Source organism: Methylocystis sp. JR02, assembly GCF_030063565.1.
Taxonomy (GTDB): Bacteria; Pseudomonadota; Alphaproteobacteria; order Rhizobiales; family Beijerinckiaceae; genus Methylocystis; species Methylocystis iwaonis.
This window is the reverse complement of the sequence record NZ_JASIRC010000002.1, coordinates 1-230,686: the sequence shown is the minus strand read 5'-3', so window position 1 is coordinate 230,686 and position 230,686 is coordinate 1. Positions and strand designations below refer to the sequence as shown.

Sequence of the window (230,686 nt, the reverse complement as noted above, 5' to 3'; positions counted from 1 at the left end):
ACGCGAGCGTCGCCTGTTCGAGTTCATGCTGTTCGAGTTCGGCAATTGGATTTTCGGCGCCGCCCCATGCCGGTCCGGCAGACAGGATTTGAGGCAGCGCCAGAGCGACCAAAAGGCGGGTGAAGGTTGAAGAGAAGGCGGGCATTATCCACTCATGTCAGATATTGCTTTCCTGTCGAAGCTATCGTCGGTCCGGGTCGAAGTTGAGCGTAAAAGCGAACCGGTACGTCGTGTATGTTGATCGCATGTGGCGCTGGGAATATCCACGGATAGGACGGCTTGCGCGAGGACTGGCGATGTCTCGAAGACGATGGCGACAAATCGCCACGGTCGGCTTTGTAGCCTGTTCATATTGCTTTTGGCCGTCCGCGCCAGGCTTTGCCGGACCCGGCGGCCGCGATGAAGCAGCTTTGGACTATTTGACCGAATACAGCGCGCAAATCGCGCCGGCGGACAAAGTGAGCAGCAAGGGCGAGGCCTTGTCCGACGCGGTCGCTATTCTCCTGCAAGACCGTTTCAACGCAGGCGCCACGTTGACGATGAACAAGGAAACGAGCACGGCTATCGTCGACGGCAATCCGTCGCGGATGGTGGACGTCTACCGCGACAAGAGCAACGGACGGTCGCGGATTCCTGTCGGAATCTTGGACGGGGCCCCGCGCGAGGGAATTGAAGCTGCGGAGACGCCACGCCCGTTGCATGAGATTCCGCTGCAATATCGCGGAAAATGGGCCTATTCGGCGCATGATTGCACCGCAGGAGAATCGACCGCCATCCTCGCAATCGATTCCGGAGGTCTGCATCAGGCGGAAGGGGAAATGATCGCTCTCGGGGTCCTCCCTAAGGGGAGCTCGCGCCGTACGATTTTTATCAACGCTCGAAATTCGGGCGGCGGAGGAGAAGGGGATTCTACGGAGGAGTTTACGCTTTCATCCGATGGCGCCGTTCTCGAATGGCGGACGATGCGGCCCGATGCATCGCCGGTCTCGCGATTGTTCCGTTGTCGATAAAGCGGCGTATGAAGCAGCGCCACAATTGAAAAAGACTGTCGGGAGACACGGGATGATATCGCGACGAAAGCTTTTTCTATGTCCCTTTGTCGTCGGCGTCATGCGCCTCGCGGCGGGGGACGTTATGGCGGCCGGGCGCGATACCGCACGCATGCCGCATTTCACGGCACGACTGGTCGATGTCCATGAGGTCCCCAGCGAGGGAGTCGAATGGCTCGAGATCGAGTTCGCTTCCGGCGCGATCTCGCAGGTGGAGACGGTGCTGATCCGCATCGACCCCTGGACCTGCGAGCGATCGGCGTATCTGTCCGACGCCAAAACTCGCAGGTTCGTGGCGAAGCGCTGCGTTCCGGGAGGCGGCGCCACGAGCGCTTCGAAGGGTTGGGACGTCAAGCTCGACGCCGACGGGCGGCAGACCTACCGTATTCCCATCGCTCTTTCTCCCGGGGCAACGCCCGATCCACCCTTCGATATCGAGGTCCCCATAAGTTACGCCTCGAGCGGCGAGGAAGATGCGCCTCCGAAGGAAACGGCCGCAGTGCTGGCGTTTCGCTGGACTGGCCGTCGATAAGAACACCGTCATCAGGCGGATGCCGCTATCTGATCCAGCCGGCCGCTTCCGCCAAGAGACGCGCTTTGGCGCAGTGCCGGGCTCTTTCCTGCTCGAAGAAGCGCGGCATGATCCGCTGATATCCTCTGATCTGCGCGACAAAGCCCATGGCATGTCCGGCGCTTTCGCGGCGACGAAGGCTCTGATCGCGTTCTGGTCGACCTTGAAGCCACATATGTCCTGAGACGCGATGGCGACCGTGCTCCCGTGCAGAAGGTCGTCCTGACTATATTTCAGCGCAGTTCCGCCTTCGTCGGCGGAGGCGGCGATCGGCGTGAAGGAAGGCCGCGACAAGCGCGGCGACAAGGCATGAAGCTGCGTGGCGGATGGGGGGCTCTCACTCGCAAAGTTTCAATGTGACGCGCTCTCGACCGGCTTCCTCCATCACGAGCGTTTTCTTCTCGTCCGCGAGGCTGAGCTGATAGAAATGGCTTTCGCCTTGTCGAAGCGGGCGCAGTTCGACGAGCATCTCGGCGGCGTTCCGCTCCCTCTCGGACGAAATGACGATTTTGCGTTTCTCCGCCAAAGCGGCTTCTACGTCTCGCGGCGTCATCGTCTCTGGCGTTCGGACATAAGCGCCGGCGACGACGAACGGGCCGGATTTGGTGGAGATGCGATCGGCGGCGATCCAGACGAATCCGTTGGGAGTCCGGTCCGGGAGCGCGGCCGGGCGCGGCGCCTCGCCGCAGATTTCCGGACGCAGGGCCCAGGCGCCGAGGAAGCCCGGCAAGATGCGGGAAACATCCAGAGGCGCATAGGCTTTGCGCGCCCCCCAGGCGCCGGCGACCACGATGCCGCTTTCGTCCACAGCCACGCTGGACGACGCGGCGTAAGCGGGCGAGGTCGCCAAGAGGATGCCGACGAGAAATCGTTTCAACCTATTCGACATCGGGAGACCTTCCGCGTTCACGGAGTGGCGCAGGGAAGCTTGCGCATCAGGTGGAGCGAACCGGCCCGAAGGGCGCGCGTTTCGAAGACAACCGTCGGCGTCTCGACGCGGATCTGCGAAGCGTCCGTGAAGCTCTTGACCTCTTCGCGCGTCAGACGCCCGGTTTCCAACGCCCCCGATGCTGTCACCAGAATGGGCACGCGCTTGAACTCCTTGTCCATTTCGTCGATGAGGATGACCGTCCCCGGCGCGCCGAAGTAATACGCCTTGTTCTTCATATAGGCGGTTTCCTCCTCGCCCGAAGCGTCGGAGCCTAACGGCGCGAGTTCTACGAGGAATCTCCAAACGCTTTTTGCGGGGTCGATGCGGTCGCAGCCGAGCGCAAAATTCGGCATCAGGTCGGGCGGACCGGACTTATGTTCCGCATCGAGAAAATACAAGCGGACACCGCCGCCCCATGCGTGTTCGTCGATAACCCATTCGGATCGAGCGCTCGAGTCGATGACCTCGAGTTTTTCCCGAGGGGCGGCCGCTACCGAGAGCGACACGAGAATCTGCAAGCCAGCGATAGCGGCGACGCACACTCGGGCGACGCGGCGCGCGGCGCGCTTTGCTTTTGGCATCTTATGATACTGGCCTTTGAGAGCGAGGGAGCGGATGAGATCGATATGCGAGCTCAGTGCGTTGCGCAGGGAAGCTTCGCATTCCTGTCGATCGTCGCCTTCAGCGCCGAGGTTCCGGATTCGAAATAGATCCTCGGCGTCTCGGCGCGGATTGCCGATGCGTTCAGGATGGCTCGGACATCATCTTGCGTCAGAGCAGCGGTTTCGAGCGCGCCGTTCCTCGGCGTAAGCGGAGTGTGCTTTATTTCCTTGTCCGCCTCGTCCAGGAGAACGAGCATCCCCGGCGCGCCGAAGTAATATTTCATGCCTTTCTCGTGGGCGATCTCGTCCCTGCTCGTGATGCCCGATCCGGGCGGTGTGGCTCCCACGCGGAAGCGCCAGTAGCTCTTGGTCGGATCCTGGTCGGCACAACCAAAGGCAAATTCAGGCGCTCCTCCGGCGAGAAAATTCAGGGAAGGCGCGCCCGCTTCCTGGCTTTGTTTCAGATCGAACACAAAGCGAGCGCCGCCGCCCCAGTCAAAGGCCTCGATCCAATTCGCCCGAGGATCGCGTTCGACGGCTCTGAGCGGCGCCGGAGAGGCGGCCATTGCGGGAAGCGACGCGAGCATTTGAAGAGCGACGACGACTGCAAGGCGAAAGCTGGCGCCGATTGGCGTGGAAGGCGTCTTTCTGGACATTTCGCAACCTAGACGAAAGGGTGAGCGGTTAGCTTTCGCTCGAGGACCAAAAGAGAACGGCGGGGTGACAGGTGGACTCATCGCTGTGTCGGCCGCCGAGTGGCGGCCTCGATCGGGAGCAATGCGAGACTCCGAGCCCTGCGATCGTGACGACACGGCGACGCCGCGCGCTTTGCTTCTGACATTTTACGATCCTGACTTTCGAGAGAGAGGGGGATGCCGATCGACACGCGAGCTCGCCGCGCGGCGCAGGGAAGCTTCGCATTGCCGTCGATCGTCGCTTTCAGCGCCGAGGTTCCGGATTCGAAAAAAATCCGCGGCGTCTTGGCGCGGATCACGGGCGCGTTCAGGATGGCTTGGACATCGTCTTGCGTCAGAGCGGCGGTTTCGAGCGCGTCGTTGCTCGGCGCAAGCGGAATGCGCCTTATCTCTTTGTCCGCCTCACCCAGGAGAATAAGCGTCCCCGGCGCGCCGAAGTAATATTTTATGCCCTTCTCATACGCGATCTCGTCTCTGCTCGTGATGCCAGATCCGGGCGGCGTGACTCCCACTCGAAAGCGCCAGTAGCTCTTTGCCGGATCCCGGTCGGCGCAACCGAACGTAAATTCAGGACCGCCTCCCGCGAGAAACTTCAGGGAAGGCGGCCGGACATTGGTTTCGAATTCGGTTCCAGCGAGAAAATCTCGGTGCGCCGCGTCCGCCGCCAGGCTCTGCTTCAGATCAAAAACGAAGCGAGCGCCGCCGCCCCAGCTACGGTCCTCGATCCAATAATTGGACGGAGAGTCGCGATCCACTGCTCTGAATGGCCCCGTAGAGGCAGCTAAAGCGGGAAGCGATGCGAGCGCGACGACGGCGACGAGGAGGGAACCGGCGCCGACGGGCATGGAAGGCGTCTTCCTTGACATTTTGTAACCTCGACGAATGAGTGGGCGGGATAATGTTCGCCCGACGCGAAAAAGAACGGCTGCGGCGGAGAGATTCACCACTGTGTCAGCCGGGTTCGATCGAAAGACAGCCGCTTGCATCGCCGCCAGGAGTGAACGACGCGGACCAGCAGCCACAAGAGGAACAATCCCGCGCCAATGGGCAGGGCGAAGATCGTCAGCCAGCCGCCGACCGCCATATTGTAGAGGGTTTGTCCCACGTCCGAACCGAGGACGAGGCAGGGGTGCGGATTGCCTTCGTCGAGCGCACAACCGTTCACGTTCGCGATAAAGCTCGCGGCGAAGAGGGAGATCAATGGGAGCGAGGTGACGATAATGATCGCGACGAGCGCCAGCCCATGGCGCCAAGCCTGCCTGTGCGAATGTACGCCGGGATCGTCTGTCATGGCGGTGATCTTTTCTACATGCGCTTCAGTCATCGATGGCATAGATGCTTGCGTCGTAAACGAGTCCAATCTCCGCTCCATCCGGCGCCTGGACCCGTAGGGCGGTCCATTCCTCGCCCGCCTCCGGCCCGTTATCGATTTGCGAGGCGTTGCCAAGCTGCAGCGGACGGTATTGTCCCGCGACCGCGGGTTCGCAACTTTGTCCGGCGAGCGAGCGCAAAAGCGTGGCGCGCAATGCTTTCGGCGTCTTTTCGTGCAGATGGGCCATCTCGACAATAGAGACGACGAAGGTCGCGGCTTCGTAGCTCGGGCAGCGATAGCCGCGATGATAGTCTCCATGCGTCTTGCCGCTCAGGCGGATCGTCCCCTGGAAGGTTCCGTGACTCGGATCACCGATCCACTCTTGGAGCGATTTTTCTGAATCCCGCGCGGACGCGACGCCAAAAGCGAAAAGCAGGACGAGCAAGGCGCAAATATTTCTCATAATTTTTTGGAATCCCAGCCTCTCGGATAAGGCATGGAGCCATCCGATCCTCGCGGAATCAACCCCGCCGAAGCACCGGTACAATGCGCGCGTTGCCGCTGACAGAGACGCGGCAAATAATGCGCTGTGGCGCCTCGGGGCAACGAACGCCCTCGTCAATCAGAAAGGGGCAGGACATGCGCATCAGCGGCGAGAGTGTCATTCAGCAAGGCGACGACTGCCTTGCGCGAGGGGACGTTCAACTGTCTCAACAGTTGCGAGACATGATTACGCACCGTGAAATGCGACAGCTTCAAGCGCCGGCCGATCTCCTTGTTCGACAGGTCATCCATCAAGAGCCGCAGTATGTCGCGTTGTCGTTCCGTCAGCGAGGAAAGCCTGTGCAGGAGGGAAAAGTCGCGCGCGCCGGCTGCTTCGCGCTGCGCATACAACACGCTGCCCTCCGGCAGCATGTGACGCACTCGAGCGAGAATATCGTCCGCGTCATTTGTCCGCACCGCGAACAACACGACGCTCGCGGTCGCACTGTGCTCGATCATAGAGCGGACTCCTGAACGCCCGCTACCCGAAGGTTTGGCGCGATGTCCGAAATGTCGTATGTGTCCATGCTGAGACTTCCGCGTGGTCCCTTGCCCAACTCCGTAGCATCGCTCGAGCGAGGGTTCATTCGACTTCCGGCGACGAGCGCGAGCGCGGTGACGAGCGGCGGCGAGAATCTGCGAATGGCGACTGTGGGGGGACGAACGGCATGCCGAAGACGGCTTTGCGGGTGTCCTAGAACGGCCGACACGAGTCGATGAATGGGAAGGCCCTGTAGGTCGAAGAGGGAATGAAGGGTGATGAAACGATCGTCTAACGCATGCGCAATCCGTCAGGCCACCTTTCGCTTCGGCTTGATCTATTGGGTGGGCGTATTCATTTTCTCCAGCATATTATGGGGTATCGTCGGCACGGACCCGATCGAATCCGCCATTGGCAAGATTTTGCACTATGCCTTGTGCTCGGTCATCACCGCCGGCATTTCGGCGCTATTATTCCACTTGCACGAGAGGCTGGTCGAGACGCGCTCCTCGGAGAATGCGCTCCCGTTGCTCGTCGCCGCTTCCTTCATTCTCTCTCTGGCGGCGGCGCCGGCCTGGGCCGCGCTTGGCTATGCGGTCTACACTCTCTGCGTCTGGCCGCAGCCCGCTGTCTTCGATTGGAAGGATTTCGGCTATGACACTGCATATGGCGCGGCGTTGTTTTTCGGATGGTCCTGTCTGTTCATTACTCTCGTTTTCGGTTTCGAGCTCCATGACCGTGAACTTAGGCTCGCCGCCGTTCGTGAGGAGGCCCTGACCGCACAGATGCGCGCGCTGCGGTATCAAGTAAATCCGCATTTTCTCTTCAACACGCTGAACTCGATCGCCGGCCTGATCGAGGAAGGATCGGCCACCCGCGCCGAGCGCATGGTCCTGTCGCTCTCGACATTCCTGCGCACGACCCTGTCGCTCGATCCCATGCATGACGTGTCCCTGGCGGATGAGCTGGCTCTTCAGGAGGAATATCTCCAGATCGAGCGCGAGCGCTTTTCCGACCGAATGGCGTTCAGCATCGACATGCCCGAGGACGTGCGCAGCGCCCTTGTGCCGAGCCTGATCCTGCAGCCGCTGATCGAGAACGCCATCAAGCACGGCGTCGGCGCCACTGTCGGCAAGGTCGAGATCGCGCTGCGCGCGCGCCGTGAGGCAAACCGGCTTCGGATCACGGTCGAGAACGACATGCCCATCGAGGATGACGGCAAGAAGCCTGCCGGCATGGGAGTCGGATTGCGCAACGTCGCGGAACGCCTGCACGCCCGCTTTCAGGGCGACAGCTCGTTTTCATCCGGCCCGGTCGCGCCCGGCCGCTACCGGGCATTCATCGAGCTCCCGTGGCGGCTCGCATGAGCGAGCTCACGATTCTCGTTGTCGACGATGAGCCGCTCGCGCGCCGCAGGCTCTTGCGTCTGCTCGCGAAGATGGAATGGGTCGGGCGGATCGACGAAGCCGCCGACGCCAGGGAGGCTTGTCGCGCGGCGGAACAATCCCGGCCCGACATTCTTCTGCTCGACATTCAAATGCCGGGTGGCAGCGGCTTCGACGTTCTCGAAAGCCTCGGACCGGAACCGCCGGTGGTCGTTTTCGTCACCGCATTCGACCATCACGCCCTGCGCGCCTTCGAGGCCAACGCCGTCGATTACGTCACCAAGCCGATCGAGCCAGGGCGCTTCACTCGCGCCCTGGAGCGCGCGCGGATCGCCGCGGGCGCGCGCCATCAGGCGGACCGAGTCGCCGAATTGCAGGAAACGATCGCTTCCCTGAAGCGCGCTTTGACCGAACAGCCGAAAAAGCCGACCGAGTTCTGGGTGAAGGCGCGAGGCGAATATTTGCGCGTCACGCTGGCCAATGTGATCCGCTTTCAGGCGGAACGCGATTATGTGCGTATCCATGTCGTTGGCGCGGACTATCTCTTTCAGGAGAGCCTGTCCTCGCTCGAACGCCGTCTCGACGGCGAAGAGTTCCTGCGTATCCATCGCGGAGCGATTGTGCGCCGCAGCGCCATCACGCGTATCAAGCAGGCGCCTTTCGCGGCGCTGATCGCGGTTCTGAGCGATGGTTCGGAAGTGCGCGTGGGGCGGACCTATGCGCCGTCGATCCGCGCAAAGCTGATACGCACGTAGCCAAAGGCTCCCTGTGCGCAATCTCGTTCAGCGTTCGAGGGAAACACCGTTTTGCACCATCCAGTCGAGGACCTCCAGCCGCGCTTGCCGAGCTTCGGCGTTGAGCAGACGCTCCGGCGTCATAAGGAGGTAGGTCTGGAAAGTCTTGCCCTGCCGGTTGCGCGCCCCGGCTGGGGCTCCTTGTTGCAACAATCTCAGAACGCGCGCCGCGTCGTTGATTTGCGCCGCGAGATGCAGAATGGTATTGCCCATGTTGTCGGCATGGTTTAAACGCGCTCCGGCTGCGAGTAACATTTCGAACTGCCGCTCCCGTTCCCCCATCAAGGCCGCCATCAAAGGCGTCCTGCCGGTCTGACCATTGCGAGCGTCGACGTCGACATGGCGCGCGAGGAGGAGACGCAGATATTCCACATCATTCGCCATGGCCGCGAAGTGGATCGCCGTATCGCCGTCGATGCCGGGCTGCGCAGGATCGGCGCCGACATTCAGCAGCACTTGGAAGGCGAAGTGGCTTTTGTTGAGCATAGCCCATTGCAACAGCGTGACGTTCTTGTCGCCTCTCGCCTTCACATTGGCGCCAGCCGCCACGAGCTCGGCGGCGCGCTTGCTGTCCCGCTGCATGGCGGCGTCGAGCAGTGCTTCGACCTTAGGGTCGGAAAAAATCTCTGCAGCGTCGGGTGCGGCGACGCTCGCCCTCGGATAAGAGAATGAAAATGCGATCAGAGCGCCGACAAGGAAGCTCCGCCGCGACAGAGTCGTCTGCGTCATGGCGCGGACTTCCTCCAGGACTCGAAGGTGCTCAACGTGTAGCCCGTTTCTCCACTGATGTGGAGCGTCGCGCCTTTGCATTCCCGGAGCCGGGTCTCGAAGCTGTGGCTCGTTTCGATCTGTCCTAGATCGGTCCGAACGCGCCCGTGGTGATACCAGACGGTCGCCTGATAACGGACGTTGTCGGTCCCCTTCCGCTCTATGCCCGATGTTTCCAACGACGTCTCTTGGCTGGAGCCGTCGGCGTCGACGGTCTTTTCGACGATGCGTCTCTTGTCCTCGGCATATTGGCGCTCGAGCTCTTCGACGCATGCGCGATGCGACGCGAGCGCTTGCGAAGATGGCGGTACCGGCAGCCTGCCGCTCGCATGGGCCGGCCACGACGCAAGAAAGATCTCGAGACCCAAAGCAGTCGCCAGCGCTCCAGAACTCGTCAATGCCATAGACGCTGCTCCAACGACATGCGATCGGCTTCGACCTTCAACGCGTCTCGCCATAATAGGGGGACTCTCCGCCTCGCGAATCATTCGTGTGCTCTTTTAGATTTGCGCAGACGCAAACGGCGTCGACGCAATTATTGGAAAGCTCCTTGTGAACAAAGGAGCAGTCCGGCCTCGAATGAACCGTTTCCCTCTTGGTGGCGTTCTCATAGGCGTAAACGGCAGCCTTAGTGTCCAGGACTTCCATGAGCCTCAATCCGCTGTTTTGGCAGATCAGCCGCTCGATCGGCTTTTTCTGCCTTTGACAGTCGAGGCAGGACGGCACGTCGCCGTAAAACTCCGACAACTCGCCGATCGCGCGCTTAACCTTGTCGACGTCCACGTTCGGGCAATCGACCGCAAGGGCGCGCCCCGCGACGCCCGTGAAAGAAAAGATCAACAGGGACAGCAACAAAGCTGTTCGCATATCATCCTCCTTTGCATTTCTACCGCGCGCCCCAAAAGGTCATTGAGGCGGGTCGACGCGGTTGACGCAGGATCTCTTCGTCATGTCGCTCCCGGGCGTGAACAGAGAGAAGGAAAAGAACGTCTCTCCTGGGCTGTTTTTGCTGCCATCCTCGTTGCGCCCAGCGCGGACAAAGACCGGCGTCGGCGCGGCTGGAAGATCAATCCGGAAAAAGGCGGTGTGCTCGTCATCAGGCAGATCGCCATAGCCGTCCATCTTGCAATTGTCGGCTAGCAGGGTCACGGTCCCGACGCTCAACTGCCCTCGGAGAATTTCTTGATAATTGCCGCTCGGATAGAACTTCTGAAGCTCTATCGCGCGAACGCCCTTGGCGCTGTGGAAAATGACGTCGATCGAAGCGTCGCCTTCGTTGCCCTTTTTATGCGTAGCGTTCGCGCCGATTCCAACCGGAAGATCGACCTCGCCAAATCCATTCAGGCGCAGTCGTCCGCGCAAATGGTATGTCACGCTAAGATCTTTTTCGGAATCTTCGAGATAGGCGAAACCTTGCCATTCGATGTTCGAAAGCGCGGCGATGTCCTTGTCCCGCTTGCCCTGTGCGAAGGCGATGAGCAGCGTCTCGAGCGGGTTGCTCGCGTCGCGTGCGTCTACCGAAGCGCCAAGCGCCATTGCGAGAACGAAGGAAAGCGCAAAACGATATGTGCGGCAGGTGAGAGCCATGGCGTCCATCGGTTGTAAGAAATTGACTCCGAGAAGTGGGGATGATTCCAGCGAGGTTATTTTTCGGACGGAAAAAGCATGAAGCGCTTGCCTTTCAGTCGGTCGGCTTTGTCCGGCCCGAGACCGCGTAAGCTGTACGGTTCTACTTCGAAGGAGGACAAGGCATAGCGGTCGGTATTGTGCAGGAAACGCCACGATCCTTTCTCCCCGGAGTCTTCACTGGCGCCCCAACGCTCGTCGCTCGTTATTTCGAGACTATTCGAATTGATTTTCCCATTCGGAAGTCTGGTCACGACCTCGTATCCGATTGCGCTGGGCTTCTCCGCCAACTCGGATCCGATGTCGTCGGCCCAGCGAAGTTCATATACAGGCTTTGCGAAGTGCATCAGCCGGTAGCCGGAGAAAGTCCGCCACAGAAGAAACACGCGGGTCCGAGCGGCGGAATACTCGCAATGGAGATCATAAATGATCGTGGCGATATTCTCGCTCCGCGACGCCACGATTATCCGGTCATCCTTGATAAGGTGTGCGTTATCGGTATCGTCGCATCCAGCGTCGGTATGTGAAATTAGAAATTTACGCGCGTCTCGCAGCGTCGGAGCATCCGGCGGCAATTCTGCGCTGCAGGCGGAGGTTTGCGCGAAGAGGGCCAAGGCGCAAAGACGCACGGCGAACCGGGTGAAGATTTTGTGCGTCATTCAGGTTTTGACCATCTCGCCTGCGCTTTTTCGAAATCACTGCAACGAGGCAGGCGAGAACGCGCATGTTCATTCTTGCTCTCGGCAAGGGGCGGTCGCTTGAGAGCGCTCCGCTCGTGATTCATTTGCCACGCTTGTTGACGCAGTTGCTCAACCACTTTCGCGCCGTCGAGCCGCTGTGCCACTTGCCGTGGATGACTTCCTGTCCGTTCAGTTCCACCGCATAATCCTGCATTTCTTCAATCGACCCGAGCAGCGCCTGTGTGGAGGGGACGGCGAATATGATCATTCCGATCTTCGCGGACCAAGGCAAACTCGCATGAAAAGCGCGAACCCTCTGGATTTCCCCGGACTGGGTAAGACTGACCGTCTCGGTGCGTATGTCCGCGGTCGGTGGGATCGCCCCGCCGAAATAGGCGAGGAGCGTGCCTTTGGCTTCGCCAACCCAATCCATGATCAAGACGCCGCCATTCAACTGGAGGAATGATGCGGTGCATATCTGGCGTGAATCTTTCGGCTGCGAGTGTGAGAATTTCCACACGCCCTGCTTCAATTCGCGCAAAACAGGGTCGTTCTTCAAGAGACGCTCTTCGTTTTCCTGCGCGACTTGTTTTTCCCATTGGAGAAGGGCGCGGAATTCAGCGGCATTGAAGGGAGGAGGGCCGGAATCGCCGCCACTGCTCGGCCCGGCGCCGTCACCGCCGCCATCATCGGCGTCGTACATGTGGAGGCAACCCGTCCAACCGGCATTTTCTTGTCCGGGGACCATAGCGCCGCCCGGGATGAATCCTGGCGGGCAGGCGCCTTCGGCGGACGCGCGGTCGCCGCCATGGAACGCAAACGCGACGAGGGAAAATAGGACGCCATGCAAAAATCGGAATTGTCTTGTCATTTTCGTGCCTGGTCCCTACGCCTCGCGCCATGAGGCGCCTTCCGAAGGCTCTTCGTTGTTCGGCAAAACTCCCGACCGCATCCGCCTGTCGCGGACCGGACTGCCGCGCCAAGCTAAGGGAGATGACCAAGCTGGCCAAGGCTTACGATGTACCGGTGCTTGCGAGCGCGTCATTGTGGTATTCTCATGGGCGTGTCCGAACCGACGCCATGACCCAGCGCCACCGCACGGGTTCGTTAGGCGTTCGCCGAGGGTCATGGGCGCCTTCCTTTCAGCGCTCCTGGCGGCGCAAGGTCGATAGGATCTCGCGTATCGCGCCGACGATCGCCTCCGGCTTCTCGAGCGGAATGGCGTGACCACTGTCGACCCACACCTGGCGGGCGCCGGGATTGAGGCGGAGAATGTCAATTCGCTTTGTATTGCCGTCACGAGCGAGTTCGGCCCGTGGTTGTGGATTTGGGGAGCAAAGATTGCCGCGCTGGCTTCCACTATGAGCTACAGGCCGACGACCGTCGCCCGGTCAGGGCAATTTGCCAGTAGTCCCCTATCAGCGTCAGGGTTTTCTTCTATTTATGAGGAGCAAGCGACATGCTGGCCATTCGGAAAATTCGCTTGGTTGTCGGGCTGGCGATCTGCTGCGGCGAGTTCGTCTTGAATTCCATGGCTTGGACGCAGTCCTGCAACCGTTCAATTCCCGACTTATCTTTCGGTTCATTCGACGTTACCGCAAACACCCCTTCGAACGGTTCAACAACAATCTCGGTAAGATGCACGGCACTGTATCTGTGGCGTTGCGCGTATGCGTCAACGTAGGCCCAGGTTCGCCAGCGGCTTTGAACGCTTCCACCAGATATATGACGTCTGGCTCCAACAGTCTGACCTACGGATTGTTTTCAGACGCTGGCGCAACCACTACGGTTGGCTCGAACTTCTGGCCCGCCGGTGGCGGGAACCCAATCATCATCGCCTTCCCCTTATTTATCGGCACCGTTACCAGAACAGCGACCTTGTATGGACAGATGTACTCCGGCCAGTAGACCGCCCCAGCAGGAACATATTCGACGAGCTTCGGCACAACGGGCGCCATGATTCAATATGATCTGTTTTCGTTCGTGAGCTGCAATTTGCTGACGGCGACAGACCGCGCCACCTTTAACGCTTCGGCCAGCGTTTCAACGAACTGCTCAGTGTCTGCAAGCAATCTCAACTTCGGCACGCTGGGCGTGTTGAACGCTGCAATCAACGCCAACACGACCGTTTCACCGGGCTGCGCCAATGGTACGCCCTATACGATCGCCCTGAACGGTGGACTTTCGTCCGCGACCCAGCGCGCCGCGTCGATGCTTTCGTCCGACTCAGAGCACGCGAGCGCATCCGCCTCCCCTCTCGACGTCGCCCTTACACTGGCTCAGATGCGAAGACGGAATGAGAAACCCGCCTGCCAATTCTTCTTGATCTGCGGACCGTTGAGATTTTGATAGACTGGCAGTCCGGCTTCGAAAGCGATCGATGCCGCGTCGTATCCCACCAGTTTGCCATTCAACACGCCGCCACCAAACAGCTCCACGCGCTGACCGCCATAGAAGGCCGGGTTGGTCGGCACGGCGCGGCCCGTAATTTCGGGGTCGAAACCCGAAATCTGGGATTGGGTGGCGCCATTTACGCGGAACGTGGTCATGACGCTCGGGATCAGCGTGTAACCCACCCAGCCGTTGAATTCATGCAGATCGCCAAAGCGCCAATTTTGGGAATTTCTGGCAAGCGGCAAGCGTGCGCGATAGGACAGGCCCCAGGACCATTTGTCGATATTGCCTGCGTAAACGACGCCCGGCATAATATCGAACGTGCCGCTGCCCGGCTGCATGCCGTAGAAGGCGCGAATGTTCGGCACGGTTCCGTCGGCCTGCAAGAGATCGAAGCGCGCGGTGTTGAAGCTGAAGGGATAGGCGAAACCGAGATTGACCTGCACGCGATGCACCGGGTCCTGGTAGACTTTGTAGATCGCGCTGGTTGTGAAATCTGAAAATCCAAACGTATCGGGGTAACTTCTGCCGAGCGGCGTGATCCCGGAAGGGCCCTTGAAGGTCAGGGCTTCGAGCCGCTTCTCGGCTATCGACGCGGTGATGACGACGGCGAGATCGTCTGTGAGACCATAGGAGATCACGCCCGTCTGCGCTGCCAGCGCAATGTTCTGAGGGACGAGGCGCAGCTTTTTCGTCGGATCGACCCACCAGGGGGTGTTGGCGACGATATATTGTGAGCTGACGCTCTGCGTGCCGATCAGTTGGCCGGAGAGATTCGCCCAAATCGGCGCGATCGCCAGGACCAACCTGCCTTTCGCCGGCATATCGGCGCCGAACACGCCCATCGGCGCCGGAGGTCGCGGCGCTGAAGTGGCGGGTGCTGCGGTCGCACTTTTCTGCTCGATGCTTTTGCGCGGTTCTGCCGCCAAGGCGTTTGTTGCGCAAAGTGATGCTGCGGAGAGGGCGAGCAGTAGGCTCCGCAGTCGCCAAACGGCTTTTGCGGGCGCTTCTACACGAACAGTCATTCCAACCTCGTATCCATGTTTTCCGAAAGACGACGCTCGGCAGCCCGCTCACGCTGGCCAAGCGTTGAAGGGCCGAACACGGATCACTCTGCATTTACTCTATAAGTTTTATCAAGATTACCGCAGCGACAGCGGCCTAGCTTCGATCCTGCCGAAATATCAGTAGTCTGTGGTCCTAGGCGAATCGTTATTAGACGGTTTCGTATAGAAATAATTCCAAGCTTAAGTCTCTTGCGTCGCGATCGTTGCACGAATGCAACGCTCGTCGGCAGCGTGTTTGCGCAAGCGCTCACCCTCCGGTAGCAAAGCGGCGGCGATCTTCTTCGCCTCCATTGCCGGCGCTGAGGTCTTCTTGATCGCGGCCTTCACAATCGCGCCGTCCATCAGAAGATCGAACTGCTGCGTGAGCAACTCGACGTCCTCGACGCCCGCCGCTGCGACGAGCGCGCGCAACTGCTCCAACACGTGGCTCTTGTGATTGCGTATGATTTCAGCGAGCTTCTCGTCCGTATTACGGCTCTCCATCGCCGCGTTCATGAGCGCGCAACCAAGATAATCGTCGCGCCGAAACCACTCTTCCATAATGTCGAAGAAAGCGAGCAGCTTCTCGCGCGGAGCGCCCCGCGTCTCCGCAAGTCTCGTAAAGAACCAAGCGCGCCAGACGCTTGCTTCATGGGCGAGCGCCGCGTGGATCAACGCGTCCTTCGAGCCGTAGCGATTGTACAGCGTCATGCGCGCAACGCCCGAGGCGTCGATGATCTCGTCGACGCTTGTCGCGGCGATTCCCTTTCGGCAGCAGAGCCCAATTGCAGCCTCGAGCAGCCGCTTGTTCGCCTTCGCTTTCGCGACTGGCGCGGACTTCCCGCCTGATCGAGCGCGGACATCGCGCTTTGCCGCTGTGGGCGACACCCGGCTCGTGAGTTTGCGCGAAGATCGTCTGTTTTCCATTTTTTCTAGACCATCCGTTCTAACTTGGCGCAAGTCGTGTGCCTCATGCCATTTAATTTCAGCCTATTGCATCACATTTCGATGCAACAAACAATAGAATTGATATTCTTTATAAATTTTGTAGTCTATCTGCGAAAGGAGCCGCTCGTGATCCCTCTTCCGCTCATCGACGTCAGACGCGTCACCCACCGCTATGGCTACCATCGCGCGCCGGTCCTTGCCGACCTCAGCCTGCGGGTGGCGCAAGGCGAACGGCTTGCCGTCATTGGCCGCAGCGGCTGCGGAAAGTCCACACTGCTGCAGATCATGGCGGGCCTCGCGCATCCAACGAGCGGAGAGATTCGGCTCGCCGAGCGGCGCTACGCCACGCGGCCCATCCGCCGCACGCTGATGTTCCAGCGCCCTCTCCTCTTTCCCTGGCTCGACGTCGCGGGCAACGTCGCTCTTGCGCTACGCTTCGATGGAAGAGCCCGCGAGGCGCCGGGCCGCGTCGAGGCGTTGCTCACGCAGGTGGGCCTTGCAGAACACGCGAACACGAATGTGCGCGAACTCTCCGGCGGACAGCAGCAGCGCGTGGCGCTCGCGCGCTCGCTCGCGATCGACCCCGATGTTCTTCTGCTCGATGAGCCTTTTTCCGCTCTCGATCCGTTGACGCGCAGCGATCTGCGCCGCCAGTTGCGCGAGACGCAAGTCGCATTCGGCTTCGCCATGACTCTCGTCACGCACGACGTCGACGACGTTCTCGATCTGGCCACGCGCGTCGTGGCGATGTCGGCGGATCCCGGGCGCATCGTCGCCGAATTCAACATCCCACCCGACATGGACGCCGAAGCGCGCGCCACCCTCCGTGCGCAGCTTATCAACGCGTTGGAACCCGCCCCCTTTCCCTTAGCGCTCAGCGCCTGACGAGAGACGAAAAACGATATGTGCCAATCCTGCGATCAGTATGATCTCAACTACGCTGCCGGAGCTGGCGTGTCGCGCCGTCATGTGCTCGATCGCCTCGCCATGGGCGGTCTTGCGGCGCTACTGGCGGGCCTGCCAAAAACAACGCGTGCGGCCGAAAGCGACGACGACACGCTGCGCATCGGCTATCTGCCGATCACGGACGCGACGCCGCTGCTTGTCGCCCACGCCAAGGGCTATTTCGAAGAGGAAGGACTCAAGGTCGCCAAGCCGGAGCTCATTCGCGGCTGGGCGCCTCTTATCGAAGGTTTCACCGCGGGACGCTTCAACCTCGTGCATCTTCTCAAGCCGACCGCGCTCTGGCTGCGCTACGGCAGCCATGTGCCCGTGAAGGTTGTGGCCTGGGCGCACACAAACGGCTCAGCGCTTGTCGTGCAGGGCGACGGCGGGGTGCAGAGCTTTGCAGATCTCGCCGGTAAGCAGCTCGCTGTGCCGTTCTGGTATTCAATGCACAATATCGTGCTGCAATATGCCCTACGCAAAAGCGGCCTCACGCCTGTCATAAAGCCCCAGAGCGCGGTGCTCGGCCCCAAGGAAGTCAATCTTCAAATCTTGCAGCCGCCGGACATGCCGCCAGCGCTCGCCGCCAAGAAGATCGACGGCTATATTGTCGCCGAGCCTTTCGACGCGTTGGGCGAGCTCAACGCTGGTGGGCGTGTGCTGCGCTTTACCGGCGACATTTGGAAAAATCACCCTTGTTGCGTCGTCGCCATGTTGCAGCCGCTGATAGAGAAGCGGCCGGAATGGGCGCAGAAGACCGTTAACGCCATCGTGCGAGCGGAAATCTACGCCTCGCAGAACAAGGAAGAGGTGGCCCAGCTCCTCTCGCGCGACGGCGCCGGCTATCTGCCGCCGCCGGCGAAAGTCGTAAGGCGCGCCGTGACCGCCTATGCGCAAGAGCCTGCCTACAAGGAGGTTATCCGCCACCCCGATTGGGGCAACGGCCGGATCGATTTCCAGCCCTGGCCATATCCTTCGGCGACGCGCCTGATCGTCCAGCAGCTAAAGGAAGCAAAAATTGAAGGCGAACGAGCCTTCCTGGATAAGCTCGACCCCGATTTCGTCGCCAAGGACCTCGTCGATTACGCCCTCGTCAAAAAGGCGCTGGAGCGGTACCCGGATTGGAAGCGCGACCGGAGTGTCTCGAGCGGCGACCCCTTCAGCCGGCAGGAGGTTCTCGCGCTATGAGCGCCGTAGCCGTGAGCTTCCTCGAAAGGCCGCGCGACTTGCGGCGCCGGCGCGCCATCGGCGCGCGTTTAGCGCGAGTGCTCGTCGAACTGAGCGGACTCGCGCTTCTTTTGGGCCTGTGGGCGCTCGGAGGTTGGCTGATCGCGCGCAATCCATCGACCGCAGCTTTCGCCGGCTTCGCGCCGGCGCCCGCCCTGAGCCGTCTTTACGACATGCTGCGCGACGGCTCCGCGATGGCCGCCGCGGTTCCGAGCCTTGGACGCATTGCGTTCGGCCTCCTGATCGCCTTTGCGGCAGGATCGCCGGTCGGCGTGCTCGTGGGCAGCAGCGCGCTCTTTCGCAGGGCGACGCATCTCCCTTTCCAGCTTTTGCGCATGGTAAGCCCGCTCGCCTGGATGCCGATCGCCATTCTCGCCTTTTCGACTTGGAACGCGGCAATCGTATTCCTCATCTTCGCGGCCTCAGTCTGGCCGATCATTTTCTCGACCGCCCATGGCCTGCGCAAGCTCGACCCCGATTGGTTCCGCCTCGCGCATAATCTTGGCGCGGGCAGATGGCAAATCCTACGCGCCGTCATCGTTCCGGCGGTGGCGCAGGATGTGCTCACCGGTCTACGACTCGCGCTCGGCGTCGCCTGGATCGTGCTTGTTCCCGCCGAATATCTTGGCGTGACGAGTGGGCTTGGCTACGCGATCAACGATGCGCGCGACACCCTTGAATACGATCGCCTCGCGGCGACGGTCGTCCTGATCGGCCTCATTGGCTTCTTGCTTGACGCGCTCCTGCTTGCCGCCATCGCCCGCGTCTCCTGGACCAACCACGACTGACACGAACAAAAGGATCGCTTTCTACATGAGCAACGACGCCCCCGTTCTCACTTCCTGCCTGGCGCCGATCAGCAAGGATGGGCTCGACGCCCTCATCGCGGCCGGCAAGGCCAATCCCGCGGCCATCAAGACGGTCAAATGCCGCACTGTCGCCGAAGGCCGTTTCCGCCATCTGAATTTCATTCGAGATCTCCCGCCGCACATCGTCGACGAACCGCCCGTCCTTCTGGGCGACGACACTGCCCCCAACCCCTCGGAAGCGTTGCTCGCCGCGCTCGGCTCTTGTCTCGCCGTGGGCATTCACGCCAACGCCGTCGCCAATGGCGTCGTGGTGCGCTCCCTTGCGCTCGATCTTGAAGCCGATATCAACATCACTTCGGTGTGGGGAACGGGCGACACTACGCCCAAGCCCGTCGGCTTCGACGTAATCCGCGTAGCAGTTTCCTTTGACGCAGACGCTCCAAGGGAAACGCTCGACGCCCTGATAGCTCACTCACAGAAATGGTCGCCGGTCGCAAACACCATCTCCAAGCCTGTAGCCCTCTCGGTCACGCGAACGGAAAAGGCCGAGTCATGAGTCTCGCTGAACTATCGACGTCTCCTATAGGCGTGTCAAACCAAAGCAGCATGCTCGGGCGCGTGAAGGCAATCGTCCAATCCGACTTGCGCCCCCTTGCCGCGCGGATTGACGAGGACGGCCTTTATCCAGCGCATGTCCTCAAGAATCTCGGATTGGCCGGCGCTTTCGCCCAGCATCATGAAGGTTTCGGCGAAGACCATGCGATTAATCTCAAAGCCGCTATCCGTGCGATGAGCTCAGTCGCGGAGGCCTGTCTCTCGACCGCCTTCTGCGTCTGGTGTCAGGATGCTTTTGGTTGGTATCTGCAAAACTCAGAGAACCTCGGCTTGCGCGCACGCTTGCAGGCAGACGCTGCGTCGGGCGCCGCTCTCGGCGGGACTGGCCTCTCAAACCCGATGAAGGCGCTTTCGGGCGTCGAGCCGCTAAGGCTCAAGGGGCGTCGAGTCGATGGCGGCTATCGCGTGGACGGCGTTTTGCCTTGGGTGTCAAATCTGGAAGACGGCCATTATTTTGGCTTCTGTTTCGAAGCGGGCGCCACGGTTGTTACGGCGATCGCCCATCTTGGTTTCGGTGGCGTCGAAAGCCGTAAGGGGGCGCAATTCATTGCCCTAGAAGGGACCGCAACGCGGGCCGTTGGTTTCAAGAACGCTTTAATTCCCGATGAAATGGTATTGTCTGACTCATTGATCCGGTTCGCCAAGCGGATCAAGCCAGGCTTTCTCCTGCTGCAAACGGGCATGGCCATTGGGCTCGTCCGCAACTGCGCCGATTTGATGCGCGCCCTGCCCTCGCGTGTACGGGCGGTGAACGCCTATTTGCCGATTGGCCCGGGATCGCTGGACGAGCTCGTCGATGCGATGGAGCACGAGATCATGAGGCTCGCTGAAACGCCTTCGGAGCAGGCCCCCGAATATCTACGGCGAGTTCTCGAGGCGCGGCTCGAAGGCTCCCGTCTTGCTCTCGATGCAACTCAGGCGCTGATGCTGCATGCCGGCTCCAGCGCCTATCTACGCGGCTCGATCTACAGTCGGCGACTTCGAGAGTCCTACTTCATCGCGATCGTGACGCCGGCCACAAAACATCTGCTGAAGGATATCTCTGAAAGAAACTCTTCTTTGCAACACACGCTCATGCAGCCTTGACTTGTCCTTGACATGGGCAGCGGCGCCGTGTAGGTCCCCGTTCCTTCGGTGATAGCGCCGTAGTCGGCGCTATAGGCCTTCTTGTCGTCAGGATTCGTCGTCTCGACGTCGGTCCGCTTCGTTGCGCCAACGTCAATGGGCGGCAGGGCCTGGATCTGCGCGAGAATGATCGACGCCGCCTTTTCGTCCGGCCCCTCGAAGCGATAGGACAGACCGGTTCCCTCGAGCAGCCTATCGAGCCCTTCACGCATCGAGAAAGCTCCAGAAAGCCCCGTCGTGCGTAGCATCCGCGTAACACGCGCATCTAGTCTAATTGGCGATTTGGCGCGAGCGACAAGAAGACGTCTTCTCCGCGCTCAACCTGTTCGTTCCAGCCCGTCCCTCTCGCCACTCCGCCATTGCCATCCATCTGCATCGCCTCAGGACGATCGCGGAGTGAAGATCCGTGGCGTTACCCGGCTGAATCGAGACCGATAGGCTTCGCTACGCCTTGAACGAGTTAAAGTGACATCGCCCTCGAGCCTCATGCCGAAGCGATTAGCATCTCTTATCTGCCGACGTAGCGCACTCTGAAGATGACGCCGTTCCCGTCTTCGCTGACGAGGAGTGATCCGTCGGGCGCGACCGTTGCATCGACGGGTCGCCCCCATACTCTTGTGTCATCCACGACAAATCCCGTCAGGAAATCCTGGTATTCGCCTGTCGGTTCGCCATCTTTGAACTTCAAACGAACGACCTTGTAGCCAGTGCGTTTGGCGCGATTCCAGGAACCATGGAGCGTCACGAACGCGTCGCCCTTATAGTCGGCCGGGAATTGCGCGCCATCGTAAAAGGCGAGGCCGAGCGGCGCGGAATGAGGCTGCAGGAGAATGTCCGGTATCGTGACCTTGTCTGCGAGATCCGGCCTTGCGCCGAGATGCCGCGGATCGGGATTGCCGCCGATATAATACCACGGCCATCCATAAAAGGCGCCCGGCTTCACGCGCGTCGCATAATCGGGCGGCAAGTCGTCACCGAGCATGTCGCGCTCATTGACGACGCACCAGAGATCCTCGGACTTCGGCCGCAAGCGTAAGCCGGAACAGTTGCGGATGCCCGTCGCATAGATTCGCTTGTTTGCGCCATCGGGATCGAAAGCGAGCACGGCGGCGCGATCGAGTTCGGACCCCGAGCTTGCGCCGACGCCATTCTTGGCCTCGAGTTCGGCGACTTCCGCGGCGGAAGGACGAACATGGCCATCCGCGACATTGCTCTTGGACCCAACCGCGACGAAGAGCGTCTTTCCATCGGGCGAGAAGGCAATGTCGCGGGTCCAGTGGCCGCTTTCCGCCGGCAGCGGACCGGCGACGATTTCGGCGGGGCCGGCCGCTTTGAGGTCCCCTTGCTTGTAGGGGAAGCGCACGACCTTCGAGACCGTTCCAACATAGACATATTGTGGGTTGGGGCCGGGCGGATAGAAGGCGACACCGTAGGGCCGCTCGAGCTCGGCGGCGAAAATCTCGCTTTGCGCGGGCTTGATATCTCCGTCCTTCATTCGAAACACGCGCACGCGTCCGGCGTTGCTCTCCGTCACGAACAAATCGCCGTTGGGCGCAAATTTCAGAACGCGCGGTCCGTTCAGCCCAGAAGCGAAAACTTCAGCCTCGAAACTCGCGAGCGTTTTGAGCGCAGCGCCCTCGGGCCGAGGAACGACCTGGGAGCGCTCCGCTTTGGGCTCGCTCGCGAGCGGGCGCGGTAAATCTTGCGGGCCAATCCGCCGCCATGCGCCAGGCGCGTCCGCGCGCCAGTCCCTGAAGGCGGCGGCGCCGATAAGTCGCTGATCCGTTTCCGAGCGGAGAGCCGTTACCGATAGCGCGGCGCCGCCGACCGCAGCGACGCCGATGATCGCGAGCCATCTCCTACGCATTCCTATTCGCCTCACCCAATCTATTTATCTATTCATCGACTATGATATTAATCCGCCGAACTGAGGCATTCAAGACGGGCTTACCACCCATAGCCCGTATTTTCTCGCATATTCCGGTTTCGTCACGGATTACGGCCCAGCGGCCTCAGATTTATTTCTGTATTTTTATAGTGTGTTATAGTCCTATAATCATTGATGGCGGGCTTCCAGCATGAGCGCGGAACTCGCGGCGACCGAAAAAGGACAGGAAATTTTGGGTTCTGTCGTAAATTTTGCGTAAGCCTCGAGAGGCAGGGCAGCGGGCCTCTCGCGGCTTACGCCGCGAGAGCATAGAACTGCTTTGCTGGGCGCAATTTGCCCGTCGTTTGCAACTGCCCTTTTCGGATCATGTGCATGAACTCGACGCCGGCGAGCGTTGCTGCGGCCGAGCGAAAGGATTTGAACCCCAGCGCCGGCCGCACCACCCGCTTGATCGCTCGGCGGTCCTGTTCGACGATGTTGTTCAGAAATTTCCTTCGCCTGATCTCGATGTCCGCCTCGTTCTCTGCATTGTAGCTCTCGATCGCAGCGGTGTTGGCGCCGCTCTTGTCGATCGTGATCATCTTCGGCGCGCCGTTCTGCCGATCGCTCGGCGCAGGAACCGCAACGCCGCTTTGCGATCCCGCTTTGCCGTCAGCAGGAAGTCCACCGTCGCCTTGTGATCGCCTTGAGCCTCCTGATAGTGGCTTGCGCAACGACGCGCGGCGGACGAAACCCGCTACCGGTCTTAGGGCTTTCAGCCAAGAACGGACGGCTTTTCCAAGTGTCTGCTCGACACCGACCTTGATCGCGCCGCCGACCGGCGGGCCGCCTCCTATTCCGCCCCGCCCAGGGGCCCGGCGTCTACGGCAGGCCATGGCGCTATTGGTGACGATCGGGGCGGCGCCGACGACTACGTGCGTCGGGACGGACGAATTTTACTTGGTCGACACCGTTGCTAATCTCTACCAATTAGGTATGATTATGACGGCCCGCGGAGGGGCGGGCGCGTCAAAAGGATTGTTACATGGCTAAAATCAACAAGCTTCTCGTCGGCGAGTCCCTCGTGGGCGAAGGGAACGAAGTTGCTCACATCGATCTGCTGATTGGACCGCGCGGCTCCGCGGCGGAGCTCGCCTTCGCCAATGCGCTCGTCAACAACAAGGATGGCTTCACGACACTGCTCGCCGTGATCGCACCCAATCTCCTCGCGAAGCCAAACACCATTCTTTTTAACAAGGTCACCATCAAGGGCGCAAAGCAGGCGGTGCAGCTCTTTGGTCCGGCGCAGCATGGCGTCGCCAAGGCCGTCGCCGACTCTGTCGCCGAAGGCGTCATTCCTCTCGAAGAGGCGGACGACCTTTTCATCTCGGTGGGCGTGTTCATCCATTGGGAAGCAAACGACGACAAGAAGATCCAGGACTACAACTACCAGGCCACGAAAGAGGCCATCGCGCGCGCGGTCGCCGGCGAGCCGAAGGCTTCCGAAGTCGTCGCGAAGCGCAACGAAGCGAAGCATCCGTTCGCGGCCAACTGATCCAGCGAACGCAAACCGCTGGGGAGACGGCCTTGCCGTCCTCCCGGGGAAAGCTGCGGGTGCGACCGCGTTTCCCGCACCCGCAGCCAACTCGCCCAAGTAGAGGTCTTGATGTCGCTTCTAACCAAGTTTCTCAGCATTTTCGCGCCCAAAGCGACTCAGCAAAGCGCCGGGCTCTCGAAGCTCGGCGTCGGCGAGGCCCTCGTTGGCGACGGCAATGAGGTCGCGCATATCGATCTCCTGATCGGCCCGCGCGGCAGCGCCGCCGAAAAGGCCTTCGCCAATGCGCTCGTCAACAATAAGCACGGCTTCACCACCTTGCTCGCGGTCATTGCGCCGAACCTTCTCGTCAAGCCCTACACAATCCTGTTCAACAAGGTGACCATCGAGAATGCCCGTCAGGCGATCCAGCTGTTCGGACCAGCGCAGCACGGCGTCGCCAAGGCTGTCGCGGACTCGGTCGCCGAGGGAATCATCCCGGTCGAGCAGGCGGAAGACCTCTTCATCTCTGTCGGAGTCTTCATTCACTGGGACGCCGCCGACGACAGGAAAATCCAGGACTTCAACTATCGCGCCACGAAGGAGGCCATCGCGCGGGCGCTCGCCGGCGATCCGTCGGCGAAATCTGTCCTGTCGGCCCGCGTCACCGCCAAGCATCCCTTCGCGCCGGGCTGAGTCGGCGACATCCAGCGGAAAGGCGGCAGGTCTTGCTCGTCACATTGCTCAACCACTCTGCGCTCGTGATCCTTGTGCTGCTCAGCGTGGCCGAGGCCGCCGCCGGGCGGCTCGATCTGTCGAAAGCCGACAGAGACGAAACGACGCTCGATCTCGCTTCGATCGCCTTTCCGCTGGCGAGCCGGCCGGCGGTTTTCGCGCTGGTCCTAGGCGGCGCCGCGGCGCTGGTCCCGGAATGGCGGGATAGGTTCAGCCACTGGAGCTGGGTGGCCTGGATCCCCGTTTATCTGATCGGGGAAGACATGGTTCAATATTTGGTGGCATCGGCTGGGCCACACCAATACACCTCGCTTTGGCGCCGCGCCATCATTCGGCACCTAACCAATTGGCACAAAAAGATGATAGCCCGACACCCGTTGAGATCGAGACGACAAACCGCTTGCACCACCCCATCACATGATGGATGTCACTTCTCAAATGAAACTTCGGGAGACGGCTGTCGACGCCGATTGGTTGCAACTTCACCCACCATGTTTTCCCGCCTGTTGAAACATGAGCCGACCAAGGCTTGCCCAAATTCATCTGCTTTAAAGTGAGCTCTGATGGAATATTTATCCTCTTGTCTCTTTATCACCGCCGTTCTGGTTTTACTCGCGACAGGAATACAGGCGTTCGAGGTTCGCTTTCGCACGGCAACTTCAATAGGACTCGCCATTGCCGCATGCGCCGTTTTCACGCTCGGCCTCCTCGCCCACTTCGCTCCTGACCATGGCTGCAAGCTGTGGAGGGAACTCGGAAACCCAGTGAAAATGGCGGACCGATGTATCGCGTCCGAAAGAGCTGTATCTGACCAGACCGATGCATCCAACCGCATGGTCAGCCGAGCAAATCTCAAAATTGCAACCCCAGAGGGCGACTCGTTTCTTTTAAGACGGTTCGGCTTCGCCACTGCCGTATATGAGATCGCCGCACATACAGTTTATCTGCCGAACGGCCAGCGCTTGGAGGCGCATTCAGGGCTCGGCGCGCGACTTGATGACCCTCGCTTTGTTCACGAACCTATGCGCGGCGCAACGCCGCCCAGCACCTACGAAATTACGCTGAGGGAACAGCCCTTTCATGGCATCCGGGCCCTACGTCTCGTTCCTGTTGGCGACGCAAATACTTTCGGTCGCACCGGCCTGCTCGCCCATACTTATATGCTGGGGCCCAAAGGCGACTCGAACGGTTGCGTGGTTTTCAAGGATTACGCTGCCTTTTTGCGTGCCTTTGAATCAGGCGAAATTAAGCGTCTTCTTGTCGTCGCACATCTGGACTGAATGGCGCTGCTGGGGTCCCGGGGGAGTTCAGGACGACTGAGATGGGAGGTGATTTTGTGGTTCCTCTATGCGGTCCTGTCGCAAATTTTTGTCTGAGGCCGGCCTGGGTTACGCTGTTTGCGGGCAGGCGAGACAGTGCGATGATGGAGTTCAAAGGGAGCCATTTCGAACGTGACGTGATCGTCTGGCGCGTGCGCTAGTATGTCGCCTACCCGATCAGCTACCGGCAGCTCGAGGAGATGATGGAAGAGCGCGGGGTTCGAGGAAGGGCAACCGCAAACGACGGACAAATTGCGCCCGGCGAAGCAGTTCTACGCTTCGCGGCGTAAGCCTCGAGAGGCCCGCTATCGCGCGTCTCGCACTCACGCAAAATTTGCGACAGAATCGTCTCAATTGCAGGGGTCTCCGGATTGTGCGACTGAACTAGCGGGCGATGTAATCTTCGACGACGCGCTCCAGAACAGCGAGAGGGAGCGAGCCCGACAGCAACCCCGCGTCGTGAAATTTTCGAAGATCAAATCTGGAGCCGAGCGCAAGGCGAGCGCGGTCGCGCAACCGGAGCCAAGTGAGCTTTCCGACCATGTAGCCGCAGGCCTGTCCCGGCCATACGCAGTAGCGCTCCACTTCCGTCGTGGCGACGCTTTGCTTCTCTCCGAGAGTGTCGGCGAAATAGGCGATGGCCCTCTCTCGGCTCCAGTCCTTGGCGTGCAAACCCGAGTCGACCACGAGCCGAACAGCGCGGAACAGCGCGGCTTGCAATTGGCCTATGTGACCAAGCGGATCGTTTTCATACAATCCGATTTCGACCGCGAGTTGTTCGGTGTAAAGCGCCCAGCCCTCCGCATAGGCGTTGAAGCCCGACATCTTGCGAATCAAGGGCAGGTTTTGCGCTTCATTCGCCAAAGTAATTTGGAGATGATGGCCCGGAATGGCCTCATGATAGGTCAGCGTCGGCAGGCGCCAGCGGGCCCATTCCGCAGTGTCGCGCAGGTTGATGTAATAGGCTCCGGGCCGTGCACCGTCGAGCGAGCCGGCGTAATAATACCCGCCGGGCGCGCCCGCTTCGATTTCCTTGGGAACGCGCCGGATTTCAACGATGGCCTTGGGAAGGGCGCCGAAATAGGACGGCAGCTTAGCTTGCACCTCGGCGACCTTCGCATTGAGGTCCGCAATCAGGGCCTCCTTTGCGTCGTCAGTATTCTCATAAAGAAATTTTGGGTCGGCGCTCAGCTCCGCCAATCTTTGGCCGACATTGCCGCTGCTGTATCCCTGCGACTCGAGCAGCTCGCCGAGCTCGGAAGAAATCTTCGCGACGAGCTCGAGACCCGTTGCGTGGATTTCATCGGGGTGAGCGTCGAGGTAGTGCTTTCCTTCAACGAGACGCGGTAATAGTCGGCGCCGTTTGGAAGCGCCGCAAAGAAATTTTGGGTCGGCGCTCAGCTCCGCCAATCTTTGGCCGACATTGCCGCTGCTGTATCCCTGCGACTCGAGCAGCTCGCCGAGCTCGGAAGAAATCTTCGCGACGAGCTCGAGACCCGTTGCGTGGATTTCATCGGGGGTGAGCGTCGAGGTAGTGCTTTCCTTCAACGAGACGCGGTAATAGTCGGCGCCGTTTGGAAGCGCCGCTACGCCGGCCGCATGCGTCGCGCGGCCGCGCAAGCTTTGTAGATATTCAGCCTGACTGGCCAGCGCCGGAAGGATTTTTCCTGTGTACGCCGCTTCTGCGCGGCCAACCCAATCGCCCGCAATGCCCTTCACTTTCGTCCGGCGGGCGAGGGATTGAACGACCGTGGCCTTGTCGACCGGAATATTCAAGAACGCGCGCATTTGCACGAGGGTCTTGTCGATGACAAAATCGGGCGGCGTTACGCCGGCGCCGACATCGTGCTTCGCAAGCTCCAGCTCCTCCCTCATCTGTCGCGCGAAAGCGTCGAGGCGGGCGAGATAGGCCTCAGCGTCGTCGGAGGTCTCTATCGTGTGCTTCGTGTCGAGAAAGTCCGGCACAAATCGATATGCGCCGGTCAATTGGCTTAAAACATAAGGTGCTCCCGATCCGCCGGCGCCGAAATTGAAAATCCGGTCCGCCTCATTGCGGATTTCGGTAGTGAACAACACCGTATCGAAGTTGATGCGGTCGGTGTCGCCGAGCGCGGCGCGGTCGATGCTCCGAAGCCCCTCAAGGCGGCGCGCAGTGTCTTCTTTGTCTTGAGCAAGGACGTTCGGCGAGCGTTCGCTAAGGAGGCTTTTCAGGCCCGCGAGTTCGCCCTTATCGAGGCCCAGGCTTGTCGCGTGTTCTGGGTAGCGGCGCAGGCGTTCTTGAACAAATTTGTCGAAAAGGGCCCCGAGCTTGGCGCCCTCCGTCGCCAATGGTGCCTCAGCGGCGTCTGCGGCGGCAAGAAGCGGCGTAAGAGCGGAAATGGCAACGCCTTGCAATAGGTTGCGACGAGAGAGCATGCCAAAAGCCTCTAATGGCGAGTGAAAATTATCTATGACTCCTGTCGAGATAATATACAAAAGGACGCCGCGCGCAAATTTGTAGGAACGCAATGGCGACCCTTTGCCTCTCCAGCACACAAGAAGAGACTCCTACACGCCGAGGGGGCAACGCGCGGGATCGGCGACGAGGACGCGCCCGCGGCAAAAATCTCTATCGAAAGCTTGAAACCGAAGTTCTAGTCCGAGCGCGTCAAGGTTGTCGCGAGGCTCGTGCAAGTCGGGCTTTACGCCGCCCGCGGCTTCCTGACCGTATCTGACTGGATAGCCAAACTGGCCCATCAATGGCGCGCTCTCGGGCCCATTTCCGGGTTCTGTCGCAAATTTTTGTCTGAGGGCGGCCTGGGTTACGCTGTTGTCGGGGCAGGCGGGACAGCGCGATGATGGAGTCCAAAGGGAGCCATTTCGAATGTGACGTGATCGTCTGGGGCGCGCGCTGGTATGTCGCCTACCCGATCAGCTACCGGCAGCTCGAGGAGATGATGGAAGAGCGCGGGGTTCGAGGAAGGGCAACTGCAAACGACGGACAAATTGCGTCCGGCGAAGCAGTTCTACGCTTTCGCGGCGTAAGCCTCGAGAGGCCCGCTGTCGCGCGTCTCGCACTCACGCAAAATTTGCGACAGAATCCGAGAACTTGCTTATTCATTGCGAACTATCGAATTCGTGCGCGAGAAGTCCCATGATCACATCATCGCGCCATTCGTCGCCGACGCGCGCCGCTTCGCGTTCCCGTCCTTCCTCTACAAAGCCGCATGCGCGGTAACAGGCGATAGCTCGCCCGTTGTAGGAAACGACGCGCACGCTGATGCGATGCAAGGCGAGCGCGTCAAAGGCGTAGCGAAGGAGGATAAGTATTGCCCGTCTGCCGAGACCGCGCCCAAGCTTGTGTGGGTCATAGAGCCCGATCGCCAATTGCGCGCGACGATCGTGCTTGTTCATGTTGTCGAGCCTGATTTCGCCGAGCCAGCTCCCTTCGTGTTCGATCGCCCAGGCGAGGGGATGCTTTGCCAAATCATCGACCCAGCGGCGGACGCCGGCCTCTGTCAGCGCCGGGATGTCAGTCGGGTCCACTCCAAACATCCGCATGATTGCGGGGTCGTTTCCGAGCTCGAAACGCTCCCGCGCATCACCTGCGCGAAATTCTCGCAACAGCATATCCGGGCCACGAAGCGTCGGAATGCTTTGCAGGCTCATCCTGGCCTCCGAGTTGGGCTCAGCTTACTTTGAAGGATCGCGTCGAAATCCTGCACCTTTCCGCCCGACCTCGCGGCGAAGGATTCCGCGTCGGCTTTCGAGAAAAACGCATCGAGCCGCCCTGATGACGCGGCGACATACCAGGCGCGGTTGGCAAAAATCTTGATGCCGTTGCTGCGGTCCTGTGCATAGGTGGCGCGGATTTTCTTGCCTTGCGCTTCGAACTGGGTCAGAGCGGCGAATGCCGAGTCCAGCGATACATAGCGGTGGACTTTGGGCTCGCCCTCCAACCAGAGCTCTGCGGAAAGGCTCGCTTCGGTCATCGGCTCACTCGTCGACGAGGCGTAGTGCGCAAGCTCAGTGTCGTAGTCGAGTCCAGACGCCTTGAAAGCGGCGCGGAGAAATCTATCGTCGATGAATGTTTCGAGATCGAGGCCGGTGTCGGCGCGCTTCAGCAGCTTGAGCGTTTCGATCGAGGTCGCAAGATCCTGCCGATACTCCTTCTTCCACGTCAGGTCGCGTGTCTGAAGTCCGAGTGGGCCATGAAAGAGATAGACGACAGGGGCGTCGATGCCGGTGGCCTTGGCGATCAACTCGCTGTATTTTTCCGGCTCGCCGGCCAACAGCCTGTTCGCGTCGATGACGGCGCGGAGATAGGCGACGATAAGCTCTGGATATTTCTCGGCGTAATCAGAGTCCACGAGAGCGCCGTGGAAAGTCGGAACGCCCGCCTGGGCGCCATCGAAGATCTTGCGGGCAAAGCCGCGCGCAGGAAAAAGTTCCGCGAAAGGCACGAAGTCGGCGTGCGCGTCGATCTGCCCGCTTTGCAGCGCCGAGCCTGCGACCTCGGGGGCCTGCGCGATGATCTTCACGTCGCGCCCGGGATCCCAGCCGAGATCAGCGACAGCGCGCAGCAGCATGCCATGCGCTGTCGAAGCAAAGGGCACAGAGATCGTCTTGCCCTTCAACTCCGCGAGCGATTGCGCCGGCGAAGCGATCGGCACGACGACGCCATTGCCGCTTCCGCGGATGCTGCCGGACAGCACCGTGATGAACCGGCTGCTTTTGCCCGCCTTCTTGAAGGCGACGCCGTTCAGCGCGCCGGGGAAGTCGGCCATGACGCCGATATCGAGCTTGCCCGCGACCATTTCATTCGTGATCGGCGCGCCGCTCGAGAAATTCTTCCACTGAATGTCGTATGTCGCGTCCTTATACTTGCCGTCATGTGGCAGATGGCGTCGGAGAAGATCGAGTTCGCGAATCAGTAGTCCGCCCGCGGCGCAATTGATCGTCGTATCCTGCGTTCCGATTGCGATGCGAATTGTTTCCGCAGCCGCGCCCGTCGGCGTCGCAAGGGTCCATGAAAGAATGCCGCAGATTCGAAGCAGTCGCATTTCAATTTCACCCGAGCTTTCGAGGCGACGCGATCACTGGCTTTCTCCCCGCCATGGTGTGAGCGCGCAGCCGATCCGTCTGACGATGGCGCTGCTCAGGAAACCGAGAACGCCGATGATCGCCATGCCCGCGACGATATCTGGGTAATTCTGGAGGGTGTAGGATTCCCAGGTGAAATAGCCGACGCCGAACTGGCCCGAAATCATCTCTGCGGTCACGAGGCAGAACCAACTCGTTCCCATGCCGATCGCGAGGCCGGTGAATATGCTCGGCAAAGCGCCTGGCAGCACCACTTCGACGACGACAGTGACGCTGCCGGCGCCTAGCGAGCGCGCGGATGCGATGAGCCGGGCGTCGATGTCCCTCACGCCATGAATCGTGTTGAGCAAGATTGGGAACAGCGCGCCCATGAAGGTGATGAAAACCATCGACGCTTCGGACGACGGGAACATCAGGATCGCAAGAGGTATCCAGGCGACCGCCGGAATCGGCCGCAGGAGTTCGAGAGGCGTCAGCAGCGCGTCCTCGAAAAAGGGCCTGCGCGCAACGAGGCCGCCGAGAGCGATTCCAAATAAGGAGGCGAGAGCGTAGCCTGCGAGAACGCGCGCGAGGCTGGCCTCGACATGCGACAGCAGCTTTCCCGAATGCGAAAGCTCGAGGAGCGAGTCGAACACCTGAGTCGGAGCGGGCGTGAAGGCGAAGGTGAGGAAGGAGAAGTGCGCCTTCGACAGGGAGGCATATTGCCAGGCCGCGAGAAGCGCCACGAGAGAAAAAATTCTCACGCTCCAGCGCCACGCCGCGGTGATATTCGTTTTCGAACCAGCGGGACGAAGCTCATCGGCTCGGATTCCCCTGCGTATGACTTGCACGACGGTCACGCAGCGGACTCCGACAGGTCGAAGATCCGACGACCCTCGCGACGGATCAGCTCGAGGCACTGCAACTTCGCCGCATTGAAAGGGCCGCTCGCGGAGATGTCCGGGGGGCGGGGACGCGGCAAGTCGATGGGCAAATCGAGTATGACGCGCCCCGGCGCGGCGCTGAAGACAATCACTCTGTCCGCCAGATAGATCGCTTCGTCCACATCATGGGTGACAAAGAATATAGTGGCGCCGACGTCTCGCCAGAGATCAAGCAGCAACTCCTGCATGAGCGCGCGCGCCTGCGCGTCGAGCGCGCCGAACGGCTCGTCCATCAACAAGACCGAGGGCTGGTTGATCAATGCGCGCGCGATCGCGACGCGTTGCTGCATGCCGCCCGAGAGCGTGTGGGGATAGCGGTCGGCGAAACCGGATAGCCCGACGCGATCGATCCACTCGTGCGCCGCCCGTCGCGCTTCGGCGCTCCCGATCCCTCGCATGCGCAGACCAAAGGCGATATTCGCCAAGGCCGTCTTCCATGGAAACAGCGAATAGTGCTGGAAGACGACGCCTCGGTCGGCGCCCGGCCCGCGGATCGGCGCGCCATCGACAAGAACCTCACCGGAGGTTGGGGGAAGAAAGCCGGCGATGGCATTCAAGGCGGTGGATTTGCCGCAGCCCGACGGGCCGAGAAAGCAGATGAATTGCCCCGGCTCCGCCGTGATCCCGAAATCTCGCAACGCCGCCGCGCCACGATAAGCGACCGTGAGATTGCGCAGTTCGACGTGCCCGGCGCGGACTGCCGATGGACTCGATGAAATCATACCTGTAATATAGACTAACATGCCTTAGAGTAGCAACAAGATCGCGTCCGCCGGCTTGGCTGATGCGCCAGCGGGAGTGCAGCGTGACGGCCAACGACGACGCCGAGACCATTTTCGAAGCCGATGTTCTGGTGATCGGCGGAGGGACTGCGGGGCCCCTCGCAGCCTACAAGGCCAAGACTGCGAACCCTGCGCTGAAAGTCGTTTTGCTCGAAAAAGCCAATGTGAAGCGATCAGGGGCGATCGCCGTCGGCATGGACGGTTTGAATAACGCCGTCGTGCCGGGCTTCGCCACGCCTGAGCAATATGTCCGGGAGATCACCATCGCCAATGACGGAATCGTCTATCAGAAGGCGCTGCTTGCCTACGCTGAGCGCTCCTTCGACATGATCCGTGAACTCGACCAATGGGGGGTGAAATTTCTCAAGGACGAGAATGGCGACTACGACATCAAAAAGGTTCATCACCTTGGAACCTACGTGCTGCCGATGCCGGAGGGCGCGTCGATCAAGAAGGTCCTGTACCGGCAATTGCGCAAGGCGCAGGTGCTGATCTCGAACCGCTACATGGCGACGCGCCTGCTCACCGGCGCCGACGGCCGCATTGCAGGGGCCATCGCGATCAACAGCCGGAGCGCTGAAATTCTCGTCATTCGCGCCAAGGCGGTCATTCTCGCGGCCGGCGCAGCCGGGCGTCTGGGCCTTCCAGCCTCTGGCTATCTGTGGGGAACGTACGAGAACCCCGCCAATTCGGGCGACGGTTACGCAATGGCGTTTCATGCGGGCGCGGAGCTCACCAATCTCGAATGCTTCCAGATCAATCCGTTGATCAAGGACTATAACGGTCCGGCCTGCGCCTATGTCGGTGGGCCCTTTGGCGCCTATACGGCGAACGCCAGCGGGGCGCGCTTCATCGAATGCGACTATTGGTCGGGGCAGATGATGCTGGAGTTCTATCGCGAACTCCAGGGCGGTGGAGGTCCCGTCTTTCTCAAGTTCGATCACCTTGCGCCGGAGACCATCGCGGAGGTCGAGAACATCTTGCACAAGGTGGAAAGGCCCTCGCGCGGGCTGTTTCACAAGGGCCGGAAAACCAATTACCGCAAAGACATGGTCGAGATGCATATTTCGGAAATCGGCTTTTGCTCCGGACACAGCGCGTCGGGCGTCTGGGTCGACGAGTTTGCCCGCACGACCGTCCCGGGCCTCTATGCGGCGGGCGACATGGCGAGCGTGCCGCACAATTACATGCTCGGCGCCTTCGTCAACGGCGCGATCGCCGGTGAGCATTCCGCGAGCTTTGCAGATGAGGTCGATCTTGCGGACTATGACGCCGCACAGGTGGAGGCCGAGCGGGAACGAACGCGCGCGCCATTGCGCAACGAGACCGGACTGCCGCCCAATCAGGTGGAATACAAGATCCGGCGCTTCGTCAACGATTATCTGCAGCCGCCAAAAGTGACGCGCAAATATGAAATTGCGCAGAAGCGCTTCGCTGAACTTCGCGCCGACCTACCGCGCCTCGCCGCGCGCGATGCGCACGAGCTGATGCGCGCGCTCGAGGTCCATTCGATTCTGGACTGCGCGGAGATGGCCGCAGCCGCTTCACTCTACCGCACCGAGAGTCGTTGGGGCCTCTACCATCATCGCCTCGACCATCCTGAGACGGACGACGAGAGCTGGTTTTGTCATACCCAGCTCTACAAGAATGAGCGCGGCGGCATCTCCTGCCGCAAGCGGCCGGTCGACCCCTACGTCGTGCCGGTCGAGACGACAGAGCGCGACGCCTATCATCGTCTTCGCATTCCCGCTCACAGTTGAGGCGCCGATGTCCTTCGCGGAGAACCCTTCTGAATTTCCGGTCAAGATCGATGCGGAGAAGTGCATTGCCGACAAGGGCTGCACGGTTTGCATCGACGTCTGCCCGCTCGATGTGCTGTGGATCAATCCGGAGACCGGCAAAGCGCATATGCGTTACGACGAGTGCTGGTATTGTCTGCCATGCGAACTCGACTGCCCGACCAAGGCGGTGAGCGTTTCGATCCCCTATCTGCTGCGGTGATTGTCATGGCGCGGGACAGCATTTTCGAGGATCAGAGCCTCGATATCGAAGACATCGAGGCGCGTTTCAAAAGTTCGGACGCGGATGAGCGCCGCATGGCGATGCTCGAACTTGCCGAAAGCGCCGAGGTGAATGGAGAAGCGCTTCTCATCCGCGCCCTGAGCGATCCCGATCCCGGCGTGCGCCTCGCGGCGGCGGCGGGGTTGGAGCAGTTCGACGGCCCTGCCGTCGCGCAGGCGCTCGCAAACGCTCTGCTCGACGCGGACTCGTCCGTCGCGGCTGCCGCCGGCGCCAGCCTGTGCGAATTGCGCGCGCCCGAGGCGGCCACGCCGCTGCTCGCGCTTATCGGCCATCCACGCGCGGACGTGCGCGCCGCCGTCTGGCGCGGGCTGCGCGATCTGCGCGTCGGAGCGACCCTTCCCGCGGCGATCGACGCGCTTGCCGATTCCGACCCGCATGTACGGCGCGAGGCGATCGGCGCGCTCGCCTACCTCAAGCGCGCCGACGCGCTGCCGGCTTTGCTCGGGGCGGCGACAGACCCTGATGTCGAGGTGAGGCGCGCGGCGCTATCGGCGCTCGCCTTCGCGCCCGCCGATTCGGTGATCGACGCGCTGTTCTCGGGTCTTGCCGATGGGCATTGGCAAGTGCGCGAGGCCGCGGCGGTTCTTGCTGGGAAGCTCCGCGCGGCGGGCGCCGAGCGCGCGCTGATCGACGCCCTATCGGACGACGCCTGGCAGGTCGCGCTCAAGGCCGCGAGCGCTCTGGGCCGGCTTTCAACAGCGGACGCCATCCCCGCGCTCGGCGGGCTGCTGTCGCATCCCATCAGCAATCTGCGCAAGGAAGCAGCTGCGGCGCTCGGCGAAATTCGCCGGCCGGAGGCGCTGCCCTATCTTGCCGGCGCGGTCGACGACCCCGATCCAGACGTGCGCAAGATCGCGCGCTGGTCGATACACCTCATCAAAAGTGATACTTTTCAAGGCGGTTGATCGGGCTTGCCGCGAATTTTCATAATCGATCCGGGTTTTGCTTGCTCTCTGAACATTTGGCATACTGCCAATACCGTGCAGGGCTCGTCCGAAAACCAATGATCTCGGCAGGCTTTCAGTTCCGCCTTCTCACAATCGGCGATTACGACAGCCTCGTCGAGGCGTTGTTATGGCAAGAGGGCGTCGGCATGAGCGGCTCCGATAGCGTCGACGGTGTCGCGAAATTTCTTGCTCGCAATCCCGGCATGAGTTTTGTTGCGGATGCAGAGGGAATGCTTGCGGGCTGCGTGCTCGGCGGCCACGACGGAAGGCGCGGCTATCTGTATCACGTATCGGTGAGCCCTCAATTCCGGCGTCGGGGCGTCGCGCGCGGCCTCGTTGCTCGGACGGTCGCCGCCATCGCAGCAGAAGGGATCGAGAAGATTCACATCGACGTTTTCGCGGACAACGGCGCCGGGCTAGAGTTTTGGCGAGCCATCGGCTGGCATGACCGCGACGAACTCAAGCGGTTTTCGTTCACCCCTCCGCTGAGGCGTAATTCGTAAGCGCTGCCGGCGTGACACGCTCTAGGTAGCGGAGCGCCACGTCTCCTGATGACCAGCAACAGCAGATTCACGATCTCGATCATCTGACGCTGGATCTGTCATTCCAACGACACATGGATCGTTGAAGGGGGTGTATGCCTTGCTTTGGGAAGTCGCGCTGACGCGCGCGACCGGTATAGTCCTGATCGACTAAATGACTTCGACGCTCTCGCTCGTCGCTCCGTACATTGGCGATGAGCTTGCCGACGCCGCTCAAAAATGGCGTTCACAGCTTGCTCAACGAATCTAAATGCGGCGTCGGAAATGGCTGTAGCTTCTCGAAGGCGCGCGCTAGGCGAAGCACTGTGAGGTCGCCATATTGCGGGCCGACGACATGGAAGCCGACCGGCAGCCCGTTATTGTCGAAGCCCGCGGGAATCGATGCGCCGGGCTGCTGCGTGATGTTGAAGGGGAAAGCGAAAGGCGTCTGCGGCGGCGTCCCGAGGCGCGGGACGGGCTGCGACTGCACGGGCGTGACCAAAAGATCGTATTTCTCGTGGAAACGTCGCATGAGGATCGCGAGATCGGTGCGGCGCTCATTCGCCTCGACGACTTCTGCAAGCGTATAACGTTCGAGCTTCTCGACGCGCGCGCGGATGCCGGGATCGATCACGTCCAGCCCCGCCGCGCCGATCTCGCTGCGCAGCCTGATAGCGCGCTCGGAATTGATCACGTCGATGATCGGCGACGGATCTCTGAAACCGGGATCGGTCTCTTCCACGATGGCGCCGAGCTCCGATAGGCGCGCGACGGCGCGATCGACGACGGCGGCGAGGCCGGGATCGACTTTCACATAGCCGAGCGTCCGGCTGTAGGCGATGCGCAGACCTTTCACGCCGCTGTCGAGATTCTCTCTCCAATCGCGAATGTCGCTCGGCAGGCTTTGCCAGTCGCGCACGTCCGGCTGCGCAATGACATTGAGGAGCAGTGCGGCGTCCGTCACCGTCCGCGTGAGGGGGCCGATATGGAACAACGAGCCATTGTGCGGATAGCCCGCGACGCGGCCGAATGTCGGCTTGAAGCCGAATACGCCATTGACGGCTGCCGGATTACGGATCGAGCCGCCGCCGTCAGTGCCGACTTGCAACGGCCCGAGCCCCAATGCCGCTGCGACCGCCGCGCCGCCGCTGCTGCCGCCGCTCACATATTGGCGGTCCCAGGCGTTCGGCGTCACGCCGCCGAGCTTCGTTTCGGTGAGGCCCTTGAGGCCGAATTCAGCGGTCTGGGTTTTTCCGAGAATGACCGCGCCCGCTTCTCGTAGACGCGCCGCCGGCGGGGAGTCGGCCTGCTGGATGATGTCGGGCGTCGCAAGGCTGCCCTTGCGCGTCGGGAAACCTTGCACGTTGAGCAGGTCTTTGAAGCCCACCGGCACGCCGTCGAGCAAACCTTTCGGCGCGCCGCGCGCCCAGCGCGCTTCCGAGACCTTTGCTTGCGCGAGCGCAGCATCGGCGTCGACGGCGCGATAGGCGTTGAAATGTGGCTGGAGTTCTCCGATGCGCTTCAGCGTCGCCATAGTCGCCTCCACTGGGGAAAGCGTTTTTGTGCGATACGCCTCGATCAGCTCATTGGCGGTCAGTTGTGTGAGATCCTGCGACATGGCTGCCTCCCTGGCCTTGGACGATTTTTGCATGCCGCTGTTACTGCATTCCGCGACGCCCTCTCGGCGTGCATGCGAAGTCCGGCCCTTCTCAGGGCCCAAAGTACAAAAAGAAGTACTGATTATAGATCGCGCATTTGGAGAGGTTTCATCCGGTCACAGGGAGGCAAGGTGTTCGTCATGGGCCACAGCGTCGGCCGAGCTGATGACGAGAACCCTTGTCGGCGATTTCATCGCCCACGGGAAGGCGCGCAGCCTATTTCAGCCGCGGCTGCACGCGTTGCAGACCCGCGAGCGCATATTGTTCATCCTTGTCGGCGCCACGCGCGCCGCCAACGCCGATCGCGCCGATAACCTCCTCATTGACCTTGATGAGAACAGCGCCCCCGCGCGCGAGATAGTTCGGCTTCGCGGCGATCTGATCGGCGAGCGTTTTGTTGTTCTTGACCTGCTCGGCCAGCTCGCCGGAGGTCTTCTTGAAGGCGAGCGCCGCCTGCGCCTTGAAGTTGCTGTTGTGCACCGCGCGGGGTCCGACGCCGTCAGAAACGAGGACCGCCTTCAGCACTCCGGAGGAATCGATGACGCTCACCGCCACTTTTTGATCGGCAGCCTTTCCGGCGTCGATCGCCGCTTGCGCCGCCTCGATCGCGAGCTCGAGCGAAGGACCGCGCGCGGGGGGCGGCGGCGGACTTTGCGAAGGTGCGGCTGCGCCCTGTGCCGGTCCCGACGTGGCCGATTGAGCGAGCGCCGGCGCGGTCGCGAGGACATAAACGGCAAATGCGCAGAGCAGGTTCGATCGCATTCTTTTGATTCCCTTCCAGCAGTCTATAAGACTACTATTATGGTATAAATATAACGTCAAGCTCAAACCGCGGCGATGCAACTGCTGCGATCCAACGCTAGAGCACGTCTCCGGATACGGAGCGGATGCTTGCCTTTGTGAATCTTGCTTTGTCCTCGCGCAGCGCCGCTGCCGTCCTTTTTCCTTGTCTATTTCCTACTTACAACGTAGATAATTGAGCTAGGTTCGCGCCTCGTTGGACGCAGCCGTCTGATGCGGAGGGGTTCATGAAGAAGCGCGACAAGCCGGAGTTCACGGCGGGCGGCGGCCTCGTCGATCGACATTGGTTTCTTGCCGCCGCCGGAGGCTTCGGCGTCGTCGGCCGCGCACGTGGCGAAACGCTTGTCGTCGAGCCTTGGATTACCGAGCCGGGCGCTTCTCGCGGCTTACGCCCGAGAGCGTAGAACTGCCTTTGCTGGGCGCAATTTGCCCGTCGTTTGCAACTGCCCTTTTCGGCTCATGTGCATGAGCTCGACGCCGGTGAGCGTTGCTGCGGCCGAGCGAAAGGATTTGAACCCCTGCGCCGGCCACACAACCCGCTTGATTGCTCGGTGGTCCTGTTCGACGATGTTGTTGAGATATTTCCTCCGCTGGATCTCGATGCCCGCCTCATTCTCTGCATTGTAGCTCTCGATTGCAGCGTGTTGGCCCCGCTCTTGTCGATCGTGACATTCTTCGGCGCGCGGTTTTGGCCGATCGCTCGGCGAGAAAATCTCCATAAAAATACAAAGCATCAAGACCATTGGGCACAATGGAAACCGCCTGTTCGAGCGTTCACAATTCGCCGCGCAACGTCACCATGAAGTTCCGAGGATCGCCCGGCGTATTGTAAGTGTTGGCGCCGCCGACGCGCATGTAATATTTCTGGTCGGTTATGTTGTTGAGATTGAACTGCAGCGTCAGATGGTCGTTGATCTTGTATGACGTCATTGCATTGATGACGGCAAACGCCGGCCCGTGGCGGGCCTCGTTCAATGTATTGATCGCGCCGGACAGGCCGCTCTCCGCTACGACGCCTGCGCCGATCGTCAGCCCTTTCCACTCCCCCTCGAAATCATATTTGCCCCAGATCTTGAACATATGGGTCGGATACCACGAACTGATCGGCCGCCCCGGACTGTTTTTGTCTACGATGAGCTTCGTTTGCAGATAGGTGTAGCCACCGACGACGTCGAGCCCTGGCAACGGACTTTGGATGATTGGCAGTTCGATATCCGCAAGAGGCTTCCCGGAGAATTCTACTTCGACGCCAGTGGATTCCGCCTTGCCGGCTTGAAGATAGTAGCCCGGGTTGGCGGGATCTGCATAAGGACGATTCCGGTCGTTGATCTCGAACCACGCGGCCGAGGCGTTGAGCTTCTTGTTCAGGAACTCGCCTTTGACGCCGGCTTCGAACTGCCCGCCGACCTGCGGATCGAGTGTGGTTCCGTCAGCTTTCTGGTTCGTTTGCGGAATGAAAATATCCGAGTAGCTGCCATAGAAATTGATTTCATCGGTCGCCCGGAAAATGCCGGCAAGATAGGGAGAGAAGCGGTGGTTGGATTTCGCGCCATATGCCCAATTGGCAGGCGCGCTTGGGAAAACATTGCGGTTCTTGGCAAAGAAATTCGTCAATCGACCACCGAAGACGAAAGTCAGCGGATCGATCGGCGTCAAGCGGAGTTGGCTATAGACGCCGTGCTGCAAAGTTTGATTCTGGCCGCCCGTCGTAAAGGGATTGAGATTCGGACCGATTGCATTCGGCCAAAGGACTGGGATGTTGTTCACATAGACGCGCGGGGCGCCCTTATATTCATAGGTGAACCGATCATAGTTATAGCCGATCGTCAACGTGTTCTTGATCATCGCCCAAGGCAGCGTGCCGGACAGATAGGAGTCGAGACCCGTACGATGATAATAATACATGTAATGGCGGCGCGCATATTGCGCGGTCCAATTGGAAGGATTGACGCCGCTGTTCGGATAGGCGTCCGCGAACTCGTAGCCTATGTCGCGTCGATTAAAATTCACCTTTGCGACCCAGTCTTCACCGAACCGATGCTCCAAGCGGATATTTTTGTCCTCCGTGTCCCATTTGGCTTGAGTCCAATCCGGATAGGGATTCCAGGATCTGGGCACATTCAGGAAATAGGGGCTCGTCCCGCCGAAATAAGAAAGCGCAGCGACTGGTTGCCCGCTATAGGCGGGGTCACTGGTGCGCTGGCGTGTGTAGGCGACGTTCAGCAGTGTATTGGGGGTGATGTCATATTCGAGCGAGCCATAGCCCAGCCATTTGTCTTCAGGTTGCGACGGCGTGAAGAAGAAGTGCTTGTCCTGGTGGAGCACCAGCGCACGATAGCGAAAGGTCCGCTCTTCGTTTATCGGACCGGTCACATCGATCAACCCGCGATAATTGTCCCACGAACCGGCGGTGAATTCCGTTCGGAGCTTGAATTCGTCCTGCGGCCGTTTTCTCACAATATTGACGATGCCGCCCGGATTTCCCGCTCCAGATAGCAGACCAGCCGGACCTTTCAACACTTCGATGCGATCGTAGACAGCGAGATCCAGTTGCTGATAGCCGGCAAGACCATCGTAGGTCGGGACGCCGTCATAAGCGACGCCGAGGGTGTAGCCGCGTGAGGCCGGCCATCCTTGCGTGACGTCGTTAGCAATGGTCGAGACTCCGGGCACCCAGAACATCGCGTCCTGCACAGTGGTGAGCTGCATGTCATTCATCTGTCCCCTCGTCATCACCGAGACAGACTGCGGTATCTCCTTTCTGGGCAGCGGCACCTTGCCGGCGACCGTCACGAGCGGCGTCGTGTAGGTCCCCGTTCCTTCGGTGATAGCGCCGCGGTCGGCGCTATATGCCTTCTTGTCGTCCGGATTTGTCGCCTCGACGTCGGTCCGCTTCGTCGCGCCCACGTCAATCGGCGGGAGCGCCTGGAACCCCGCGTCGCTACGCGCGCCCCTATCGTTCTGCGCGAGAATGATCGACACCGCCTTTTCGTCCGGCCCCCCGAAGCGATAGGACAGACCGGTTCCCTCGAGCAGCCTGTCGAGCCCTTCGCGCATCGAGAAAGATCCAGAAAGCCCCGTCGTGCGGAGCATCCGCGTCACGCGCGCATCGTAGAGCAGATGCAGCCCGTTTTTCACGGCGAAGGCGTTCAAAGCCGTCGCCACCGATCCTGCGGGAATGTCGTAGACCATCACGACGCCGCTCCGCTCTTGCGGCGAGAGGGACGCCTCCGCAGGTGTTCCTCCCAACGCGAAGGCGCCGAAGGTCATTGCCGCAATTGTCGAACCCAACGCCGCACCCTCGTAACACAGACCTTTTTTCGTCATCGCCGCTTTCCACCGAATGTGCCCCGGCCGTCTCCGCCCGTGACCAACTCGACGCTCTCATGACGATTTCGGAATGTGGGTTGATAAAAAAGATTCGGGCAGCTCTTGGCCCGCTGCGTCACTCGGTTAGGAAAATCAGGTAATTGGTGAAATGGATGGCGCGCAGGCCGAGGAAAAATTCGATCTCGCGCAACGTCGTGAGCGGCTCGGCGGTCGAGAAGACGCCGCTCACCCGCCGCGCGCAGGTCGAGGCGCGCAGGCAAAACACATATCCATGGCGATAGCGGCCGAGCATCGCGAGCGCCTCACCGAGCGAACGGTCCTCGACGACGAGCGCGCCGCGCCGCCAAGCTGCGACATTCTCGGCGGCGACGCTCACCGGCGCCCGCGCCGGCGTATTCGCTTCGTATGAGGTCTCCTGTCTCGTCTCGACGATCAGCCGCTCGCCGCCGCTCGCGACCGCCACCGCATGTTCGCTCACAGCGACGCGCGCACCGTCTTTCTGGAGCGCAACGTCGAAGGCGGTGCCGAGCGCCGTGACCGTGCCGCCCGCCGCCTCCACGACAAAGGGACGCGAGGCGATGGGCGCGACCTCGAACCAGGCCTCCCCCGAGAGCAGCGTCACGCGCCGCACTCCCGCCTCGAAGCGCACGGCGATCGCCGAATGGGAGTCGAGCTCGACACGCGAGCCATCGGTGAGCGTCACCGTCCTACGTTCCCCGACGCCGGTCGAATAATCAGCCGGATGACGGTTCGCGAATTCGGCGAGCCAACCGAAAAAGGCGAGAGAAGCGGCCAGCGCAACGCCGGCCGCCGCACGCCAGCTCCGTCGCACGCCGTGTGCCTGCCGGCGGCGGGCGCGCCGCAGCCCCTGCGCCTCCGAGAACATTTCAGTAATGTCCGCATAGGCCTGAGCATGGGCGGGATCGGCTGCGAGCCAGGCCTCAAAGGCAATACGACGCTCGCCGTCGATTTCGCCGGCCTTTTCCTGCAACCACCATTCGATCGCCGCGTCATGGCCGTCGTCACGGTCGGGGACGTCATCGTCCATTCTCTTCATCATGCCGACGTCGTCCCATGCTCTCGGACAGTCTCCGCCCATCGTCTAATACGACGCGCGGATACAAAAAAAGGAAGGTCGAACCGTAAATCTGTCATCTGATCGCCGCCCAGCAACGCTGCATGGCTATCCTCATATGTTGGCGCACCATGCGCTCCGTGACGCCGAGCCGCCTCGCAATCTCCGGGAACCGCATATCCTCGAAGGCGCAGAGTTCGAAGACCTCGCGGCAGCGTGGCGGCAGGGCCTCAATCGCCGAGGCGAGACGCTGCGCCCGCCGGTCACGATCGACGATCTCGTCCTGGGGCGCGTCCCAGCTCGGCGGCTCGCCGAGGATTCGGTCGAAGCTCAGATATTTTGCTTCTGTCCTGCGGCGACGCCCGAAGTCGCGAGTCAGATTTGCCGCGATCCTCTGCAGAAAGGCCGGCGGATCGGCGACGTCGTCGAACCGATCGTGGCGCAGCGCACGCACGAAAGTCTCCTGCAACAAGTCGTGAGCGGCCTCGGAGCCGACGCGACGCACCAGATAGGCCGTTAGCGCGCGTCTGTTACGCACGAACAGCTCGTGAATAAGATGGGATTTCTTTTCCGACATACGCCGCCGCCTGCAGCGGTCATCGACATCTGCTCGAGGCGGATATCGAGACCAGCGAAGAGATCAATAGAGTCGAGAGCTCAATCAGGCGGTCGGCGGTGGCGCACGGGACGAAAAGACGCGCGACCCGCCGATTCCCTCCGGCGGCGGCAGGCGGTAGCGGAAGAAAACCGGCTCGCCGGAGGAGCGCGGATAGAGGAAGGCGATCACATAATGCAGAAACGCTACCGGATCGGCGTCGGCCGCGTCATGCTGCGGGCAAATCCGGCACAAGACGCAATGGCCATGGCCGTCGGCATGGTCCCGCGGGGCGCGATCGCCGGAAGGCGCGATGCAATCCTGTCCCGCTGCCGCGACGGCGACATCCGCCGAGCCGAAGCGCGAAGCATGCGCCTCCACCACAACGGTAAGGAAGAGCTGCAGGAGCAGCAGCCAAGCCGCGGCGCCCGCGGCGAGCGCGCTCCTCAGCCGGCCGTGATGCGCCCAAAACGAAGCCATGCCGCCAGTGGAAACAGGCACGAGCTCGACCGTCAAGGGGGCATCGCAGAATATGAGGGTGTGTCGGGAGATTTTTCGGCTTACCCTGGCCTTAGGGAGCGGCGCTTCATGAAGCGCTCGCAAGAGGAGCCCGAATAGACCTCGAACGTGGCCGCGAAGTAGGGGTCACGGCACGATTTGTTCAAAACTGCACGCTAAGGCTCTGTGACCCGATGAGCGGCGACGATCCGTGACACTGTTGGCTGACTGACGCCGTAAAGGCGGGCCATTTCGGCCCCCGATTTCCGGCCACTGATGACGCTCTCAGCGATCTCGCGGCGCTTGGCCGCGTCGAGCTTTTTCTTCCGACCGCCGACGCGACCCTCGGCCCGGGCGGCCGCAAGTCCAGCGGAGGTCCGCTCCCGGATCATGGCGCGTTCGAACTCGGCGAACGCGCCGACCATTTGCATCATCATGCGTCCGGCCGGCGTGGTCGTGTCGATGTTCTCGGTGACCGAGCGAAAACCCGCGCCGGCGTTATCCTCTTTCAAAATGCCGTTCAAAGGCAATCGTTTTATGAACGGCCTTCCGTCCGCGAGAGGAGGCCTTCATGTCACGTCGCGCCTTGTTGTCGCCCGAACAGCGTGTTCGCCTGTTCGGCATCCCCGTCGACCAAGCCGAGATGGCCCGGCACTACGTGCTCGGCGCCGAGGACTTGGCGCTCATCCGGACGAAGCGGCGCGCCGTCAACCGGCTTGGGTACGCCCTGGCCGATTGGCGCGCTTGCTTGCGAGTCGGTGCGGACCCCGCCTGGGCGACCGATCGCGGCGAGCCAATCGTCCAGGCGATGCTCGACCATCTGCGCAGCGCCAACTTGCTCACTCCCATTGCCGCCGTATTGGAAAGGATCGGACTGGCGGCTCGAGCGCGGGCTCGAAAGAAGGCTTTCGAGGCCCTGGCGGAGGGTCTGACTGACGCCACGCGAGAAGCGCTCGACAAGTTGCTGAGAGTCGATCCGGATGTGCGCCGCTCCCGTGTCGCTTGGCTGCGGGACTATTCGGAGTCGCCGCGCCATCCAACATCATCGCGCTGCTCGATCGACTCGATTATGTGCGCAATCTCGGTCTCGGGACCGAGCGCTCTGCACGGGTTCATGCCGCGCGCCTCGGCCGACTGATCGACGAAGGCGCGGTCATGACCGCACAGCACACCGCCGATCTCGAGCCGACGCGGCGGAGGGCCATCCTCGTCGCCCAGCTCTCCAATTTGGAAACTCGCCTCGCGGATGCGACGCTCGCCACGTTCGAGAAATACATGGGATCGCTGTTCACCAAAGCGCAGAGCAGGGATGATCGGCGTTTCCAGGCCACCAAGCGCGACGTGGCCAAGGCGTTGATCCTGTTCCGCCGCACCATTGCGGCTCTCAAACAGGCAAAGCAGACGGGAGAGGACGGCGTCGCCATCGTCGATCGCGAGGTCGGTATGAAACGGCTCGACAAGGCCCTGCCAATCATCGGTTCGGTCGCCGATGTCGCGGACCAGGATATCCTCGTGACCGCCGCCGAGCGTTATTCTGTCCTGCGCCGATTCAGCCCACGCTTTCTCACGGCGTTCCGCTTCCAATCGAGCACGCCTGGCGATGGCGTGCTGGCCGCCATCGAACTCTTGAAGGCGCTCGATCGTGACGACTCCCGCACCCTGCCCAAGCGCCCGCCCGCGTCCTTCCTGCCGCCGAAATGACGCAAGTTGATCTTCGCGAACGCCGCCGCTGATCGACGGCTCTACGAGACCGCCGTGCTCGCAACGCTGAGGGATCGCCTGAGGGGAGCCAACATCTGGGTGGCCGGCAGCCGCGACTATCGCGCCTTTGAGGATTACCTGCTGCCGACCGGAGCGCCGCAGAATATGAGCATCGCCAATGAAAGCGATCCCGAGCGCTACGTCGCAAGCCGCGCCGCGGCCTTGAACGAACGCCTGAACTTTTGGCTGCCCGCGCTGCGCGCGGCGAACTCGACGGCGTCGAGATCGAAGACGGCAAGCTCTACATCGCCCGGATCAAGCCGGCCGTCCCGGACGCCGCGCGCGTTCTCGCCATTCGACTGAACGGGATGTTGCCGCGGGCGCGGATCACCGAGGTTCTGAGTGATGTCGACGGCTGGACACAATTTGCCGATCGTTTCACGCATCTGCGCACCGGCGCCCCGGCCGCCGACAGGCCGGCGCTGTTGGCCGCCGTCCTCGCCGATGGCACGAATCTCGGCCTCGCCCGCATGGCGGATGCGTCGCGCGGCCTCACCTACCATCACCTCGTCAACGTCGCGCAATGGCACATCAGCGACGACAATTATGTCGCGGCGCGCGCTGCCATCATCAATGTCCATCACAAGCACCCGCTGGCGGCGATCTGGGACGACGGGACGACTTCGTCCTCGGACGGCCAATACTTCCGCGCTGGCGGGCGCGCCGGACCCGGCGGCGCCATCAACGCCAAATACGGCATCGATCCCGGCGTCGTCGTCTATACCCACATATCCGGCCGGCGTCTATCGAGACCGGCGTCGTCGTTCCCTCCGTCATTCTGCGCAAGCTCGCCGCGGCAGGCGGTCGCAACGCCCTGTCGCGCGCCTTGCGGGCGCTGGGCCGGATCGAACGCACCCTATTCACCCTGCAATGGCTGTCCGATCCCGACTTACGACAGCGTAGCCACGCCGGGCTCAACAAGGGGGAGGCCAGCAACTCGTTGCGGCGCGCGATCTTCTTCCATCGCCAGGGCGAGATCCGTGACCAGACGTTCGAAAACCAGAGCTTCCGCGCCTCGGGCCTCAGCCTCGTCACCGCCGCGATCGTCCACTGGAACACCGTCTATCTCGATCGCGCCGTCCAGCATCTGCGCGCTCAGGGCGTCGCCATTCCCGGCGATCTCCTCGCCCACGTCGCTCCGCTCGCCTGGGAGCACATCGCGCTGACGGGAGATTACGTCTGGAGCGACGGCAACAGCGCTACCGGCTTCCGAACGCTGCGCGACGTTCCCGCTGCGTTCCTATCCCAAGCGGCTTAGCGTGCAATTTTGAACAAATCGTGCGGTGACCCCTTATTCGATAATGCTCAGTGAAGCCATGGAAGCCGTTTCGCCATCTGTCGTCCGGCTCGAGGTGCGTCGCGGCGATGCGGCGAAGCTCGACCATCGTCATGACCAGCCCTCCCTCACGGAAGCCCGCGCCGCCGGGATGTAGCGGTAAAGCTTCCCCGGCGATGCGCCGATGCCACGCGCTACTTCCCAAACCGAAAGGTCCGTTCCGGATAGCAGCGCCTTCGCGGCCTCGATGTCCGTGGACGTGAGCTTTCGAGCCTGTCCGCTCAAGCGCCCTTTGGCGCGGGCGGATTCAAGGCCGGCAAGCGTGCGCTCGCGAATCAAGCCTCGCTCGAATTCAATCTGAAAGACAAGCCGGCCGCCCGGCATAATCGGGTCGATCGACGCGGTGAACGAGCGAAAGCCAATCTTGCGACACTCCAACTCCTCCACAGTTTCGATGAGCTGTGAGCGACCGCACCAGGCGGTCGAGCTTCTACACAGTGAGGGGGGCGGCGGGGTGGAGACAGCGCGGCCATGAGCCGCGGTCGGTCGCGCTGCGCTCCCGACGCCGCCTCCTCGAAGATGCGGTCGCATCCGGCCGCGACCAAGGCCTTTCGCTGCAAGACGGCGTTCTGGTCACGGGTCGAAACGCGAGCGTAGTCGACAAAAGACATGATTATCTCTTAAAAGTCCATCTGCTCTGCGATGAATGAGAGACTAGAGCGGATTCGTCTTAAACCGGCTCATATCCAGCGGCGACGAAGAAATTTGCGCATTCAATGGGGGAAAACTCCTTCAGCAATGCGCCGATCCTGTTCCATAGGGCGTCGACGGTCCGCTCCGCGCTTTGCGGAGCAGAGCTTTGAGTTTGGAGAAGGCCTTCTCGATCGGATTGAAGTCGGGACTGTAGGGCGGAAGATAGAGCAGCGTCGCGCCGGCCGCCTCGATGGCGTTGCGCACGCCGGCGCCCTTGTGGCTCCCTAGATTGTCCATCACGACAATGTCGCCCGGCGAGAGCGTCGGAACGAGAACCTGATCGACATAAGCCTGGAACCATTGACCATTGATCGGGCCGTCGAGAACCATCGGCGCCGTCATTCCAGTCAGGCGCAGGCCGGCGACGAATGTCGTCGTCTTCCAATGCCCATGCCGGCCGCGCCACCCGCTTGATCGCTCGGTGGTCCTGTTCGACGATGTTGTTCAGATATTTCCTTCGCCGGATTTCGATGTCCGCCTCGTGCTCTGCGTTGTAGCTCTCGATTGCAGCGGTGTTGGCGCCGCTCTTGTCGATCGTGATCTTCTTGGGCGCGCCGTTCTCACCGATCGCTCGCCGTAGGAACCGCAACGCCGCTTTGCGATCCCGTTTGGCCGTCAGCAAGAAGTCCACCGTGGCGCCAGCCTTGTCGACTGCACGATAGAGATATCTCCAGGAGCCTTTGATCTTCACATAGGTCTCATCCAGCCGCCAACTGGAGCCGACAGGCCGCTTGCGGGAACGGAACCGACGCTCCAGCTCGGGCGCGTATTTGACGACCCACCGATTGAGGGTGGAATGGTCGACCTTGACCCCGCGCTCTTCCATCATCTCCTCGAGCTGCCGGTAACTGATCGGGTAGGCGACATACCAGCGCACGCCCCATAAGATCACATCACGCTCGAAATGGCTGCCTTTGAAATTGATCATCGCGCAATTTGCCCGCCCCGCTTCCAGCCAGCATAACCCAGGCCGCCCGAGGGCAAAAATTTGCGACAGAACCCATGCACCGCACTTCGAAGCCATGGCGCGACGGCGCATATCCGCTATTGAAGCGTCGATAAATACGCCGCGATGTCGCGCGCTTGCTCCTCTGACACGCCCATATTTGGCATCGCGTTGCCCGGCACAATCGATTGCGGGTCGCGCACCCAGCGTGCAAGGTTCTCGGGCGTCTGGCGCAGCAGCCCGGCGATATAGACGCGCCGTCCCATGTGATCGAGCGGCGGACCGACAAGACCGTTGGCGCCGGCAATGCCGGGGATGAGGTGGCAGGAGCCGCAGCCGATTTTCGTTATGGCCTCCGCGCCTTTTTGCGGATCGCCTGTAGCGCCCGCCGCCCTGGCCGCACGTTCAAGCGCTTTCTCATCATTGCAACCGGAGAGGAGAACGACGCAGGCGGCGGCCGACAGGGCTGCGCCGCGTGCGCCTCGGCCCTGTTCCGCGTGACGGAGCCAAAGAAACAGCAGGCCGAGGATTGCGGCAAGATAGATGAAGCCGGCCGGGATCCACATGACGAGGCCGGCGATCTGCTGGTCCTCCAAGGGGGTTAGTCCATACCGGGCGGTAGCGCCGGCATGGACTGAATAGAGCGGGCGCGGCGCAATTGAAATCAACGCGCCTGGCAGCGCGGAGAGAAGCGCCGCGGTGGAGACAAACATCAGACGCCCTCCTCGAGAGAGCCGCGTCAACTCGCCGAAGGCGACGGCCCAAAACGCGCAGGCGCTAACTAAAAACGTCAGATGTTCGGCGATATGCGCTTCTTCGTGCTGGAGCGCAAAAGCATAGGGTCCCGGCAAATGCCAAAAGGCGAAGAGACCCATGAACCACAGCCAGATCGCCAGCGGTGAAATGAAAAGCGCGGCGAAGGGCGCTTTTCGCGCGCGCCTCCAGATCCGCGCCCATATCCGGCGCCTGCTGGGCGCAAGCGCGCGCATGACGATGATGTTGGGCTTGCCAAGAATGATAAGCGGAGCGCTCACCATCATCAGTGTCAGATGCTGCGTCATATGCGCGGAAAAAAGCGCGTCACTCAGACGATTGAAAGTGGCGCTCAAGGACACGCCCGTGACGGCGAGCGCGGCTATGCAGGCGCCGACCGCCCGTACATTGAAATCGCGCGCCAGGCTGCGCGCGCTTATGCAAATCGCGCAGATCGACGCGAACGCCAGAACGCTTATCGGTAACCACCCATCCGGCCCCGCTGCTGCGCGGCCATGCGCCAAAGCCGCGTCAGGCGCCCCTGCGGCCAGCGTGACTGCCAGCATCAGCTTCCGCATGCTGGCACCCATATGATCGAGATGGTGGCAAAAAGAATCTGGAGCGCGAACCACACGCCGCCCCACACCCCCCAAATGGCGAGAAATCTTGTGCGGCCCTGTCCGACATCGATCACACTTTCATGTCCGCCTTCCGCCTCTCCGCTTGTTCGACGCCAGACAGACAGTGCGACCAAAGACGCCACGACGGCGATCGCGAGGCAGAGGAGATTAAGCGCGGTGACGACGGGCTCGACCCACTCCCAGCCCGGCGCCAGCGAGGATCTCGGCCGGTCCGATGGAAAGCAGGCATGACTTGCGAGGCCATAATTGACAAGGAGTTGCACGCTCCACGCGAGCGGCGAGGCGAGCAAGGCGCCGAACAGCAACGCAAGCGAGGTGCGCGCGCGATGCGGCGCGGGCGGTTCCACGCCATAGATGGAGAGAAGGTCGTCTTTCGCCATCAGTCACTCCCGAGATAGGGCGTGATGTAAAAGGTGAAGAAGATCGTGAGCCAGACAAGATCCACGAAGTGCCAGTAGACAGCCGCGATCGAGATCGTCGCATGACGTTGCGCGTCGAAATAGCCAAGAAACGACCAAAGCAGCACCGCAGCAAGCATCAGCAGGCCGACAACCACATGCGCCATGTGAAAGCCCGTCGTGACGTAAAAGCTCGACCCGTAGGATGTGTCGTGAATGCCGAAGGGCTTCTGCCGCCATTCGAGAATCTGAATAGCGACAAAAATGACGCCCAGTGTTGCGCCGCCTGCGAGTCCCAGCAACTGGCTGGCGCGCGCGCCGCGTTTGACGCTTTGCTCGGCCCACCAGACGAAGACGCTGCTCGCCAACAGGATGAGGGTGTTGAGACCGGCCAGTGTGACTTTTGGTCGTTCTGGAATCCAGTCCAGCCCGTATTGGGCTGCGAAGTAGTAATAGATGAACAGCAAATACGCGAAGAGCGACGCCTCCGTCATAATGACGGTCATCATCCCCCACCAGCCGAAGGTCTTATGGCCAACGCTGCCGACGGGCAGCTTGCGGGCGCCAATGGCGACGTCAGACATGTCTTGCCTCCGCGATTTGGCCGAGTGAGCGCCGAGGCCAAAGCCAATAGAGAAGCAAAAGAAGCAGAACGGCGCCGCCGATGGCGACGATGCCCCAGGAGTGGAGCAGCGTGGCGGCGCCGATCGCGGTGGCCGCAAGCGCCGTCAGCAGCGGCGCGATTGAATCTTCCGGCATCTTCATGATGGCGTCCGGCTCTGCGTCAAGCGCAGTGGTCGTCAACATCTCCTTGCCGTCGGCGAGGCAGAGCCCGCGTCCTATTGATGAACTGCCCGACGCTTCGTCAAGATGTTCCTCCCAGAGCGGATGCCGGCTGGCTACAGCCGGCATCACCTCAAAGTCGTAGGACGGCGGCGGCGATGGTACCGACCATTCGAGCGTGGGCCCTCCCCATGGGTCCGGTCCTGCGACAGCGCCGCGACTGCGGCTGACGATCACATTGACGAGAAGCAGCAGGATGCCGAGCGCGAGGATAAAGGCGCCGATCGTCGTGACGAGATTGACGGCGCCCCAGCCAAAACCATCCGGGTACGTGTAGATGCGACGTGGCATGCCGGCGAGACCCGTCCAATGCATCGGCAGAAAGGCGATGTTGAAGCCGGCGAAAGTCGTCCAGAAACACCAGCGCCCGAGTCGTTCGTCGAGAAGTCGTCCGGTCATTTTCGGGAACCACACATGGATCCCTCCCATTACCGCCAGCACATTGATGCCGATGAGCACATAATGAATATGGGCAACCACGAAATAGGTGTCCGTAAGCTGCTGATCACTGGGAGCCGCCGCCGTCATGACGCCCGAGACGCCGCCAATCACGAATGTGATAATAAAGCCGGCGAAGAAGAGAAATGCTGTCGACACCACTGGCCGCCCCGTCCAGATTGTTGCGATCCAGGCGAAGACCGCAACCGCGCTCGGCACTGTGATGACAAAGGACGCCGCGCTGAAAAACGACAGCGCGAGATAGGGTATGCCCGTCGCGAACATGTGGTGCAGCCAAACGCCAAAGCCCATCACCATCGTCGCGACAGTGGCGAGCACGACCACGGTGTAGCCAACGAGCGGACGCCGGCAGAAAATCGGCAAGGCGTCGGACACAATGCCCATCGCTGGCAGCACGACCACATAGACCCATGGATGCGCGAATATCCAAAAGAGATGTTGCCACAAAAGCGGCTGCCCGCGCCCGGCCTGGTCGAAGAAATGCGTCTCGAATTGCCGGTCCGTCCAGAGCAGGAAGAACGCCAGACTGACGGCGGGCACTGAAAAGAGAATGCCGAAGGAGGTTGTCAACGTGCCCCAGGCGAGGATTGGGATGCGATTGATCGACATGCCCGGCGCTCGTGCGCGCAGGAAGGTCACGACGAAATTCGTAGCGCCGGCCGTTGAGGATATTCCGAACAGAATCATGCCGAGCGCGTAGAAGTCCATGTTCGGACCGGGATTATACTGCTTCAGCGCATACGGAACGTAATTGAACCAGCCGTCATTTGGACCATAGCCGATCGCAAACCCTGCATAGATGAAAAGGCCAGAGAGCAAATAGATCCAGTAGGAGAACGCGTTGAGGCGCGGAAAGGCCATGTCGCGCGTGCCGAGGATGAGTGGAAAGAGAAAGACGCTGAAGCCCGACAGAACCGGCTGCGCATAGAGAAAGATCATGGTCAGGCCATGCATCGAGAAGAGCTGGTTGTATTGCTCGGGCGTAAGCAGCGACTTGTTCGGCCCGGCGAGCTGAATGCGCATGACCAGCGCTTCGATCCCGCCCAGCAACAGGAAAGCGAATGCCGTCACGATGTAGCGTTTGCTATATTCCTTGTGGTCGACCGTCGAGAGCCAGCCGAGTACGCCCGGTTCGCTTCTCCAGATCTCTTCGAGATCGCGCTGCTCCCGCTGATGCCGCGCAACTCCGTGGAGTTGGACGGGACGGTGATAGTCGGTAACCGCCATCGCAGCCCTCCTATTTCAAAGTCTCTAGGTAATCGCGGATGACGGACAGTTCTGGAGCCGAAAGCGCCAGCATTGGCATTTTGGCGCCGGGCTTGATCCTCTGCGGATCGGCGATCCAGCCAGAAAGATTGGCTGGCGTGTTGGGCAGCGTGTTCGCCGCGATTCCAGCGCGGCTCATGAGATGCGTGAGGTCGGGCCCGAGCATGCCCCAGGCGCGCGTTCCACGCACGGTGTGACAGGCGCCACAACGCGCGACGAACAGCGCCTCGCCTGCGCTGTTCATGCTTGCCGCCGGCTGCAATTGCGCGTCCCGCCAGGAGCGGAATTGCTCAGGAGACTCGGCGACAATGACGATGCCCATATGAGCATGCTGCTTGCCGCAATATTCGGAGCACTGCCCCCGATAGACGCCGGGCGTATTCGCCTCGAACCAGGTCCTGTTGGTCTGGCCGGGAATGACGTCGATCTTGTCGCCGAGCGCGGGCGCCCAGAAGGAGTGAATTACGTCGGTCGATTCAACCTCGATTCGCACCGGCTCTCCGAGCGGGATGTGCGCCTCATTCGCGGTTTGAAAGGATTCGGAGGGAGCTTCAGTCCGATAGCGGTATTCCCACCACCACTGATGCGCAATCACTCGGATCGTCAAAGCCGGATCTCGAGGCGGCTTGTCGATCGCGGCCATGGTGTAGGCGTTCCACACCATGCCGCCGAGCAACGCCAGAGTGGAGATCGACACGCCGATGGTGATCCAGGACAAGCCTCCTGACGGCCGCAAGATCGGCTCGAACCGGGCGCCGGCGGCGTCGACCGTGGTCCTGCGCTTCAAGACGCCGACGACGGTCAGCGCTGTGACGACGACCACAACAACGATCGACAGGATCAGCATCGCCCAGGTCAATGACGCGATGACGCTCGCCTTGTCCCCGAAAGCTTGCAAGAAATTCATCGGCGGCGTCGGTGTATCGGCGGCTTGTGCGGCGAGGCCAATAGAAACGGCGAGAGCTGGGACAAGAGCGGGAAGTCGCGCAAGCATCACCGCCTCCCGCTCGGACTTTGGCCGAAACTGAAGCGCTCGGTATGGCTCCAGGGATTCGGCGACTGCGAGAATTCCGCCGGAACTTGTTGCACCGTCCAGGCGTCGTGCGAGGCGGTTTTCCCCCATCCCGTCGTCGGCGATTTGCTGATACTCTGAATATAGGCTGTAAGGTCCCAGATGATGTTCTCGGGCAACATCGCGCCCCATGATGGCATCCCGTTGGGGCGTCCCTGATAAATGCTGAGATAGATGTTTGCGGGATCGTCTCCGTAGATGAAAAACCTGTCGCTCAGCGCTGGTCCCATGCCGCCGCCGCCGTTCGGCGCGTGACATCCCGAACAGTTGAACGAATCGAAGTAACTCATACCGCGCTGGATGGCTTCCGGATCGCCCTCCACGGGATTTCTGACGTTGCCTTCAAGCGCCATCTTTCCAGGAAACAGATTAGATACGGGTGTCTGGCCGATGCCCGGGCCGACCGACGGATAAAGCCTGACGCCGGGATTACCGCCCGACGCATCTTTCTGAGCAGGGACTGACGACGTTGCCGGCGCGTGGGGCGGACTGGTCTGGCCTTCATCATTCACTGGAGCTTGCTGAGCTGGCGGGGAAGGCTGCGCGTGCGGCTCCTGCGGCGCCGGCGCCCTCTGGTGCGATGTTTTTGGGCGCGCCAGCGCGTCGGGCCAGGCCGAGACAAGCAGGGGCAGGACAAGCAGGCCTATCGCCGCCAATGCCTTCGTCGGAGTCGCGGGCATCTGCCGAACCTCTCAGTCACCATCAACAAGCGGGACGCCATAGCTCTCCAGCAGCGCGTGGATGACGCCGCCCTTTCGACGGATGATGTCGTCGAGGCGGCGCTTCAACTTATCGTCGCCCTTGCGCACGCCCATCGAAATATCGAAGGCGAATTGTAGCGGCGCGTAGTCATCCGTCCTGGCTATCATGTCGATGTGTAGCGGCGCTGATGCGTGCTTCGCCTCATAGCCGGCAAACGGCCCCCAGACAGCCGCGACATCGAGAGTCCCGCTCTCTACAGCTTGGATCGGACGCAGCGCCGGCGAGGGCTCTCTGTAATCGCCAAAGATTGAATAGCCGACGACATTCGAAACCATGCCGCGCGCGCCGAGCACGTGAGCCGGCGGGGTGTTCATGCCGTCATCGCCGACGAGATGCACCCCGATCTTCAGGGTGCGAAGGCGATCATCTGCGAGCGACGTGACATCAAGTTCGCGATCCGCTCGCGAAACGAACACGTAAGCAGAACGGTAATAGCGCAGGGTCGTTTCGACTGCATCGTAATTTGTTGGCACGCCCATGACGAGGTCGCAGGCGCCAACCTTCAGCGTGTTGCGGATGAAGCCGCGTCTTTGCGCCCACCAGGTATAGGACAGAGTCTTGCCGAGTTCGTTTGCGACAAGCTCCGCCAGCTTGTTTTCAAAACCGGCGCCGTTGGCGTCGGAAAATGGCAAATTATTGGGGTCGGCGCAGACTCGGAGGCTATCCTCGGCGCGCGCGCTGGACGGCGGAGAAGAGAGCGCCACAATCGTCAGGCAGGTCGCGAGAGCGCGAATTGGCTCCTCCTATTGTCGCGGCTGCGCGCCGAGGGAAAAGACCAGCAGTGTGCTTCCGCCAACCGTATACAGCGGCAAATCCTGCGTCGCGCCGGTGAAGCCGAGCGCGCCGTTCCTTACCCGGGGGTCGACTTCCGCATTGGCGACGACACCTGGCCAGCCGCCGACGCCAGACATGATCGCGACATATTGAACCCCGTCATTTCCGAGATACGTCACGGGCTGGCCAATGAAGCCGGAAGGCCCCCGCATCTGCCACAGGACCTTCCCCGTTCGCGCGTCCAGCGCCTTGAACATTCGGTCCATGGTTCCGTAGAAGACGACATCGCCGGCGGTCGCGAGCGCTCCTGTCCACACCGGGAATGTTTCTGTGATGGACCAGACTTTGCTTCGCTTGGCAGGATCCCACGCCATGAACTCCCCTCTGTACCCGCCGGGGCCTGCATACATGTCGACAATCGCTCCGACGAAGGGCGTCCCCGCGATGTAGCTGACTTCACTCGTCCGGAAGTTGGCGCAAAGATGCTGATGCGGCACGTAAAGCAGCTTCGTCTTCGGCGACCAGGCGGTCGGCTGCCAGTCCTTCGCCCCCGGCGGCGCCGGACAGATGTTCTCCACCGTCTTGCCGAGTGCCGGCTGCTTCGCCTCGACAGGCTTGATGCGTCCCGTATCGAGATCGACGCCCGCATAGACATTGACAGTGTCATAGGCGTCGGCGGAGAGGACTTCTCCAGAAGTGCGGTCAATGACATACATATAGCCGTTCCGGCCGGGGTGGATCAGCGCCTTGCGTGACGCACCGCCAATATCGAGATCGACCAGCACATTCTCATTGATCTCGTCGTGGTCCCAAAGATCGTGCGGGCTTGCCTGATAAGCCCAGCTCGCCATGCCTGTGTCGGCGTTCCGCGCGAAGATCGTGCTGGTCCAGAGGTTATCGCCCTCACGCTGATTGGCGTTCCAAGGCCCGGGATTGCCAGAGCCGTAATAGACGAGATTCAGATCCGGGTCGTATGATAACCATCCCCAGACCGTGCCGCCTCCCATGCGCCAGCGATCCGCAGGCCAGCTCTTCACGCCGAGATCCTTGCCCTTCATCCAGTCGTAAAACGGCTTGAAATCCGCGCCAATCAGCACATCGGCATCCGGCCCGGTCGAAAAGGCGCGCCACGCGATCCTGCCGTCGCTTTGATCGAGCGCCGTCAACCAGCCGCGCACACCCATTTCGCCGCCGCTGTTGCCGGCGAAAACTTTTCCTTTCACGGCGAGCGGAGCCATGGTGATCGTCTCGCCGAGATTGATGTCGCCGATTTTCGTGACCCAAAGCTCTTTGCCGCTCGACGCGTCGATCGCAACCACGTGATCGTCGAGCGTGTTCAGGAATACCTTGCCATTGTCCTAAGCAAGGCCGCGGCTGACCACATCGCAGCATGCGACTCCCTTGGCTGCTGGATCGGGCTTTGGCGCGTAGGACCATTTCAGTTCGCCATTGGCGGCGTCCAGCGCGTAGACCTGATTGGGGTTTGGACCGTCGTAAGGCGAGACGACATACATCATGCCGTCAATAACGAGCGGCGCGGCCTCCTGGCCACGATTTGCGCCGACGGAAAAGGACCAGGAAAGTTTAAGCTGCGAGACGTTATCAGCCGTGATCTGATCGAGCGCGCTGTAGCGCGTATTGGCGTAATCTCGCGCCGCCATTGGCCAGTTTCTGGCGTCAGTGACGAGATCGGCAACGAGCCTTTTGTTCGGGGTGGCCTGCTGCGCCGTGACTTGAGAGGCGCCTGCCGCGATCAGGCAAATGGCAAGCTGGGACGTCACCAAAAGGGATCGCTTTCGCATCCTTCAAACTCGCGCTGGAAACAAACAGAGCCTCCTGGAGGGCGACAATCTAGTTAGGGTGGCGGCGCGTGACCAACAACCGTTGCCGAACGGTAAGCGGCGCTATGTAGGATCCATTCAGCGAAGGTTTGCTGTCGCGCCGCGTTCACTACGGGAATGCCGCCACTCGCCTGAATTTATGCGGGCGCCATATTTTCTGCGGCGTCTCGTTGATAGGGATGAGCGGAATGGCTACGCCAATGAAAGACTGCCCGAACACCAGTTATCTTTTGGCGGCGTCCTTCTGATATGGCGTCCGCCGCCCAACGATGCGGGATGACGTGCTTCGGCATCGCGTTCTCCATACTGCTCGCCTTTCTTTTGTTCGCCGCGTCTGGGCTCTACGATGTTGCGGCAAGCAGAATGCATTGGAAGTTGACACGCGAATTTTTGGCTTTTGGCCTGCGCAGAGCGGTTGCAACGCATAGTCGCAACATTTCAGCGCCCGAGCTCGAGGACATGAACCTGATCGTGCTCGGCGCCGGTCATTTCGAGGATGGCTGTGCGCCCTGCCACGGCGCCCCTGGTCGACCGAGCAATCCAATTGCCGAGCGCATGCTCCCGAATCCTCCCCATCTTGGCGCCGTGGTCTCGAGCTGGAGTCCGGAGGAGCTCTTCTGGATCGTGAAGCACGGACTGAAATACACCGGTATGCCCGCGTGGGCTGCGACGGCGCGGGACGATGATGTGTGGTCCGTGGTCGCATTCCTGCGCAAGCTGCCGGAGACAAGTCCCGACCGATATCGTTTGCTCGCGACCGGCGGAACGGGCAGGTCAAACCAGATCATCGATCTCGGCGCAGCCAGCCCTGAGAGCGACGATCTCGCGAACTGCACGCGGTGTCATGGGCGCTCTGACCTCGGCAGCGCGCTAGTGCCCCGTCTTGCTGGGCAACCTCAAAGCTATCTGGAGCAATCCTTCCACGACTTCACGTCGGGACTCCGCCAGAGCGGCGTGATGCAGCCCATCGCGGCGACGCTTGATGCCAAGACGCTGAGGGCAATCAGCGCGTATTTTTCGAAGCTCGAGCCGTCGCGCGCAAAGGCGCCGATGGCGGAAGACGGCGCAATTGGCCGGGGGCGCGATATCGCAACGCGAGGCGTAGCAGAGACGAACGTCCCCGCCTGCCGCATTTGTCACAGTGAGACGGCTTCGCCGAACGTTCCGAGGCTCGATGGCCAGTATGCCCTTTACATCGAAGAACAGCTCAGACTTTGGCGGGGGGGACTGCGCCGCCAGTCCGGCAACGCCACTGCCATGCGGATCATCGCCTCACGCTTGAGCGAGGCGCAAGCGAAAGACGTCGCCGCCTATTTCGAGAACATGACGCGTTTCCAGCCGTCTCCGCCGCTGGCGAAGCGATGACGACGCGTTACCTCGAACAATGAGGCGAGCTTTTGGCTTTCGTATTGAGGAACGCGCCGACCCGCCATCCGTTGATCTAAAAGCCGATGCGCGTACTCCGGAGCGCCGCCGTCATGAGCAACACCGTTGGGGACTTCTTCGTCCATCGCCTCTACGAATGGGGAGTGCGGCGGATCTTCGGCTATCCGGGCGACGGCATCAATGGCGTGCTCGGCGCATTGCAACGCTCGTCTGAAAAGATCGAGTTCGTGCAAGTTCGTCACGAGGAGATGGCGGCGTTTATGGCGTCCGCACATGCGAAGTTCACGGGCGAACTCGGCGTTTGCCTGTCGACCGGCGGCCCGGGCGCGTCGCATTTGATCACCGGGCTCTATGACGCGAAATGCGACCATATGCCTGTCCTCGCCATCGCCGGCCAGGCGCCGCGCACAGCTCGTGGCGCACATTATCAGCAGGAGCTCAACCTCGATCGCATGTTCTCGGACGTCGCCGCTTTCGTGCAGGAAGCGGAGACGCCCTCGCAAGTGCGTATGCTCGTCGACCGCGCGATCCGCATCTCGAAGGCGCAGAGCGCCGTGTCGGTTATCGTTCTGCCGGCCGACTTGCAGGATTTCGATTATGAGGAGCCGCCACGCAAGCATGGCTCAGTCAAGACGGGGGTCGGCTATTCGCGTCCGACGATCCTTCCCAGCGGCGATGACATCAGGCGCGCCGCCGATGTTCTGAACGCTGGCGACAAAGTGGCGATGCTGGTCGGCGCCGGCGCTCTACATGCGAGAGATGAAGTCTGCGCCGTCGCCGATCGTTTGCAGGCGGGCCTCGCAAAAGCGCTGCTGGGCAAGGCGGTGGCGCCTGACACGCTCCCCTGGGTGACAGGCTCGATCGGCCTTCTCGGCACCAAGCCGAGCTACGATATGATGATGGAGTGCGATACCCTGCTGATGGTCGGCTCCGGATTTCCCTATTCGGAATTCCTGCCTCGCGAAGGGCAGGCGCGTGGCGTGCAGATCGATGTCGACGCATCGATGCTCAGCATGCGCTACCCAATGGAGGTGAACCTGCACGGCGACGCCGCCGCGACTCTCCGGGCGCTGATTCCGCATCTCGAGGATAGGAGCGATACGCGCTGGCGCGACAGGATCGCGAGCGGCGTCTCCGACTGGTGGACGCTTCTGGAGCAGCGCGCGTTTGCGCCGGCCAACCCGGTGAACCCGCAACGGGTCGTCTGGGAACTGTCGCCACAGCTTCCTGACGACGCCATCATCACATGCGACTCGGGCTCATGCGCCAACTGGTATGCGCGAGACATGAAAATCAGGGGCAAGATGATGTGTTCGCTATCCGGCGGTCTCGCCTCGATGGGGGCCGCTGTGCCTTACGCGATCGCAGCGAAATTCGCGCATCCCGCGCGGCCGGTCGTAGCGCTCGTCGGCGACGGCGCGATGCAAATGAATAACATGGCTGAGCTGATCACAGTCAGCAAATATTGGCGCGACTGGGCAAGTCCGAAATGGATATGCTGCGTTTTCAACAATGAGGACCTCAATCAGGTCACCTGGGAGCAGCGGGTGATGCAGGGGAATCCGAAATTCGAGGCGACCCAGAATATTCCGAATGTTCCTTATCACCGCTTCGCCGATTTGATCGGGCTGAAGGGGATTTTCGTCGATAACCCCGAATCCCTCGCGGAAGCGTGGCAGGAGGCCTTCTATTCCGAGCGGCCAGTCGTGCTCGAAGTGAAGACCGATCCCGAGGTGCCGCCGCTTCCCGCGCATATCTCCTTCGAGCAGGCGCGCAATTTCGCGGCGACGCTCTTCAAGGGCGATCCTGAGGAGGGCGCGCTCATCGCCGGCGCGGCGAGGCAGGTTCTCGCGCCCATCCTGCCCCGGGAGAAAGAATGAAGACCGGACCGGTCGCTGCGTCGCTGGGCGCTCTTGTATTTGGCGCCGTTGGGGGAGTCGCGCTCCGGGTCGTCGCCGAGGCGGGGCGGAACGCCAGGAAATCCGACATCGCCGTCCATCCCGCACGGCTGACCCACAGCTCGGCCGCCCTGCTTGCCGTTTCTGTGCTCTCGGACAGCGCGCTCGGGCATTATCGCGGGAGCTTCGAGAACCCCGGCATGTTCGCGCCGTTGATCAGTTCGACGCTGGCGCTCTCCGCCGGCGCAGACGGGGCGATGAATGCGTCTGCGGCAAGATGCAGTTTCCGGCGATGGTCCTTCGCGCTTTCGGTTGGCGTCGGCGTCACGGGGCTCGGATTCCATGTCTATAACGTCTTTCGCAGACCGGGCGGACTCACCTGGCTCAACCTGTTCTACGGAGCTCCTCTGGGGGCGCCGGCTGCGCTCGCCGTCAGCGGACTAGTGGGCCTCGCGGCGGAACGCATTTCCGAGCAAAAGGCGCGCGAGCCGACGCTTTTGGGATTTTCCGCCGGGCGCGTTCTCGCGGCGATGAGCGGTCTGGCCTTGGCGGGGACAGTGATGGAGGCGGCGCTGTTTCACTTCCGGGGCGCGTTCCAGAACCCCTTCATGTGGGCGCCGGTCACATTGCCGCCCGTTGCGTCCGCTCTCATGGCGAAAGCGACTGTCGAGCGGCCGGCGCTAACGCATAGCTTCACGAGGGCGTGGCTGTGGATGACAGCCGCGCTGGGCTTCATCGGAGTCGGTTTTCACGCTTATGGCGTCTCGCGCGCCATGGGCGGATGGCGCAACTGGAGCCAGAACCTCATTGACGGCCCGCCATTGCCGGCGCCGCCGAGCTTTTCCGCTCTTGCGCTCACAGGGCTTGCGGCGCTGTCGCTGATCGAGACGGAAGCGAATGCCAGAGATCGCCAAACAGCATGATGTCGCGTCGCCTTACGAGGGCTATGACGTCCTTGCGAAATGGAACACGCCGTCCTTCGACGATGTGACGCGCGACGCGCTGACTCGCCGACTGAACGAGACGCCGCCCCGACGCTTCTTGTCGCCGAAGGAGTTGTCGCTCCTCGAAGCGGTCGTCGTACGCGTCGCGCCGCCGCTGCCTGGATTAAGCCCTTCACTCATCGCCCTCTGGATCGACGACCGCCTGTCTCGAAATCTTGGCGAGGGCTTTCGCGGCGAGGAAGCGCTCCCTTGGTCGGAGAGATGGCGTTACGGCCTCGCGGCCATCGACGGCGAAGCGAGACGCCTATTTTCCGCGCCCTTTGTCGAATTGGACGGCGGAGGGAGGGACGCAACGCTCCGTGCGGTTCAGGCCGGCAATGTGAACCCTGAGCTTTGGCGCCGTGTTGGCGCTGAGAGCTTTTTTACGGACACGGTGCTGAAGACAGTCGCCGGCCTTGCTTACGCGCATCCTTCCGCCTGGAACGATATCGGCTTCGGCGGTCCGGCGAGCCCGCGTGGATATGTGCGCCTCGGCTTCGGTGCGCGCGACCCCTGGGAGGCGAAGGAGCTGCGATGAACGAAGAAACGCCGCGCGCAAAGCATGGGCGTGCGCCGGACGTTTTCACGCGGAGCGGCTGGACCCCAATGCGCGAATATGCCGAATCCGAGCCGGTCGACTTCGTGATCGTCGGCGCGGGGGCGGGCGGCGCCACGCTCGGCTGCCGTCTTGCTGAGAACGGCTTCTCCGTCGTCATCTTTGAGGCCGGCCCTTTCTGGCGACCGCTCGATGACTTCGTCTCCGACGAACTCTCGCAGCAGAATCTATATTGGGTCGACGATCGCATTACCGCGGGCGACGACCCGATCGCGCTTGGCGGCAATAATTCGGGACGTGGCGTCGGCGGCTCGACGGTTCACTACAGCATGATCGCTCTGCGCTTCCGCCCGGATTGGTTCAAGTCGCGCAGCCGCCTCGGCTATGGCTTCGACTGGCCGATCTCCTATGAAGAGATCGCGCCATTTTACGAGGAGGCCGAGGAGGCGCTGAAGGTCGCTGGACCGGTGAATTACCCCTGGGGGCCGCCGCGCCGTCGCTATCCCTATCGACCGCATGAGGTGAACGCCGCGGGTCTCGTGCTTGCGCGCGGCGCTGAAAAGCTCGGCGTGCCATGGGCCGCGACTCCGTTGACGACTGTGTCGGCGCCGCGCGGCAAATCTCCGCCCTGTGTCTATCGCGGCTTCTGCAATTATGGCTGCTCCACCAACGCCAAGCAGAGCGCATTGACGGTATGGATTCCACGGGCGTTGAAAGCAGGGGCTGAGGTGCGTGATCTCGCCATGGTCGGGCGCATCGAAGTCGACGCGCACGGCCGGGCCACGGGCGTCACTTATTTTCGCGAAGGCGCGTGGCGTTTCCAGCGTGCGCGCAACGTGGCCGTTGCCGGTTATGCGATCGAAACGCCGCGACTGCTGCTCAATTCCGCTTGTCCGCTTTTCCCTGACGGCCTCGCCAACAGTTCGGGACTCGTCGGCACGCATCTGACCACGCATGCCGGCCCTGGCGCCTGGGCGACTTTCGATGAAGAAATCCGCTGGTATAAGGGGCCGCCCAACATGGCGGTGACGGAGCACTGGAACTATACGGACGACGGAAAGGATTTCGTCGGCGGCTACGCCTTCATGAGTCAGGGCCCGCTACCCATGGCCTGGGCGCAAACACTCGCGACATCGCGCGGTCTATGGGGCGAGGCGCTCCGCGATGAAATGCGGAAATATAATCATGTCGCCGGCTTCGTGCCTGTCGGCGAGACGGAGCCGCGTCTACAGAACTGCGTTTCGCTCGCGGACGAGACCGACCAGTTCGGATTGAAGATTCCGAAGGTGACTTTCTCTTACTCGGAGAACGACAAGCGCTTGCAGCGGCATGCCGTGCGTTTCATGAGCGAAATGCTTGCCGCCGCCGGCGGCTATGACATTTGGACAAATTACAAGGACACAAGTCATCTGCTCGGCACATGCCGCATGGGCGACGACCCTCGCACAAGTGTTGTGAACAGCGACGGCCGCAGTTGGGACATACCGAATTTGTGGATATGCGACGGTTCGCTGTTTCCGACCTGCGGCGGCGTCAATCCGTCGCTCACCATCCAGGCGCTTGCCTGCCGCACGGCGGACCGGATTTCACGCCTCGCGCCGTCAGGGCAACTCAGCGGGTAAGGAAGCCTGGCCCGAGATCCTTGACCGAGCGCGCGCCGAGTAGGCCCAGATCGCGGTCGATTTCCTCGCGAAATATGTCGATCGCGCGCGTCACGCCGTTTTGTCCCGCGGCGGCAAGACCGTAAAGAGTTGCGCGCCCGATGAGGGCCGCATCGGCGCCGAGCGCGAGCGCCTTCAGCACGTCGGTCCCGCGCCGAACGCCGCCATCGACGATAAGCGTGAGTCCTGCGCCAACGCGCCGCCGCGCCTCCTGAAGGACGTCCAACGCGGCGACGGTCCAGTCGAGCTGACGACCGCCGTGGTTCGACAAGATAACGCCGTCGGCCCCAATGGAGACGGCGCGCTGGACATCATCGGGATTGAGCAGCCCTTTAATTAAAAACTTTCTCGGCCAAAGGCCCCGCAGCCGAGCGGCCTCGTCCCAGTCGAGGGCGTGGTCCATATTGGCCCTGATCCAGAAGGCGCTTTCGAAAAAGCCTCGGCGGTCCTTCGGTAGAAAGTCGAGCGCGTTGACGAATGACGGCATGCCGCCAGACAGCGTCGTCGCAGCCCAGAGCGGATGCAAGGCCGCCTCGAGGATCGAGCCGAGCGAAAGACGGCCGGGATGGGCAAAGCGTCTCTGTTCCCACTCGCGATCGCCGTAAAACTGCGCGTCAATTGTCAGGACGAGCGCTTCACATTGGGCTCTTTCGGCACGGGCGACAAGTGCGTCGCGGATAGACCGCTCGCCGAACACGTAGAGCTGCCACCAATGTCTGAGATTGGGCACAGCCGCCACGTCTTCCATGCGGTCGTTCGACATGGTGCTTTGAATAAAGGGAATACCGGCCTCGGCTGCTGCGCGCGCAAGGAGCACATCTGCCTTATTGCGAAAAAGACCGTTCAATCCTGTCGGCGCGATTGCGAAAGGAAGCGACATGGCGCGGTCGAAGAGCGAAATGCTTTGGTCGCGACTCGAAACATCGACAAGCGCGCGCGGCAGAAACCGGTAGCTCGCAAAGGCTGCCAAGTTGCGTGCAAGAGTGGCCTCCTCCTCCGCGCCGCCTTCAAGATATTCCACCGCGAACGCCGGAAGGCGTCGATGCGCCATCGCGCGCAGATCGTCGATTGTGCGTGCGCGCTCCAAGCTTGGCCCGGCATAGAACCGGCGCGGTGGCGATCGGCCTTTTTCGGCAGGGGTGCGATCGAGTTTTGCGCCCGTCGAGCCCGCCTCGACCGGAGTTGTATACCCGCGCGAGACTGATGACCGCAAGGGAAACCGCATCGCCGTTATCCATCCGCAAAGAGTTCGGTCGGGAGGCCCCGGAACCCCGGCCGACAGCGAAAGACGCCTCCCGCCTGCGGCTCGGTGACGCCATGCGCAGCCGACGTAATATACAGCGTCGAATAGTCCGCATCGCCGAAGGCGCACATGGTCGGCTGGCTGACCGGCAGCCGTATGTCGCGCTCCATCGTTCCGTCCGGCGCGAGGCGCGCGATGCGTCCACCGCCATAGAGCGCGCACCAGTAGAAGCCCTCGGTGTCTACCGCAGCCCCGTCCGGCTTTCCGTCGGAAGATCTGAATTGCGCGAAAATCCGCTGCCTTGAAAGGCCCGCGGTGTCGATGTCGAAATCGAAGACAGAGATCGTTCCTTTCTCGCTGTCGGAAAAATACATCATGCGCCAATCGGGGCTCCAGGCGAGCCCGTTTGCAATCACCGCGCGCACCTGCTTATCCTGCAAGCCTTCTCCGTGCGAAAATGCGTAGAGCGCCGGGCCCGCGAGATTCGCAGAGTGTCCATCTGGCGCACATAAAGGGTCGTTCATCGCGCCGATCCAGAATCGTCCCCGCGCGTCGCACTTGCCGTCGTTGAAGCGAAGCGCCAGCGGGTTGTAGGGGGCGGAAGACAATGGCTCTAATGCCTGCGACGCTGGGTCGAACCGCGCAAGCCCGGTGCGTAAGGCGACGATGATCGTCCCATTTCGGCAGAGCGCGAAGGCGCCGATTTCCGCCGGCATTTCCCAGACTTCGTCGAAGTTGTCGGCGGGGTTGAAGCGGTGCAGCGCAGGCTCTTCGATATCGATCCAGTAGAGCGCCTGCTCTCTTTCGCACCAGGTTGGGCTTTCGCCTGTGCTGGCCCGCGCGTCGACAGCGAGTTCGACCGGCGGCGTCACATTTTACTCCTGTCGCGCGATCGCGCACCGTTGCCGCGTCGCGAAGCGCCCCATAGAAGGCCAGCGACAAGCGCCAATCCCGCGAAGGCGGCGCCGCCGCGCAGATAGGCCGGATCGACCGCAACGACGCTATCCTTCGCCCGCCAGGCAAACCGGCCATGCGCGCCGTGGTCGCGATCATCCGGTCCGAGAAGCTCATCGGGATCTCCCGGACGCACTGGATCGCGAGAGATTTGTTTCTCGTATGCGTTATGCGCGAGGTAGCGGTCGAGCAGCCCCGGCGCAACCATGGCGCCGATGATCGACTCGATGGTCGGCGCGCCGAGCCACAATTCACGTCGCGCGCGTCCCGCGTGTACGGCCCCGACGATCTTTTCGGCGATCGCCTCCGGCTCGTAGACCGTGCCGATCGGCTGGTGGCGATAGGCCAGATGCATGTGCGACCAGTCGAACTGAGGCGTATTGACGCCCGGAAGCTGCGCCATTGTCAGACGAATGCCGCTACCATCGTGGATGAGTTCGGCGCGCAAAGAATCGGTGAACCCGCGTATTGCAAATTTGGCCGCACAATAGGCCGATTGCAGCGGGATGGCGCGATAGGCCAAAGCCGAGCCGATCTGGACGATGTGCCCCTCGTCGCGCGGGCGCATATGGCGCAACGCGGCGAGCGTGCCATGCACGACGCCGAGATAGGTCACTTCCGTGACGCGTCGGAACTCCTCGGGCGCAATGCTGTCGACGGGGCCGACGACCGTCTCCATCGCGTCATTGACCCACACATGGATGCGGCCCCATCTGGCGATCACTGCCTCGGCCGCGGCGAAGACCTCGGCCGCTTTCGCCACGTCGGTCACCAATTCGAATGGTTCGCCGCCGGCCTGCTTCACGTCATGGAGCGCCCCATCGAGACCCTCGGGGCTTCTTGCGAGAAGCGCGACACGATAGCCACGCCTTGCGAATGCAACAGCAATGGCGCGTCCAATCCCCGCCGACGCCCCAGTGACGACGGCCACAGGCTTTTGACGCTCGTGCTCGGCTAGGGTCATTCGGCGGTCCCCTTTGCAGGAAAACCACTAAATTGACAACGCGACGGTGTTCGGCAACCGCCGGGAGATCAGCGACTGACCCCTTTTTCAGTTTCGTTCAGTCGCTGTTCCGATGAAGCCGACGGTCGGGCGCATAGGGAGCGAGCGGAACCGTGAGGCAGACGCTCTGCACCGGCAGCACTTCGCGCCCGTCCTTGATCAACTACTTGTAGGCCTTGGCGACGGCTCTGGGATTGCGGTCGAGATCGTAAAGATCGAACGGCCAGGGCGGCCTCGCGGCTCTAGCAATGCAATGTCCCAGTCGACCTGATCGATGAGTGAGCACCAGGTGAACCCAACAATGGGAATGCCGCTGTTTCTCACGCGCAACACATTCGCCCATTCCTTGCGCAACCAGCGCGCAGCCTCGTAGCCGCGCTCGCCCTCGCAAGTGTTGGTTTCAATGTGCATGACAGCGTGCGGAAACGGCGAACCGGCTCGGGCAGAATGTCGAATCTGTTGCCGAGGATTTTTCGAAAGAGCGCGGTCATTGTTCAACTCCATCGCTTGAATTGCGAGGTGACTCAAGATTGCGGTCTCGCGACCATCAGCCAGATGGCCAGCTACGGCGAGCGATCGGTCAGAACGGCGCGCCCAAGAAGATCACGATCGACAAGTGTGGCGCCAACACCGCTGCAATCGAGAGCTACAACGCAGAGCACGAGGCGGACATCGAAATCCGGCGAAGGAAATATCTGAACAACATCGTCGAACAGGACCGCCGAGCGATCAAGCGGGTGGCGCGGCCGGCGCTCGGGTTCAAATCCTTTCGCTCGGCCGCGGCGACGCTCGCCGGCGTCGAGCTCATGCACATGATCCGAAAGGGGCAGTTGCAAACGACGGGCAAATTGTGCCCAGCAAAGCAGTTCTACGCACTCGCGGCGTAAGCCTCGAGAGGCCTGCTGTCGCGCGTCTCGCCGTTACTGCGACAGAACCATAACGGGCCTGGCCTTCCGGCAGGCGAGCGACAAAATGTCTTCAAGCGTTTCTACCGACTGGAAAGGCGCAGGGCTTCAGAGGGTCGCGGCCCCAACCATCCGGCAGTCAACGCGACGGGCCGCGACTTACCTCTTCTGGCGCCTTTAAAGAGCTGAACTGCCACAGCAGAAGCAGATCGTAAGTTATCTTGAGACCGCCGCATATGATGAGCGGAGCGCCAGCCCAAGGCGACGAAAATAGCCCTCCCGCGAGAGCGGGGCTAAGCGACGCCGCAAGGCTGCGGGGGACCGACGTGAAACTTGCCGCTGCGGTTCGTTCGTCTTCGCTGACCACTGCCATCACATATGACGAGCGCGCCGGAACGTCCATTTGCGAGAGCGCCGCCTGCAACAGCAAGAACCCGATCGTGACTCCGAGAGATTGAGACAGAGCCGCGGCGATAAGGCATAGGCTGGCCGGGATATGCGTAAAGACCATTGTGTTCACCAAGCCGAAACGCTTCGCAAGGCGTGACGCCACGGGATAGGAGAGCGAAGACAATATCCCCGATACGAAGAAGAAGGCGCTCGACGCCGAGAGCGACAGCCCCTTGTGAAAGAGCCAGAGCGCGAACAACGACTGGACCAAGAAGCCTCCGGCAAAGGCGTCGAGGCTAAAAAGCGCAGCCAGCTTGTAGACGATTTTGCGCGATGGGCCGAGAACGGGGGCATGCTCAGCTTGGGGCGTGGACGGAGATAATGGAAGGCGGCTGTAAAGCAAGCCGCCTGCCAGGCCGAGCACGGCGTAGGAAACGAACATCGCCCGGAGCCCCTCCAACTGCGACCATCCCATGCGCATCAGCAGATGGGGCGTTGCAGCCGCCAGTGCGCCCGCGGCGCCAGCCAATCCGCCAACGAGACTGTAACGCGCGAAAGCTTGCGTTCGGTCGGCATCCCCTGCTTCGCGTGCGAGAACGGCGTGCTCGACAGGCACGAAGAAACTTGCCGTGCTCGCCGAGGGGTTTACCGAACCCAAGAAGGCGACAAGGAGCAGGACAAGATAGGAGTGCGTCAATGAAAAGGCGACGCCGGTTAAGGTCATCAGCCCGGCAGTGAATATCAGCAGGTTGCGATGTTCATAACGGGCGCCCAGGACGCCGATTGCTAGAGTGAGCAGCGCAGAGCCGAACAGGGCCGTCCCGGCGAGCACGCCAATCTGGGACGAGGAATAGCCCAGCGCCGTCAGGTACACGGGCAGCAACACTGCGAAGAAACCGTCGCCGAAATCGCGGAGCCCGCGCGCCGCGACGAGTGACCGGAGCGGAGCCTTCATCGTCCCCTCGCAATGCTATCGCCATGTCGGCGCTTGCCCCGTATCCTCAAGATCGAAATCTCGCCCGGGAGGCGGGACGTCGGAGAAATAATAGGTCGTGTGCGCTGGGAAGACACGGTCAGCGTCGGGGAACGCCCGGTGGAAGATATCTCGCACTGCCTTGCGTATCGCTTCCTCGTTGGTCCCGTAGTGGAATGACAAGAGGCGCAGAAGGTAATCGAAGAATCCGCGCCCCATGAAGCGGTCGTAAATCAAGCTGTAAAATTGATCGATGGGGTGCACCTTGTCTGGCCGCCTGTCTATGTCGATGAACGGGTTCGGCAACCCCGCATTTTCGCGGGCGGCAAGGTCGACCCACACGTCGAAATCGCGGTGAACGATCCGGCGCGGCGCGAGCTTCTCGTCGACTTCGAGCAGAAGATTTTGGGCGTGGGACTGTAGGAGAAGCCCGCGCTCGTGCACGACCTTCGACCAGCATTCGATGATCGGCGCTATAATCTCATCGACGACAAAAGACGCGGGGTCGGCTTGATGATGGTCGATGAGCTGCACCAGCAAAGGCGCCTGTCCGGGGTCGCGCCGATCTCCCGCATAGAGCGCGAAGCAGGGTATGAGGAAACGTCCGCCGATCGGCGGATAGGCCGTTGCTTCCCGTAAGAGATAGCCCCACGCTTCCTCTCCGGCGCCAAAAATGACCCCCATGACCTCAGGCAGATAGGCAAACTTCGGTAAGTTTATGAATGCAAGCTCGCGCGTCGCGGCGACCGCGTTGTGGATGTCCTTGCGTCGGAGCTTTCGTTTGAAGCGGGAAATGTAGAAGGGATAATGGAGCTTGATGAAGTGGGTCGGAACGTTCTCGTCAGCTTCTAGAACCAACACCGTCCGAGTCGAAGCGGTGGGGGCGACGGGAATCGCAGGAGCCCGCGGCAGGGCGCGAATGTCGTCTAGCTCGGGGACCTCATCACTTCCCCAAGTCTCAGGGTGGATCGGGAAAAGGACACCTTCCGCTGTGAGGTAGCGCCTCGAAAGTCCCAAAGGACATCGAGCCTCATAGACCGAAACGCGTTCGGGAGGGACGAACACGGTAACGAGATCGAATGAGGCCTGCTCGCTTTCAGGACGATAGCAGGGCGCGGCTTCGGTTCGCGAGGCGAGGACGCTGTAGGTCTTCGCCCCTTCATCGACATATCTCTCCATGTAGAGGAGAGATCGCTCGCGCTTGACGTCGTCGAGCTTCACGGCGAACCTCTATTCTACGCGTCAGCTCCTCGGCGCCACATGCATGGTGTCGAGCCCCGCTCTCAAGGCATGAGCCAATTTCACAGCGTCGTCGTTGGCCCAGAAATGAACGAAGAAGAGCCTCGGCTCGTCGTCGAGCATATGGTTATGAAGCGCTGTCACCTCGATGGCGTTGGATTGCAGTGCTTTCAGGAGCGGTTCAACTTCCCTACCTTCCGCCACGAAATCCCCGCTGATCGCCGCTTTGCCGTCTCCGGTCGGTTCGAAGTTGATGGCGATAGCTGTCCCCATAGCTGGGGCGACCGCCATGCCGCCTGCCTTGATGCTGTCGGCCCTGGGGATGCTGAATTGATAAATGCCGCCGTTGTTTTTCCCTTGGGCGCCGAGCGCCTCATCCACTTGCGCCGTGTCGAACCCGAGCTTCGGAGGTTCGCCCGCAGGGCTGGCTGATGGCTCGAAGGGAGTCTTGCTCGCCGCGAGCGCCTCGCGAACGATCCCGGCCAGTTTGGCGGGATCGCCATTCGCGTCGATATGCATATAGTAGGTGGCGGGGCTCGCGCGCAGCAGGTGGTTATGTACGCCCGTCACTTTCACGCCATTCGCCAGCAAATCGCGCATGACCGGCGTCACCTCGGTTTCGGTAAGCACAAGGTCGCCCATCATCATGGCGGTATGGCCCGTGGGTTCGAATGCGATCCATCCGCCAAGCGCGAGGCCGGGTTTGACGACGACGCCATCGAGCGTGACGTGGAGATCGCTGCGCGGCAGGCCGTATTTATGCACCGTGCCGACGACCGCAGCCTTTTTGCCGATTGCAGAGTCAACTTGCGACCAATCCATTTCCGCTGAGAAAGCCGACGCGGGGATGAGTAGGCCGAGCGCCGCGACTGCCGTGAGCGCCTTTTTCATGGGTTTCTCCTTTTCGTTGATTGCCTAGATTGCCCCCGCGAGATACAGCCCCATCCCGCCTAAGCAGCAGGACGCGAGGGTTTGGAGCATTCCGATGCGAAACCGGAAGATCGCTATCGCGGCGCCAACCGAGAGAGCGAAGCTCCATGAATCCACGCTCCCCAGCACGGGCGCCTCAAACGACAGCCCGTAGCCATTCAGGGCGACAGTCCTGCGAAAGACCGTGTGGATCGCGAACCAGATGGCGAGGTTGAGGATAACACCCACCACGGCCGCTGTGATCGCGGCCAAAGCGCCCGAAAGCGCCTTGTTGGCGCGAACTCTTTCGATGTAGGGCGCGCCGAGGAATATCCAGAGGAAACAAGGAGCAAACGTCACCCAAGTGGCGAGCGAGCCGCCGAGTGCGCCGGCGAGCAATGGAGGTAAATCGCCCGGCGCGCGAAACGCCGCCATGAAGCCCACGAACTGCAACACCATGATGAGCGGGCCGGGCGTGGTTTCCGCCATGCCAAGCCCGTCGAGCATCTCCGCGGGCGTCAGCCAGCGATAGCTTTCGACAGCCTGCTGGGCGACATAGGCGAGGACCGCGTAAGCGCCGCCAAAAGTGACCACAGCCATTTTGCTGAAGAACACCGCGATTTGCGAAAAGACGCTTTCAGCGCCGCTGACGAATACGATCGCCGCGACAGGAACGAGCCAAAGCGCCAGCCAAATTGCGCTTACGCGCAGCGCGCGCTTCTTGGACGGCAGCGCGTGAGAGGGCGTGGCGTCGCCCAGAAGGCTTTCGCCATCCTCATGCGCCGAGCCATGCCCAGCGGCAGCGAAAGCAGGATTTCCGCGCGCCGCTTCGATGTAGCCGATCAGCGCCGCGGCAAGGATGATGAGCGGGAACGGCACGGCGAAGAAGAAAATGCCGACGAATGAAGCGGTGGCCAGAAGTCGCATCTGCAAGGTTTTGAGGCCGCGCCTGCCGATCCGAATAACCGCTTCGGCGACGACGGCGAGCACGGCAGCCTTCAACCCGAAGAACAGCCCCGCAACGATCCCGACATTCCCCCAGAGCGCGTAGACGATGCTGAGCGCCATGATCGAGATGACGCCGGGAAGGATGAACAGCCCGCCGGCGATCAAGCCGCCGAGGGTCCGGTGCATGAGCCAGCCGATGTAGGTGGCGAGCTGCTGACCCTCGGGACCAGGCAACAGCATGCAATAGTTGAGCGCGTGCAGGAAGCGGCTTTCCGGCACCCATTTCTTTTCCTCGACGATGATCCGGTGCATCACCGCAATCTGGCCCGCAGGTCCGCCGAAGCTCAGCAAAGCGACGCGCGCCCAAACGCGGAAGGCTTCACCTAGCGAAACGCCATGTTGGCTCGCAACGGTTTGGATATGCAGATTCACGGAGCTCTCCCTGACTTGGTCGCCGGCCAAGTGTGGGGTTCATCCGTCGCGTCTCTGCACCAACGATAAAAAGCGTCGTAAAGGGCCATCCCGGCTTCGAGCTGCTCGAGATCATCCGCGTACATGCGGGAGAGGCCGAGCGACGCCGCCAGCAGCCCTGCCGCCTCTGGGGCGAGACCAAGACGGGCCGTATCCGCGCCGCGAACGATCACGGCCAATCGTTGCAGAGGCTCTATCGCCAAGCCCCATTCCTCGATCATGGCGTCGAACGTGCAACGCTCGCCCCTATGACTCCAAAACACACCCTCCATATCGAAGGCCGCGCCCCCGAAACGCTCCGCTACTGCCGTCACCTCGGCCGGCGCGACAAACAGAAAGACGGCGTTAGGGTCGACGAAACGGCGGATAAGCCAAGGGCAAGCAATGCGATCGACTTTCGGACGGGAGCGCGTAACCCAGATCGTTCGCCCGAGAGCGTCCCGCTGAGGCAGCTTAGCCGCTTGGATGAGCGGGGCGTTGGCCTTGGCCCACGCCTCATGCCCGCCAGTCAAGATATCGGCGGACGTGGCGCCGGCATGGCGTAGCCAGGCGGCAACGCCTTCGCTGGCGTGCCGGCCCGTGCGATCAATGACGATGACCGCTTGCCCCACGAATTCGGAGGCCCAGTCTGCAACGGATTCGGCATGGCGACGTAGCGCGCCTGGGAGGAAGCGGGGATCGGCCTTGTAGTCCTGATCCGCCCGCACGTCGATGAGCGCGGGACAATGTGCGACTCCGATGAGACGCGCGAGCTTGTCTGGGGAGATCGAGTTGATTGACGACATAGTGCGCCCTTGGTGGAAAACCGGACGCGATTCTTGGGCATGTCGCCTCGTGGGGAGATCGCTTCCCCATGCGGCGACAATTTGCCGTCCCGCTACTAGAAGTCAAGTCCCTATCGTAATTCCACATCTTCGGCGCCGTCACTGCGACGGCTCTGGCGTCGACCTCCTGCAAGGATGCTGGGCATCGATTTTGCGGCCAAGATGATTGCCCGCGAGTTCGGGAAGCCGAGGCTCTATGTTCTCCACGCAAAGAAGCCCGATCGCACCAAGCAAATTGATCTGCGCCTGATTGTACTGGACCAACGCCGTTGCGTTTCTGAGGCGCGCTTGGTCGGCTGCGCCTTGGGCCTGAAGCACGTCGATCAAAAGGCCTGTGCCAGCCAGGAGATTTTGCTGCGTCAATCGCAGCGCCTCTTCTGCCGCCGAGCGATAGGCACGGACTTCTTGGCAAGCATATTCGCTTGATGGGCCATCACAACGGATGTCTGCACCTGCTCCAGTTGGCGATCCACATCGAGCGAGGCCATATTGACGTGAGCGGCCGCCTGATATTTCTGCTGCCGGTACATCGTATCTTTGGTCAGGATAGCCCCCGCAGGGGGGTAGCCCACCGCCGGCGAGGGTGGCGCGAAGGTGCGCGACGCCTGGATTTGAGGTCCTAACCCGCCCCAAACCGTGGCCATAGCGCCCGTCTTCGGCGCCAACATGATTGTGGAGTCGAGTTGGAGCGTTGTCGTCAGGGCGACGGACGCATGTAGAAGCCATTTAGTGCAATAATCAGGTCTTGCTTTCGCCCGGCGAGCGTAGCCTCCGCGCGCAATTCGTCAGCCGGCAACCCAGCTCCGGAGAGGATCACGATCGACAAGAGCGGCGCCAACACCGCAGCGATCGAAAGCTACAATGCAGAGCATGAAGCGGACATCGAAATCCAGCGTAACAAATATCTCAATAATATTGTCGAACAGGACCATCGAGCGGTGAAGCGAGTAACGCGGCCGATGTTGGGCTTCAAATCATTTCGATCGGCTGCTGCGACACTCTCGGGGATCGAGCTCATGCATATGATCCGAAAGGACCAGTTGCAGACCAGGGGCAAATTGCGTCCTGCGCAGCAGTTCTATGCCCTCGCGGCGTGAGCCACGTCACTCTCACACGCTCATCGCGTCCATAAACAAAGTTTGCGACAAAGCCTCCAACTTTGCTCAACCTACGTCCCAATGGCGCCGCTGGCGAGTATCAGAAACGGGAGGGCATCTCACTGTTCGTCACGTCAAGCGTCCTCTGGGCGCTCTATAGCTTTCTGCGGTCGCCGGACGATTACTGGGAGACGATCCTGACGGCAATTGCCGTCGGCGGCGACGTTGACGCCACAGCCGCCATGGCGGGCGCGATCGCCGGTGCTCGGCTCGGGCCGGCAGCAATTCCAACGCAACTCACGCCTCACATCCACGATCGAGGAACTTGGAAGGCCTCCGATACGGCGTGGGCGATGATTTGCGGCGGGAAGCGGTGGCGCTTGTAGCTCACGGGCGGTTGGGTCATGCCGGTCTTGTCGGGCCAAAAACGCTACCCAGTCGTTAACGTAACAACGCGCCTCGCTCTAGCTCCCTTAACGATTCCACCAGCCGCCGCCGAGCGCCATGAAGAGCGCCGCAGTGTCGGACAATCTTGTCGCCTCTGCCTGGACACGAGAGAGTGAGGCCAGCAGAAAGGTGCGCTGGGCGTTGAGCACAGCGATCTGCGAAACCTGACCATATCTGAGCTGCATGCGAACGATGTCGAGGCTTCGTTTTGCGGCGTCTTCTGCCTTGCGCGCGGTCGAGACGGCCTTTGCGTCGGATTGCAGCGAGCGCAATGCGTCTGCGACATTCTGGAATGCGTTGATGACCGTGCTGCGATATTGCGCGTCGGTTTGCTCCAACGCGGCCTCTGCGGCCTTCTGCTTGTTGAGCAGCGTCATGCCGTCGAAGATCGGCTGCGAGAGATTCGCCGCCGCCGTGTAGAGACCCGTGCCGGGGGCAAACAATTGTGCAACCTTGAAGGCGCTCGCCCCCACATTCGCGGAGAGAGTGATGTTCGGCAGGCGGTTGGCGGCGGCGACGCCGACCGCCGCCGAGGCAGCATGGAGGTTCGCCTCAGCCGCCATGATGTCGGGGCGCTGCGCGACGAGCTGTGACGGCAGGCTCACGGGAACAGTTGATGGCAGCGTGAAACGTGCGAGCTCGAATGTCTCGCCGGCCCCCTCGAACGACAGGCGGCCGGCAAGTGCGGTCAGAAGGTTTCGCTGGATGGCGAGCTGCTTCTCAAGCGGCGGGAGCGTCTGCTCGGCCTGCGCGAGCGCCGCCTCCTGGGCGATCACGTCCGCCTTTGCGATCGACCCGAAGGTATATTGCCGGTTCAGGATTTCAAGCGTTTCATGCAGAATCGTGATGATCGTGCGTGTCGCCTCGATCTGACCCCGGATTGCTGCTTCCTGAATGGCCGCCACGACGACGTTGGTCGTCAGCGCGAGATGGGCGGCCTCCAGCTGCCAGTTCTGCTGCGCGGTCTGCGCCACGAGGGACTCGACGGCGCGCGCGTTTCCACCCCAGACGTCGGGCGTGAAGCTGACGGTCAGTTGCTTCAGGAACAGGCCGTAGTTTGCGTTCGGCGTACTCTGCGGAATGTTGGGCACGGCCGCGCCAGTTGCGAGATTTGCCGGCGTTGGAAAGGACTGATTGAAGACCGTCTGATTGATAGAGTCTAGAGAGCGGTTATTCGACTGGAGATTGTTGCTGTCATTGGCGTTGAGAAACACCTGCGGGAAGAAGCCGCCTTTTTGCGCCTCGGCATTGTAATAAGCGACGCGCACGGCCGCCTCGGCGGCCTGTAGCGAGGGATTGTTTTGTAGCGCCTCCTTCACCAGCGCGTCGAGCGGCTTGGAGCGAAAGAGCGTCCACCATTGTGCGGGGATGTCCTGGCCCTGCGCGAAACGTTGCCCCTCGCCGGGTGACGCCGCGCGCTCGGGCGTGAAGCCGGGCGCTGCCGGCGCTGGTGGCGGCGCGAAGTCCGGGCCGACCGCGCAGGAGGATAGAGCGAGGCAAGCTGAGGCGAGCAGGCTCGCTCGGCGCACAGTCGCCGAAAATCGACGTGATCTGACGCAGTCGCGTGTCATTTCACGCGCTTTCCCGCGCGGCGGCGGCGGAAACTCGCGTCTCCATGAAACGCTCAATCACGAAATAAAGCGTCGGGAGAATGAAGAGCGTCAGCAGCGTTGCGACCAAGAGACCGCCAACGATGACCGTGCCGAGGCCGCGCTGGACGTCGCTGCCGACGCCCGTCGCAAGCGCCGCCGGGAGCATGCCGACGGCGGGGACGGTTGATGTGAGCAGCACCGATCTGAACCGATCGACTGCACCGTCGAGGACGCCGTCGCGCAGCGCTGAAAGCTCGTCACCGGTGACGTCATCGTTCGCCGTGGCGCCGATGCGGCGCGTCCGGACGGAGGAGACATGGACGGCTGTGAGGCGGTTGAGATGCGACACCATGATGACGCCGTTTTGCACGGCAACGCCAAAGAGGGCAAGAAAGCCGACACCCGTGGCCACATTCAGCGTTTCGCCCGTTTCGTGCAGGGCCAGCAGGCCGCCGAGCGCCGCGAGCGGGACGATGCCGAGAATGAGCGCCGCATTGCGGAGCTTTCCAAAGGCGAAATAGAGGATGAGCAACATGAGCACGAGCACGATGCCGACGATCGTCGTCAGGCGAGACTGGGCCCTTTGCGCATTCTCGAACTTGCCGCTCCAGACAACGCTGACGGAAGCGGGATCGTGGCGAACGACTTCGACCATCTTCTTCTGCGCCTCCGCCAGATAGGACGAGAGGTCACGATCGGCATAGTCGACACGCACTGTGAGAACGCGACGCGTCTTCTCATGAGAAATCGCGCTCTCGCCGTTCTGCAAGGAAATCTTCGCGATCTGCGACAGCGGGATTTGCGCGTTGCTCGTTGTCTTGACGAAAAGTTCGCTTAGCGACTCGGGGCTGTTGCGCGACTGCGGCGGGTAGCGCACCGTCACGTCGTAGGTGCGGTCGTTGACGTATATTTGGCCGATGGAAGCGCCGCCCACGCCGACCTGGATCAGGTTGGAGACGTCGGAGACGTTGATGCCATAACGGGCGGCGGCGGCGCGGTCTATGAGAAAGGCGATCTGCGGAATCGGCGGCTCCTGCACGATCGACGACTGCGTCGTTCCGGGAACCTGCCGCAACACCTCGACAATCCCGTTGGCGATGCGGCGCGTCTCCTTCAGATCCTCGCCGAAGACTTTGACGACGAGCGCGCTGTGCGCGCCGCTCACCAGTTCGTTGACATTGTCGATGATCGGCTGGCTGACGCTTATCTCCATGCCCGGCAGTTCGGCGAGCCGCTGGGTCAGGCGCCGGACAAGTTTTTCCTTCGTTTCTCCCGCCGGCCACTGGTCGTAAGGCTTCAACCCGATCGGCGCCTCGATGTGGCTCATGGTCCAGGGATCGGTGCGGTCGTCGTTGCGGCCGATCTGCGTGATCGAATAGGACACCTCGGGAAACTCGAGAACGGCGCGGCGCAAGTCACTCGCCATTTCATTCGCCTTCTCGAAGGAGATGCCGCTCGGCAATTGCACCTGCAACCAGAGCGAACCCTCGTCGAGATTGGGCAGAAAGTCGCGGCCGATGGTCGCCCCGGCCACGACGAAACCGCCGATGGCGACGGCCGTGGCCATATAGACCGCGCGCGGCGTCTCCAGACAAAAATGCAGCGCCTTACGGTAGCTCTCCTCCATTCGCGCTAGCACGACGTTGTGAAAGGGCTTCGAGGGCCTGCGCAGGGCGAGATAGCCGAGGCTCGGAACCAGCATCAGCGTGTAGAGAAGCGCGCCGAACAGCGCATAGACGATCGTATAGGCCACAGGCGAAAAGAGCCGCGCCTCGACGCGCTCTAGGCCGAGAAGCGGCACGTAAGACACGATGATGATGATCGTGGCGAAGAAGATGGGCTTGATGATCTGCCCGACGACGAATTGCACGTCGACAACTTCGAGTTCGCGGCCGGGATTGTGTTCCCGCAGCCGCAGGATGGCTTCCGTCACGATGATGGCGCCGTCGACGATGATGCCGAAATCGATAGAGCCGAGCGACAGCAGATTGGCCGGAAGCCGCGTGAAATTCATGAAGATGAAGGCGATCAAAAGCGAGACGGGGATCGTCAGGGCGACGACGATTGCGCTACGTGGGCTGCCGAGGAAGGCGATCAACACGACGATGACGAGAACAACGCCCTCGACCACCGTGTGCCCAACCTTTGAAACCGTGGCCTCCACAAGCTCGTTGCGGTCCATGTAGGGAATGATCGCGACGCCTTGCGCCGCGAGTTGCGCGTTAAGCTCGTCCACACGGGCGTGGAGCGCTTTCAGCACCTGGGAGGCGTTTTCGCCCTTCAGCATTTGCACGACGCCCTGGATCGCGTCGGGGTTGTGGTCCTTCCCGAGCATCCCCTCGCGTTCCTGGTGGCTGTAGCGCGGAACGCCCACGTCGCGCGTCAGAACGGGAACGCCGCCATGCTCGGCGATGACGATGTTGCCGAGATCCTCCTTGTTGCGAATGAGGCCGATGCTGCGGATGACATAGGACTGCTCGCCGCGGGTAATGCGGCTGCCGCCGGCGCTGGCGCTATTCGCAACAATGGCGCTGGTGATGTCGCCAAGACCAAGGCCGTAGCGCTCTAACCCGACCGGATCAATTTCGAGCTGGAACTGGCGGGTGAGGCCGCCGAAATTGGCGACGCTCGCGACACCCGGCACCTGATTGAGCGCGGGCACGACCATCCAGCGCTGAATCTCGGACAGTTCTTCGAGATTCTTGACGTCCGACTCGAGCGTGTAACGCAGGATTTCGCCGGTGGGTCCGGTTAATGGCCCAAGGACGGGCTGGATATTGGACGGAAGCGAGACCTGGGCGATGCGTTCCAGAACGCGCTGGCGCGCCCAGTAATCCTCGACGCCGTCCTTGAACACCATCGTGACGAGCGACAGGGCGAAGGTGCTGGTCGAGCGGATGGTGAAGAGGCCCGGCGTGCTCGCCAGCGCGCGCTCCAGCGGAATGGTGATCTGCTGCTCGACTTCCTCCGCCGCAAGACCTGTGGCCTTGGATGAGACGATGACCGTGACGTCGCCGATCTCCGGATAGGCTTCGACGTTCAGCCGCGTCCAGGAATAGAGTCCGTAGCCGCAGACGATGATCGTGACGAGCATGACGATCAGGCGGCGCCGGAGGGAGATTTCGACGATACGCTCAATCATTGAGAAGAATGCCGCCACGCACGACGATGCGTTGTCCCGCCTCGAGCCCGCGAACGATCGTCGCGCCCTCGTAATCGGACTCGGTCACGACCGGCTTGCGCTGGAAGGTCCAGGGGGCGGTCTCGACGAAAACGCTCGTCGTGTCGTTGACCATGAACAGCGCAGACGACGGCACGAGAACCTGCTGCGTCGCCGGCGCAAAAAAGCGCACCGTCGCAAACATGTTCAGCTTGAAAATGGCATAGGGGTTTTCGAAGGAGATGCGCACCTTGTTGCGCCGCGTGTCGGCTTCAAGGAGCTGGCTGATGATCTGCACCCGGCCGGAGTACACCTCTCCCGGATAGGCGAGAAGCGAAACCTCCACCCGCTCGTCCTTCTGAACGAACGAGAGATCCTTTTCCTGGACGCTTGCCGTCACCCAGACCTTCGCGAGGTTCGAGACCGTCATCATCGACTCGGTCGCGTTGTCGATGAAGTCGCCGGGCGCGGTTTCGAGCGCCGTGATCGTGCCGTCGATGGGCGCGGTAAGGACGATCTTTCGTTGCCCGGAAACTTGGCCGCTGTCGCCGATCACCTCAAGCCGCGCCTCGGCGCGTTTGAGCTCCGTCGTGGCCTGGCGGTAATCGTTCTGGGCCTGTTCCAGTTCACGCAGCGCGAGGCCGCCCGCCTTGTTCAGGCCGACCGCCCTTTCCATGGCGCTTTTCGTGAGCTTGACCGTCGCCCGCGCTTTTTCCGCATCAGCGACTGCTTGCGCGAGGTCGCCGGAGTCGATCGTGGCGAGCGGCTGACCCTTCTTGACGTTGTCGCCAAGCTCGACGTTGAGTTCGCCCACGCGCCCGGTCACCGGCGCGAGAATCCTCACAGTCCGGGCAGGATCGGCTTCCACCGTCCCGGTGACCACGCGGCTGCGGCTTATTGTCTTGACTTCGACGGGAGCGACGGCGATCCGCCCCCTGAGAGGCGAGCCCTCCAGCACAAAGATCGCGCCTCCTCGGCGCACCGTCGGCGCGTGGCTGTCCCGCGCGCTGGGACCGGCTGGCGTCCCGCCACCAGAGAGCGCTCTGGCGCCAAAGAAAGCCGACGCGAGGGCGAGCACAATCCCCGCCGGCAGCAGAAGCCTGCCACGTGACGATAACTTGAGTTTTTCGGGAAGCGCAATCAATAGCTTTGTCTTGCCGCCAGATATTATTTCGAGCATCGGGCGCCTGCGCTCGCCTTCGTCAACTGAACCGGTTTCGATCAATCCATTATCCATGACGAGATCATGACATTCCAGTCAGATTTGTTTCTCGATTGTGGCGCGAGGCTGTCGTCACGGATTTCCACTCTGCCATCGCCCCGAGAGCCGTTCTGATCGACGGCGCGCCAGAGATAGCGCTTCTCACCGTTGATCGAGACGACCACCTCATCGAGATACCAGACGTCGCGCCGACCCGGCTTTTTGCGCTTCAGGCGGCGGGCATAATCGGGTCCGAATTTCATGGTCCCGCGGCGGATGGTTTCGTAGGAGAGAACGATCCCGCGTTCGAGCAGCATCTCCTCGACAAGACGTAGGCTGAGCGGGAACCGGAAGTAGAGCCAGACGGCGTGGGCGATGATTTGCGGCGGGAAGCGGTGGCGCTTGTAGCTCACGGGCGGTTGGTCATGCCGGTCTTGTCGGGCCAAAAACGCTACCCAGTCGTTAACGTGACAACGCCCGCGAATGATCTCGGCATAGCCGGCCCTGTCGCCGCTGAGGCCCAGCAGCTCCCCGGCGCGTTCGACATCGTCATGGTCGCCCGTGAACCGCGGCGCCCCGAACAAGCGAAACAGCGCGTGCAGGCGCCCGGCGGGGCTGAGCGCCGCCCCTGGGGCGGCGAGCAGCAGCGCGTCGCGCAAAGCCGCGTCATCCTCGCGCAGACGCGCGCCGGCGCGCAACGGGCCGCGGCGGCGAGGGCCTGGCGCGCGCGCAAGACGCCGAGGAACGGCGCCGCCGCCCCCTGCCCGCTTGTGACGACGGCGTGGAGCGCGGCGAGACTAGCGCCGGCGAGGACGGCGGCCGCGACGTCGGACATGCCGTCGAGCGCGGGGAGGGAAGCGCGCGCCCATTTCGGAAAGGCGTTTGCCGGCAAAGCGTCGCGCCCCGCCTCGTTTGCCTCGGCGGCGGGTTTTTTGCGCGGATGGTGAGCGAGCGGGACGAGGGCGATCATGGGGTCACCGCACGATTTGTTCAAAATTGCACGCTAAGCCGCTTGGGATAGGAACGCAGCGGGAATGTCGCGCAGGGTTCGGAAGCCGGTAGCGCTGTTGCCGTCGCTCCAGACGTAATCTCCCGTCAGCGCGATGTGCTCCCAGCCGAGCGGAGCGACGTGGGCGAGGAGATCGCCGGGAATGGCGACGCCTGAGCGCGCAGATGCTGGACGGCGCGATCGAGATAGACGGTGTTCCAGTGGACGATCGCGGCGGTGACGAGGCTGAGGCCCGAGAACGACGGCGCAGGCAAGCACCATCGCCTCGACCAGTCCCGACATCGTGGCGAGCGCTGTCTGGCGTTGCTCTACTTTCGAATGGGCAGGAATGATGCTTGTCAAAACGTCAACCAATATCTCCAAGCCGCCCGTAAAGGAGCTGCGCAGCGGCCGATTGTTCTGTCGTGTGGCGTCCACGGCCAAAGCCGCGTAAACGCGCATCCCCGGCCGGGATTGTCGCGATGCTCGCCCGACGGTTAACGGCTCAAGAAGATCGATAACATCTCATCGTTGCCTTCAACGAGCAGCGCCTGCCATCTCTCGGCGGTCTCTGCGAACACCCCGCTCGCAAGCTTCGACCGCCATCATCTGAGCCCATCGGCGGCCCAAAATCACCACGCCGAAGTATGCGAGAGCCAAGCCAATCGAATGCGCTGCAAAGGAAGGCCATCAAAAGAGCAGTCAGGCCCTTTCTCAAGTTTCAGCGTCGACGTCATCAAACTCTGGCGTCTCCGGCTCTTCGTCCTCGTCAGCCCCTCCATCCACCCCCAACGCGTCATCGAGCGCCGCGTCGACGCCCGCGTCCGGCTCAGACCGCGTTAGCCCGCCTGCCTCCAGCGCTTCGAGGTCCGGCAAATCACGCAGACTGTCCAGCGCGAAGATTTCGAGGAAGCGCTTGGTCGTCACCCAGGCGATCGGCGCGCCGGGCGCCGGGGCGCGCGGTCCGGCGTCGATGACGCCGCAGCTCTTCAGCCGGCCGATGACGGCGCGGCTGACCTCGCGCCCGGCAAAGCGGGAAAGCTCCGCCCGCGTGACCGGCTGCAGATAGGCGATGGCCGAGAGCGCGATCATCTCGAGCTTGGTGAATTCCGGCGCCCCGGCGTCTTTGGAGCCCTCGATCGAGCGCAACGCGGCAGCGTGGCGCGGCCGCGTGCGGAACTGCCAGCCGCCGGCGACGCGGACGATCTCGTAAGGGCGCGCGCGCAGTTCGGCGTCGATGTCGGCGAGAAGATCGTCGAGCCGGCAGGCGGCGCCGACGAGCTGCGCCAGCGTCTCGCGCGGGACGGGCGCCGGGGAGGCGAAGATCGCCGCCTCGACGCGGCCCATCCATTCGCGCCAGCGTAACGCCTCGGGGAGTTCTGCGAGCTCCTGGTCGAGTTCCGTGGGCTGGCTGCGGCGGCGGCTCATGGGCGCCCGCCCGCCGGACGCGACGCGCGAAGCGCTCCGCACGAGCGCCGATTGGCGCGGGTCCATCGTGGTTTGCTCATCACAGTCCGTAGATCCTGAAAGTTTCGCGCCCGGTCAGCTCGCGCGCGCCGCCCAGTTCAACGAGCCGTTCAAAGAGCCGCCGGGCGGCGCGATCGGACATCCCGGCCGCCCGCGCCGCGGCCGCGGGGGTGACGCCGTCGTCGGCGAGCAGCAGCGCGACGACGCGGCCGGCGAGCTTGGCGCGCAGTTTCGGCAGGACGGCGACCAGCATCGACGCGCGGCGCTGGAGATCGACGGCGGCCAAATGCGCGTCCGCGGCGGCCAGCGCATAGGCGCGCAGCGCCGCGCTCGGCCACGCCGCGTCGCCCGGACGCAGGCGCCGCCCCGTCGCGTCGCGCCTCTCATCGACACGGGCGGCGAGCAAGGCGAGCGGTCGATCCCAGCCGAGACGTTTTGCCAGCACGAGGTCGGCCGCCCAGAGCGCCAGGAGTTCGGCGGTCTCGGCGCGCGCGCCGTCCGCCTCTGCCCGGCGCGCGATCGCCTGCGCCGCGGCGAGCGCTTGCCCGAGCGGCTCGCCCACGCCGGCGATGTGTGCGGCGACGATCTCGGCATAGCGCGCCGTGTCGCCGGCGAGGGCCAGCAGCGCCCCGGCGCGTTCGACATCGTCATGGTCGCCCGTGAACCGCGGCGCCCCGAACAGGCGAAACAGCGCGTGCAGGCGCCCGGCGGGGCTGAGCGCCGCCCCTGGGGCGGCGAACAGCAGCGCGTCGCGCAAAGCGGCGTCATCCTCGCGCAGACACGCCGCTGGCGCGCAATGCGCCGCCGCGGCGAGGGCCTGGCGCGCGCGCAAGACGCCCAGGAACGGCGGCGCCTCGCCCTGCCCGCTCGTGACGACGGCGTCGAGCGCGGTGAGACTGGCGCCGGCGAGGACGGCGGCCTCGACGTCGGACAGGCTGTCGAGCGCGCGGAGAGGCGCGCGCGCCCATTTCGGAAAGGCGTTTGCCGGCAAAGCCTTCGCGACGCCGGGCGCCTCGGCGGCGGCGGATTTCTTGCGGGGACGGTGAGCGAGCGGCGCGAGGGCGGTCATGAGGGCGCAACAAGGAGAATCGGCTCGCATGAGCCTAGCCGACTGCGGCGCTTATGCAAACTATGTCGGCCAGAAACCGCCGCTCTTGTCTTGTCCTATCTATGTCCGATAATGTGCGCTTATCGGACATGAAGCGAGGTCCTCGGGTTTCAGGGCCGGAAGACCGCATTTGGGCCTTTCGGAGCCGGCCGAGGCGTCGGAATTTTACGCCCAAACCACGCCCAGCCCTTAGACCAGGGGCAAACGAGGACGCGATGGCCAAGATCGACGATAATCAGAAGGCGGACGACCACGACGGCGCGCCGCTCGCCGAGCGGGCCCCCTCGCCCCATCTTGCCACGCTTTCGGAAAAAGCCCGCGATTACGCCCGCGCCGCCCGCTCGGAGAACACGAGGCGCGCCTATGACGCCGATTGGCGTTCGTTCGCCTCCTGGCTTCGCCGCCAGGGGCTCGCCCCCCTGCCCCCGGACCCGCAAATCGTCGGCCTGTACCTCGCCGCCTGTATGGAGGGCTCGCCGGGCCGTGAGCCCCTCAGCGTAGCGTCGCTCGAGCGCCGACTTTCCGGCGTCTGCTGGCGCTATCGCCAGCTCGGCGCGCCCCTCGACGCCTCGGATCGGCATATTGCGACGGTGCTCGCCGGCATTCGCCGGACCCACGGCCGCCCGCCGGTCCAAAAGCAAGCGATCTTCGCCGACGAGCTGCTCGTCATGCTCGCCGTCCTCGACAACGATCTACGCGGACTGCGCGACAAGGCCATTCTCGCCATCGGCTTCGCCGGCGGCCTGCGCCGCTCGGAAATCGTCGGGCTCGATTGCGGCCCCGGCCAGACCGAAGACGGGACCGGTTGGATCGAGGTTTTTCGTCCAGCGAACAGCAGCGCCGGGGAATCGCCAGAGACGCGCGCTTCAGACGCCTCCGGCGAGGGCGGCCTGCTGCTCACCATCAACGGCAAGACCGGCTGGCGCGAGGTCGAAATCGGCCGTGGCTCCTCTCCCCTCACCTGCCCCGTCGCCATGCTGGAGACCTGGCTGAGGCTCGGACGGATCAGTCACGGGCCAGTGTTTCGTCCCGTCGCCCGCAAAAATGGCGGCGTCTCGCCGGAGCGCCTGACCGATAAACATGTCGCGCGGCTCGTGCAGAAAACCGCCCTCGCCGCTGGCCTGCGCGGCGATCTCCCCGAGGGCGAGCGCCGCCTGGCTTTTTCCGGCCATTCACTCCGCGCCGGTCTCGCGAGTTCGGCCCGGATCGAGGAGGCCCATGTGCAAAAACACCTCGGCCACGCCTCCCCGGAAATGACCCGCCGCTACCAACGCAAGCGCGACCGCTTCAAGGTCAATCTCACCAAAGCCTCGGGATTGTGAATCCTCTCGCGAGCGCCTCGCGCATTCGAGGCTTAAATTCGTTGGCGTCACATGGGCCGTAGCGATCGTGAAGCCAGCAACGGCGCGCGATACGCACTCGCTCCAAGATTGAGCAAGCCGCAGGCCTTCCTTCGCCGAAAGGTTCTCGCCGTCAGCACCATGCACGCTTCCGGCCGGACAACCGGCGACGCGCTCACGAGCGCAAGTTTCAAACACATTCTCCAACGCTGCGATAATGGTCCGCTTGTTTTCGGATGCCGAGCGAAGCTCGACCGGCTCGGGCAATCGTCAAAGCGCCAAGTGGCCTCGGAATGTCACCCTGCCCTTTTTCGCTCCCGCGCTGTTTTCCCAGCCTTTCCGCGCAGCAGCGCCATCAGCACTGGCCCGAGGGAGAATTCCCCTGCCCGCGCCTTGGCCGTCAAAACGCGCAAATAGCCGCCTGCAGATTTGATTTCGTCGCCCCGCTGAAGGATCGCGGCGATAACGATCGCAGCGTCATGCTCGCCCAAAACATCGAGCGCCTGCGACCAGGCGTCTGGCGAAACGCCTAAGGCCGACCGCACGATGGCGGACGCGTCCACCAAGTCGCGCCAACAAGAAATCTCACCGTCCTTGGCGTAATCGACGATGTCCGGGCAGGCTTGCAGCACCATTCCGAGCGGGTAAGCGCGCGGCGCGACGGCGGCACGGGCTTCGAGTTTAGGATCGGGTAGCTTTCCTCCCAAATCTCCTGCCCTATCGCCTTCCGTGTCTTCGACGATTGGCCCGAGCGGTTCGACCCTGCCTTCTTGAAGGCGAGGTTCAAGATCAGAAATGTTTGTGGTTTGATTCTGTATGTGACGCTCAGTCTGAGACTCATTGCCGCTTGTTTTTTGGCGTTTCACATGGGTTTCCAGATTGTTGGTGATTTCCCCGGCAAGCTCCGCCAGTTCCGTAGCCAAAGCCTCCAACCCTGCCCGCGTCATCTTGCGCGCCAAGCGGTCGGAAAGCGCTCGATAATCGCCGTGGCGGGCCTCCCAATCGCCGGGAACGCCCTCCGCAATGCCGGTCTCGATCATCTTGACGATGTCGCGCCGAGTGAGCGTGATTTTTTCGCGCAACAGGGCGATGGCGCGGTTCTCCGCGCGCACCTCTTCGGCGAGATTTTCGATTTCGTTGGCGCGGGCAATCAACGGCGTCAGGTCGAAACCGAAGGACTCCTCTATCGCGCCGCCTTCCCCGCGTCTCGCGAACCGTTTACCGTTCGGCGAGTCGCGCCGGATGATCAGGCCGGCCTCTACGAGCGAGGCAAGATGCCGCCGCAGAGTCGCCGGCGCCATGCCGTGGGCGCGGATCGAAAGTTCTTTGTTGGATGGGAAAACAACGACGCCAGGCGCGAGGGGAACAGTCCCCTCCTCCGCAGCGGCCTTCGTCCCGCCCTTGGGCAGAGTCAGCGCGGTTTCCTGGTGGAAGCTCAGCAGGGCATGAAGCACCGACAGCGCGCGATCAGTGACGCCGAGCGGGCTCTTAGCTTCTGTGAGTGAGCGAAACAGCCGCCATTTATGGACAGCCGTCTCCGATGCGTCGGGTTGGGCGACAAAATCCCGTGTCGCCGCTTGCGCCGCCACCATGGCAAGCGACAACGATCGCCGCCCAAAGGGCGTCGTTGAATATGTGCGCATGATCTTTTGCCTCGTTTAGGCAAAAGAAATCAGCTCGCCAAAACGGCGCCGACACTTGACAGCGATTCGCGGAAGTGGGATTCTCTAGGTGCTACTCTATGAGAAGGGCTTCCGGGCGGTGACGTTTCGGGGGCCTTTTTCTTTCGCTGGTTCCTTTTCTTTCCTGATATTCCTACGCAACGATCCGCTACTCACGACTTGTGCGGAATTCCTCATACAGATCGCTCAGGCGCCTGGCGACGTAAGCCCCGAAATCGGGCTCTATTTTCTCGTCGAAGCGCAATATGGTCGCCTTGGGATCCCGACTGATGCGCGCCAAAGGCGCGCCATCGGGGCGTTTCCATATCTCGTCGCGCGTCGTCTTGGACGCCTTTTCCATCGCCGCCGCGAACGCCTTCAGAAATCGGGCGTCGGAGTCCGCCGGCAAATTTGCGTCGGAAAGAACCGCCTCGACACGCGCGAGCGTTTTTCGCCCGTGCAAAAGCTCGGCGAGTTGCAGCCATCGTCGCCGTCCAGCTTTCGGCGCCGGTCCGATCGCTCGAACGACTGCATCGGGCAGGGCCCGCGCGGCTGTGATCAGCTTCGAAAGCTCGGTTTTGTCGGTGGAGAGCGCCGCCATAATCACGCTGCGGTCGTGCCCGCTGTCCTCAAGGGATCGAGCAAAAACGGCGCGCTCGATAAAAGAGAGATCGCGCCGCGCGGAATTCTCGATGCCTTGGGCGATAACGAGCTGCCGGTCATCGAGGTTGCGCACGACGGCTTTGATCTTGATCCCGAGGTCTTGCGCGGCCTTCAATCGCCTATGCCCATAGGCCGCCTGATAGCCGCCGCTACGCGTTGGATGGGGCCTCACGAGAATAGGGACTTCCTGACCGTGGGCCCGAAGCGATTCCTTGAGCGTCTGAAACTCGGGATCGTCGAGACCGGAAAATCTGTCTTTGACAAAAGAAACGTCGACGCTTTGGGGGTCCAATTCGACCACCGCCGAGCCGGTGGCGAGCGCCTCCTGGAGCGTCCGGGATTCTTCCGCCATCCGATCAAGCGTCAAGCTCATCGTTCGCACCGGCCCCGCCAGAACCCTGTCGTTGCTTTGCGGGGCAGGGCGGTCGGATGAGTTGGCCGCGGCCAACTTGTCCTCGAGGAGCGAGGTCAAAATGTTCCGTCGGCTCATGGAATCCGCCCCCAGGTTTTGAGAATGAGCCCGAGAATTTCGCTATTGACCGCTTCCAGAGACTCGATGGCGCGGTCGTAAGTCGCACGCCCGATCGATCCACGCTCGAGCTCGTAAAGCGATTGCTTGGTAAGCCCCGCATCCGCAATGGCCGTCGATTTCCACGCCGAGGCGGCGAGAACCTCCTCGCCGAAAAGGCTCCGAAGCAGCGCTACGACCTGCGACTGCGGCCCGTCATGCGGCTCGTGTCGCGTGATGACGTAGCGAATAAAGTCGTGACGGAGATCGCCGGCCGCTTTTCGCACCACCGACATCAAATCGGACGCCATCAGCAGAAACTGCGACATAGACGCGACGTCGACCATTTGCGGATGAACCGTAATCAGAAGCGCTGTCGCCGCACAAAGCGCGCCGAGCGTCAGATAGCCGAGCTGGGGCGGGCAATCGACGACAACGATATCGTAGTCGGCTTCGACTTCAGCGAGAGCATTCCCGACGCGCTCGAAGAACATGCCGCCGGGCAGCCGCGTCCCAAGGGCCAAGGCGCGCGGCGTTTCGTGCTCGAACTCCATGAGCTCGAGATTGCCGGGAATGAGGTCCAGGCCGTCGAAATAGGTCTTGCGAACGCAATCTCTGACCGAACGTCGGGCCCCGTCATATCGGATGGCGCCATAAAGCGTGTCCCCTTCCGCGAGGTCGAATTCCGGCTGCAATCCGAGCAGGGCGGACAGGGATGCCTGAGGATCGAGATCGACGGCAAGCACCCGGAAGCCCGACATCGCCAGATATTGCGCAAGATACAGACACGTCGTCGTTTTTGCCGACCCGCCCTTGAAATTGACGCAGGCGATGGTCTGCATTTTCTCGCCCGGTCGGCGATGCGGCAACACGGACAGCGCATCGCGCGGTTTGACCCTGGCTATATGCGTGCGTAGCTCGTTAATCTGTGCGAGCGTGTAAGAGCGCCGTCCCGAAGCGCTTATTTCAGGCGCGGGGCCGATTCCGTCGAGAGAGAGCTGTCGAAGATATCCGTCTGACACGTGCAAAAGTTTCGCAGCTTCCCCCGATGAGAAGGATCGGAGCGACTTGTGACTGTCAGGGGGAAAAAGTCGTGTGCCAAGGGCCTGAAGCTGTTCGGATAAAAGGCGCGCATGCGCGGAGATCCGCGCATCGGAAGTTGCCGTCGCCTCGTTTATCTGCGCACCCACGATTTTTTCCTGCGATACGATTTGAAAGCGCAAATTCGCCTTGGTCCGTATCAGGACCACGATTCGGCGCCTGTGCGCAACGAATTTTAGGTAAACGAGACGTTAACGCCGAATTTCGGGAACTAGATGACGGAGTTGGCCGCGGCCAACCCAGGACCGAAGACATCATCGAATCATTTCGAGCCGCCGCTTTAGACAAGCTTGTCTCGCAAGACATTTCTGGCCAAAGCGACAAAATCGGTCGAGCATTCTACGTATGCGCAAGGCGGGCGCTCCGATGGGAAAACCGCTCAAGCCCGAAGTGGAGAAAGCACGTCGACAGAGTCCTTGCCGGGGCCCCGAGCGCCAGAGACGGGGTGTCCCAGCAGGGCAGGGGAGTTGGGCTCGCAGAACGGAACCGCTCTAAGTCTCTCCGGCTCCGGTAAGCGCTCGGCGCAATTGCTGACAAAGGCGCGCGCCAGACCCCGCCGCCGATGGCCATGTTGTGATATCAGCGTCGACAGTCCCTGACACAACGCCATTTGCGCTCATCGTAGCGCCAGCGACACGATCAGCAGACAAGCCAGCAGCAGACAGAGTCCTTGCCAGAACGCGAGAGGATTGCGCTCGTAAAGGGATTGTTTACGCAACGGCGCAGGCCCGCTCCGCGCCGCGCCATTCTCGATCTCGAAACCGAACTCCAGGACGTCGCCGAAGCGGTCGCGCGGATCGACTGCAATAGCTTTTCGAACCGCTAAATCGAGCCAAGCGGGAAGATCGGGCCTTTTTGCGCAAAGCGCCTGCGGCCGCCCGAAGCGCGGCTTACAAAAGGGTTCGACTTCGCCATAGGGATAGGCGCCAGTGAACATGCGGTAGATCGTGACGCCGGTCGCATAGAGATCGGAGCTTTCGTCGCCCACCGCGCCTTGAAACAGCTCTGGCGCCATGTAGCTCGGCGTGCCGGGAATGTCCTGGCTCGAGAAATCGTCCAGGCGCGGGGCGCGGCACACGCCGAGGTCGACGAGCTTCAGCCCGCCTTCCCGCAGGAGCATGACGTTATCTGGCTTCACATCGCGATGGATGACGCCAGAGCGATGCAAGGTCGCAACGGCCCGGGAAAGGCGCGTCGCAATCAATTGGCCCTCCGCCAGCCCGACGCTCGGCTTCCGCCGCAGGCGTTGCTCTAGCGTCTCGCCTTCGTAGAACGGCATGGCCGAATAAAGGCGGGTCTGCCGCCCCGGCGGCAGTTCGACGATTTCGCCGATAAAGGGGCTCCTCACCCGCGCAGCCACCCACGCCTCATTGACGAAGGCGAGCCTGTAGGTTTCGTCCTCGGCAACGCGGGGGTGAGGAAATTTCAGCGCCAAAGACCTGCCAGTTTGCAGGTCTGTCGCCCGCATCAACAGGCTATAACGTCCCTCGAAAAGAATCGATTCCAAGCGGAACCCGTCCAATGTTTCGCCGACCGCAGGCCACTCTCGAATAGGGAGAGCCTCGATAGCGCGCGATAAGGCGCGCTCATCCGCCGGAGGCAAATCGACGACGTCCAGAACAAGGGCGGTCGCATTATCGCTGCTTCCAGCGCGGAGCGCTGCTTCGACGATGGTCTCCGCGGTTTCTTGCGGCGAACGCCGCTCCCCAAGCATCCCGCGTAGAGCGCGATTGCGCAGCGACCCATGGACCCCGTCGGAGCAAATCAGGAAGCGATCATGCAAGGCGAGACTGATAGACGCCTGATCTAAGAGCAGCGCCTCCTCGAATCCCATCGCACGGCGCAGGGTGGCGAAATCGCCGCCCCCGACGATGTGATCTTGCGTCAGCAGCTCCAGACCGCCTGCGTTCAGGCGATAAACGCGCGTGTCGCCGACGTGAACCACGAAAGCGGCGCGGCGCGATAGGATAACCGCGCTGAAAGTCGTCGCCATCCCTTGAAGCGCCGGATCGACGCGCCCCTGAGCCGCAATCCAGGCGTTGGCGGCCTCGAGGGAACGCGCTGCGGCGCGAATGACTCCAATCGTTTCGGGTTGCGCGTAATAACCGTCCATAAAGGAGCGAACGGCGGTTTCAGCCGCCGCGCGTCCGCCCTTGTGGCCGCCGACGCCGTCAGCGACGGCGGCGACCACCCCCGGCAATGCCCCGGCGCCGCAAGGGCCGAAACAAACGCCGACATAGTCCTGGTTGTCCGGCCGCCGGCCTTTCTCACTGGCGAAGCCCGCTTCGACGCGAAGATCGTGATCATAGCGGGTCAGCACGAGTCGCCTCGAAATCAGCTAGATTCTCGCCCCAGACACCGCGCCCCACGTGGTGCGCCACCGGGTCTTCACGATAAACAAGCCGATGAGGCCGAGCAGCGCAAGAAGGCCGAAGAAAACAAAGCCCCCGCTGAAGCCGCCTGTGGCGCCTTTCGAAAAAGCCAGGGTTTTGGCCAGGAAAAAGCCGCCCAAGCCCCCCGCTGCGCCAACGAGACCCGTCATGGCGCCGATCTCCCGGCGGAACCTTTGCGGCAGCAACTGGAACACCGCGCCATTCCCCATGCCAAGGCAGAGCACGCCGATAGAGAACAAGCCGACCGCCGCGAAGGCGACCGGCGGAAGCTGCGTCAGATTCCAGCCCGCCGCGCCAGCCGCCGGGGCCGGCCCCGCAGGTAGAAGCGCGATGGCGAAGTAGCACAGCGAGACGGCCACAAAGAGAAAAGACAACGTCTTCACGCCGCCGATCCGATCGGCGATGTAGCCGCCAACGGGTCGGAAACCCGAGCCAAAGGCGACGATGATGGAGACCATCAGTCCGGCGGCGACGCCGGACGCGTGGTACTGCGCCGTGAAGTAAAGCGGCAGCGCAGAGGCGAGCCCGACAAAGCCGCCGAAAGTGATGAAGTAGAAGAACATGAACCATAGGCTGTCGGAGTCGCGCAATATCTTGCCGTAATCGGACAGGCTGATCGTCGCCTTCGCGCCCGGCGCGTCCTTCGCGGCGATTGCGTAAATCGCAAAGACGGCGAGCATCAAGACGAAAAGCACACCGTAAACCGTTCGCCAGCCATATGTCTCGGCGATCCACGGCGCGAACAACGCGTCCAGCACAACGCCCATATTTCCGGCGCCTGCGATGCCCATCACCAAGCCTTGGTATTGCGGCGGATACCAGCGACCCGCCTGGGGCAGGGCGACGGCGAAAGACGCCCCGGCGATGCCGAGCACAATCCCGAAGAGCGCGATCGCTGAAGGACCGGTTAGTCCGAGGACGCTGACGAGCGCAACAGCGAACATCACGATCGCTTGGGCGACGATCCCCGCCTTTTTCGAACCGATGCTATCGGCAATAAGCCCGAGCGGCACGCGGAAAAAGGCGCCGCCAAGAACCGGAATCGCGACAAGCGACAACTTGTCCTCGACAGGGATCTGCATGCCTTTGGTGATGTAGATCATCAGCGGACCGAGAGAGACCCAGGCCATGAAGCTGATGTCGAAATAAAGGAAGGCGGCAAGCAGCGTGGGCCAATGGCCAGCTTTTTTGAAGTCGTCGAGTTTCATGCGTGCTCCTCTTGGGGTGAATCCTCGGCCGGCGCCATCGCGCGCTTGGCCTGGCTGGTTTTTTCATTGATGAGGCGCTGAATCTCGGGGCGGCATGAGCCACACCCCGTCCCGGCGCGCGTCGCGCGTCCGATGGTTTCGACCGTTCGCGCGCGGCCGTCGATCGCCACCTCTATCTCTTTCGCGCCGACCCCGTGGCAGATGCAGACCGTGCGGCCGCAGTCGGCGTGCGACAGCGGTCGGGCTGCAAGAAGCGACATCAAGTCTTTTGGATCATGCGAGGCGAATTTCTCGCACAAAAACGCACGCGCCGCTTCGACGGGTTCTCGCGACACGATAAGCAAGCCCAGCGCCCGACCATGTTGATGGGCAAGGAAACGAAACGCCCCTCGTCCGAAATCCTCGACGCGGGCGATTGCGATTGCGCTGTCCGCGGTCACGCCAAAGAGTTCGCGGGCGTATTTTTCGAAGTCTTCCGGTTCGCTTAGGCCCGCGAGCTCCATACGCCAGCCAAAACCCGTTCGCGCCAGCGCCCAGTAGCCGGCGTCGACATTGCTTGGTTTGTTGCGCGTCAGCGCGAAGCCGAACCAGGCAGCCGGCCAAGGCTCGATGCCAACGAACGCGCCTTTCGAATTTGGCTGGCCGGAAATGGGATCCGTATTCGCGCCGACAAGCGCGTCGATGCGGCCGCAGCTCGAATTCTGCTGCGTCCAGTGGATCGGCGCAAAAAGCGACCCTCTCCTTTGGCGATCGGTGACAAGCGCGCGAAGAATCACCGAGCCATGCGCATTAGAAAGACGCGCCAGACTCGCCGGCAGAATATCGAGGGCTCGGGCGTCCGCCGGGTGAATTTCGACAAAGGGCTCGACGATGTGGCGCGACAGGCTTGGCGCGACGCCCGTTCGGGTCATGGTGTGCCACTGATCCCGGATACGGCCCGTGTTGAGCGTGAACAACCCCGCGCCGCGCTTCTTTGGCGGATGAAACGGCGTGGCGATAAGGCGCGCGCGACCATCCGGCGTGAAGAAGCCGCCGTTGGCGAAGAACCTTGGCGATCGTCTGTCTAGGAATGAGCCCTTGCGCCGCGGCCATTGGAAAGGGGAAAGGCTGTCATAGTCGCGTTGCGAAATATCGTCGTAGTCGGAGATGTCGAAATCCCGCGATCCGTTATTCAGATGACCCGAAAGACCGGCGTATTCCCGAAAAATGTCATGGGGCCCGCCGTAGTCGAAACCCCTTGAATAACCCATAAGCTTCGCAACACGGCAAATGCTCCACCAATCGGGCATGGTTTCGCCGGGAGCCTGACGCAGCGGCCTTTGACGCGAGATGCGCCGTTCCGAATTCGTGACCGTCCCATCTTTCTCTCCCCAGGCGCGTGCGGGCAGCAGGACATGCGCAAATTCGGATGTATCCGTGCGCTCTACGACATCGGAAACAACGACAAAGGGGCATGAGGCCAGCGCAGCCTTCACACTGTCGGCGTCGGGCAAGCTATCGGCTGGATTTGTCCCAATGATCCACAGCGCCTTGATCGTCCCGTCGGAAACGGCCTTGAAGAGATCAATGGCTTTGAGGCCGGGCTTGGTTGCGATAGTGGGCGAACGCCAATAACGCCGCACGATATCCTGGTGCCGCGGATCATGAAGCTCCATATGGCAGGCGAGCTGATTGGCGAGCCCGCCAACCTCGCGCCCGCCCATGGCGTTTGGTTGCCCCGTCACCGAAAAAGGCCCCGCGCCGGGCTTTCCGATACGCCCCGTCGCGAGATGGCAGTTCAGGATCGCATTGACCTTATCGGTTCCATGAATCGACTGATTTACTCCTTGTGAGTAGACCGTCACGACGCGCTCATTCTCAGCGTAAAGCTCGTAGAAGCGCTGCAGTGACGCCTCTTCAATCCCTGTCGCTTTCGCCACGGAAGCGATGTCCCATGAATCCGCGATGGCGAGCGCATCGTCGAACCCGTGGGTGTGAAGGGCCACGTAAGAGGCGTCGCATTTCCCGCTGCGATCGAGATGACGGAGCAAGCCAAGAAAAAGCGCGACGTCGGAGCCGGGCGCAATTGAAAGCTGGAGGTCGGAAATTTCGCTCGTCGCCGTGCGCCGGGGATCGACGTTGACGACCCGCATCTCGGGCCGTGCGGCCTTTGCGTTTTCGAGGCGCTGAAATAGCACCGGATGGCACCAGGCGAGGTTCGATCCGACTAGAACAACGAGGTCCGAAAGTTCGAGATCCTCATAAACATTCGGGACAATGTCTGCGCCGAAGGCGCGCTTGTGCCCGGCGACGGTCGACGCCATGCAGAGACGAGAATTAGTGTCGATATTTGCGGAGCCGATGTAACCTTTCATCAGCTTATTGGCGACGTAGTAATCTTCTGTGAGCATCTGTCCGGAGACATAGAAGGCGACAGAACTGGGGCCGTAGGTCTGTATCGCCTCCCGAAAGCGGCCGGCGACCATTGCAAGCGCCTCGCGCCAACTCGCGCGTTTGTCGAAAATTCGCGGATGAAGCAAACGCTCGTTTAGCGTCAACGTCTCGGCGAGGGTCGCGCCTTTGATGCAAAGCCGGCCGAAATTCGCCGGATGCTCTTCGTCTCCCAAAATACCGACTTCGCCGGAGGCGGAAACGGTCGCTTTGATGCCGCATCCGGTTCCGCAATAGGGGCAAGTCGTGCGAATGATTTTAGAAGACGCGCTCATTGTCGCTCCTTCATGGCGTAACGGCGACGGTCATTTCGAGATAGACGCGCCCCTTTTCGATCTTGACTGGAAAACTGCGCGCACAGCCGTGATCGGCTCCGGTGGCGGATCCGCTGTCGAGATCGATGATCCAGTTGTGGAGAGGGCAGGCAACCTTTCGGCCATGAATGATGCCCTCGCTCAAAGGGCCGCCCTTGTGGGGGCATCGATTCTCGAGGGCGAAAACCTCGTCTCCGGCGGTGCGGAAGATCGCTATGTTTCGTCGCGGCGTTTTGACGACACGCGCGCCGCGTTGAGGGATTTGCTCGAGCGGCCCAATGTCGAACCAGTTTGGTGAAAGATGAGTCATCGCGCGTCCTCACTCCGCCGCAAGTTGCGCAATGGGCGCAACGATCGCCAAGGGTGCGAATTCCTGCGCGTTGAAGCCCGCCGCGCGTTCCGCCCAAGGATCCTTGCGCACGGCGCGCTGTGAGACGAGGAAGCGTTCATAAAGCGCTTTGCGCGCTACATGATCTTCCATGATTATATGACGCACGCGCTCCAGGCCGGTTTTCTCGACCCATTTGTAAAGCCGGTCGAGATAGGCGGCCTCTTCTCGATAGAGCTGCAAGATCGCGGCGACATATTCGAGCGTTTCCTCTTCGGTCTCGACATGCCTAAGAAGGTCCGTTGCGCGCACATGCAGCCCGGCCGCCCCTGCAATATGAATATCGAACCCCGAATCCACGCAGATGACGCCAATGTCCTTCACCGTCGCCTCGGCGCAATTGCGCGGACAGCCAGATACGGCGAGTTTTACTTTGGCGGGCGTCCAGGAGCCGCACAACAGCCGCTCGAGCTTAACGCCGAGTCCCGTGGAATCCTGCGTGCCGAACCGGCACCATTCCTTGCCGACGCAGGTCTTCACCGTACGCAATCCCTTGGCGTAGGCATGGCCCGAGACGAGCCCGGCGCGATTGAGTTCCGCCCACACGGCAGGCAAATCTTCTTTTTTGACCCCGAGCAAATCGATACGCTGCCCGCCTGTGACTTTGACGGTCGGGATACTGAAGCGATCCGCAACATCTGCGATGGCGCGCAATTCATTCGGAGTCGTCAGCCCGCCCCACATGCGCGGGACGACAGAGAAGGTGCCATCCTTTTGAATGTTTGCGTGCACCCGCTCATTGACGAAGCGCGACTGCGCATCATCGCGGTAAGTCAGCGGATAGGCGCAAAGCAGATAGTAATTCAACGCTGGTCGGCAGGAAGGGCAGCCGCAGGAGGTCTTCCAGCCGAGTTCTTGCATAACAGCCGGCAGAGAGGTGAGGCTTCTGGAGACAATAAAGCCGCGCACTTCCTCGTGCGTGAGGTCCGTGCACTTGCACATGGCCTTACGCGTCGCGCCTTTGTATGTGTCTCCAAGCGCGCCGAGGATCAACGCTTCCACTTTGGATGTGCATTGCCCACAGGAGGCGGACGCCTTCGTTTGCGCCCGCACCTCGTCGAGAGACGCCAGGCCCTGTTCCGTGATCGCCGAAACGATCGCGGCTTTGCATACGCCGTTGCAGCCGCAGATCTCCGCATCATCCGGCAACACTGCAACGGCCGCCGTAGGGTCCAGCGGCGATCCTCCCTGATACGCCTGCCCAAAGATGAGCGTATCGCGCATCGCGGCGATGTCCGTCTCTTTTTTCAGGAGGTCGAATAACCACGGTCCGTCTTCGGTCTCGCCGTAAAGCACTGCGCCCTTGACGCGATTATCCCGAAGCACGATGCGCTTGTAGACGCCGCGCGATGGATCGCGCAGAACGATCTCATCATCGTCGTCTCCCAGCGTAAAATCGCCGGCGGAGAAAAGATCGATGCCCGATACTTTCAGTTTCGTAGAAACGACCGAACCCTGGTAGCGCGCCGCGCTATCGCCGCACAGCCGCGCCGCCACAACTTTGGCCATTTCGAAAAGAGGCGCCACGAGGCCGTAGCATTGGCCGCGATGCTCGACGCATTCGCCGACTGCATAAATATCAGGATCGCTGGTGAGCATTTCGTCATCGACCCTGACGCCGCGCTCAACCACGAGACCTGCCTCTTTGGCGAGACGCGCGTTGGGCCGAATCCCCACCGCCATCACGACCATGTCACAGCGAATGTCTCTGCCTCCGTCCAGCTTGACGGCTTCGACCTTCGAGCTGCCGAGGATCGCCTGAGTGTTCGTTCCGGTCAGAACCTCGATGCCGCGCTTCTCGATAGCTTTCTGCAACAGATAGCCCGCGGAGGGATCCAGTTGCCGCTCCATCAGCGTTGGCATCAAGTGAACGACGGTCACCGCCATGCCCTTTGACTTGAGCCCAGCCGCCGCCTCCAATCCTAACAACCCACCGCCGATGACAACCGCATGGCCGCCTTTTTCAGCCTGTCCCAGCATGGCGTCGACGTCGTCGAGGTCACGGAAGGTGACAACGCCGGGCAGATCGACGCCATGAACGGGGATGGCGATTGGCGCGGAACCGGTCGCGATGAGCAGTTTGTCGTAATGCTCGTTCCGGCCTGACGCCGTCGTCACGCGCTTTGCGTTTCGATCGATGGAGGCGACCGTCTCGCCCTTATGCAGCGCAACCCCATGGCGGGCATACCAGCTCTCGCCATGAATAATGATGTCCTCGTAGGCCTTCTCGCCGGCGAGAACCGGCGACAACATGATGCGGTTGTAATTGACGCGCGGCTCCGAGCCGTAAACGCTCACGTCGAATGCTCCCGATCGGCGCTCAAAAAGCTCTTCGAGCACGCGGCCGGCCGCCATTCCGTTGCCGACGACAACGAGCTTAGTTCTATTCGCTTGATGCGTGGTGACAGGCATATTCTCGACTTCTGTTGAGCGTCCTCGCGGTCCGTTCACACAGTCGATCGTCTTGTTTCTATGAAGCTTGGCAAGACGACCGCGTCGCCTTGGAATCTTTTGCAGGATTCCACGGCGGCGTCTGTGACCGAGCCCCTCGTTGGGCGCGGTTCCGGCGGACCGGAGGTCGTCGTTGACCAAAAACTCTCAAGCAGGAAGCGGGCCAAATACGCGCAACTTCCACAATGCGAGTCCATCTCGCGAGAAATCGCGGGCTCCCAGGCGAATGCGCCAACTTGCAAGCTTGTCGATTATTGTCTTTGGCGCTTACTTCAGGGGCGCCGCTAGCTCAAAACATAATTTGATTGCCTAGAAACTGGGCGCTCAAATTTTCGAGCCGATATCAAAGCCGTTCAAATAAGAATCGAGATCACGCTCGTCGAGATCAGGCCCCGCAAAAGCGCCGACGACGTCGGGAAGCGATGGGGACGAGACCTCCCGAACGCCAATAGCTGCGTCGTAAAGATCGGGGCGATAGACTGCTTTCGCAATCTCCACGAGCCCGGTAGAAAAGCGAGCCTGGCCCCAGCGGAGCATTTGCGCATAAATCCAAAGGGCATGGCGAGGATCGGGCCGGCAGGCGTTATTTTTTCCAAATATGAGATAATCTTCACATGCGCGCGCGCCGCCCCGCGAGTCGAGGTTTATTTGCCCCGCGAGCGTGCCTCGGATCGCGTCGTGACCAACGCCAATGCAATCCGGACGCGCCAACACGCTTACGACGTCGTCGCGGTTCATCGGATCATCGACATACGTCGCCGCCCGAGAGATCGCGCGCGCCAAAGCGGCCGCGACGTCTGGATCATCCGCCGCAGCGGCCTCGCGCATGGCCAAGACCTTCTCCGGCGCGCGGGAGAAGATTTCGCAACCAAAGTGAAGAATGATTCCGACGTCGGCATCGACGGCCAAGGAACTCCAGGGTGCGCCGACACAGAAGCCGTCGATCTGCGCTCTCGTTAAGCTTTCGACCATATAGGGCGGCGGAAGGACGACTAGTCGTACGTCCTCGTCCGGGTCGATTCCGCCTTCGGCCAGCCAATAGCGAAGTTCATAGTTGTGCATCGAGAAGGGAAACGTCATCCCGAATGTCAGAGGCTCGTCGCCGTGCTCCGCGCGTTTTTGAACGATCTTTCCGAGCGCCTTGGCGCTTACCGCGGGATCTGAGAGCCTGTCATCAGAAGCTTCTTGCAGCTCGAGAAATAGCTTGCGCGACAAAGTGATTGCGTTGCCGTTCATGGCGAGGCTGATGGGAGAGACGAGCGGCGCCTTTACATGTCCAAGGCCGAGGTTCGAAGCCACGGCCATCGGCGCAAGGAGATGAGCGGCGTCGAACAAGCCTATGGCCAATTTGTCACGAATATTGGACCATGACGCCTCCCGAACCAACTGGACGTCCAGACCTTCCTCCGCCGTAAATCCTTTGTCGACCGCTATGAGCAAAGTCGCCGCGTCGACGAGCGGGATGAAGCCAATCCGCACAATTTTCATTTCAGCAGCTCTCTCGCCATAATGATCGATCTGGCGATGTCGCCAATCTTCTTGTTTTCCCGCATCGCGGCGCTGCGCATCAGCCGATAAGCCTGGTCCTCGGAGATGTTCTTCGACTTCATCAATATGCCCTTCGCGCGGTCGACGTCTTTCCGCTGCTCGAGGTCGTCTTTCGCACGCTCGAGCTCGCTTTGAAGCTTGGAAAAGGCGTTGAACCGCGAGACGCAAAGGTCGAGTATGGATTTGATGCGCTCTTTCTTCAATCCGTCGACGATATAGGCGGACACGCCCGCATCCACGGATCTTTGTATCGAAACCGCGTCACTCTGGTCGACAAACATGGCGATGGGCCTGCGCACGGCGCGACTCACCTGAAACATCTGCTCCAGCGTGTCTCGAGACGGGTTTTCGAGGTCGATCAGAATCACATCCGGATCGATGGCGTAGATGCGCGCGAGAAGATTGTTCATCTCGCCTATCCGCTGGACCTGCCCAAGCCCCGCCTCTCGCAAGCCCTCTTCGAGGATGACTGCGCGGATCGGGTTTTCGTCGACGATAACGATTTTCACGGCCCTGTATCCGCAGGAATTGGGTTTGCGCCCATTTACATTAAGCGCGATGGCTGGAGAAGCGCCAGCAGGCGCCTTTGGCTTCGCCAGTTTCTGCTGCGGCGCGAGGCCCTAGATCTTGAAGCGCAGCGCCAGCCCCGCTTGCCACGCTTTCGATAGCTGAGGGCCGTTTAGATTCTGATAGACCGGCAACCCGGCTTCGATTGCAAGAAGGACATTTTCATACCCCACCAATTTGCCGCTGATCGTCGCGCCGCCAAAGAGCTCCACGCGCTGGCCGCCATAGAAATTCGGATTCGCCGCCTGCGCCTTTCCAGCGATGTTCCAGTCGAAGCCTCGGATTGGGCCTTCGAGGCTGCCTGTCACGCGAAAAGTCGTCGTCAAGCCGGGGATCCAGCTATATCCGCCCCACCCGGTAAATTCATGGAGATCGCCCCACCGATAGCCTTCCGGATTTGCGGCCAGCGGAAAACGCCCGCGATAAGACAGGCCCCAGGACCAATTATTCAGTTGGCCGGCGTAAACGACGCCGGGCATTGCGTCGAATGTCCCCGTCCCGATCTGCATTGCATAAAAGGCGCGCGTCGTTGCGTAGGTTCCGTTCGGTTGCAACAAGGTAAATGTGTTGTGGTTGCTCCCGGTCGGGAACGACATGCCGACATTGACCTGCACGCGATTGATGGGATCTTCATAAACGCGCCAGATCGCTGAGGCCGTTGTATCCGATATGCTGTCGGTTCCCGTGTAGCTCATGCCGAGTGGCGTAATCCCGCTCAGTCCCTTGAAGGTGAGAAAACTGAGATTTTTTTCAGTCATGCCCGTCGCGACAACGATCGAGAGAACTTTCGTCACGCCATAGGCCAATTGGACGGTCTGAACCGCTTGAAGAGCGCTTTGCGGCACGCCGCGCAATTTTTGCCGCGGGTCGAAAAACCAAGGCGTCGTCGCGACAATCTCCTGCGAGGAGACAGGGCGCGCGCCTTCGAGCGACGTCGATCGTCCGAGGAACTGCGGGACGATCGACAAAACCAGCTTACCGGCTGGCGGCATGTCGGCGCCGAAGACCCCGAGCGGCGCGGGCGCCAAGGGTTGCGGCGGCAAGGGTTGCGGCGGCGGGGTCACCTCGCTTTTTGGCGCGCCATCCGCCCAGGCGCCAGACGCGGCGAGGCAGAGCATAAAAATGGCGCCGCCGATTCTGCTCATCGTTCTCTCACTCATATCTCCCCCTCGCTCCTTCAGCTCGACGCGCGCGAAAGAGCGGCTCGCTGAAAACAAAAAAACGCCGCTGCCCAGAACCGCCGCACGGTTGCGGCAAGTTCTGGAGCAGCGGCGTTGCTGCGTGACCCATCATTGGGAGCTGGCGCCAAAGTCGGCGCATCTGGCGTGGGAGAATGCAAAGGGCGCGCCAAATGAAGACAGGGACGCGTTATCCCATGGCGCTAACTGATTGCGGGGCAACGCTGATCTTGCCCAGTTTAAGGCTGAATATTTTGGAGGCGGCCATGTCTGCAAACTAAGCAAACAGCACACCGGTCGCACTAATATGAGGCGGATTGAACAGTGCAGAACCTCTGTGCCCGCGGAGCGTCGGCCGAAGCGCGGCGCCGACCGAGGAAGGTCGCAGCTCTTCACGCGCCCGACCAAGCGTCGCTGTCGGAACTCGATGAACTGGGAATTGTTGAGATATGTGCTGCGTTCGGAGGACGCAGGGGTTCGCTGCGGGAGGCCCACATGTTCCGTCACGCGCTTTCCTCGATTGCGCCGATCGCGTTTGTTGTAGCGACGTCCTGCGCGACGGCCGATCCTTTACCGCCCGACGCGACCTATCGGCCGTTGCCGACCCAGCCTTTCGATGCAGTGAGGGCCGAGGACGAAGCGCAAAAGCCGGGCGTTATGCAGCGGCAGCAATCGCTGATGCAAGAGCGCTACGACCTGTCGGACCGCGCTCAGCCGGGCGCGATGATGTCCGGCGGGCGCAAGCCGGTGCAGGGCGCCGTTCGCGTCAGATTGCCGCAAGGCGTCTCCTGGGACAGCCTCGCGTCGATGACCCCCGACGACATCCGCAAGAAAGGTTTATTGCCCGCGGGCTTCATGCCGCTTCCGCACGTCAAGCAGGCGACGGGCGGCCAGGTCATTCCAAAGCAACAGATCGACGAGATCAATCGGCAAGAGGGGCGCGACCTGAAGCGATTCGACGTGGATTTCGATTTGCCCGCGCATTTAACGCCGGAATTTCCCCCGCCGATTTTTCTGACCACCCACCCCGAACTCGGCGACGTATCTCGCGGACAGCTCCTGACCATCAAGAACCATTATTCCATGATGGTCGGGTTCCTGACGCCGGTGCAGCTCGAAGGATTGCGCCTCCTGCTGACGCCATTCCCGCAGGAGGAATTCAACCAAACGGAAGATCGCAAGGTCGCCGAGCAATCGCTCGGCATCAGTTGCCTCGATTGCCATTCAAATTTTCACACCAACGCCGCTTTTCACCTCACCCCCGACGTTCGCCCCCAGGCGTCGCGGTTCCGTCTCGATACGGTCAGTCTTCGCGGCATGTTCAATCAGCAAATCCACGGGTCCAAGCGCTCGCTGCGGTCCGTGGAGGATTTCACCGAATTCGAGCAGCGCACCGCCTATTTCAATGGCGATCATGTCAGCGCGCAGCGTAAGGGCGTCCACCTTCCCAACCGGCCCGATCAAGTCGCGATGATGGCGCAAATGCAGAACATCATCGATTTCCCGCCGGCTCCGAAACTCGACCCGACAGGCAGGCTCGATCCCGCAAAGGCGACGCAGCAGGAGCTTTCGGGCGAGAAACTCTTCCTCGGCAAAGGGCGTTGCGCCGAGTGTCACATCCCTCAGACGTCTTTCCTCGACAACAATATGCATGATCTGAAGCTCGAACGGTTCTACGAGATCGGGCAGACGATCAACGGGCTGGTGGCGCTGCCCGACGGGCCGATCAAGACCTTCACCTTGCGGGGGATAAAGGATACGCCGCCCTATCTGCACGACGGCCGTCTGCTGACGCTCGCCGATACGGTTGAATTCTTCAACCTCGTGTTGGGCGTGAAGCTCACGCAGGAAGAGAAGGACGCGCTCGTCGCCTATATGCTGACGCTGTAGCGATAGAGACGCGAGAATTCCGAAAGGGCCTCAGCATGCACATATGCTATTTACCGTTCATTCTCGTCGCTTTGGCTTGGCCGGCTCTCGCGCAAGCGCCAGACAGGCGGACAGGCGCAGGAAATCCCGCCTTGGCGCCGCCGCCCAGTGCGAAAGGAAACGCAATAGCGACGCGCGAAGCCAGCTCGTTCAACGACGCGGACAGGTTTTTCCTGCGCGCGGCGGCGACGAACCGCATGGCCGGAGCTGAAGTCGCGCAGCTCGGCGGACAAAAACGCGCGGACGCTGCGGTCGCGCAATTCAGCGAGCGTATGACGAAAGATCACGCAGCGTTGGGCGAGCGGCTCGCCGCCATTGCGAGGGACGCCGGCGTGTCTGCGCCTGCGGCTCTCGACAAGGAGCGCGCCGCTTATGCTGGACGAGTTGCGGAGCGCGAGCGGTCCTGACTTCGACAGGCGCTTCTGGACGTATCAGCTCGCCGAACATCAAAAGGCTGCGCAGCTTTTGTCCTATGAGATCGGGTCCGGTCTGAACCCGGCGCTCAAGGGCCTCGCTTCAGAGGTCTTGCCGACCGTTATGCAGCATCTGCGTCAGATCCAGACATATGCGGCTGCGGCGGCGGTGGGAACGGGCTCGCAATAGCGCTGAACAGGAAAAATCAGGTCCCGACGTCTCGCTTGGCCCGCGAGTCTTCTGTCTCTTCTCCCACCTTGAAGGGCGTGATGAGCTTCAGCGTCACGAAGGTCAAGGTCGCGATGGCGACCGCAACGTCGTAGCTTCCGAGTGCGACGGCGACTCCGACCGCGCCCGTCGCCCAAAGGCTTGCAGCCGTCGCCGTCCCATGAACCGAGGCGCCAGTCTTGAGGATCGCGCCGCCGCCGATGAAGCCGATGCCGGTGACGACTCCCTCGACGATGCGCGCAACCCCTTCGGGCGAATTCACGAGGATCGAGTCCGCGGCCAGAATGATGCCACAAGACGCGATCGCCACGAGCGGGAAGGTTCTCAGCCCAGCGCTGCGGTCTTCCTTTTCCCGATCCCATCCGATCGGCAGGGCGAGGACATAGGCCGCGCCGAGCGCGGCGAGATGCGGAAGGATCTGGAAGCGGTCCACTGCTGCATTCCTCGCGTCGCGCTCAGGTCGCATTCGCCGGGCGCCAAGCCTTTTCTTCGAAGAGCCGGTGCACGACGTCCCAGTCGAGATGGAGGCGGCCGCCCGCCGCTTCGAAATTCTCGCCCCAGTCCATGAGCATCGTCAGGCAGGCGTGGTCGATATAAGTGAGTCCGCTCAGATGAATATGCGCGTCATAGCCCGCCGGAATCTTCTCGAAGACGCCCGCGAACCTCGGCAGACGGATAAAGGTCGCGGCGCCGTCGAGAAACACATGCGCGACGCGTGAAGCTTCGTCCTTTTCGACTCGAATGTCGAGATGAGAGAAAGTGTAGACGAGCCTCGCCAGCGATACGCCGATGCCGAGCAATATGCCTGTCAGAAGATCGAATCCAACGACGCCCGCGAAAGTGACGCCGAAGACGAGCGCCTCGATGCGATCCTGTCTCCAGAGATCCGTAGCGAAGTCCACCTTCACGAGCTTCACGCCGGTGTAAACGAGAATGGCGGCGAGGGCGGCGATTGGAATCATGCTGAGCAGTTGCGGCAGCAGCAGCACGAAGAGCAGCATCCAGGCCCCATGGAGGAAAGCCGAAAGGCGCGTGCGCCCGCCCGCCATGATGTTGGCGGATGTGCGCACGATAACGCCGGTCAGCGGCAAGACGTTCAAGAAGCCGCACAGAATATTGCCTGTCCCCTGCGCGACGAGCTCACGGCTGTAACGCGTGCGCTCGGCATGGCGCTGGAGTGAATCTGCCGCCGTGGCGGTGAGCAGCGATTCGGCGCTGGCGACGAAGGCGAGTGACAGACCGGCGAGCCAGACGCCAATGTCGCGCAAGGCGTCGAGATCGGCGAGGCTCGGCGCACGCGCCGCGTCGAGCAGGCTCTCCGGCACGGGCACGCGCCTCATGTCGAGATCGAATATGGCCGCAGCCGCGGTGGCGGCGACGACGCCGAGCAGCGCCGCCGGCACGAGCCTCAGCGCTTTCGGCGCGAGAACAGACCATAAGGCGACGATCGTGATCGTCAGAAGGCCGATAATCGCGGCGGGTCGATGCTCAGCTACGGTAATCCCTTTGAACACCGCTTCGGGGATGAACCACAGATTGATCACGCCGCCGAATTCCTGGCCCGTGCCCGGCGGCGCGTCGTCGACCATGACGTGAAATTGCGAGGCGAAAATCAGCACGCCGATGCCCGCGAGCATCCCTTGAATGAGCGCCGGGGACACGGCGCGAAACACGGGACCCAGCCGGAAAAGCCCGGCAAGAACCTGGATCGATCCGCCGATCGCAACAATGATCCCGAGCGCTTCGAAGCCGAATTTCTGAATGAATGCGGCGACCATAACGGTCAAGCCCGCGGCGGGGCCGCTCACTTGCAAGGGGCTGCCGGACAGCGGCCCAACAACCAGGCCGCCGACGATCGCCGTCACCAGACCCACCGGCGCAGCCTTTTCCATGGGCACGCCGGAGGCAATTGCGATGCCCATTGAAAGCGGCAGCGCCACCAGAAAGACGACGATGGAGGCGAAAAGATCGTGTCCGAATGTTCGCGCAAGCGGCGCCTTCAGTGACTCCATCAGCGTCTTCTCCTCGAATGTTTCCGAGGAGAAATAATGGGAGCGCCTCGTTCTACCAGCCCAGCGGCGCCGAAAGCGCGGGCCGCTTGCTTGAATTCACTCCGAAGGCCGTCATCTTTTTAGGAACCCCGGTAAGGAGAAGGCGATGCAGCGGCTTGTCGAGGGTCTCCATCATTTCCAGAGTGAAATCTTTGGCTCGCAGCGCGCGCTGTTCGAGCGCCTGGCGCTTGGCCAGAGGCCCGAAACCATGTTCATCACCTGCGCGGATTCGCGCATCGATCCCAATCTTCTCACCCAGACAGCGCCAGGCGAGCTTTTTATCATGCGCAACGCCGGCAATTTCGTGCCGCCCTATAATCCTCACAGCGGCGAGGCGGCGACGATCGAGTTCGCAGTAGCGGCGATCGGCGTGCGAGACATCGTCGTCTGCGGCCATTCCCATTGCGGCGCCGTGGAGGCGATCCTCGATCCGCCGCCGCCTGCGCGATTCCCCGCGCTCACGAATTGGCTTGCCAACGCCGAGTCGACGCGGCGGATCCTGCGCGACAAATATCCAGAAGCCGATCCGACGCGCCTGCTCAACGTCGCCGTTCAGGAAAACGTGCTGATGCAGCTCGAGAATCTGCGCACACATCCGGTCGTCGCCTCCGGCCTTGCGCAGGGTAATCTCAATCTGCACGGCTGGGTCTACAAGATCGAGACGGGCGAGGTCTTCGGCTACGATCCGCAAGCCCGTCAGTTCGGGCCGCTCACCTTGCACCGAGACGGGGAGGGCGCCGCGCCGCCCGCCGCGCGCAGCGTCTAGCGCGCTTTCCGCCCGCATGGAATCATCGGCAGACAAGGGCAGAGGAGAGAGGATCGTTAGAATGAAGGCGGGTCTTCTCGCGGCTGCCCTTTTCGCTCTCTGGGCGTCTCCGGCGTTCGCCGTCGAGAAAAGGCATCATTATGGTCACTTGCCGATCCATGTGCGTGGGACGCTGCAGGGCTGGCAGACGCATGAAGATGTTTTCTACGCTCGCGCGGGTCAGCGCATTCTGATCAAAACCCATTCGGCGCGCATGAAATGGCTCGTCATCTCCGTGACGCCGCTTTCCACCAATACGCCGATCTTCAAATCGGGCGAGACCCAAGGCGCCAGCCAGGAAGTCACAGCGCCCGCCTTTGTCTCGGCGAGCTCCGCGCGAGCCTCAAGAAAACGCAGCCATTGGCCCGGCAATACGCAGCGCGTCGACGACCGTGCCGCCAACAAGGTGCTCTTCGATAATCTTATCGAGGTTCTCTGGAGTGCATCGCCCGTACCAGACGCCCTCTGGATAGACGACCGCAACAGGCCCGCTAGAACAAATTCGGAGGCAGTCCGCTTTGGTGCGCTGGACGCCACCAGCCTCGCTCAGGCCGAGCTCCTTCAGCCTTTTCTTGAGATGGTCCCAGGACCGGGCGGCCAGTTCGTCGCTGCAACAGGCCTGCTGGCTGCATTTCACGCAGAGGAAAATGTGACGGCGCGTCGCGTCGAGACCTAATTTGGCGGCTTTTTTTCTTGCTTCGGCGAACATGCTTGGCTTTCGGCTGTTATGGCGATTAGGCGCCTTCTCGGTTTTGCATATGCAATCGACCAACCTTGGAGTGGCTATTACATATGCCCTCATGAGCGCAATAGCCGTTGTCTAGCGCGCTTCCGCTCGAATGGAGTCATGCGAGCGATTAGGCCTGGCGTCCCGGGGCCCGACGCTTTGAGGCAGTCACTGCTGAGCCATGACGATGACAGAGACACAGCCGGTCCGTCCACTCGAAGACCAGATCGATCGCGACCTTGCTGGGCGTATGACCTATGCGGATTATTTGAAGCTCGGCACCTTATTGAGCGCTCAGCGCCCGCTCAGCGCCGAGCACGACGAAATGCTGTTCATCATTCAGCATCAGGTGGCGGAGCTATGGTTCAAGCTCATCTTGCATGAGCTGCGCGCCGCCCGCAGCGCCATCATGCGCGACACGCTCGACCCCTGCGAGAAAATTCTTTCTCGCGTGAAGTGCATCGAGCGGCAGCTCTTCGATCAATGGTCGGTGCTCGAAACGCTGACGCCAAGCGATTACGCCAAATTCCGCCCCATGCTCGGGCCGGCGTCGGGCCTGCAATCTTACCAGTATCGCGCCGTCGAATTCATTCTTGGCAATAAGCAGAAGGATGTTCTCCAGCTTTTTGCGCATGACCCAAAAATCTGCGAGGAGCTTTGCCGAGAGCTCGAAAGCCCGAGCCTTTACGACGAATTTCAGCGCTATCTGGCGAGGCATGGCCACGCGGTGCCTCAATCCTGTCTTAGCCGGGACTGGAGCGCGCCCTATGTGCGCAATCCGGCCCTCGTGCCGGTGTTCGAGCGCATCTATGCGGAGCCTTCCGCCCATTGGCCGGTCTACGCCTTGTGCGAAAAGCTTATCGACATAGACGAGCTGTTCCAGCTCTGGCGCTTCCGGCACGTCAAAACAGTGGAACGCATCATCGGCTTCAAGAAAGGAACCGGAGGCTCGTCAGGCGTCGCCTTCCTGCGGCGGATCGTCGACTATGTCTTCTTCCCCGAACTGCTCGATGTTCGCACACGGATCGGATCGGCGTGATGGATGACATCACGACTGCCGTGGCCGCTCTCGGGCCGGGACCTCTACAGGACGCATCGCTGCGCCGCTGCGTCGATCCGCTATTTTCCCGTGTGCTCGGAACGAATCCGGGCACAATTTATCTCGCGAACCATTCTCTCGGGCGTCCGCTCGACAGGATGCAGGCGGACCTCGAGCGCTATACGGCTGCCTGGTATGACAATCTCGACGGCGCCTGGGAAGAATGGCTCGCAGAGGTAGGCGCTTTTCGGGCCAATGTGGGCGCTTTGATCAATGCGCCGGAATCGGGATGCATTGTTCCGAAAACGAGCGCCGGCCAGGGGCTGCGGGCGGTGCTGAACTGTTTCGACAGGCCGATCCGCGTGCTGACGACGCGCAGCGAATTCGATTCGATTGACTTCGTGCTCAAAAGCTTCGCCGGGCGCGGACGCGTCGAACTGCAATGGATCGCGCCGCACGCGAACCGGCTGTACCGGGAAGTGGACTTCATCGACGGGCTGGGGCAAAAGCCCGATCTCGTCGTTTTTTCTCTCGTTTTTTACGACACCGGGCAGTGGTTGCAGGGTGCGGGGGCGATCGTGCATGCGGCGCGAGAGCAGGGGGCTTGCGTTCTCGTCGACCTCTACCACGCCGCCGGCGCTCTGCCGGTCGATGTTCAAAGCCTCGACGTTGATTTCGCCATCGGTGGTTCCTACAAATATTTGCGCGGCGGGCCGGGCGCCGCTTGGCTCTATGCGCATCCGCGACGGCTCGCGACGATGCGCACCTTGGACACGGGCTGGTTCGCGCGCCCAGAGCCTTTCAACTTCACCCGGGCGGAGGAAGCGCGCGTAGCGGCCGGCGGCGACGGCTGGCTCGAGTCCACACCGGCCATCGCGCCCTTTTATCAGGCGCGCGCCGGTCTCGAACTCACACGCGCGATCGGCGTCGAGCGGCTGCGCGCCCATTCGCTCGCGCACTGCGCGCGGCTCCAAGACCTGCTTGCCGCAAATGGGGTCGAGACTCTACATCCCGGCGCGCCACGCGGCGCCTTCCTCGCGATCCGCACGCCACAAGCCGGGGACTGCGCGCGCAGGCTCGAGGAGGCGGGCGTCGTCTGCGATGCGCGCGGCGACATTTTACGGCTCTGTCCGGATGTTCTGACCAAGCCTCAAGAAATCGAAGACGCGGCGCGGCTTATCAGCCGCGAGCTTTCCGCTTGCTCGAAATGACGCGGGCCTACGAGATTGCCATTAGGCAAATGGATCATTTCCAGGAGAGCCGATCTTTTGGCAGGCGGCCGCTGGGATCGTAGACAGAAACTTTGTGGGGGAGATGCTCGCCCCATTTCCACAAAACAAGGTTTTGGTCAGTCTCGCTGGCTCCCGGCGCGAAGCTCGGGACGAGGATGCCCGCAGCGCCGGCATTTATGAGCCGCTGAGCGACCCGCCAAGAAGCCGGCTCCCGCCCCTGCGAAATGTCAGAGAACCAGGCGCAGGCCATATCGTCCAGAAAGACGCCAGCAGTTTTGCGGTTATCTTCGGTTCGAAGATCGACCACATCTTCGCAGTCGATGTCGTATGAGCAGAGCACGCAGGGTTCGATCTTGTGCGCGAAGCCTTGGTTGATCTCCTTGACGGCTGTCATGATCGTGAGCGCGAGATAGAGCGCCGGCGCGCCTTTCGGGTTGAAGCGCGCCCCGCGTATCGCGGCGCCTGCCCCCGAGAGCGGAGCAAAAGACCAACGCGGATCATGCGCCCTGTAGCAGGTCGCCTGAAATCTCAAGCAAAGCCGCCTTGCGCGATATGATCGAGGTAATCGCGTAGCGCGCCGGCTTGCCCGTCCTTCACCAGAGACTCTGCCGTGCGCCCGCCGAAAGCGGCGATCGGCTGGGCGCGATACCAGGCCATCGCCTGCTCCTTGCCGCCTGCCCAATCCGAGACGCGCGAGACGATCTCGAGCATTTCCTTGAGACGGGACTGGGTCTTGGGCGCCTCCAACCGGGCGAGCTTGTAGAACGCCTCCCGGCTCAATCCGACGGTTTCGGCGATTTGTCCCTTCGACATGCCGAATGTCGTCGCGACTTTATCCACGGTGACCAAGCCCCGGTGATTCATAAGGTCCGCAACCAAGGGCGCGGGCTCCAGCCCGGCTGGAAAATCGGCCGCGGCCTTTGGCCGTGACTTGCGACGGACGGACGCTGTTGTCTTGGTTGTTGTTGCGCGGGATTTGGGAGCGGCCATTGGAAGCTATTTTGCCTGATTTAGAGGGCGTATTATAGGGCATAAAGGGGCCGGCGCAATTGGGGCACAGGGTTTTTCGGCTCGGCGAAGCTAATCGCGCCAAGAGGGCAAGCTGAGCAGTAAAGGCGAGACGGTCAATCCCTGGGCCAACTGATTTCGCCATATCGCCGTTGAAGCCCCTCTGCCGCGAAAGGTACCCACAGATTTTTTCGCCTGCGGAGACGCCTGACGGTCCAAGTGGCTCATCGATGAATTGCTGTTGCGTATAGCCGGCCGTTCGTCCGGCCGACTATTAATCCCGCTGATATATGGAAATTCCGCCCGAATTTCTGGAAAAATACCTCCTGGATTCGGTCTCGGCTTTCCCCTTTAAGCTATAGCGTGAGCGGAACTGGGCGTTTCGATCTCGCCTGGAGCGTGGCAAGATATCGCGCTAAGGCATAACCGTGTGCGGCTTCCGGATTAAAAGGCTTTTCGCATAAGGGGGGTCTATTGCGTCGGTTTTTCTGCTTGTCGATTGTCTTAGGCGTTTTGTGGAGCCAGGTCGCTTACGCCCAGGAACCGTTCCCCCGACCGCCGCCGCGCGCCGGCGTGATCGTGTCCGCCAAGGGCGGCGAAGAGCTGCGGATCCTGCGCGAAGGACATTGGCGTCCCGCCGTGGTTACGCAGGATGTCCTCGGCGGCGACACGCTGAAGACCGGCGAACTCGGCGCTTTGGGAATCACCTTTGCCGACCAGACGACAATTCGTCTCGGCCGCCAGTCGACCCTCGTCGTCAACGCCATCGCGTCGAGCCCGGAACAAGGAACGACCGAACTCACGCTTCCGGGGGGCGCGGTTTGGGCCCGGGCCTCCCGCGGGGGCTCCGGCGTCAAGGTCAACACGCCGGCCGCAGCCGCGGCCATCCGCGGCACCGACTGGTCGCTCAACGTCCAGGGCGACCGCACGGCGCTCGTCGTCATGGAAGGGGAGATCGAGCTCTCCAATCCGCAGGGATCGGTGATAGTGCGCCAGGGGGAGGCGGCGAGCGCCCGCATCGGCGAGAAGCCCACGAAGACGGTCCTCGTACGCTCCGACGACCGCGAGCAGATGTTGTTCTATGTGGAGCTGCGCGATTTGTTCCGTCAGCTTTTGGCGTCGCCGCTGCAAGGCAGTCGGCGTCAGGCCGAGCTGGCCCGTCTAACCGCCATTCCCCCCGCCTCGAGAACGGCGGAGGACTGGCTGCGCATAGCCGAAACCGGCGTCAACATCGACCGACGCGAGACGCTTCAGCACGCAATCGCGGAAGCACACCGGCGCTTGGAAGGTCCAGAGGGCGGCGGCTCGGTCGGCGCTCTGCGAGCAAGGCTCGATCTTGTCGAGGCGATCGTCGCCGGCTCGGAGAAGCGCTACGCCGAAGCCGCGGCGCTTTTCGCACGCGCGGCGCGCTCTCTGAGCGGGCCGCGTCGGGAGGAGGCCGAGTGCGGATATTTCGCGGCGGCGACGCTGGCGAATCCCAAGAAGCTGCTGCCCTGGCCCAAAGCCGGCGACGCCAATCAAAGCTTCTGCGCGGCCTATGTAACCGCATTCGGTAAAACCATCGGCGACGCTCAGGCGATCCTCGATCTGGCGACGAAGAAGCATCCGCGCGACCTCAGAACGGTTCTTTTGTCATCCGAGATTGCCGTGCTTATGGATCGGCGCAGCGCGCTGCGCGCGATGGTCGAGCAACTGCGCGCGATCGACCCGACAAGCGCAGAGGCGCTGTACGCCTCAGGCTCGCTCAAAGGATTGATCGATAACGACCTAGATGGCGCGGTTCGCGACCTGACCGAAGCCGCCCGTCTCGCGCCGGGTTCGAGCAGCGTCTGGAATGCGCTCGGGCTGGCGGAATATGCGCGCGACGCGAACCTCGAGGCCGAGGCCGCCTATCGTCGGGGGATCGCGGAAGATCCCTATAACCCGGTCCCCTACGCGAATCTCGCGACCGTGCTGCTGGATCAGAGCCGCGTGCGGGAGGCGGGGCAATTGATCGACAGGGCGCTCGAACTCGACCCGTCCCTCGACGCAGCCTACACGGCGAAAGGCCGTTATTACCTCCAGACCGGCGACATGACCAAGGCGCTGGAATATGTGCTGGCGGGAAGCGCGGCCAATCCCGCTTCGGCGCAAGCGCTCTTGATGACCGCCATCGTCCAATACCAGTCTGGAGACCTCCAGGTCGCCGCCCAGGCCTTCGACAACGCCGACCGCCTGGATAAGAACGATCCCGTCACCTCTATCGCGCGCACCGCGATCGCCATCGACCAGCGTGACGCGGACGCGGCGATTCTCAACGCCCGCGAGGCCGTGCGCCGCTATCGTAACCGGGGCGGGTTTTTCTCCGCCCTGGCCGCCACCCGCACGGGAGGAAGCTATCTGGGTGACGCATATCGGCTCCTGGGGCTCGACGAGTGGGCGCGCTTCTACACCGATCGCGTCGCCGATCCTTTCACGGCGGTCAGTTACTTCGATTATTCGGCCGCCCGCCGAACACGGCCTTTCTTCACTTTATCCACCCTCGATGAGCTCAATGGCGCTGAGCACGCCGACGTTGCCGGGAATTTCGTTATCCAGGGACTTCTGCTCGATCCCTTGGCGGTTTCCAGCCGGCTTGGGCGCATCGACTTGCTGAGACGCCCGTTTCTCGACGTCGAGATCGGCGGGTCGTGGATCAACCGGGGCGGATCAGGCGGCTGGTGGAGCGAGGCGTCGGCGCAAGCGTTCGCCAACGACCCGGTTCCGACCGCCGTCTCTATCAGCGCCTCGCAGACTCGCGCAATGGATCGCGCCGACCGCTATCCCGGCGGCGAGAAAGCGCAGAACGCAAGTATCTTTGTTGGCATGGCGCCGAACGCCGCAGACCGGTTCCTGTTCTGGAGCGCCGCGAGCGCCGTCGAGCCGGACCTGATCTCGCCGGCGATCACTCTCGCGGACGAAGATCGGCGCAAAATTCGCACGGGCCAAGCTGGCGCGGGCTACAGCCACACCTTCGGCTATCGAGACGTGCTGAACATGGCGGTCGTCGGAACGCGCACCGAGCTTCGAGACCGCCGCTTTGCTATCTCCGCCCTGCTCGACCCGTTTTTCAACCTATTTCCGATGACTCTCGAGACGCAAGTGAGACGCAGGGTCGAAACCGATACGCTGACAGCCGCCGCGAGCCACTTGTTCGGCGTGGGCGACCTTACGTTGCGTAGCGGCGTTGAAGTGCAGACTGGCCGCTCGCGCGCCGCCGAGAACGATTTCCTGAGGCTGACCATTCCTGCCTTCGACACTCAGGCGACCCAATTGGTGAACAATGCGGCCAGCGTCAATTTCACCGCCGGCCGGATCTATTCGTTCGCCACCTGGCAGCCGATCGACAATTTTCAGGCGGAGGCTGGCCTCGAAGCCGTCCGACTGGATACGAGCAGCACATCGGTCGAAACAAGGGTCAATCCACGCGTTGGCGTCGGCTTCGCGCCCATTGACGGCCAGTGGTTGCGGGCGGCCTGGCGACGCGACACAGAACTGCCGAGCAGCTTCTCGCTGGCGCCGGTCGCGACGCTTGGTCTCGTCCCGAACAGTATCCCGCTCCTGCTCGCCGGGCGCAAGGAGACGGCGGCGCTCCGTTACGACGCCGAATGGACATCACAGATTTTCACTTCGGTGGAATACCAGCGCCAGCGCGCCTCTGGGCTTAGGGTAGGGGTTCCCGACACGCTCGAGACCTTCGACCTCGCCAAAGCGCGCCTCGATACTCTGAGCGCGAGCGCCAACCTCTGGCTCACGCATGGCGTCGGCGTGTTCGGCGCGGTCGGTCTCGCCCGCTCGCGGACAACCGACGTCAACGGCGACACCGTGGACGTACCTTACATCCCCAAGCGCTTCGGCCGGGCTGGTCTGACCTTCGTCCACCCGAGCCGCCTTCGTTTCAGCGTCGTCCAGAACTACATTGGCCGACGCTTCGACGCGCCGGGAGGAGTCGAGCTCAAGCCGTTGTGGACCACCGATCTGAGCGCGAGCTTCGAAACGCAGGACCGCCGTTTCCTCTTCGGCTTCTCGGTGCTCAACCTGTTCGACAGGCGATATGATCAATGGGCGGCGCGCGCTCAGAGCGAGGCTGTTGCCGGTGAACGGCGCACCCTCGCCGCAAGCGTGAGAGTCCGCTTCTGATGCTCGGCGGAGCGCGTCTGTCGGGAGCCCGCGCCCGCATGGGCGACATGTTTTCGCGCGTCATGAACGCATGGGCCCGCGCGCATCCATCGCGCCGTGGATTGCTGCTGGCCATTTTCATCGCCGTTCTCCTCTCGGCGCTGCATGCGCGCGCCGACCTGCAGTTCGCCGAGGCGCGGGCGTACGACCTGCTTTCGACTCTCTGGCCGGCGAGGCCGCCGGCGCCAGGCGCAGTCATTGTCGCGATCGACGAACCCTCCTTCGCCGAGGTCGGAGCGCGCTGGCCTTGGCCGCGCGCGCTCCATGCGCGCCTTGTGAAACAGCTACGCGCGGCGGGCGCACGCGTCGTGGCGCTAGACGTCCTTTTCGCGGAACCGGCCGATCCGGAGGACGATGTGGTGTTGGCGCAGGCGCTCGGCCCGGACAATGTGCTTGCCGCCGTTCAAGACGTCATCCACATGGATCAGGGCACGCAGGTCTCTCGCGTGAACCCTCTTCCGATGCTGCTGGCTGGCGGCGCCAGATCCGGCGACACTTCTGTGAACCTCGACGGGGACGGCGTGATGCGGCGGGCGCCGCCCATCGAGGAAAGCTTCGTCGAAGCCGTCCTGAGCGCGCGCGGCGAGACGGCGAAGAAAAGCCCACCCGGCGCTTTGCTACAGTTCTTCGGCGGCGCCAGAACCTATCCGACCGTCTCCTATTATCAGGCGCTCGATCCGAAACGCTTCCTCCCCGCCGGGTTTTTCAAAGACCGCACGGTGCTCGTTGGCCTCAGCCTCAAGGCGGCGCCCGCGACGGACAGCAGCGCGACGGACGCGTTCCAGACGCCCTTCACGATCCATGACGCCACGATGACCGCGGGCATCGAGCTGCACGCGGCAATTCTCGACAATCTGAGTTACCGCCTGTGGACGACGCCGGTGAGCCAAAGCGTGTTGAGTCTCGCTGTGTTTTTCTCAGCGTGGATCGGCGCAGGCTTTCGCACGGGGCAGACGGCCCTTCGTCAGGCGGCCGAGCCAGCTCTGATGGTTGTTGCTGTGATCATTGGAAGCTATCTGCTGCTCCGCTATGGGCGCTTATGGCTTGCCCCGGTCGCTCCGGCCCTGGCCGTCGTGGGCGCTTACGGGGCGCGCGTGGGCTTCGATTATGCGCGCGAGCGGCGTCTGCGCGCGCAGATCTCCAACGCCTTCGCGCGCTACGTCGCGCCGGCGCTCGTCGAAGAGTTGATGAAAGACCCGAAAGCGCTCCAGCTCGGCGGCGAGCGGCGAGAGATCACCGTTTTGTTTTGCGACGTGCGCGGTTTCACAGGCCTGTCCGAGCGTCTCAAAGATGATCCGATCAAGCTCATGACGATCATCAACCGACTGCTGGACGCGCTCTCCGCCGAAGTGCTGGCGACGCGCGGCACCATCGACAAATACATGGGCGATTGCGTGATGGCGTTCTGGAACGCCCCGGTCCCTGTCGCTGACCACCCCCACGCCGCCGTCGCCACAGCCGTTCGAATGGGAGAGACGGTCGCACGCCTCAATACGCAGCTTGCGGCCGAAGACCCGACCCATGTGCCCCTCGCCGTCGGGGTAGGGGTCAGCACGGGGGTATGCGTGGTGGGCAACATCGGGTCGCGCTGGCGCTACGACTACTCTGTGCTTGGCGACACAGTGAATCTGGCCTCCCGACTAGAGGGCCTGACGAAAGAGTTCGGCGTCGGCGTCATCGTCGGACCGGAAACCGCGGAGAGGGTCTCGGATCGGTATGATGTGCAGAAGCTCGCGCATATCGCCGTGAGAGGCAGAAGCGAAAAGCTTCCCGTTTTCGCCGTCTCGGAAAGGCGCGAAACATCTGCGACGATATTAGAGCAGACACCTGAAACGCCATGACGCAGAGTCGTGCTTCAGCGCCAGCGCCACGCTCTGCGAGTCATATTAGCTAGAGTCTCTGTCGAACCCGAATGGTTCTTCGAGGCGGAGTCCCGCCAGCGCGTCTCATGTGCATTAGCACACAGGTTAACGCCCGAGGGAAGGCCTAACTGGCTCCGCTAGTTGATCGCGCAACTGCGTCACAACTCGAGGATGCTGAAATGAGTAGTTTAACAGACGTTGATTTCGAGCACACTGGACCCGGGTGCTCTGCTGGCGTGCTTCTGAGGCGCTTTTGGCAACCCGTATTTGTTTCCGAAGAACTCAAAGTCGCGCATCCCGTGCCGCTGAAAATCCTGGGTGAGGAGCTCACGCTTTATCGCGGCGAAGACAATGTCGCGCACATCGTCGAGGGGCGCTGTCCGCATAGAGGGCTCGTGCTCTCGGTCGGCAAAGTCGAGGGCGACAGCATTCGTTGCCGCTATCACGGCTGGCAGTTCGACGCTTCCGGCCAGTGCGTCGAGCAGCCCTTCGAGCCGAAGTGTTTCTCGTCGAAAGTGCGTTTGCGCAGCTATCCGGTCGAGGAATATTTTGGTTTGATCTGGGCGTATCTGGGTCCCGATCCTGCGCCGCCGCTGCCGCGCTGGCCCGGGTTGGAGCGCTACGGCTATTTCCATGTCGTGGAACAGCGCAAATGGAATTATTTTCACGACCTGGAGAATACGGTCGACGACGTTCACCAGCGTTGGGTCCATGCCGAGGGCATCTATCAGGATGCGGGCAACGCGGGTGAAATCCCGGCCTCTGCAGCGCGCGCGACCGATTATGGTCTGATGCAATATACGTCATTCCCGAGCGGCTACCTGCGCAAGCTGGCGCTGTTCATGCCCAACATGTTGTATTTCAATTCGGGCGCCGGGGTGTTGCGGGGATTCAAGAGCTTCCTGTGGAACGTCCCGATCGATGACGTCAGCCACAAGATGTTTTTCATCTTCATCGCAACACATCTGTCCCCCGAGGAAGGACGCAACGTCGCCGAAGGCGTGCGCGCCGGCCTCCGATACGTCGAAACGCTGCCCTCGGTCGAGAATGTCGTCGATTCCGTGTTGTCCGGGCGGATGCGCTGGGAAGACGTCGACTCTCGTCCCGACCTCGTGCTCATCGAAGATGGCATTGTACTCAAGGGGCAGGGCGTCATCCCCGACCGTTCGAAGAACCGCCTGGGCAGCTCCGACGCGGCGATCATTCTGCTGAGAAAGCTCTATGCGCGCGAAATTGCCCGCATCGAGAGAGGGGAGCCGCCCACCGCGTTTTCCGTACCCGACGAGCGCATCCTGTCGCAGATCGACGAATTTCAACCCGAGCCGGCGTAAGCGGACATTCGAGATACGAGGAGGCCTCTCATGGTTACTGTCAAAGAAATATTGGAAAGAGCCAATGCAATCGTTTTTTCGAACAAGGAGCGGGCGAGCGCGGCCAATGTCCGGTACAAATTTGTGCTCAATGGCGACGCCGTCTGCACATTCGTGCTCGATCTGACGGAGGCGCCCGGCGTTTTTGAAGGCGACGGAGCAGCCGACTGTACCTTCCGCATGGACGCCGCCGATTTTATCCGGCTGGCCAATGGCGAGGTCGACAGTCGCGAATTGTTTTTCTCCGGCAAGCTCAAAGTAGACGGCGATATGGGGCTGGCGCTCAAACTCAAGAAGCTGATGGCGCCGGCTTAAAGTCCGACGCCGGGCAAGCGTTTCGTGGTCGTCGGAGACGACGACCCGAGCGCGGCAAAGCAAAAATCAACGAAGCACGCTCTCGCCGTGACAGCCGGCGAGGCGAACGATCGATCGCGCCATTTTGGGATACAGCAAATGATTAGCTCAATTAACCCGACAAATCACAAAGATCTGGTGACGGACCGTCTGCGGCGCCATGTTGCGGCCAATCCCAGCCGGTTGGCCCTGGCCTTCGTCGACGACGATCTCGAGGTCCGCGACTCCTGGACCTACGCGGAACTCGACCGCCGAGCGCGATCGATGGCCGCCTTTCTTCAGGAACGTGGCGCCGAGGGGGCCAGAGTGATTCTGGCCTATCCGACTTGCCTCGACTTCCTCGCTGCATTTTATGGTTGCCTCTACGCCGGGGCTGTGGCCGTGCCAGCGGCCCTGCCGCTCGCGCACGGCAAGGATAGACGGCTCGAGCTCATCGCGGCCGACAGCGGCGCGAAGCTCGTCCTCACGATCGACAAATACGCCGACATGATCGAGCGTGGTTTCGCAGAGGCAGGCGACTCCGCTTCCGTGTCGGTCGTGGCGACGGACAGACTTCCGGATCGAAGCGACGCATGGCGGGAGATCGCCCGCGGCGCGGGAGACCTGGCGTTTCTTCAATATACGTCCGGCTCCACGCGCGCGCCCGCCGGCGTGATGATAAGTCACGGCAATTTGGCGAGCAATCTGCGGGCGCTGCAAGACGGGCTCGGATCGTCGCCCGATTCCGTCGGCGTCAGTTGGCTGCCGCTGTTCCACGACATGGGGCTCGTGGCGGGGGCGCTCGAGCCCACCTGGGCCGGAGGCTCGGTTTATTTGATGGCCTCAGCGAGCTTCGTCCAGAATCCGATGCGGTGGATGCGCGCATTCACGCGCTTTCGCGGCACCATGGGCGGCGGCCCCAACTTTGGCTATCAAGCATGCGTCGACGCCGCGCGCACGCAGGGCGTCGACGGACTCGACCTCTCGTCGTGGGATCTGGCGTGGAACGGCGCCGAGCCCGTGCGCGCATCCACGGTGGCCGACTTCATCGCCACATTCGCTCCCGCGGGCTTCCGGCCGGAACGCCTCTCGCCGGCTTTCGGCCTTGCCGAGGCTACTCTTCTTGTTTCGGGCAAGCGCGACCTTGTTCCGCCGATCGTGCGCACGGTCGACGAGACGGCCTTGCGCAAAGGCAGCGTGATCCTGTGTGACGAAAAGACTCCGCAGGCAAAGCGTCTGGTCAGCTCCGGCGTGCCCGCGCTCGATACAGAGATTCGGATTGTGAACCCGGAAACGATGGCCGACGTCCAGGCGTCGACCGTGGGCGAAATTTGGCTGCGTGGCGGCAGCATCGGCCAGGGCTACTGGGGCAAGCCGGCGGAATCGGCCGCTGTCTTCGGCGCCCGCACCGCCGCAGGCGAGGGTCCATTCCTGCGCACGGGCGACCTTGGTTTCATACACGAAGGCGAACTCTACGTAACCGGGCGGCGTAAGGACGTCATCATCATTCGGGGAGTCAATCATTACCCGCAGGACATCGAGCTGACGGTGGAATCCAGCCACCTCGCGCTTCGCGCGGGGGCCTGCGCGGTATTTGGCGTGGAGGACGGCGACGCCGTGCATGTCGTTGCGGTGCAGGAATTGAGCCGCGGCGCTTGGCGCAGCGTGGATCCTGCCGAGGTTTTCGACGCAGTCCGGCGTAACGTGGCGCGCGAACATCAATTGGCGCTCGACCGCGTCGTGCTGCTCCGGCCTTTCGGCTTGCCGATGACCTCCAGCGGCAAAGTTCAGCGCGCGCAATGTCGCGCCGCCTTGGAGGATGGCGCCTTGTCCGTGGTGCACGAGTGGCGCTCGACCTTGCAGGTCCCGGTCATGGACTTGACCGGCGAGCCCCTCACCCAGCCGGGCGTGCTGGAACGGCGGTTGGCGGAATGGCTAGAGCGCGAATGCGGCGTGGAAGGCGTCACCTGGAAAACGCCGCTCATGGAGCTCGGAATCGATTCTCTCAAAGGCGTCATGTTGAGCAACGCTTTGTCGGCCGCGTTCAAACATTCGTTCCCCGTGACGCTGATGATCGAATACCCGACGGTCGAAGCGCTCGCGAGGCTTATCCGCGAAGAGGCGCTCGGCGTCGGCTCCGAGAAGCGCATCGTTCCGCCGCCGATGGCGTGGGAGGAGTCGACGATCAAACAGGAGATCGACCTTCTAGACGAAGCAGCCCTCGACGCTTTGCTGGAAGACAGCATAGACGCGGCGCTGAAGATCGATCGACGATAGCGACGCCGTTACAAACAACTTCCCCGCTCACGATCGAACCGCGCGCGAACGCGGCCACGATCGAAGCGGGGCTTTCAACAGATCTTGCTCAGCGGCGCGCACTGCGCCTCGATGCTGACTTTCACTGACATTGCGAGCTTTCGACAATGAATCGTTCAATTTCTAGCGCTCCCGGCTGGCTCTGGCCGTTGCCTTGCCCCGCAGACGCGCCTGTGGCGCTCATCTGTTTCCCTTCGGCCGGCGGCGGCGCGGTCGGATATCGATCTTTGATCGAACCATTGCGCGCCTGCGCGGATGTGTACATCGCATCGCTGCCCGGCCGCGAGTTTCGCCTCCGCGAGGAGCCGGCGCGCCATCTAGAGGACCTCGTCTCGCCGCTGGCGTCGGCGGTCGCAGAGCTGGCCAACCGTCGCCTCGTCGTCTTTGGGCATAGCTTCGGCGCCCTGCTTGCCTACGAGGTCTTGCATCGCTTGTATGACGACGGTTGCATCGCGGCTGACGCGGCGCATCTCGTCGTGTCCGGCCGGATCGCCCCGCACCTCGCGTCCCGAACGCCCAGGCTGTCGCATCTCCCCGCTCGCGACATCGTCTTCCGGATCGCGGAATTACACCGCAACATTCCTGCCACGCTGCTCGAGGAGCCCGACTATGTCGCGATGATCGGCCGCGCCTTGCAAGCGGATCTGCGGATCAACGAACATTACCGATGGCGGGAACGGCGTCCATTGCCCTGTCCCATCACCGCAGTAGGCGGAATATCCGATCCTGTCGCATCACGCGCTGAAATGAACGCGTGGGGGAGGCATAGCCGCATAGGGTTCAAATCGAGGTTCGTCGAAGGCGACCACTTTTATTTCCGGGCGCCCGCTGGCCAGCAACTGCTGATCGAGCTCCTCCAGCAAAGCTGCTCGTCTTTCACGGCCGAGCGAGGCGCGGCCACTGCAATTGCTCAATGACGCGAGGATAAAAATGAGTGATCTCGACTTTAGAAAAAAGGCAGTTGTTGCGCTGGAGACTCTTCGGCGACGGGTCTCGGAACTCGAAGCCGGCACGGGCGATCCGATCGCGATCATCGGATATGAAGGGCGATTTCCTGGGGGCGAAGACGCCGACTCTTTCTGGGCCTTGCTGCGCGAGGAACGCGATGCGATCTCCACGATCCCTCCGGACCGCTGGGACGCCGACGCCTTTTACTCGCCAGACTCCGACGCGGCCGGGAAAACCATCACGCGTCGGGCGGGTTTGTTGGACGCAGTGGATGAATTCGACGCGCAGTTCTTCGGGATCGCGCCGCGTGAAGCGATCAGCATGGACCCGCAACATCGTCTGATGCTCGAAACGAGCTGGCGCGCGATCGAGCACGCGGGAATCGCCGCAACCGAGCTCGAAGGTTCGCGCACAGGCGTCTGGATGGGGCTGAGCACGCACGAATATCTCGGTCTTCTGGCCACGCATACGGCGCCCGAGACCCTGGACGCTTATTTCGCCACGGGCACGTCGCCGGCAGTGGGCGCCGGACGCATCAGCTATCGGCTCGGGCTCGAAGGGCCTGCTGTGACGGTCGATACGGCGTGCAGCTCCTCTCTCGTCGCGATTCACCAAGCATGCCAGGCTTTGCGGCTGCGTGAATGCGATCTCGCCCTCGCGGGGGGCGTGAATGTGATCCTCACGCCGGCAGTCATGGTCAGCATGTCCCGCGCTCGGATGCTTGCGCCCGATGGCCGCTGCAAGACGTTCGACGCTGCTGCGGACGGCTATGTGCGCGGGGAAGGCTGCGGCGTTTTGGTTTTGAAACGCCTTTCGGACGCGGTTCGCGACGGCGACAATATCCGGGCGGTTTTGCGCGGCAGCGCCGTCAACCAGGACGGCGCGTCGGGCGGACTCACCGTGCCCAACGGCCGCGCGCAACAGCGGGTGATTCAGGACGCGTTGAAGCAGGCCGGTCTTGCGCCGGCGGAGATCGATTATCTCGAAGCGCACGGAACGGGAACGTCGCTCGGCGACCCAATCGAGGTGCAGGCGGCCGCCGCGGCGCTGGGAGCCGACAGAACAGCCGACCGGCCGCTGCTGATCGGTTCGGCGAAAACGAACATTGGCCACCTCGAGGCGGCGGCCGGGATCGCGGGCGTCATCAAGGTCGTGCTCGCATTGGAGCACGGCCTATTGCCAAAGCACCTGCATTTCCAAACGCCATCGCCGCACATCCCCTGGCGACGGCTGCCGCTGGAAGTGGTTTCAAAGGCGCGCCCCTGGCGCCGCGGCGAGCGTGTGCGCCGGGCGGGGGTGAGCTCCTTCGGCTTTTCCGGCACGAACGCGCATGTGGTGATCGAGGAGGCGCCGGCCTCTTCTCCTGCGGCGGCGTCTCGGGACGGCTCGTCGGCGCCGGCGGAGCGTCCATGGCATCTCTTGACGTTTTCGGCGCGCACGGCTCCGGCGCTGAAGTCGCTGGCGCTGGACTATGCGCGGCGCGTCGAGCTGCTGCCCTCGGCGTCGGCGCTGGCGGACGTCTGCTACACCGCGGGGGTCGGGCGCAGCCATCTCGAGCGCCGGGCCGCGATCGTCGCGTCGGACCCCGCCGGCGCAGCGCAACAGCTCGCAGCCTTCGCCGAGGAACATTCGTCGCCGGGCGTTCATAGCGGCGTGTCGGCAGACCCGCCGAAAACCGCGTGGCTGTTCACGGGTCAGGGCAGTCAGCGCGTGGGCATGGGCCGCGAGCTTTACGAGACGCAGCCTGTGTTCCGTCGAACGCTCGATGAATGCGCGGCGGCTGTGGCGGACATGCTGGAGCGCCCATTGCTCGATGTGATGTTTGCGAGCGACGGTGCGGTCAACCACACGTCTTATGCGCAGCCGGCCTTGTTCGCTGTGGAGATGGGCCTCGCGCGCCTGTGGGGGAGCTGGGGCGTCTCGCCGGATGTGGTGCTGGGCCACAGCGTCGGACAATATGCGGCCGCCTGTGTCGCCGGGGCTTTCACGCTCGCGCAGGGCGCGCAATTGCTGGCGGAGCGCGGCCGGCTGTTCGGCGCGCTGCCGGCCGGCGGGTCGATGGCGGCTGTGTTTGCGCAGGCGGAGGCGGTAGAGGCGCGTTTGGCGGCGTACCCGCGCCTTTCGCTTGCGGCCTATAACGGCGCACATGTGGTCGTCAGCGGCCCACAGCAAGACGTCCGCGCGCTTGTCGAGCTGTTTCGGCAGGAGGGGCTTCGCGCGGAGGAGCTGGAGACCTCGCATGCCTTCCATTCGGAGCTGTTGGAGCCGGCGCTGGACGCGTTCGAAGCCTATGCGGCGCAGATACCGTATGGCGCGCTGACGCGGACGCTGGTGTGCAACAGGACGGGCAAAGTTTTGGGCGGGCAGACACGACTGGATGCGCAATATTGGCGGCGACACGCGCGCGAGCCGGTTCAATTCGCGCAGAGCGTGCAGACTTTGGGGGGGCTCGGGTGCCGCGTGCTGCTGGAGATTGGGCCGCAACCCGTCCTGGCGGGGATGGCGCTCAGGGCATGGCCCGAGGGCACTCAAGTTCCGCAGGCTGTCGCGTCGCTACGGCGCGACACGCCTGACGCGCGGCAGATTAAAGAAGCGCTCGGGCGGATGTATGTCGAGGGCGCGCGGATCGACTTCAAGGCTGTCGACGAACCGTGGGAGCGCAACAAGGTCGATCTGCCGAAATATTCGTTCAAGCGGAAAAAATTCTGGTTCACGCCGGCGCGCCGGTTCACGGAGGCGGCTATCGCGCCGAGCGACAACATCCCCGAAACAGCATCGGCCGAACCAGATCGCCGCGACGCAGACGCTTGGCTCGCCCACGCGCAGCAAGGAGAACGCCTCGGGATCGTCGTCGAAAGGTTGCGGGCCGAGATCGGGCGCGCGCTGCACATGAGCGCCGAGGACGTCGACGCCCACACGGCCTTCGCCACAATGGGCATGGACTCGCTTACGGCGATGGAGCTGCGCAGCCGCATGCAAGCGGCGCTCGGCGCCGCCCCGCCAGTCGCGCTTTTCGTCGAGAGCCCGGACGTCGCAACGCTCGCCGCCCGCCTGCTGGCTTGGTGGGAGGAGTCGCAGCGGGACGAGTCGAAGCGGCAGCCGCCGATGGCGCGCATTCCTCGAGACGACTCTCCGCTGGTTCTCTCCTCCAGCCAAGAGCAGCTTTGGTTTCTTCATGAGCTGGCGCCGTCCTCCTGCGCCTATAACGTCGCAGCCGCCGTCCGCATCCGCGGCCCGTTGGATGCGGCGGTCATGGAGCGCAGCCTGAACACGCTCGTGGCGCGCCACGAGGCGCTACGCACCGCCTTTGGCGCCGAACGCGGCCAAGCGCGCTCGAAAATTGTACCCACGGTGAATGTTCCGCTGCCGATCGACGACGTCCGCGACGAGGCGGAAGTTTCCGAATGGGAGCGACGCGAGGCGGGCGCGCCCTTCGACCTGGCTTGCGCGCCTCTCTTCCGCGCGCGGTTGCTGCGCTTCGACGCGGCCCACCACGTGCTGCTGGTGACAATGCATCACATCATCACGGATGGGTGGTCATTCGGCGTGCTGCTGCGGGAATTGTCGGCCATATACGGCGCCTATCAGCGCGGCGAGCCCTCGCCGCTCGCGGAACTGCCGATCCAATATGCCGATTATGTCGCATGGCAGCGCCAATGGCTCAGCGGCGACAGGCTGGAGGAATTGCTCGCCTATTGGAAATCGGAGCTGGCGGGGATTTCTCCGTTGTCCTTGCCGACCGACCGGCCCCCGCCGCGCACGTCGACCTTCCGCGGGCGTCGAATACGCTTCGAGCTCGGCGCCGACCGCGCGCGCGCGTTGCGCAAGCTGGCCCAATCCGAGCGCGTTACCCTGTTCGCACCATTGCTCGCCGCATTATCGGCGGTGCTCCAGCGCCATACGGGTCAGGACGATTTCGTCGTCGGCGCTATGAGCGCAAACCGGGGGCGGCTGGAAATCGAAAGTCTGATCGGCCTCTTCGTCAATGCCGTGCCCCTGCGAGTCTTTCTTGACGGAGACCCGGAGATTCGCGACCTGCTCGCCCGTCTGGCCGCGCGCTTACAGAGCGCGATGGCGCATGAGGCGCCGTTCGATCTCGTCACCACTGCGGTCGAGCGCGAACGCGACGGAGCTAGAAGCCCATTGTTCCGCGTGCAATTGCTTCTCCAGGCGGCGATAAACCCGCCTGCTTTGCCGGGCCTCGAGATCGAGGTCGAGGAGATCGACACGCAAACCGCCAAGCGTGATCTCACATTCACGCTCTTCGACGATGCGACAATGGCCGGCCACGTCGAATATTCGACCGACCTGTTCGACGCGCCCAGGATCGAGCGCCTGCTGCGCCATTTCCTCAATGCGCTCGACGCGATTGTCGAGAACCCGACGCGCCGCCTGTCGGCCCTCCCGCTGCTCACGCCGGAGGAGCTTGCCGCCGGGCGAGCGGCGGCGCCGCTGGCGCTTGCCGGCCCGCTGACGGTCGCGGAACTATTCGAGTCCGTCGCCGTCCAGCGCGGCGAAGCCGTCGCCTGCGAAGATGGCGAGCGCCGCCTCACTTACGCCGAGCTGGAAGCAGCCGCTCGCCGGCTGGCGCGCTGGCTGCGTAGCCAAGGAATTGGCGCCGGGGCGGCCGTGGCGGTACGGACGGGACGAAAGGTCGATATGATCGTCGGCATGCTCGGCGTCATGAAGGCCGGCGCAATCTATGTTCCCCTAGATGAATCCTATCCGAAAGATCGTATCGCGCACATGCTCGCCGAAGCGAATGTTGCGCTCGAAGTGTCGGAGCCGCTCGGCCCCGAAGTCGCAAAAGAGTCGGCCGAGCCGCTCGCGCCCGCGGTGGGGCCGTCGGATCCCGCCTATATCGTGTTCACGTCGGGCTCCACCGGCCGGCCCAAGGGCGTCGTGATCTCGCATGGCGCCGCCGCCGAATATGCGCAAACACTGGTACGCGAACTCGATGTGCGACCTTCGGACGCCTGGCTGCACACCGCTTCAATCGCTTTCTCGTCCTCGATGCGGCAGATTTTGGCGCCGCTCGCCGCCGGCGCGAGAATCATCGTCGCCGACAATGACGAACGACGCGACCCATTCGCCTTGCTTGCACGTGTGCGCGCGGCGGAGGCGACCATCGTCGATCTCGTGCCCTCGGTCGTGAGGCAAGTGGTCGACTCGCTGCGGATGCTGCCGAATGCCGAGCGCGCCACGCTCCTCGACAATGATCTACGTCTCCTGCTTACCGCGAGCGAACCCCTGCGCTATGGGCTCGCGCGCGATTGGCGCGCGCTCGTCGGCGACAAGGTTCGTTGGTTCAATCTCTATGGGCAGACGGAAACCGCCGGCATCGTCAGCCTGCATCCGGTCGATCCGCAGGCAGAGGCCGACCCGCAGGCGATCGTGCCGATCGGGAGGCCGCGCGCGAACGTCCGGATGATCGCGCTCGACGCACAGCGGCGACAAACGCCTGTCGGCGTCCCCGGGCAGTTGCACATCGGCGGCGCCTGCCTCGCGCTCGGATACCTCGGCGAGCCCGCTCTCTCCACGGAGCGCTTCTTCGAATTCGAGGACGCCAGCAACGTCCCGCAACGCTTCTATGCCGCTGGCGACATCGTGCGCATGAACGAGAACGGCCTGTTCGAATTCCTCGGTCGCGACGACGCACAAGTCAAAATCCGCGGCGTGCGCGTCGAACCCGGCGAGATCGAGCGCGTCCTGCTCGATCATCCGCTGGTGAAGGAGGCGGCGGTCGCAGCCTTCGACGATGACGGCGACAAGCGCCTTGCCGCCTATGTGACCATCAATGGGGCCGAAGTTTCCGCGCAAGCGCTGCGTGATCACTTGCGTTGCATTCTGCCAGAGCACATGATCCCATCTTCCTTCGTGACCCTCGAAAGAATGCCGACGACACCGAACGGCAAGCTCGACCGCGCGGCGCTGCCGGCGCCGACCCGCATCGCGACGGACGTCGCGTTCGTCGCGCCGAGGCCGGGAGTCGAGGAGACCCTGGCGACGCTGTGGCGGGATTTGTTGAAGGTCGAGCGCGTTGGGGCGAACGACAACTTCTTCCTTCTCGGCGGCCATTCGATGCTCGCCGCCCAGCTCCGCGCCCGCATTCACCAAAACCTTGATGTGGAGCTGCCGCTGAACGCCATTTTCGAGGACCAGACGCTGGCCGCTCTTGCGGCGCGGCTCGAAAGCGCCCGCCACGGATCGCTCGCCGTCCTGCCACAACTTGTAAAGGCGCCGGCGGGAACTGCGACGCCGGCGTCCATGGCCCAGGAAATCGCATGGTCAGCGGAACAGGCTCATCCGGGATCGCCGGGGAACTGGATCGACGTGAGCGTGCGCATCGTGGGGCCGCTGGACGAAGAACGACAAATTCGGTCCATGCAAGAGGCGTTGCAGCGCCACGCCATATTGCGAACCATCGTCGCGCCGACCGACAGCGGGCTGACGCTGCGCGTTCTCGACGGCATCCCTGAGATCTCGCGCTGCGAGCTCGAAAGCCTTTCGCCGGCGGGGCGCGCATTCGCTGATGGCCAAGCGGCTGTTCAGATGTCGCTCGAGCGGAAGGGAGAGGAAGAATGGTTGCTACGGCTGCGCTGTCACCGCATGCTCGCCGACGGCGCGACAGTTCGTATGTTGCTTGGCGAAATCTGGGCCCTTTACGCGAACAGCCTGGAGGGAATAGACCTCTTCCCCCTCCTCGATCCGTCGCTGTCCTACGCGGATTATGCGATTTGGGAGCGTCAATGGCTCACGCAGAAAGCGCGCGACGAACAGGTCGAACATTTTCGGCATGAATACGAAGCTGGCCTCACGTCGCCGCTGCCGACCGATTGGCCGCGCGCCTCGGGCGAACTTCCTTCGGAGGGTGATATTCTGCGCTTCACGCTTCCACGCGTCGCTGTGGAGGCTGCAAAGGCTTGCGCCATGCGCGAACGCGCAACCCTGCCGATGGCGTTGAGCGCCGCTTTCGCATCCACGCTCGCGCATGAGCTTGGAAGAGAGAGCGTGACCATCGCCCTTCCGGTGTCGCGCCGGCACCATCCGGCCACGCACCGAATGCTCGGACCTTTCATGAACACTCTGCCGTTGCGCATCGATGGCGCTCACCGGCCGATCGACGAGCTCGCGCCATGCGTGCGCGCAACAACCCTTGCCGCGCTCGCACATCAGAACGCGCCGTGGCACGAGATCGTCGCCGCTTTGCGAAAGGATCACGGCCCCGACGCGGAACGCCTCGGCGACGCTGCCCTCGTCGTCGAGGACGCGGCGCCGCAAAACGTGCAGCTTGCCGGGCTGCGGCTCTCCCGCACCCCTGCCGCGCGCATTTTCGTCCGGCGCCCGCTGACCCTTTCGCTCGCAATCGACGAAAGCGAGATCAGCGCCAGCCTGATGTATGCGACGAGCCTGTTCACGCGCGAGACCATCGAAAAACTTGCGCGAGGATTTCTCGCAGTCTTTCGCTAAAGAATGCGCTCCAGCACTTTTAAAGTGCGCGCTTTCCGCTCGCATGGAAATCATGCGAGCGGCGAGAAAGCGCGCTAGGAAGTAAGGGGCAGGGCGATCGAGCAGTGGAACTCGCCAGCGTCACAGCTACTGCGAGCGCTACTGCCCTTCACGGCTTGCTCGATAACAGAAAAGGCGGCGCTTGCCGCGGCGTAGTCGGGCGCGGCGGCGCCGCCGCGCTCCGTCCATTTCAGCTCCAGGAGTTGAGCGCCGTTCTCCATCGTCCGTGTTTGCCACCTAACTTCCACCTGCGCGTTGTGCCCCTCGGTGCGGTGCTCTACGGCCGTTTGCGAGAGCGACTGCAAAACCAGGGCGAGCGCCATAGCGACTCTGGGCGCGACTAAGACCGAAGGGCCTGCGAGCTGGGTCGCTTTCATGAATTCGGCTCCGTGGGCGGCGAGCAGCCGGCGGGCGATGGCGTCGACCGCCGCGCCCCGCCAGTCGCTTTCCACCAGCAATCGATTGGTCTCCAAGAGCGCGTCGAGGCCCGACAGAAGCGCTTTCAAGGCGTCCGGCGTCGCCCGGCCGTCGCCAAGCGTATGGCTCGCCAGCATTCGCACGACCTCGAGCGTACACTCGGCTCGATCGGCAATTTCCTTGAGCAACCCTTGCTGGCGCGCCTCCCAGGCGGCCTCGGCTTCCCGGTGTTCGGTGGCGTCGACGAATGTCGCGACGACGCCCTCGATTTTGTCATCGATGGTCCTATAAGGCCGCAGACGCAGCAAAAACCATCGGCCCGCGACGGTGCGCACCGTTCGTTCGATTGGAATAAGGTCCGCCAGCACGCGCTGCGCGTCCGCTACCAAATCCTGGTATTCCAGGCGATGGGTGAAATCGGTGACAGGGCGCCCTTCGTCTCCTTGGACGATGTTGAAGAGTTCGGCGATACGCGGCGTGAAGCGTTCGATGCGCAGGCTCGAGTCGAGGAACATCGTGCTCACGTCCGTCGCAGCCATCAGATTCTGCAAATCGTTATGCGCGCGCGACACCATCTCGAGCTTGAGTTTCAATTCATTGTTGAGGGTCTGAAGCTCCTCGTTGATCGACTGCAGCTCCTCCTTGCTCGTTTCGAGCTCTTCGGCGGTCGAGCGATATTCCTCGTTGATGGATTGCAGCTCTTCATTGGCGGCGCGCAGCTCTTCTGTCGCCGCCTCATATTGTTCGCGCGTGGTGCGCAGCACTGTGCGGGTCGCGTGCAGCTCCTCACGAAGCTGAGCGACCACTCGCGACTGCTCGCCGCCTTCGGCCCCGGCGGGCGCAACCGGCTCGGCTGCGCCGCCCTCGATGAACATCACCAGCGCGGCGCGCGGCGCGTCATCGCGCTTGACCGGGCGCACATGCAGCACGACGGCCTTGGGTGCGCCATTGAACCGCACGGGAATCGGTAGGCTGACCGTCGGCTCGTTGCTTTCGAAAGCGCGGTGCAAAGCCGCGCGCAGCTCCAGCCGAAGCTCTGGGCGGACGATTTCTGCCGCGTCATTGGTCATGGGCCCACTGGGAAGTAGCAGGAATTTGCCGCAGGTTTCGGAGAGATTGACGATCAGATGCCCCTCGTCGACGAGCAGGCTCGGGGGCGCCAGATATTCGAGCGCCTCACGGTGCAGCGAGGAATCGACGGCGCTTTGCGTGCGCGGCGGTCGTGGAACGCCAGGCAGCTCGGGAAGGCGCACCGATGTGAAGAGGCGCGGCAAAGCCGGCAACCTGTCTCGGGGCCTGTCTATGGCGCGGTAGATATGGGAGTCGCGATCGACGGGGGCGAACAACCCCGGCGGATTGTCGGCGCTTTCCGACGTGCCGAGAAATAAATAGCCTTTCCCCAGCACGGAGTAATGGAGAATCGAGACGACCTGCTGCTGCAGATCGCGATCCAGGTAGATGAGCAGGTTACGGCAGGAGATCAGGTTGATATGTGAGAAAGGCGGGTCTTTCAAAATGCTGTGCGAGGCGAAGACGACGAGATCGCGCACCTCGCGTCTGATGCGGTATTGATCCCCTTCGCGCGCAAAGAAGCGACGAAGCCTTTCTTCTGATACGTCGACGGCAATCGCGGCGGGGTAGCGTCCTTCCCGCGCGATCGCGAGCGCGGCCTCGTCGATATCGGTGGCAAATATCTGGATATCTGGACGCATCTCGCGCCGCGCGGCTTCCTCCAGCAGAAGCATAGCGATGGAATAGGCTTCCTCGCCGGTCGCGCAGGCTGGAACCCAGACGCGTACCGCGTTCTCCCGCGGCTGATGATCGAACAATCTCGGGATCACATGCCTGGCGAGCGCGACATAGGCCTCCGGATCGCGGAAAAAGCTCGTGACCGAAATCAGCAGGTCGTTGAAAAGCGCATGCACCTCCTCGGCGTGGTCTCGCAGATAGGCGAGATATTGATCCATCCGCTCGGTGTGCGTGACCTGCATGCGCCGTGCGATGCGCCGCATCAGGGTGGCGCGCTTGTAGCCTGAAAAATCCTGGCCGGTCCTGGACCGAAGATGCGCCAAAATGCGACGCAGGAAATCCTCATCGCCTTCATCATTATGCGCATAGACCGAAAGATGCCCCCTCGCCCTGATCAAGCCGGCGAGGGTTCGCGCCAGATCGGCGACGGGAAGAACGAAATCTGCGCCGCCTTCGAGCGCGTTTCGCGGCATAGAAGGGAATTCGGCCTCGTTCGGGTCCTGCACGAGAACAATTCCGCCCTTCTCCTGTATGGCGCGCGCGCCGATGGCGCCGTCCGCGCCGCCGCCGCTGAGAACAACGGCGTAGCCATCCCCGTGGTGCTCTGCCAAAGAGCGAAAGAAAAGATCGATCGGCGCTCTTTGTCCCCGAGGCTCGTCGAAAGGCCCGGTCGCGACGCTCTCGCCGGAGACCAGCAGCCGACGGTTCGGCGGGATCACATAGACTATATTCGGCGCGAGCGGCGCCGGGTCATTGACCTGCAGGACACGCATCCGCGTGTGGCTTTGAAGGATGGCGGGCAATTCGCTGGAATGCGCGGGATCGAGATGGACGACGACGACAAAGGCGGCGCCGACATCATCCCCGAGCGCGTCGAAGAATTTTTGAAGGGCAATAATTCCCCCTGCGGATGCGCCAATCCCGACGACAGGCAACCGAGGCGCGTCAGCGGGCAGCGTGTCGAGATCCTCAACCATTTCTATTCTTCCCTCGCGCGCTAGCTTATCCAGCGAACCGCTTGCGCGCGCAAGCGAGTCCTTGCGTTTCTCGAATAGCGAGCGTGCGCCCCATGGAGCGGTTCGACATTATCGCCATCGGCGCCTCGGCTGGCGGGATCGACGCGCTGAGAACGCTCGTGGCCACGCTTCCATCCGATTTGCCAGCTTCGCTGCTTATCGCCCAGCATCTCTCCCCCACAAGCCCCGGCATGCTTCCAGAGATTCTCGATCGTGCGGGGCCTCTGGCGGCCGTCTCGGCGCAAGACGAGGAAACGCTCGAACCCGCAAAAATCTATGTAGCGCCGCCGGACCGTCATTTGCTGGTCGGCGAAGATGGTAGGCTCCGGTTGAGTCGGGGGCCCAAGGAGAACCTCGCCCGCCCGGCGATCGATCCGCTCTTCCGATCCGCAGCGCTCGTTTTCGGACCGCGCTTAATCGGCGTGGTGCTCACGGGCTATCTCGACGACGGAACGGCGGGATTGCAGGCCATCAAGCTGTGCGGCGGCGCGGCCATCGTGCAGGATCCAAAAGAGGCCCTGGCGCCGGGGATGCCGTCGAGCGCGCTCAAAAATGTCCACGTCGATTATTGCCTCCCGCTGGTCGAGATCGGTCCGCAACTTGTTCGGATGATCGCCGAGCCCGCGCGGCCTCAGGTGGACAAGCCGCGGGATCTCGCGGCGGAGCTTGCAATCTTCGCCGGCGGAGCGGGTTCGATCGAGACGCTGAAACAGATCGGAGAGCCGACTGCTTTGACATGCCCGGAATGCCACGGCGCGCTGACGCTGTTGCAAGGCGAAAGGCCCGCGCGTTTCCGGTGCCACACCGGTCACGCCTTCACGGAGCAGGCGCTGTTGGCGGGGCTGGCCGAAAACACCGAGATCGCCTTTTGGAACGCCATGCGTTGCTTGCAGGAAGAAGCGATTTTGAAGCGACACATGGCGGCGCATTCGATCGCCCGTGGCGCCGACGCCGAAGCGTTGCTGAAAGACGCCGACGAAGCGATGGCGGCGGCGGACCGTGTCCGGATCATTCAGGAAAACTACGCGAAGCGCCGACCTCGGCGCGACGGATGACGGGGCGGCGGTCACGCTTGTGCGTCCCTTTGAAGCGCCTGCTCGAGAGCCTCCAGCGAGGCAGGCTTAATCAAATGGGCGTCGAAGCCGGCCTCTTTGGTCCTGGCGCGCGCCTCGTCCTGACCCCAGCCCGTTAGCGCCACGAGCCTGAGCTCGCGTCCGATCTGGCTGGAGCGAATCCGCCGCGCGGTTTCGCAACCGTCCATCCCCGGCATGCCAAGGTCGATAAACACAACCTCCGGCGCGAAATCGCGAACAGCATCCACGCCAGAAGAGCCATCGTAGACGACTCGAACTTCCGCGCCCAAGGTCGAGAGCAATATGCCGAGACTATTGCCTACATCCAGATCGTCGTCGATGACGAGCGCCCGGATCGGCCGATCCGAGACCTTGCCTCGAGCTTTCGCCGGCGAAGCGGTCTGCGGAACAGAAGGCTGAAGCGGAAGGCGTACGATAAATTCGCTGCCTTTGTCCTGCCCCTCGCTTTTCGCCTCGATTGATCCGCCGTGCAATTGCACGAGCTTGCACGTGAGCGCCAAGCCGATGCCGAGCCCGCCGACTCGGCGGCTCGAGTCGCCTTGCATAAAAAGGTCGAACACATGCGGCAGCGACTCAGGTGGGATTCCGACGCCATTGTCGCGCACGACGACCACAATTTCATCGCCCCGCCGCTCTGCCCGGATCTCGATCGCGCCCCCCGGCGGCGTGTATTTTGCGGCGTTGTTCACGAGATTGGCGAAAATCTGCACGAGCCGGACCGGATCGCCGAGCAAGGTGATTTTCTCGGTAGGCAAATGAAGGCCGACGTTGTGACGGTTCTGCTCGACTAAGGGCTGCGCGGTTTCGACGGCATTTTGCAGGATCGACGCAAGCTCGCAACGCTCCCGCCGAAGCTCGATCTTATCGCGCTCGATTCTCGAAATCTCGATCAGATCGTCGACGAGCCGCACCAGATGCCGCACTTGGCGTTCCATCATATCGAGCATGGTGCGTCGCTTTTCGGCGGGCGCGTCTTCGGTCCGCCGCAGAACTTCAACCGCATTGTGGATCGGCGCGAGCGGGTTGCGCAGTTCGTGCGCGAGGACCGCAAGAAATTCGTCCTTGCGTCGTTCCGCCTCTCGCCGGGCTTCATCGGCGCGTTTCTCTTCCGTAACGTCATGCGCGGTAACGACGGCGCCGACGATCTCGCCCCCGCGGCCGCGGATGGGGCCAAAATTATACTTCCCGAACCATTGGGCGGCCGTCTCTTTGCGCTGCAAGCGATAAACGAGGCCGATGCCTGTCTCGCCGTTCATCGCCCGCCGGTCGGGCAGATCTCTCCAGGGCACGAAATGCCCTGACTCGTCATAATATTCGAGAAATGAGGGGTCCGATTTTTTGTAATCCCCGGCGTCGTCGAATCTATGGAATCTGACGAAGCCTCCGTTGAACTGCGTCAGCCGCCCGTCCGCGCCGTAAATTGCGATAGACTCCGTCATACTTGCGAGGGCCGCCTCGAGCTGGGCCTGATTTGTCTCGAGGGCGTCCTCGATCGCCCGCCGCCCTGTGATATCCTGGACGGCGAGCAAAACGCCGCCAATTTTTTGGTCGGAGGCGCGCCACGGCGATGCGTCCCAAGCCAGCCACTGGCGACGCCCATCAGGGGAGAGAAGGAGATCCTCTCGCCGCGAGACGCTTTCGCCCTGCAGCGCCTGTCGGTGCAGTTTGCGCCAGTGCTCCGGAACCCTGGGAAGGACGTCGTATAATGATCGACCGAGCACATCGGCCCGCATCCCAAAGGCGTCGAGCCATTTGTGACTATAGGCGATGTGGCGCATCTCCGTGTCGAACATGGCGATTGCGACCGGCGCCTGCCGAATAAAAGCGTTCAAGTGGCACCTGCTTTCGCAAAATCTCGAAACCAAAAGATTATTCTCTTTCGTTATACGGGCCAGATCGACCGCAACGCGAACCGCGGCCGCGACGCCTTCATCCGAGAGAGTGCTTTTTTGCAGATGGACCGCCCCGTCGGTCTCCGCATCGAAGATTCCGGTCGAATGCGCATCGATTGCGATAATGGAGCCAGACGGCTCGCCGCCCTCTCGCAAGGCCGCGAGAAATTCATGGCGCTCGCTTTCCAAGCCTTCATCCAGGACGAGGCAGTCGGGCTCGAGCTGCCTCAATCTGGCGAGGCCGTCCTGCCCATAAGGCGCCTCGACCACATTAAGCCCGTCTCGTTCGAGCGCACGACAAACGAATTCCCGCTCTGCTCCGCCACTGCCGACGATCAGGACAAGGAAATGGCGTTTGCGATCTAATTGCGACGCGCATTCGGACATGCCCGAGGATGGTCTCCGCTCGTTTACTGGCTAATGGCCTCGCATCGCGCCGGCCATCCATGGCGCGCCCCCTAATTCAAACACGCGTCGATATTGTCTGTTCGGGCTTATTCCAACATTTCTAGCTATTTAGCGGGAGGATGGTAATGGAAAGCTTGCCTGCGCTTCAAGCGGGAGCGTAAGTGAGAGCGCCCAGGGCACGGCAGTTCTTCCGTGCGCGGCCAGCAGGCCGAGGGGACGGCGGCGCGCCTTCGCGGCAATCGAGAGCGCATTTTGGCAAAAGTTGATAGATTTTTGCGGTTAGAATGCGCTCCAACTTTTTGACGCTGCGCTGCGCGCTTTCTCATCGCTCGCATGATTCCATGCGAGCGGAAAGCGTGCCAAGGGCGTGCTATCGGCAATGGAGGATCGCCGTCCTGGCCTCGGTAAGGCGAATTCGCCGACGTTACGCGCGAAAATGGCGCACAGGCCGGACGCCCATGCTCTCGGAAACCTGCGCCAGAGCTTCAAATGAGGACCCGAAGCTTGTTCACGCGCCGATTCCCGGCCGTTCGAGCTGGCGTCGCCCACCGGGCCCTCTTGGGAACATAGACCTTCCCACCTTCAGGCGGCGAAGAAGCTCGTCCGGCGCGATGTCGACCGGAATGACGTCATTGGCGTCCGGTCGGGCACAGAGAAGTCTCGTCTAGCGAATATGCAGGTCCACGTAATCTTCGACGCGGCGTGCGAGCTCGAAGGGATCACAACCAACGGTCCGAATGTGGAGCTCAGGGCTCTCGGGCTCCTCGTAAGGCGACGAAACCCCGGTAAAATTCTGGATCTCACCGGACATTGCACGCTTATATAAGCCCTTGGAGTCGCGCCTCACGCATTCTTCGAGCGGCGTGTCGACAAAAATCTCCACGAATTCGCCCTGGGCCATGATTTCGCGGGCCAGATGTCGCTCGAAACGGAATGGGGAAATTAGGGAAACGAGCACGATGAGACCAGCGTCTGCCATCAGTTTGGCGACTTCGGCGACGCGTCGGATATTCTCCACGCGATCGGCATCGGTAAAGCCAAGGTCATTGCTGAGCCCGTGACGGAGGTTATCGCCGTCGAGCAGGTAAGTATGTTTCCCTTTCTCGTACAAATGTTTTTCGACAAGACTGGCGAGCGTGGTCTTGCCGGCTCCAGAAAGTCCGGTAAACCACAAGACAACAGGCTTCTGGCTTTTCTGAGTGGCCCGCCTGGCCTTGTCGACCAACGTCGGCTGCCACTGAATATGCTGCGTGCGCTGATGCACGGGACCGCTCATCGGCTGCATTGCAGTTGCGTGAGGATTTCCTCTATCATCGATCACACAGACACTCCCCAAGCCGGACACCGCCTAACGTCGCCGGAATGAACAATACGCGCGCCCTGAGATTAGGCTGGGTTCTCCCAGAACATCTGCCACCATTCCCGTTTGAATAACTCGCATTGGCGCTTGTCATTTCCGATCGCTCGCTGCGCGAGCGTCGGCAATGCGCCGCACCAATCACTCGGACCCCGTATAAGCTGTTCCCCAACCGAAATCTTTTCCGACAATTTCGTACGTCGCTTCATTATAGGGGCGGAAGAATTCTGTGAGTTCCGAGCGCAGCGCATCGGGAAGCGCGCCTGATGGACCCGAGTTTTGCTCGTCGATAATAAGCGGCTCGATCTGCGGAAGGCCAAGGAATCCGTAGATCCGTTTCGTAACGCCGCCCGGATCGCGGAAGAGTTCGGCGGCGTCAACGACGAAAATGCGTTCGCGCCCGAACTGCTCCGCCAGCAAACGAAGAAACGGCGCATAGATGCCGTGCCTCAAATAGCCAGCGCGCGCGCCAGAAAAGGCATGGACCTCCATGCCCCCGGCTCGGATTGTCTCTTGTTCTGTCCGAATGAGCGTTTCGAACGTGGGAAATCCCTTCCAATGCGGGTCGAGCTTTTTTCGTTCTACAAATCGCTTTTGGTCCCAGCGCCAATGAGAAAATGCGCGTTCGACCGGATCCCGCAGCACGCAGACGATTTGCAAATTGGGAAACATCGACTTGGCAAGGAATATCCATAGCGGATTAGGCATCACCGGCGTGCAATAGCCGGTGATGGCGCCGCCATACCGCCGTTCGGCGGCATGTTGCTCGGCCAGAGTGGGAAAATGCGCCATGAGGTCTCTCATGGTTTCTGTAAAGGATATTTCCTTGGAAAGCGGGAGCACCACATGGGGATGCTGGAATATATAGGACGATAGAAATGACGTGCCCGAACGCACTGCGCCGATTGAAGCGAAGCTGGGCTCCATGCGTTCGGCCGACCCCAGCCGCCGCGCCCACACCCGCCATTTTGGGGGATTGAAAAAATAATAGCTTCTGAACTGGCGCCGCGCCTCTAAAGGCAACTTCCGCCAATTCTCCCCAGCTAAAGACAGCTCTCTGAAATCCCGATAGGGAAGCTGCAGCGTCTCGACCCGTTGCTGGTCGACCGTTATCCGCTGCGAAGCGAATGGGCTTTCAGAGACGCCGAAACTCCGCGACATGTCCATCCTCCACATATTGGGATATCCGATGTTAGAAACAAAAGCCGGTCCAGGACGCTCGGCGTGCGCCTGCTTCTTAGCTTATGAGTTCGACACCCTGGGTTGTTCCTTGTGGGTGCGAACTCATAGCCCCGTTTCGAACAGCGATTCAGCCTCGGCTTGGTGTGATTGCGTCATAGACCTCATGCCGCGCACACGCGCAAAAGCGCCTTCCAGAACCGAATGCGCTTGCCGCTGGCCCTCGCGCGACCGCCACGCAATATAGCCATCCGGGCGCACCAGAACCGCGCCGCTTGAAGACAATCCCAAGCGTGAGAGAAACTGATCGCTAGGATCGGCTATGTCGCTGGACAGCCGGTAGCACGAAAGCGGCGGGTCCGCCTTGGAGATTTCCTCCGCAGCCTCGGCCCAGCATTTGCCTTCCGGACCCGCAAACAAAACGAAATGGCGGCCGATCAGATCGTGAGAGGAGAGTCGCTCTCCGCCACGGACCAACCAGACGTGCGGAAGACGGGTTCCGGGCGCGCCGCTCGCCTCCAGCGGGTTTTCGACCGCCTTTCCACTATCGTCCGACTCCGAGATGATGGCGCTGGAGCGATAGCGATACCCGATCGAGGTCGAGAGCATGTCATATTCGTCGGCTGGAATGCGCAACTCCTGCCGGTCCGGCAAAAGACGTTCGACGTAATTGGCGATCTGCCGCGCAATGGCGATACGCGCGACCGGCCGACGCTCGGGCTCGTAGGTCTCAACCAGAGTCGGAGCAGCGTGCCCTTTGATCACCAAGGCGAGCTTCCACGCAAGGTCGGCGGCGTCCTGTATCGCCGTTTGCCCGCCTAATCCTCCCACCGGCGGCATGACATGTGCGCAATCCCCGGCAAGCAATACACGGCCGAACGACATACGATCGGCCATCAAGGCAGACATCTTCCACGGCCAAATGTCGCGTATCTCGAATTCAAGGTCGCTCAGGCCGACCGCGTCCCTCACAAATTGGGCGCAGCGATCCAAGTCAAAATCCGAAGCCTTGTCGAAGGCGGGGTCATACTCGACGTTGAGTTGGAACAGATTTGGGTCGTCGCAGGTAACGATAGAGCCACTGAAGGATGGATGCCGGAGATAATAAAGCACAAGCCCGCGGCTCGGCAAAACCGACGCCAGATCGGCTTCGAAAAGAATTGAGACCGTATGCGCTAGCACGCCAGGTCCGTCCATCTTCACGCCGGCGACTTCCCGGATCGCCCCTTCAGCGCCGTCAGCGGCGATGAGGTAATCAGCAAACACGATCCTTTCGGCGCCGGTCTTTTCGTCGCGAAGGACTGCTTCGACGCCTTCGCTCATCGCGCGAAACTCGACAAGAGTGGTTGAGAAATTGACGTCGGCGCCGTGTTCCTCGGCATAGCGCAACAGCACGGGCTCGACGCGATCCTGACCGGCGGTGCATACCTTCGCGGGCGACACGAGAGTCGAATCGAGCGCGTTCTTGGTGACCAGCGTTGCGATTGCAGGCCCGACGACGCGCTCGGCGATGATGAGCGTGGAGTCGTTTGCGGGAGCGCCGCTCGCAGAATGCAACGCTTCTTCCAGGCCTTCGACGACCCTCAGCACTTCCATGCTTCGCCTGTTCAATCCATGCGCTTTTGGAAGCCGCGATGTCGATTCGCGTCGTTCGACCAGCATGCATTGAACTCCCCGCCAGGCAAGCAGGGTCGCGGCAGATAGGCCAGCGTATCCCGCGCCTACGATCAACACAGGCACTCTCTGTCGGATCATCGAATAGGCCCTTCGGATGGAAGCGGTGAGAGGGAAGCGCTGTGGCGCGATCGACAGAGCGCGACCGGAATCAAGCAGACGCAAGCGACTTCCGGAATGATGAGCGAAAGATAAGCCAACCACGAAGCATCAGCGGAAAGGCCGAGAAACAGAAACAGCGGCGTGAGGAGCCATTGCGCAAACGCATCGATCATGGCGAGCTCGGGAAACCGGCCGCGCGCGAGCATCGCTCCCCTCGACACGCAGCCCAAATATCGAATGGGAAGTGACAGAGACAAGACGGCGATAAACGTCGACCACCAGGATCCGTGCTGATGGTATAGGGAGTCGCCAATCCAGTCGCGGCCAATGAATAGAGAAATTGCAGTAATCGAAACGATTGGCGCGCCGGATTGCGCCAATTTGATCAGCGCGGGTGATTGTTTCTGAGGCGCGACGGCTGTTAAACGCAGGGCAAGGAAACGCGTCAAGACGGGCATCGGGCTGAGAACAAACAACATGAAGGCTTGCCCCGCCGCGAAGGCGTCGAGACGATCGACGCCGTAGCCGCTAAATCGCGTGGAGGAGAACAGAGCCAGGGCGAGGAGCATTGCCGCTTGAGGCGACAGGATACGATGGGATTCCCAAAATGTTGTCCAGAGAAACCATCGCGCAAAGGCGCGCTCTGGCCAATCGAACGACCAGGCGCCGAGCTCCCGCAAACGAAGCCAAAGCCACAAGGACGAAGCGGCTGCGATGACGAAGCCGGCGATCATGCACCCCGCTAGATCAAATCCGAGCGCGTCCATGAGGAGGAAATTGAGAATAAACTTCGACGGGGCCTCGGCAAGTTTCGAACGGAACGCCACCGAGCCCTGCCCGAGGGCATGCAGCACAAAACCTTGTGCATTCGCGAGCATTCGCAAGGGCGTGCCGGCGACGAGCCAAAAGATGGGCTGGCCGATCAAAGGCGCCGCTTCCTCCGTCCCTATCAACTGCGCCAACAGGGGCGGATAAGCAAAGAAGCCGAAAGCGCTCGTGGCGACGCCAACCGCTGTGACAAGAACGCATAACTGGCCGGCGACGCTACCGAGATGGTCACGGTCTGTCGCATGAGCGGCGGCAATCCCGGCGACGGAGGCCAAGGCGATCGTCAAAGCCACATCCAGCAAGGTCATACGCATGAGAACGGCGAAGGCGCCCGCAACGCGCCCTCCCGATCTGGCGATCATAGCAAGGTCGATCTGCATGGTCACAGATGCAGCGCAGGCGCTCGCCGCGAGCATCGAATATCCACGCCAGAACCCCGTGTCGATCATCTCGACAAGCCTTGCCATCCGGGAAATCCGCCGAGCTCGAAATCGGGCTGCCTAAAATACCCGAACGTATTGGCTGGCGGCGGCAGCGCTTCCTCGGGCTCGATGAGCTCGATTTGCCGCCCACCCCGGATGCTGTGGCATTTCCAGCCCACCACGAGATCGCTTGTGTCGGCGCAGCCGATCACAATTCCACAGTCCCTGCTGCGATCGAGGATCGCCCAGCGCGCCGCAGAGGCGCCCATGATTGTTTGAAGCAACCCGTCTCGATCCAACCGATCTCTGAATTCCGACTCTTGCAGCCACACATATACCCAGAGATAAAACGACCAGTCGAAGGCCAGACGCCGGCGCGCGGCCCACGCCATAAAGGGTCGAAAGATCGCCATCCCATCCGGGCCCGAGAGTGTCAGTAAATCCGGACATATATCGAACAGCGTGTGCCAGTAGACGCGAAGGCTCGTGTCGATACGCACGAATGACTTATGATCTCGCGGGAAATTTTCGCTCTCTTCGATCGACATGAGCGCGGGGTAGAGATCGCGATCAGCTCTCGTGGGCGGATAAGACAAGTTCATTCCTGTGACCTTCCATCGGTTCGGCGAAAATTTTTCTTATCTCTTTGAGGTCCTCGACGATGGCGTCGAACTCGATCTCGTCGTCACGCTCGTAAGTGATCGTCGCGCCCGATTTGTCGAAGACCGACCTGTAATCCCGAAGGAAGCTCAGAGTGTCCGCCGCCAGCGCCTCGGCGTGAGTATCCAATGCGATATATGGCTCGATCAGAGACTGCCTGTATCCGGCGACGTGAAAATGCTCGGCTGAACCGATGACGCGTCGCCATGACTCTAGGGGAGTCCCGCAATTGCGATGAGAACAGATCGCGTTCGAGGCGTCGAAGAGCACGCCTGCGCCGGTGTCGTCGATGAGGCGTTCGAAAAAGCGAGGCGCTTCGAGGCCGCCATCCATGATAGAGGGATAGTTTTCGAAATGAATTTTCTGGCCCACCAGTTCCTGCCAGCGCAGCGCCCGATCGCGCACGAAATCATACTCTGCAAAATAGTCGATTTCTCCTAAATGAAAAAATTGCCGGCCGTCATGCGAAAACCGCAAAATATGATCCGAGACGTAGATCGGATCAGCGGCGTCTATGTAATCGCGTAATCTCTTCGCGAATTCGACGAGCGTCGCCTCGTCGCTTTCCAAAAAACGCGAATACATGACGTGGAAGCCGACAGGGCAATCAAAAGCGCCGGCAATTTCCGCAGGGTCGACGCAGAAAAAATTGTCGATTAGAAACTCGCAGTAGTCGATATGACCTTCAGCGAGCAATCGCTTCACCATATCATATGTGTCGCCGAGCGTGAAATTGAGGCCGATGCGCATGTAGCTCTATCCTTTCTGCGTCTTTTGTAGGCGCTTGCGTCGATCCCGGCTGGGATCGACGCAAGGCCTCGGCAGTTGGTTAGCCGTTCGTCATCGCGCAGGTCGACGCGCAACGGGCGCTGGCGCGGCCGATGACATTGAGCTCGACGCGCTTGGCAATGCGAATTTTCATGGCGTTTCTCCTGGTGTGAATTTGTCCGATTTTGATCGGACGAGGCTCCGAATTGGGAGGCCCGTTAGGTAAGACGATCGGCACCGGGCAAATCGGACTCTGCTGAATTAGTTTTTTCTTATGGGCGCCAATTGAAGGTCGGCTGGCTTCCCCGGACCGTTGCGCCGCCAGGCCTTCAGCTTTGCTAGGATCGACATCCAGAAGCTCGAGTGCGCGATTGATACAGCGATAGACAGTTCGAACGGACAGGCCGGTTTCTTTCGCCACCTCGGCGTGGCTGTGCCCGAGAACCCGGCTTAGGAGGAAGATTCTGAGGCAATCCGGCGGCAGATGACCAAGGATCATTCTCAAGTGAAACATCGGGTCCGATTCGATCGAGGCGACGGCAACAGACGCCTCGCCACTCGCCAATTGTGTGAATGCTACGTCGTTGGCGATGGACTTGCTGCGCGCCCTCTCCCGACGAAGCCAATCGATTGCGATGTTCGAGGCGGTCTTCGATAGATAGCTCCGGACGTTGGTTACATTTTCCCAGTCTCCCTTTTCGAGCATTTTTAGATAAGCCTCTTGGACGATGTCCTCGGCTTCGTGTGCGCCGATCAGACGTTTCGCTCGGCTTGTGAGCGCGCGATGGTGATTGCGAAACAAGCGCTCGAGGGTGGATGAATGGCGCATGAGCACCTCGCGGTGTTGTGGGCGCTGTTGCGCTCCGGTTGGGGAAAGGGTGAGGTCGCGTGCATTCCGGCGGCCCTCGATTGAAGGCTCGACGTCCAATCTGGCTGTTGAGCGCGGCCTAGCGCACGAACGCGTTCCTGGCGCCGGCCTCGTCAATGCGGGGTGCGTTGCAACGCATTAATTCAGGGACGATGGCCGAGACCCAAGGCCACGGAAGATAGAAGCGAAAGGAGATTAGACGGGCGGAGCGCGCGCCCTTTGGCAGCGCGAATGCAGGGGCGATAGATCATCGCAGCCCCAAGGACTCGCGCCGATCTCTGTCGAAGAGCCGCCTATGTAGGCAGCGTGATCTTGGGCGTGCAGGAACGGCTGCAGATCCCCGCAAGCGCTACAGAAAAAGCTGCAATCGCACGCATAGGGAGAATCGATCGGGCTCAGAGGCGATCCAGGCGAGGCGCCAATCCGGCAGATTTGGCCCTCCATGCGCGAGCCATGACCCCGCACGGCAAAAGTCGCCGATGCGCCAATCACCTGCCAAAAGACGACTGTTAATAGGAAGATGCGAAGAAGCATGGACCTCCGCGATTCCTTGCTTTTGCCCAACGCCAGGACTTGAGGGGGACCCGCCTAGCGCGCTTTCCGCTCGCATGGAATCATCCGAGCTAAGAGAATGCGCGCAGCTTTAAAAAGCTGGAGCGCATTCTTTTCGCAAAAAGTCTCTCAACCTTTGCGGGATGCGCTCTAGGGACGAGTCTCGCGCGGCAGATGATGCTGCGCCAACGCGAGTGAAACAAAAACGCGGCGCGTCAGGCGAATCTTGTTAGCCACGGACCGAATTCCTCAGCAGTTTGATCTCAATGAGGCGGAGTAACGACCGAGACGCCGATCGAGGTCGAGGCGCCGTTCCACGGATCGCTGAAACGCGGTGACGAGAGGAAAGACTCATCCGTAAGCGTTTTCAAAAACGCGATGAGATCCGATTTCTCTTGCTCGCTGAGATCAATCGGAACGATCAGCGCGCTCTTGTTTGGATTGTGGCGTCCATCGCCCGCGAAGGGACCGTCCTTCAGGTTCCGCCCGCCGGCGGCATAGATCTCGACAGCATCCTCGAGAGTTGCAACGCTTCCGTCGTGCATGTAAGGGGCTGTCACGGCGATATTCCGCAGACTGGGCGCGCGGAATGTCCCCATATCTTCTGGCTTGTGAGTGTTCTCGTAAACGCCGCGATTGGGCGCTGGATATGACCCGTCCTTGTCGAGATTATATAGCCCCGTATTGTGGAACGGGGTTTCGACGCCACGGGTTTTGGCGTGATAAAACTGATCGTCGAAATTGACGCTCCCATGGCAGTGATGGCACTCGGCTTTCTCTCCGAAAAACAGATCCTTGCCGCGGATTTCCTCGGGGGTCAGCGTCGCCTTTCCTTGGAGGTAGAGGTCGTATTTCGAATTCGCTGACACAGCGCCGCGTTCGAATACGGCGATCGCTTTGATGATGTTTCCAAAGCTGAGCGGCTCCGCTTCGCCGGGGAAAGCCGCTGCGAAATCTTGGCGATAGGTTGCGTCATTTGCAAAGCGCGAAAGAATTTCCTTCCGGTTCTTGTCGTTGACGCCCATTTCGATCGGGTCTTCGCCAAAGAGCGGGGCTTCCATCTGTCGCTCCAGCGTGACCATTGCCGGGTTGGCCCAGGTAAGCGTCGCACGCCAGGACACGTTTGCAATGCTCGGCGCATTGCGCGGCGTGTTCTGGCCCGTGGCGCCCACGCCGAGCTTGCGCCCATCTGTGAACGCGAGACGCTGCAAATGGCACGAGGCACAGCTTTCCTTCCCGTTTCCCGACAGCCGTGTGTCGTAAAACAGCTTACGCCCGAGCTGGAAGCGGGACTCCGACATTGGATTGTCCGTCGGGACGCGAGGCGGCGGCAAGAAATCCGGCAAGGACCAGCGCCACGCAGACTCGTTTTGGTCCGCTCCTCCATGAGCTGCGGGAGAGATCAGCGTGAGAGCCGTCAGAAGGACGGCAAGATGACGACGAGTCATTTCGCGGTCTCCACACGGAAAATTTTCGTGACCGCGCCGGATGGTTTACCGGCGTCGTTCGCATCAAGGGCGGTTTCTTTGAGCCGAAGCGCCAAATTCTCGAACATCGGCCCACATTCGGGGTCGGCGGGGCCGCTCATGCATCCCGTCGAGAAGCCCTTGTCTTGGCCAAGATCGATGCCGGAGAACAAGGCCGCCAAATCTAAAACCACGCGTTGTCGGGACGGGTCGAATGACGCAAATTTTACCGGAATTCGATTGGCGCTGGCGCAAGAGGTGATCTCGCCTTTTACCGCGTCGCCATGACACCCGGTCGAGCCTAAATGCAGCATCCAGGTCGATACGGTGACTGTGCCGTCGGCGTTGACCTTCGAAGGCGCCGGCTTCGGCGCATCGGCCATTGCGGGAGCGCCAATGGCGCTCGCCGTAGCGCCGTCCGCACTGCCCGGCGCAAGCTTGGGCGTGATCGGAGGGCGCGTCACGCCTCCCTCCGGATCGACTTCGACCTTGATGAACTTACGCCCAGCCTGCCAATTCCAGGCCATCGCCTGAATGTCGAGCGGCGCCGGCGCCGTCGCGAAGTTCGAGTGATTGAGAAAGATGTCCTTTCCCTCTTTGTCCTTTACGATGCTCGGAACGCCGACGACGAAGCTGACGCCCCGATAGCGTCCTTTCGGCGCCAGCCCCTTGATCGTGTCGTATGTTTCGGCATTGCCGACGCATTTGCCGGTCTTGTCCTCGAAATCCAGCAAAGCGACGTTTGCGTACTGCCAATCATTCTGGTCCAATTCGATGGGAACTTCGCGCCCGGCGGCGTCGATGAGCGCGGCAGCCGATATATAGAGTCTCGCATCACGGAGCTGCGCAGAGCGGCCGCCGGTTCCGAGGCCCGGAATGTCTTGCCCGCATCGGACCGAATTGCCTCCAGCCGCCAATGAGAAACGAATTGCGACCTGCTGCTTTTCACCGCGATCGTCCTGCGCGGCTCGCGCGACGCCAAGAGGCGCGGAAACCGCCACGAACAGCGCCAACACCAGAAAAATGTACATAGCTTCGCCTCCTGTTCGCGACACGCGCAAAAACAGTGCGAGAAGGTGGCCGAGCGGACTAAATCGCCCAGCGTGGGAGTATTAGGAGAGGGAGGTCGGGGGCCCGCGAGAAAGCGGTATGAGGAAACGTCGAGATGGCAGCGACGGAGACTCTTGCGAACTCGACGCCGCCGACGATTCTTCTAGATCCGGCGTCAGTAAGATCGCCACAGCCGCGAGCAACGCAGGCGTTACGTTCCAATGGTCGCGTCCGGCACCCGCACAAAGCACACACTGGCAATCGTGAGTAGAATGCGCTGGATCGCCATGAGGCGCGTCGTCCCCGCATATTGCGCCAGCCAAAGCGAGCGAAACCCCGGGAATATCGTTCTGGACGTGGCTCCGGCTGACGGGCGCGAAAAGAAAGGCGACTGCTTGCAGCACGATTAGACAAATGACCGCGTGCGCACGAAAAGCGCGCAAAGAGTCCTTTATCTGGTAAAACTGCCGCATAGTTCCATGTCTCTTATTGCTGTCCGCTTGTCAATAGGCAACCAAGATTACAAGAAGCACATCTCTTGTGGAGCGCGCCTCGACGGCCACGGTAGTCTCAAGAGCCTCACGGCGCCTTATCTCTTTAATTCTGGTTTAGTGCGGCTTCCTTCATCCGCCCGTTCTCCTCGTCGGCCTAGACAAGACGGATCGGGGCAAGTTCTCAGCCTTCCGGCAGCAGACGGCAAACGGCCCGGCCATTGGGCCACGGGATCGAACCGCGCGTAAGCCAGCTCTCAGTAGGGCTTGTCGTGCGGTATGACGACCAAGGCCGAAACAGAAATGGCCCCGGTGACACCTCACCGCAGGCCTTCCGCGCGATCGAGGCGGTAGACGCGGTTCCTACCGGCGCGCTCACCCTCCTGTCGCAGAAGATAAAGAGCCGCCAGAAGGCGATACGCCGACGTTCGACGACGAGGTGATGCAGTTTGACCCACAATTTTTACGGAACGAGCCCAGTGCAAACGCTCCGCGCAAAATGACGCCCCAGAGGAAGTAGTATGGGATCGCAAAATAGGGTTTTTCCAGATTGTCTTCGCCTAACGAGCCCATAAGAACGAGCACGATAAAGGCTAACATCACAAAGATCCGATCCTGCCAGAGGCGGGAAGGCAAATAGGCTCCTGCGCGAAAAAATGCTTTCAGGGCGACGTAAAAGAGCTCGGCATGCATCCAGAACCAGACGGCAAATCCGATCAGGCCGCATCGAGAAAAAACGGACATCATAGAATTATGTGGCTCTCGCACTTGAATTCCCGCGACATTTCCAAACGATATCAGCGGGAATCCGAACCCCAGACCGGTGAGGAACGTCGTGGAATCCGCCGTAACTCGATCAATCAGGTCGGTCCACCATTGCATGCGCTGATCCACCCCCGAAGCGGCGGCGGATATCGCGTCGTTGCTCCCGTCCGAGATTCCAACCATCGCAGCAATGTGATCGACGAAAAACGAAAGAGAAACCTGGCTCGTCAGGCGCCCCGGAACGTGCAATTCCAGGACTTCGATCGCCGCCAGCGCAGCAACCAAAAGAGGCGCAAAAGATAAAAGCGGTCGTATCGCCGATCTACGCAGGAACCACATTAGCAACAAGAGCGCGGCGAGCTGCATATAGGCGGTGCGATTTTGGAAAACGACAATGATATAAGAAGCCAGCGCGCCCGCCAGCAAGGCGGCCCAAGGCGCACCGGGAAATCTTATGATGAGGTAGGCCGCCGCCCAAAAGATGACGACGTCCCCGGTGTTGAACAGGCCGAATATAGGAACCGCCTCACCATGCTCGGATACGATCTGAGGCGACCCCGCTATAATTTCGGTTCTAAAAATATAGCCGACGCTGGCATAGGCGACAGCGACAACAAGCGCTGCCGGAAGCCAGCGGAACAACCGTTCCAAGGCTTGCTGTTGTGACGCAAACGAATATCCTACGATCAGATAAAGCGAGTCGATCGCTTGGGACGCGTCGCGCAGCGCCCACAATCCGTATTCGGGCGTAAAAAACACCGCCCAACCGATCGCATAACACCACCAGGCGACGAGGGGGAACAGTCGGATAACCGACCTCATCTCGAGCAATGAGCTCACCACATTCGATCCCAGCAAGCCCAAAATCAGAACAGTTTCCCCAAGGGGGATGCCGAGTCCCGGCAGCCTGATCTGCATGAAGCTAAATCCCAGGATCAGGTTTCCCGCCAGGACCAGGGCCAGGGCAAAATTGAGCATCCAATCCTCCTAGTCCCTGTGACCTTGCGCATCAGACGCACGCTTCGATAACCGGTAGGAACACCATATGTTGCGGCTGAGAAGAATTACGCTACTCAGCGCCCAACCGATGAAGACGCCCAACAATCCAAATGCCGCGCATGCGGCTATGCCGATCGTCATCGTTGACGCCGTCCAAGCAAATTTGGAAAGGGCTATGGATTTCATCTTGCCGTTGAGGCGTAAGTTGAGCTCCACGATTGCGTTCAAAACGGAAAGCACCGGGATGACACAAAGCCACACGATCAGCGACGGGCTAACGAGCTTGTCGAACGCGCCTCGATAACAATAGTGAATGGCTTGCATGCCAACAAAAGAAAACAGGAACGCGTAGACGGCGGTCCCGCTCAAAACTGTGCCAGCGAAAAGCCCGAGCGTTCTTCGGTATCGATCACGCTGGTTGGCTGAATGGTACCTCGCAAGCGTTGGCGCGGCCGCCGATAAAGTCGCCGCCGTCGCAAGATTTACCGGCAAGATCATGTTGAAAATAGCGCGGACGGCTGCAGTCGCCTCGAGGCCGATCATGGAGGGTCCCACCAAGTGGAAAATATTGCCGCCGAGCCAGTGGTTCGTCTGAGCGATAATGGCCCAGCGCCCATAGCGCCAATGGTCGCGCAACACCTCGCGGATCATCGACCCGACGCGCGCGAGCCTTAAATCGGGACGAAGAAATACGACCATAATAAACAGGCAGGGAAGAGCCATCGCTCCCCCGATCGAGATAATGGCGTAAGACGGCCTCAAAACGCCGGCGATGTGCAGAACGAACAGAAATGCCGGCGCCAAGATGGCGTAAGCCACTCCGCCAAGCGCAAACAATCCGTTATAGGAATGCGTGTAACACAACTGTTGCGTCATCGGGCGCAGGAACAGCAGCGGCGCCGCAATGACGGCCCCCACCATCGTCTCCGCAATGAGGGGGGATCCGCGATCGTGAAAAATCGATCCCGCCGCCAGAAGCGCCAAAGATGCTAACACCGACGTAGCAAAATGCAGGAAGACGACCGCTCCCGTATAGCAGCGCAGGCGATTTGCGTATCTGGCGGGCCCGAGGATCGGAATTGGCTCAGACACGAGCGCTTCGAATAGCATACAGGTAACGATAATCAGGGAATAGCAGAAGCTGTATACGCCCACGTGATCGATCGGCATCCAGCGCACGAGCAAAACGGTCAGCATGAAGTTCGTGCCGGCGAAAATAGCTTGTTCGGCAATGGCCGACATGATTTTGATGAAATGAAGTAACCCGCTGGGCGCTTTTCTCAGACGCGCAAAGTCGAGCGCCGTCGCCTTCTGTTCGCCCTGCGCGTCATCAACAGTCGCGGCGGAAGGTCCTTCCATGGTCACTTTCCAATCTCACGGATGGCTGTGCTTAATGATGCTCGGAAGGCTGGATAATGCAGCGCCGATCCCCGGGGTCGTCTGGTTCGAACGGCGCCTGGTTTTCGACCTTGACAGTATTATTGTTGGAGACCGTTACGTCGCTGCGCCCGAATGTGGATGCCGGGCGATGGGCGCTGTTGATGATAGTATTGCCCGTTATGACGTCGCCGGCGGAATAGGCCGTAATCCCCACTTCAAATCCATCGACATAATTTCGCTCCGCAATCGCATTCTCTCCGGAAATCTCAATTCCAATGCCGGTCCGCAATGTCGTTTGCACATAATTGCCGATCACCTTTGTCCCTACTCCACCGTCGGTGACGATCGAATATCCGATTGTGTCGGCGGCCGGATCGTTCCAGGTCGAGAAGCGATTGCCTTGAACGAGAAGATTCCGACTTTCTCCGGGTCGTGGCGGAGCCTTTCCCTGGATCTCGATTCCCATACGGGAAATCCCCAGTCCGACATTATCCGACACGATAATGTTCCGTCCCTGATTCTCGACGTCACCGAGTACGATGCTCATTCCCTGATAAACATTTTTGAAGACGTTGTGGTCGATCGACGAATTATCGAGATTATACCCGTAGACGCCGGAGCCGCCTGCGGCGACGTCCTCGAACCGGTTGCCCGATATCCGCGCGCGTTTCAGGAAATTGAAGGTCAGTCCGTTATGTCGAAACGTCGAGTTCGAAATCTCGATGTTCGACACGGAATCGGGCGACGCATTCCCAAACAGTCTGATCACGCCCCGCATTGGATTGGCGCCGTTGCCCAAGAAGCAGAAAGAATCGATCCTGATGTCGTGGCTGTCGTTTGGATCCGCGGTAAAGATTGGGCTCGAGCTTGTCGCGCTCAGGATTGCGTTTTCTCCTTGAAATGTAACGCCCGATTTGAGGGCGATTTCGCCAAGGTGAAATAGCCCTGGAGAAAAGATAATTACATCGCCAAAGGCTGACGCAATGATCGCGGACCGGACGGCCAAGGTGTCATCCCCTCCGGAGGGGGATACTCTCCTTTCGGCCGCATAGCCGCCGCTGTCCGCCACGCAACCAAGGAATAAGACGCCGGCGACTCCTATGAGAACGCGTGTTGAAGCGCGGCAGTATTTTGTTCGAGTGCGTTCAAAATTCGCGTGAAAGGTTCTCAATCTATTCTCACTGTGTCGTTTAGAACCGACAACAACATAGCAGCCATTTTGTGGTCGGGCTCCGACACAAAAGATTTGTCGCGTGCCTACTTAGAATTAACTCCGGAGGGTATTTCCCGAGCAGCAGGCGACGCGATCGAGGGTTTAGGACGTTTGCCGAGCGCTCCCACGCATGCCGTTCAATCGAACGACCGCTGGTCATGCAGCTTATGGGTTGAACTTTTGGACTAAGTAAGCCTGCACATGCGTTCAATTGACCGTTTCCGGACTTTCCAATTACCTTCCCTGACGCCGTCGTTCTGCGGATAGCGCCATCGCCCAAAACTGCTAACTCGATGAATCGCAAGATAGCCGCGATCTGCCCATTGGGGCCGCCCCACTCCGTCGCGTTTGACAGCGAAGAGAGTCAAAAGAAGGTTAGAGCATCATGGGCCCACGCGCTTCGACTGCGAGTAGCCATTCAGAATTCGTATCGATCCAGATATTGCGGGCTTTCGCCGCATTCATGATCGTTGTCTGGCATTCACATCTTTCTATAAAGAACTTCGAAGATACGTACTGGCGATCCGACAGCTTCGAATACATGCAAGAACATTACCTGTTCCCGTTCAGGCACCTTGATTTTGGGGTGGATATTTTTTTCTGTCTGAGTGGCTTTATAATGTGTATGCTTGTCATGAGTGGGAAGGAGGCACAATTTAGGCTATACGTTTCCAGGAGGGTCGCTAGAATATACCCGATGTATTGGTTTTTCTCGCTTCTCGTGGTTGCCGCCTATGCATTGAACAAGAATTTCAATGTTGGCGGACTCTCGGGAGATAGAGCGGCGGACATTCAAAGAATTGCCTTATCGCTGGCTCTCATTCCCCAATATAAAGCGCCGGTGCTCGGCGTCGCCTGGACGCTTATCCAGGAAATGATATTTTATTGTAGCGTGGCGCTGATTTTGGTGTTCAATGGCTCGAGACGCCTCGTTGCCTGGATCGCCTCTTTATCTGCGGTCTGCATAGCTTTGTATTTGGCTGGAATCGACCTCGTCAACGGGCAGTTGTTGAGCCTCTATTATGTGGAATTTTTGTTCGGAGCGTTGGCCTACCGCTTTCATCGAAGCGTCGCTCCGCGCGCGCCAATTGCTCAGATTTTGTTGGCCGTCGCACTTTATGTTGTTGTGGGGGCGGCGCTCGAGCGTTGGCGAAGCTCCGGTCCTTCTTTGCTGCGCGTATTCGGCTGCGGAACAATGGGGTTTTTCTTCATCACAGGCTCGATTGGGCTCGAGAGATGGGCGTCACAAACGTCTTTGACGACGCGCTTCCTGCGGGTGATGGGAGATAGCTCATACGTGCTGTATCTCAGCCACTGGCTCGTGCTTTCAGCTCTCGGTAAGATTGGCGGGCTATTCGTCGGACTGCCCCGACCAGCAATCTTGCTTTGGCACGCGGGCTCGATTGCAGCCGCGGTCTCTTTTGCTCTCGCGTTCCACTTTTCCGTCGAAAAGCCCTTCAATAAATGGCTGTGGCGGCTTTTGCCCACTCGAAAAGAACGCTCGGCTTCTAATGACGAACATTTTGCGCCGTCGATCCACGGCAGCGATTTTGCCGAGGGCAAGGAGAGAGTTTTAGTTGGGACGCCGGCCCAACTTGCCGGCGCGGGCTCGTCTGAGAAAGCCTCCTAATACGACGCTTTATGCGAGAAGAAACGAAGCCGCAGTCCCATTGGCCTCGGCGATTTTGGGCCGGCGAGATGTAGACGTTCGATCGATCTCGACGTTCGCGCGCGCTCAAGATTCTAAGCAGTATGTTCTGCCTGTTTTGAGCAGTCGCGGCGTAAGCCGATCGGCAAGCCGAAACGCCGCCATCAGTAACATCATTGTCGGGTTTGCGCCTCCGCCAGTGGGAAAAGCCGACGTTGAGAGGACGCTCAGATTCGGGATGGCGAATGTTTGGAGGTTTTTATCGACCACGCCGGTCGTTGGACTTTTTCCCATCCTGGTCGAGCCTCCAGGGTGATAGACGCCTCCTCCCGACGCCAGCTCTTCGAGAATCGTCGCTTGTGGCTTGATCTCGAATCTGGCGACCGAGGCGAGTGCGCTTGCCTCCCAGAAGCGCACGAAATGTTCGGTCAATATGGCGGCGTTACGGGCGTCTTCGTCACTTGGACGCCAATCTATCTCGGCGAGAGGATTCCCAAAGAAATCCCCTCGCTCGGAGGAAAGTGTGATCCGGTTTCTCGCGAGGGGGGTCTGCTCGATAACCATCTCGAGTTGGTGAGTCGCGCCTGGCGGATAGAGAAGGCGTTTCTCCGCCATGCGCCACCAGACTGCGCGGGCAAACCAGGGCAGTTGGGACGCCAGGAGCAATAAATCGCTCGTGGAAGGAAATCGTCCCTCTTGTCGCGCGCCGACGATTCCACGTAAGGCGTCCAAACCATTTTGCGAATGAGAAGCAAAGGAAATATGCGCAAAGGCGGCGCATGAACTAAGCCTTTTGCGTAGCTTCGGGTTCGGCTCGAAACGAAGAAATCTGAGCATCTTTTGTTCGAAGCGGATTCCCGCGGTTCGGTTCAAAGCGCGATCGTCACAGACCTGTATTCGGGCCGTCGGCGCCGCGAGATGGTCGTGGAAAAAACGGCCGAGGATGTTGTCGGGAGCAAAGATTCTGTGCCCGTAGCGCCGGTCCAAAAGGAGGAGAATGCGCGTGCTCTCGATGGCGCCAGCGGCGACGACAACTTCCCGCGCTTTCACGGATAGGAGCCGGCCATTCAAACTCCTCGCGCAAACGGTTTCCATGCGTCCGCTAGAGTCGAGAGAGAAATCACTGACTGTGGCGCCGAGCCATATCTGCGGACCCTTTTCGTGTTCGAGCTCCTTACGCAAAAGACTCGCCGTGTTTCGATTGGAGACCGGTATGGCCTTGGCAAGGCGGGGTATAAAATCGAGCTGAGCGGCCTCCTTATGGCCGACCACTTCGGGCGTCTCGTATGGGCCCTCACTGACGCCAAACATTTGTTCGACGTCGCCCTGGTAGCGGGTGAAGGCTACCACGCCGACGGGCCATATGGCGTCCCAACCCGCGATGGGATCGGCGTCCTGCGGCAAGAAAGGGATCAGGGCGCCGCCCCATCTGGTGGAGGAGCCCCCGAGGCAACGGAATCGTCCTTCCTCGGCGCCCTTATAAATAGCCCCAGTTTGGATGACCTCATTGAGAGGGTGCCTGTCTTCCGTCTGCTGTTCTTGACCCGACTCGACGACGACGACGCGCAAGCCTTTTCGACTAAGGAGAACGGCGATAACGAGACCAACCGTGCCTCCGCCGATAATGGCGACGTCGGCCTCCAACTTTTGGTCCGCGCTTGATGTCATGAGATTTTGGATCATCGCGACATTCTCCAGCGCGCTTTCGCTCGCATGGGATCATGCGAGCGATGAGAAAGCGCGCAGATTAAAAAACGTGGAGCGCATACCTTTCGCAAAAGCCTAGCACCTTTTGCGCAATGCGCTCTAAGAGGCGCACGCGACCGCCGCGGTCGCGTCGTGCTTAACGGCGCTCACGAGACCGCCAATTCGCTCCGGCCGCCCTGTCGATACGAGGATGCATCCGGCGGAATTTCGTCGCAGCGCGCCTGCGAGCGCTCTTTCCGCGCAAAAATTCGGATGACGCTTCGCTTCAGAAAAATAGCCGAAGGTGATCTGAAGGGGGCGGCCGGCTTGGATCAAGACGTCTGCTTCGCGGCCCTCGACGCTGTCGCTACATTGTACGATCTTGGCGAGCGGCGACTCGCTGGCAAGAAATGGCGCAAGCCGTCCCGCTTCACATGCAATTCCGAAATTCGCCACGCGATCCCGCTCGCATTCGAGCCACCGAAGCCACTCGTCGGCGGCCAGCAGATGGGCGTGAGGTTCGTGCAGCAGATAGAGATCGACACGCTCCCTACCCAGCCGCCTTAAGCTTCCGTCGAGGGATCTTCGCGCTCGATCGACACTCCAATCCACGGTCTTCTTGCAAAGGGATGGTATGATTTTTCCTACGCCTTTCCGAAGGGCTACAGAAATGGGCGTCTGATCTTCACCCCCTGCTGCGTAAATCCCAACTTTCGTCGCAACGGTCGCGTCCGGATGCGAAGCCAGGATTGCTCGCAAGTCGCTCTCCGCGATGCCGCTTCCATAAGAGGGCGCCGTGTCGAAATGCGTGATTCCCGAATCATAGGCCGCCGTGAGAAGACGATGACGCGCGGACGTCGAGCCTATGGAGCGCAGGCTAAAAAGCCGACCTGTGCCAAATCCGATCCTCGATAGACGCAAATTGGTCCCGTCGAGCAAGACGTTTCGCATGGGCTAGGCCTCAACAACGCGGTTGGGAGCATGACAAGCTACCGCGCCATTGGCGCGAGTGGTTGCCTGGCTGCATGGGATTGGTTCGCGCCCCCTCGCGGTCATAGCTGACGAGGGATCATGTCCCCGGCTTGCGTGCAGCCGCTCATCCTTGTGGTTTCCAGCCCTCTGTTTGCACGCTCGTCATCCCGGTCGAGAGGATACTAATCCGATACTGCGCAAGAATTCAGCAAGCATCCGTGCTACCCCAAAATAGCGCACCGCTTCTTCAAACAACCGAAAGCACGGCCTCGATGAAACGCCAATTATCCTCGCCGTTATCCTTGCCGCTGCGCCCGGGATCGCTAGCTTGCCCGAACGCAGCGGCTCCATCTGCGCCCACGCGGCGCGCGCCAATTCCGTGACGGGTTCTAGAAGAAACCAACTTTGTTCGGATTGTAGGAGACCAGCAGGTTCTTCGTCTGTTGGTAGTGGGCGAGCATAATGTGATGGTTCTCGCGGCCTACGCCCGATTGCTTGTATCCGCCGAAGGCCGCATGGGCGGGATAGGCGTGGTAGCAATTGGTCCAGACGCGTCCTGCCTGAATGGCGCGGCCCATGTGATAAGCGCGGTTGACGTTGCGCGTCCAAACGCCAGCGCCGAGGCCGAAAATCGTGTCATTGGCGATCTCCACTGCTTCGTCGTCGGTGTCGAACGTCGTGACGGAAAGGACCGGACCGAAAATCTCCTCCTGGAAAATGCGCATTTTGTTATGGCCGCGCAGCACTGTCGGCTGCACGTAATTGCCGCCCGCGAGATCGCCTGGCAGCTCCGCCTTGCCGCCGCCGATCAGTAGTTCAGCGCCTTCCTTCCGGCCGATGTCGATATAGGAGAGGATCTTGTCCATCTGTTCGCGGGACGCCTGCGCGCCGACCATCGTCTTCTCGTCGAGCGGATCGCCCTGCACAATCGCGCCCACGCGCTTCAGGGCCTTTTCCATGAAGGCGTCATAGATGTTCCGCTGCACGAGCGCGCGGCTAGGACAGGTGCATATCTCGCCCTGGTTCAACGCGAACATGACGAAGCCTTCCAACGCCTTGTCGAGGAAAGCGTCGTCCTCGGCCATCACATCAGCAAAGAAAATATTGGGCGACTTGCCGCCGAGCTCCAGGGTCGCCGGGATCAGACTATCGGCCGCATAGCCGGCGATCAGCCGGCCCGTCGACGTCTCGCCGGTGAAGGCGATCTTGGCGATCCGTTTGGAAGATGCAAGCGGCTTACCGGCCTCGACGCCAAAGCCATTGACGATATTCACGACGCCCGGCGGCAATAGGTCGGCGACCAACTCCGCCCAGATCAAAATGGAAAGTGGCGTCACCTCCGCCGGCTTGAGGACGACGCAATTGCCGGCCGCGAGCGCAGGGGCGAGCTTCCAAGCCGCCATCAATAGGGGGAAATTCCAAGGGATAATCTGGCCGACGACGCCGAGCGGCTCGTGAAAGTGATAGGCGATAGTATCCTGATCGATCTCCGAAAGGCCTCCTTCCTGCGCGCGGATTGCCGAGGCGAAATAGCGGAAGTGATCGATCGCCAGCGGCACGTCGGCTTTGGTGGTTTCTCGGATCGGCTTACCGTTGTCCCAGCTCTCGGCTTCGGCAAGGATCGTGAGATTCTGCTCCATGCGGTCGGCGATCCGGTTCAGAACGCGTGCGCGTTCGGCGACGCTGGTTCTGCCCCAGGAGTCTTTTGCCGCATGGGCGGCGTCGAGCGCCAGCTCTATGTCCGCTGCGTCAGATCGCGGGATTTCGCAGAGGATTTGCCCGTTGACCGGCGACGGATTCTGGAAATGTCGGCCATTCGCCGACTCGACCCATCGGCCACCAATAAAGTTCCCGTAATGCTCTTTGAATTTGGGTTGAATCGAACGGATGAAGGCTGGTTTGTTCATGGGGGTTTCCTCGGATTATCACGCGCCGTTCTCCGGCGTCGCCCGAGGAAATTCTACCCATAGAGCTTCATCCGCTAGCGTCGGACGAAAAGCCTCAGCGCCGTCTGTCGCAATTTTGCGACACTCGGGCGCGTCAATTTTCGAACCCGAACGCACTCGAGAGCTGGCCGCCCGAGAGCGGTCATATTCCCAGTTTTCGGGAATTTCTCAGTGCGTATTCGAAACTCCGAGCTTGTTCATCTTACGGTGCAGCGTCGCTCGGCTGACGCCGAGCAGCTTGGCCGCGGCCGAGACATTACCTTCGGCGCGGGCGAGCGCTCTGCGGACCGCGCCGCGCTCGGCGTCGACAAGCTCAGCCTCCCCGCCGACGCCCGTCGGCAAGAGGAGATCGACGGCCGGTAGCTGCGCGGCGATGCGGGCGTCGGAAATATCCAGTTCCAGTCGCGCTGACCGGGTCGCGCCGATAATGAGGTCGTGGCGATCCACCGCGAGCAGCGAGGCCCCGTTCCGGCCGGCGCTCGGCGACAAGACAATGCGGGCGTCGGCGAAGAATTGACGGAAATTCAAAGCTTCGATCGCTCGCGCGGCGTCGGCCAGGGCCACCGCGACGAGGCCGATCAGCCCCTCGGATTTGATTTCCCGGCCGCAGGAAACGTCCAGAGCAGCGGCAAGCCGGCCCTGATGATCGTAAATGGGCGCGACGGTGCAGCTCAAGCCCGTATGACGGGCGCGGAAGTGCTGGTCGCGATGGATCGTGAGCGCGCGGGCTTCCGCGAGGCAAGTGCCGATGCCATTCGTGCCCTCGCGCGCCTCGCTCCACATCGCCCCGAGCCGCAGACCCCAGCCTTGAAAGACAGCCTCGTCGGCGCCGCGCCCTTCGATCGGCACGCCATCCTTGTTGGTCAACAGCACGCAGCAACCAAGCTCGGCGACGGCGCCGAACAGCCGATCGATAGGGGCTTGCGCGACCCGCGCCAGGGGCTCCAGCTCTTCGCGCGCCTGGCGCAGCTCGGCTTCAGTGAGGACATCTGGCGCGCGGCTCTGACCGGGGTCGAGCCCGTATACCGTCATCGAGCGGCGCCAGCTCGCGGCGATCGCCGACGTCGCCGGCGCGATCTCATTCTGGACGACCGAGCGCACCAAATCCGTGTGCGTATGTGGGATCCGCCCCTCCATCGAAGGTCTCCGGGGAAAGAAGAAGAAACGAGTATAAGCGCTTTCTCAGAGAGATGCACGCCGCTCCAGCGCAGACGTCGATGCTCCGCGCGCCGTAGGTAACCGCCTTGCATTGCGGATCGGTGCGAAAAATCGTCGCAGAATTGCGACACACGGCGTTTCATTGCTTCGCCCCCCACTAGCGGTCGGCGCCGCCTTGTTTGAAATTCCCTTGGCACGAGCCGGCAATACGGTCCTCTGCTCCTCCCCGCGATAGACAGCGCACGTTCTCCCAGGCGTGCGCTGTCGATCCATCATGGGAGAGGCCGCTTTCAAAAGATGCCGGGCCATGGAGGAAAGCCATGAACAAGTTCTTGGTGTCGTCGTCTCTTACAATGCTGGCGCTCGCTTTAAGCAACGGCGTATGCGCCGACGAGTTGCTCGAGCTGCAAAAGGACCCGACACAGTGGGTGTCGCCCACGGGGGATTACGCCAATCTCCGCCATTCGGCCCTCAAGCAAATCACGACGGAAAACGTCGGCAAGCTCGTCGTCGATTGGCAGTTCTCGACCGGCGTATTGCGGGGCCATGAAGGCGCCCCTCTGGTGATCCATAACGTCAAGATACCTGCCGAGGAAAAGGACGGCGTGGTCGTCAAGCAAGCTTACACGACCGACGTCATGTATCTGCACACGCCCTTCCCCAATGTCGTCTACGCCCTCGATCTCAAGGACCGCGACCACAAGATCATCTGGAAATACGCGCCGCAGCAAGACGCTTCGGTCATTCCCGTGATGTGCTGCGACACCGTGAACCGCGGACTCGCCTATGGCGACGGCAAAATCTTCCTGGCGCAGGCCGATACGACGCTCGTCGCTCTCGACGCGGCGACAGGCGCCTCGGCGGGCGCAACCAAAGACAAGCCGATCTGGTCGATCAAATTCGGCGATCCTTCGAAAGGCGAAACGTCAACTGCAGCGCCGCATATTTTCAAGGACAAGGTTGTCGTCGGCAACGCCGGCGGCGAATATGGCGTGCGGGGCCAGATCAGCGCCTATGATATCAAGACCGGCAAACTGATATGGCGCGGCTATTCGACGGGTCCGGACAGCGACACGCTGATCGACCCTGAAAAAACGACGCATCTCGGTAAGCCCGTGGGCAAGGACTCCGGGATCAATAGCTGGCAGGGCGATCAGTGGAAGTTGGGTGGCGGAACGACCTGGGGGTGGTACAGCTATGATCCGGAGCTGAACCTCATTTACTACGGAACGGGCAATCCTTCGACCTGGAATCCGTTGCAGCGGCCCGGCGACAATCGTTGGTCCATGACGCTATGGGCGCGCGATCTCGACACCGGCAAGGCGCGTTGGCTCTACCAGACGACCCCCCACGACCAGTGGGACTATGACGCCGTCAATGAGCTTCTGTTGGTCGATCAGGAGATCGGCGGAAAGAAAGTGAAGACGGCTGTCCACTTCGACCGCAATGGTTTCGGCTACACTCTCGATCGCGTCAATGGCGATCTGCTCGTTGCGGAAAAATTCGATCCGGCTGTCAATTGGGCGACCAGGATCGACATGGACAAATCGTCGAAGACCTACGGCCGGCCAATTCTCGACGAAAGATTTTCGCCCGAAAAAAACGGCGAAGACGTGACGACGCAAGGCGCGTGCCCCACGACGCTCGGCTCCAAAGACGAGCAGCCCGCGAGCTACGACCCGAACAGGGGGCTTTTCCTCGTTCCGACAAACCATGTCTGCATGGATTTCGAACCGTTTCGCGTGAGCTATTCGGCTGGTCAGCCCTACGTCGGCGCCTCGGTGGAAATGTTCCCTGCCGACCGCGACAAGGGGCAAACGCACACGGGTAATTTCATCGCCTGGGACGCCAGGAAGGGAAAGATCGTGTGGTCGAATAAGGAGCAGTTCTCCGCGTGGTCGGGGGCGGTCTCCACCGACGGCGGCGTGACGTTCTACGGCACGCTCGAAGGCTATCTCAAGGCGGTCGACACCAAGACCGGCAAGGAGCTCTACAAGCACAAGACGCCTTCCGGCATCATAGGCAATGTCATCACCTATGAGATCGAGGGGAAACAATATGTCGCGGTGTTATCGGGCGTCGGCGGTTGGGCCGGCATCGGCCTCGCGGCCGGCCTGACCAAGAGCAACGACGGTCTTGGCGCAGTCGGCAATTATCGCAGCCTTTCCAATTATACGGCGCTCGGCGGCGTGCTGACGGTCTTCTCGATAAGGGAGTAACGATCCGGACTCACCTCCACCGAGGTCTCGCGCCTGGCGCATCCCGTCGCGGGACGCCGGGCGCTGTTTTTTAGGAAGACGCCGGCTGCGATTTGATCGCTGCTCTTCCCGATGGGCTTCGGTCCCCTTATCGGAGACGCGAACTCGGCCCGCTTTACTCATCCTGCTAGCGAAGCTCGATTTGCAGCCCCATATCCTTGCTCGCCGGGGCGCCCGGCAGCGCTTGCACAGCTCCCCAGAAGGCGCGGCTTACGCCTGCTCTCGCGCGCCCAGAACAAAATGATGCGGCGCGGATTGATTTGCGCCCGCCGGTCAGCAAATCTCCTGAGAGCGAACCGATAAAAGAACCGCCCGAATGCCCCACGTTCCAGACGACGTTTACTCGAAGCGGACGAGAAGCATCGCTGACAATCTCCAGAAAGAACTAAAGCGTGTCGCTGCCGAAGCGCCGTGGCGACAGGTTCAGGAATTCGTCGATTTACTCGGCGTCGCGCAGATCGTTTACGGCCTCGAAGAGGCGGCGTCGCCCGAGGGTAAAGAGGCGGAAATGTTGCGCGCCGCAGCATTGCGTTTCGAGCGGCTGCTCCACCGCAAACGGGACAGGCTCGCCAGGGAAAATCCTTTTATGACAAAGGACGCCCGCACCCGTTTCGACAGCGATATCGAAGTCGTGCACCGCTATACCCATGCCCTCTCCGCAGAAGCGCGGGTCGCGCTGGCCGTCCGCGACGCTTTCGATTGCGCCAATGAATCATATCCAGGAAGCGATAAAATTCCCACGAGTCTCACTCCCGACGGGCCGCTCATAGCGTTGACGTGCGCCGCGTTGGAGTTCACGCCCGTAAGAGACAAGGCGCCGCAAGCGCTCTGCAAAGCGCTTGAAAAATGGCCGGTCCTACGACGGCAAAAGAAAGAAGGGTGAGGCGAGACTAAGCGCAAAAATGAAGCCGCCCAGAGGAGCGGTCCAAGTCAGAGCGAGAGATGCGATCTCCGCCGCGCGCGAGAACTGAGTGGCCGGTCGCCGCGGCGCAACTCTGCCAGCCCCGGGCAAAGTTGACGCAATGCTGCGCAAACCTCTTCACGCCATTCAAGCGGAGCGCCCGATCGCCGAGCGCATCCAAATTGAAACCCTTCTCAACTGCTTCCTGTAAGGCTTCCAATAGAGACCTCAAATGCGTTGACGAGCTTCAACGCGTGTCGGATGCTTATCGAGATCGATAGCCAATTTCAGCTTAGAGAGCATTGAAGATGAATATCGTCTACAGCTCCTCTTAACTCTCATCACTCACACAAAAACCGCTGAACTCGCGTGCCGGCAGCGCAGCCGAACGCAGCGATATTGTCTTGCGCGTTGCACGGAGCGCACAAATGATTCCGAATTTATGTTCGTTCGTTGGTGACACGCCTCTCGTGGAGCTGGAAGTCTCTTTCGACAATGCGGCGATCAGGCTGTTCGCCAAGTTGGAAATGTTCAACCCCGGAGGCAGTATCAAGGATCGTCCGGCCTTGTTCATGATCCGACAAGCGATGGCTGACGGCAAAATCACTAAAGCTAGCCATTTGGTCGAGAGTTCGTCCGGAAACCTCGCCATCGCCATCGCAATGATCGCGCGACAGATGAAGCTGGAGTTTACGGCCGTCATCGATCCAAACATCACGAAAAACAACCGCGAGCTGATCGAGACTTACGGAGGCAAAATCGAACTCGTCGATGAAAAGGACGAAGAAGGCGGCTATTTGCAATCGCGAATTTGTCGCGTACGCCGACTTCTGGACGAACTACCAAACGCCGTCTGGCTGAATCAGTACGCCAATCCAGACAACCGACGATCTCATTACGAAGGCGTCGGAGCGGAAATTGTAAGAGACATGCGGGTCGAGCCGACACACGCCTTTATCGGCGTCAGCACATGCGGAACGATCATGGGGGTAGCACGTCGACTACGCGAAGCATGGCCAACCGTTCGTATCGTGGCCGTCGATGTCGTCGGCTCTGTCATATTCGGCTCTCCAGGTGGAAAGAGACGGCTTCCGGGCATCGGCGCCAGCCGTGTTCCAGAACAGCTCGATACGCGCGAGATCGACGATGTCGTCTATGTGACCGACTGGGAGTCTATGCAGGGTTGCCATCGGCTCGTTCGCGAAGAAGGACTTCTTGCTGGCGGCTCCTCGGGCTCGATTATCGCAGCAATTGAAAAAATGGCCCCTCGCCTTCCGCGGGGCGCTGTCATCGTGACGATCATGCCCGATCGCGGCGAGCGTTATCTCGACACTGTCTACAATTGTAACTGGCTATCTGAGAGCGATCGTGTGCGGCGACCTCTCGATGAGTCGCATAGAGTCCTCACCAGGTTCCGCGAACTGCAAAGCGTCAACCGATCTTAGCTGACCAAAAGCATCTTTCCCTTCCTGAGGTCTACATCAATGAGCGCTCTCGATATCGCCCGTCATACGCCGGCGACCACTCATGTATTGCGTTTTCTCTCTCGCACCGACATCGCTTCTCTCGGCGGCGATCGTTCCGGGCTCTACATGCAAGCGGTGGAAGACGGTTTCCGACTTCATGCCGCGGGCGACTATGCACAGCCGCTGAAGCCCTATTTACGCAGTCCCCGTTCCTCCCATATCGCCGACCGCATCATTGCAATGCCTGCCTGGATCGGCGGAAGTGATCCGATCGCCGGGCTCAAATGGATCGGATCGAAACACGACAACCCGTCCGCCCGGTCGATCGAACGAGCGAGCGCCGTCATCGTCCTGAACGACCCCAGCACGCATTTCCCGATCGCAATTCTAGAAGCGGGTCGGATCAGCGCTCTGCGCACTGCTGCTGTAACGGGCGTAGCCTGCCGTCGCCTCGCGAAGCCATTATTCGATCGCGTAGCGATTATCGGTTGCGGCCCCATCGGACGCACTCAGATCGAAATGTTCTGCGAGCAATTCCCACACATCCGAGAGATCCGTCTTCATGACGTCCATGCAGGAAACCTGAGCGAAGGCGTTCAATGGGCGCAAGCTGCGTTTCCCGACGTAGAATTCGTGCCTGTCGAGCAGCCTCGCGCCGCCATTGAGGGAGCGGACGTGGTGGTGACCTGTACGGTAACCGATCGGCCATACTTGCAATTCGAGTGGCTCTCGCCGGGAACATTCCTCGCCAATGTCTCCATAATGGACGTGGAGAAAGAAGTCTTCTTGAGGGCGGACAAGGTCGTCGTGGACGACTGGGATCAGTCCAACCGCGAAAAAAAGATCATCAATCAACTCGTCGAGGCGGGCGCCTTCTCGAGGCGGCAGCTCTATGCGGAACTCGGCGAGATTGTCGTCGGCTCCAAGCCGGGCCGCGAGAACGCCGAAGAAATTATTCTGCTCAACCCGATGGGAATGGCGATCGACGACATCGTCTGCGCGCGGGCTATTCTCCGCCGCGCGGAAGCAGAAGACGTCGGAACAATGCTCGATTTGTTTTGAGGTCGATCATGCGCCAACCGCTCATCGCCTCAGCCGACCCTGTGCTCGCGGAGCTTCTGGAACTCTTGTGGACCGAGGACATCGCGGGCTTTCGCTCTCGGATGCTGGTCGAAGCCCGGGACGGCCGAGCGACTGCCTGCTTGCGCCTCGGCGAGCACGCGCTTTCGGCGGAGTTGGCTTGGGACGCCTGGCGCGAGGAGCTTCGACCGGTGGCGGTCTTCGAGCGCTCGTCGGGGGATGTCCTTCGGGCACTAAATGCTCGAGATCTGTTGTGGATTGCGCTTTCGAGTTTGTGCGATCTCGATCTCTCCATACTCGATCGCACCATACGTCAACTCGACGATAGCGTTCAAAATTTCGAGTTTCTGGAGAAAGCCGCTCCTCGTCTCGAGAACGAGAGCAAGCTCGCCCTCGCAAAGGGCGACAATTCGATCTGGGAGCAGTTAGCCGCGTGGCGCGACAGGCCTTTCCATCCTCTTGCGCGCGGCAGGGGAGGCTGGGGACGGGACGAAATCGAATCCTATGGAGCGGAGTTTGGACGTTTGTTCGCGCTGCGTTGGTGTGCGGCGCCGCGTGATCGTATCCGGATGTCTCCCACAATGGAGCGTGGAGAGCCGGCGGATTTCATCCTCGACTCACCCCAGGCGGAAGCGTTGTCGGAAAAAATGGCGCGAAGCGGCCTTGCGGAGAGTCATATCGCGCTACCTGTTCACCCTTGGCATTTGGACACTGCGGTCGCTCTTGAATTCGCCCCCGAATTAGCCTCGGGCGAGATCGTTGCTCTGGAGCTCATCGGACCACTCGTTTCTGCAACATCGTCTTTGAGAACGGTTGCAATTGCTGCAAATCCTCATCGCCACATCAAGCTCCCCTTGGATGTCTGTACGCTCGGCGTGCGCCGGCTCATGAGCGCTCAGTCGCTTCATAACGGATTGATGGGCGCAGCGCTGCTGGAGCAAGCCTGCTCGGGCAGGCCGACCATCGCTGCGCGGGTTCGGATCGCCGATGAAGCACGCTTCTGGACTTTCGACGAAGCCTCGCACGACATATTCGCACACCGGACGGCCGTTCTCGGTTGCGCCATTCGCGACCTTCCTGTCTCCGCCAACGACGCGGCGCTGGTCCCGTTGGCGAGCTTTTCCGTCGCGCCATGCGCGGGATTGCCTCCGGTGATCGAACAGGCGCTCGAGATTCGGCCCGGAACAAGTGTCGAAGGCTTTCTCGAGGAACTCTTTCAGCTCGTCATCGGCGTCGCTATCGAGGCGCTGCATTGCGGCTTCATGCCGGAGATGCACGGTCAGAACGTCTTGATCGAGCTGGTTAGGGGGCAGCCTACGAGGATCGTGCTGCGCGATCACGACACGGTGCGCTGCCTACCGGAATGGCTGAGGAGAGCGGGCCTTCAGCCGCCTGCCTATCTGATCAAAGATCCCCGCCGCGCGACCATGCTCCTGGAGCGCCCGGAGGATCTGATCGCCTACGCGCAGACACTGCTGTTCGATGTCGCCCTGCGTGCGATTTGCGAAGCAGTCGATCGCTCGGGGCGTCTCGAGCTTCACGCCTCGAAGCGCCTCCTCCGGCGCGTCACTACGCGGGAGATCGAGACGCTCGAGGCGCCGCCGGATATTCGCGAGCGGCTGAGAACCGCTTTTCTCGATGATCGAGAATGGCCTTTCAAGCAGATTTTGACTCCTCTTCTCGCAACCACGCAACTCGGCCTCGGCATGCCAAGTGCGATCGGCCGGGCGAAAAACCCGCTCGCGAATCCGGAGCAGGTCGCATGAGCGCGTCTCTTCTGAGCTCCCGACACGCTTCGCTTCTCCTCGTGCAATTCCTGACGGCCGCCACCCCACTCGCCGTTATCCCATTCCTCTCGTTGCAGTTGGAGCAACTGACGCGAGGTCGGACAGCGGAGGCGTCTTTCTGGACCGCGGTGGCGGCTGCCGCGCCCGCAGCGACAGCGTTGGTTGCGACACCGTTGTGGAGTCGTTTCGCGCGCGGGCGGGGGGTATCTCTGCTGCTGTCTTCGACCTGCGTGTTGACCGCCGCGAGTTACGTAACCATGGCCATCGCGGATGGCGCCGCGACATTCGCGATTGGTCGCGCTCTGCAGGGCGCCGCCGGCAGCAGCATCATCCTGCTGCTCGCCATCGACAGCTCGAGCGCGCGTCCCACGCGCGGCTATATCGACTTACAGCAAGCATTCTCCGCAGGCTGCTGTGTCGGGCCCATTCTCGGCGGATGGGCTTTCGCGCATCAGCGCCTCTCGGTTTTATTGTTTTTCGCTGCCGCCGCTCTTGTCGCGCTCGCGACCGCCTGCGCCCTGCTCTTCCGGAGCGCCTACTTCGATCCACCGCAACGACGCGAAGGCGAGACCCAATTGTCCGAGTCGGTCTTTGCACTTGGCGGTCGCAATCGCGTCCTGATCGTCGCCGCCCTGTTCGGAACGGCTGGCGCTTTCGGCTTCATTCCTTTTTTCGCCGAGTGGGCGATGAGGCGAGACGCCGCCCGTCTCGACTCGAGCGCCGCAGGCATGGTCCACGCGTCGGCCTGGTTAGCCGCGATGATCGTCCTCCCCATTTGGAGCCGAGTCATCGAAAGCGTAGCGGCGACCCGTTCGATCGCATTTTCATTGTTGGGGACGTCGGCGGCCTGCGCAGCGCTGTCCCTTTCAGCAACCACGTCCTGGATTATCGCTTTTCGCGTCGCGCACGGAGCCTTTCATTCTGGGCTCAATCCGGCCGTCTACGCCGGCGTTCGCCAATCGGACGAAGGCGTCGGAGAGCTCGCCTCGGCCCGTACGGCTGTGACCTTGGGGCAGATTCTCGGGCCTGCGCTATGCGGCGCCGTCGTTCCCTTTGCCGGCGTCGATGGCGCGCTCGCGCTCGCGGCGGGGCTTCCCGCCGTTGGACTGCTGGTTCTCTTCAGCGTGCGAGGCGATCGATGACGACCACGAGCGAAGAACCCGCGGCCTTTTGGGACCGTCTGGAACGAAACCGGCTGATCAACACTTGGGTGCGGGAGAGATGCCCAGAGCTTGCCGCGAGGATGGCGGAGAGATCGACAGAGGCGGCGGCAACCGTCTGGGAGATTCCTCTCGGCCGCCAATCCCTGCTCGCCGTCTGCGGACGCTACTCGCCAGGCGGATTCCACGATTGGAACGCGGTTCGGCTCCATGACTCTCGGACGAGCGCAGATCAAATCGCGCCGTTCGATCTCGCCCGCCTCATGCTCGACTCGCTCGGCGATGGAACTGCAGACGCGAGAAATCAAGCCTGCGAACGGATTCTTCATTCGATCGAATCGAGCCGCAACCACGCCAGATTTCTCTCGAAACAAGAACTAGTCTCTTGTGCAGAGCAAGCCGAGCGCGGTCTTTGGTTCGGACATCCTTTCCATCCACTCGCAAAGAGCATCCTCGGTTTCACGTCGAGCGATTTCGACAGATACGGGCCCGAACGGCACGCGCGATTTCAGCTCTGCTGGCTTCTGGCGAAACCCGATCGGGTCGAGAGCTACGGTTGCACGCCAGAGTCGATGTCGAGCGCCGACGCCGTTCTGACCGCGGCGTCCGGATTGAGCACGAGTGTGATCGCCGGACGGACGCTCATTCCCTGCCATCCTTGGCAGGCCGAACGGCTCAGGAACATTCCGCATATTCGCGACGATTTGGATTCGGGAACATTGTCGCTTCTCGGTCCGTCGGGCGACGTCTCCATTCCGACCTCCTCGGTGCGGACCGTTTGGTTCAAGGAGCGCAAACTTTTCGTCAAACTTCCTCTCGAAGCTCGCATCACCAATTTCTCACGCGTGAACACCGCAGAGCAGTTGGCCCGCAGCATAGCTGGGGCGCGCGCGATCACGGCGGCCGCAGAGCAGGTGCGCGCAGCAGGGCTCTCCATTCTGCGGGAGGCAAGCGGACGAATCCTGCGCGACCGGCGGGATTCTCGCCGCACCTATCCCGAGACTGGCTTTCTCTTGCGATTGGCCGACTTCGACGAAGGCGCCGATCCGATCGTCGTCGCCGGTTTCGTGGAGCGCGATCCCCGCACAGCTCGTCCGAATCTGTCCGCCATCGCAGGACAGCATTTCGATGGACAGCAACGGACATTCGAGTGGGTCGAAAGATACATGGAGGTCGTTCTGCTTCCACTCGTCAGGCTGTTCGCCACGACAGGTCTCTGCCTCGAGGCGCATGCGCAAAACAGCCTCGTCGGTTTCGAGAGTGGCTGGCCACAGCGCCTTTTCGTGCGCGATCTCGAGGGGGTCGCCGTCGATCGCGCGGTTTTCCAGCGCGCCTGTCCGTCCGTCGTCGATCTCGACGAAGCCTTGTTCTACGAGCGCGACGTGGTTCGTCGACGTTTTCTCTATTACGTCATCGTCAATCACATCGCCCACGTCTTATCCGTCGTCGCGGAGCTTTCCGGCATGAGGGAGGAAAGCCTATGGGCGGCGAGTCGCAGAGTGCTCGAGAAGGAAGCGGGCGCAGCCCGAACAATTATCGAAGAGATTCTTTCCGCGCCTTTCCTGCCCGCCAAAGCCAATCTCATGAGTTGCATCGCCGGACGCGGTGAAACGCCAGATTATGTGATGATCGCCAATCCGTTCACCGGCGGATGCGCCGATATTCGTCCTAGAAATCTCGAAGAGGCTTCGCCATGACCCCATGCGAACCGAGCTATGCCAGGGCGCATGATCAAATCGATCTTGGCGCGTGGGCGGCGGCCGGCCGTCGAGTCGTCTCGCAATTGCTGACGGCCCTCGTGAACGAAAGCCTCACGCCCTACTGCGCGGTTTCGATCGAGCCAGTCAATTCCCGCGAAGTGGAAGTCGTTCTGGACGTCCTTCCGGGAGCGCTTCGCTATAGGATGCGGGCGCGTCGTGCGCTCGCCTACGATCGCCTGTTGGTGATAGAGGACTCGGTGCGCAGAATATCGGACACTGAGCAGAACTTTGCTGATCCGAAGCGTCTGCTGACCGATCTTTTTCCAGCGCTTCCAGGAACGCGGGAGGCCCGAACGCAGTTCGTAGAAGAAATTCTTCGTACCTGGTCGAACCACGCGCAATCGCTCTGCTTTGGCGCGGCCAGCGGCGCCAAATTATTGGCGCTTCCGTTCGAGGAGGCGGAGAGCGCTCTGACCGATGGGCATCGGCTTCATCCATGCTTCAAATCCCGCATCGGCTTCTCGCCCAGCGACAACCTTGCTTACGGACCCGAATTCGCTAACGCCGTCCGACCGGTTTGGCTCGCCGTCCATCCGGAACTGGTAGCGAGCCGCGCTATTCGCACCGGGCAGGACCAAGATCATGCCATTATCGCTGCGTCGATCGACGAGGCGAGCAGGCGAGAATTCGCCGCCGTGCTCACCAGCATGGTCGACGAGCCAAGCGCCTACCACTGGCTGCCCGTGCATCCCTGGCAATGGGAAAGAATTGTGGAAGCGGGAACGGTTGCGCCGAGGGCGGATTCGCGCATCGTCCTCCTTGGGAGATCACAGCGCCGATATCTGCCTCAACAGTCGATCCGCACGCTGTCGGATATAACCGAACGTCGCGCGCCGTCTCTGAAACTCGCTCTGTCCATACGCAACACGTCGACGGCGCGGACACTCGCGCGCCATACGGTCTTGAACGCGCCGATCGTCAGCGAATGGCTGAGAAACATCGCATTCTCGGATTCCTTCCTCGGCAAAACGGGAGCAATTTTTCTCATGGAACATATGGGCAGCGCCGTCGCTCTGCCGAGAGATGACGATCCGTTCGGAGCACTGACCGGCGCTCTGGCGGCGATCTGGCGCGACCCCATCGGAATCTTTCTTGCCAAAGACGAAGAGTCGGCGCCATTTTCGGTGCTCACCCATCTCGATCACGACGGCCGGCCGGCAATCGAGGACTGGATTCGGCGACATGGCGCGCAGGCATGGACATCGGCTTTGCTCCGTGCGGCGATGCTTCCGGTGGTCCATCTGCTTCTCGCTCGCGGGGTCGCCCTCGAGAGCCACCAGCAGAACATGATCTTGGTGCATCGCGAGGGATGGCCGGTCCGCGTTGCGCTGAAGGATTTCCACGATGGCGTTCGGTTCATCCCGAGCAAGCTCGATGCGCCGCGCCCGAACCTCGCCCCGACCCCTGTCGAACATGCGCGCGTCAATCGCAATTCCTATGTGGAGGCGAGCGATCCCGAAGACGTGCGCGACTTCATGTTCGACGCTCTGTTCGGCGTCAATCTCGCCGAACTCGCCTTGTTCCTCGACCGCCACTTCGATTTCGACGAACAGCGTTTCTGGCTGCTGGCGATCGATATGCTTCGAAAATATCTGTCGGAAAACGACAGCGCGCGCGCTGGCGTGAAGACGTTTCGTTTTCTCGATCCGTCGGTCGCTATCGAAGATCTCGCGCGGCGCCGTCTGGAGCCAGACGCCACTTCGGGAAGGCGCGCACGCAATCCTCTCGTCGGTCTGAACGGCGACATCGTCGGGATGTTCTCGTGACCGCGCGGCTGAGGCTGCGAGGCCTGCTCGATCAGGGCCGGCCCGCCGGAGGGCTTTTCCTTTCCCTGCCTGCCCCTCAAATCGTCGAGATCGCCGCCGTCGCCGGATTCGATTTCGTTCTGATCGATCTGGAGCACACGCTGATCGGCGGAAGGGAGCTGGAGGAGCTGATCGCTGCGGCCGATCGCTCGGGAATAAGCGCTCTGGTGCGAGTCGCGGATGCACGCTCAGAACGTATTCTTCCGGTCCTGGACGCCGGAGCGGCCGGCATCGTAGTCGCGCGCGTGTCGAGCCTCGAGGACGCGAGAGAAGCGATTCGCCGAGCGCGCTACGCCCCCTTGGGGAACAGGGGATTGAATGCCGGCCGGCTCGGGCGTTTTGGAGACTGCGACCTGCCCGCGCTTCTTCGGCAGCTCGATCGGGAAACGCTCCTGATCGCGCTCATAGAGGATGCCGTCGGCCTCGCAGCGGCTGAAGAGATCGCTTCTCTGCCCGGGCTCGACGGCCTGCTCCTCGGAGCCGCCGATTACTCTCAGTCGATTGGCGCCCCTTGGCAGACCACAGCGGAGTCCGTTCGCGCGGCGGACCGACAACTTGCCGCGATCGCCCGTCGAACCGGCCGCTATTTCTTCGCAATTCCGCGGCGCGACGAGGATGTCGTCGACCATCTCCGCGACGGCGCGCTCGGAATCATCGCCGGCAATGACCGTGGCGTTCTGCGGCAGGCGCTTTCGTCCAAAGACCGCCTCTGGCGCGAGATTTACCGCAGGCAAGAATTGCAAGAATTGGAAGCGGGAGAATAGAGGACGAATGACCGCCTTCGCTCCATCCCTCGAAATGATAGAACATCTGGTCAGCCGCGACCGGCCGGTGTCGGCCTTCATCCATGATCTCGACGCGCTCGATCGTCACGCGCGTCGGCTCGTATCCGCTCTGCCGCCGGGGGCCGATCTTTTCTACGCGATCAAAGCGAACAGCGATCCGGCCATACTGAGAACATTGGCGCCGATCGTCGCCGGCTTCGAGGTCGCCTCGGCCGGAGAAATCCGCAAAGTGCGCGAGGCGATCGGGAACGACGCCCGCATCATCATGGGCGGGCCGGCGAGAACCGCCACGGATTTCGCCGCGGTCATCGACCATGTCGTCGAACGCGTGCATATCGAGAGCATTCATCTTCTCCATCTCGCCAACGCGGTGGCCGAGGCTAGGAATACGACGCTTTCCATTCTCCTTCGCGTGAATCTGTCAGGTCCGGTTCCCGGCGCGACGATCACCATGGGCGGACGGCCGACCCAGTTCGGAATAGACGAAGCCGAGATCGACGAGGCTGTCGCCGCGCTCGCCGCCTGTCCGTATCTGCGCTTCGACGGATTTCATCTTCACACCGTATCCAACAATCTCGACGCAGAGACTCATGCAGATTTCTGTCTCGAGGCTCTATCGCGAGCGAGGCGCATCGCCGATCGTCACGGGCTCGATCTCCGTGTCGTGAATCTCGGCGGCGGTTGGGGCGTCAACTATGCCAGGATAGACGCTCTTTTCGATGTGGATTGCCTCGCCGGGCGCCTGCGTGCCGCGCTGGAGCCGAGTGCGCCGCAAATTCAGTTCGAGTGTGGGCGGATCGTCGCAGCCTATTGCACTGTCTATGTGAGCGAGGTCGTCGACGTCAAAACGAATCATGGAAAGGCCTTTGCGCTCCTGCGCGGCGGTTCCCATCATTTCCGCCTGCCCTCGGCGTGGCGCCACAGGCACCCATTCATCGTTATTAATCGGGAGAACTGGCCATGGAAATGGCCAAGGCGCGCCCATACGGATTGCCCGGTCACTGTGACTGGAGAGCTCTGCACGCCAAAGGACGTGCTGCTCGATGCAGAACCTCTTTCCACTTTGCGCATAGGCGATCTCGTCTGTTTCCTCTTGGCGGGCGCCTATGGCTGGGACATTTCGCATCACGATTTCCTCAGCAATGCTCATCCGGAAAGGATATTTCTGCCCGCTCGGCAGGCCGGCGGGGACAAGGAAAGGTGAACATATGAGAACGCAGAACATTCGCCTCCTCTCGCCCTTGGAATTGAAGCCGCATGAGCAGACCGACAGTTGCCGCGTTCGCCATGTGATCGGTCTCCTCCTGCGCGAGCAGGCATGGACGCGCCCCATCTGTGTCGAGGCGACAAGCCTTTGCGTCATGGATGGCCACCACCGGCGCCTCGCCGCCATCCATTTGGGGCTCGCCGCGGTCCCCGTGATCGCCTTCACCTATGACGAGATCCGGCTCGGAAGCCGACAGCCGGGCATGAGCATAGAGCCGGAGGAATTGATCGATTGCGCAATGCGAGGGCGTCTCTTCCCGCCCAAATCCACGCGCCATGTCTTTCCGCCGTTCCAAACGGAAGCTATCCCGCTCGCAAAGCTTCTCCCCTCGCCGGCTCGCCTCAGAGCATGTCCGGAAGAGAGCCCAAGTTACCGGAGACACGTTGACGCGAGTTGGAATTCGCAAGCCTCCGAGCGCGCCTCTTGTTTCGCCACATCACAAAGCCCGTGATGAACAGCACGAGCGGCGCAAAGCCGGATGCGAATGCCGCCAGACGGCCAATCGCTCCGAAAGTGGCGCCGTTGTGCAACCAGAGCTGCTCTGTAACGTATCGATCGCCCGCCGACATAACATCCGAGGTGCGAGCGTGAACGATGTCGCCCGTCCAAGGATCGAGCCAAATCGCCCCCCGTGAACGCAGGGCCGGATCGGCTCCAGCCGGACGGAACAACACTCGCCAGGTGTTGCGCGATTCGGTCGGAGGATTGAGGAGCGCGATGTTTGCACCCGGTTGCGCGGCGCGCGCGCGCTCGAGGATTTGATCAGCGGAAAGTTTGCGCGCGTTCTTGTCCAGCGGCGTTGCGACCTTCGGCGAGGGATAGGGCGTGGTGATCGAGATCAGGCCGATCACCGGCCGCATGACGTCGGGAAAAACGATTCCCACGCCGGTAGCCGCAATCATCGCCAGCGCAGGCAAGGTCCACGCGCCGGCCGCATTGTGAATGTCCACGACAAAGCGCTGCGGCGAGACGCCCTTGCGGAGAGACATCGAGCGCCAGACGCGCCCCGGCCGCGGCCACCATAAGTATAGCCCCGACAGGGCCGAGCAGAGCAGACAGAGACCCAGGACGCCGATAAGCTCCCTCCCCCACCACTCGCGCAGCAATAGCGAGGAGTGCAATCGATAGATCGTGAACGCGAACGCGTTCGTGTAGTCGCGCCTCCCGAGGACCGCGCCATTCGAGGGGTCGATCATCGTGGTCCAGAGGTCCGAATGAGGCCCCTTGCCGTGCACATGAATCGCAATCCAAACGGGCCAGATCTTGTCCGGCGCGATGATGGATGTGATCGGCGCCGGGTCGGCCGCAGCCGCCGCTTGCATCGCCTCGGCGGCCGTAACATTGCGTTCGGAGCCGAGTGGATTGTAGAGCGCCGGATTCAGCGCAGCGTCGATTTCGCGGTAGAAGACGTTGAAGCTGCCGGTGAGACCGATGAGAACGAGCAGAGCGCCGGCGACGAGCCCGATCCATCTGTGCAACAACATGAACGCCCCGCGTAAACGGGGCGTCCATGCGGCTGCAGGGCCAATGATCACGGAAGGCTTCCCCCTCAAAAGTCCACGGTGGTCGAAACCAGGAACGTGCGAGGCGCCCCTGCGGTGAGAAGACCGCGTCCGGTCATCGTCCAATAGTTCGTGTCAAGGACATTCTCGACACTCAGTCGCAGCGTCACCGGCCGGCCCTCTATGTCGATAGTGTAGCGCCCACCGAGGTCCAGCCGCGTCCAGTCTGGTATGCTCTGCGTGTTGGCCTGATCGTAAAATTGGGACGAGGTGTAAATGACGCGGCCGGTGAGCGTCGCATTTCCCGGCGCCGACCAGAACGGCAGGTCGTATTCGCCGTATAGATTGAGCTGCACGTCGGGGACACCGGCGGCGGTCTTGCCATTATTGGTTCCGCTGGCGGTCTTCGTCAGCACGCCGTCGAGCAGGGTGACGCCGCCGAGAAGGCGCACTCCCGGCAAAGGCTCGCCGAAGATATTGAACTCCAGACCGCGATTGCGCTGCTCGCCATCGACCGAGAAACGCCGGGTCGTCGGATCGGTAAAGCTGCTCGGCTGCGTGATGTCGAAGGCGGCGAAGGTCAGTCCCAGAACTCCGAAGTCGTATTTCGCCCCGACCTCGATTTGCCTCGCTATGAACGCCGGAAACGCCTCGCCGGCGTTCACCGCATTCACCGGCGCAATGCCCCCCGAGGTCAACCCTTGAATATAATTCGCATAGAGCGACAGATTCTCGATCGGTTTCACCACCAATCCGGCCGCCGGGCTGAAAGCCTGATTTGTGGAGCTAGACGCGATCAGTCCCGTATTGGCGTTGTAATTTTTGACGTCGATCTGCTGCCAGCGTCCGCCCAGGGTGAGGAGCGCCCTGTCGTCGAAAGCCGACAATGTATCGGCGATCGCGACGCCACGATTCATGCGCGCGGCGGTCCGCGGCGCGTCTCGCAGTAACCCGAAATCGCTTCGCGCGGGGACATAGAGAGGAACAAAAATATTCGAGGTGATCGCGCGGCCGACGGTCGAGTTGGTGATCCCCGTGTCTTGCCACAGACCGACAGCAGAAGCTGCGAGCTGATGCTTGATCGGACCCGTCTCGAAGCGGGTGCGCAGACCAATGTCGGTCGTATTGCTCTGCACGTCCTGCGGCGTGAGAGTGGGCGTCGTGCGGAAATCGCCGCGCGCGTTGACTATCTGCAGCACTCCTCCGAAAAACAGCTCGTCGAACCGGGAGTGGCCGAACGCCGCGTAAACGGTGGCGTTTTCCGATACGTCATATTCGGCGCGCAATGCGCCGTGCCAATGGTGGGCGTTATAATATTCCCATGGCTGCTGCGGGTTGATGACAAGCGATGGCGAACTTGGAATCGGAAAGCCGGTCGATACGGTTTTTTGCCGCGTTGGCGCGTCGAGATCGCGCCCCTGGAGTTCGAGATCGGTGGTAACGCGCAATCTGTCGCCACGGTAGTCTAGAGCCAGCGCTGCGACCCCGAACTCTTCGCCTTGGAAGTCGATCGGCGTGCTGCCCTTGCGATAGGCGCCATTGAAGCGGATGCCCCACTCGTTATTCGGACCGAAACGGCGACCGACGTCCACATGTGTGCCGAGCTGTCCGCGGGACGCGAAGCTCGTCGTAACGCGCGTGATCGGCGCGTCGGTCGCCCGTTTGGGAATGAGGTTGATCGCGCCGCCGATTGTTCCGAGCGGCGGCACGCCGTTTAAAAGAGCGCTCGGCCCTTTGAGAACCTCTATTCGTTCCATCGGCTCGATCGCCTGGCTGCGCCAATCGGCGACGCCATAGAGACCGTCGATTGCAAAGTCGCCGGCGAATACCGGAAACCCCCGGACCAGAAATCCATCGATTCCGCCATATCGGGGCGCGTTTGTGCGGATCGAGGAATCATTGTCGGCCACATCCGTCACGGTTCGCGCCTGCTGATCGCGAACGAGCTTTTCCGTATAGCCGGTAAGGCTGAACGGCGTGTCGAAGACATTGCGGTTGCCGAGCACGCCCAAGCGAGCGCCGCTGCCAACCAGACCGCCGGCGTACGGCGCAGGCGGCTGCCCGATCACGCTGGTCGGCGGGGTTTTACCGGCGGACGGACGAGGCGCCTCTCGCGCGCTGGGCGTCGCCGCCTGTATGTCGATGGTCGGCAAGGCTTGTTGCGCGTCGGCCGGCAATGCGCTGCAAGCGGCGATGAACAACAAAGAAGCAGCGCCGCGTGGCGCGTTGTGAGATATGCCACTCATGAAATGCGAACCCCAGCTCTGTGCAACAATTTCGGCTGGCTGGCTCGGCCCGTCGGCCTGGCTGGCTCGCTACATATGCGCGCCACAGGCGTGCGTGTTGGAATGCCCGTCCTTGTCTTAGCCGAGGCATGACCGGTCGATCAATGATTATGGCTGGTGATCACTTTGAAAGATTTCCAAGCGGCAAACTGCAAGGCTTCCAATGAGACGCTTCGAGCATTGACCGACGACGCTGCTTTGTCGAAATTCTTTGCATGACGAATTTCAACGATCATCCCACAAAGCGGAATTCCGATCCGCAGCAGGCTTCAAAAAGCCGAGCCGTGACTCGCGAGCACCATGCGAGCGACCTCTTGGGCGAGAAAAAGGAAGCCACGATCATCCACGCCGGAGAGCATTACCGCCTCCGCATTACTGCGAACAACAAGCTCATTCTGACCAAATGAGATGCATGCCCCGGCCGCCAGTTCCGCGCGTCCGGAGCCGAATGTTTTTGTAGCAATGCGAGTGCAGGCGATGCGCTTTCGACGTCGGCCTATAGCGACCCCGAGCACGAGCGCCAGTCATGAAGGATACGTCGATCTCACCTGTCGCCATGGTGGCGATGAACGGCGTCACCGATATCGCGATTGTCGCCGACTCGCGCAGCAAGACCGCCCCGGGCGCGAGAACGACGGCGGCGGCTGGAGGAGCGGTAAAATGACCGATCTCACGCCCGCCTCCTTCGAAGCCGGAGCGCTGATGGCTGATCCGCCGCCCGTCACGCCGAATTGGCTGCGGGCCGCGAGTCTTTCGGGCGTGCTGGCGGCCCATGGGGCGGTCGCATGGCTGCTGCTGGCCGTCGCCGTTCCGACCATCTCCAATCTCGACTCGATCAGCATGGATCTCGTGCCGCAGGGCGATTTCTTCGAGTCGCAAGAGGTGACGGCTGCCGAGGAACAGCCGCCGCCGCTCGAAGAAGTGGCGCAGCCCGATCTGCCTTTGCCGCCACCCGTGGTGATTTCGCCCGACGCGCCGCCCCTGCCGGCGAAGAAGGATGTGGTCGAGAAGAAAAAGAAGAAGGTCGCCGAAAGGAAGCCCGAGGTCGACCACGCCGACAAGCGACGCGAGGCGCAGGCGCGCCGCCGCATGGGCGCGCCCGAAGGCCATTCGGAAGCGACCGCCATGTCGCAGAGCGATTATAAGGCAATGCTCGCCGCAACGATCCGCCAACACACGCCGGCGACGTCGTCCGCCGGCGAGGGCTCGGCCAGCGTCGCCTTCCATGTGACCGCCGGCGGCGGCATCGCCGGAATATCGGCAAGCGGATCGACGCCTGCGCATGCGGCGTTGGCGCGCCAGATCATGTCATCCGTCCACGCCCCGCCCCCGCCGGGCGGCGGCTTCTTCGCCAGCCAGAATTTTCACTTCCATTGAATCTGGAGTCTGTCATGGCGAGACGAAAGAGACATGGGCGCTGCTTCGCCGCTGTTCTTCTCACAATCGGCGCGCCGGCATGGGAGCGGGCAAAAGCCGACGATCGTCCGGTCACGCGTGTGGCGACAATTCCCATCCCCTCGGCGTCCATATTCATCGCCGTCGACGGCTCGGCCGAACGGCTCGTTGGAATGCACCCGCTATCGAGAAGCGCGATCGAGGAAGGCGTGCTCGGTCGAATGTTTCCCAACGCGCGCGTCATCAATTCTTCGATCGCCGCGGGCGGCGCGGATGGTTTCATGCCAAATGTGGAGACGCTCGCAATGCTTGATCCGGATGTCGTCGTCCAATGGGGCGATCGCGGCGACGATATCGTCGCGCCTTTGCGTAACGCCGGGATGCATACGGCTCTGATGCGTTACGGAACCGAGCAATTCGCGCGCGACAGCCTGACGTTGATGGGAGAGATCGCCGGGAAACCCGACAAGGCGCGCGCGCTGATCGCCTGGCGCGAAGCCGTCGCCACGGAGATCGCGGCAAAAGCGGCGGCCATGCCCGATAAACGCCGCTTGAAGGTCGTCTATCTTCAACGCGCTTCGACCGGGCTCGTCGTCGCCGGAGCGAACACCTACTCTGACTACTACATTCGCCTGGTCGGCGGCGTGAACGCCGCAGCGGAGCTGAGCGGCGCGCTCGCGATAAACGCCGAGCAGCTCGCGCAGTGGGACCCTGACGTCATCCTGCTCAACGGCTTCGAGGAACAGCTCACGCCGCGTCGCATTTACGACGATCCGCTTCTCTCCGGCGCGAAAGCGGCCATGGAGCGGCGCGTCTACAAAATGCCGATCGGCGGCTATCGCTGGGACCCGCCGAGCCATGAGAATCCACTGGCTTGGATGTGGCTGGCGCAACTCCTGTACCCGGATCTGTTCCGTTACGATCTACGAAAAGAAATCGAGGAGAGCTACCAGATCGTCTACGGCTATCGGCCGTCGCTCAGCGATATCGACTCCGTGTTGCGACTCTCCGTGAATGGCGACGCGCGCGGCTACGATCGGTTCACAGCCGTGACGCCGACACCCGGACATGCACCATGAGCCTTCTCTCCGCGATCACAAGTGAGGCGCGCGCCGGCCGCTCGACGCTGCCCCGATGGGCCGGCGCGCTCGGCGTCGCTGGCCTGTTCACCGCCGCCGCGTTGACCGCGCTCTGCGTCGGCCGCTTCCAAATCATGCCGGAAAAGGCGATGGCGATTCTCCTGTCTCGCATTGCGCCTGTCACGCCCGATTGGAGCGCGATGGACGAGCGCATAGTTCTGCTGGTCCGAGCGCCCCGCGTCGTCCTCGCCTCGCTGTGCGGCGCGGGGCTGGCGATGAGCGGCGCGGCGCTGCAGGGCGTGTTCCGCAATCCGCTGGTCGCGCCTCAAATCCTCGGCGTCTCACCCGGGGCCGCCTTCGGGGGCGCGCTCGCTATTCTCGCGGGAGCGAGCGGCTATGCTCTGATCGGCGCCGCCTGCGCGATGGGCGTGGCGGCGCTGGCTCTGGTCGGCGCGCTCGCTCGCGTCGACGGTCGCAGCGACGCCATCATGCTGGTCCTGACCGGCATCGTCGTCGGCGCGCTATTCACCGCGCTCGTCTCGCTCGTGCAGTTCCTCGCCGATCCCAACAGTTCGCTGCCGGCGATCGTCTTCTGGCTGATGGGCAGCTTCTCGGCCGCGACCTGGACGCGCGTCTTCGTCGCTGCGCCTGCCGTTCTTGCAGGCATGGCGCTCGTCTGGTTCATGCGCTTTCGTATCAACGTGCTTTCGCTCGGCGAAGAAGAGGCGCGCGCGCTCGGCCTCGCGGTGGATCGCGATCGCTGGCTCGTGTTCGCCGCGATCGCCCTCATCGAGGGTGCGACCGTATCGGTCGCCGGCGTCATCGGCTGGGTCGGGCTCGTCGTGCCGCATGCGGCGCGGATGTTGGTCGGCTCCGACCAGAGATTGCTGCTGCCGACAGCAGCGGCGCTCGGCGCCTCCTATCTGCTGTTCGTCGACAGTCTCGCGCGCGCAGCGACGGCGGCCGAAATCCCGCTCGGCGTCATCACCGCGGTGATCGGCGCCCCGATTTTCGCGGCGCTGCTCAGAAAGACTCGCCGCAGGGAGATCCGCGCATGATCGGTTTGGAGAACGCCGGCGTCCGCCGCGGGCGGTGGATTTTCTCCGACGTGTCTTTCGCGGTCGAACCTGGACAAACGCTCGCGGTGCTCGGGCCGAACGGACGCGGCAAGACGACCCTCATCAAAGCGCTCGCCGGACTCGTTCCGCTCGCCGCCGGGCGGCGGATCGCGCCGCCGCTCATCGGCTATGTGTCGCAAGCGATCGGCTCCGACATACCTTATCGCGTGCTCGATGTGGTGGTGATGGGCCGCGCACTGCGCCTCGGCCTGTTCGGCGCGCCGGGCGCCGCCGACTATCGCGCCGCGCTCGACGCGCTCGAACAGGTCGGCGCGGCCCAATTTGCCGAGCGGCCGTTCGATCGACTCTCGGGCGGAGAGCGGCAGATCGTGCTGCTCGCACGCGCGCTTGCCACCGGCTCTTCCGCGCTCGTTCTCGACGAGCCGGCCTCGGCGCTCGACCTCGCCAATCAGAACAGGCTGCTCGCGGTTTTGCGCGACCTCAAGGCGGCGGGTCGTCACGCCATTCTGTTCTCGACGCATCTGCCCCAGCATGCGTTGAGCGTCGCCGACGACGCTCTGCTGATGATGGACGCCGCGAGCCATGTGGTCGGTCCGGTTCGGACCGTGCTCGACGAAACCAATCTCACGGCCCTCTACGGCTTGCCCGTTCGTCGCCTCAGCCTCTCCAGCGACAGTGGCGGAACGATCGAAGCCGTCGTGCCCATGTTCGGCGGAGTCTACGCTTGATCGACGACCACAGAGCAGCGCTGCTGATCCTCAGCGCGGACGGCCCGCCCCCCGCGGCCTTCGCGAAGTCCATCGCAGCCGGATTGCTGCAGCCGGTACAGCAGATCGAACTCGAAAACCATCAACTCGCGCGGACGCGCGGACTCGTCACCACAATGCATCTCGATCAGATTGATTTCGCCGCCCGCGGGAGCGCGCTCATCGAATTCTTCGATCGCGGCGGCCGGCTCGCCTTCATGGGCCATCTTGCACGCCCTTTCCTACCCGAGCTCACGCCTTTCATCCCGCTCGCTTCGGGGCGACGCATCGATTTTAGGCTCGTCGCAAAGGGGGCACATCCGATCTTCGAAGGGATCGATCGCGCTTTGCTCGAGACCCGTCGCGGCGTCGCCGGATTCTATGGTCGCGGCTATGCGCCTATCCCGAGGGGCGGCCGGGCGCTGACCGGCATCGGGCCGGAGAAGGCGCCGATCGACTGGGTATGGGAGCGACCGGAAGGCGGCGAGATCCTGATGCATTCCGGCAACGACCTCTGGAGTGTGTGCGATGATGCGGCGGTGAACATCCTTCTCGCCGAGCGTCTGGCCGCCTGGTGCGCCGGCGCCGACGAGACGTTCGACCACATGGACGCGGAGCCATTCGTATGACCATCCTCGCCGTCCACGCTGGCGCAGCCTATCATTGCGAAGCGCTCGAGGCGCCCCGCTACGCGCGCTTCTTCGACCGGCTCGTCCGCCCCGAAGAACTCGATAACGTCGTCTTGTCGGACTTCGACGTCGTTCTCGTCCCTTGTCGCACGCCCGCGAGCCGCATGGCGCCGCATCGGCAGCGCCTCATCGCGTTTCTCGACGCCGGCGGCTGCGTGGTCGCGATGGGCGAGACCGAGCAGGAGCGATGGCTGCCCGGGGTTTGCTTCACGCCCTGCCCGACAAATTGGTGGTGGTGGCTCGAACCCGGCGCGAGCCTGGGTCTGACGATCGCCGCTCCCGACCATCATCTGTTCGAGCGCATCGGCTCGAACGACGTCGCGTGGCATCTGCACGGCGCCTTCGATCCGCCGAGAGGAGCGTGCTCGCTCGTCGAAGACGCCGGTGGCCGCTCGGTCCTCTATATCGACGGGGTCACGACGCTCGGTCGAATGATCGTGACGAGTCTGGACCCCTTCTACCATCACGGGTCGCACTTCATGCCGGCGGCGACGCGTTTTCTGGACGGTTTCCTACCTTGGTTGAAAGAGGAGTTTTGTCGATGACCGAAAATGGTGAGAACAAAATGCCGAAACTCGCGCCCGCCTGGCTCGAGACGCTGGACCACGGCGAGCCGATCGCCATCTCTTTCGACGACATCCTTAAATATCACGGCCGAAGCTTCGTCGGCGGGGCGGCGCATGGCTTCAAGGCGATGCAGCGCGCGTTCCCCCTGCTCTGCGCGGACGCACGTCCGGAACGCTATGAGGTGACGATCGAGACCGCATTCCCGGGGCCGGGCGCGCGCGACGCTTTCGAGATGGTGACGCGCGCCGTCACCGGCGGCCGATACGAGGTCGATACCGATCTCGCCGGCGACGAAGTCATCGCCAGTCCGCGAGGACGCTATTTCTTCCGTTTCTCCTATCGTGGAATGGTCGTCGACGTGAGTCTGCGTCCCGGGCTCGTGCGCGACGAATTCATCGAACTCGCCCGCAAGGGCGCCGCCACCCCCGCCGAGGTGGCGCGCCTCGACTGGTTGAAGCAGGAGATGTCCGATCGTCTGATGAGCCTGCCGGCGGAAGAGGTCTACGACGCGGCCTTCGCCACGCAATAGTGAAGCAATCCATCGAAGCGGCGCGGGACGACAATGTCATCTCGCGCCGTTTTGTCGTTGTCGGAATGCCTTCGCCCGCGGCGTTCACGGCGATCCGGAGCGGCGCGGGCGAAGGCGACAGGTTTATCGCGGCCAGAGATCGAAGCGCTCAAAACCGATAGGATAGTCTCGCAGTGAAATTGCGCCCCGGCTCGAGCAGAGGATTGGTCAGGCTCCGGCCGAAGGAGACATTCGCGAAAGTCGCTGCGTCGACATAACGAGTGTTGAAGACATTCTCCAGCCCCAATGACAGCGTCGTGTCGCCGAGCTCCGGCGCGATCAGCGCTCCGAGTTGAAAACTCGAATAAAGATTCAAGATCGCATAGCCGGAGGTCTTGTATTCCGACGAAGTGTCGATGCGCGTCTTCCCCGCGGCGGCGTTGACCACGCCCATCAGCGAATAGCCGCCGCCTGGCGGCGCGAATTGCAATCCGACGCGCGCCCGGAGCGGCGCGATATAGGGCAGCGGCGTTTGCGTCGAAATATTCGTCCCACGCAGATAGGTAAGATTGCCGGAGATATTGAGCGAGGGCGTCGCCTGCCAACGCTCCTCGACCTCTATGCCGTCGACCTCAGCGCTGCCGACATTCTGATTCTGCGTATAGGTGGACAGGCCCAAATAAGTGACCTGCTTCGCCAGGATCAGATTGTGATAGATGCTGTGGAACCCTGTGATGCTGGCCGTCGCGTCGGCGCCGTGGAATCGAAGCCCGCCCTCGTAAGTGAGACCCGTCTCGGGCTTGAGATCCGGATTGGGGATCGTCGTGGCGGTGGAATTGAATAGTTCCGAATTGGTCGGCTGCCGGAAGGATGTCGCGACATTGCCGACGAGGTCGAGGTCCGGCGTCAGGCGCAGGATCGCGCCCATGCTGCCCGTCGGCGCGAGTCTATCGACATTACTGTTCGCCTGATAGGAGGCCAGCAAGGCTGTCGATGCGAGCGGCCAGGTTTTCGTCTGCGTATTGAAATAATCGAGGCGGCCGCCCGCCGACAGAGTGAGCGGCGCGATGGGCGTCCATTCATGCAACGCGAACACCCCGCCATTGGTCTGAGTCGAATCGGGAACCGTCTGGTTCGGGAGCGTATATTTGATCGCCGTGATGCGTCCGGCGGCGTTCAGAGCGGCGACGAGCGAGCTCGACTGGCTGCCCGGCCGCGCCTCGTGAAAGGCGTCGCCGCCGATCTTGGTGACGCCGCTTCCCCAGCCCTCGATATTCCACGGCATCACGCCCAATGCGCGCCCGCCCACAACGAGCGGTCCGACCACGTAATTATCCCCGAACGACCTTTGTCTCGCGTTGCTGGCGTTGAACGTCAGCACATGCGTGTCGAAGTAATTGACGTAAGCCGATGCTTCGACGTGCTTGAAGAGGCCCGCCGCAAAGTCGCCGGAGTAGTCGATGCGGCCCATCAGCAGTTCGTTGGGGCTCTGGCGCACATTGAGAAATGGATAACCGGGCGCTCCACCCACGCCTCCGGCGCGGCCGTCGGTTTCTGTATAGCCGCGGAAGGTTGCGGAGATGCGTTGGTCGGGCGTCGGCGCATAGCCCAAAGTGAAGCTGCCTCCCAGGCTTCTGTAGTCGCTGTTCCGCGCCACGCCCTGCGGAGTCTCGTAAGAAACGCCTTTGCGAGCGCTGACCCCGCCGCGAACCGAGAAGCCCTCGCCGGCGCCTTCGACCCATTCATATGTGCTGAGCGCCGTGGCGGCGCTGCCGAAACCGAAGGAGGCGCCGCCGCCAGTGAAACGAAACGGACCGGAGGAATCCGCCTGGGGCTGACGCATGACAACATTGACGAGGCCGGTGAGCGCATCGCTTCCGTACAGGACTGAAGCCGGCCCACGTATGACTTCGACCTGCTCGATCTCCTCGGGCGCGAAATAGTTGAGCTGCAGCGTGTTGCGGCCACGCAGGCGATTGCCGTCGATGTAGAGAGGAGACCGCATGCTGTTGGAGCTGAATCCGCGCAGATAGATCTGCCCGCCGATGCCGCCCGAGCGGGCGATCGATACTCCCGGCGCCTGGCCGAGCACGTCGAGCAGGCTCGTGGGATTCGTGAGTTCGATCTGCTGGCGGTCGATGACCGAGACATTCTGCGTCGCCTGTTTCAGAATGCCCGGCTCAGCCTGCCGAGCGCCGATCGGACCGACGCTCGAGCGACGGCTTCCGTCGCGCTGGGGAGAGCCTGTTCCCGATGCGGGAGGCGCCGCATTTTCCGAGGATATGTCGATGGTCGGCAGCACTTCCTGCGCCTGCGCCGCGCAAGCGCATGCCGCAGCCATGATCAACGATGAAACGCTGCGAGACGCCTTATGGCCTACGCTTTCCATGAAACTCGCCCTTCCAGTCCGGCATGTCTTGCTGGCTGGCTGGGGCGTCGGCCGCCTTGCTGGCTCGCTCTTTTGCGCATCGATTGCGCGAAGGAGAAATACCTAGCCGCCCGAACTGGTCCAGGCAACAGGGGCGCCCGCATATATATTTGAAACATTTCCAGATTTTAGGCGTCCTGACGTTATGAAATTCTGCGCCTCGAACAAGGCGCGGTCGTTCAAGCCGGGCCGCGGCGCCTTGCCCCCGACGATTTTCGCGGAGGCCAGCCACACGCAAAGCGCTTCGACCGGCCGGCTGACGACCAGCACGCTTTCACCGGCGTCGGCTGAGGAGGCGTGCGCCCGCCTGCGATAAGTCCAGGCGCCCTAAATCAAGGCCCGCCGCGTCAAACCATTGCCTGCCTCGGCGATGCCGGCCCGATGAACAGTACGGCCGCTGGAACGCTCGGAAGGAACCACGCCATCCTCAATCTGGGACGTGCTGTCGAGCGCGCGCCATTGCTTTTAGCGGGCGGACATAGGGTCTAGCGCGGTCGAAGATGCCCTATGCTGCGCTCTGCCGCCAAAGTAATGCGCGCCTCGAGCGCCTCGTTGCTTACCTCGTAATTTGTGAAGTCGCCGTCATTGGCGAAAACGCCGATCGGCAGCGTCATGGACTGGAAGAAGCTGAACAGCGGTCGAAGCTGATGGTCGATGACCAACGCATGGCGATCGCTCCCCCGCAAGCCGCGAGCAGGACAGGCTTACCGATCAAGGCCTCGTAGTCTATGAGATCGAAAAGATGCTTGAAAAGCCCAGTGTAGGATCCCCGATAGACCGGCGTCGAAACCACGAGCGCGTCTGCCGATTCAATCGTGCGGATTGCTTCGGCGATGCGCGGGGGCGCGCCCTTCGGAGAGAGGACGCCGCCTAGTTCGGCGGCCAGATCGGCAATCTCTACGGAATGGATGTCGAAAGATCCTTGACTGGCGAGCTTTCTCGCAATGGCGGCGGCGAGCGCAGCCGAGCGCGAAGGCCGACTCAAGCCGCCCGAGACCGTGACAAGTTTCACTTTGCTCATCGCTGTTCCTTAGTCTGTTTCAGTTTTAGGCGTTTTGGAGTCGAGCCGCGGCGGAAGGGGTCAATCGAGTAAGGTCGAGTTGATGACGCATCCTTCGGCTCTTGCTTTCCAAATAGCGGATGTTTTCATGCGTTGCCGCCGCATGGAGAGAGACAACCTCCTTGATTGCGACGCCCAGAGAGGTCAGCGCTTCTGTCTTGGCGGGATTGTTGGTCATCAGGCGGACGCTGGTCACGCCAAGGAGAGTCAGGATTCCTGCCGCGGCGCCATAGTTTCGGGCGTCGACCGGCAAGCCGAGCATTAAATTCGCATCGACTGTGTCCGCTCCTTGATCCTGTAGCTCGTAAGCGCGCAATTTTTGCGTCAGCCCGATCCCCCGCCCCTCGTGGCCCCGAAGATATATCAAGACCCCTCTGCCCTCCCGCGCGATACGCTCCAACGCGAGATTAAGCTGGGATCCGCAATCGCATCGCAGGGAGCCAAAGAGATCGCCCGTCAGGCACTCTGAATGCATTCTGACCAACGTGCCGTCCCCCTCGACCGGCCCCATGACAATCGAAAGGTGTTCTGCCCCGTCCGCAGCTCTGAAAACATGAGTGGTAAAATCACCATAACGCGTCGGCAAACGTGAAACCGATATGCGCGTGGGACGCTCATTCTGCTTTTGCCGATAAGCGACGAGATCATTAACTGTGATTATAGGAAGTTCGTGCCGCTTCGCGAATTCGATCAGCTCCAGCCGCCGCGCCATTTCGCCGTCGTCGCGAACGATTTCACAGAGTGCGCCAACGGGCGCGAATCCGGCGAGGGAGGCGAGTTCGCTGGCCGCCTCTGTATGACCCGGGCGACCGAGGATCCCATCAGGGTGTCGCCGCAGAGGAAAGACATGGCCTGGACGCAGGAAACTGTCAGCCCCGCTCGCCGAGGAGCCAAGCGCGCGCACGGTGGCGCTCCTTTCGCTCGCGGAGATGCCGGTGGTAGAGCCCTGAAGATCGACCGAGACTGTAAAGGCGGTGCCATACGCGTCGCCGCTCCGAGCAACCATCAATGGAAGTTCCAAGCGGTCCGCCCATTCGTTCGGCATGGCGACGCAGACGACGCCACTCGAATGACGAACGAGAAACGCCATTGCTGCCGGCGTCATTTTCTCGGCGGGGAGAATGAGATCGCCCTCGTTCTCCCGCCTTTCGTCGTCGACGACGACGACAAATCGCCCGAGCCGTTGCGCCTCGATCGCCTGCTCAATTGTCGAAAACGTCATGCCTTCGTCCTTAGGAATAAAAGGAAGGCGTTGGATAGACGCCATTCAGCGCCCAATCGCCGATTTCTTTGAGTTTGTGATCGAGCGGATCGTGCAGCGTGTGCGTTCGCGCATTTCGCCAGAAGCGGTCCAGCCGAAGGCGCGCCGTCGTCGCTCTAGCCCCCATCACATCGAACACACGGCTGCCGACCTCGAGCGCTGCACGCGACCCAACGGCTTTCGCGCTGGCGATCTCAATCGCCAAGGCGCCCCGCTCATCGGCCGAGATGGCGTCGCCCCTCGACCATGCATGTTGAAAGGCGGCTACTGCGTTGCTAGCAAGAGCTTCCGCAGCTTTGACCTGCGCCGTAAGCTCGCCGAGCGTATGCAGGTTGAACGGATCCGAGCCAATGCGAACGGCGCCCTCCTTGGGCAGGCCACTGATATATGCAATTGCTTCACCGAGCGCGCCACGCGCGAGTCCCGTGTAAATGTTGACGAGAATGAGCTGGGCCAGACAGGGCCGCAAGGCGCCAAAGGGCGAACCGAGCGGCCCGGGCGAAAGGAGAAGCTCGTCCGAAGTCACGCGAACATTCGAGAAGGAAACCGAGCCGCTATCGGTCTGCCGTTGTCCCATATTGTCCCAATCATGATGAACGGTAACTCCCGCTCGCCGCGTCGGGAAGGCGGCGACTTTGAGTTTGCCATCTACATCATGCGCGGAAACGATGAGCATGTCAGAATCAGTTGCGCCCGAGCAGAAGCTCTTTTCGCCGTCGAGCCGGAAGCCGCCTGCGTCGGCCCACAACTTGAGGCGCGTATCCTTAGGATTGAGCGCGTTGCCCCAAAACCAATTCTCGCGCGCGCTGCACTCCATCAGCTTTCGGGCCTGTTCGGCAGAGCCGAAAAATTGTAGCGTCGCGATCATGAGATGATGAAACGCAAAGAGATGCGCGAGCGAACTGTCAACCGCGGCGATCTTTCTGACGATCTCGAAAATGTTGATCCAGTCGGCCCCAGCCCCCCCGAGTTCCTTCGGAATCGACAGTTGCAGCAACCCGCTTTCACGAATGAAATCGCGTTCGCGCTTCGCCGTCCCGCCTTCATGATCGCGCTCGGCAGCCGTCTTCGCCAAAGCGAAGAGAAGGTTGTCGAGGATCGCTGCTTCGTCGCCGGCGTCGCGGCTTGAAGATCTCGTCATCTCTTTTCTCCGCTTATACCGCGGCCGATGGCACCGCGGCGGACGAGCTCTTCGCGGTCGCGACGATGCTTCCGAACGGGCCGGTAATTTTGCGACCCGGCAGAACCCCACGGGGACCAATCCCAAACCTCGGGAAAAGTAATTCGGCAAAGCGATAGGCTTCCTCCAAATGAGGGTAGCCCGACAGGACAAAGCTATCGACGCCGAGCGCTTGATATTCGCGCAGCCGGGCCTCAACCTGATCGGGATTTCCGACGAGGGCCGTCCCGGCGCCGCCGCGCTTCAGGCCTACGCCGGCCCAGAGGTTTGGACTGACCTCGAGATCCTCCCGCGCGCGGCCCGCGCCTTTCCGCAATTGCAACATGCGTTGCTGGCCCACGGAGTCCATGCGTTCGAAGGTCGAGAGCGCGTCTTTAACCGCCGCGTCATCAAGCCGGCTGATCAACTGCTCTGCGGCATGCCAGGCTTCTTCTTCCGTTTCCCTTACAATCACATGCAGGCGAACCCCGAAGCGCAAGGTGCGCCCATATTGCGCGGCGCGCGCCTTGACGTCGGCAATTTTTTCAGCAACCGCGGCCGGCGGCTCGCCCCATGTGAGATAAGCGTCCACCGATCGGGCGGCGAGATCATGCGCCGGCGCCGACGAACCCCCGAAGTAAAGCGGCGGCCTTGGCTGCTGTACCGGCGGGAATAGGAGCTTACCTCCTTCAATCGAGAAGAACTCGCCCTGAAAGTTCACGCTACCTTCCACGTGGCTCGCGCGTAAAATTTCATCCCAAGCGTCGACGAATTCAGCGGAGAGGGCGTAGCGTTGCGCATGATCCAAAAACAGACCGTCTCCTGCGAGTTCCTCCGGATCGCCGCCAGCCACGAGATTGATTAGCAGCCGACCCTGCGAAAGACGATCTAGCGTCGCCGTCATACGCGCGGCGAGCGCTGCTTGCATGAGGCCAGGTCGCAGCGCGACAAGGAACCGAAGGTTTCGAGTCGAGCTGATGAGGCTAGAGGCTACAATCCATGGATCTTCACATGAGCGACCACTCGGGATCAAAACGCCATAGTAGCCCAGATTATCCGCAGCGATTGCGATTTGCTGAATATATTCAAAGTTCGCCGTACGGGCGCCTTCCTCCGCGCCGAGATACCGAGAGTCGCCATGCGTCGGAATGTACCACAATATTTCCATGATGCGTTCCATGATCGAGGGGAAGGCCTGCAGCCGCCGCGATTGTTGCCTGAGCATTCCAGGCTATTGGCGCAAGACTTGGGCCAGCATCGAAACCTTGCAATTGCGGGAGGAATCAATATGCGCTGCTGCAAATGCAGCAGCGCATATCGGGCCTCTGCGGCGCCTGCAACAGTAGCGCCTATGCGATATCGAGGCCCAAGACTCTAACTGCGTTGCGCCAGGCAACCTTCTCCGCAATTTCATCTGGCAGACGAAGCCCAGCTAAATCCGCGATGCTCTGCCCGATCGGGCGGAACGGGTAAGACGAACCGAACAGAAGCTGGTCGCTCAGAAATCCCTTTGCAGCCTCGGCATAACGCTCGCCGCCCGGCGCAAAGAGATACATGTCGGGGGAAACGAAAACATTTTCATGCCGGAACGCCACGCCAAGCATGGCATCGATCTGCGGATAGAAGGCATGACAGCAGATGAGCGAGAGATTGGGAAAAGTCCTCGCGACCCGGTCGACAGCAAGCGGGTCATTGTGCCGCAAATCGGGTGTCGTCGGACCCGACATCAAAAACACCGGCGCATTCTCCTTTTCGCAAGCCGCATAGATCGGAAAGAGCGTTTCGTCGTCATGAGCGATCGGCCGGCCGTAAAAACCGGGATCCACATTGATGCCGATCAACTGCAGGGCATCCAAGCAACGGCGAACCTCTCGAACCGCCTCGTCGCCTGGAAGCGCTTGAGGATCAACCGAACCAACGCCGAGAAGACGCCCCGCGGAGCGTTGCGATAATTCCGAAAGCGCATCGTTCGAAATGCGCACCTGCGGCGTGCTTCGGCCGACCATGATCGCGACGTCGATCGACGCCTGCTCGATCTCCTTTAGGAACGACGGCAAATCAGGCGACCGCGTGAAGTGGTCTATATCCCTCGAGCCCAAGCGCCGATTGACCCAGCGAACTGTCTCAAATTCCGGGGAAGACGGATCCGCTCCGAAGAATGGATGAAGGAAAGAGGGCCGCGCACGCATGTCCACGACATGCCGCGTCAATTTTTGTGAAGTCATTTCGCCTCTTGATCTTTCCCGTTGATTTTAGCGCGACGCGCGCTCTGCGGGCCGACCAACTCAGCAAGCATGGCGCCGCGCAAACGACGCCGCAATTTTCGGGTCGGAACGGACTTCTCCGAAGCGCTGCTGCTGCAAATGCAGCAGCATAACCGGCGCCCATTGTTGCAATTGCAAATTGCGCCGCTCGAAGCGCCGAACCATCTGATTGAATTCACGCAATAAACATCTTTGGCACGCCGCCTGCTGTTATCGAGTGGCACACAGGCCGCTCCTCCTCAAGCGCGTAGCGCATGAAGCCGCGGTAGGGATTCCATGCGGCTCTCACGAAAGGAGACGATTATGACTGGCGCGTCCTCGCCTTCATCGCAGCAGGATACACAACCCATCAAATTCGCCTATTGGGTTCCCAATGTTTCCGGCGGTCTCGTGATCAGCAAGATCGAACAGCGGACAAGTTGGGATATCGACTACAACCGAAAGCTTGCTCAGATCGCGGAATCCTCCGGCTTCGAATATGCTCTAACGCAAATTCGCTTCACTGCGGGATATGGAGCGGAGTATCAGCACGAGTCTGTGAGCTTCTCCCATGCTCTGCTTGCCGCGACGGAAAGGCTCAACGTCATCGCCGCAATCTTGCCGGGTCCTTGGCATCCCGCGGTGATCGCGAAGCAAGTGGCGTCGATCAGCCAATTTACCGGCGGTCGGCTTGCGGTAAACATAGTTTCAGGATGGTTTCGCGGCGAGTTTCAGGCGATTGGCGAACCTTGGCTAGATCACGACGAGCGTTATCGCCGTTCAGAGGAATTCATCCGAGTCCTTCGTGGCGTCTGGGCCGAGGATAATTTCACCTTCGCAGGGGACTTCTATCGCTTCCGAAATTACACGTTGAAACCCAAGCCTTCATCGCCGCCGGAAGTCTTCCAGGGCGGCAGCTCCCGCGCCGCCCGTGATATGGCGTCGCGTGTGTCCGATTGGTATTTCACCAACGGCAACACGGTTGACGGCGTCAAGAAGCAGGTGGACGACATCCGCGCCAAGGCGGCTCAGACCGGCCACCATGTAAAGATCGGCGTCAACGCTTTCGCAATCGTAAGGGCGACGAAGGAAGAGGCGAACAAGGTCCTCGACGAGATCTTGTCTGGCGCTGATCCCGAGGCCGTGCGCGCGTTCCACCATGAAGTGCAGAACGCCGGCAATGCTTCCCCCGAGCGCGAGGGCAACTGGGCGAAATCGTCATTCGACGATCTGGTCCAGTACAACGACGGCTTCAGGACAAATCTCATCGGCGCACCCGAAGAAGTGGCGCAACGCATCGTCGAACTGAAATCCGTCGGCGTCGATCTCGTTCTCCTTGGCTTTCTGCACTTCCAAGAGGAAGTCGAGTTCTTTGGCAAGCACGTCATCCCCTTGGTGCGTGCCCTGGAAGCAAAGGAAGCGGCGTGGGCCGCCGCCTGATCCCGGCAAGCATGCCGGGCAAAGCGCATATCTCCCTAGGAAGGCGTGAAGTAGATGTCGGACAACAAAAAAGAGCAGGCTTTCACGAAACTCGACGAGGTCATCGAGAAGGTCGTAGTGGCCAACGCGGAACGCAACGACGAGCAATCCATCTTTCCTCGAGAAAACCTGGATGCGCTTGCCGTCGCAGGTTGGACGCGTGTCTTGATCCCCGAGGAATATGATGGACTGGGCTTTGATCACCTGGCCTTTTCCGAGGCGGCATACCGTATCGGACAAAGGGACGCCTCTACCGGGCTCGTTTATGTCATGCATGTCGGCGCCGCTCAGACACTCAATCTCTACGGCACGCATGACCAGAAGCTGCGCTGGTTGAAGCCGCAAAATGGCAAGCATTTGCTCGGCACCTATTCGACGAGCGAACGCGCCTCGGGCGGCCACTGGTGGTATAATTTTTCGGAAGCATCCCGCGATGGCGATGACTATATCGTCAATGCGGAAAAGTCATTCACCACTTCCGCAGGCAAGGCGGACTACTACATCACGCAAACGCGCACGCCTGGCGCGCGTGACCAATGCGACATCTCATTCTTCATCGTGGATAGCGCGACGCCTGGAATCACGCCTGGTCCGTGGAATGCGTTGGGCGTGCGTGGCAATCACTCTGGCCCCATTCGATATGACGGCGTGAAAGTGCCGCAACGGGACCGGCTTGGCGCGGAAAACCAGGGCAAAGACATCGTCTACAATGGCGTTTCGCCGGTCTATCTGATCGGACTCGGCGCTGTTTGGGAGGGCGTCGCCCGCGGCGCCTATGATACGGCGGTCGCGCACATCAAGAATTCGATCCATAAGGACACCAACAAGCGTCTCGCGGATTATCAAGCGGTCAGACAAGAACTCGCAAAGGCGAAAGTCCAGATCGAGTCGCTTGGCCCCTGGCGCCGGGAGCTGGCCGCGCGGCTCGACGCGCTGTGGCGCGCCAACGCTCCACAAGCCGAGCTATTGATAGCTCTGACGGAGTTCAAAGTTCACGCTTCGGAGATTGCGAATCTTTCCGCCGGCGCGGCCCTCACGGTCACTGGCGGATATGGGTACAAGAAGGGCGCCTTGGAGCGCTATTTCCGCGACGCCCGAGCCGGCATCGGAATGGGACCCTCCAACATCATCGCTCGGGACTGGATCGGCAAGGCATCCGTGGGGCTGCCCTTGGAGTTGTTCTACGAAAACGGCGAATAAGGCTTCCCCAACATCCACAATTTTACATCAAGGAATGAAGGCGGATTCCTTCATTCCACGACCTCCAAGGAAAACGTCCATGAAAGAACTCGCGTTCTTATCGTTCGCGGTATGCGCTCTCGCATCCAGCGTTGCGTCGGCAGCGGATTTGCCGAGCAGAAAGCTTGCGCCCCCGCTACCTGTCGTCGCCGTCGACGATTATCAACCCTTCCAGATTCGCTTGCGCGCGACGGCGCTCATCCCCGACGGCTCCTTTACGATTTTCGATCGTTACGGAATTGTTCCCGCCGCCACAGGCATCGTGTCGGGCGCGCCTGGCGGAAAGATTTTCGGGGCGGGCGTGGATGTATCGAACTCGGTTATCCCGGAGATCGATCTCAGCTATTATTTCAACAAAAATTTCGCCGTCGAAACAATCGCAGGATATACCCGGCATAAGCTGACGGCGACAGGTCCGCTCGCCAATATTCCCGTTGGCTCGACAAACCTGCTCCCCGTGTCCTTACTCGCGCAATATCACGTCACTGATCTCGGCGCGTTTCAACCCTATATCGGCGTCGGCGTCACATGGGCCGTGCCTTACGCTTATGGGCCCGGAAACGGCTGGACCCCGCTCGTCACCGCGCTTGGCTTCACCGGATTCAATTCTGTGCGAGACCTGCAAATCGGCCAGTCCGTCGGCGTGGCCGGTCAGATCGGGTTCGATTACATGATCACGCCCAATATTGGCATAAACGTCGATCTCAAACGCATCATGGCCCAACCGACAGCCTATGCGACGATCTACAACACCGCGCTCAATCAGAATATCTATGTTCGAGTGCAATCCAATCTCGACCCATGGCTCGCCAGCGTCGGCGCGACCTTCCGTTTCGGGGGCGCCTCTCCGGCGCCCGTGCTGGCCAAATATTAAGGAGGCGCCGCGGCTCGCTCTACGAGCCGCGCCACACCGCATCGGCGATAGCGGCGCGGGCGGGCAATTGTCCCGAGCTGAGATAAGCGTCAGCAATCGCTTGCTGCTCTTCGATGATCTCATCGTCGAGAGGCTGCGGCCGGAACTCTAACCGATTCAAATGACGCTCGGCGACAGAGTGGTCGAGGTTCAAGCAGCGGGCAATAGCCCTAAGATCGTTTGGCTGCCTGGCCGCTCGGCTCGCGCCCAGGGCGCGAATCTCTGTAAAAATCGCTTCGATAATTTGTGGATGCCCGACGGCGAATAAGCGGCGTGCAACATAGAATTGTCGATTCACGACATGTTCTGAACCATCGAGGAGAATACGCGCAGCGTCATTGTCCCGCGCCACGCTGAGGAGGGGTTCCCAAATCCCCCAGGCGTGGATAGCGCCACCTTTGAGGTCGTCGAGCAAATCGAGACTGGGAGGGATGTATATTGGTTCGATATCCGCACGCGAGAGCCCTCTCCTCTTCAGGGCCGTCATCAGGAAATAATCCGCATTCGACCAGCGGCTGAACGCCACTTTTTTTCCTCTCAGATCGTCGACGGTGCGGATGTTTCGATCGGCGACGACAATGGCGACGTCGCTGGGCGCCGGTGGTTCGAATCCTACATAGAAGAATGACACCCCCATAGCGACGGCGAACACGGTTGCTGCTTCGCCCGTAACGCCAAAATCAATCTCGCCGCGCCCTATTGCATCGAGTATGTCGGGCCCGGAATTGAATTCCCGCCATTCCGCGTGAAAGCCCAAGGACGCCAATCTGGCGTCGAGAGAACCTAACGCTTTCAGAGCCGCAAGAGTGCCGAATTTCTGATAACCCAGCCGCGTGACATTTATATCTTTATCTCGGGTTTTTCCGTTGGTTGGCGCACGGAATTTCTTGCGTGGCGCTATCATGCCCATATGAGCAAGATGCGTGCGCAACGCGTTGCGTGTCAGTCCGAGCTTTTCGGCGGCGTGAACTTGATTTCCGCCCTCGCGTTGGAGTGCGGTTGAGACGAGCGACCGAGTGACGAACTCGAAAAGATTTATTTCACCGCGAGAAATAGCTCCTTCGAAGAGTTGACGAAGTTGTTCTTCGAAATCTAGCGATAGTTCGATTTGAGCAGCGGACGATTCGACGATCGGCACATGCTGAACGAGCGAGCCATTTGTTAGTAGGAGCGCATTGTGAAGAACATTCTCTAGTTCGCGAATGTTCCCTGGCCAGCTATAATTCATCAACTTTTGTAACGCGCCGGGGGTCAGCTCCGGATCACGGCGACCGAGCTTCTCTCCGTAAAGCTTCAAAAAGTAATCAGCTAGCGGCTTGACGTCCCCTTTTCGCGCGCGCAACGGGGGCAAATGAATCGTCGCGACATTCAACCTGTAGAATAGGTCGTTGCGAAAGGTCTTGGCTTGCACGGCCGCATCGAGATTGACGTTGGTCGCGGCGATGAGCCGAACATCAATTGGACGCGGGCGACGCGAACCGACACGGACGATTTCTCGCTCTTGCAAGACGCGCAACAATTTCACCTGCATAGGCGGGGGGAGGTCTCCGATCTCATCAAGAAGCAACGTGCCTCCGTTGGCGGCCTCGAACCAACCCATTTCTGTCTTCAAGGCGCCCGTGAACGCTCCTTTCTCATGCCCGAATAGTTCAGCTTCGATGAGCGTTTCACTGAACCCCCCGCAATTCACAGCGAGAAATGGCCCGTTTTTGCGCTTGCTGTGGGCATGAATGTAACGTGCGACCAGCTCCTTTCCGGTCCCAGTCTCTCCGATGACCAAAACGGTGGCGTCGCTTGGCGCGACGCGAAGGATGTCTTCCTTCATCTTCAGCGACAACGGATCTTCGAACACCATCGCAGTGGCGCGACTTGTGGCGCCACGTGGCACGCCGGAGACGGTCTCCACGCCCGCCCGGCTCTTGCCCTGAACCACGACTGAGAGGGACGAGGGGTCGCAAGCCATTTCCACGCTCCGATTAGTTTATAATATTGATAAACTAACTGAGATGATGTTTCAACCGCGACGGTTCTGCCCAAATTTTTGAGCCTGTCGGCTTGAATCGTCGGGCTCAGGATCCGCTGACGCGTCTGAACGGGATGACCCGGCGCATCGCGCCGTCGAACTGCCAAACCATGGTTCTCGGTCCCACCGGCTCATGCAAGGCACTCGTGGCGAAAGCGCTGAAAAACGCCAACGCCCGCCCGCTCGGCTCGATTCACTGCGGCGCAACTCCTGCGGGGCTGACCGAAAGCGAAGATTGCTCGAGGCGCGGACGCGTCGCTCGACTCATAAGGTGGCAGCCGTAATTTTTTATCCCGCGACCATCTATGCCGCGCAACAGCGGTCCAAAGAGCCCACATCTCCCCTGCCGCGATCGACGGTCAGTCGAACGAGCGACCTCGTTCGGTCACCATCATGTTCTCGAACTTGCTTTCTCCCGTTCATGCTATGTTTAAAAGTTTCTAAGACCTGCCTACGCAAAGCCCAGCCGCGGCGTTCGCGAGTGGGGCGCCCATTCGATCTTGGGGGCGAGCGAAAGAGCACGCGTCACAAGACGCGAAAAAGGCGCTTTCAAAAAGCTATTGGTTTCGTATATTTAGAGGTGCGGCGATCGTCGGGGATTTCAAATGACGCTATCCGGTCGTCAGAGCAACAGGGTGATTTGGCTCACTCCGAGGCAGGGCCAAAGCCTGGAGACGCGGTTCCTTATCCACGGCCTTGCCGCCTTCCTGGCTTTCGTGATGGCGACATCTCTCGCGGCAGAGTTTTTGGCGCAGTCCATCGTCGCCTGGATGGGGCCCGGTAGAGGTTTCGTGCTGAGCTTTCTTTCCGCATCTAGTTTTCTGTAGAGGCCGAGCGGGCGGTATAAAGAGCCGGTGCTTTCGGACACGCAGCTAATGCCATCCCAGCAGGCACACATTCGTCCACACCTGCTCGAAGCCGTTCCAGACAAATTGGAAGCAGTCGCTTCCAAAGTCGTGACCCTTGTAGCACGTCGGGCAATCGAGGCGTAGCGGCATGGGACGTACGAGGACGGGTCGAGCGTCGTAGATCGTGGCCGCGCATGCGGTCATCGGCGTAAGCGCCGCGGTTGCGAGAAGGGCGACGCCCGCCATTGAGCGGATGGAGCGCATATTCATGAGGAGGCCCTTCTGCCAAAGCTGCTTCAAGCCGCATCTATCGCGCTCGGTCGCGGCGACAAGCAGCAAGTATGGACAACGGGCGCTTGCCTCGCCGGCTGCTCCTACGGAAAGGCTCTTGGCTGGGCGCAATAGAGCCTTGCAACCGGGCGCGAGAAGGAATGGCTTTGGGACGTCACGCCTCGAGCTATGCGCTCGGACCCGAGCCAGAAACCTTCACAAACGAAATTTTGAAAGTCGCGCCCCCGCCCGGCGTCTCCTCTAGAGAGAGCGCGCCTCCCATCAGTTCGACCAGCTCTTTCGAGATCGCCAATCCGAGCCCAGCGCCCTTTCCGCTGGTCTCGCGGCGCCAGAATGGTTCGAAAATTTTGTCCCGATCGGACGGCGATACGCCATTGCCGTGGTCGACGACCTCGATCACGGCGGGCTCAAGGACGCGCACCTGAATGACGCCGCCTTCCGGCTCGGCGCGAAGCGCATTGTTCAGGAGATTTGTCACCACGCATTCGAGCGCCCATTTGTGCAGGCGGAGACCGATTCGGCTGCGCGGCTGTTCGAAGGCTATGTTCCGTTTGTTTTCGATCACGAGAGGCGTGAAATCGGCAATCAACGCAAGGACGGTCGTCCCAAGATCGAGATCATCGACCTCCTTCTCGCATGGAACTGAAAAACGCGCTGTGGCGAGCAATTGCTCGACAATCGACTGAATGCGGTGAATATCCCGCCGCATGTCGCGCCTGAAGGCCTCATTATCGGGATTATCGGCGTGAGCGCGCATGATCGCGATCGGCGTCCGCAATTCATGCGCCGCATTCGCCGAAAAACGGCGCTGCGCCGCGACGCCGGCGTCGAGGCGAGTCAGCGCGCCATTGACCGCGTCGATAAAAGGAACAACCTCCTTCGGAGCGTCGTCCGAGGAGATGCGTCGATGAAGCGTATTTACGTCGATCGCGGCAATGTCGGCGGCCGCGGCGCGCAATGGCGCGAGCCCGTGCCGAACGACAACCCATCCGACAAGGACCGCGCCAAATATGCCCGGCGCAATCACGATCGCCGTGTGCAAGGTCAGGAACAGCCTTGCGACCTCGTAAAGGTCTTCCCATGCAAAGCGGTAGCCGTAGACGGCGATCACGAACCGGCCGATCGCCGTCTCGATGAGCCGCAGGCTGCCGCGCGCGCGCTTGGCCTCGTCCCCGGGTAGATGAAATTTCAACGCCAGGGCGTCGATCCGATCGAGACCGGCGAGCGCCGCGACGAGCTCCGGCGACGAGCCGGGCAGCGCTTTTTTCGTTTGCGGGTCGACAACGGCGTATCGCGCCTGAGGATTGGCGATCATATAGTCGCGCAGCGCCGCGGTCGGTTGAATGATAGCGTTCTCGTCCGGCGTGCGCGTGAGCGACTTCTGGACCAGGGCGATGAGCCGATACTCTCCCCACTCGTCCGGGCTCATCGCCGAGGCGGCGCCCAAGCCCAAAATGGAGATGGCGAACTCCATGAGGGGAACGAGAAAGACGATTGCCACGAATTGCGCCGCCGCGAGGCTGACGATCAACCGGAAAGATATGGATTGCCGCGCGCTCACGCTTGCGGCGCTCGCGCAATCATATAACCAATGCCGCGCGCCGCATGTATCTCGACCTGTGCGCCGAGATCGTGCAGCCGTTTGCGCAAACGCGAGACGAGAATGTTCAGGGCGTTGCCCTGCACGTCGTCATCGAATCCGTAGACTTCGTCCTGAAGCTGGTTGCGCAGGACGATACGGCCGGAATTCCGCATCAAAGCTTCGAGCAAAGCGAGCTCGCGTCTATGGAGCACCAAGGGCTTTCCGTCGATCGACACCTGATGACTAGCAAGATCGAATGAGAGCTTGCCGAGAACGACGGGCGGCGGCGCCTCCGCGCCGGGGCGCCGCAGGCAGGCCCTGATCCGGGCCATCATCTCGTCGAGATCGAAGGGCTTTGCGAGATAATCATCCGCCCCGGCATCGAGTCCGCAGATACGGTCGCTCACGGTCTCGTAAGCGGTCAAGACAAGAACACGGATGCCGGGCTGCAACCGCTTGAGATCCGGCAGAAGCTCGAGCCCGTCGCCGTCCGGGAGTCTGCGGTCGAGAAGCGCAAGCCCGTAATGGTGACATTGCAGAGCGGCCCGCGCTTCCTCCAACGCGCCGACATAGTCCGCGATAAAGCCGGATCTGCCCAGACGCGCCACGATGGCCCGCGCCATCTCCGGCTCGTCTTCGACTAGCAGCGCACGCATTTCGTCAGGCAGTTTGCCGTCAGGCGCGCGTCAGGGAGAAGAAATTGGGGCATTGATCGTTCCGCCGCAAGCGAACAGCTTCGTAGCTAAAACAAAATATGGCGTTTTTGCAACAGTCGCGCGGAAGCACGGGGACGGCGCCCGCACGTTATCTCCGTGAAAGCTTGGCTGCCTATACCCCGCGCCGGGATGCGGCAACTTCCCGACGAAAGAGCGCTCTAGGAGGCCATTTTGCTCAATCGCAATCAACTACTGGGACATGTGTGCGCGGGGGCGCTGGCGGTTTCATATGCGGGCGACGCCGTCGCTCAACAGAATTTACCCACGATCGACGTCGGCGCAGCGGCGCGATCTCACGCGCAAGGGGCTTCCCGGCCAGCGCCTGCGAGTCAGGCGTCCTCGAATCAACGTGACAGCGGCCCCCCAGTCCGGCAGACGACGGCTGGTCCGGTCCGCGGCTATCAAGCGCTGACGTCGCGCGCCACGCGCTTCGAGACGCCGATCAAAGAATTGCCGATGTCGATCGTGGTGATCCCGCGCAAGCTCATCGACGATCAGCAAGCGGTTTCCCAAAGCGAAGTTTTCCGAAACGTCTCGGGCCTGCAGCCGGTCAGTCCGCTGTTTCCAGGCGAACTTGGTCCGAGCCTGCGCGGCATGCGCGCAGAACGTTACATCGATGGCTTGCCGAATTACTATGATCTCGGCGTGCGCGACCTCCTCGTCAACGTCGAGCGGGTCGAGGTGTTGAAGGGGCCGGCCAGCATCCTCTTTCAGGGCGGCGCGAGCCCGGTCGGCGGCGTGGTCAATATCGTCTCTAAGCTGCCGACGCCGGACCGCTTCGCGGAAGCGGGAATTCGCGGCGGCGGCTACAGCTTCGCAAGCCCCTATATCGATATTAATCAGCCGCTTACCGAGAACAAGAGCGTTTTGTTCCGGCTGACCGCGCAATATGAAACCACGCGTTCGAACATCGATGTTGTGCAACGGCGCAGCTATACGATCAATCCGACGATCAAAATCGCGCCGACGGATGCAACCTCGCTGATCGTGCAGGGATATCTCACCCGGCGCGAGCAGCCTGATTATCCGGGACTGCCGGCGATCGGCACGATCGACAGGACCTTCTATTCGGTGCGCCCGACCGCCTTCCTGTCCAATGCTGGGCTGCCTGCGACAAGCACGTCGTCCTCAGGGGTCACGCTCCGCTTCGATCATAAATTCGACGAGACCTTCTCGACCTTCACGAGCGCGCGCTTTTCCTCTTCGAATCTCTACGAGCCCTCACAAATTCCGTTCGGCAACAAGCCGACCTTTTACAAAGATCCATATGTCGGCGTCGTTGGCGGGCCGAGCCAGTTTTATATGGCCGACGTCATCATGGCCCAGCAGACGAAAGAAATCTCCGTCACATCGAATGTGATGGCGAAGTTCGACGCGGGGCCGACACGAAACAAGCTTCTCGTCGGCGGCGATTTCAACCGCGTCTGGGATAGCGGTTACATGTCCGGCGCCAACGCCACCCCGCCCGATCCAAAGATCCAAAAGACGTTGAACTTTTTCGGAATGGGCGCCTACGCATCCTTTTATCCGACCCTCGTCGACTTCCGCGCGCCGGTCTTGCCGCCCTACGCCTATCCGCTTCCCGGCCAGGGCGGCTACACGATTTTCAGCCGCGTCAACAACACCTATCAAAACGCAGGGCTGACGGCGCAGCTTCAATCTACGATCTTCGAGCGTTTGCATATTCTTGCCGCCGGCCGCGTCGCCTTCATCGACATTTATGCCGAGGAAGGCGCCGCCCGCCCGCCGCGGAAATTCAATTCGAGCCAGACTGCGTTTCTGCCCCGCGTCGGCGCCCTATTCGACGTGACGGACTGGCTCTCGGTCTATGGCAGTTACGCGCAAGGCCTCCGGCCGGTCTCCAGTTTCAGCGGCGCAGGCGGCGCTGCGCCGAAGCCGGAGGGATCGGAGCAATGGGAGGCGGGCGTCAAGCTGGACGGCCCGATGGGACTGTCGGGCACGCTCGCCTATTTCGATCTCAAACGGACCAATGTGGTGACGACGCTCGCGGGAAGCCTCACACAATATCAATCCGGCGAGTGGCATTCGTCCGGCATCGAGGCCGACCTCGTTTGGCAGCCGACGGCGGACCTCTCCTTCCTCGCGAGCTACGCGCATATCGACGCCAAGGTTTCCAAAGATCTGAATATCAAGCTCCAGAATGCCCCCTTGAACCTGGCGCCGGCGGACTCGGGACGCCTATGGGGGAACTACGCCTTCGACGGTTTCCTCAAGGGCTGGTCGTTTGGCGCGGGGCTTTATGCAGCTTCCGGGCAGGTGATCGAAATCGGCAGCCCCTGGAGCACGAGCGGCTATGTCACCTTCGACGCCGCCCTGACCTACAAGCACGACAACTTCACTTTCTCGGTCAACGGCAAAAATCTCTCCGATCATCAGTATTTCGTTCAATATCCGTATCTTTCCGGCCGCGTCATGCCGGGCGAGGGACGCACGTTCTTCGCCAATCTTTCCGTTCGTATGTAGGAGTAAAGTATGAGCACGCTCGACCGCCGCCAGGTCGGAGAGGCGATCGCCGCCTTCGCCGCGATTCTTGCAAGCGGCCGAGCGTTTGCCGCGAGGGACAAGTCGAGCGACAGCGCGGCGCCTGGGCATGACATGTCACAGATGCCGAGCCACTGGCATGGCAAGGAGCGGGTCGCCTTCCTGATCTATCCGGGCTTCACCGCCCTCGACATGGTCGGGCCGCACTATATGTTCGCAAGTCTGATGGGCGCAAAGATCGACATCGTCGCCAAGACGCTCGACCCCGTGCGTAGCGACACGGGTCTGATCTTTACGCCGTCGGCGCGCTTCGAGGAGGCGGTCGCGGATTTCGACATCCTTTGCGTTCCCGGCGGGACGCAAGGGACGCTCGCCGCCATTCGAGACGACGCCACGATCGCCTTTGTTCGCGACATCGGCCAAAAGGCTCGTTTCGTCACCTCTGTCTGCACAGGTTCGATCGTCCTCGGCGCGGCGGGACTGCTCGAGGGCTATCGCGCGACCTCGCATTGGGTGACGAAGCCTTTGCTGCCGATTGTCGGCGCCATACCGACCGACGGGCGCTTTGTGAAGGACCGGAACCGCATCACGGCTGAGGGCGTCACGGCCGGGCTGGATTTCGCACTTTCTCTTGTCGCGGAGTTGCGTGACGAGAAATATGCGCAAGGCGTCCAGCTCCTCGCCCAATACGCGCCCGCCCCGCCCTTCAACGCCGGCGATCCAGCTACGGCGCCGAAAGAGGTGACCGGGATGATAGACGGGATGTTCACGGGCCTGAGGCAAGAAATGCGCGTCGCCGCCGCGGCGACCTATGAAAGAAACAAGAAGCCTTAGATTGGTTCCGCGTCATTGCCGACGCTCGCGTAGCGAGCGATCGGGAATCCAGAGCAACACCCGCTGCTTCTGTGGCTCCGGATTCCCGGTCGGGCTTTCAGCCCGCCGGGAATGACAGCCGCCAATGTAGCTGTTCAAATGGAAATGGCGTCAGCCTTTCGCGCCGGGAGGAACGGCCTACCATGGCGCTCCAAAGCGGCGTTAAATCTCAGCCGATTCGTAGCTCGTGACTTCCATGCCAACGCACACTTCGATGATAATCGGGCTCGACCAGGTCATGACTGCTTCCTTCTATCGGGGCCCTGGATCGGGCCCTTGAGGCAAGATAACGGTCTGCGCTGGTTCGATCAGCCTGAAATTTCGCCAAAGGGCTGTTCCAAAGCTTCCCGACCAACTCCGCATTCTCCGAGGCATTCGCCCTACTCCCGATCGGCCTCGTCTTCGTCGCGGATCGGCAGCGAGACGATCACCCGCGTCCCTCCCGCCACGCCTCGCTCTACTTTCATCCGACCGCCCAGTCCCTGAACGCGCTCGCGCATCCCGAGCAGGCCCATTCCGGAACGGTGCTCTTCCGCGATGCCGACCCCATTGTCTTCGACGACGATAATTAATGTCGGCGCATCCTCCGTTTCGCTTTCTCCCATTTCGCCGATCATATCGCACCCGAATTCGGCAGAGACCCGCGCCCAACTTGCATTGGCGTGCCGAAAGACGTTGGTCACGCTCTCCTGAACAACTCTGTACGCCGTCAACGCGGTCGTCTCGTCGAGCGACGATAAATCATGGGGGCACGACAGCCGAAGATCGACTTCTGGATGGCCCAGCGACCAGGACGCGAAAAGATTCTTGAGCGCCGCCTCGAGCCCAAGCTCGGAAAGACCCGTTGGCCTCAGGCGCCCGAGCAGACCCCGGAACAAAGACTGAAGCGCCTCGCCTGCCCGATCCATGATCGTGCTGATCTGGCGTAATCGCTCAGGGTCCGCCGGAGACTGCGCGACAGCCTCCTGTAGAGACGCCGCCGCCGCGCGGATCGAAAACAGGCAGGGGCCAGCCTCGTCGTGGAGGTCTCGGGCGATGTCTTTTCGCTCGCTGTCCTGAATCTCGATGAGCTCGTTGACGAGATCGCGGTTCTCCTGCCGCACGCGATCGAGCGTCGCTGCGAGCGAATTGAGCGCATTCGAGATGTCGCGAAATTCCGTGGCGCCCTGCGGCGCGATCCGGATTCCGCTTTTCCGCGCTTCGAGGTCGGCAAGGCAGGCCTGCAGCGCTTCGAAAGGCGCGAGCGAATACCGAACGAGGAGCAGCACGAGGACGATGATGGCAAGCGTCACGACCAGACTGATCGACGCCAGCCAGGTCATGTCCGACCAGATCTCCTCCAGCTCGTCGAGGGGATTGGAGACGATCGCGACGCTGCCATAGTCGCGCTCATGGGCGCGGATGGGAACGATGACGACGCGTGGCGGAGGAACATCCACGAGTCGCACAAACCAAGCGGGCGGATTGTCGGCGAGAAGGCGTTCTGGCTGAGACCACTGCGCCGGCGGCGCTTCGCCCCGTTCGAGTATCGTGATGTCGACATGGCGCAAACGACCGAGATTTGCGTAGAGTTGACGCAAGGCTGGAGCTGGATTCGCGTTGTTAGGAATACTTGCAATTGTTGTCAGGACAAACTCCCGAGCGAGACGGAGATTGCTTCCCGCCTCGGCCCGCACGCGCGGTCCCGCATGCATGAGCTGAATCGTGAGATTGATCAGGAGCATTGCAAGAAGCACGAGGCCGATCAGCCAACTCAGCCCCGCTTTCAGTGAGATCATCGGCTTTTGCCTGTGAAAGAGCAGCCACAAAACGGCCACAAGACGATTGACACCGCGCACGCTTTTCACAACAAAGATTTTAGGTCCACAACAAGAAAAATCGTCATGCGTGTTTTGATCGTCGACGACCATCCGATGGTGATCGAGGGCTGCCGCGGCATGCTCTCCGGGCAAAAAGACATCGACGTGATCGAGGCCCACAACGCCGACGAAGCGCTCGAAAAATATGCTTCCACCGCACCCGACGTCATTGTTCTCGACATCAATCTCCCCGGTCTCTCCGGGTTCGAGCTGCTGCGCCTGTTGCTGAAGCGAAACCCCGATGCGAAAGTCATCGTCTTCACCATGAACGACGATCCGGTTTTCGCGGCGCGGGCAATCGAACGCGGCGCGCGGGGCTATCTGGCGAAAAACGAGGACCCGAAAGTCTTCATCAAGGCGCTTCGATCCGTTGCGGCGGGCGAACGCTATCTCTCCGGCAATCTGGCGCTGCGGCTTGCTTTCGCCGACCAGAGTCTGACAAAGAATCCGCTGGATGCGCTGAACAGCCGAGAGATCGAAATTCTGCGCAACCTCGCCAATGGCAAGGATATGACCGAGATCGCGCATATTTTGAAGGTTTCTTACAAGACGGTCGCCAACAACTGTATTTTGCTCAAGCGCAAACTCGGGGCACGGTCCAAGGCCGACCTTCTGCGCATTGCGGTCGAGAACAAAGTCGCCATGCGGCTGGTGTAATAGATCCGCTTGATTGGGCCGGTGTCATTCCCGACGCTCGCGTGAGCGAGCGATCGGGAATCCAGAGCAAAACCAGCGCTTTTGTGGCCCTAGATTCCCGGTCGAATGACATCAATCGGAGCTGTTCTAACGGAAATAGTACATCTACCTGAACTGCTTTTGCGTTCGGTAGCGCTCCGAAAGAAGGCGCAAAGCGTCTTCGCGCGTCACGTTCTTGTGACGCAGATTGAAATAATGCTGGCAGAGTACGCCATAGGTCTGCTTCTGTCCGGCCTCGGCGGCGACATTCGATAGCGCCTCCAGCAAATCCGCATAACCCTCGGCACGCCCCTCTTCCGCCAGCATTTTTCCGGTCTGCGCCGTCCGGTTAGCGAGCATGCGGTCGGTTTCGAGGAAATGCGGGCGCGCTGCGAGCAGCGCCGCACGCATGCGCCCGACTGCCACCTCGCCGGCGACGCCGTCGTGGCCGGCTTCCCGGCGCGCCAGCCAGAGCGCCGGGTCGGTATTGTCCGTCGCGCTCAGCCAGGGGCCGCCGCTTTTGGCCTCCTGCGCCTCGATCACATCATTTGCGTCGCTCGCGCGTTCCTCTTTGCCGCAGGCTGCGCAGAGGAGGCACGTGACGAGCACAAATGCCGCTTTCGAGGCGGTCGACCGCGGCGGCACGCTATTTTCCTTCGACTTTTCTCTTCAGGCTCTCCAGCCCGTTATGGAGATATGTCGCCATCGCGGTGCGCGCCGCGTCATCGTTGAGATTTTCAGGCGGCTCGTTGCTCGTGTCGCCGCGATAGAGGCGCCCATACCATTTCACTTGGCTGCCGCCGCCCGCCGCCGGCTCCACCGTGAAGGTGAGCGTGTAGGAACTCACCGGCAGCGCGTCGAGATTGGGATCGGACATGCGCCAGGAAAGCTTGTGCGCCGCCGCGTCATATTCGTCGAGGCCTTCCTTCAACGCCCCGCCCTTCTTGAGCGTCACTTCGCGCTCGGCGCCCGCAGCGTCGCCGCCCTTGGCCTTCACAGCCTGGACGTCCGGATGCCAGGCCGCCAGCCCGTCGAATTTCCCCGCGACCGCCCAAACTGCCTTGGGGTCGGCGGAGATGACGATTGTTTCATCGACCTTGATCGGCGTCGGCCCATGCGCGAGCGCCGGCGCGGCGAGCAAGAAGGCGATCAACGACACTGCTTTCTTCATTTTGTTCTCCCTCATGGTTGTTTTTACGCGGCGCGCGCGATTTGCCGCTTGCGCGTGAGCCGCTCCAAAAGCGGCGCGATCGAGAAGACCGCGAACAGGCAGGCGGCGGATGCGCCGCCGAGAAATGCTCTGAGATCGAGACTTCCCGAGCGTGGCCGCGCGGTTGCTGCAGCCAGATAGTCGTCGTGCAGACGGGCCGTGTCGCCGAGATGGGCGTAGCCGAGGCCGGTTTTTTCGGCGAGCGTGCGCAGATAGTCTTCCTTCACCGAGGAAAGATGCTCCGCGCCGACGGCGGCCGTCGCGCCAAAGGGCGCGTTGCGGGCATTGTAGCCCTCCCTTTGCTCGGCGCCTTTGGGCGGCAGGCCGAAACGGCTCTCATGCGGGACCTCGTCAACGGCGACGAAGCCGATGTCCCGTCCCCTGTCGTCGAACTTCGGGATCGGCGAGAGCTCATAGCCGCCGGTTCCCACGATCAACCCACGCGTCTCACCGACTTTCCCTTCGAAAGCGGGGCCGCCGGATGGCGGCAGCGGCGGGGCCTCGTGACCATCCGTGAAAAACAGCAGGTCCGTCTTCAACTCGCGCGCCATGTCGATGGCGCGGAACAGACCCGCCGCTATTCGGCTATCCCCCTCCCAGGCCATGCGCCAATCGAGCGCCGCGATCGCAGAGTCGAGCGGCGAGAAATCGGCGCAGGCGTCGATGGGCTCGAAGAGCAGGAACGGCCGCCGTTCGGTGAAAACGCCGAGCGCGACGCGCGAGGGGCAAGGGAGGCTGGCGATCAGCTCCCGCAAGGCGGCCTTGGCCTTTTCGAGACGGCTGATCGGTTTGCCCGAGGCGGCGTAGTCGCGAACATTCATGCTGCCGGTGATGTCGACGACGGCGAGGAGGTCATACCCCGGGCGCGTCACCTGCACCCGGGGCGTAATGAATGTGGCGACGAGCAGCGCGGCTGCCAGCGTCAGCAAGATGAACCGGGGATCACGCAAGTCCGGGCGCATCAGGGCAGACCTTTCGGCTTGCCCGGAATATCGGTCCAGAGCTTTTTCGGATCGGCGCTGAGCTCGTCGCCGCTCGTTCGCTCGAAGTCCGGAAAGTCGCGCACAAGTCGCGCCGCCACGTCGAAATTATATTTGGCGTCCCAGAATTCCGGGTCGAGTTGGAGCGCGCGGCGATATTCCCGCTTGGAAAGATTCACGAAAGGAGCCGCCGCTTCGAGCTCGGATCTCTCGATATGCGCCAGCGCCACGCGCAGCAGCGCATTGGCCAAGAGATAATGCCCCCGCGCGCGGGTCTGCGTATCGCCGACGCGGTCCAACGCCTCCAGAAGACCGCGGGATTGATCCAATTCGTCGCGTTTCGTCAGGAAAGCAATGCGCGCGAGCAGCAGTTCCGGGCGCGCGTCGCCGCCGATTTGAATATCATGGCCTGTGCGGAGCAGTTCGATCGTGTCATTCGTGGCGAGCGCGCGGCGCCACGCCGCCAATTCGAAGCCGGTCGCGACAGCAAACGTCAGGAGGAGTGCGACGAGCAGCGCAGAACGCTGCTCGCGCCAAAAAACGAGAGCTCGTTTACGCAGGCGGTCGATCACGGGACGCCTCTGGGTGATGCGAGCTGAACTTCCGCTAGTTTGGCGACGAGCAGCAGACACACTGCGCCGAGCGCGGCTGCAAAAAATGTCCCGGACAGATCGCGTCGCGGCAGCTTTTCGAAATACGGCATGGGCCGGCGCTCGAGCTGATCGATCTGACGCAAAGCTTCCTCGGTCGCTTTGGGTCCTTCCGCTTCGAAAGCGCGATAGGGCACGCCAAGCGATTTGAAATAAAGATCGAGATGGCGCTCCGGGGCCGCTTGTGGGGACTCGTCGTTGTCGTGCGCGTCGTAGATCCCCTGGCTTCCCTCGGTGCGCAGGAAGAGCCAGTAGAGATTGACGTGGGCCTTTTTGAAATCCGCGCGCAGATCGTCCTGGATTTTGGGATCGATGACACCCGCGCCGTCCGAAATGAGAAGAACGGCCCGGGAGTGATCGGCGTCACTCGCGCGAAACATCGAAAGCGCCATGGCGAGGCCACGTGCAATATTAGTGTAATCCAGCCCCGGCCGATCCATGGCGTCGATCGCTGCTTTGGTCGCGTCAGGGTGATCGGAGAGCGGGGTGACGAGCATGGGCGAGGTCGAGAAGGCCGCGACGCCGACAAGGTCGCGCCGCCGACTCTCGACGAAGCCTTTCAATATCCGCTTGGCGGCGGCCGCCTTGGACTCTTCGTCGCCAGAAGGGTTCCGGCCCGCAAATGTCTCGTTCATACTGCCGCTGCGATCGATCAGCATAACGATCTGCGCGCCTTCGGCCACGCGCTCGACTTCCTCTCCGGGAAGGAAAGGACCGGCCGCGCCCGCGAGACTCGCGAGAAGCGCCACGACGCCGAGCAACTTCAAGCCAACGTCGACGACTCCGGAAAGACGGTCTTCGGGCGCGCAATCCAGCGAGGAGATCGCGCAATCGCGCAATGCGGATTTCCACAGCGGCGCGAGGGCGGCGGGCGCCAGCAGGAGCAGTCCAGGGAGGTCGAAGCTGATAAGCGTCACTGCGCGCGCTCCCGGCGAGCGAGCGCTTGGGCAAAATCGAGGAGCTCGCCGAGCGTGTAATCGGCGACGTGATCGCCCTCTCGAGAAAAGAAGGCGCGTCGCGATGCTAAGAAGAAGCGATCGAACGCGGGCTTCAGGGACGCGAATTCCGGCCGTCGCGCCAAAAAACCAGGGACGTCCTCAGCGAGAAGCGACGCGCCGTTCGCAAGATCGATCGCGCGGTGCAGGCTCTGAAAAGCCAGCGGGAGAACGGTCGCCTCACTTGCCGCGCGCGTCTGCGCTGCGAGCTTGCGCGCCACCGCGCTGAAAATGCGCGCGGGTCTTTTCTGGAATGGCGGCCAGGCGCGATTCCGCGCGACCGCAGTGAGCGAGAGTAAAGAGAGAGCGGCGAATGCCAGCGCAAGACGCTTCGGCTCGGTCTCCTCCGCATAGACCGCCGGCGCATCCGGGCGCAAATAGTCCTCCGAGCGCTCCTGCTTTTCAGGCGCGATTTCGCGCAAGGGCGCGACGCCCACGCGCCAGGCGGGAACCGAAATGGTTTCCTCTCCAAGACGCAGATCGAAAGCAGGAATGTCGATGTTTCGCACATCGAGCGCGACGTAGAAATTCTGGTAGACCAAATCGATGTCCCAGCGCGTGTCCGCGCCGACCGTTGTTGCGTGAACGCCTACGTCTTTGAGGTCGAGCGAAACCCCGAGGGGCCCCGGCCGCGGAAGTGAGGAGGCCGAGAGCTTCGCGTCCGCTGATGACATAATCTCGATGCGGGCATGGATAAGATCGCCGACAAAATAGCCGAAAGGCCGCGCCGAATGAATTTTGACGCGCTGGTCGGCGGCCTGGGCGCAAGTGGCCCAGAAGAGCGCGACAATGAAGAGTGGCGCGATACGCATGTCGCGCCTCACGCCGCCATGAGACGTAAACTGAGGGATCGGGAATCGACACGATCCTCGACGAAAACCGGCGGTCGAACGCGTCCGGCCGCGAGCTGAATCAACGCCGCCCGGCGCTTCGACTCGGCGTCGATCCATTTTTGCCGCAGGCCCGGACGCATGACGACTATCGTACGCCGGCGCGCTGTTTCGGGGTCACGTAATTCGAGCAAACCCCAGCGCGGCGGATTCAGCTCGACAGCGTCGACGAGCACGACCGGCAAAACATCGTGAAGCGCCAGCGCGTCAAAGATCCTCTGGACAAGCGCCGCCGGCCATCGGAAGTCGGAGATGAGCAGAACAAGCTTTCGCCCCGCGCCGAGGCGTATCGCGGCAGTCTCGAGGCTTTCCGCGTTCGTGCCGGCCGGACGTTCGTCGCGAAGCCGATCAACGGCGTGAAGCGCCGCCCTTCGCGATAGCGTCGCCGGAAGAAAGGCGCTCTCACGCAAAACGTCGCCGCCGGCGACGAGGCCGAAGCGGTCGCCAATGCGCGTCGCCGAAAAGGCGAGCGCGGCACAGAGGTCGCAGGCGACCTGGAAACGGTCGACCGCGCCGACAAAGCCCATGGACGCGGAAAGGTCGACAAGCGCGTAAACGTCGATCGCGCTTCTTTGCTCGAAGCGCCGGACATGAGTCTCGCCGAAAGGATCGCGCAATGTCGCGCGCAGATCGATGCGTCTTGCGTCAGGATAGCGCAGGAAGGGCGCTTGGTCACGGAACACGCCGAACCCACCGACCTCGCTCGATACATGCGCGCCGGCATGATTGGACCGGAAGCGTCCGCGAGGGCGGTACAGAATGTCGCCAGTTATGGTCATGGAACCGGAATCGTGTCGAATACGGCTTGGCAGAGCTGCTTGACCGGTTCGTCGCCGCGCAGCGCATGAATGGGATCGACAAAAATGCGATGCGCCATCACCTCGAGAAAAACGTCTTTGATGTCGTCCGGCGTCAGATAGTCCCTACCCTCGAGCCAGGCGCGCACGCGCGCCGCAAGCGCCAGAGTCGCAAGGCCGCGTGGGCTGGCGCCGCCCTTTACAAGCGTCGCGACGTCGACGTCGCGCAACGATATGCCGACGGACGCCGGCTCGGTCAGCGCGCGCCAGAGGTTCAACACATAAGACTGGAGGGTCGGGCTCGCCTTCACCGTCTCCTGGATTGCGCGCGCCACTCTCCCGATCTCACGATAGTCGACCGTTCCGGGCGCCACTCTGTCGAGAAGTAAATCGACATCCTGAAAGACGGGATCAAAAATAAGGCTGCGCCGCGCCTCTGGATCGGCGGGCGCCTGCATGGAAATTTCCATAAAGAAGCGGTCTCTTGCGGCGGCAGGCAGTTCGAATGTCTCTTCGCGCTCGACCATATTGCGGTCGGCGAAAACCTGGAGATAGGGAAAATTGACCAGACGGTTGAACGCCGTCACGCTTCGTTCGGCCATCAGCCGCAAAAGGAGCGAATGGACCTGTGGCCGCGCGCGATTGATCTCGTTGAAGAAGAACACGGGCAGCGTATCCGCCAGCCGCAGAAGCTCCGAGGCTTCGACGCGCGGGCGACCGTCGTCGCCAAGATAGGTATGATAGAGGATGTCGCTCGGCATCATGTCGACCGTGCCCTCGAAACGGGCGAAATCCCCGCCGAGCGCGCGCGACACCGCTCGAAGCAAGGTCGTCTTGCCGACGCCGACGTCGCCTTCGATCATGATATGGCCGCGGGCAAAAACGCCGATCGTGACGAGCCGAATGACGCGCTCCTGGCCAATGACCGCTTTTTGGATTTCCTGCTCGAAGGCGAGCGCGCGTTCGCGCCATTCGCCGAGCTTGTGCTCTTTTTGAGAGTCGTCGTTCAAGACACGACCTTACAGCGCGATAAAAAGGGCGGCCACGATCTCGGGAACGGACGCGATGCGCTGTTGTTGAACAACATCGGATCCAGATCGTGGCCGCTTTCGTTCATCGCGGAAAAACCGCGACGAATTCGATTATTGAGCGATCTTGCTCACGTCATATTCCCATTTGCCAGTCTTCTTGAAATTCTCGACCCGCTTTTTGTTGCGATCTTCCATGGACTGGATCGAGGCCTGCTGCTTGGCGAGTTCCTTCGGATCGTGCTTGGGGTCGTATTTCGAGCCCTCGACCTTTTCCGGAAAGCCCGGCTTGGGTTCCCAGCAGTTGCCGGGCGCTTTGCACTTGGTGCCGTCATAGGCGAGAGCGCTGCCGGCGCTGAACATGATGCCGACGGCGACCGCCGCGGCGAAATGCATCTTACGCATGCCTGGTTCCTCCATATGTGCGAGGCTCGAGCCTCTTTGTTTGCGCCTCCCGCCGATCGGCGGAACTTGCTTCGCCGTGACCTTACTTTTTGGCCTGGCACTTGCCTGGCGGATTGTCCGGCAACGTCTCATGTCCGGCGTAAGGCTTGAACGACTTGCGCTGCGTATCGGTCAGCCAAGTCGCCTTCTCCGGCGCTTCCTTGAAGAGGTGGCGGACCCAAGCCATCACCTTCAGCATCTCGTCGAGCTGAAGATTCTGATATTGCGGCCCCATCGACGCCTGTGCGCCGCCATAGATCGTCGAGAACAGGCCTTCGTCGGTCTCGTTCTGCGGATAGGTCCAATAAGCGTCGTTGAGGCCGGGCCCGATCTTGCCTTCGCCGATATGGCCATGGCAGCCCGAACACGCCGAGAGGAAAGTCTGCTCGCCCTGCTTCAAGCAGCTCGGATCCTCATTGTAGGGGTTGACGCCCGTCGTCATGAATTCCTTGACGGCGGGAGTGTCTTTGCCCTCCGGCAGCGCGTCGCTGAAATTGAGGACTTCGCCAGTGATGGTGTTGCGGAAGGTAATGGCCGACTGTGCGATTGCCGCTACGGCTACGAAGGCTCCGACCGCGGCGACGATCACACGCGCCGCATTTTTTCTTTGCTTGAACACGTTTTCTCTTCCTGCTCAGTATGCGCGCGTCTATTGGGTCACCGGCAAAAGGGGGACGCCTTCGGCTTTGAGGATTTCATCGATCTTCGGCTTGGCGGCGACCAGCGCGGTGTTGACGGCGTCCAGCAACGCCTTGTCGTCACGGCGAACGGCGACCGATTGTTCGAAGCGTTGCGGCACTTTTTCGCCATTGCTCTTCGTCGCATCGTCTTCGATCAAGCTCATTCGCAAGGGAACGGTCGACGCCTTGACGTAACGCGCGACATCCGGCGCAAATCCCACTGCGATTTCGGCGGAGCCATTCACAACCTCGCCCACCATCCGACTCGGATCGATCTGCGTATATTGATTGCGCGCTGATCTGAAGTTCACGAGCGAGTAAAGATAGGCCATGTTGTCTTCATATTGGCCCATGTCTTTGAGGAGCACCTCGCCCGGCGAGCCAAAGGCGACGACGATGTGGCCAGCCTTTTTCAGTCGAGCGTCGTTCCACGACTTCACGTCGAGGCCGCGATCCGCCCGGCTCACGAAGACGTAGCCAGTCCGGTAATAAGGTCTCGACGTCGCGACGCGCGGATCGCCCGTATCGAGGCCGATGACGACGTCGCAGAGGTTCTTGTCGAGATAGTCGCGGACGAGATAGATTGCTGGCCGCTCGGACCACACGAACTGCGCCTTGCGCTTCAACGCGTCGGCGAGCGCTACCCCAATCTTGTTTTCGAGACCCGAGCCGTCTTCCAACGACAGCGGCGGTTGGTTCTTTGCGGCGCAGATTCGCAGCGAATTAGGATCGGCGGCTTGTCCAGGCGCCTGCGCCGGATTCGAAGCCGCGTTGTTTACGGCGTCGCCGGATACGCCAAGCGACGCAGCGGTCGCCGGCGCGGCGCCGAGGAGCGCCGCAGCAGCGACGGCGCTAAACCATGTAGACGAGCGAGTCGGACGCAACATCTTCGCTTCTTTCGTGAATTTCCTCGAGCGTTTGCCCGGACGCAGATTTTTGCGCCCGAGCAAACGTCTCAATTGCTTCTTGCAAAGCAGAGAGGAGATTAGTTGGCCTTGTATTCGCCGAGGTTCAGATCGTCGTAGGGACCCTTGCCGTCGAGCGCGAAGACCATCACGCCGCCGCCCATCTGGGTATAATTGGCGAGCTGCTTGAAGGCGCCGACCGCGCCAAGACCGGCCGTCGGATCCTGAAGGTCGAACACGAGGCCAACGCCCGGCCAACCACCCACGCCGTACAGGATGGCGACATATTCGACGCCCTTGTGCTGATAGACGATCGGATGGCCGATGACGCCGGACGGAAGCTTGAACTTCCAGAGCAGGTCGCCGGTGTCGCTGTTGCGGGCCTTGATGAAGCCGTCGAGCGTTCCGTAGAAGACGACATTGCCGGCAGTCGCGGCGGTGCCGCCCCAAACCGCGAAGCGCTCCATCTTCTCCCATTTGAACTGGCCGGTGATGGCGTTGTAGGCCTTGATCTGACCCAGGCCCTCGCCCTTCTGGCGGTCGCCCTTCGGACCCGGAAACATGTTCAGCGTCGCGCCGACGAAGAACTGACCGGCGCGGTACGGAAGCATGAAGGGCTCCCAGTCCATACAGATGTGGTTCACCCCGAGGAAGAACAGCTCCTTGGTCGGGTCGTAGGAGTCGAGCCCCTGATTGTGATAACCCATCGCCGAGGGGCAAACATCCTTGGCGAGATGATCCATGCGGGTGCCATATTCGGGATCGCGAACCGGCAGGCCGCTCTTCAGATCGACCTTTTTGAAGACATTGACCGTGTCGTCGATTTTGTCCGCCGAGACCAAGGTGCCGTCCGTGCGGTCGAGCGTGTAGACGATGCCGTTGCGGTCCGGATGGGTCAGCAGCTTGCGAAGCTTGCCTTCCTTATCCTTCTGCTCGCTGAGCATCATGAAGTTGATGCCCGCGTAATCCCATTCGTCGTGCGGCGTCTTTTGATAGCCGAATTTCGCCGCGCCGGTTTCGAGATCTCGGCCCCAAATGGTCATCGTCCACTTGTTGTCGCCGGGACGCATCGTCTCGTTCCACGGCGCGGGGTTGCCGCTGCCGTAGTAGACGAGATTCGTGCCCGGATCATAAGCGAACCAGCCCCAGTTCGTGCCGCCGCCGATCTTCCAGGCGTCGCCCTCCCAGGTTGACGTGCCAAGGCCCTTCTGGCCGTAATGCGGGTTCGCCTTGTTGAAGTCGTCGCCGATCAACACGTCGGAATCAGGCCCCGTGGCGTAAGCGCGCCACTTCTGCTCACCGGTACGAACGTCGTAAGCGGTCATATAACCACGCACGCCGAGCTCGGCGCCCGAGCTGCCGACAAGCACCACATCCTTGTAGACATGCGGCGCAACGGTCAGGGTCGAACCGACTTTGAAGTCGGAGTTTTCGATCTTCCAATATTCCTGACCAGTAACCGCGTTCAGGGCGACAACATTGCCGTCGAGAAGCGTCTTGATGATCAATGACGGCGTCTTGCCATCGCCAGGCCAATAGGCAAGGCCGCGATTGACGATGTCGCAGCAGGCGACGGCGCGCGCGGCGGCGTTCTGCTTGGGCTTGTGCTGCCAAAGAATGCGCGTCGGATCGCTCAGATCGAGCGCAAAGGTGTTGTTGGGAAACGACGTATGAACATACATTTTTCCGTCGACGACGATCGGCGCGCCTTCGTGGCCGCTCAACAGGCCCGTCGAAAACGACCAGGAAACCTTGAGGTTCTTGACGTTGTCCGCGTTGATCTGCGTGAGCGTGCTGTAGTGGTTCGCGCTGTAGTTCTTGCCCTGCATCGCCCAGTTGTCTTCGCTCTTCGCGAGCGCTTCGAGCCGGTCTTCGGCCTGGGCGACCGACGCCATAGTGACGGGCGCCGCGATCAGGACCGACAGCAGGGAAACGGAATTTAAGAATTTCCTCATAGACGAGTCCTCCTGCGACGTCCTGCAAGACCGTTGGCGGCTTCTTGAAAGGATGACGTCGCCTCGTGAAGACGCTCCAGCATTTCTCCAGAGTCGTCATGTTCGTTGAAGGTCGCTTCCTTGGAAGCGCTTGCCGCGCTTTATGGGAGAGACGATCCGCGAGCATATAAATTTAAGCGTCGCAGCGTGTCTCTACGATTTATCGGTAATGTGCCTCGGGAAAGATCGGCATATCGCCTCCCGGTATTTCCTACGCGCCGGCGCTAACGCGCCGTCATCTTGACGCGGGTCGACATGCGGTATCTTCTCCCGCCGAACTGCATGGCTATAAGAAGCGTGACGCATGTCTGATCGTATGGTTTTCGGCCTTTTCGGCGCCTATCTGCTGACGCTCGGCGCCGCCGGTTTCGAGGGCCCGACGGCGCCGATCGTCGACATCGCGCTGTATCCGCAGGACGGGCGCCGCCTGATGACCGACGCCGACTTGGCGCGCTTTCCTGGGGCTGGCGTGCTGATGTGCTATTCTGATTTTGGCGCGCTGGAGCGCGGCGCGGCGGCATGGCTGATCGGCGCGCATGATCTCGTAGTCGTAAACGCGCATAATTTTGTCGACAGCAAGCTGGTTCCGACGCACCCCGTGACGAACTGCTTTTTTCGTATCGCGGGCGGCGATTACTACTTCGACGGCGACAATGTGCGGTTTGGCGCGGCGGTGGAGTCCAAAGGCCTGCACATCACCGACGACTGGGCGCTCCTACGGCTGCTGCAACCGACGCCTGACAATGTGAAGCCGCAGCCCATCCCGGATGCGAGCAACATAATGACCGGGCCGGGGATGAAGGTGACGATGGTGGCGCCCGCGGGACATTCCAATACGCGCCTCCCCGCCACGATCGAATCATGCGAGATCCATCGCGTCGACGAACCGAGCGAGGGCCATGTGCGGCGTGCGCGGCACGACTGTAATGACGGCTACGGCGGCTCCGGGTCGGGACTATTCTCGGAAGACGGTCGGCTGATCGCCATGCACAGCGCCTCGCTGGACATGAACCTTCAGAGGCCCTTCGACATCGAGACGCATTATGGCTCCGCCATGCTTTTCGAGGGCGACCTCGCGAAAGCCATTCGAGCGGCCGTCGAGACCCCGCGCTGATTATTCTTTCGGGGGGATGGTTCGTAGATAGGCGACAAGCGCGTCTAGATCCTCTGTCGACATCTTTGCGAAATGCGCCTTGGCGAGCGTCGACATGGGCGGCTTGAGCGGATCGCCGTTACGCGAGACGCCTTGCGTGATGACGCGCGCGATTTCCTCGCTCGACCAGGCGCCGAGACCTTTCTCCTGATGCGCGCTGATATTCGATGCGATAGCGACTCCGCCGGGGGTGCGGAAGATTTTTCCGCCCGCGCCAAGCCGGCTTACGTGATCGGGCGCATCGTCTTTTTCGCCACTGTGGCAGGACAGGCAGCGGGCGATCGAGGCGACGTAGAGGCCGCGCTTGATTTTGTTGGAAAGCGCCGCGTCATCGAAAGGGGCCTCGGCGCCGGGTAGCGGATGCGGCGCCCATTCGCCATGTCGCTGTGGCGGTTGCGCGGGTTGCGTTCGAACGGGAGCTGCGGCGCGAAGAAAGGAGATGATCGCGTCGAGATCGCCTTTGGTCAACGCTCGGTATGAGTCAGAAGGCATCACAGGCGCGAGCTGCCCGTCTCGGCCGACGCCGGCGACAATGGCGGCGCCCAGCGCCTCGTCGCTCCAGCCGCCCACGCCCGTCTCTTTGTCGGGTGAGATATTCGAACCACGTACGGCATAGCCATTGCCGGAGAACGTCTGAGAGCCGCCGGAGAAGCGCGCGGCGTAATCATAGCCCCCCGGGCCGCGCGGCGTGTGGCAATTATCGCAGGCGCCGAGGGCCTCCACCAGATATTGCCCGCGCGATCTGTCGGCTGCGGCGGAGTCGCAGATGCTCAGGGCGGCGGCCCCCATGCAGAAGGCAGCAAGGAGAAATAGGCGACTGATCATACGAACGACTCGAAACGCCGCGGTTGAATTGACGAGGTTCCTACAACAGCGCCATTGTGACGTCTTCTTCATTATTTCCCGGCGACTCCAGGAAGAATCGGCGCTTCGCCGCAGACCCCCGCCTCGCCCGACAGATGGACGTCGAAGCAGCCTGCGTCACGGGAAATTGCTGTGGTCGTAACATTATGACGACGAGAAGCATCGACGGCGGAACGACTCTCGAGCGGGATACTTTCACGGAAGCAAAGGAAAAATCGGAAGGCGCCTTTACGGCGCCGACTAGAAATGATTATGGCCGCACATCGGACCCTGAACGCTCAACGCTCTGCGGGAACAATGTTGAAAAGCCCCCTACTTTCTCCCAGCCTGTTCGCCTCGGTCATGAGCCTCTCCGTTTCGGCGGGAGAGGCGCAGCCGACGGGCGCGGCGCAAACCGAGCTGCCAACAAGAGCCCCGGGTTTGTGGCGGATCGCAACGGTTTCTCCCGAGATCGGGATGCAGACCAATGACGTCTGTATTACCGCGGGCGACAGCATCATCGGCCCTCGCGCGAGCGGCTGTGCGCAACCATCCGTCTCGCATGCAGGCGACCAAGTGATCGTCACGGTCGAATGTGTCGCGGGTGGCAGGCGCGAGGTTGAGAGCTTTCTCTTCACGGGCGATTTCAAATCCTGGTATCGCGCCCAATCCAAAATGAGCTCGGGAGCGATACGCTCCGGCTTCACGATCGACGCGAAATTACTGCGAAAGAGCTGCGAACCTTGACGTCTGCGGCGTGTTCCGCGGCACCCGGCGTCGAGCATCACTCCGGGTAAGCGCTTTCTTCCCTCTATGCCGTTTCGCTATATGAAAGACGCGGGGACGAATTACATCCAGAATTCAGTCTCCCGCTCTGTCCGACATGAAGTCGCAGCTCGAGGTCGTTATCAACGGACGTCCTGCCAATCTGCTGATACTCTGTGATGTTTGCGTCGAAGGGTTACGAAAGATCATGCCCTACTCTGCTTGCTTGACGGCTGGCGGGTTCCACGCTTCCAGCCCGAACCATTGATCCTTGACTTGCTCGTAATGCGTCGTCGCGTCATAGACGGGGACGTCGAGCGCCAGTTTTTCCGCTGAAAGCTGCCCCATCGACGCCAGAAGCCCGAACCCGGAGAGGATGCGGTTGCGCTGAGCGTCCACCAGAGCAATCCTCGCGCTCAACAGCGTTAGTTGGGCGTTCAAAATATCCCATGTGGTTCGCAGGCTGATCTTGGCTTCCTGCCGAACGCCGGCAAGGGCGGACTCGGCGCTTCTGACTTGCTCTCTTGCCGAGGCCGCGAGCTTGCTCGATTCGTTCCAGGCGGCCCAGGCGGCCTCGACCGACTGCTTAATCTCGTTGACTTGCTGGTGGTAAAGGAACTTTGCTTCCCCGAGCCTCTCCTTGGCCTGCCGGGCCCGGGCATAGACAATGCCGCCTTCATAAACGGGTACATTCACTTGAACCCCGACCATACCTTGAAAAAGCCGCTCATTCGGCGCGCCGACATATCCAACGTAATTGAAGTTCTGATTTACCGAACCGACAAGGTTCACTGTCGGCGCCAGCTCTCCTTCCGCAATTTTCACAGCAAGTTCGATGATATCGACGTTGTATCGAGCCGCGAGCGCGGCCGGATGGTCGGTAAGGGCGAGCTGAACGGCGGCGCCAACATTCTGTGGCAGCATCCGATCGGGCGACCCGACAGCCGTCAATCTGTTCGGCGATCGTCCGATCAACTGGCTGTAGGCGGAAATGCTCGATTGAAGATTCACCGTCGACGTCGAGCGATCCAACTTGCCGCGGGCCAGATAGGATTCCGCCTGGAAGATATCCGTCTTGGTGACTTCCCCGCCGAGAAACCGTCCTTTGGTCGTCGCGACCTGATTGGCGACGGCGCGAACAAAATTGTCCCGAAGCTTGTAGACCGCGGCGTCGTGCAAAACATTCAGATAAGCCGCTGCGGCGTTTGCCAGAACGATATTCTCGGCATTGCGCAAAATCTGGCGAGATTGGAATATCTGAGCCTTCGCTTGGTCGATTCCGTTAAGCCCTCGAAAGCCGTTGAAGACATTGAGATTGACCAGCAAGCCTGCGCCGGCCGGCTGAGTCAATGTGTAGGACTTGAACGCGCTCGTCAGCAGGTTCTGCTGGAGGACGGCATAATTGCCGAGAAGATTGACCGTGGGAAGAAGAGTTCCGCGCGCCATCGGCAGGTTCTCGTCAACGCTGCGTGTGCTGGCCCGCTGTGCGTTCAGTTGCGGATTCGTGAGATAGGCTTCGGACAATGCGTCTGTCAGCGTTTCGGCGTGCGCGTGCCGAGCAAGCAGGGGCCACGAGCAGGCAGCTAAGATGAAGAGCAGCGTGTGACCCCCGATTGACGGAACTCTCCTTGCCGGTTTCCCGAAGGGAAATTCTCTCGCCTGTCCCATCATGGTTTTCCCCTAACGATCCTTCGAGCTCCCCGAGAGAGGAGTGCGTTCAGCATGAGCGGGAAAAGACATTTGCAACGATCGACTCGCAGAAACCTCCATTATCGTTCGTTTTCAGCCGTCGACTTCTCCATACATTTGCGCGAGTGAATCGTAGTCGTGCAACGCCAGGCCCTCGTAACGGGGGGACCGGAATCGATCCGTGATCAGATTGTCGAAATCGACCATAGCGGAAGAAAAACGATCTGGCGGCGTTCCGCGCCAAGTGACGCCCGGCTCGGCGTCGCCGACCTCCGCCCCCATCCTCCAGCGCCGGCCAGCCCCCTCGATCTGTGCGATTGCTGGAGCGGCCCACTCGAGCGCGCGTTTGGGATCGGATCGATAGGACATGATCGATAGCGAGTCAGCCCGTCTTGCAAGCTCGCGCAGGAAGTTGGAGCCGCCTGTCGTAAGCGTCGCAAAAACCGGATTAACGGCGATGTCGATCTTTTGATAAGGCGCGGCGGCTCGCAAAAGGTCATAAAACTTCACCGAACCCTTCATAAGAGCGGGTCGCGTCGGTTTGTCGTTCCAATCCGGCACTGCATTAGGCTCGACATCGAAATGGAGCCCGTCGAACAATCCCGTTTCCACCGCCAACCTGACAAGTAAGGCGGCATGCTCCGGCAGTTGCGCTGGTCCCCACGCCCAGTCGGGCTCGCCGGCCACTGCATAAACGCGCCGTCCGTTTGAACGCATTGCGCGCAACGTCGCGCAAGCGTCTCTGTCTCTGGTGAGCAGCGCCTCGGCAGCCGTCGGGCTGACGTAAACAAATAGTGTCGATATCCCGTGCTTCTCTGCAAACGTCAGCACAGCGCCGGGGGACAAAACGCGATCCTTCCACACCCACATCGCCACGCGCGGCGGCGCGTTTCGCGCTTTCGCGAAAGCGCTCGCCAAAGGCGTTACTGCGCAGGCCGACAAGAATGAGCGGCGAGACGTCATAGCTGCTCTGATCATGTGAAGAGGCGCCTTTCGAGAAATGAGCGGCCCAGCAAGCGGCGGCGAGCGACTTTGCAAAAGGCGCTGGCGTTGCTCACTTGCGTTGCGCCTTTTCTCGAGGCTCGAGCGGCGTCTCGCGCGCGGCCAAGCGAATCCCTAACATTCCATATTCAGGCGCTGGATTCCTATCGCCAGCAAAGGCGGCGATCAGCCATTTGGAGCTGGACACAACGGCGCTCACAATTGCCTCGGGCGCCGATGTAATAACATTCGAAGGCGCAAGCGGCGTCGTCACTCTGATTTTCGCCAAAAGCGGAAAGGCTCCGCCGTCTTCGATCGAGATTCGCGCGAGTTGCTGACGCTCTATCGTGCGGAAAGCCGATTGAAACTCGGCTGGTAGTTGGTCGGTGATGTTCCCTACGGCCTCGATGCGCCCAACCTGGCGCTTGAACCCATCCGTGATTACAACGGTTTGGCCCGGATCGGCTGCATAGATGCGGTTCGTCGGGAGATAGGCCAGAATGAACTGCTTTCCGTGGTAAATCTCCGCAATCTTGCCCGCTGCCCCCGGCGAGAGCACGGTCCCAGGCGTCGCGACATGCGCGCCGAGCGTTCCCGCGACCGGACTGATAATTGCGCCATCGCGGTACGAACGCTGCGCCGCGTCAACGGCTTCCTGAAGACGGACAAGATTGCTGAGAACCGAAGCGCGCTCGCTCGTCAGGCCCGCCTGCTCCGCCCGTAACGACGCGACTTCGCGTTCGGCCTCGAAACGATCTCTCGTTGCTTCCAGCAGACGCGTCGTCGTGCTGTAGCCGCGCGCCATCGCTTGGTCCACGACGGCATAGGCGGCCCCGGAATGTTTTATGCGCTGCTGCGCGACTGGAAGCATAGCGTCGATCGCCGATAGCCGCGCGTCGATCTGGGCCTTGCGGACGTCGAATTGACCTTTGCGCGAGGTGAGATCGGAAATCAGGTCGATCATCTGTGTGGACAGGACTTTGCCGATCTGATCGCCCGCCGCGACTTTGTCGCCCGGCCGAACCGAAATCGTCAGCAGTTGCGCGCTGAAGGAAGGCGACACGACTTCCTCGTCCTCGAGGACCATGCCGTTGGCCTCCATGAAGATCATCGGGCCGAAAACGAGAAACAAAACCCAGCATCCCGCGCCAACGAGCGCGGCCAGATAAATCTTGCGTGCAAGAGATTGGGCGGCGCGGGCTTGATTCTTCAGGTTGTCGGGCCGCGAAAGCGGACGCAATGAATGGAGCGTCATGGATCCCTGTCTCCTTTTTCGTCTTAGCGCCAGATCATGAGATCGCGTGACTTTTGCGGGACGTAGTTGTCACGGAGCGAAGATGAAAAAATGATCTCCGTGACGTAGGCATATAACCGGTTCATGCGCATGACGTAGGACTGGAACAAGCCAAACAACGGAACGAATGGCGCCAATCGCCAGAAAATGGGTTTGCCCGTGATGAGCACAGCCGCAAAAAACGTCACGACATCGAAGGTAAAGAGCAGCATCGCGACCGCGATCAGTAAAAGAACTCCGAATTGACCGTAATTGACCAGGAGCCAGACGACATAAAATGGAGAGGCAAGCGTCGGCAGCATGTTGAAGATGATGAAATCCCACTGATGGAACGCTTCACGCCAGTTGAAGGCGGAGTTGAACGGGTTCATGAGCCGGGGATATTTGCGGTAGCGAACCCAGATAGCGTCACGCTCCCAGCGATTGCGCTGGCGCCAGAGATTGTAAAAGGAGTCGGGGACGTCCGTGTAGCAAACTGAATGTCTGGTGAAGACAACTCTGTAACCACAGGAACGTAGGCGGAGCGTAAAGTCCAAATCTTCGCCGCCGCCCACATCCATGCCGCTGACACGCTCCCACGCGTCGCGCCGAAATGCGCCAAAAGCGCCAGAGACGCAGACAACTTGGTCGAGAACGTCCGAAAAGGCCTTTCCCAGCGAAATCGAAAGCAAATATTCGATTGCCTGCAACGATGTGATGATCGACGCCTGCCAGTTGCGCACCAAAATATTTCCGCTCGAACCTGCGATTTCTGGATCGCTAGCAAATGGTCGCAGCAGCTCCTCGATTGCATCCGGCTCGAAGGAGCAATCGCAGTCGATGACGACAAAGATGTCGCCCTTTGCAATTCGCGCCGCGAGATTGAGCGCAGCAGCTTTACCGCCGCGTAATTCCAGTCGGGCGACTGAGCTCACGAGATTTTCGCGCCTGGCTCGGGTCATGATCTCGTAGGTCCGGTCGTTTGAACCGTCATCGACACAGACGATCTCGAAGTTTTTGAAGGTTTGAGCGTGAAGCGAGCGGATGCACTTCTCGATCGACGCTTCTTCATTGTGCCCGGCGAGAAGAATCGAGACGGCAGGAAGGGGCCCTATCGGACCGGTGTGGCGGCGCTCGCCAAACAGCAATGCGGCGGCGGTGGCTTGCACGCCAAGGAAATAGCGAGGCGCCTCCGCGAGAATTGTGAGCCAAAGAAGCGCGAAGTAAGCCGATCCCGGCAGCGCTAGGAGAAAGTGCCAGGCGGAAATGACAGCGTCGATCATCGTGGCGCCTGCGCATTGGAGTTGGCGGCGGCGAGCGCCAGAAACTCAGCGCATGTCAAGACGGCATATTCGACCGACGGAGCGAGCGAGAGATGCCGCTCGAGGCGCGAGCTAATCTCGGGAAGAGCCCGTTCAACGTCCCGCTTCGCATCGCTCTCGATCATCACGAGGAACACAGGAAGCTCCTCGACGATCTCCGTGTCTTGCACGAAACACTCTCGAAGCAAGGAGCGGAAGAATGACCATGTTTGCTGCCAACTACGCCCCGCGGGCGGCGTTCCGGGCGGCTCATGGAGCCGCACTTTCAAAATACAGCCGACGGCGCCTCGCGAGGATAAACGGTCGGCGAAAGCGCGCACCGCGCCAATCATTCCCTCGTCGGGCGAAGAAGGCGGCAGCTTCGGCGCGGGCGAAATGACGAGGGCTCTCGCGGCGTCGGTGAGACTGTATCGATAAAAATCCCGCCTGCTCATATCGCCGGCTGCGATCGAGGCGCCGCAATTCAGGCAGAGTAACTCGATCCGAATGTCGCCCGACGAATGGCCGCATGCGTGACAGATGTACAGAGAGCCTGGACGGTCGTAGTCGAGACTAAAAAAGGTTAGGGCCTGACGACATTTGGGGCAAATAAGCCCGCCGGTTTCTTGTCGGAAATCTGACTCTGGACCCTGATACGCGCAGCTCAGATGATGCAGAACAGCCTGTTCAGTGACGTGCGGACTGCCACAGGAAGCGCAGAGTTCTCGAACGACGAGCCGGGCCGAACACGCACAATGGGGACAAGCCGCCACGGCGTCAAAAAACCGTCTCTCCAGCAGGCCAACCCCAACAAGGTCTTCCGCGGTAGTTACCGCTCCATCGACAGCGGCCTCGTCACGATAAACAAAAGCGTCTTTCGCAGCAGGGTCGATCGAAGGGAGCAAATCGCTGTCTCGCACAAACAACCGCGCAAGAAGCAGAAGGCGTGGATCCGCCGCCTGAAAAATTGCAGGAGAAAGCTGCCTAATTCTCGCAATCATCGGAGACAGTGTGATCAGCGCCTCCGAGAGGGCGCGCGGAGAAGCCATGCCGATGCTGAGATCGCTACGGCGCTTGATGCGATTGTCTGCCGAGATTCCGGTCGCATCCACGACAGGCACGATCGCGGCTGCGGCTGGAGATAAGGCCGATGCAAGGAGAGAAATCGAAGCGGCGTCGTTGATGATTACGAAATCGGGGGCCTCATCGCGCCCGCAGGCGGCAATGCTGTGCGGCAGGAGACTTTCCTCGAGCGGAAACGGCAAGCTTAGAGCGCGCCATTGTGAGCCGGACGCCAAGCGCGTCTCGTTCGATCTCTCGGCACGCGCATCGAAAGAGGCTTTTCGCAAGGTCACTGACATCGCTCTCTACTCGATCATGCAAGCATTTTTGCGTCCGCCGCCAATGGAATGGAGTTCTCCACTTGGCTGAGAAAGCGCACCTTCTTAACCGGGGAGTATTTCCGACGTAAGCATACAGATTGGTCGATAAACGAAAGGCGATGCTACGTAATTGCCGTGCAGATGGGAGAAGGTTGCACACGTCGTGACTACCCCCGATGCGCTGCGGCGCCGGGACGCCATATGAATGTGCGTGAAGGGTAGCGAGTCGCTTGCTTATCCCCCTGCGGCGGCGAGTGCTTGGCGCTTTGGCCGGGCGAGGCGCCATAAAGACTGTGCTCGAGAAGGACGGGCCAGCGCCGCTCCCTCGGGGAGACGTAATCGCAAGCGTCCCTGCCCGCCCTCGCGGCGCGGAAAGCCAAGCGGTTGACAGGGATACGTCCCTTCGGCTTATAAATGGCGTAGGCGATGGAGTTCGCCTTATAACCGCCCTTGGGGCTGATGACTCCTGCTTGCGCACGCACGCTAGGAGTCCGCTTTGAAAAAGCCGTTGTTTTCTTTGCGCTTACAGCCGAGCCCGCGTCGGTCTAGCTTCGCAAGGGCGGCAATATGACCGCCTTCGACGACGATGATCGGCTGACGGGTTGGCGATTCCTCCTTTTTAATGCTGCGCTGGCCGTGGGCAACGTCATCGCTCTCTCCAACGTGCCCGGATATACGGTGCTGGCCCCCTATGCGGCTGGCAGCCTCCAGGGCGTCACGCCCAGTTTCGGCACCTGGGCGACGACGGACCACATGATGGGCATCGTGCTCGGCCTGCCTTTCGCGCGCTGGCTGTCGGCGCGCTATGGCGACTACCGGGTCTATGTCGCCGCTTTCGTCGCCTATGCGGTTTTTTCCCTCGCATGCGCTTTGAGCGAAACCATCTGGTTCTTCGTGCCGGCGCGCTTCCTGCTCGGACTTGCCGGCGGCATATTGCTGCCGATCGGCCAGGGGCTCGTCCTGAATGAACTCCCCGAAAAATACCGCCCCTATGGGGTCGCCTGGTGGGGCGTGCTCAGTATGGCGCCTTTCACCCTGGGCGTTTTCATGGGCGGATTCTGGGCCGAATATTTCAACTGGCGCGTGCTTTTCTATTCGAACATTTTCCTCGGCTTACCAATCGCCGGGGTTGTGGGCGCTCTGCTCTATGGCCGTCCATTCGCCCGGCGGATCACGCGTTTCGACACCATAGGGGTGTTGTTGATCTCCGTTACTCTGGTCGGGTTCCAAACAGTGCTCAACCAAGGCAATGACTTCGATTGGCTTGGATCATCCTTCCTCACGATCGTCATGGTCGTGGTCGCCATCTCCCTCCCGATCTTTATCATCTGGGAGCTCGGCGAACGCCGCCCGGTCCTGGACCTACGGCTCTTTGGTCATCGCAACTATGCGGTCGCGACTTTTTGCTCGGTCTTCGGCTTTCTCTTTATCCAAGGCATGCTGTCGGTCTTTATCGGGCAGCTTCAGTTGCTGCTGGGGTACACCTCCTCGGGCGCGGGGACGGTATACCTTACGATGGCGCTGCTGGCTGTGCCTCTCGTCTCAGTGGTGCACCTTCTCGTCAGGCACATTGATTTGCGCCTTTTTGCGAGCCTGAACTTCCTTGGCTTCTCCGTGACCATGACGTGGCTGGGCCTGTTCGATAAGCCTGCTTCCTTCGATCAGATCACCGTGCCGATGATTTTCTTCGGCTTCTTCCTCGCGACATTCTTCGCGCCGCCCGCCGCCATTGCGGTCCAAGGCCTTGGGGGCTCTCAACTCATCCGCGCCGCCGAAGAGCTTGCGATGCTGCGGACAGCGGCCGGCGCTTTTGGCATCACCCTGCAAGGCGTCGTGCAATTCCGGCGAACGCCTTTCCACCAACTCGACCTCGCGGATCAGCTTGGCGGCCGGCGCTTTCCGTCGCTCGACCTGCTCCCGCAGCTTCTGGACAAGCTGCAAGGGCTCGGATTGAGCGAATCCGTGGCGCGGGCGCAGGTCTCGCGTCTTATTCGCCAGCAAGCATTGCTTATGGGGCTCAACGACGCTTTCCTCACCGGCGCGCTCGCCTTTTTCGGCCTTGCAATTTTTGTCTGGTTGGCCAAACCGGCTAGGAAGCCCGCGCCGAAGCAAAGGTTGGAGCTCCTCCGCGCCAAGGAACTTATGGAAGAGCCCTGATGCCTTGCCTCAACCTAGATGGACTCGACGAATGATCCGGCGCTTGCAGAGGTCCATCCCTGTCGCGGCGGCCTTCGCGTCTCTAGGCGGCTGTATGCCCACAGCGCCGCAGCAACGGGCCGAGTTCATGGAGCCGCCGTCGATGAACCGCACAATCGCGGCTTCCGGCGTCAAGAGCGTCAGCACGGAAAACGGCTGGCCAAGTTCGCAGTGGTGGAGAGCCTTTCGCAGCGCGGAACTCGACGCCATCATTGGAAAATCGCTGCTCGGCAATCAAGGCTTGAGAAAAGCCGCCGACACCCTGAAAGACGCCGAGGCGGCGGTCGACATCGCAGGCTCGCGTCTTACCCCCTATGTGGAGGCCGACCTCTCCTACAAGCAGTATCGCTACGCCGAGCATGGCGTCGCGGCGGGGCTCAATCCGCTGCAGGGAGGCAAACAAAAATCCGCCGCCTTCCTCAACCCGATTTCCGCCAAATGGGAGCTGGACTTCTGGGGCAAGAACCGCGCCTTGCTCGACGCCGCGATAGGCGACGCGCTGGCGCAGGCGGGCGAGCTCGAACAAACGCGCTTATTGC

The 230,686-nt window shown here is 61.3% G+C and carries 201 protein-coding genes, 15 pseudogenes and 1 riboswitch (1 of these 217 cut by a window edge); of the genes and pseudogenes, 87 read left to right on the top strand and 129 right to left on the bottom strand.

The window, feature by feature from the left end:
- Positions 1 to 145 carry the 5' portion of a hypothetical protein gene (locus QNA11_RS19470; RefSeq protein WP_283484422.1) on the bottom strand. The gene continues 446 nt to the left of window position 1, outside the view, so the window shows 145 of its 591 coding nt (coding positions 1-145); the start codon lies at positions 143 to 145; its stop codon lies off the left edge, out of view.
- Positions 146 to 203: 58 nt separating this feature from the next.
- On the opposite strand from QNA11_RS19470, the gene QNA11_RS19465 reads away from it, so the two are divergent.
- The 3 genes from QNA11_RS19465 to QNA11_RS19455 all read left to right on the top strand — a co-directional run bounded on the left by QNA11_RS19465 (position 204) and on the right by QNA11_RS19455 (position 1,804).
- Complete coding sequence (locus QNA11_RS19465) at positions 204 to 1,010, top strand: hypothetical protein (RefSeq protein ID WP_283484421.1); 807 nt, start codon at positions 204 to 206, stop codon at positions 1,008 to 1,010.
- A 124-nt stretch (positions 1,011 to 1,134) separates the two neighbouring features.
- Complete coding sequence (locus tag QNA11_RS19460) at positions 1,135 to 1,581, top strand: hypothetical protein (RefSeq protein ID WP_283484420.1); 447 nt, start codon at positions 1,135 to 1,137, stop codon at positions 1,579 to 1,581.
- A gap of 19 nt (positions 1,582 to 1,600) precedes the next feature.
- Positions 1,601 to 1,804: a hypothetical protein gene (locus QNA11_RS19455; RefSeq protein ID WP_283484419.1), complete on the top strand. Its 204-nt coding sequence runs from the start codon at positions 1,601 to 1,603 to the stop codon at positions 1,802 to 1,804.
- Between the two features lie 153 nt (positions 1,805 to 1,957).
- Here QNA11_RS19455 and QNA11_RS19450 read toward each other — a convergent pair whose 3' ends face one another.
- From QNA11_RS19450 to QNA11_RS19420, 7 genes are all read right to left on the bottom strand, one after another.
- A complete protein-coding gene (locus tag QNA11_RS19450) occupies positions 1,958 to 2,509 on the bottom strand; it encodes a hypothetical protein (RefSeq protein ID WP_283484418.1) in 552 nt (183 codons plus the stop codon).
- A 17-nt stretch (positions 2,510 to 2,526) separates the two neighbouring features.
- Positions 2,527 to 3,132, bottom strand: a complete 606-nt coding sequence (locus QNA11_RS19445) for a hypothetical protein (RefSeq protein ID WP_283484417.1) — start codon at positions 3,130 to 3,132, stop codon at positions 2,527 to 2,529.
- Between the two features lie 53 nt (positions 3,133 to 3,185).
- Positions 3,186 to 3,626: a hypothetical protein gene (locus QNA11_RS19440; RefSeq protein WP_283484416.1), complete on the bottom strand. Its 441-nt coding sequence runs from the start codon at positions 3,624 to 3,626 to the stop codon at positions 3,186 to 3,188.
- Positions 3,627 to 3,886: 260 nt separating this feature from the next.
- Positions 3,887 to 4,693, bottom strand: a complete 807-nt coding sequence (locus QNA11_RS19435) for a hypothetical protein (protein WP_283484415.1) — start codon at positions 4,691 to 4,693, stop codon at positions 3,887 to 3,889.
- Positions 4,694 to 4,788: 95 nt separating this feature from the next.
- On the bottom strand, positions 4,789 to 5,139 hold the full coding sequence (locus tag QNA11_RS19430; RefSeq protein ID WP_283484414.1) for a hypothetical protein: 351 nt from the start codon (positions 5,137 to 5,139) through the stop codon (positions 4,789 to 4,791).
- Between the two features lie 25 nt (positions 5,140 to 5,164).
- Positions 5,165 to 5,623 carry a hypothetical protein gene (locus tag QNA11_RS19425; protein WP_283484413.1) on the bottom strand — a complete coding sequence of 153 codons (459 nt, stop codon included), beginning with the start codon at positions 5,621 to 5,623 and terminating at the stop codon, positions 5,165 to 5,167.
- Between the two features lie 155 nt (positions 5,624 to 5,778).
- The gene (locus QNA11_RS19420; protein ID WP_283484412.1) at positions 5,779 to 6,162 is read right to left on the bottom strand and encodes a LuxR C-terminal-related transcriptional regulator; all 384 of its coding nucleotides are present in this window, start codon (positions 6,160 to 6,162) and stop codon (positions 5,779 to 5,781) included.
- A gap of 300 nt (positions 6,163 to 6,462) precedes the next feature.
- Between QNA11_RS19420 and QNA11_RS19415 the strand changes: the two genes are divergently transcribed.
- Positions 6,463 to 7,551, top strand: coding sequence for a sensor histidine kinase (locus QNA11_RS19415; protein WP_283484411.1), 1,089 nt, complete (start codon positions 6,463 to 6,465; stop codon positions 7,549 to 7,551).
- Positions 7,548 to 8,324, top strand: a complete 777-nt coding sequence (locus QNA11_RS19410) for a LytR/AlgR family response regulator transcription factor (RefSeq protein ID WP_283484410.1) — start codon at positions 7,548 to 7,550, stop codon at positions 8,322 to 8,324. Before QNA11_RS19415 ends, QNA11_RS19410 begins: the two co-directional genes overlap by 4 nt.
- A gap of 27 nt (positions 8,325 to 8,351) precedes the next feature.
- Here QNA11_RS19410 and QNA11_RS19405 read toward each other — a convergent pair whose 3' ends face one another.
- The 7 genes from QNA11_RS19405 to QNA11_RS19375 all read right to left on the bottom strand — a co-directional run bounded on the left by QNA11_RS19405 (position 8,352) and on the right by QNA11_RS19375 (position 13,081).
- Complete coding sequence (locus QNA11_RS19405) at positions 8,352 to 9,092, bottom strand: ankyrin repeat domain-containing protein (RefSeq protein ID WP_283484409.1); 741 nt, start codon at positions 9,090 to 9,092, stop codon at positions 8,352 to 8,354.
- Entirely contained in the window at positions 9,089 to 9,535 is a 447-nt protein-coding gene (locus QNA11_RS19400) for a hypothetical protein (RefSeq protein ID WP_283484408.1), read from the bottom strand. Before QNA11_RS19400 ends, QNA11_RS19405 begins: the two co-directional genes overlap by 4 nt.
- Before the next feature lie 37 nt (positions 9,536 to 9,572).
- Complete coding sequence (locus QNA11_RS19395; protein WP_283484407.1) at positions 9,573 to 9,998, bottom strand: hypothetical protein; 426 nt, start codon at positions 9,996 to 9,998, stop codon at positions 9,573 to 9,575.
- Positions 9,999 to 10,037: 39 nt separating this feature from the next.
- A complete protein-coding gene (locus tag QNA11_RS19390; protein ID WP_283484406.1) occupies positions 10,038 to 10,718 on the bottom strand; it encodes a hypothetical protein in 681 nt (226 codons plus the stop codon).
- 56 nt (positions 10,719 to 10,774) lie between these two features.
- Positions 10,775 to 11,416 carry a hypothetical protein gene (locus tag QNA11_RS19385; RefSeq protein WP_283484405.1) on the bottom strand — a complete coding sequence of 214 codons (642 nt, stop codon included), beginning with the start codon at positions 11,414 to 11,416 and terminating at the stop codon, positions 10,775 to 10,777.
- A gap of 121 nt (positions 11,417 to 11,537) precedes the next feature.
- Complete coding sequence (locus QNA11_RS19380) at positions 11,538 to 12,308, bottom strand: hypothetical protein (RefSeq protein ID WP_283484404.1); 771 nt, start codon at positions 12,306 to 12,308, stop codon at positions 11,538 to 11,540.
- A 566-nt stretch (positions 12,309 to 12,874) separates the two neighbouring features.
- Positions 12,875 to 13,081: a hypothetical protein gene (locus tag QNA11_RS19375; RefSeq protein ID WP_283484403.1), complete on the bottom strand. Its 207-nt coding sequence runs from the start codon at positions 13,079 to 13,081 to the stop codon at positions 12,875 to 12,877.
- Between QNA11_RS19375 and QNA11_RS20840 the strand changes: the two genes are divergently transcribed.
- Positions 13,076 to 13,345, top strand: coding sequence for a spore coat protein U domain-containing protein (locus tag QNA11_RS20840; protein ID WP_502867585.1), 270 nt, complete (start codon positions 13,076 to 13,078; stop codon positions 13,343 to 13,345). The genes QNA11_RS19375 and QNA11_RS20840 overlap by 6 nt on opposite strands.
- A 53-nt stretch (positions 13,346 to 13,398) precedes the next feature.
- Here QNA11_RS20840 and QNA11_RS19370 read toward each other — a convergent pair whose 3' ends face one another.
- A complete protein-coding gene (locus tag QNA11_RS19370; protein WP_283484402.1) occupies positions 13,399 to 13,584 on the bottom strand; it encodes a hypothetical protein in 186 nt (61 codons plus the stop codon).
- On the opposite strand from QNA11_RS19370, the gene QNA11_RS20835 reads away from it, so the two are divergent.
- Complete coding sequence (locus QNA11_RS20835) at positions 13,496 to 13,786, top strand: spore coat protein U domain-containing protein (protein WP_502867584.1); 291 nt, start codon at positions 13,496 to 13,498, stop codon at positions 13,784 to 13,786. The two genes, QNA11_RS19370 and QNA11_RS20835, sit on opposite strands and share 89 nt — an antisense overlap.
- Here QNA11_RS20835 and QNA11_RS19365 read toward each other — a convergent pair.
- A complete protein-coding gene (locus QNA11_RS19365) occupies positions 13,717 to 14,676 on the bottom strand; it encodes an alpha-amylase (RefSeq protein WP_283484401.1) in 960 nt (319 codons plus the stop codon). The genes QNA11_RS20835 and QNA11_RS19365 overlap by 70 nt on opposite strands.
- 402 nt (positions 14,677 to 15,078) lie before the next feature.
- The gene (locus tag QNA11_RS19360) at positions 15,079 to 15,804 is read right to left on the bottom strand and encodes a TetR/AcrR family transcriptional regulator (RefSeq protein ID WP_202073291.1); all 726 of its coding nucleotides are present in this window, start codon (positions 15,802 to 15,804) and stop codon (positions 15,079 to 15,081) included.
- A gap of 147 nt (positions 15,805 to 15,951) precedes the next feature.
- Between QNA11_RS19360 and QNA11_RS19355 the strand changes: the two genes are divergently transcribed.
- The 5 genes from QNA11_RS19355 (at position 15,952) to QNA11_RS19335 (ending at position 20,507) form a co-directional block, all read left to right on the top strand.
- Positions 15,952 to 16,710, top strand: coding sequence for an ABC transporter ATP-binding protein (locus QNA11_RS19355; RefSeq protein ID WP_283484400.1), 759 nt, complete (start codon positions 15,952 to 15,954; stop codon positions 16,708 to 16,710).
- Positions 16,711 to 16,728: 18 nt separating this feature from the next.
- Positions 16,729 to 17,958, top strand: coding sequence for an ABC transporter substrate-binding protein (locus QNA11_RS19350; protein ID WP_283484399.1), 1,230 nt, complete (start codon positions 16,729 to 16,731; stop codon positions 17,956 to 17,958).
- The gene (locus tag QNA11_RS19345) at positions 17,955 to 18,785 is read left to right on the top strand and encodes an ABC transporter permease (protein ID WP_283484398.1); all 831 of its coding nucleotides are present in this window, start codon (positions 17,955 to 17,957) and stop codon (positions 18,783 to 18,785) included. Before QNA11_RS19350 ends, QNA11_RS19345 begins: the two co-directional genes overlap by 4 nt.
- Before the next feature lie 25 nt (positions 18,786 to 18,810).
- Positions 18,811 to 19,362 carry an OsmC family protein gene (locus tag QNA11_RS19340; RefSeq protein WP_283484397.1) on the top strand — a complete coding sequence of 184 codons (552 nt, stop codon included), beginning with the start codon at positions 18,811 to 18,813 and terminating at the stop codon, positions 19,360 to 19,362.
- Positions 19,363 to 19,517: 155 nt separating this feature from the next.
- A complete protein-coding gene (locus QNA11_RS19335; RefSeq protein WP_283484396.1) occupies positions 19,518 to 20,507 on the top strand; it encodes an acyl-CoA dehydrogenase family protein in 990 nt (329 codons plus the stop codon).
- Positions 20,508 to 21,054: 547 nt separating this feature from the next.
- On the opposite strand, the gene QNA11_RS19330 is transcribed toward QNA11_RS19335, so the two are convergent.
- A complete protein-coding gene (locus QNA11_RS19330) occupies positions 21,055 to 22,413 on the bottom strand; it encodes a PQQ-dependent sugar dehydrogenase (protein ID WP_283484395.1) in 1,359 nt (452 codons plus the stop codon).
- Between the two features lie 314 nt (positions 22,414 to 22,727).
- Positions 22,728 to 23,104, bottom strand: a pseudogene (locus QNA11_RS19325) (DDE-type integrase/transposase/recombinase); the annotation flags it as partial.
- Between the two features lie 354 nt (positions 23,105 to 23,458).
- Between QNA11_RS19325 and fae (QNA11_RS19320) the strand changes: the two are divergent.
- The 4 genes and pseudogenes from fae (QNA11_RS19320) to QNA11_RS19305 all read left to right on the top strand — a co-directional run.
- Positions 23,459 to 23,968 (top strand): formaldehyde-activating enzyme, encoded by a 510-nt coding sequence (gene fae, locus QNA11_RS19320; protein ID WP_202073297.1) that lies wholly within the window; start codon positions 23,459 to 23,461, stop codon positions 23,966 to 23,968.
- Positions 23,969 to 24,076: 108 nt separating this feature from the next.
- Positions 24,077 to 24,643: a formaldehyde-activating enzyme gene (gene fae / locus QNA11_RS19315; protein WP_502867576.1), complete on the top strand. Its 567-nt coding sequence runs from the start codon at positions 24,077 to 24,079 to the stop codon at positions 24,641 to 24,643.
- Between the two features lie 32 nt (positions 24,644 to 24,675).
- Positions 24,676 to 25,239, top strand: a complete 564-nt coding sequence (locus QNA11_RS19310) for a hypothetical protein (protein WP_283484393.1) — start codon at positions 24,676 to 24,678, stop codon at positions 25,237 to 25,239.
- A 345-nt stretch (positions 25,240 to 25,584) separates the two neighbouring features.
- Positions 25,585 to 25,962, top strand: a pseudogene (locus QNA11_RS19305) (DUF2778 domain-containing protein); the annotation flags it as partial.
- A gap of 423 nt (positions 25,963 to 26,385) precedes the next feature.
- Here QNA11_RS19305 and QNA11_RS19300 read toward each other — a convergent pair.
- Complete coding sequence (locus tag QNA11_RS19300; protein ID WP_283484392.1) at positions 26,386 to 28,329, bottom strand: DUF885 domain-containing protein; 1,944 nt, start codon at positions 28,327 to 28,329, stop codon at positions 26,386 to 26,388.
- Positions 28,330 to 28,835: 506 nt separating this feature from the next.
- On the opposite strand from QNA11_RS19300, the pseudogene QNA11_RS19295 reads away from it, so the two are divergent.
- Positions 28,836 to 28,955: pseudogene (locus QNA11_RS19295) on the top strand (IS6 family transposase); the annotation flags it as partial.
- Between the two features lie 142 nt (positions 28,956 to 29,097).
- Here the strand turns inward: QNA11_RS19295 and QNA11_RS19290 are convergent.
- From QNA11_RS19290 to QNA11_RS19275, 4 genes are all read right to left on the bottom strand, one after another.
- Positions 29,098 to 29,649 carry a GNAT family N-acetyltransferase gene (locus tag QNA11_RS19290; protein WP_202073302.1) on the bottom strand — a complete coding sequence of 184 codons (552 nt, stop codon included), beginning with the start codon at positions 29,647 to 29,649 and terminating at the stop codon, positions 29,098 to 29,100.
- The gene (locus tag QNA11_RS19285) at positions 29,646 to 31,043 is read right to left on the bottom strand and encodes an ABC transporter substrate-binding protein (protein ID WP_283484391.1); all 1,398 of its coding nucleotides are present in this window, start codon (positions 31,041 to 31,043) and stop codon (positions 29,646 to 29,648) included. The genes QNA11_RS19290 and QNA11_RS19285 overlap by 4 nt, the downstream gene beginning before the upstream one ends.
- 33 nt (positions 31,044 to 31,076) lie before the next feature.
- Positions 31,077 to 31,826: an ABC transporter permease gene (locus tag QNA11_RS19280; RefSeq protein WP_330085138.1), complete on the bottom strand. Its 750-nt coding sequence runs from the start codon at positions 31,824 to 31,826 to the stop codon at positions 31,077 to 31,079.
- 92 nt (positions 31,827 to 31,918) lie between these two features.
- Complete coding sequence (locus QNA11_RS19275; protein WP_283484390.1) at positions 31,919 to 32,728, bottom strand: ABC transporter ATP-binding protein; 810 nt, start codon at positions 32,726 to 32,728, stop codon at positions 31,919 to 31,921.
- An 83-nt stretch (positions 32,729 to 32,811) separates the two neighbouring features.
- Here QNA11_RS19275 and QNA11_RS19270 point away from each other — a divergent pair, with 83 nt between their 5' ends.
- From QNA11_RS19270 to QNA11_RS19255, 4 genes are read left to right on the top strand one after another with little or no spacing between them, the layout of a single operon-like run.
- Entirely contained in the window at positions 32,812 to 34,548 is a 1,737-nt protein-coding gene (locus QNA11_RS19270; RefSeq protein ID WP_283484389.1) for a fumarate reductase/succinate dehydrogenase flavoprotein subunit, read from the top strand.
- Positions 34,549 to 34,555: 7 nt separating this feature from the next.
- Positions 34,556 to 34,789, top strand: a complete 234-nt coding sequence (locus QNA11_RS19265) for a 4Fe-4S dicluster domain-containing protein (protein ID WP_283484388.1) — start codon at positions 34,556 to 34,558, stop codon at positions 34,787 to 34,789.
- A 5-nt stretch (positions 34,790 to 34,794) separates the two neighbouring features.
- Entirely contained in the window at positions 34,795 to 35,775 is a 981-nt protein-coding gene (locus tag QNA11_RS19260; protein ID WP_283484387.1) for a HEAT repeat domain-containing protein, read from the top strand.
- Positions 35,772 to 36,320: a GNAT family N-acetyltransferase gene (locus QNA11_RS19255; RefSeq protein ID WP_283484386.1), complete on the top strand. Its 549-nt coding sequence runs from the start codon at positions 35,772 to 35,774 to the stop codon at positions 36,318 to 36,320. The genes QNA11_RS19260 and QNA11_RS19255 overlap by 4 nt, the downstream gene beginning before the upstream one ends.
- Before the next feature lie 265 nt (positions 36,321 to 36,585).
- On the opposite strand, the gene QNA11_RS19250 is transcribed toward QNA11_RS19255, so the two are convergent.
- A complete protein-coding gene (locus QNA11_RS19250; RefSeq protein WP_283484385.1) occupies positions 36,586 to 37,956 on the bottom strand; it encodes an amidase in 1,371 nt (456 codons plus the stop codon).
- A gap of 256 nt (positions 37,957 to 38,212) precedes the next feature.
- Positions 38,213 to 38,758 carry a GlcG/HbpS family heme-binding protein gene (locus QNA11_RS19245; RefSeq protein WP_283484384.1) on the bottom strand — a complete coding sequence of 182 codons (546 nt, stop codon included), beginning with the start codon at positions 38,756 to 38,758 and terminating at the stop codon, positions 38,213 to 38,215.
- A 266-nt stretch (positions 38,759 to 39,024) separates the two neighbouring features.
- Between QNA11_RS19245 and QNA11_RS19240 the strand changes: the two genes are divergently transcribed.
- Entirely contained in the window at positions 39,025 to 39,201 is a 177-nt protein-coding gene (locus QNA11_RS19240; RefSeq protein ID WP_283484383.1) for a hypothetical protein, read from the top strand.
- Here the strand turns inward: QNA11_RS19240 and QNA11_RS20830 are convergent.
- From QNA11_RS20830 to QNA11_RS19210, 6 genes are all read right to left on the bottom strand, one after another.
- Positions 39,184 to 39,516 carry a DDE-type integrase/transposase/recombinase gene (locus tag QNA11_RS20830; RefSeq protein ID WP_502867583.1) on the bottom strand — a complete coding sequence of 111 codons (333 nt, stop codon included), beginning with the start codon at positions 39,514 to 39,516 and terminating at the stop codon, positions 39,184 to 39,186. The two genes, QNA11_RS19240 and QNA11_RS20830, sit on opposite strands and share 18 nt — an antisense overlap.
- Positions 39,517 to 39,571: 55 nt before the next feature.
- Positions 39,572 to 42,124: a TonB-dependent siderophore receptor gene (locus tag QNA11_RS19230; protein ID WP_283484382.1), complete on the bottom strand. Its 2,553-nt coding sequence runs from the start codon at positions 42,122 to 42,124 to the stop codon at positions 39,572 to 39,574.
- Between the two features lie 118 nt (positions 42,125 to 42,242).
- Positions 42,243 to 43,175 (bottom strand): FecR family protein, encoded by a 933-nt coding sequence (locus QNA11_RS19225; RefSeq protein WP_283484381.1) that lies wholly within the window; start codon positions 43,173 to 43,175, stop codon positions 42,243 to 42,245.
- A gap of 103 nt (positions 43,176 to 43,278) precedes the next feature.
- A complete protein-coding gene (locus QNA11_RS19220) occupies positions 43,279 to 43,779 on the bottom strand; it encodes an RNA polymerase sigma factor (RefSeq protein ID WP_283484380.1) in 501 nt (166 codons plus the stop codon).
- Between the two features lie 84 nt (positions 43,780 to 43,863).
- Positions 43,864 to 44,313 carry a hypothetical protein gene (locus tag QNA11_RS19215; RefSeq protein WP_283484379.1) on the bottom strand — a complete coding sequence of 150 codons (450 nt, stop codon included), beginning with the start codon at positions 44,311 to 44,313 and terminating at the stop codon, positions 43,864 to 43,866.
- Positions 44,314 to 44,471: 158 nt separating this feature from the next.
- Entirely contained in the window at positions 44,472 to 44,819 is a 348-nt protein-coding gene (locus tag QNA11_RS19210; protein WP_283484378.1) for a recombinase family protein, read from the bottom strand.
- Positions 44,820 to 44,866: 47 nt separating this feature from the next.
- On the opposite strand from QNA11_RS19210, the gene QNA11_RS19205 reads away from it, so the two are divergent.
- The 4 genes and pseudogenes from QNA11_RS19205 to QNA11_RS20650 all read left to right on the top strand — a co-directional run bounded on the left by QNA11_RS19205 (position 44,867) and on the right by QNA11_RS20650 (position 47,314).
- The gene (locus tag QNA11_RS19205; protein WP_283484377.1) at positions 44,867 to 45,433 is read left to right on the top strand and encodes a DUF4158 domain-containing protein; all 567 of its coding nucleotides are present in this window, start codon (positions 44,867 to 44,869) and stop codon (positions 45,431 to 45,433) included.
- Between the two features lie 17 nt (positions 45,434 to 45,450).
- Entirely contained in the window at positions 45,451 to 45,996 is a 546-nt protein-coding gene (locus tag QNA11_RS19200) for a hypothetical protein (RefSeq protein WP_283484376.1), read from the top strand.
- A gap of 368 nt (positions 45,997 to 46,364) precedes the next feature.
- A pseudogene (locus tag QNA11_RS20825) lies at positions 46,365 to 46,733 on the top strand (Tn3 family transposase); the annotation flags it as partial.
- A complete protein-coding gene (locus QNA11_RS20650; RefSeq protein ID WP_502867582.1) occupies positions 46,661 to 47,314 on the top strand; it encodes a Tn3 family transposase in 654 nt (217 codons plus the stop codon). The pseudogene QNA11_RS20825 and the gene QNA11_RS20650, both read left to right, overlap by 73 nt.
- 129 nt (positions 47,315 to 47,443) lie before the next feature.
- On the opposite strand, the gene QNA11_RS20820 is transcribed toward QNA11_RS20650, so the two are convergent.
- The 12 genes and pseudogenes from QNA11_RS20820 to QNA11_RS19135 all read right to left on the bottom strand — a co-directional run bounded on the left by QNA11_RS20820 (position 47,444) and on the right by QNA11_RS19135 (position 57,801).
- Positions 47,444 to 47,779: a hypothetical protein gene (locus QNA11_RS20820; protein WP_502867575.1), complete on the bottom strand. Its 336-nt coding sequence runs from the start codon at positions 47,777 to 47,779 to the stop codon at positions 47,444 to 47,446.
- Positions 47,668 to 48,003 (bottom strand): recombinase family protein, encoded by a 336-nt coding sequence (locus QNA11_RS20815; RefSeq protein WP_502867574.1) that lies wholly within the window; start codon positions 48,001 to 48,003, stop codon positions 47,668 to 47,670. The genes QNA11_RS20820 and QNA11_RS20815 overlap by 112 nt, the downstream gene beginning before the upstream one ends.
- A gap of 59 nt (positions 48,004 to 48,062) precedes the next feature.
- Positions 48,063 to 48,478, bottom strand: a pseudogene (locus QNA11_RS19180) (IS630 family transposase); the annotation flags it as partial.
- Positions 48,479 to 48,482: 4 nt separating this feature from the next.
- A pseudogene (locus QNA11_RS19175) lies at positions 48,483 to 49,013 on the bottom strand (IS6 family transposase); the annotation flags it as partial.
- A gap of 116 nt (positions 49,014 to 49,129) precedes the next feature.
- Positions 49,130 to 50,350 carry a cytochrome c oxidase assembly protein gene (locus QNA11_RS19170; RefSeq protein WP_283484486.1) on the bottom strand — a complete coding sequence of 407 codons (1,221 nt, stop codon included), beginning with the start codon at positions 50,348 to 50,350 and terminating at the stop codon, positions 49,130 to 49,132.
- The gene (locus QNA11_RS19165; RefSeq protein ID WP_283484374.1) at positions 50,350 to 50,805 is read right to left on the bottom strand and encodes a hypothetical protein; all 456 of its coding nucleotides are present in this window, start codon (positions 50,803 to 50,805) and stop codon (positions 50,350 to 50,352) included. The genes QNA11_RS19170 and QNA11_RS19165 overlap by 1 nt, the downstream gene beginning before the upstream one ends.
- Positions 50,805 to 51,407, bottom strand: coding sequence for a cytochrome c oxidase subunit 3 (locus tag QNA11_RS19160; protein ID WP_283484373.1), 603 nt, complete (start codon positions 51,405 to 51,407; stop codon positions 50,805 to 50,807). Before QNA11_RS19160 ends, QNA11_RS19165 begins: the two co-directional genes overlap by 1 nt.
- Positions 51,400 to 53,352, bottom strand: coding sequence for a cbb3-type cytochrome c oxidase subunit I (locus tag QNA11_RS19155; protein WP_283484372.1), 1,953 nt, complete (start codon positions 53,350 to 53,352; stop codon positions 51,400 to 51,402). Before QNA11_RS19155 ends, QNA11_RS19160 begins: the two co-directional genes overlap by 8 nt.
- Before the next feature lie 10 nt (positions 53,353 to 53,362).
- Complete coding sequence (coxB, locus tag QNA11_RS19150) at positions 53,363 to 54,298, bottom strand: cytochrome c oxidase subunit II (protein WP_283484371.1); 936 nt, start codon at positions 54,296 to 54,298, stop codon at positions 53,363 to 53,365.
- A gap of 86 nt (positions 54,299 to 54,384) precedes the next feature.
- Complete coding sequence (locus QNA11_RS19145; RefSeq protein WP_283484370.1) at positions 54,385 to 54,975, bottom strand: c-type cytochrome; 591 nt, start codon at positions 54,973 to 54,975, stop codon at positions 54,385 to 54,387.
- Between the two features lie 180 nt (positions 54,976 to 55,155).
- Positions 55,156 to 55,929, bottom strand: a complete 774-nt coding sequence (locus tag QNA11_RS19140) for a substrate-binding domain-containing protein (RefSeq protein WP_283484369.1) — start codon at positions 55,927 to 55,929, stop codon at positions 55,156 to 55,158.
- Positions 55,930 to 55,968: 39 nt separating this feature from the next.
- Positions 55,969 to 57,801: pseudogene (locus QNA11_RS19135) on the bottom strand (PQQ-dependent dehydrogenase, methanol/ethanol family).
- Positions 57,802 to 58,116: 315 nt separating this feature from the next.
- Between QNA11_RS19135 and QNA11_RS19130 the strand changes: the two are divergent.
- The 5 genes from QNA11_RS19130 (at position 58,117) to QNA11_RS19110 (ending at position 64,285) form a co-directional block, all read left to right on the top strand.
- Complete coding sequence (locus QNA11_RS19130) at positions 58,117 to 59,205, top strand: c-type cytochrome (RefSeq protein ID WP_283484368.1); 1,089 nt, start codon at positions 58,117 to 58,119, stop codon at positions 59,203 to 59,205.
- Between the two features lie 113 nt (positions 59,206 to 59,318).
- Positions 59,319 to 61,106, top strand: a complete 1,788-nt coding sequence (locus tag QNA11_RS19125; protein ID WP_283484367.1) for a thiamine pyrophosphate-requiring protein — start codon at positions 59,319 to 59,321, stop codon at positions 61,104 to 61,106.
- Complete coding sequence (locus QNA11_RS19120) at positions 61,103 to 62,047, top strand: hypothetical protein (protein WP_283484366.1); 945 nt, start codon at positions 61,103 to 61,105, stop codon at positions 62,045 to 62,047. The genes QNA11_RS19125 and QNA11_RS19120 overlap by 4 nt, the downstream gene beginning before the upstream one ends.
- On the top strand, positions 62,022 to 62,645 hold the full coding sequence (locus QNA11_RS19115; RefSeq protein ID WP_283484365.1) for a gluconate 2-dehydrogenase subunit 3 family protein: 624 nt from the start codon (positions 62,022 to 62,024) through the stop codon (positions 62,643 to 62,645). Before QNA11_RS19120 ends, QNA11_RS19115 begins: the two co-directional genes overlap by 26 nt.
- A complete protein-coding gene (locus QNA11_RS19110; protein WP_283484364.1) occupies positions 62,642 to 64,285 on the top strand; it encodes a GMC family oxidoreductase in 1,644 nt (547 codons plus the stop codon). Before QNA11_RS19115 ends, QNA11_RS19110 begins: the two co-directional genes overlap by 4 nt.
- Here QNA11_RS19110 and QNA11_RS19105 read toward each other — a convergent pair.
- From QNA11_RS19105 to QNA11_RS19095, 3 genes are all read right to left on the bottom strand, one after another.
- Complete coding sequence (locus QNA11_RS19105; protein WP_283484363.1) at positions 64,275 to 65,375, bottom strand: alpha-hydroxy acid oxidase; 1,101 nt, start codon at positions 65,373 to 65,375, stop codon at positions 64,275 to 64,277. The genes QNA11_RS19110 and QNA11_RS19105 overlap by 11 nt on opposite strands.
- Positions 65,376 to 65,554: 179 nt before the next feature.
- Positions 65,555 to 66,439, bottom strand: coding sequence for an SMP-30/gluconolactonase/LRE family protein (locus tag QNA11_RS19100; RefSeq protein ID WP_283484362.1), 885 nt, complete (start codon positions 66,437 to 66,439; stop codon positions 65,555 to 65,557).
- A complete protein-coding gene (locus QNA11_RS19095) occupies positions 66,436 to 67,485 on the bottom strand; it encodes an SDR family oxidoreductase (RefSeq protein WP_283484361.1) in 1,050 nt (349 codons plus the stop codon). Before QNA11_RS19095 ends, QNA11_RS19100 begins: the two co-directional genes overlap by 4 nt.
- Before the next feature lie 605 nt (positions 67,486 to 68,090).
- Here QNA11_RS19095 and QNA11_RS19085 point away from each other — a divergent pair.
- A pseudogene (locus tag QNA11_RS19085) lies at positions 68,091 to 68,411 on the top strand (DDE-type integrase/transposase/recombinase); the annotation flags it as partial.
- Between the two features lie 157 nt (positions 68,412 to 68,568).
- Here QNA11_RS19085 and QNA11_RS19080 read toward each other — a convergent pair.
- Genes QNA11_RS19080 through QNA11_RS19060 form a run of 5 tightly spaced genes read right to left on the bottom strand, consistent with a single transcriptional unit; the run spans position 68,569 to position 74,144 of the window.
- Positions 68,569 to 69,774: an MFS transporter gene (locus QNA11_RS19080; protein WP_283484360.1), complete on the bottom strand. Its 1,206-nt coding sequence runs from the start codon at positions 69,772 to 69,774 to the stop codon at positions 68,569 to 68,571.
- A 15-nt stretch (positions 69,775 to 69,789) separates the two neighbouring features.
- Positions 69,790 to 71,013 carry an IucA/IucC family protein gene (locus QNA11_RS19075; RefSeq protein WP_283484359.1) on the bottom strand — a complete coding sequence of 408 codons (1,224 nt, stop codon included), beginning with the start codon at positions 71,011 to 71,013 and terminating at the stop codon, positions 69,790 to 69,792.
- Between the two features lie 21 nt (positions 71,014 to 71,034).
- On the bottom strand, positions 71,035 to 71,922 hold the full coding sequence (locus tag QNA11_RS19070; protein WP_283484358.1) for a DUF1259 domain-containing protein: 888 nt from the start codon (positions 71,920 to 71,922) through the stop codon (positions 71,035 to 71,037).
- 24 nt (positions 71,923 to 71,946) lie between these two features.
- Positions 71,947 to 73,320 (bottom strand): chromate efflux transporter, encoded by a 1,374-nt coding sequence (chrA, locus tag QNA11_RS19065; protein ID WP_283484357.1) that lies wholly within the window; start codon positions 73,318 to 73,320, stop codon positions 71,947 to 71,949.
- Positions 73,317 to 74,144, bottom strand: a complete 828-nt coding sequence (locus QNA11_RS19060; protein ID WP_283484356.1) for a chromate resistance protein ChrB domain-containing protein — start codon at positions 74,142 to 74,144, stop codon at positions 73,317 to 73,319. The genes chrA and QNA11_RS19060 overlap by 4 nt, the downstream gene beginning before the upstream one ends.
- A 174-nt stretch (positions 74,145 to 74,318) precedes the next feature.
- On the opposite strand from QNA11_RS19060, the gene QNA11_RS19055 reads away from it, so the two are divergent.
- The 3 genes and pseudogenes from QNA11_RS19055 to QNA11_RS20810 form a co-directional block, all read left to right on the top strand.
- Positions 74,319 to 74,609 carry a hypothetical protein gene (locus tag QNA11_RS19055; protein WP_283484355.1) on the top strand — a complete coding sequence of 97 codons (291 nt, stop codon included), beginning with the start codon at positions 74,319 to 74,321 and terminating at the stop codon, positions 74,607 to 74,609.
- A gap of 377 nt (positions 74,610 to 74,986) precedes the next feature.
- Positions 74,987 to 75,280 (top strand): annotated as a pseudogene (locus QNA11_RS19050) (DDE-type integrase/transposase/recombinase); the annotation flags it as partial.
- A gap of 62 nt (positions 75,281 to 75,342) precedes the next feature.
- Positions 75,343 to 75,540 (top strand): annotated as a pseudogene (locus tag QNA11_RS20810) (ADP-ribosylglycohydrolase family protein); the annotation flags it as partial.
- 53 nt (positions 75,541 to 75,593) lie between these two features.
- Here the strand turns inward: QNA11_RS20810 and QNA11_RS20805 are convergent.
- From QNA11_RS20805 to QNA11_RS19015, 8 genes and pseudogenes are all read right to left on the bottom strand, one after another.
- Positions 75,594 to 75,686, bottom strand: a pseudogene (locus QNA11_RS20805) (IS6 family transposase); the annotation flags it as partial.
- 67 nt (positions 75,687 to 75,753) lie between these two features.
- A complete protein-coding gene (locus tag QNA11_RS19045) occupies positions 75,754 to 77,298 on the bottom strand; it encodes an efflux transporter outer membrane subunit (RefSeq protein WP_283484354.1) in 1,545 nt (514 codons plus the stop codon).
- A 1-nt stretch (position 77,299) separates the two neighbouring features.
- The gene (locus QNA11_RS19040; protein ID WP_281932430.1) at positions 77,300 to 80,461 is read right to left on the bottom strand and encodes an efflux RND transporter permease subunit; all 3,162 of its coding nucleotides are present in this window, start codon (positions 80,459 to 80,461) and stop codon (positions 77,300 to 77,302) included.
- Positions 80,454 to 81,716 carry an efflux RND transporter periplasmic adaptor subunit gene (locus tag QNA11_RS19035; RefSeq protein ID WP_283484353.1) on the bottom strand — a complete coding sequence of 421 codons (1,263 nt, stop codon included), beginning with the start codon at positions 81,714 to 81,716 and terminating at the stop codon, positions 80,454 to 80,456. The genes QNA11_RS19040 and QNA11_RS19035 overlap by 8 nt, the downstream gene beginning before the upstream one ends.
- 44 nt (positions 81,717 to 81,760) lie before the next feature.
- Positions 81,761 to 82,126: pseudogene (locus tag QNA11_RS19030) on the bottom strand (IS6 family transposase); the annotation flags it as partial.
- Between the two features lie 557 nt (positions 82,127 to 82,683).
- Positions 82,684 to 82,925: pseudogene (locus tag QNA11_RS19025) on the bottom strand (Tn3 family transposase); the annotation flags it as partial.
- A 457-nt stretch (positions 82,926 to 83,382) separates the two neighbouring features.
- Positions 83,383 to 84,096, bottom strand: coding sequence for an SMC-Scp complex subunit ScpB (gene scpB / locus QNA11_RS19020; RefSeq protein WP_283484352.1), 714 nt, complete (start codon positions 84,094 to 84,096; stop codon positions 83,383 to 83,385).
- A 79-nt stretch (positions 84,097 to 84,175) separates the two neighbouring features.
- Complete coding sequence (locus QNA11_RS19015) at positions 84,176 to 85,204, bottom strand: DUF1403 family protein (protein ID WP_283484351.1); 1,029 nt, start codon at positions 85,202 to 85,204, stop codon at positions 84,176 to 84,178.
- 254 nt (positions 85,205 to 85,458) lie between these two features.
- Between QNA11_RS19015 and QNA11_RS19010 the strand changes: the two genes are divergently transcribed.
- Complete coding sequence (locus QNA11_RS19010) at positions 85,459 to 86,565, top strand: tyrosine-type recombinase/integrase (protein ID WP_283484350.1); 1,107 nt, start codon at positions 85,459 to 85,461, stop codon at positions 86,563 to 86,565.
- A 314-nt stretch (positions 86,566 to 86,879) separates the two neighbouring features.
- Here QNA11_RS19010 and repC read toward each other — a convergent pair whose 3' ends face one another.
- From repC to QNA11_RS18955, 11 genes are all read right to left on the bottom strand, one after another.
- Positions 86,880 to 88,226 carry a plasmid replication protein RepC gene (gene repC / locus QNA11_RS19005; RefSeq protein ID WP_283484349.1) on the bottom strand — a complete coding sequence of 449 codons (1,347 nt, stop codon included), beginning with the start codon at positions 88,224 to 88,226 and terminating at the stop codon, positions 86,880 to 86,882.
- Between the two features lie 187 nt (positions 88,227 to 88,413).
- Positions 88,414 to 89,397 carry a plasmid partitioning protein RepB gene (gene repB, locus QNA11_RS19000; protein ID WP_283484348.1) on the bottom strand — a complete coding sequence of 328 codons (984 nt, stop codon included), beginning with the start codon at positions 89,395 to 89,397 and terminating at the stop codon, positions 88,414 to 88,416.
- Complete coding sequence (gene repA / locus QNA11_RS18995) at positions 89,394 to 90,593, bottom strand: plasmid partitioning protein RepA (protein WP_502867581.1); 1,200 nt, start codon at positions 90,591 to 90,593, stop codon at positions 89,394 to 89,396. The genes repB and repA overlap by 4 nt, the downstream gene beginning before the upstream one ends.
- A 539-nt stretch (positions 90,594 to 91,132) precedes the next feature.
- Positions 91,133 to 92,836, bottom strand: a complete 1,704-nt coding sequence (locus tag QNA11_RS18990) for a bifunctional protein-serine/threonine kinase/phosphatase (RefSeq protein ID WP_283484346.1) — start codon at positions 92,834 to 92,836, stop codon at positions 91,133 to 91,135.
- An 18-nt stretch (positions 92,837 to 92,854) separates the two neighbouring features.
- Complete coding sequence (locus tag QNA11_RS18985) at positions 92,855 to 94,117, bottom strand: MFS transporter (RefSeq protein WP_283484345.1); 1,263 nt, start codon at positions 94,115 to 94,117, stop codon at positions 92,855 to 92,857.
- Positions 94,114 to 96,822, bottom strand: a complete 2,709-nt coding sequence (locus QNA11_RS18980; protein ID WP_283484344.1) for a nitrate reductase — start codon at positions 96,820 to 96,822, stop codon at positions 94,114 to 94,116. Before QNA11_RS18980 ends, QNA11_RS18985 begins: the two co-directional genes overlap by 4 nt.
- 10 nt (positions 96,823 to 96,832) lie before the next feature.
- Positions 96,833 to 97,171: a nitrite reductase small subunit NirD gene (gene nirD / locus QNA11_RS18975; RefSeq protein WP_283484343.1), complete on the bottom strand. Its 339-nt coding sequence runs from the start codon at positions 97,169 to 97,171 to the stop codon at positions 96,833 to 96,835.
- A gap of 9 nt (positions 97,172 to 97,180) precedes the next feature.
- A complete protein-coding gene (gene nirB / locus QNA11_RS18970) occupies positions 97,181 to 99,661 on the bottom strand; it encodes a nitrite reductase large subunit NirB (protein WP_283484342.1) in 2,481 nt (826 codons plus the stop codon).
- Between the two features lie 363 nt (positions 99,662 to 100,024).
- Positions 100,025 to 101,188, bottom strand: coding sequence for a CmpA/NrtA family ABC transporter substrate-binding protein (locus QNA11_RS18965; protein WP_283484341.1), 1,164 nt, complete (start codon positions 101,186 to 101,188; stop codon positions 100,025 to 100,027).
- Positions 101,185 to 101,757, bottom strand: a complete 573-nt coding sequence (locus tag QNA11_RS18960; protein ID WP_281932371.1) for an ANTAR domain-containing response regulator — start codon at positions 101,755 to 101,757, stop codon at positions 101,185 to 101,187. Before QNA11_RS18960 ends, QNA11_RS18965 begins: the two co-directional genes overlap by 4 nt.
- 111 nt (positions 101,758 to 101,868) lie before the next feature.
- Positions 101,869 to 102,960 carry an alpha-amylase gene (locus QNA11_RS18955; protein WP_283484340.1) on the bottom strand — a complete coding sequence of 364 codons (1,092 nt, stop codon included), beginning with the start codon at positions 102,958 to 102,960 and terminating at the stop codon, positions 101,869 to 101,871.
- A gap of 528 nt (positions 102,961 to 103,488) precedes the next feature.
- Here QNA11_RS18955 and QNA11_RS18950 point away from each other — a divergent pair.
- Genes QNA11_RS18950 through QNA11_RS18940 form a run of 3 tightly spaced genes read left to right on the top strand, consistent with a single transcriptional unit; the run spans position 103,489 to position 105,525 of the window.
- Positions 103,489 to 104,883 carry a cytochrome B6 gene (locus tag QNA11_RS18950; RefSeq protein WP_283484339.1) on the top strand — a complete coding sequence of 465 codons (1,395 nt, stop codon included), beginning with the start codon at positions 103,489 to 103,491 and terminating at the stop codon, positions 104,881 to 104,883.
- Between the two features lie 35 nt (positions 104,884 to 104,918).
- Complete coding sequence (locus tag QNA11_RS20800; protein WP_502867573.1) at positions 104,919 to 105,329, top strand: DUF4142 domain-containing protein; 411 nt, start codon at positions 104,919 to 104,921, stop codon at positions 105,327 to 105,329.
- Complete coding sequence (locus tag QNA11_RS18940) at positions 105,295 to 105,525, top strand: DUF4142 domain-containing protein (protein WP_283484337.1); 231 nt, start codon at positions 105,295 to 105,297, stop codon at positions 105,523 to 105,525. The genes QNA11_RS20800 and QNA11_RS18940 overlap by 35 nt, the downstream gene beginning before the upstream one ends.
- 16 nt (positions 105,526 to 105,541) lie before the next feature.
- Here the strand turns inward: QNA11_RS18940 and QNA11_RS18935 are convergent, their stop codons facing one another.
- Both QNA11_RS18935 and QNA11_RS18930 read right to left on the bottom strand, forming a co-directional pair.
- The gene (locus QNA11_RS18935) at positions 105,542 to 105,997 is read right to left on the bottom strand and encodes an MgtC/SapB family protein (protein WP_283484336.1); all 456 of its coding nucleotides are present in this window, start codon (positions 105,995 to 105,997) and stop codon (positions 105,542 to 105,544) included.
- Between the two features lie 22 nt (positions 105,998 to 106,019).
- Complete coding sequence (locus QNA11_RS18930) at positions 106,020 to 107,576, bottom strand: SulP family inorganic anion transporter (protein ID WP_283484335.1); 1,557 nt, start codon at positions 107,574 to 107,576, stop codon at positions 106,020 to 106,022.
- Between the two features lie 145 nt (positions 107,577 to 107,721).
- On the opposite strand from QNA11_RS18930, the gene QNA11_RS18925 reads away from it, so the two are divergent.
- Positions 107,722 to 108,381, top strand: coding sequence for a carbonic anhydrase (locus QNA11_RS18925; protein WP_202073129.1), 660 nt, complete (start codon positions 107,722 to 107,724; stop codon positions 108,379 to 108,381).
- A gap of 219 nt (positions 108,382 to 108,600) precedes the next feature.
- On the opposite strand, the gene QNA11_RS20795 is transcribed toward QNA11_RS18925, so the two are convergent.
- Both QNA11_RS20795 and QNA11_RS20790 read right to left on the bottom strand, forming a co-directional pair.
- Positions 108,601 to 108,726 (bottom strand): hypothetical protein, encoded by a 126-nt coding sequence (locus QNA11_RS20795; RefSeq protein ID WP_502867572.1) that lies wholly within the window; start codon positions 108,724 to 108,726, stop codon positions 108,601 to 108,603.
- A gap of 37 nt (positions 108,727 to 108,763) precedes the next feature.
- Positions 108,764 to 109,129 carry a (2Fe-2S) ferredoxin domain-containing protein gene (locus QNA11_RS20790; RefSeq protein ID WP_330085104.1) on the bottom strand — a complete coding sequence of 122 codons (366 nt, stop codon included), beginning with the start codon at positions 109,127 to 109,129 and terminating at the stop codon, positions 108,764 to 108,766.
- 205 nt (positions 109,130 to 109,334) lie between these two features.
- Here QNA11_RS20790 and QNA11_RS18915 point away from each other — a divergent pair, with 205 nt between their 5' ends.
- Positions 109,335 to 110,186, top strand: a complete 852-nt coding sequence (locus tag QNA11_RS18915; protein ID WP_283484333.1) for a tryptophan 2,3-dioxygenase — start codon at positions 109,335 to 109,337, stop codon at positions 110,184 to 110,186.
- Positions 110,186 to 111,397 carry an aminotransferase class V-fold PLP-dependent enzyme gene (locus QNA11_RS18910; RefSeq protein WP_283484332.1) on the top strand — a complete coding sequence of 404 codons (1,212 nt, stop codon included), beginning with the start codon at positions 110,186 to 110,188 and terminating at the stop codon, positions 111,395 to 111,397. Before QNA11_RS18915 ends, QNA11_RS18910 begins: the two co-directional genes overlap by 1 nt.
- A gap of 34 nt (positions 111,398 to 111,431) precedes the next feature.
- Here QNA11_RS18910 and QNA11_RS18905 read toward each other — a convergent pair whose 3' ends face one another.
- Complete coding sequence (locus QNA11_RS18905; RefSeq protein WP_283484331.1) at positions 111,432 to 111,950, bottom strand: RES family NAD+ phosphorylase; 519 nt, start codon at positions 111,948 to 111,950, stop codon at positions 111,432 to 111,434.
- A complete protein-coding gene (locus QNA11_RS18900) occupies positions 111,947 to 112,282 on the bottom strand; it encodes an antitoxin Xre/MbcA/ParS toxin-binding domain-containing protein (RefSeq protein WP_202073323.1) in 336 nt (111 codons plus the stop codon). Before QNA11_RS18900 ends, QNA11_RS18905 begins: the two co-directional genes overlap by 4 nt.
- Positions 112,283 to 112,918: 636 nt before the next feature.
- Here QNA11_RS18900 and QNA11_RS18895 point away from each other — a divergent pair.
- The 7 genes from QNA11_RS18895 (at position 112,919) to QNA11_RS18865 (ending at position 130,922) form a co-directional block, all read left to right on the top strand.
- Positions 112,919 to 116,584, top strand: coding sequence for a FecR domain-containing protein (locus tag QNA11_RS18895; RefSeq protein ID WP_283484330.1), 3,666 nt, complete (start codon positions 112,919 to 112,921; stop codon positions 116,582 to 116,584).
- Between the two features lie 38 nt (positions 116,585 to 116,622).
- Positions 116,623 to 118,464 (top strand): CHASE2 domain-containing protein, encoded by a 1,842-nt coding sequence (locus tag QNA11_RS18890; RefSeq protein ID WP_283484329.1) that lies wholly within the window; start codon positions 116,623 to 116,625, stop codon positions 118,462 to 118,464.
- 200 nt (positions 118,465 to 118,664) lie between these two features.
- Positions 118,665 to 119,816 (top strand): Rieske 2Fe-2S domain-containing protein, encoded by a 1,152-nt coding sequence (locus QNA11_RS18885; RefSeq protein WP_283484328.1) that lies wholly within the window; start codon positions 118,665 to 118,667, stop codon positions 119,814 to 119,816.
- Between the two features lie 30 nt (positions 119,817 to 119,846).
- Positions 119,847 to 120,170 carry an SCP2 sterol-binding domain-containing protein gene (locus tag QNA11_RS18880; RefSeq protein ID WP_283484327.1) on the top strand — a complete coding sequence of 108 codons (324 nt, stop codon included), beginning with the start codon at positions 119,847 to 119,849 and terminating at the stop codon, positions 120,168 to 120,170.
- A 138-nt stretch (positions 120,171 to 120,308) separates the two neighbouring features.
- The gene (locus QNA11_RS18875) at positions 120,309 to 122,465 is read left to right on the top strand and encodes an AMP-binding protein (protein WP_283484326.1); all 2,157 of its coding nucleotides are present in this window, start codon (positions 120,309 to 120,311) and stop codon (positions 122,463 to 122,465) included.
- 146 nt (positions 122,466 to 122,611) lie between these two features.
- Positions 122,612 to 123,421: a thioesterase II family protein gene (locus tag QNA11_RS18870; protein ID WP_283484325.1), complete on the top strand. Its 810-nt coding sequence runs from the start codon at positions 122,612 to 122,614 to the stop codon at positions 123,419 to 123,421.
- Between the two features lie 13 nt (positions 123,422 to 123,434).
- Positions 123,435 to 130,922, top strand: coding sequence for a non-ribosomal peptide synthetase/type I polyketide synthase (locus QNA11_RS18865; RefSeq protein WP_283484324.1), 7,488 nt, complete (start codon positions 123,435 to 123,437; stop codon positions 130,920 to 130,922).
- A 74-nt stretch (positions 130,923 to 130,996) separates the two neighbouring features.
- Here QNA11_RS18865 and QNA11_RS18860 read toward each other — a convergent pair whose 3' ends face one another.
- Entirely contained in the window at positions 130,997 to 134,104 is a 3,108-nt protein-coding gene (locus QNA11_RS18860) for a chemotaxis protein CheB (protein ID WP_283484323.1), read from the bottom strand.
- Between the two features lie 92 nt (positions 134,105 to 134,196).
- Here QNA11_RS18860 and QNA11_RS18855 point away from each other — a divergent pair, with 92 nt between their 5' ends.
- Entirely contained in the window at positions 134,197 to 135,198 is a 1,002-nt protein-coding gene (locus tag QNA11_RS18855; RefSeq protein WP_283484322.1) for a chemotaxis protein CheB, read from the top strand.
- 11 nt (positions 135,199 to 135,209) lie between these two features.
- On the opposite strand, the gene QNA11_RS18850 is transcribed toward QNA11_RS18855, so the two are convergent.
- On the bottom strand, positions 135,210 to 137,102 hold the full coding sequence (locus QNA11_RS18850) for a PAS domain-containing hybrid sensor histidine kinase/response regulator (protein ID WP_283484484.1): 1,893 nt from the start codon (positions 137,100 to 137,102) through the stop codon (positions 135,210 to 135,212).
- Positions 137,103 to 137,234: 132 nt separating this feature from the next.
- On the opposite strand from QNA11_RS18850, the gene QNA11_RS18845 reads away from it, so the two are divergent.
- The gene (locus QNA11_RS18845; protein WP_283484493.1) at positions 137,235 to 137,495 is read left to right on the top strand and encodes a hypothetical protein; all 261 of its coding nucleotides are present in this window, start codon (positions 137,235 to 137,237) and stop codon (positions 137,493 to 137,495) included.
- A 706-nt stretch (positions 137,496 to 138,201) separates the two neighbouring features.
- On the opposite strand, the pseudogene cysC reads toward QNA11_RS18845, so the two are convergent.
- From cysC to QNA11_RS18785, 12 genes and pseudogenes are all read right to left on the bottom strand, one after another.
- A pseudogene (gene cysC / locus QNA11_RS18840) lies at positions 138,202 to 138,795 on the bottom strand (adenylyl-sulfate kinase); the annotation flags it as partial.
- Between the two features lie 240 nt (positions 138,796 to 139,035).
- Positions 139,036 to 139,821, bottom strand: a complete 786-nt coding sequence (locus QNA11_RS18835) for a sulfotransferase family protein (RefSeq protein ID WP_283484321.1) — start codon at positions 139,819 to 139,821, stop codon at positions 139,036 to 139,038.
- A 357-nt stretch (positions 139,822 to 140,178) separates the two neighbouring features.
- Positions 140,179 to 141,828: a methanobactin biosynthesis FAD monooxygenase MbnF gene (gene mbnF / locus QNA11_RS18830; RefSeq protein ID WP_283484320.1), complete on the bottom strand. Its 1,650-nt coding sequence runs from the start codon at positions 141,826 to 141,828 to the stop codon at positions 140,179 to 140,181.
- On the bottom strand, positions 141,825 to 143,144 hold the full coding sequence (gene mbnM / locus QNA11_RS18825; protein ID WP_283484319.1) for a multi antimicrobial extrusion protein MatE: 1,320 nt from the start codon (positions 143,142 to 143,144) through the stop codon (positions 141,825 to 141,827). The genes mbnF and mbnM overlap by 4 nt, the downstream gene beginning before the upstream one ends.
- Positions 143,123 to 143,701: a methanobactin biosynthesis protein MbnC gene (gene mbnC, locus QNA11_RS18820; protein ID WP_283484318.1), complete on the bottom strand. Its 579-nt coding sequence runs from the start codon at positions 143,699 to 143,701 to the stop codon at positions 143,123 to 143,125. The genes mbnM and mbnC overlap by 22 nt, the downstream gene beginning before the upstream one ends.
- Positions 143,670 to 144,509: a methanobactin biosynthesis protein MbnB gene (gene mbnB, locus QNA11_RS18815; protein ID WP_281932324.1), complete on the bottom strand. Its 840-nt coding sequence runs from the start codon at positions 144,507 to 144,509 to the stop codon at positions 143,670 to 143,672. The genes mbnC and mbnB overlap by 32 nt, the downstream gene beginning before the upstream one ends.
- A gap of 79 nt (positions 144,510 to 144,588) precedes the next feature.
- Complete coding sequence (locus QNA11_RS18810) at positions 144,589 to 145,356, bottom strand: methanobactin precursor domain-containing sigma factor (protein ID WP_283484317.1); 768 nt, start codon at positions 145,354 to 145,356, stop codon at positions 144,589 to 144,591.
- A gap of 854 nt (positions 145,357 to 146,210) precedes the next feature.
- Positions 146,211 to 147,395, bottom strand: coding sequence for a methanobactin export MATE transporter MbnM (locus tag QNA11_RS18805; RefSeq protein ID WP_283484316.1), 1,185 nt, complete (start codon positions 147,393 to 147,395; stop codon positions 146,211 to 146,213).
- On the bottom strand, positions 147,392 to 148,444 hold the full coding sequence (locus QNA11_RS18800) for an MbnP family copper-binding protein (protein ID WP_283484315.1): 1,053 nt from the start codon (positions 148,442 to 148,444) through the stop codon (positions 147,392 to 147,394). Before QNA11_RS18800 ends, QNA11_RS18805 begins: the two co-directional genes overlap by 4 nt.
- 885 nt (positions 148,445 to 149,329) lie before the next feature.
- Positions 149,330 to 150,697 carry a hypothetical protein gene (locus QNA11_RS18795; RefSeq protein ID WP_283484314.1) on the bottom strand — a complete coding sequence of 456 codons (1,368 nt, stop codon included), beginning with the start codon at positions 150,695 to 150,697 and terminating at the stop codon, positions 149,330 to 149,332.
- 9 nt (positions 150,698 to 150,706) lie between these two features.
- The gene (locus QNA11_RS18790; RefSeq protein WP_283484313.1) at positions 150,707 to 152,077 is read right to left on the bottom strand and encodes a lipopolysaccharide biosynthesis protein; all 1,371 of its coding nucleotides are present in this window, start codon (positions 152,075 to 152,077) and stop codon (positions 150,707 to 150,709) included.
- A 31-nt stretch (positions 152,078 to 152,108) separates the two neighbouring features.
- Positions 152,109 to 153,104 carry a NosD domain-containing protein gene (locus QNA11_RS18785; RefSeq protein WP_283484312.1) on the bottom strand — a complete coding sequence of 332 codons (996 nt, stop codon included), beginning with the start codon at positions 153,102 to 153,104 and terminating at the stop codon, positions 152,109 to 152,111.
- A 592-nt stretch (positions 153,105 to 153,696) separates the two neighbouring features.
- On the opposite strand from QNA11_RS18785, the gene QNA11_RS18780 reads away from it, so the two are divergent.
- A complete protein-coding gene (locus QNA11_RS18780) occupies positions 153,697 to 154,941 on the top strand; it encodes an acyltransferase family protein (RefSeq protein ID WP_283484311.1) in 1,245 nt (414 codons plus the stop codon).
- Positions 154,942 to 155,046: 105 nt separating this feature from the next.
- Here QNA11_RS18780 and QNA11_RS18775 read toward each other — a convergent pair whose 3' ends face one another.
- Positions 155,047 to 156,642, bottom strand: coding sequence for an FAD-dependent oxidoreductase (locus tag QNA11_RS18775; protein WP_283484310.1), 1,596 nt, complete (start codon positions 156,640 to 156,642; stop codon positions 155,047 to 155,049).
- Positions 156,643 to 156,918: 276 nt separating this feature from the next.
- Between QNA11_RS18775 and QNA11_RS18770 the strand changes: the two genes are divergently transcribed.
- A complete protein-coding gene (locus tag QNA11_RS18770; RefSeq protein WP_246744871.1) occupies positions 156,919 to 157,212 on the top strand; it encodes a hypothetical protein in 294 nt (97 codons plus the stop codon).
- Between the two features lie 3 nt (positions 157,213 to 157,215).
- Here the strand turns inward: QNA11_RS18770 and QNA11_RS20785 are convergent.
- The 3 genes and pseudogenes from QNA11_RS20785 to QNA11_RS18760 all read right to left on the bottom strand — a co-directional run.
- Positions 157,216 to 157,596 (bottom strand): annotated as a pseudogene (locus QNA11_RS20785) (aldo/keto reductase); the annotation flags it as partial.
- Between the two features lie 410 nt (positions 157,597 to 158,006).
- Positions 158,007 to 159,524 (bottom strand): acetaldehyde dehydrogenase ExaC, encoded by a 1,518-nt coding sequence (gene exaC / locus QNA11_RS18765; protein WP_283484309.1) that lies wholly within the window; start codon positions 159,522 to 159,524, stop codon positions 158,007 to 158,009.
- Between the two features lie 207 nt (positions 159,525 to 159,731).
- Positions 159,732 to 160,700 carry a helix-turn-helix domain-containing protein gene (locus tag QNA11_RS18760; RefSeq protein ID WP_283484308.1) on the bottom strand — a complete coding sequence of 323 codons (969 nt, stop codon included), beginning with the start codon at positions 160,698 to 160,700 and terminating at the stop codon, positions 159,732 to 159,734.
- A gap of 341 nt (positions 160,701 to 161,041) precedes the next feature.
- On the opposite strand from QNA11_RS18760, the gene QNA11_RS18755 reads away from it, so the two are divergent.
- The 10 genes from QNA11_RS18755 (at position 161,042) to QNA11_RS18710 (ending at position 174,927) form a co-directional block, all read left to right on the top strand.
- Positions 161,042 to 162,940 (top strand): methanol/ethanol family PQQ-dependent dehydrogenase, encoded by a 1,899-nt coding sequence (locus tag QNA11_RS18755; RefSeq protein ID WP_283484307.1) that lies wholly within the window; start codon positions 161,042 to 161,044, stop codon positions 162,938 to 162,940.
- Positions 162,941 to 163,295: 355 nt separating this feature from the next.
- Positions 163,296 to 163,862, top strand: coding sequence for a hypothetical protein (locus QNA11_RS18750; protein WP_283484306.1), 567 nt, complete (start codon positions 163,296 to 163,298; stop codon positions 163,860 to 163,862).
- A gap of 446 nt (positions 163,863 to 164,308) precedes the next feature.
- A complete protein-coding gene (sbnA, locus tag QNA11_RS18745; RefSeq protein ID WP_283484305.1) occupies positions 164,309 to 165,325 on the top strand; it encodes a 2,3-diaminopropionate biosynthesis protein SbnA in 1,017 nt (338 codons plus the stop codon).
- Between the two features lie 39 nt (positions 165,326 to 165,364).
- A complete protein-coding gene (gene sbnB, locus QNA11_RS18740; RefSeq protein ID WP_283484304.1) occupies positions 165,365 to 166,408 on the top strand; it encodes a 2,3-diaminopropionate biosynthesis protein SbnB in 1,044 nt (347 codons plus the stop codon).
- A gap of 8 nt (positions 166,409 to 166,416) precedes the next feature.
- Complete coding sequence (locus QNA11_RS18735) at positions 166,417 to 168,192, top strand: IucA/IucC family protein (RefSeq protein ID WP_283484303.1); 1,776 nt, start codon at positions 166,417 to 166,419, stop codon at positions 168,190 to 168,192.
- A gap of 278 nt (positions 168,193 to 168,470) precedes the next feature.
- Positions 168,471 to 169,355 carry a hypothetical protein gene (locus QNA11_RS18730; protein ID WP_283484302.1) on the top strand — a complete coding sequence of 295 codons (885 nt, stop codon included), beginning with the start codon at positions 168,471 to 168,473 and terminating at the stop codon, positions 169,353 to 169,355.
- Positions 169,352 to 171,070, top strand: a complete 1,719-nt coding sequence (locus tag QNA11_RS18725; RefSeq protein ID WP_283484301.1) for an IucA/IucC family protein — start codon at positions 169,352 to 169,354, stop codon at positions 171,068 to 171,070. Before QNA11_RS18730 ends, QNA11_RS18725 begins: the two co-directional genes overlap by 4 nt.
- Positions 171,067 to 172,899, top strand: a complete 1,833-nt coding sequence (locus QNA11_RS18720) for an IucA/IucC family protein (RefSeq protein ID WP_283484300.1) — start codon at positions 171,067 to 171,069, stop codon at positions 172,897 to 172,899. The genes QNA11_RS18725 and QNA11_RS18720 overlap by 4 nt, the downstream gene beginning before the upstream one ends.
- Positions 172,896 to 173,702 (top strand): HpcH/HpaI aldolase family protein, encoded by an 807-nt coding sequence (locus QNA11_RS18715; protein ID WP_283484299.1) that lies wholly within the window; start codon positions 172,896 to 172,898, stop codon positions 173,700 to 173,702. The genes QNA11_RS18720 and QNA11_RS18715 overlap by 4 nt, the downstream gene beginning before the upstream one ends.
- 7 nt (positions 173,703 to 173,709) lie before the next feature.
- Entirely contained in the window at positions 173,710 to 174,927 is a 1,218-nt protein-coding gene (locus tag QNA11_RS18710) for a type III PLP-dependent enzyme (RefSeq protein WP_283484298.1), read from the top strand.
- A gap of 404 nt (positions 174,928 to 175,331) precedes the next feature.
- Here QNA11_RS18710 and QNA11_RS18705 read toward each other — a convergent pair whose 3' ends face one another.
- Positions 175,332 to 176,474 carry a PepSY-associated TM helix domain-containing protein gene (locus QNA11_RS18705; protein ID WP_283484297.1) on the bottom strand — a complete coding sequence of 381 codons (1,143 nt, stop codon included), beginning with the start codon at positions 176,472 to 176,474 and terminating at the stop codon, positions 175,332 to 175,334.
- Between the two features lie 65 nt (positions 176,475 to 176,539).
- Positions 176,540 to 178,738 (bottom strand): TonB-dependent receptor, encoded by a 2,199-nt coding sequence (locus QNA11_RS18700; protein WP_283484296.1) that lies wholly within the window; start codon positions 178,736 to 178,738, stop codon positions 176,540 to 176,542.
- 323 nt (positions 178,739 to 179,061) lie between these two features.
- Here QNA11_RS18700 and hemP point away from each other — a divergent pair, with 323 nt between their 5' ends.
- From hemP to QNA11_RS18655, 9 genes are all read left to right on the top strand, one after another.
- Positions 179,062 to 179,184 (top strand): hemin uptake protein HemP, encoded by a 123-nt coding sequence (hemP, locus tag QNA11_RS18695; RefSeq protein ID WP_283484295.1) that lies wholly within the window; start codon positions 179,062 to 179,064, stop codon positions 179,182 to 179,184.
- Positions 179,185 to 179,303: 119 nt separating this feature from the next.
- On the top strand, positions 179,304 to 179,441 hold the full coding sequence (locus tag QNA11_RS18690) for a hypothetical protein (protein ID WP_283484294.1): 138 nt from the start codon (positions 179,304 to 179,306) through the stop codon (positions 179,439 to 179,441).
- Entirely contained in the window at positions 179,438 to 180,154 is a 717-nt protein-coding gene (locus QNA11_RS18685) for a hypothetical protein (protein ID WP_283484293.1), read from the top strand. The genes QNA11_RS18690 and QNA11_RS18685 overlap by 4 nt, the downstream gene beginning before the upstream one ends.
- A 14-nt stretch (positions 180,155 to 180,168) precedes the next feature.
- Positions 180,169 to 181,251, top strand: coding sequence for an ABC transporter substrate-binding protein (locus QNA11_RS18680; protein WP_283484292.1), 1,083 nt, complete (start codon positions 180,169 to 180,171; stop codon positions 181,249 to 181,251).
- Entirely contained in the window at positions 181,248 to 182,309 is a 1,062-nt protein-coding gene (locus tag QNA11_RS18675) for a FecCD family ABC transporter permease (protein ID WP_283484291.1), read from the top strand. Before QNA11_RS18680 ends, QNA11_RS18675 begins: the two co-directional genes overlap by 4 nt.
- Positions 182,306 to 183,058 (top strand): ABC transporter ATP-binding protein, encoded by a 753-nt coding sequence (locus QNA11_RS18670; protein ID WP_283484290.1) that lies wholly within the window; start codon positions 182,306 to 182,308, stop codon positions 183,056 to 183,058. Before QNA11_RS18675 ends, QNA11_RS18670 begins: the two co-directional genes overlap by 4 nt.
- On the top strand, positions 183,055 to 183,705 hold the full coding sequence (locus QNA11_RS18665; protein ID WP_283484289.1) for a hypothetical protein: 651 nt from the start codon (positions 183,055 to 183,057) through the stop codon (positions 183,703 to 183,705). Before QNA11_RS18670 ends, QNA11_RS18665 begins: the two co-directional genes overlap by 4 nt.
- Positions 183,702 to 184,310, top strand: coding sequence for a hypothetical protein (locus QNA11_RS18660; RefSeq protein ID WP_283484288.1), 609 nt, complete (start codon positions 183,702 to 183,704; stop codon positions 184,308 to 184,310). The genes QNA11_RS18665 and QNA11_RS18660 overlap by 4 nt, the downstream gene beginning before the upstream one ends.
- Positions 184,307 to 184,861: a hypothetical protein gene (locus QNA11_RS18655; RefSeq protein WP_283484287.1), complete on the top strand. Its 555-nt coding sequence runs from the start codon at positions 184,307 to 184,309 to the stop codon at positions 184,859 to 184,861. Before QNA11_RS18660 ends, QNA11_RS18655 begins: the two co-directional genes overlap by 4 nt.
- Before the next feature lie 148 nt (positions 184,862 to 185,009).
- Here QNA11_RS18655 and QNA11_RS18650 read toward each other — a convergent pair whose 3' ends face one another.
- The 7 genes from QNA11_RS18650 to QNA11_RS18615 form a co-directional block, all read right to left on the bottom strand.
- Entirely contained in the window at positions 185,010 to 187,229 is a 2,220-nt protein-coding gene (locus QNA11_RS18650) for a TonB-dependent receptor (protein ID WP_283484286.1), read from the bottom strand.
- A 524-nt stretch (positions 187,230 to 187,753) separates the two neighbouring features.
- Positions 187,754 to 187,882 (bottom strand): hypothetical protein, encoded by a 129-nt coding sequence (locus QNA11_RS18640; protein WP_283484285.1) that lies wholly within the window; start codon positions 187,880 to 187,882, stop codon positions 187,754 to 187,756.
- Positions 187,879 to 188,289: an NAD(P)H-dependent oxidoreductase gene (locus QNA11_RS18635; RefSeq protein ID WP_283484284.1), complete on the bottom strand. Its 411-nt coding sequence runs from the start codon at positions 188,287 to 188,289 to the stop codon at positions 187,879 to 187,881. The genes QNA11_RS18640 and QNA11_RS18635 overlap by 4 nt, the downstream gene beginning before the upstream one ends.
- Before the next feature lie 25 nt (positions 188,290 to 188,314).
- Complete coding sequence (ribA, locus tag QNA11_RS18630; protein ID WP_283484283.1) at positions 188,315 to 189,550, bottom strand: GTP cyclohydrolase II; 1,236 nt, start codon at positions 189,548 to 189,550, stop codon at positions 188,315 to 188,317.
- A gap of 10 nt (positions 189,551 to 189,560) precedes the next feature.
- Complete coding sequence (locus QNA11_RS18625; RefSeq protein ID WP_283484282.1) at positions 189,561 to 190,730, bottom strand: acyl-CoA dehydrogenase family protein; 1,170 nt, start codon at positions 190,728 to 190,730, stop codon at positions 189,561 to 189,563.
- Between the two features lie 13 nt (positions 190,731 to 190,743).
- On the bottom strand, positions 190,744 to 191,916 hold the full coding sequence (ssuD, locus tag QNA11_RS18620) for an FMNH2-dependent alkanesulfonate monooxygenase (protein WP_283484483.1): 1,173 nt from the start codon (positions 191,914 to 191,916) through the stop codon (positions 190,744 to 190,746).
- A gap of 181 nt (positions 191,917 to 192,097) precedes the next feature.
- On the bottom strand, positions 192,098 to 192,937 hold the full coding sequence (locus tag QNA11_RS18615; RefSeq protein WP_283484482.1) for an amidohydrolase family protein: 840 nt from the start codon (positions 192,935 to 192,937) through the stop codon (positions 192,098 to 192,100).
- Positions 192,938 to 193,042: 105 nt separating this feature from the next.
- Here QNA11_RS18615 and QNA11_RS18610 point away from each other — a divergent pair, with 105 nt between their 5' ends.
- From QNA11_RS18610 to QNA11_RS18595, 4 genes are all read left to right on the top strand, one after another.
- A complete protein-coding gene (locus tag QNA11_RS18610; protein ID WP_283484281.1) occupies positions 193,043 to 193,198 on the top strand; it encodes a hypothetical protein in 156 nt (51 codons plus the stop codon).
- A 117-nt stretch (positions 193,199 to 193,315) separates the two neighbouring features.
- Positions 193,316 to 194,431 (top strand): dimethylsulfone monooxygenase SfnG, encoded by a 1,116-nt coding sequence (sfnG, locus tag QNA11_RS18605; RefSeq protein ID WP_283484280.1) that lies wholly within the window; start codon positions 193,316 to 193,318, stop codon positions 194,429 to 194,431.
- A 54-nt stretch (positions 194,432 to 194,485) separates the two neighbouring features.
- Positions 194,486 to 195,670 (top strand): acyl-CoA dehydrogenase family protein, encoded by a 1,185-nt coding sequence (locus tag QNA11_RS18600; protein ID WP_283484279.1) that lies wholly within the window; start codon positions 194,486 to 194,488, stop codon positions 195,668 to 195,670.
- Between the two features lie 79 nt (positions 195,671 to 195,749).
- Positions 195,750 to 196,583 carry an OmpW/AlkL family protein gene (locus QNA11_RS18595; protein WP_283484278.1) on the top strand — a complete coding sequence of 278 codons (834 nt, stop codon included), beginning with the start codon at positions 195,750 to 195,752 and terminating at the stop codon, positions 196,581 to 196,583.
- 19 nt (positions 196,584 to 196,602) lie between these two features.
- Here the strand turns inward: QNA11_RS18595 and QNA11_RS18590 are convergent, their stop codons facing one another.
- Positions 196,603 to 198,585, bottom strand: a complete 1,983-nt coding sequence (locus QNA11_RS18590) for a sigma 54-interacting transcriptional regulator (RefSeq protein ID WP_283484277.1) — start codon at positions 198,583 to 198,585, stop codon at positions 196,603 to 196,605.
- Between the two features lie 92 nt (positions 198,586 to 198,677).
- Here QNA11_RS18590 and QNA11_RS18585 point away from each other — a divergent pair, with 92 nt between their 5' ends.
- Together QNA11_RS18585 and QNA11_RS18580 are read left to right on the top strand one after the other, a co-directional pair.
- Positions 198,678 to 198,929, top strand: coding sequence for a sigma 54-interacting transcriptional regulator (locus QNA11_RS18585; RefSeq protein ID WP_283484276.1), 252 nt, complete (start codon positions 198,678 to 198,680; stop codon positions 198,927 to 198,929).
- Between the two features lie 351 nt (positions 198,930 to 199,280).
- Entirely contained in the window at positions 199,281 to 199,472 is a 192-nt protein-coding gene (locus QNA11_RS18580) for a hypothetical protein (protein WP_283484275.1), read from the top strand.
- 45 nt (positions 199,473 to 199,517) lie between these two features.
- On the opposite strand, the gene QNA11_RS18575 is transcribed toward QNA11_RS18580, so the two are convergent.
- The 3 genes from QNA11_RS18575 to QNA11_RS18565 all read right to left on the bottom strand — a co-directional run bounded on the left by QNA11_RS18575 (position 199,518) and on the right by QNA11_RS18565 (position 202,022).
- Positions 199,518 to 199,793, bottom strand: coding sequence for a hypothetical protein (locus QNA11_RS18575; protein WP_283484274.1), 276 nt, complete (start codon positions 199,791 to 199,793; stop codon positions 199,518 to 199,520).
- Positions 199,794 to 199,950: 157 nt separating this feature from the next.
- Positions 199,951 to 201,345: a sensor histidine kinase gene (locus QNA11_RS18570; RefSeq protein ID WP_283484273.1), complete on the bottom strand. Its 1,395-nt coding sequence runs from the start codon at positions 201,343 to 201,345 to the stop codon at positions 199,951 to 199,953.
- Positions 201,342 to 202,022: a response regulator transcription factor gene (locus QNA11_RS18565; protein ID WP_202073184.1), complete on the bottom strand. Its 681-nt coding sequence runs from the start codon at positions 202,020 to 202,022 to the stop codon at positions 201,342 to 201,344. The genes QNA11_RS18570 and QNA11_RS18565 overlap by 4 nt, the downstream gene beginning before the upstream one ends.
- A gap of 231 nt (positions 202,023 to 202,253) precedes the next feature.
- Between QNA11_RS18565 and QNA11_RS18560 the strand changes: the two genes are divergently transcribed.
- Together QNA11_RS18560 and QNA11_RS18555 are read left to right on the top strand one after the other, a co-directional pair.
- Complete coding sequence (locus QNA11_RS18560; RefSeq protein WP_283484271.1) at positions 202,254 to 204,566, top strand: TonB-dependent siderophore receptor; 2,313 nt, start codon at positions 202,254 to 202,256, stop codon at positions 204,564 to 204,566.
- 9 nt (positions 204,567 to 204,575) lie between these two features.
- On the top strand, positions 204,576 to 205,418 hold the full coding sequence (locus QNA11_RS18555; RefSeq protein WP_283484270.1) for a DJ-1/PfpI family protein: 843 nt from the start codon (positions 204,576 to 204,578) through the stop codon (positions 205,416 to 205,418).
- A gap of 201 nt (positions 205,419 to 205,619) precedes the next feature.
- Here the strand turns inward: QNA11_RS18555 and pqqA are convergent, their stop codons facing one another.
- Positions 205,620 to 205,697: a pyrroloquinoline quinone precursor peptide PqqA gene (pqqA, locus tag QNA11_RS18550; RefSeq protein ID WP_202073329.1), complete on the bottom strand. Its 78-nt coding sequence runs from the start codon at positions 205,695 to 205,697 to the stop codon at positions 205,620 to 205,622.
- Positions 205,698 to 205,837: 140 nt separating this feature from the next.
- Entirely contained in the window at positions 205,838 to 207,235 is a 1,398-nt protein-coding gene (locus QNA11_RS18545) for a histidine kinase (protein WP_283484269.1), read from the bottom strand.
- A gap of 105 nt (positions 207,236 to 207,340) precedes the next feature.
- Between QNA11_RS18545 and QNA11_RS18540 the strand changes: the two genes are divergently transcribed.
- Positions 207,341 to 207,973 (top strand): response regulator transcription factor, encoded by a 633-nt coding sequence (locus QNA11_RS18540; protein WP_202073188.1) that lies wholly within the window; start codon positions 207,341 to 207,343, stop codon positions 207,971 to 207,973.
- 144 nt (positions 207,974 to 208,117) lie between these two features.
- Here QNA11_RS18540 and QNA11_RS18535 read toward each other — a convergent pair whose 3' ends face one another.
- From QNA11_RS18535 to QNA11_RS18520, 4 genes are read right to left on the bottom strand one after another with little or no spacing between them, the layout of a single operon-like run.
- Positions 208,118 to 208,636, bottom strand: coding sequence for a hypothetical protein (locus tag QNA11_RS18535; RefSeq protein WP_283484268.1), 519 nt, complete (start codon positions 208,634 to 208,636; stop codon positions 208,118 to 208,120).
- A 1-nt stretch (position 208,637) separates the two neighbouring features.
- Positions 208,638 to 209,162: an SRPBCC family protein gene (locus tag QNA11_RS18530; protein WP_283484267.1), complete on the bottom strand. Its 525-nt coding sequence runs from the start codon at positions 209,160 to 209,162 to the stop codon at positions 208,638 to 208,640.
- A gap of 23 nt (positions 209,163 to 209,185) precedes the next feature.
- A complete protein-coding gene (locus tag QNA11_RS18525; protein ID WP_283484266.1) occupies positions 209,186 to 210,163 on the bottom strand; it encodes a vWA domain-containing protein in 978 nt (325 codons plus the stop codon).
- Positions 210,163 to 210,510 carry a hypothetical protein gene (locus QNA11_RS18520; RefSeq protein ID WP_283484265.1) on the bottom strand — a complete coding sequence of 116 codons (348 nt, stop codon included), beginning with the start codon at positions 210,508 to 210,510 and terminating at the stop codon, positions 210,163 to 210,165. The genes QNA11_RS18525 and QNA11_RS18520 overlap by 1 nt, the downstream gene beginning before the upstream one ends.
- Here QNA11_RS18520 and QNA11_RS18515 point away from each other — a divergent pair.
- On the top strand, positions 210,502 to 210,780 hold the full coding sequence (locus QNA11_RS18515) for a hypothetical protein (protein WP_283484264.1): 279 nt from the start codon (positions 210,502 to 210,504) through the stop codon (positions 210,778 to 210,780). The genes QNA11_RS18520 and QNA11_RS18515 overlap by 9 nt on opposite strands.
- Here the strand turns inward: QNA11_RS18515 and QNA11_RS18510 are convergent.
- The 8 genes from QNA11_RS18510 to QNA11_RS18475 form a co-directional block, all read right to left on the bottom strand.
- Entirely contained in the window at positions 210,750 to 211,748 is a 999-nt protein-coding gene (locus tag QNA11_RS18510) for a vWA domain-containing protein (RefSeq protein WP_283484263.1), read from the bottom strand. The genes QNA11_RS18515 and QNA11_RS18510 overlap by 31 nt on opposite strands.
- Positions 211,745 to 212,638 carry a nonribosomal peptide synthetase MxaA gene (locus QNA11_RS18505; protein ID WP_283484262.1) on the bottom strand — a complete coding sequence of 298 codons (894 nt, stop codon included), beginning with the start codon at positions 212,636 to 212,638 and terminating at the stop codon, positions 211,745 to 211,747. Before QNA11_RS18505 ends, QNA11_RS18510 begins: the two co-directional genes overlap by 4 nt.
- Before the next feature lie 8 nt (positions 212,639 to 212,646).
- Complete coding sequence (locus QNA11_RS18500) at positions 212,647 to 213,495, bottom strand: DUF58 domain-containing protein (protein ID WP_283484261.1); 849 nt, start codon at positions 213,493 to 213,495, stop codon at positions 212,647 to 212,649.
- The gene (locus tag QNA11_RS18495; RefSeq protein WP_283484260.1) at positions 213,492 to 214,523 is read right to left on the bottom strand and encodes an AAA family ATPase; all 1,032 of its coding nucleotides are present in this window, start codon (positions 214,521 to 214,523) and stop codon (positions 213,492 to 213,494) included. Before QNA11_RS18495 ends, QNA11_RS18500 begins: the two co-directional genes overlap by 4 nt.
- Before the next feature lie 132 nt (positions 214,524 to 214,655).
- The gene (locus QNA11_RS18490) at positions 214,656 to 214,946 is read right to left on the bottom strand and encodes a methanol dehydrogenase [cytochrome c] subunit (RefSeq protein ID WP_202073196.1); all 291 of its coding nucleotides are present in this window, start codon (positions 214,944 to 214,946) and stop codon (positions 214,656 to 214,658) included.
- A gap of 82 nt (positions 214,947 to 215,028) precedes the next feature.
- Positions 215,029 to 215,604: a cytochrome c(L), periplasmic gene (moxG, locus tag QNA11_RS18485; RefSeq protein ID WP_283484259.1), complete on the bottom strand. Its 576-nt coding sequence runs from the start codon at positions 215,602 to 215,604 to the stop codon at positions 215,029 to 215,031.
- 30 nt (positions 215,605 to 215,634) lie between these two features.
- Positions 215,635 to 216,552: a methanol oxidation system protein MoxJ gene (gene moxJ / locus QNA11_RS18480; protein WP_283484258.1), complete on the bottom strand. Its 918-nt coding sequence runs from the start codon at positions 216,550 to 216,552 to the stop codon at positions 215,635 to 215,637.
- Between the two features lie 98 nt (positions 216,553 to 216,650).
- Positions 216,651 to 218,525 carry a methanol/ethanol family PQQ-dependent dehydrogenase gene (locus QNA11_RS18475; protein ID WP_202073199.1) on the bottom strand — a complete coding sequence of 625 codons (1,875 nt, stop codon included), beginning with the start codon at positions 218,523 to 218,525 and terminating at the stop codon, positions 216,651 to 216,653.
- 343 nt (positions 218,526 to 218,868) lie between these two features.
- Here QNA11_RS18475 and QNA11_RS18470 point away from each other — a divergent pair, with 343 nt between their 5' ends.
- Entirely contained in the window at positions 218,869 to 219,678 is an 810-nt protein-coding gene (locus QNA11_RS18470; protein WP_283484257.1) for a trypsin-like serine peptidase, read from the top strand.
- Here the strand turns inward: QNA11_RS18470 and QNA11_RS18465 are convergent, their stop codons facing one another.
- The gene (locus QNA11_RS18465) at positions 219,679 to 220,542 is read right to left on the bottom strand and encodes a c-type cytochrome (RefSeq protein ID WP_283484256.1); all 864 of its coding nucleotides are present in this window, start codon (positions 220,540 to 220,542) and stop codon (positions 219,679 to 219,681) included. It abuts the gene before it with no gap.
- Between the two features lie 336 nt (positions 220,543 to 220,878).
- Between QNA11_RS18465 and QNA11_RS18460 the strand changes: the two genes are divergently transcribed.
- Positions 220,879 to 221,307: a DUF3617 domain-containing protein gene (locus tag QNA11_RS18460; protein ID WP_283484255.1), complete on the top strand. Its 429-nt coding sequence runs from the start codon at positions 220,879 to 220,881 to the stop codon at positions 221,305 to 221,307.
- 231 nt (positions 221,308 to 221,538) lie between these two features.
- On the opposite strand, the gene QNA11_RS18455 is transcribed toward QNA11_RS18460, so the two are convergent.
- The 5 genes from QNA11_RS18455 to QNA11_RS18435 all read right to left on the bottom strand — a co-directional run bounded on the left by QNA11_RS18455 (position 221,539) and on the right by QNA11_RS18435 (position 227,570).
- Positions 221,539 to 222,996 carry a TolC family outer membrane protein gene (locus QNA11_RS18455; RefSeq protein ID WP_283484254.1) on the bottom strand — a complete coding sequence of 486 codons (1,458 nt, stop codon included), beginning with the start codon at positions 222,994 to 222,996 and terminating at the stop codon, positions 221,539 to 221,541.
- 111 nt (positions 222,997 to 223,107) lie between these two features.
- Positions 223,108 to 223,614 carry a hypothetical protein gene (locus QNA11_RS18450; RefSeq protein WP_283484253.1) on the bottom strand — a complete coding sequence of 169 codons (507 nt, stop codon included), beginning with the start codon at positions 223,612 to 223,614 and terminating at the stop codon, positions 223,108 to 223,110.
- Between the two features lie 454 nt (positions 223,615 to 224,068).
- Complete coding sequence (locus QNA11_RS18445; RefSeq protein WP_283484252.1) at positions 224,069 to 225,250, bottom strand: HlyD family secretion protein; 1,182 nt, start codon at positions 225,248 to 225,250, stop codon at positions 224,069 to 224,071.
- 23 nt (positions 225,251 to 225,273) lie between these two features.
- Entirely contained in the window at positions 225,274 to 226,551 is a 1,278-nt protein-coding gene (locus QNA11_RS18440; RefSeq protein WP_283484251.1) for a glycosyltransferase family 2 protein, read from the bottom strand.
- Positions 226,548 to 227,570, bottom strand: a complete 1,023-nt coding sequence (locus QNA11_RS18435; protein WP_283484481.1) for a TackOD1 domain-containing metal-binding protein — start codon at positions 227,568 to 227,570, stop codon at positions 226,548 to 226,550. Before QNA11_RS18435 ends, QNA11_RS18440 begins: the two co-directional genes overlap by 4 nt.
- Positions 227,571 to 227,616: 46 nt before the next feature.
- Between QNA11_RS18435 and QNA11_RS18430 the strand changes: the two genes are divergently transcribed.
- From QNA11_RS18430 to QNA11_RS18420, 3 genes are all read left to right on the top strand, one after another.
- Positions 227,617 to 228,000, top strand: coding sequence for a hypothetical protein (locus tag QNA11_RS18430; protein ID WP_283484250.1), 384 nt, complete (start codon positions 227,617 to 227,619; stop codon positions 227,998 to 228,000).
- A gap of 364 nt (positions 228,001 to 228,364) precedes the next feature.
- Positions 228,365 to 228,427: riboswitch (Fluoride riboswitch) on the top strand.
- 91 nt (positions 228,428 to 228,518) lie between these two features.
- Positions 228,519 to 230,108: an MFS transporter gene (locus QNA11_RS18425; protein ID WP_283484249.1), complete on the top strand. Its 1,590-nt coding sequence runs from the start codon at positions 228,519 to 228,521 to the stop codon at positions 230,106 to 230,108.
- 142 nt (positions 230,109 to 230,250) lie between these two features.
- A partial coding sequence (locus tag QNA11_RS18420) for a TolC family protein (protein WP_502867571.1) occupies positions 230,251 to 230,686 on the top strand: 436 nt, incomplete at its 3' end.

Coding starts and splice junctions, on each gene's coding strand:
- QNA11_RS19460 (WP_283484420.1), top strand. CDS start 1,135: ATGGCGGCCGGGCGCGATACCGCACGCATGCCGCATTTCACGGCACGA.
- QNA11_RS19455 (WP_283484419.1), top strand. CDS start 1,601: ATGCCGCTATCTGATCCAGCCGGCCGCTTCCGCCAAGAGACGCGCTTT.
- QNA11_RS19450 (WP_283484418.1), bottom strand. CDS start 2,509: ATGTCGAATAGGTTGAAACGATTTCTCGTCGGCATCCTCTTGGCGACC.
- QNA11_RS19445 (WP_283484417.1), bottom strand. CDS start 3,132: ATGCCAAAAGCAAAGCGCGCCGCGCGCCGCGTCGCCCGAGTGTGCGTC.
- QNA11_RS19435 (WP_283484415.1), bottom strand. CDS start 4,693: ATGCCCGTCGGCGCCGGTTCCCTCCTCGTCGCCGTCGTCGCGCTCGCA.
- QNA11_RS19430 (WP_283484414.1), bottom strand. CDS start 5,139: ATGACAGACGATCCCGGCGTACATTCGCACAGGCAGGCTTGGCGCCAT.
- QNA11_RS19425 (WP_283484413.1), bottom strand. CDS start 5,623: ATGAGAAATATTTGCGCCTTGCTCGTCCTGCTTTTCGCTTTTGGCGTC.
- QNA11_RS19420 (WP_283484412.1), bottom strand. CDS start 6,162: ATGATCGAGCACAGTGCGACCGCGAGCGTCGTGTTGTTCGCGGTGCGG.
- QNA11_RS19415 (WP_283484411.1), top strand. CDS start 6,463: ATGAAACGATCGTCTAACGCATGCGCAATCCGTCAGGCCACCTTTCGC.
- QNA11_RS19410 (WP_283484410.1), top strand. CDS start 7,548: ATGAGCGAGCTCACGATTCTCGTTGTCGACGATGAGCCGCTCGCGCGC.
- QNA11_RS19405 (WP_283484409.1), bottom strand. CDS start 9,092: ATGACGCAGACGACTCTGTCGCGGCGGAGCTTCCTTGTCGGCGCTCTG.
- QNA11_RS19400 (WP_283484408.1), bottom strand. CDS start 9,535: ATGGCATTGACGAGTTCTGGAGCGCTGGCGACTGCTTTGGGTCTCGAG.
- QNA11_RS19395 (WP_283484407.1), bottom strand. CDS start 9,998: ATGCGAACAGCTTTGTTGCTGTCCCTGTTGATCTTTTCTTTCACGGGC.
- QNA11_RS19390 (WP_283484406.1), bottom strand. CDS start 10,718: ATGGCTCTCACCTGCCGCACATATCGTTTTGCGCTTTCCTTCGTTCTC.
- QNA11_RS19385 (WP_283484405.1), bottom strand. CDS start 11,416: ATGACGCACAAAATCTTCACCCGGTTCGCCGTGCGTCTTTGCGCCTTG.
- QNA11_RS19380 (WP_283484404.1), bottom strand. CDS start 12,308: ATGACAAGACAATTCCGATTTTTGCATGGCGTCCTATTTTCCCTCGTC.
- QNA11_RS20840 (WP_502867585.1), top strand. CDS start 13,076: ATGCACGGCACTGTATCTGTGGCGTTGCGCGTATGCGTCAACGTAGGC.
- QNA11_RS19365 (WP_283484401.1), bottom strand. CDS start 14,676: ATGGGCGTGTTCGGCGCCGATATGCCGGCGAAAGGCAGGTTGGTCCTG.
- QNA11_RS19360 (WP_202073291.1), bottom strand. CDS start 15,804: ATGGAAAACAGACGATCTTCGCGCAAACTCACGAGCCGGGTGTCGCCC.
- QNA11_RS19350 (WP_283484399.1), top strand. CDS start 16,729: ATGTGCCAATCCTGCGATCAGTATGATCTCAACTACGCTGCCGGAGCT.
- QNA11_RS19345 (WP_283484398.1), top strand. CDS start 17,955: ATGAGCGCCGTAGCCGTGAGCTTCCTCGAAAGGCCGCGCGACTTGCGG.
- QNA11_RS19340 (WP_283484397.1), top strand. CDS start 18,811: ATGAGCAACGACGCCCCCGTTCTCACTTCCTGCCTGGCGCCGATCAGC.
- QNA11_RS19330 (WP_283484395.1), bottom strand. CDS start 22,413: ATGCGTAGGAGATGGCTCGCGATCATCGGCGTCGCTGCGGTCGGCGGC.
- fae (WP_202073297.1), top strand. CDS start 23,459: ATGGCTAAAATCAACAAGCTTCTCGTCGGCGAGTCCCTCGTGGGCGAA.
- QNA11_RS19290 (WP_202073302.1), bottom strand. CDS start 29,649: ATGAGCCTGCAAAGCATTCCGACGCTTCGTGGCCCGGATATGCTGTTG.
- QNA11_RS19285 (WP_283484391.1), bottom strand. CDS start 31,043: ATGCGACTGCTTCGAATCTGCGGCATTCTTTCATGGACCCTTGCGACG.
- QNA11_RS19275 (WP_283484390.1), bottom strand. CDS start 32,728: ATGATTTCATCGAGTCCATCGGCAGTCCGCGCCGGGCACGTCGAACTG.
- QNA11_RS19265 (WP_283484388.1), top strand. CDS start 34,556: ATGTCCTTCGCGGAGAACCCTTCTGAATTTCCGGTCAAGATCGATGCG.
- QNA11_RS19260 (WP_283484387.1), top strand. CDS start 34,795: ATGGCGCGGGACAGCATTTTCGAGGATCAGAGCCTCGATATCGAAGAC.
- QNA11_RS19250 (WP_283484385.1), bottom strand. CDS start 37,956: ATGTCGCAGGATCTCACACAACTGACCGCCAATGAGCTGATCGAGGCG.
- QNA11_RS19245 (WP_283484384.1), bottom strand. CDS start 38,758: ATGCGATCGAACCTGCTCTGCGCATTTGCCGTTTATGTCCTCGCGACC.
- QNA11_RS19240 (WP_283484383.1), top strand. CDS start 39,025: ATGAAGAAGCGCGACAAGCCGGAGTTCACGGCGGGCGGCGGCCTCGTC.
- QNA11_RS20830 (WP_502867583.1), bottom strand. CDS start 39,516: ATGGAGATTTTCTCGCCGAGCGATCGGCCAAAACCGCGCGCCGAAGAA.
- QNA11_RS19230 (WP_283484382.1), bottom strand. CDS start 42,124: ATGACGAAAAAAGGTCTGTGTTACGAGGGTGCGGCGTTGGGTTCGACA.
- QNA11_RS19225 (WP_283484381.1), bottom strand. CDS start 43,175: ATGGACGATGACGTCCCCGACCGTGACGACGGCCATGACGCGGCGATC.
- QNA11_RS19220 (WP_283484380.1), bottom strand. CDS start 43,779: ATGTCGGAAAAGAAATCCCATCTTATTCACGAGCTGTTCGTGCGTAAC.
- QNA11_RS19205 (WP_283484377.1), top strand. CDS start 44,867: ATGTCACGTCGCGCCTTGTTGTCGCCCGAACAGCGTGTTCGCCTGTTC.
- QNA11_RS19200 (WP_283484376.1), top strand. CDS start 45,451: ATGACCGCACAGCACACCGCCGATCTCGAGCCGACGCGGCGGAGGGCC.
- QNA11_RS20815 (WP_502867574.1), bottom strand. CDS start 48,003: ATGTCTTTTGTCGACTACGCTCGCGTTTCGACCCGTGACCAGAACGCC.
- QNA11_RS19170 (WP_283484486.1), bottom strand. CDS start 50,350: ATGCTGGCAGTCACGCTGGCCGCAGGGGCGCCTGACGCGGCTTTGGCG.
- QNA11_RS19165 (WP_283484374.1), bottom strand. CDS start 50,805: ATGGCGAAAGACGACCTTCTCTCCATCTATGGCGTGGAACCGCCCGCG.
- QNA11_RS19160 (WP_283484373.1), bottom strand. CDS start 51,407: ATGTCTGACGTCGCCATTGGCGCCCGCAAGCTGCCCGTCGGCAGCGTT.
- QNA11_RS19155 (WP_283484372.1), bottom strand. CDS start 53,352: ATGGCGGTTACCGACTATCACCGTCCCGTCCAACTCCACGGAGTTGCG.
- coxB (WP_283484371.1), bottom strand. CDS start 54,298: ATGAATTTCTTGCAAGCTTTCGGGGACAAGGCGAGCGTCATCGCGTCA.
- QNA11_RS19130 (WP_283484368.1), top strand. CDS start 58,117: ATGACGTGCTTCGGCATCGCGTTCTCCATACTGCTCGCCTTTCTTTTG.
- QNA11_RS19125 (WP_283484367.1), top strand. CDS start 59,319: ATGAGCAACACCGTTGGGGACTTCTTCGTCCATCGCCTCTACGAATGG.
- QNA11_RS19120 (WP_283484366.1), top strand. CDS start 61,103: ATGAAGACCGGACCGGTCGCTGCGTCGCTGGGCGCTCTTGTATTTGGC.
- QNA11_RS19115 (WP_283484365.1), top strand. CDS start 62,022: ATGCCAGAGATCGCCAAACAGCATGATGTCGCGTCGCCTTACGAGGGC.
- QNA11_RS19110 (WP_283484364.1), top strand. CDS start 62,642: ATGAACGAAGAAACGCCGCGCGCAAAGCATGGGCGTGCGCCGGACGTT.
- QNA11_RS19105 (WP_283484363.1), bottom strand. CDS start 65,375: ATGGCGCATCGACGCCTTCCGGCGTTCGCGGTGGAATATCTTGAAGGC.
- QNA11_RS19095 (WP_283484361.1), bottom strand. CDS start 67,485: ATGACCCTAGCCGAGCACGAGCGTCAAAAGCCTGTGGCCGTCGTCACT.
- QNA11_RS19080 (WP_283484360.1), bottom strand. CDS start 69,774: ATGAAGGCTCCGCTCCGGTCACTCGTCGCGGCGCGCGGGCTCCGCGAT.
- QNA11_RS19070 (WP_283484358.1), bottom strand. CDS start 71,922: ATGAAAAAGGCGCTCACGGCAGTCGCGGCGCTCGGCCTACTCATCCCC.
- QNA11_RS19060 (WP_283484356.1), bottom strand. CDS start 74,144: ATGTCGTCAATCAACTCGATCTCCCCAGACAAGCTCGCGCGTCTCATC.
- QNA11_RS19055 (WP_283484355.1), top strand. CDS start 74,319: ATGCTGGGCATCGATTTTGCGGCCAAGATGATTGCCCGCGAGTTCGGG.
- QNA11_RS19045 (WP_283484354.1), bottom strand. CDS start 77,298: ATGACACGCGACTGCGTCAGATCACGTCGATTTTCGGCGACTGTGCGC.
- QNA11_RS19040 (WP_281932430.1), bottom strand. CDS start 80,461: ATGATTGAGCGTATCGTCGAAATCTCCCTCCGGCGCCGCCTGATCGTC.
- QNA11_RS19035 (WP_283484353.1), bottom strand. CDS start 81,716: ATGGATAATGGATTGATCGAAACCGGTTCAGTTGACGAAGGCGAGCGC.
- scpB (WP_283484352.1), bottom strand. CDS start 84,096: ATGAGCCGCCGCCGCAGCCAGCCCACGGAACTCGACCAGGAGCTCGCA.
- QNA11_RS19015 (WP_283484351.1), bottom strand. CDS start 85,204: ATGACCGCCCTCGCGCCGCTCGCTCACCGTCCCCGCAAGAAATCCGCC.
- QNA11_RS19010 (WP_283484350.1), top strand. CDS start 85,459: ATGGCCAAGATCGACGATAATCAGAAGGCGGACGACCACGACGGCGCG.
- repC (WP_283484349.1), bottom strand. CDS start 88,226: ATGCGCACATATTCAACGACGCCCTTTGGGCGGCGATCGTTGTCGCTT.
- repB (WP_283484348.1), bottom strand. CDS start 89,397: ATGAGCCGACGGAACATTTTGACCTCGCTCCTCGAGGACAAGTTGGCC.
- QNA11_RS18985 (WP_283484345.1), bottom strand. CDS start 94,117: ATGAAACTCGACGACTTCAAAAAAGCTGGCCATTGGCCCACGCTGCTT.
- QNA11_RS18980 (WP_283484344.1), bottom strand. CDS start 96,822: ATGAGCGCGTCTTCTAAAATCATTCGCACGACTTGCCCCTATTGCGGA.
- nirD (WP_283484343.1), bottom strand. CDS start 97,171: ATGACTCATCTTTCACCAAACTGGTTCGACATTGGGCCGCTCGAGCAA.
- nirB (WP_283484342.1), bottom strand. CDS start 99,661: ATGCCTGTCACCACGCATCAAGCGAATAGAACTAAGCTCGTTGTCGTC.
- QNA11_RS18965 (WP_283484341.1), bottom strand. CDS start 101,188: ATGAAAATTGTGCGGATTGGCTTCATCCCGCTCGTCGACGCGGCGACT.
- QNA11_RS18955 (WP_283484340.1), bottom strand. CDS start 102,960: ATGAGCAGAATCGGCGGCGCCATTTTTATGCTCTGCCTCGCCGCGTCT.
- QNA11_RS18950 (WP_283484339.1), top strand. CDS start 103,489: ATGTTCCGTCACGCGCTTTCCTCGATTGCGCCGATCGCGTTTGTTGTA.
- QNA11_RS20800 (WP_502867573.1), top strand. CDS start 104,919: ATGCACATATGCTATTTACCGTTCATTCTCGTCGCTTTGGCTTGGCCG.
- QNA11_RS18940 (WP_283484337.1), top strand. CDS start 105,295: ATGCTGGACGAGTTGCGGAGCGCGAGCGGTCCTGACTTCGACAGGCGC.
- QNA11_RS18930 (WP_283484335.1), bottom strand. CDS start 107,576: ATGGAGTCACTGAAGGCGCCGCTTGCGCGAACATTCGGACACGATCTT.
- QNA11_RS18925 (WP_202073129.1), top strand. CDS start 107,722: ATGCAGCGGCTTGTCGAGGGTCTCCATCATTTCCAGAGTGAAATCTTT.
- QNA11_RS20790 (WP_330085104.1), bottom strand. CDS start 109,129: ATGTTCGCCGAAGCAAGAAAAAAAGCCGCCAAATTAGGTCTCGACGCG.
- QNA11_RS18915 (WP_283484333.1), top strand. CDS start 109,335: ATGACAGAGACACAGCCGGTCCGTCCACTCGAAGACCAGATCGATCGC.
- QNA11_RS18910 (WP_283484332.1), top strand. CDS start 110,186: ATGGATGACATCACGACTGCCGTGGCCGCTCTCGGGCCGGGACCTCTA.
- QNA11_RS18900 (WP_202073323.1), bottom strand. CDS start 112,282: ATGAATCACCGGGGCTTGGTCACCGTGGATAAAGTCGCGACGACATTC.
- QNA11_RS18890 (WP_283484329.1), top strand. CDS start 116,623: ATGGGCGACATGTTTTCGCGCGTCATGAACGCATGGGCCCGCGCGCAT.
- QNA11_RS18885 (WP_283484328.1), top strand. CDS start 118,665: ATGAGTAGTTTAACAGACGTTGATTTCGAGCACACTGGACCCGGGTGC.
- QNA11_RS18880 (WP_283484327.1), top strand. CDS start 119,847: ATGGTTACTGTCAAAGAAATATTGGAAAGAGCCAATGCAATCGTTTTT.
- QNA11_RS18875 (WP_283484326.1), top strand. CDS start 120,309: ATGATTAGCTCAATTAACCCGACAAATCACAAAGATCTGGTGACGGAC.
- QNA11_RS18870 (WP_283484325.1), top strand. CDS start 122,612: ATGAATCGTTCAATTTCTAGCGCTCCCGGCTGGCTCTGGCCGTTGCCT.
- QNA11_RS18865 (WP_283484324.1), top strand. CDS start 123,435: ATGAGTGATCTCGACTTTAGAAAAAAGGCAGTTGTTGCGCTGGAGACT.
- QNA11_RS18860 (WP_283484323.1), bottom strand. CDS start 134,104: ATGGTTGAGGATCTCGACACGCTGCCCGCTGACGCGCCTCGGTTGCCT.
- QNA11_RS18855 (WP_283484322.1), top strand. CDS start 134,197: ATGGAGCGGTTCGACATTATCGCCATCGGCGCCTCGGCTGGCGGGATC.
- QNA11_RS18845 (WP_283484493.1), top strand. CDS start 137,235: ATGCGCATCGATTGCGATAATGGAGCCAGACGGCTCGCCGCCCTCTCG.
- QNA11_RS18835 (WP_283484321.1), bottom strand. CDS start 139,821: ATGGAGCCCAGCTTCGCTTCAATCGGCGCAGTGCGTTCGGGCACGTCA.
- mbnF (WP_283484320.1), bottom strand. CDS start 141,828: ATGATCCGACAGAGAGTGCCTGTGTTGATCGTAGGCGCGGGATACGCT.
- mbnM (WP_283484319.1), bottom strand. CDS start 143,144: ATGGCAAGGCTTGTCGAGATGATCGACACGGGGTTCTGGCGTGGATAT.
- mbnC (WP_283484318.1), bottom strand. CDS start 143,701: ATGAACTTGTCTTATCCGCCCACGAGAGCTGATCGCGATCTCTACCCC.
- mbnB (WP_281932324.1), bottom strand. CDS start 144,509: ATGCGCATCGGCCTCAATTTCACGCTCGGCGACACATATGATATGGTG.
- QNA11_RS18810 (WP_283484317.1), bottom strand. CDS start 145,356: ATGCGCCATTCATCCACCCTCGAGCGCTTGTTTCGCAATCACCATCGC.
- QNA11_RS18805 (WP_283484316.1), bottom strand. CDS start 147,395: ATGACTCGTCGTCATCTTGCCGTCCTTCTGACGGCTCTCACGCTGATC.
- QNA11_RS18800 (WP_283484315.1), bottom strand. CDS start 148,444: ATGTACATTTTTCTGGTGTTGGCGCTGTTCGTGGCGGTTTCCGCGCCT.
- QNA11_RS18795 (WP_283484314.1), bottom strand. CDS start 150,697: ATGCTCAATTTTGCCCTGGCCCTGGTCCTGGCGGGAAACCTGATCCTG.
- QNA11_RS18790 (WP_283484313.1), bottom strand. CDS start 152,077: ATGGAAGGACCTTCCGCCGCGACTGTTGATGACGCGCAGGGCGAACAG.
- QNA11_RS18780 (WP_283484311.1), top strand. CDS start 153,697: ATGGGCCCACGCGCTTCGACTGCGAGTAGCCATTCAGAATTCGTATCG.
- QNA11_RS18775 (WP_283484310.1), bottom strand. CDS start 156,642: ATGATCCAAAATCTCATGACATCAAGCGCGGACCAAAAGTTGGAGGCC.
- QNA11_RS18770 (WP_246744871.1), top strand. CDS start 156,919: ATGACGCTTCGCTTCAGAAAAATAGCCGAAGGTGATCTGAAGGGGGCG.
- exaC (WP_283484309.1), bottom strand. CDS start 159,524: ATGAACAAACCAGCCTTCATCCGTTCGATTCAACCCAAATTCAAAGAG.
- QNA11_RS18760 (WP_283484308.1), bottom strand. CDS start 160,700: ATGGAGGGGCGGATCCCACATACGCACACGGATTTGGTGCGCTCGGTC.
- QNA11_RS18755 (WP_283484307.1), top strand. CDS start 161,042: ATGAACAAGTTCTTGGTGTCGTCGTCTCTTACAATGCTGGCGCTCGCT.
- QNA11_RS18750 (WP_283484306.1), top strand. CDS start 163,296: ATGCCCCACGTTCCAGACGACGTTTACTCGAAGCGGACGAGAAGCATC.
- sbnA (WP_283484305.1), top strand. CDS start 164,309: ATGATTCCGAATTTATGTTCGTTCGTTGGTGACACGCCTCTCGTGGAG.
- sbnB (WP_283484304.1), top strand. CDS start 165,365: ATGAGCGCTCTCGATATCGCCCGTCATACGCCGGCGACCACTCATGTA.
- QNA11_RS18735 (WP_283484303.1), top strand. CDS start 166,417: ATGCGCCAACCGCTCATCGCCTCAGCCGACCCTGTGCTCGCGGAGCTT.
- QNA11_RS18730 (WP_283484302.1), top strand. CDS start 168,471: ATGGCCATCGCGGATGGCGCCGCGACATTCGCGATTGGTCGCGCTCTG.
- QNA11_RS18725 (WP_283484301.1), top strand. CDS start 169,352: ATGACGACCACGAGCGAAGAACCCGCGGCCTTTTGGGACCGTCTGGAA.
- QNA11_RS18720 (WP_283484300.1), top strand. CDS start 171,067: ATGACCCCATGCGAACCGAGCTATGCCAGGGCGCATGATCAAATCGAT.
- QNA11_RS18710 (WP_283484298.1), top strand. CDS start 173,710: ATGACCGCCTTCGCTCCATCCCTCGAAATGATAGAACATCTGGTCAGC.
- QNA11_RS18705 (WP_283484297.1), bottom strand. CDS start 176,474: ATGTTGTTGCACAGATGGATCGGGCTCGTCGCCGGCGCTCTGCTCGTT.
- QNA11_RS18700 (WP_283484296.1), bottom strand. CDS start 178,738: ATGAGTGGCATATCTCACAACGCGCCACGCGGCGCTGCTTCTTTGTTG.
- QNA11_RS18690 (WP_283484294.1), top strand. CDS start 179,304: ATGAAGGATACGTCGATCTCACCTGTCGCCATGGTGGCGATGAACGGC.
- QNA11_RS18685 (WP_283484293.1), top strand. CDS start 179,438: ATGACCGATCTCACGCCCGCCTCCTTCGAAGCCGGAGCGCTGATGGCT.
- QNA11_RS18680 (WP_283484292.1), top strand. CDS start 180,169: ATGGCGAGACGAAAGAGACATGGGCGCTGCTTCGCCGCTGTTCTTCTC.
- QNA11_RS18675 (WP_283484291.1), top strand. CDS start 181,248: ATGAGCCTTCTCTCCGCGATCACAAGTGAGGCGCGCGCCGGCCGCTCG.
- QNA11_RS18670 (WP_283484290.1), top strand. CDS start 182,306: ATGATCGGTTTGGAGAACGCCGGCGTCCGCCGCGGGCGGTGGATTTTC.
- QNA11_RS18660 (WP_283484288.1), top strand. CDS start 183,702: ATGACCATCCTCGCCGTCCACGCTGGCGCAGCCTATCATTGCGAAGCG.
- QNA11_RS18655 (WP_283484287.1), top strand. CDS start 184,307: ATGACCGAAAATGGTGAGAACAAAATGCCGAAACTCGCGCCCGCCTGG.
- QNA11_RS18650 (WP_283484286.1), bottom strand. CDS start 187,229: ATGGAAAGCGTAGGCCATAAGGCGTCTCGCAGCGTTTCATCGTTGATC.
- QNA11_RS18640 (WP_283484285.1), bottom strand. CDS start 187,882: ATGACGCTGCCGATCGGCGTTTTCGCCAATGACGGCGACTTCACAAAT.
- QNA11_RS18635 (WP_283484284.1), bottom strand. CDS start 188,289: ATGAGCAAAGTGAAACTTGTCACGGTCTCGGGCGGCTTGAGTCGGCCT.
- ribA (WP_283484283.1), bottom strand. CDS start 189,550: ATGACGTTTTCGACAATTGAGCAGGCGATCGAGGCGCAACGGCTCGGG.
- QNA11_RS18625 (WP_283484282.1), bottom strand. CDS start 190,730: ATGACGAGATCTTCAAGCCGCGACGCCGGCGACGAAGCAGCGATCCTC.
- ssuD (WP_283484483.1), bottom strand. CDS start 191,916: ATGGAAATATTGTGGTACATTCCGACGCATGGCGACTCTCGGTATCTC.
- QNA11_RS18615 (WP_283484482.1), bottom strand. CDS start 192,937: ATGCGTGCGCGGCCCTCTTTCCTTCATCCATTCTTCGGAGCGGATCCG.
- QNA11_RS18610 (WP_283484281.1), top strand. CDS start 193,043: ATGGCGCCGCGCAAACGACGCCGCAATTTTCGGGTCGGAACGGACTTC.
- sfnG (WP_283484280.1), top strand. CDS start 193,316: ATGACTGGCGCGTCCTCGCCTTCATCGCAGCAGGATACACAACCCATC.
- QNA11_RS18600 (WP_283484279.1), top strand. CDS start 194,486: ATGTCGGACAACAAAAAAGAGCAGGCTTTCACGAAACTCGACGAGGTC.
- QNA11_RS18595 (WP_283484278.1), top strand. CDS start 195,750: ATGAAAGAACTCGCGTTCTTATCGTTCGCGGTATGCGCTCTCGCATCC.
- QNA11_RS18590 (WP_283484277.1), bottom strand. CDS start 198,585: ATGGCTTGCGACCCCTCGTCCCTCTCAGTCGTGGTTCAGGGCAAGAGC.
- QNA11_RS18565 (WP_202073184.1), bottom strand. CDS start 202,022: ATGCGTGCGCTGCTAGTCGAAGACGAGCCGGAGATGGCGCGGGCCATC.
- QNA11_RS18555 (WP_283484270.1), top strand. CDS start 204,576: ATGAGCACGCTCGACCGCCGCCAGGTCGGAGAGGCGATCGCCGCCTTC.
- pqqA (WP_202073329.1), bottom strand. CDS start 205,697: ATGACCTGGTCGAGCCCGATTATCATCGAAGTGTGCGTTGGCATGGAA.
- QNA11_RS18545 (WP_283484269.1), bottom strand. CDS start 207,235: ATGATCTCACTGAAAGCGGGGCTGAGTTGGCTGATCGGCCTCGTGCTT.
- QNA11_RS18540 (WP_202073188.1), top strand. CDS start 207,341: ATGCGTGTTTTGATCGTCGACGACCATCCGATGGTGATCGAGGGCTGC.
- QNA11_RS18530 (WP_283484267.1), bottom strand. CDS start 209,162: ATGAAGAAAGCAGTGTCGTTGATCGCCTTCTTGCTCGCCGCGCCGGCG.
- QNA11_RS18525 (WP_283484266.1), bottom strand. CDS start 210,163: ATGCGCCCGGACTTGCGTGATCCCCGGTTCATCTTGCTGACGCTGGCA.
- QNA11_RS18505 (WP_283484262.1), bottom strand. CDS start 212,638: ATGCGTATCGCGCCACTCTTCATTGTCGCGCTCTTCTGGGCCACTTGC.
- QNA11_RS18500 (WP_283484261.1), bottom strand. CDS start 213,495: ATGACCATAACTGGCGACATTCTGTACCGCCCTCGCGGACGCTTCCGG.
- QNA11_RS18490 (WP_202073196.1), bottom strand. CDS start 214,946: ATGCGTAAGATGCATTTCGCCGCGGCGGTCGCCGTCGGCATCATGTTC.
- moxJ (WP_283484258.1), bottom strand. CDS start 216,552: ATGTTGCGTCCGACTCGCTCGTCTACATGGTTTAGCGCCGTCGCTGCT.
- QNA11_RS18475 (WP_202073199.1), bottom strand. CDS start 218,525: ATGAGGAAATTCTTAAATTCCGTTTCCCTGCTGTCGGTCCTGATCGCG.
- QNA11_RS18470 (WP_283484257.1), top strand. CDS start 218,869: ATGTCTGATCGTATGGTTTTCGGCCTTTTCGGCGCCTATCTGCTGACG.
- QNA11_RS18465 (WP_283484256.1), bottom strand. CDS start 220,542: ATGATCAGTCGCCTATTTCTCCTTGCTGCCTTCTGCATGGGGGCCGCC.
- QNA11_RS18460 (WP_283484255.1), top strand. CDS start 220,879: ATGTTGAAAAGCCCCCTACTTTCTCCCAGCCTGTTCGCCTCGGTCATG.
- QNA11_RS18455 (WP_283484254.1), bottom strand. CDS start 222,996: ATGATGGGACAGGCGAGAGAATTTCCCTTCGGGAAACCGGCAAGGAGA.
- QNA11_RS18445 (WP_283484252.1), bottom strand. CDS start 225,250: ATGACGCTCCATTCATTGCGTCCGCTTTCGCGGCCCGACAACCTGAAG.
- QNA11_RS18440 (WP_283484251.1), bottom strand. CDS start 226,551: ATGATCGACGCTGTCATTTCCGCCTGGCACTTTCTCCTAGCGCTGCCG.
- QNA11_RS18435 (WP_283484481.1), bottom strand. CDS start 227,570: ATGATTGCGAGAATTAGGCAGCTTTCTCCTGCAATTTTTCAGGCGGCG.
- QNA11_RS18430 (WP_283484250.1), top strand. CDS start 227,617: ATGCCGATGCTGAGATCGCTACGGCGCTTGATGCGATTGTCTGCCGAG.
- QNA11_RS18425 (WP_283484249.1), top strand. CDS start 228,519: ATGACCGCCTTCGACGACGATGATCGGCTGACGGGTTGGCGATTCCTC.